General features: G+C 69.5%; 199 protein-coding genes, 2 pseudogenes and 1 riboswitch (2 of these 202 running past the window's edge). Of the genes and pseudogenes, 138 read left to right on the top strand and 63 right to left on the bottom strand.

Annotated features, from left to right (window positions below; all coding sequences use genetic code 11):
- Positions 1-104 carry the 3' end of a GntR family transcriptional regulator gene (locus AC3WXD_RS05870; protein ID WP_492323252.1) on the top strand. The gene continues 826 nt to the left of window position 1, outside the view, so 104 of the gene's 930 nt are visible here — the last part of the coding sequence; its start codon lies beyond the left edge, outside the window; it ends in the stop codon at positions 102-104.
- A 20-nt stretch (positions 105-124) separates the two neighbouring features.
- Here AC3WXD_RS05870 and AC3WXD_RS05865 read toward each other — a convergent pair whose 3' ends face one another.
- The 3 genes from AC3WXD_RS05865 to AC3WXD_RS05855 all read right to left on the bottom strand — a co-directional run bounded on the left by AC3WXD_RS05865 (position 125) and on the right by AC3WXD_RS05855 (position 1130).
- Positions 125-508 carry a type II toxin-antitoxin system PemK/MazF family toxin gene (locus AC3WXD_RS05865; protein ID WP_029043667.1) on the bottom strand — a complete coding sequence of 128 codons (384 nt, stop codon included), beginning with the start codon at positions 506-508 and terminating at the stop codon, positions 125-127.
- A complete protein-coding gene (locus AC3WXD_RS05860) occupies positions 501-755 on the bottom strand; it encodes a hypothetical protein (RefSeq protein WP_052165880.1) in 255 nt (84 codons plus the stop codon). Before AC3WXD_RS05860 ends, AC3WXD_RS05865 begins: the two co-directional genes overlap by 8 nt.
- Positions 756-851: 96 nt before the next feature.
- A complete protein-coding gene (locus AC3WXD_RS05855; RefSeq protein WP_492323251.1) occupies positions 852-1130 on the bottom strand; it encodes a hypothetical protein in 279 nt (92 codons plus the stop codon).
- On the opposite strand from AC3WXD_RS05855, the gene AC3WXD_RS05850 reads away from it, so the two are divergent.
- Positions 1129-1647, top strand: a complete 519-nt coding sequence (locus AC3WXD_RS05850) for a hypothetical protein (RefSeq protein WP_492323250.1) — start codon at positions 1129-1131, stop codon at positions 1645-1647. The genes AC3WXD_RS05855 and AC3WXD_RS05850 overlap by 2 nt on opposite strands.
- A 164-nt stretch (positions 1648-1811) precedes the next feature.
- On the opposite strand, the gene AC3WXD_RS05845 is transcribed toward AC3WXD_RS05850, so the two are convergent.
- The gene (locus tag AC3WXD_RS05845; protein ID WP_492323249.1) at positions 1812-2555 is read right to left on the bottom strand and encodes an SDR family oxidoreductase; all 744 of its coding nucleotides are present in this window, start codon (positions 2553-2555) and stop codon (positions 1812-1814) included.
- A 109-nt stretch (positions 2556-2664) separates the two neighbouring features.
- Between AC3WXD_RS05845 and AC3WXD_RS05840 the strand changes: the two genes are divergently transcribed.
- The gene (locus AC3WXD_RS05840; protein WP_492323248.1) at positions 2665-3588 is read left to right on the top strand and encodes a LysR family transcriptional regulator; all 924 of its coding nucleotides are present in this window, start codon (positions 2665-2667) and stop codon (positions 3586-3588) included.
- Positions 3589-3621: 33 nt separating this feature from the next.
- On the opposite strand, the gene AC3WXD_RS05835 is transcribed toward AC3WXD_RS05840, so the two are convergent.
- The 8 genes from AC3WXD_RS05835 to AC3WXD_RS05800 form a co-directional block, all read right to left on the bottom strand.
- Positions 3622-4914: an NRAMP family divalent metal transporter gene (locus tag AC3WXD_RS05835; RefSeq protein WP_059411838.1), complete on the bottom strand. Its 1293-nt coding sequence runs from the start codon at positions 4912-4914 to the stop codon at positions 3622-3624.
- Between the two features lie 49 nt (positions 4915-4963).
- Entirely contained in the window at positions 4964-5215 is a 252-nt protein-coding gene (locus tag AC3WXD_RS05830; protein ID WP_020203234.1) for a DUF1488 family protein, read from the bottom strand.
- 168 nt (positions 5216-5383) lie between these two features.
- Entirely contained in the window at positions 5384-6112 is a 729-nt protein-coding gene (locus tag AC3WXD_RS05825; RefSeq protein WP_020203235.1) for an amino acid ABC transporter ATP-binding protein, read from the bottom strand.
- The gene (locus AC3WXD_RS05820) at positions 6093-6749 is read right to left on the bottom strand and encodes an amino acid ABC transporter permease (protein ID WP_454733519.1); all 657 of its coding nucleotides are present in this window, start codon (positions 6747-6749) and stop codon (positions 6093-6095) included. Before AC3WXD_RS05820 ends, AC3WXD_RS05825 begins: the two co-directional genes overlap by 20 nt.
- Positions 6746-7411: an amino acid ABC transporter permease gene (locus AC3WXD_RS05815; RefSeq protein WP_020203237.1), complete on the bottom strand. Its 666-nt coding sequence runs from the start codon at positions 7409-7411 to the stop codon at positions 6746-6748. The genes AC3WXD_RS05820 and AC3WXD_RS05815 overlap by 4 nt, the downstream gene beginning before the upstream one ends.
- Positions 7412-7524: 113 nt before the next feature.
- Positions 7525-8307, bottom strand: coding sequence for a transporter substrate-binding domain-containing protein (locus AC3WXD_RS05810; protein WP_020203238.1), 783 nt, complete (start codon positions 8305-8307; stop codon positions 7525-7527).
- A 60-nt stretch (positions 8308-8367) separates the two neighbouring features.
- Positions 8368-9123, bottom strand: coding sequence for a GntR family transcriptional regulator (locus AC3WXD_RS05805; protein WP_020203239.1), 756 nt, complete (start codon positions 9121-9123; stop codon positions 8368-8370).
- A 182-nt stretch (positions 9124-9305) separates the two neighbouring features.
- Positions 9306-10742: an efflux transporter outer membrane subunit gene (locus AC3WXD_RS05800; protein ID WP_492323361.1), complete on the bottom strand. Its 1437-nt coding sequence runs from the start codon at positions 10740-10742 to the stop codon at positions 9306-9308.
- A gap of 207 nt (positions 10743-10949) precedes the next feature.
- Between AC3WXD_RS05800 and AC3WXD_RS05795 the strand changes: the two genes are divergently transcribed.
- The 6 genes from AC3WXD_RS05795 (at position 10950) to AC3WXD_RS05770 (ending at position 16187) form a co-directional block, all read left to right on the top strand.
- Entirely contained in the window at positions 10950-11498 is a 549-nt protein-coding gene (locus AC3WXD_RS05795; RefSeq protein ID WP_029043669.1) for a winged helix-turn-helix transcriptional regulator, read from the top strand.
- A 23-nt stretch (positions 11499-11521) separates the two neighbouring features.
- Complete coding sequence (locus tag AC3WXD_RS05790) at positions 11522-12631, top strand: HlyD family secretion protein (RefSeq protein ID WP_492323247.1); 1110 nt, start codon at positions 11522-11524, stop codon at positions 12629-12631.
- 122 nt (positions 12632-12753) lie between these two features.
- Complete coding sequence (locus tag AC3WXD_RS05785; RefSeq protein WP_155888080.1) at positions 12754-14298, top strand: DHA2 family efflux MFS transporter permease subunit; 1545 nt, start codon at positions 12754-12756, stop codon at positions 14296-14298.
- A gap of 34 nt (positions 14299-14332) precedes the next feature.
- The gene (locus AC3WXD_RS05780) at positions 14333-14512 is read left to right on the top strand and encodes a hypothetical protein (protein ID WP_492323246.1); all 180 of its coding nucleotides are present in this window, start codon (positions 14333-14335) and stop codon (positions 14510-14512) included.
- Between the two features lie 88 nt (positions 14513-14600).
- On the top strand, positions 14601-15134 hold the full coding sequence (locus tag AC3WXD_RS05775; RefSeq protein WP_454733516.1) for a winged helix-turn-helix transcriptional regulator: 534 nt from the start codon (positions 14601-14603) through the stop codon (positions 15132-15134).
- 87 nt (positions 15135-15221) lie between these two features.
- On the top strand, positions 15222-16187 hold the full coding sequence (locus AC3WXD_RS05770; RefSeq protein WP_492323245.1) for a 2-dehydropantoate 2-reductase: 966 nt from the start codon (positions 15222-15224) through the stop codon (positions 16185-16187).
- Positions 16188-16194: 7 nt separating this feature from the next.
- On the opposite strand, the gene AC3WXD_RS05765 is transcribed toward AC3WXD_RS05770, so the two are convergent.
- Entirely contained in the window at positions 16195-17154 is a 960-nt protein-coding gene (locus tag AC3WXD_RS05765) for an AraC family transcriptional regulator (protein WP_492323244.1), read from the bottom strand.
- A gap of 145 nt (positions 17155-17299) precedes the next feature.
- On the opposite strand from AC3WXD_RS05765, the gene AC3WXD_RS05760 reads away from it, so the two are divergent.
- Entirely contained in the window at positions 17300-17839 is a 540-nt protein-coding gene (locus AC3WXD_RS05760; protein WP_454733513.1) for a carboxymuconolactone decarboxylase family protein, read from the top strand.
- Between the two features lie 120 nt (positions 17840-17959).
- Entirely contained in the window at positions 17960-18967 is a 1008-nt protein-coding gene (locus AC3WXD_RS05755) for a sulfate ABC transporter substrate-binding protein (RefSeq protein ID WP_020203250.1), read from the top strand.
- 129 nt (positions 18968-19096) lie between these two features.
- Here the strand turns inward: AC3WXD_RS05755 and AC3WXD_RS05750 are convergent, their stop codons facing one another.
- Together AC3WXD_RS05750 and AC3WXD_RS05745 are read right to left on the bottom strand one after the other, a co-directional pair.
- Positions 19097-20353, bottom strand: a complete 1257-nt coding sequence (locus tag AC3WXD_RS05750) for a cation:proton antiporter (protein WP_020203251.1) — start codon at positions 20351-20353, stop codon at positions 19097-19099.
- Between the two features lie 120 nt (positions 20354-20473).
- Entirely contained in the window at positions 20474-21394 is a 921-nt protein-coding gene (locus tag AC3WXD_RS05745) for a LysR family transcriptional regulator (protein WP_020203252.1), read from the bottom strand.
- A gap of 117 nt (positions 21395-21511) precedes the next feature.
- On the opposite strand from AC3WXD_RS05745, the gene AC3WXD_RS05740 reads away from it, so the two are divergent.
- From AC3WXD_RS05740 to AC3WXD_RS05690, 11 genes are all read left to right on the top strand, one after another.
- Positions 21512-22492 carry a tripartite tricarboxylate transporter substrate binding protein gene (locus AC3WXD_RS05740; protein WP_492323243.1) on the top strand — a complete coding sequence of 327 codons (981 nt, stop codon included), beginning with the start codon at positions 21512-21514 and terminating at the stop codon, positions 22490-22492.
- A gap of 62 nt (positions 22493-22554) precedes the next feature.
- Positions 22555-23304: a PIG-L deacetylase family protein gene (locus tag AC3WXD_RS05735; RefSeq protein WP_020203254.1), complete on the top strand. Its 750-nt coding sequence runs from the start codon at positions 22555-22557 to the stop codon at positions 23302-23304.
- Positions 23301-24014, top strand: a complete 714-nt coding sequence (locus AC3WXD_RS05730; protein ID WP_492323242.1) for a 4-carboxy-4-hydroxy-2-oxoadipate aldolase/oxaloacetate decarboxylase — start codon at positions 23301-23303, stop codon at positions 24012-24014. Before AC3WXD_RS05735 ends, AC3WXD_RS05730 begins: the two co-directional genes overlap by 4 nt.
- A 99-nt stretch (positions 24015-24113) precedes the next feature.
- On the top strand, positions 24114-25064 hold the full coding sequence (locus AC3WXD_RS05725; protein WP_020203256.1) for a LysR family transcriptional regulator: 951 nt from the start codon (positions 24114-24116) through the stop codon (positions 25062-25064).
- 221 nt (positions 25065-25285) lie between these two features.
- A complete protein-coding gene (gene tcuA, locus AC3WXD_RS05720) occupies positions 25286-26707 on the top strand; it encodes an FAD-dependent tricarballylate dehydrogenase TcuA (RefSeq protein ID WP_020203257.1) in 1422 nt (473 codons plus the stop codon).
- Positions 26694-27866, top strand: a complete 1173-nt coding sequence (gene tcuB, locus AC3WXD_RS05715) for a tricarballylate utilization 4Fe-4S protein TcuB (protein WP_020203258.1) — start codon at positions 26694-26696, stop codon at positions 27864-27866. Before tcuA ends, tcuB begins: the two co-directional genes overlap by 14 nt.
- Positions 27867-27919: 53 nt before the next feature.
- Positions 27920-28708 carry a class II aldolase/adducin family protein gene (locus AC3WXD_RS05710; protein WP_020203259.1) on the top strand — a complete coding sequence of 263 codons (789 nt, stop codon included), beginning with the start codon at positions 27920-27922 and terminating at the stop codon, positions 28706-28708.
- A gap of 87 nt (positions 28709-28795) precedes the next feature.
- Positions 28796-29767 carry a tripartite tricarboxylate transporter substrate binding protein gene (locus AC3WXD_RS05705; protein WP_029043673.1) on the top strand — a complete coding sequence of 324 codons (972 nt, stop codon included), beginning with the start codon at positions 28796-28798 and terminating at the stop codon, positions 29765-29767.
- A gap of 56 nt (positions 29768-29823) precedes the next feature.
- Positions 29824-30726 (top strand): amidohydrolase family protein, encoded by a 903-nt coding sequence (locus AC3WXD_RS05700; protein ID WP_029043674.1) that lies wholly within the window; start codon positions 29824-29826, stop codon positions 30724-30726.
- Between the two features lie 120 nt (positions 30727-30846).
- On the top strand, positions 30847-31860 hold the full coding sequence (locus AC3WXD_RS05695) for a Bug family tripartite tricarboxylate transporter substrate binding protein (RefSeq protein ID WP_059411425.1): 1014 nt from the start codon (positions 30847-30849) through the stop codon (positions 31858-31860).
- A 16-nt stretch (positions 31861-31876) separates the two neighbouring features.
- A complete protein-coding gene (locus AC3WXD_RS05690) occupies positions 31877-32899 on the top strand; it encodes a D-2-hydroxyacid dehydrogenase (RefSeq protein ID WP_020203263.1) in 1023 nt (340 codons plus the stop codon).
- Between the two features lie 148 nt (positions 32900-33047).
- On the opposite strand, the gene AC3WXD_RS05685 is transcribed toward AC3WXD_RS05690, so the two are convergent.
- A complete protein-coding gene (locus tag AC3WXD_RS05685; protein ID WP_020203264.1) occupies positions 33048-33956 on the bottom strand; it encodes a DMT family transporter in 909 nt (302 codons plus the stop codon).
- A 347-nt stretch (positions 33957-34303) separates the two neighbouring features.
- On the opposite strand from AC3WXD_RS05685, the gene AC3WXD_RS05680 reads away from it, so the two are divergent.
- From AC3WXD_RS05680 to AC3WXD_RS05670, 3 genes are read left to right on the top strand one after another with little or no spacing between them, the layout of a single operon-like run.
- Positions 34304-34483, top strand: coding sequence for a hypothetical protein (locus AC3WXD_RS05680; protein ID WP_020203265.1), 180 nt, complete (start codon positions 34304-34306; stop codon positions 34481-34483).
- A 60-nt stretch (positions 34484-34543) separates the two neighbouring features.
- Positions 34544-34792: a GlsB/YeaQ/YmgE family stress response membrane protein gene (locus tag AC3WXD_RS05675; RefSeq protein ID WP_059411428.1), complete on the top strand. Its 249-nt coding sequence runs from the start codon at positions 34544-34546 to the stop codon at positions 34790-34792.
- Between the two features lie 60 nt (positions 34793-34852).
- Positions 34853-35350, top strand: coding sequence for a hypothetical protein (locus AC3WXD_RS05670; RefSeq protein WP_020203267.1), 498 nt, complete (start codon positions 34853-34855; stop codon positions 35348-35350).
- Positions 35351-35482: 132 nt separating this feature from the next.
- Here the strand turns inward: AC3WXD_RS05670 and AC3WXD_RS05665 are convergent, their stop codons facing one another.
- The 3 genes from AC3WXD_RS05665 to AC3WXD_RS05655 form a co-directional block, all read right to left on the bottom strand.
- Entirely contained in the window at positions 35483-35872 is a 390-nt protein-coding gene (locus AC3WXD_RS05665; protein WP_059411429.1) for a VOC family protein, read from the bottom strand.
- Between the two features lie 87 nt (positions 35873-35959).
- A complete protein-coding gene (locus AC3WXD_RS05660; protein WP_020203269.1) occupies positions 35960-36640 on the bottom strand; it encodes a GntR family transcriptional regulator in 681 nt (226 codons plus the stop codon).
- 67 nt (positions 36641-36707) lie between these two features.
- The gene (locus AC3WXD_RS05655) at positions 36708-37565 is read right to left on the bottom strand and encodes a shikimate dehydrogenase family protein (RefSeq protein WP_492323241.1); all 858 of its coding nucleotides are present in this window, start codon (positions 37563-37565) and stop codon (positions 36708-36710) included.
- A 215-nt stretch (positions 37566-37780) separates the two neighbouring features.
- On the opposite strand from AC3WXD_RS05655, the gene AC3WXD_RS05650 reads away from it, so the two are divergent.
- The 9 genes from AC3WXD_RS05650 to AC3WXD_RS05610 all read left to right on the top strand — a co-directional run bounded on the left by AC3WXD_RS05650 (position 37781) and on the right by AC3WXD_RS05610 (position 46620).
- Positions 37781-38875, top strand: coding sequence for a glycerol dehydrogenase (locus AC3WXD_RS05650; RefSeq protein WP_492323240.1), 1095 nt, complete (start codon positions 37781-37783; stop codon positions 38873-38875).
- A 186-nt stretch (positions 38876-39061) separates the two neighbouring features.
- A complete protein-coding gene (locus AC3WXD_RS05645) occupies positions 39062-40000 on the top strand; it encodes a transketolase (RefSeq protein WP_492323239.1) in 939 nt (312 codons plus the stop codon).
- Position 40001: 1 nt separating this feature from the next.
- On the top strand, positions 40002-40982 hold the full coding sequence (locus AC3WXD_RS05640) for a transketolase family protein (RefSeq protein ID WP_454733505.1): 981 nt from the start codon (positions 40002-40004) through the stop codon (positions 40980-40982).
- A 124-nt stretch (positions 40983-41106) separates the two neighbouring features.
- Positions 41107-42372, top strand: a complete 1266-nt coding sequence (locus tag AC3WXD_RS05635; RefSeq protein ID WP_492323238.1) for an ABC transporter substrate-binding protein — start codon at positions 41107-41109, stop codon at positions 42370-42372.
- A gap of 93 nt (positions 42373-42465) precedes the next feature.
- Positions 42466-43350: a branched-chain amino acid ABC transporter permease gene (locus tag AC3WXD_RS05630; protein WP_020203493.1), complete on the top strand. Its 885-nt coding sequence runs from the start codon at positions 42466-42468 to the stop codon at positions 43348-43350.
- Positions 43351-43363: 13 nt separating this feature from the next.
- Positions 43364-44386: a branched-chain amino acid ABC transporter permease gene (locus tag AC3WXD_RS05625; protein ID WP_020203492.1), complete on the top strand. Its 1023-nt coding sequence runs from the start codon at positions 43364-43366 to the stop codon at positions 44384-44386.
- Between the two features lie 13 nt (positions 44387-44399).
- Complete coding sequence (locus AC3WXD_RS05620) at positions 44400-45134, top strand: ABC transporter ATP-binding protein (RefSeq protein WP_020203491.1); 735 nt, start codon at positions 44400-44402, stop codon at positions 45132-45134.
- Entirely contained in the window at positions 45115-45831 is a 717-nt protein-coding gene (locus AC3WXD_RS05615) for an ABC transporter ATP-binding protein (protein ID WP_492323237.1), read from the top strand. Before AC3WXD_RS05620 ends, AC3WXD_RS05615 begins: the two co-directional genes overlap by 20 nt.
- Positions 45832-45921: 90 nt before the next feature.
- The gene (locus tag AC3WXD_RS05610; RefSeq protein ID WP_043366818.1) at positions 45922-46620 is read left to right on the top strand and encodes an SDR family NAD(P)-dependent oxidoreductase; all 699 of its coding nucleotides are present in this window, start codon (positions 45922-45924) and stop codon (positions 46618-46620) included.
- Between the two features lie 119 nt (positions 46621-46739).
- Here AC3WXD_RS05610 and AC3WXD_RS05605 read toward each other — a convergent pair whose 3' ends face one another.
- Entirely contained in the window at positions 46740-47699 is a 960-nt protein-coding gene (locus tag AC3WXD_RS05605) for a patatin-like phospholipase family protein (RefSeq protein WP_492323236.1), read from the bottom strand.
- 225 nt (positions 47700-47924) lie between these two features.
- Here AC3WXD_RS05605 and poxR point away from each other — a divergent pair, with 225 nt between their 5' ends.
- The 16 genes from poxR to pip all read left to right on the top strand — a co-directional run bounded on the left by poxR (position 47925) and on the right by pip (position 62552).
- Positions 47925-49631: a phenol degradation transcriptional regulator PoxR gene (gene poxR, locus AC3WXD_RS05600; RefSeq protein ID WP_492323235.1), complete on the top strand. Its 1707-nt coding sequence runs from the start codon at positions 47925-47927 to the stop codon at positions 49629-49631.
- Positions 49632-50046: 415 nt separating this feature from the next.
- Positions 50047-50250: a phenol hydroxylase subunit gene (locus tag AC3WXD_RS05595; protein ID WP_020203486.1), complete on the top strand. Its 204-nt coding sequence runs from the start codon at positions 50047-50049 to the stop codon at positions 50248-50250.
- A gap of 62 nt (positions 50251-50312) precedes the next feature.
- Complete coding sequence (locus tag AC3WXD_RS05590) at positions 50313-51305, top strand: aromatic/alkene monooxygenase hydroxylase subunit beta (RefSeq protein ID WP_492323234.1); 993 nt, start codon at positions 50313-50315, stop codon at positions 51303-51305.
- Between the two features lie 10 nt (positions 51306-51315).
- Entirely contained in the window at positions 51316-51624 is a 309-nt protein-coding gene (locus AC3WXD_RS05585) for an MmoB/DmpM family protein (RefSeq protein WP_020203484.1), read from the top strand.
- A gap of 43 nt (positions 51625-51667) precedes the next feature.
- Positions 51668-53182, top strand: coding sequence for an aromatic/alkene/methane monooxygenase hydroxylase/oxygenase subunit alpha (locus AC3WXD_RS05580; RefSeq protein ID WP_454733502.1), 1515 nt, complete (start codon positions 51668-51670; stop codon positions 53180-53182).
- Between the two features lie 40 nt (positions 53183-53222).
- On the top strand, positions 53223-53582 hold the full coding sequence (locus tag AC3WXD_RS05575; protein WP_492323233.1) for a phenol hydroxylase subunit P4: 360 nt from the start codon (positions 53223-53225) through the stop codon (positions 53580-53582).
- A gap of 27 nt (positions 53583-53609) precedes the next feature.
- On the top strand, positions 53610-54680 hold the full coding sequence (locus AC3WXD_RS05570; protein ID WP_492323232.1) for an NADH:ubiquinone reductase (Na(+)-transporting) subunit F: 1071 nt from the start codon (positions 53610-53612) through the stop codon (positions 54678-54680).
- Between the two features lie 14 nt (positions 54681-54694).
- Positions 54695-55000, top strand: coding sequence for a 2Fe-2S iron-sulfur cluster binding domain-containing protein (locus tag AC3WXD_RS05565; protein WP_020203480.1), 306 nt, complete (start codon positions 54695-54697; stop codon positions 54998-55000).
- Between the two features lie 63 nt (positions 55001-55063).
- On the top strand, positions 55064-55996 hold the full coding sequence (locus tag AC3WXD_RS05560; RefSeq protein WP_492323231.1) for a catechol 2,3-dioxygenase: 933 nt from the start codon (positions 55064-55066) through the stop codon (positions 55994-55996).
- A 51-nt stretch (positions 55997-56047) separates the two neighbouring features.
- Positions 56048-57502 (top strand): 2-hydroxymuconic semialdehyde dehydrogenase, encoded by a 1455-nt coding sequence (locus AC3WXD_RS05555; protein WP_454733500.1) that lies wholly within the window; start codon positions 56048-56050, stop codon positions 57500-57502.
- A gap of 35 nt (positions 57503-57537) precedes the next feature.
- Entirely contained in the window at positions 57538-58332 is a 795-nt protein-coding gene (gene dmpE / locus AC3WXD_RS05550; protein WP_020203477.1) for a 2-oxopent-4-enoate hydratase, read from the top strand.
- A gap of 31 nt (positions 58333-58363) precedes the next feature.
- Positions 58364-59152: a 2-oxo-3-hexenedioate decarboxylase gene (dmpH, locus tag AC3WXD_RS05545; protein ID WP_492323230.1), complete on the top strand. Its 789-nt coding sequence runs from the start codon at positions 58364-58366 to the stop codon at positions 59150-59152.
- Between the two features lie 108 nt (positions 59153-59260).
- Positions 59261-59452 carry a 2-hydroxymuconate tautomerase gene (gene thmT / locus AC3WXD_RS05540; RefSeq protein WP_020203475.1) on the top strand — a complete coding sequence of 64 codons (192 nt, stop codon included), beginning with the start codon at positions 59261-59263 and terminating at the stop codon, positions 59450-59452.
- A 20-nt stretch (positions 59453-59472) separates the two neighbouring features.
- On the top strand, positions 59473-60417 hold the full coding sequence (locus tag AC3WXD_RS05535; RefSeq protein WP_492323229.1) for an acetaldehyde dehydrogenase (acetylating): 945 nt from the start codon (positions 59473-59475) through the stop codon (positions 60415-60417).
- A gap of 23 nt (positions 60418-60440) precedes the next feature.
- Positions 60441-61511, top strand: coding sequence for a 4-hydroxy-2-oxovalerate aldolase (dmpG, locus tag AC3WXD_RS05530; RefSeq protein WP_020203473.1), 1071 nt, complete (start codon positions 60441-60443; stop codon positions 61509-61511).
- An 81-nt stretch (positions 61512-61592) separates the two neighbouring features.
- Complete coding sequence (gene pip / locus AC3WXD_RS05525) at positions 61593-62552, top strand: prolyl aminopeptidase (protein ID WP_454733497.1); 960 nt, start codon at positions 61593-61595, stop codon at positions 62550-62552.
- Between the two features lie 17 nt (positions 62553-62569).
- On the opposite strand, the gene AC3WXD_RS05520 is transcribed toward pip, so the two are convergent.
- Positions 62570-63568, bottom strand: coding sequence for a GlxA family transcriptional regulator (locus AC3WXD_RS05520; RefSeq protein ID WP_020203471.1), 999 nt, complete (start codon positions 63566-63568; stop codon positions 62570-62572).
- Positions 63569-63668: 100 nt separating this feature from the next.
- Between AC3WXD_RS05520 and AC3WXD_RS05515 the strand changes: the two genes are divergently transcribed.
- Complete coding sequence (locus AC3WXD_RS05515; protein ID WP_059411447.1) at positions 63669-64493, top strand: SDR family NAD(P)-dependent oxidoreductase; 825 nt, start codon at positions 63669-63671, stop codon at positions 64491-64493.
- 11 nt (positions 64494-64504) lie between these two features.
- Here AC3WXD_RS05515 and AC3WXD_RS05510 read toward each other — a convergent pair whose 3' ends face one another.
- From AC3WXD_RS05510 to AC3WXD_RS05495, 4 genes are all read right to left on the bottom strand, one after another.
- Positions 64505-65317, bottom strand: a complete 813-nt coding sequence (locus AC3WXD_RS05510) for an amino acid ABC transporter ATP-binding protein (RefSeq protein ID WP_492323228.1) — start codon at positions 65315-65317, stop codon at positions 64505-64507.
- 14 nt (positions 65318-65331) lie between these two features.
- On the bottom strand, positions 65332-65982 hold the full coding sequence (locus tag AC3WXD_RS05505) for an amino acid ABC transporter permease (protein ID WP_492323227.1): 651 nt from the start codon (positions 65980-65982) through the stop codon (positions 65332-65334).
- Between the two features lie 15 nt (positions 65983-65997).
- Positions 65998-66657 (bottom strand): amino acid ABC transporter permease, encoded by a 660-nt coding sequence (locus AC3WXD_RS05500; RefSeq protein WP_029043708.1) that lies wholly within the window; start codon positions 66655-66657, stop codon positions 65998-66000.
- A 76-nt stretch (positions 66658-66733) separates the two neighbouring features.
- Positions 66734-67528, bottom strand: a complete 795-nt coding sequence (locus AC3WXD_RS05495; protein ID WP_020203466.1) for a transporter substrate-binding domain-containing protein — start codon at positions 67526-67528, stop codon at positions 66734-66736.
- A gap of 291 nt (positions 67529-67819) precedes the next feature.
- Here AC3WXD_RS05495 and AC3WXD_RS05490 point away from each other — a divergent pair, with 291 nt between their 5' ends.
- From AC3WXD_RS05490 to AC3WXD_RS05475, 4 genes are all read left to right on the top strand, one after another.
- Positions 67820-68686: a MurR/RpiR family transcriptional regulator gene (locus tag AC3WXD_RS05490; protein WP_454733492.1), complete on the top strand. Its 867-nt coding sequence runs from the start codon at positions 67820-67822 to the stop codon at positions 68684-68686.
- A gap of 121 nt (positions 68687-68807) precedes the next feature.
- Positions 68808-70094 carry a diaminopropionate ammonia-lyase gene (locus AC3WXD_RS05485; RefSeq protein WP_492323226.1) on the top strand — a complete coding sequence of 429 codons (1287 nt, stop codon included), beginning with the start codon at positions 68808-68810 and terminating at the stop codon, positions 70092-70094.
- Positions 70091-71332 carry a Zn-dependent hydrolase gene (locus AC3WXD_RS05480; RefSeq protein WP_020203463.1) on the top strand — a complete coding sequence of 414 codons (1242 nt, stop codon included), beginning with the start codon at positions 70091-70093 and terminating at the stop codon, positions 71330-71332. Before AC3WXD_RS05485 ends, AC3WXD_RS05480 begins: the two co-directional genes overlap by 4 nt.
- A gap of 118 nt (positions 71333-71450) precedes the next feature.
- Positions 71451-72416 (top strand): N-carbamoyl-D-amino-acid hydrolase, encoded by a 966-nt coding sequence (locus AC3WXD_RS05475; RefSeq protein ID WP_492323225.1) that lies wholly within the window; start codon positions 71451-71453, stop codon positions 72414-72416.
- A gap of 63 nt (positions 72417-72479) precedes the next feature.
- Here the strand turns inward: AC3WXD_RS05475 and AC3WXD_RS05470 are convergent, their stop codons facing one another.
- Entirely contained in the window at positions 72480-73460 is a 981-nt protein-coding gene (locus AC3WXD_RS05470; RefSeq protein WP_020203461.1) for an aliphatic sulfonate ABC transporter substrate-binding protein, read from the bottom strand.
- A gap of 388 nt (positions 73461-73848) precedes the next feature.
- Here AC3WXD_RS05470 and AC3WXD_RS05465 point away from each other — a divergent pair, with 388 nt between their 5' ends.
- Genes AC3WXD_RS05465 through AC3WXD_RS05455 form a run of 3 tightly spaced genes read left to right on the top strand, consistent with a single transcriptional unit; the run spans position 73849 to position 79878 of the window.
- Complete coding sequence (locus tag AC3WXD_RS05465) at positions 73849-77079, top strand: efflux RND transporter permease subunit (RefSeq protein WP_020203460.1); 3231 nt, start codon at positions 73849-73851, stop codon at positions 77077-77079.
- 4 nt (positions 77080-77083) lie between these two features.
- Entirely contained in the window at positions 77084-78379 is a 1296-nt protein-coding gene (locus AC3WXD_RS05460; RefSeq protein WP_059411454.1) for an efflux RND transporter periplasmic adaptor subunit, read from the top strand.
- Positions 78376-79878, top strand: coding sequence for an efflux transporter outer membrane subunit (locus AC3WXD_RS05455; RefSeq protein ID WP_492323224.1), 1503 nt, complete (start codon positions 78376-78378; stop codon positions 79876-79878). The genes AC3WXD_RS05460 and AC3WXD_RS05455 overlap by 4 nt, the downstream gene beginning before the upstream one ends.
- 284 nt (positions 79879-80162) lie before the next feature.
- Here AC3WXD_RS05455 and AC3WXD_RS05450 read toward each other — a convergent pair whose 3' ends face one another.
- The 3 genes from AC3WXD_RS05450 to AC3WXD_RS05440 form a co-directional block, all read right to left on the bottom strand.
- Positions 80163-80975 carry a MetQ/NlpA family ABC transporter substrate-binding protein gene (locus tag AC3WXD_RS05450; protein WP_059411456.1) on the bottom strand — a complete coding sequence of 271 codons (813 nt, stop codon included), beginning with the start codon at positions 80973-80975 and terminating at the stop codon, positions 80163-80165.
- Positions 80976-81233: 258 nt separating this feature from the next.
- Positions 81234-82508: an O-acetylhomoserine aminocarboxypropyltransferase/cysteine synthase family protein gene (locus tag AC3WXD_RS05445; RefSeq protein WP_020203456.1), complete on the bottom strand. Its 1275-nt coding sequence runs from the start codon at positions 82506-82508 to the stop codon at positions 81234-81236.
- A gap of 160 nt (positions 82509-82668) precedes the next feature.
- Entirely contained in the window at positions 82669-83637 is a 969-nt protein-coding gene (locus AC3WXD_RS05440) for an aliphatic sulfonate ABC transporter substrate-binding protein (RefSeq protein ID WP_492323223.1), read from the bottom strand.
- Between the two features lie 705 nt (positions 83638-84342).
- Between AC3WXD_RS05440 and cyoA the strand changes: the two genes are divergently transcribed.
- From cyoA to AC3WXD_RS05420, 4 genes are read left to right on the top strand one after another with little or no spacing between them, the layout of a single operon-like run.
- On the top strand, positions 84343-85311 hold the full coding sequence (cyoA, locus tag AC3WXD_RS05435; protein ID WP_020203454.1) for a ubiquinol oxidase subunit II: 969 nt from the start codon (positions 84343-84345) through the stop codon (positions 85309-85311).
- Positions 85312-85319: 8 nt separating this feature from the next.
- Positions 85320-87296 (top strand): cytochrome o ubiquinol oxidase subunit I, encoded by a 1977-nt coding sequence (gene cyoB, locus AC3WXD_RS05430; RefSeq protein ID WP_029043706.1) that lies wholly within the window; start codon positions 85320-85322, stop codon positions 87294-87296.
- Between the two features lie 5 nt (positions 87297-87301).
- Complete coding sequence (gene cyoC / locus AC3WXD_RS05425; RefSeq protein WP_020203452.1) at positions 87302-87940, top strand: cytochrome o ubiquinol oxidase subunit III; 639 nt, start codon at positions 87302-87304, stop codon at positions 87938-87940.
- The gene (locus AC3WXD_RS05420; protein WP_020203451.1) at positions 87940-88308 is read left to right on the top strand and encodes a cytochrome o ubiquinol oxidase subunit IV; all 369 of its coding nucleotides are present in this window, start codon (positions 87940-87942) and stop codon (positions 88306-88308) included. The genes cyoC and AC3WXD_RS05420 overlap by 1 nt, the downstream gene beginning before the upstream one ends.
- A 69-nt stretch (positions 88309-88377) precedes the next feature.
- Here the strand turns inward: AC3WXD_RS05420 and AC3WXD_RS05415 are convergent, their stop codons facing one another.
- The 5 genes from AC3WXD_RS05415 to AC3WXD_RS05395 all read right to left on the bottom strand — a co-directional run bounded on the left by AC3WXD_RS05415 (position 88378) and on the right by AC3WXD_RS05395 (position 93175).
- Entirely contained in the window at positions 88378-89328 is a 951-nt protein-coding gene (locus tag AC3WXD_RS05415; RefSeq protein ID WP_492323222.1) for a TauD/TfdA dioxygenase family protein, read from the bottom strand.
- A 63-nt stretch (positions 89329-89391) separates the two neighbouring features.
- Positions 89392-90231 carry an ABC transporter ATP-binding protein gene (locus AC3WXD_RS05410; RefSeq protein ID WP_492323221.1) on the bottom strand — a complete coding sequence of 280 codons (840 nt, stop codon included), beginning with the start codon at positions 90229-90231 and terminating at the stop codon, positions 89392-89394.
- Between the two features lie 156 nt (positions 90232-90387).
- Entirely contained in the window at positions 90388-91182 is a 795-nt protein-coding gene (locus tag AC3WXD_RS05405; RefSeq protein ID WP_454733485.1) for an ABC transporter permease, read from the bottom strand.
- 45 nt (positions 91183-91227) lie between these two features.
- On the bottom strand, positions 91228-92073 hold the full coding sequence (locus AC3WXD_RS05400) for an ABC transporter permease (RefSeq protein WP_059411462.1): 846 nt from the start codon (positions 92071-92073) through the stop codon (positions 91228-91230).
- 4 nt (positions 92074-92077) lie between these two features.
- Positions 92078-93175: an ABC transporter substrate-binding protein gene (locus AC3WXD_RS05395; RefSeq protein WP_492323220.1), complete on the bottom strand. Its 1098-nt coding sequence runs from the start codon at positions 93173-93175 to the stop codon at positions 92078-92080.
- 549 nt (positions 93176-93724) lie between these two features.
- On the opposite strand from AC3WXD_RS05395, the pseudogene AC3WXD_RS05390 reads away from it, so the two are divergent.
- From AC3WXD_RS05390 to AC3WXD_RS05365, 6 genes and pseudogenes are all read left to right on the top strand, one after another.
- Positions 93725-93835: pseudogene (locus AC3WXD_RS05390) on the top strand (c-type cytochrome); the annotation flags it as partial.
- A gap of 231 nt (positions 93836-94066) precedes the next feature.
- Positions 94067-94981, top strand: coding sequence for a TauD/TfdA dioxygenase family protein (locus AC3WXD_RS05385; RefSeq protein ID WP_454733484.1), 915 nt, complete (start codon positions 94067-94069; stop codon positions 94979-94981).
- A 75-nt stretch (positions 94982-95056) separates the two neighbouring features.
- The gene (locus AC3WXD_RS05380) at positions 95057-96091 is read left to right on the top strand and encodes an ABC transporter substrate-binding protein (protein WP_020203444.1); all 1035 of its coding nucleotides are present in this window, start codon (positions 95057-95059) and stop codon (positions 96089-96091) included.
- 1 nt (position 96092) lies between these two features.
- Positions 96093-96941, top strand: a complete 849-nt coding sequence (locus AC3WXD_RS05375; protein WP_020203443.1) for an ABC transporter ATP-binding protein — start codon at positions 96093-96095, stop codon at positions 96939-96941.
- A gap of 19 nt (positions 96942-96960) precedes the next feature.
- Complete coding sequence (locus tag AC3WXD_RS05370) at positions 96961-97848, top strand: ABC transporter permease (RefSeq protein ID WP_029043704.1); 888 nt, start codon at positions 96961-96963, stop codon at positions 97846-97848.
- A 215-nt stretch (positions 97849-98063) separates the two neighbouring features.
- Positions 98064-98831, top strand: a complete 768-nt coding sequence (locus AC3WXD_RS05365) for a class I SAM-dependent methyltransferase (RefSeq protein ID WP_492323219.1) — start codon at positions 98064-98066, stop codon at positions 98829-98831.
- Positions 98832-98856: 25 nt separating this feature from the next.
- Here AC3WXD_RS05365 and AC3WXD_RS05360 read toward each other — a convergent pair whose 3' ends face one another.
- From AC3WXD_RS05360 to AC3WXD_RS05350, 3 genes are read right to left on the bottom strand one after another with little or no spacing between them, the layout of a single operon-like run.
- Positions 98857-100365 (bottom strand): efflux transporter outer membrane subunit, encoded by a 1509-nt coding sequence (locus AC3WXD_RS05360; RefSeq protein WP_492323218.1) that lies wholly within the window; start codon positions 100363-100365, stop codon positions 98857-98859.
- Position 100366: 1 nt separating this feature from the next.
- Positions 100367-103549 (bottom strand): efflux RND transporter permease subunit, encoded by a 3183-nt coding sequence (locus AC3WXD_RS05355; RefSeq protein WP_454733481.1) that lies wholly within the window; start codon positions 103547-103549, stop codon positions 100367-100369.
- Positions 103550-103564: 15 nt separating this feature from the next.
- Positions 103565-104824 carry an efflux RND transporter periplasmic adaptor subunit gene (locus tag AC3WXD_RS05350; RefSeq protein WP_020202975.1) on the bottom strand — a complete coding sequence of 420 codons (1260 nt, stop codon included), beginning with the start codon at positions 104822-104824 and terminating at the stop codon, positions 103565-103567.
- An 852-nt stretch (positions 104825-105676) separates the two neighbouring features.
- Between AC3WXD_RS05350 and AC3WXD_RS05345 the strand changes: the two genes are divergently transcribed.
- Together AC3WXD_RS05345 and AC3WXD_RS05340 are read left to right on the top strand one after the other, a co-directional pair.
- Entirely contained in the window at positions 105677-106405 is a 729-nt protein-coding gene (locus tag AC3WXD_RS05345; protein ID WP_059411469.1) for an IclR family transcriptional regulator, read from the top strand.
- Positions 106406-106796: 391 nt separating this feature from the next.
- Positions 106797-107993: a GGDEF domain-containing protein gene (locus AC3WXD_RS05340; protein ID WP_492323217.1), complete on the top strand. Its 1197-nt coding sequence runs from the start codon at positions 106797-106799 to the stop codon at positions 107991-107993.
- Positions 107994-108021: 28 nt separating this feature from the next.
- On the opposite strand, the gene AC3WXD_RS05335 is transcribed toward AC3WXD_RS05340, so the two are convergent.
- From AC3WXD_RS05335 to AC3WXD_RS05315, 5 genes are all read right to left on the bottom strand, one after another.
- Positions 108022-108885: a citryl-CoA lyase gene (locus tag AC3WXD_RS05335; RefSeq protein WP_020202972.1), complete on the bottom strand. Its 864-nt coding sequence runs from the start codon at positions 108883-108885 to the stop codon at positions 108022-108024.
- Positions 108882-110081 carry a CaiB/BaiF CoA transferase family protein gene (locus AC3WXD_RS05330; RefSeq protein WP_029043604.1) on the bottom strand — a complete coding sequence of 400 codons (1200 nt, stop codon included), beginning with the start codon at positions 110079-110081 and terminating at the stop codon, positions 108882-108884. The genes AC3WXD_RS05335 and AC3WXD_RS05330 overlap by 4 nt, the downstream gene beginning before the upstream one ends.
- A 157-nt stretch (positions 110082-110238) precedes the next feature.
- On the bottom strand, positions 110239-111225 hold the full coding sequence (locus AC3WXD_RS05325) for a Bug family tripartite tricarboxylate transporter substrate binding protein (RefSeq protein ID WP_020202970.1): 987 nt from the start codon (positions 111223-111225) through the stop codon (positions 110239-110241).
- A 353-nt stretch (positions 111226-111578) separates the two neighbouring features.
- Positions 111579-112595, bottom strand: a complete 1017-nt coding sequence (locus tag AC3WXD_RS05320) for a Bug family tripartite tricarboxylate transporter substrate binding protein (protein WP_492323216.1) — start codon at positions 112593-112595, stop codon at positions 111579-111581.
- Positions 112596-112765: 170 nt separating this feature from the next.
- On the bottom strand, positions 112766-113491 hold the full coding sequence (locus AC3WXD_RS05315) for an MgtC/SapB family protein (RefSeq protein WP_492323215.1): 726 nt from the start codon (positions 113489-113491) through the stop codon (positions 112766-112768).
- 665 nt (positions 113492-114156) lie between these two features.
- On the opposite strand from AC3WXD_RS05315, the gene AC3WXD_RS05310 reads away from it, so the two are divergent.
- The 12 genes from AC3WXD_RS05310 (at position 114157) to AC3WXD_RS05255 (ending at position 129836) form a co-directional block, all read left to right on the top strand.
- Entirely contained in the window at positions 114157-114663 is a 507-nt protein-coding gene (locus AC3WXD_RS05310; protein WP_492323214.1) for a DUF6630 family protein, read from the top strand.
- 273 nt (positions 114664-114936) lie between these two features.
- The gene (locus AC3WXD_RS05305) at positions 114937-115644 is read left to right on the top strand and encodes a response regulator transcription factor (RefSeq protein ID WP_020202966.1); all 708 of its coding nucleotides are present in this window, start codon (positions 114937-114939) and stop codon (positions 115642-115644) included.
- 365 nt (positions 115645-116009) lie between these two features.
- Positions 116010-116897, top strand: coding sequence for a polysaccharide deacetylase family protein (locus AC3WXD_RS05300; protein ID WP_020202965.1), 888 nt, complete (start codon positions 116010-116012; stop codon positions 116895-116897).
- 141 nt (positions 116898-117038) lie between these two features.
- Entirely contained in the window at positions 117039-117683 is a 645-nt protein-coding gene (locus tag AC3WXD_RS05295) for a MotA/TolQ/ExbB proton channel family protein (RefSeq protein ID WP_020202964.1), read from the top strand.
- A complete protein-coding gene (locus AC3WXD_RS05290; protein ID WP_059411472.1) occupies positions 117683-118093 on the top strand; it encodes a DUF2149 domain-containing protein in 411 nt (136 codons plus the stop codon). The genes AC3WXD_RS05295 and AC3WXD_RS05290 overlap by 1 nt, the downstream gene beginning before the upstream one ends.
- Entirely contained in the window at positions 118090-122172 is a 4083-nt protein-coding gene (locus AC3WXD_RS05285) for a cobaltochelatase subunit CobN (RefSeq protein ID WP_492323213.1), read from the top strand. The genes AC3WXD_RS05290 and AC3WXD_RS05285 overlap by 4 nt, the downstream gene beginning before the upstream one ends.
- 151 nt (positions 122173-122323) lie before the next feature.
- Positions 122324-123388 carry a cobalamin biosynthesis protein CobW gene (cobW, locus tag AC3WXD_RS05280; RefSeq protein ID WP_020202961.1) on the top strand — a complete coding sequence of 355 codons (1065 nt, stop codon included), beginning with the start codon at positions 122324-122326 and terminating at the stop codon, positions 123386-123388.
- A 15-nt stretch (positions 123389-123403) separates the two neighbouring features.
- Positions 123404-127204 carry a cobaltochelatase subunit CobN gene (gene cobN / locus AC3WXD_RS05275; protein WP_492323212.1) on the top strand — a complete coding sequence of 1267 codons (3801 nt, stop codon included), beginning with the start codon at positions 123404-123406 and terminating at the stop codon, positions 127202-127204.
- A complete protein-coding gene (locus tag AC3WXD_RS05270; protein WP_492323211.1) occupies positions 127201-128253 on the top strand; it encodes a magnesium chelatase ATPase subunit I in 1053 nt (350 codons plus the stop codon). The genes cobN and AC3WXD_RS05270 overlap by 4 nt, the downstream gene beginning before the upstream one ends.
- Before the next feature lie 209 nt (positions 128254-128462).
- Positions 128463-128924 (top strand): vWA domain-containing protein, encoded by a 462-nt coding sequence (locus AC3WXD_RS05265; protein ID WP_492323210.1) that lies wholly within the window; start codon positions 128463-128465, stop codon positions 128922-128924.
- Between the two features lie 217 nt (positions 128925-129141).
- Entirely contained in the window at positions 129142-129384 is a 243-nt protein-coding gene (locus tag AC3WXD_RS05260) for a type II toxin-antitoxin system Phd/YefM family antitoxin (RefSeq protein ID WP_020202956.1), read from the top strand.
- Positions 129381-129836: a type II toxin-antitoxin system VapC family toxin gene (locus AC3WXD_RS05255; protein WP_020202955.1), complete on the top strand. Its 456-nt coding sequence runs from the start codon at positions 129381-129383 to the stop codon at positions 129834-129836. Before AC3WXD_RS05260 ends, AC3WXD_RS05255 begins: the two co-directional genes overlap by 4 nt.
- A gap of 102 nt (positions 129837-129938) precedes the next feature.
- Here AC3WXD_RS05255 and AC3WXD_RS05250 read toward each other — a convergent pair whose 3' ends face one another.
- The 3 genes from AC3WXD_RS05250 to AC3WXD_RS05240 are packed head-to-tail and all read right to left on the bottom strand — an operon-like array spanning position 129939 to position 134808.
- Positions 129939-130997, bottom strand: coding sequence for a HoxN/HupN/NixA family nickel/cobalt transporter (locus tag AC3WXD_RS05250; RefSeq protein WP_492323209.1), 1059 nt, complete (start codon positions 130995-130997; stop codon positions 129939-129941).
- Between the two features lie 33 nt (positions 130998-131030).
- Positions 131031-132551, bottom strand: coding sequence for a PepSY domain-containing protein (locus tag AC3WXD_RS05245; RefSeq protein ID WP_492323208.1), 1521 nt, complete (start codon positions 132549-132551; stop codon positions 131031-131033).
- A gap of 7 nt (positions 132552-132558) precedes the next feature.
- Complete coding sequence (locus AC3WXD_RS05240) at positions 132559-134808, bottom strand: TonB-dependent receptor (protein ID WP_492323207.1); 2250 nt, start codon at positions 134806-134808, stop codon at positions 132559-132561.
- 122 nt (positions 134809-134930) lie between these two features.
- Positions 134931-135188: riboswitch (cobalamin riboswitch) on the bottom strand.
- A gap of 288 nt (positions 135189-135476) precedes the next feature.
- On the opposite strand from AC3WXD_RS05240, the gene AC3WXD_RS05235 reads away from it, so the two are divergent.
- A complete protein-coding gene (locus AC3WXD_RS05235; RefSeq protein ID WP_020202951.1) occupies positions 135477-137030 on the top strand; it encodes a methyl-accepting chemotaxis protein in 1554 nt (517 codons plus the stop codon).
- 27 nt (positions 137031-137057) lie between these two features.
- Here the strand turns inward: AC3WXD_RS05235 and AC3WXD_RS05230 are convergent, their stop codons facing one another.
- Both AC3WXD_RS05230 and AC3WXD_RS05225 read right to left on the bottom strand, forming a co-directional pair.
- The gene (locus AC3WXD_RS05230) at positions 137058-137534 is read right to left on the bottom strand and encodes a DUF2501 domain-containing protein (RefSeq protein ID WP_454733468.1); all 477 of its coding nucleotides are present in this window, start codon (positions 137532-137534) and stop codon (positions 137058-137060) included.
- 57 nt (positions 137535-137591) lie between these two features.
- Positions 137592-138551, bottom strand: a complete 960-nt coding sequence (locus tag AC3WXD_RS05225) for a GlxA family transcriptional regulator (RefSeq protein ID WP_492323206.1) — start codon at positions 138549-138551, stop codon at positions 137592-137594.
- Positions 138552-138683: 132 nt separating this feature from the next.
- On the opposite strand from AC3WXD_RS05225, the gene AC3WXD_RS05220 reads away from it, so the two are divergent.
- Positions 138684-138992 carry a DUF1272 domain-containing protein gene (locus tag AC3WXD_RS05220; protein ID WP_492323360.1) on the top strand — a complete coding sequence of 103 codons (309 nt, stop codon included), beginning with the start codon at positions 138684-138686 and terminating at the stop codon, positions 138990-138992.
- Positions 138993-139015: 23 nt separating this feature from the next.
- Here the strand turns inward: AC3WXD_RS05220 and AC3WXD_RS05215 are convergent, their stop codons facing one another.
- The 3 genes from AC3WXD_RS05215 to AC3WXD_RS05205 form a co-directional block, all read right to left on the bottom strand.
- Entirely contained in the window at positions 139016-139351 is a 336-nt protein-coding gene (locus tag AC3WXD_RS05215; RefSeq protein WP_454733467.1) for a cupin domain-containing protein, read from the bottom strand.
- Positions 139352-139447: 96 nt separating this feature from the next.
- Positions 139448-140689: a YbfB/YjiJ family MFS transporter gene (locus tag AC3WXD_RS05210; protein ID WP_492323205.1), complete on the bottom strand. Its 1242-nt coding sequence runs from the start codon at positions 140687-140689 to the stop codon at positions 139448-139450.
- Between the two features lie 319 nt (positions 140690-141008).
- Positions 141009-141398, bottom strand: coding sequence for a response regulator (locus AC3WXD_RS05205; protein ID WP_020202944.1), 390 nt, complete (start codon positions 141396-141398; stop codon positions 141009-141011).
- Positions 141399-141532: 134 nt separating this feature from the next.
- Here AC3WXD_RS05205 and AC3WXD_RS05200 point away from each other — a divergent pair, with 134 nt between their 5' ends.
- Positions 141533-143428: a sensor histidine kinase gene (locus AC3WXD_RS05200; RefSeq protein ID WP_492323204.1), complete on the top strand. Its 1896-nt coding sequence runs from the start codon at positions 141533-141535 to the stop codon at positions 143426-143428.
- Positions 143429-143497: 69 nt separating this feature from the next.
- Here the strand turns inward: AC3WXD_RS05200 and AC3WXD_RS05195 are convergent.
- Positions 143498-144448, bottom strand: a pseudogene (locus AC3WXD_RS05195) (NAD(P)-dependent oxidoreductase); the annotation flags it as partial.
- A gap of 51 nt (positions 144449-144499) precedes the next feature.
- Entirely contained in the window at positions 144500-145405 is a 906-nt protein-coding gene (locus AC3WXD_RS05190) for a LysR substrate-binding domain-containing protein (protein ID WP_020202941.1), read from the bottom strand.
- A gap of 283 nt (positions 145406-145688) precedes the next feature.
- Between AC3WXD_RS05190 and AC3WXD_RS05185 the strand changes: the two genes are divergently transcribed.
- From AC3WXD_RS05185 to AC3WXD_RS05160, 6 genes are all read left to right on the top strand, one after another.
- Positions 145689-146678, top strand: a complete 990-nt coding sequence (locus AC3WXD_RS05185) for a Bug family tripartite tricarboxylate transporter substrate binding protein (RefSeq protein ID WP_231401604.1) — start codon at positions 145689-145691, stop codon at positions 146676-146678.
- Between the two features lie 301 nt (positions 146679-146979).
- Positions 146980-148572 carry a gamma-glutamyltransferase family protein gene (locus AC3WXD_RS05180; RefSeq protein ID WP_059411484.1) on the top strand — a complete coding sequence of 531 codons (1593 nt, stop codon included), beginning with the start codon at positions 146980-146982 and terminating at the stop codon, positions 148570-148572.
- A 123-nt stretch (positions 148573-148695) separates the two neighbouring features.
- The gene (locus AC3WXD_RS05175) at positions 148696-148917 is read left to right on the top strand and encodes a hypothetical protein (protein ID WP_492323203.1); all 222 of its coding nucleotides are present in this window, start codon (positions 148696-148698) and stop codon (positions 148915-148917) included.
- A gap of 300 nt (positions 148918-149217) precedes the next feature.
- Complete coding sequence (gene hpnD / locus AC3WXD_RS05170) at positions 149218-150069, top strand: presqualene diphosphate synthase HpnD (protein ID WP_492323202.1); 852 nt, start codon at positions 149218-149220, stop codon at positions 150067-150069.
- Between the two features lie 161 nt (positions 150070-150230).
- Positions 150231-152198 (top strand): squalene--hopene cyclase, encoded by a 1968-nt coding sequence (gene shc / locus AC3WXD_RS05165; protein ID WP_492323359.1) that lies wholly within the window; start codon positions 150231-150233, stop codon positions 152196-152198.
- Complete coding sequence (locus AC3WXD_RS05160; protein WP_492323201.1) at positions 152186-152896, top strand: phosphorylase; 711 nt, start codon at positions 152186-152188, stop codon at positions 152894-152896. The genes shc and AC3WXD_RS05160 overlap by 13 nt, the downstream gene beginning before the upstream one ends.
- Positions 152897-153029: 133 nt before the next feature.
- Here the strand turns inward: AC3WXD_RS05160 and AC3WXD_RS05155 are convergent, their stop codons facing one another.
- Positions 153030-153911, bottom strand: a complete 882-nt coding sequence (locus AC3WXD_RS05155; protein ID WP_492323200.1) for an MlaA family lipoprotein — start codon at positions 153909-153911, stop codon at positions 153030-153032.
- 13 nt (positions 153912-153924) lie between these two features.
- On the bottom strand, positions 153925-156597 hold the full coding sequence (hpnN, locus tag AC3WXD_RS05150) for a hopanoid transporter HpnN (RefSeq protein ID WP_492323199.1): 2673 nt from the start codon (positions 156595-156597) through the stop codon (positions 153925-153927).
- 455 nt (positions 156598-157052) lie between these two features.
- On the opposite strand from hpnN, the gene AC3WXD_RS05145 reads away from it, so the two are divergent.
- On the top strand, positions 157053-157691 hold the full coding sequence (locus tag AC3WXD_RS05145) for an MlaC/ttg2D family ABC transporter substrate-binding protein (protein WP_020202933.1): 639 nt from the start codon (positions 157053-157055) through the stop codon (positions 157689-157691).
- A 76-nt stretch (positions 157692-157767) separates the two neighbouring features.
- On the opposite strand, the gene hpnH is transcribed toward AC3WXD_RS05145, so the two are convergent.
- Together hpnH and ispH are read right to left on the bottom strand one after the other, a co-directional pair.
- Positions 157768-158937, bottom strand: a complete 1170-nt coding sequence (gene hpnH, locus AC3WXD_RS05140) for an adenosyl-hopene transferase HpnH (protein ID WP_059411490.1) — start codon at positions 158935-158937, stop codon at positions 157768-157770.
- Positions 158938-158971: 34 nt separating this feature from the next.
- Complete coding sequence (ispH, locus tag AC3WXD_RS05135; protein WP_029043595.1) at positions 158972-159976, bottom strand: 4-hydroxy-3-methylbut-2-enyl diphosphate reductase; 1005 nt, start codon at positions 159974-159976, stop codon at positions 158972-158974.
- Positions 159977-160133: 157 nt separating this feature from the next.
- On the opposite strand from ispH, the gene hpnA reads away from it, so the two are divergent.
- Complete coding sequence (gene hpnA / locus AC3WXD_RS05130) at positions 160134-161135, top strand: hopanoid-associated sugar epimerase (RefSeq protein WP_454733461.1); 1002 nt, start codon at positions 160134-160136, stop codon at positions 161133-161135.
- A 49-nt stretch (positions 161136-161184) separates the two neighbouring features.
- Here the strand turns inward: hpnA and AC3WXD_RS05125 are convergent, their stop codons facing one another.
- Both AC3WXD_RS05125 and AC3WXD_RS05120 read right to left on the bottom strand, forming a co-directional pair.
- Complete coding sequence (locus AC3WXD_RS05125; protein WP_492323198.1) at positions 161185-162324, bottom strand: glycosyltransferase; 1140 nt, start codon at positions 162322-162324, stop codon at positions 161185-161187.
- A gap of 38 nt (positions 162325-162362) precedes the next feature.
- Positions 162363-163346 carry a ferritin-like domain-containing protein gene (locus AC3WXD_RS05120; protein ID WP_492323197.1) on the bottom strand — a complete coding sequence of 328 codons (984 nt, stop codon included), beginning with the start codon at positions 163344-163346 and terminating at the stop codon, positions 162363-162365.
- Between the two features lie 383 nt (positions 163347-163729).
- On the opposite strand from AC3WXD_RS05120, the gene AC3WXD_RS05115 reads away from it, so the two are divergent.
- A complete protein-coding gene (locus AC3WXD_RS05115) occupies positions 163730-164017 on the top strand; it encodes a hypothetical protein (protein ID WP_020202927.1) in 288 nt (95 codons plus the stop codon).
- 156 nt (positions 164018-164173) lie between these two features.
- Here the strand turns inward: AC3WXD_RS05115 and AC3WXD_RS05110 are convergent, their stop codons facing one another.
- Together AC3WXD_RS05110 and AC3WXD_RS05105 are read right to left on the bottom strand one after the other, a co-directional pair.
- Entirely contained in the window at positions 164174-164965 is a 792-nt protein-coding gene (locus AC3WXD_RS05110; RefSeq protein WP_492323196.1) for a helix-turn-helix transcriptional regulator, read from the bottom strand.
- Positions 164949-165875 carry a DMT family transporter gene (locus AC3WXD_RS05105; protein ID WP_043366559.1) on the bottom strand — a complete coding sequence of 309 codons (927 nt, stop codon included), beginning with the start codon at positions 165873-165875 and terminating at the stop codon, positions 164949-164951. The genes AC3WXD_RS05110 and AC3WXD_RS05105 overlap by 17 nt, the downstream gene beginning before the upstream one ends.
- Before the next feature lie 203 nt (positions 165876-166078).
- Between AC3WXD_RS05105 and surE the strand changes: the two genes are divergently transcribed.
- From surE to AC3WXD_RS04960, 29 genes are all read left to right on the top strand, one after another.
- On the top strand, positions 166079-166849 hold the full coding sequence (gene surE, locus AC3WXD_RS05100) for a 5'/3'-nucleotidase SurE (protein ID WP_020202924.1): 771 nt from the start codon (positions 166079-166081) through the stop codon (positions 166847-166849).
- A 466-nt stretch (positions 166850-167315) separates the two neighbouring features.
- Positions 167316-167582 carry a flagellar biosynthetic protein FliQ gene (locus tag AC3WXD_RS05095; RefSeq protein WP_029043592.1) on the top strand — a complete coding sequence of 89 codons (267 nt, stop codon included), beginning with the start codon at positions 167316-167318 and terminating at the stop codon, positions 167580-167582.
- Between the two features lie 20 nt (positions 167583-167602).
- Positions 167603-168352, top strand: a complete 750-nt coding sequence (locus AC3WXD_RS05090) for a flagellar biosynthetic protein FliR (RefSeq protein ID WP_454733455.1) — start codon at positions 167603-167605, stop codon at positions 168350-168352.
- Complete coding sequence (locus AC3WXD_RS05085; protein ID WP_020202921.1) at positions 168349-169395, top strand: EscU/YscU/HrcU family type III secretion system export apparatus switch protein; 1047 nt, start codon at positions 168349-168351, stop codon at positions 169393-169395. The genes AC3WXD_RS05090 and AC3WXD_RS05085 overlap by 4 nt, the downstream gene beginning before the upstream one ends.
- Positions 169392-171434, top strand: coding sequence for a flagellar biosynthesis protein FlhA (locus AC3WXD_RS05080; protein ID WP_454733453.1), 2043 nt, complete (start codon positions 169392-169394; stop codon positions 171432-171434). Before AC3WXD_RS05085 ends, AC3WXD_RS05080 begins: the two co-directional genes overlap by 4 nt.
- Before the next feature lie 34 nt (positions 171435-171468).
- Positions 171469-172167 carry a flagellar hook-basal body protein gene (locus AC3WXD_RS05075; protein WP_454733452.1) on the top strand — a complete coding sequence of 233 codons (699 nt, stop codon included), beginning with the start codon at positions 171469-171471 and terminating at the stop codon, positions 172165-172167.
- 2 nt (positions 172168-172169) lie between these two features.
- A complete protein-coding gene (locus AC3WXD_RS05070; RefSeq protein ID WP_492323195.1) occupies positions 172170-172943 on the top strand; it encodes a flagellar hook-basal body protein in 774 nt (257 codons plus the stop codon).
- Positions 172943-173695: a hypothetical protein gene (locus AC3WXD_RS05065; protein WP_492323194.1), complete on the top strand. Its 753-nt coding sequence runs from the start codon at positions 172943-172945 to the stop codon at positions 173693-173695. The genes AC3WXD_RS05070 and AC3WXD_RS05065 overlap by 1 nt, the downstream gene beginning before the upstream one ends.
- Positions 173692-174279 (top strand): flagellar basal body L-ring protein FlgH, encoded by a 588-nt coding sequence (locus tag AC3WXD_RS05060; protein ID WP_492323193.1) that lies wholly within the window; start codon positions 173692-173694, stop codon positions 174277-174279. The genes AC3WXD_RS05065 and AC3WXD_RS05060 overlap by 4 nt, the downstream gene beginning before the upstream one ends.
- Before the next feature lie 29 nt (positions 174280-174308).
- Entirely contained in the window at positions 174309-175397 is a 1089-nt protein-coding gene (gene flgI / locus AC3WXD_RS05055) for a flagellar basal body P-ring protein FlgI (RefSeq protein ID WP_454733448.1), read from the top strand.
- A 36-nt stretch (positions 175398-175433) separates the two neighbouring features.
- A complete protein-coding gene (locus AC3WXD_RS05050; RefSeq protein ID WP_492323192.1) occupies positions 175434-175778 on the top strand; it encodes a hypothetical protein in 345 nt (114 codons plus the stop codon).
- On the top strand, positions 175775-176218 hold the full coding sequence (gene flgC, locus AC3WXD_RS05045; protein ID WP_020205415.1) for a flagellar basal body rod protein FlgC: 444 nt from the start codon (positions 175775-175777) through the stop codon (positions 176216-176218). The genes AC3WXD_RS05050 and flgC overlap by 4 nt, the downstream gene beginning before the upstream one ends.
- Entirely contained in the window at positions 176215-176532 is a 318-nt protein-coding gene (gene fliE / locus AC3WXD_RS05040; RefSeq protein ID WP_454733445.1) for a flagellar hook-basal body complex protein FliE, read from the top strand. Before flgC ends, fliE begins: the two co-directional genes overlap by 4 nt.
- A gap of 10 nt (positions 176533-176542) precedes the next feature.
- Positions 176543-177985 (top strand): flagellar basal-body MS-ring/collar protein FliF, encoded by a 1443-nt coding sequence (gene fliF, locus AC3WXD_RS05035; protein ID WP_492323191.1) that lies wholly within the window; start codon positions 176543-176545, stop codon positions 177983-177985.
- On the top strand, positions 177972-178481 hold the full coding sequence (locus AC3WXD_RS05030) for a hypothetical protein (protein WP_492323190.1): 510 nt from the start codon (positions 177972-177974) through the stop codon (positions 178479-178481). Before fliF ends, AC3WXD_RS05030 begins: the two co-directional genes overlap by 14 nt.
- Positions 178478-179185 (top strand): FliH/SctL family protein, encoded by a 708-nt coding sequence (locus AC3WXD_RS05025; protein ID WP_454733442.1) that lies wholly within the window; start codon positions 178478-178480, stop codon positions 179183-179185. Before AC3WXD_RS05030 ends, AC3WXD_RS05025 begins: the two co-directional genes overlap by 4 nt.
- Positions 179178-180497 (top strand): FliI/YscN family ATPase, encoded by a 1320-nt coding sequence (locus AC3WXD_RS05020; protein ID WP_454733441.1) that lies wholly within the window; start codon positions 179178-179180, stop codon positions 180495-180497. Before AC3WXD_RS05025 ends, AC3WXD_RS05020 begins: the two co-directional genes overlap by 8 nt.
- On the top strand, positions 180494-180946 hold the full coding sequence (locus AC3WXD_RS05015; RefSeq protein ID WP_454733440.1) for a hypothetical protein: 453 nt from the start codon (positions 180494-180496) through the stop codon (positions 180944-180946). Before AC3WXD_RS05020 ends, AC3WXD_RS05015 begins: the two co-directional genes overlap by 4 nt.
- Before the next feature lie 210 nt (positions 180947-181156).
- Positions 181157-181666, top strand: coding sequence for a hypothetical protein (locus AC3WXD_RS05010; RefSeq protein WP_492323189.1), 510 nt, complete (start codon positions 181157-181159; stop codon positions 181664-181666).
- On the top strand, positions 181648-182049 hold the full coding sequence (locus tag AC3WXD_RS05005) for a flagellar hook assembly protein FlgD (protein ID WP_492323188.1): 402 nt from the start codon (positions 181648-181650) through the stop codon (positions 182047-182049). The genes AC3WXD_RS05010 and AC3WXD_RS05005 overlap by 19 nt, the downstream gene beginning before the upstream one ends.
- A 38-nt stretch (positions 182050-182087) precedes the next feature.
- Positions 182088-183278, top strand: coding sequence for a flagellar hook-basal body complex protein (locus AC3WXD_RS05000; protein ID WP_492323187.1), 1191 nt, complete (start codon positions 182088-182090; stop codon positions 183276-183278).
- Positions 183275-184090: a FliM/FliN family flagellar motor switch protein gene (locus AC3WXD_RS04995; RefSeq protein WP_492323186.1), complete on the top strand. Its 816-nt coding sequence runs from the start codon at positions 183275-183277 to the stop codon at positions 184088-184090. The genes AC3WXD_RS05000 and AC3WXD_RS04995 overlap by 4 nt, the downstream gene beginning before the upstream one ends.
- A complete protein-coding gene (locus AC3WXD_RS04990) occupies positions 184087-184407 on the top strand; it encodes a FliM/FliN family flagellar motor switch protein (RefSeq protein ID WP_020205406.1) in 321 nt (106 codons plus the stop codon). Before AC3WXD_RS04995 ends, AC3WXD_RS04990 begins: the two co-directional genes overlap by 4 nt.
- Positions 184407-184754 carry a flagellar biosynthetic protein FliO gene (locus AC3WXD_RS04985; protein WP_492323185.1) on the top strand — a complete coding sequence of 116 codons (348 nt, stop codon included), beginning with the start codon at positions 184407-184409 and terminating at the stop codon, positions 184752-184754. The genes AC3WXD_RS04990 and AC3WXD_RS04985 overlap by 1 nt, the downstream gene beginning before the upstream one ends.
- Positions 184751-185515, top strand: a complete 765-nt coding sequence (gene fliP, locus AC3WXD_RS04980) for a flagellar type III secretion system pore protein FliP (protein WP_492323184.1) — start codon at positions 184751-184753, stop codon at positions 185513-185515. Before AC3WXD_RS04985 ends, fliP begins: the two co-directional genes overlap by 4 nt.
- Positions 185512-186309: a sigma-70 family RNA polymerase sigma factor gene (locus tag AC3WXD_RS04975; RefSeq protein ID WP_492323183.1), complete on the top strand. Its 798-nt coding sequence runs from the start codon at positions 185512-185514 to the stop codon at positions 186307-186309. The genes fliP and AC3WXD_RS04975 overlap by 4 nt, the downstream gene beginning before the upstream one ends.
- On the top strand, positions 186306-186905 hold the full coding sequence (locus tag AC3WXD_RS04970; protein WP_492323182.1) for a hypothetical protein: 600 nt from the start codon (positions 186306-186308) through the stop codon (positions 186903-186905). Before AC3WXD_RS04975 ends, AC3WXD_RS04970 begins: the two co-directional genes overlap by 4 nt.
- Before the next feature lie 12 nt (positions 186906-186917).
- Positions 186918-187271: a hypothetical protein gene (locus AC3WXD_RS04965; protein WP_492323181.1), complete on the top strand. Its 354-nt coding sequence runs from the start codon at positions 186918-186920 to the stop codon at positions 187269-187271.
- Positions 187268-187723 (top strand): lytic transglycosylase domain-containing protein, encoded by a 456-nt coding sequence (locus tag AC3WXD_RS04960; RefSeq protein WP_492323180.1) that lies wholly within the window; start codon positions 187268-187270, stop codon positions 187721-187723. The genes AC3WXD_RS04965 and AC3WXD_RS04960 overlap by 4 nt, the downstream gene beginning before the upstream one ends.
- Positions 187724-187959: 236 nt before the next feature.
- On the opposite strand, the gene AC3WXD_RS04955 is transcribed toward AC3WXD_RS04960, so the two are convergent.
- Positions 187960-189141 carry a tetratricopeptide repeat protein gene (locus AC3WXD_RS04955; RefSeq protein ID WP_492323179.1) on the bottom strand — a complete coding sequence of 394 codons (1182 nt, stop codon included), beginning with the start codon at positions 189139-189141 and terminating at the stop codon, positions 187960-187962.
- Positions 189142-189220: 79 nt separating this feature from the next.
- On the opposite strand from AC3WXD_RS04955, the gene AC3WXD_RS04950 reads away from it, so the two are divergent.
- The 9 genes from AC3WXD_RS04950 to AC3WXD_RS04910 all read left to right on the top strand — a co-directional run bounded on the left by AC3WXD_RS04950 (position 189221) and on the right by AC3WXD_RS04910 (position 213971).
- A complete protein-coding gene (locus tag AC3WXD_RS04950; protein ID WP_492323178.1) occupies positions 189221-203800 on the top strand; it encodes a carbohydrate-binding domain-containing protein in 14580 nt (4859 codons plus the stop codon).
- 2 nt (positions 203801-203802) lie between these two features.
- Positions 203803-204255 carry a hypothetical protein gene (locus AC3WXD_RS04945; RefSeq protein WP_492323177.1) on the top strand — a complete coding sequence of 151 codons (453 nt, stop codon included), beginning with the start codon at positions 203803-203805 and terminating at the stop codon, positions 204253-204255.
- Between the two features lie 413 nt (positions 204256-204668).
- Positions 204669-204968: a hypothetical protein gene (locus tag AC3WXD_RS04940; RefSeq protein ID WP_492323176.1), complete on the top strand. Its 300-nt coding sequence runs from the start codon at positions 204669-204671 to the stop codon at positions 204966-204968.
- Between the two features lie 178 nt (positions 204969-205146).
- Positions 205147-205629, top strand: coding sequence for a hypothetical protein (locus AC3WXD_RS04935; RefSeq protein WP_492323175.1), 483 nt, complete (start codon positions 205147-205149; stop codon positions 205627-205629).
- Between the two features lie 177 nt (positions 205630-205806).
- Positions 205807-207303 (top strand): DUF3375 domain-containing protein, encoded by a 1497-nt coding sequence (locus AC3WXD_RS04930; RefSeq protein WP_492323174.1) that lies wholly within the window; start codon positions 205807-205809, stop codon positions 207301-207303.
- A gap of 1 nt (position 207304) precedes the next feature.
- Positions 207305-208060, top strand: coding sequence for a DUF4194 domain-containing protein (locus AC3WXD_RS04925; RefSeq protein ID WP_492323173.1), 756 nt, complete (start codon positions 207305-207307; stop codon positions 208058-208060).
- On the top strand, positions 208057-211380 hold the full coding sequence (locus tag AC3WXD_RS04920) for an ATP-binding protein (protein WP_492323172.1): 3324 nt from the start codon (positions 208057-208059) through the stop codon (positions 211378-211380). The genes AC3WXD_RS04925 and AC3WXD_RS04920 overlap by 4 nt, the downstream gene beginning before the upstream one ends.
- The gene (locus tag AC3WXD_RS04915) at positions 211364-212518 is read left to right on the top strand and encodes a Wadjet anti-phage system protein JetD domain-containing protein (protein ID WP_492323171.1); all 1155 of its coding nucleotides are present in this window, start codon (positions 211364-211366) and stop codon (positions 212516-212518) included. The genes AC3WXD_RS04920 and AC3WXD_RS04915 overlap by 17 nt, the downstream gene beginning before the upstream one ends.
- A gap of 373 nt (positions 212519-212891) precedes the next feature.
- Complete coding sequence (locus AC3WXD_RS04910; RefSeq protein ID WP_454733422.1) at positions 212892-213971, top strand: porin; 1080 nt, start codon at positions 212892-212894, stop codon at positions 213969-213971.
- A gap of 190 nt (positions 213972-214161) precedes the next feature.
- Here the strand turns inward: AC3WXD_RS04910 and AC3WXD_RS04905 are convergent, their stop codons facing one another.
- Entirely contained in the window at positions 214162-214332 is a 171-nt protein-coding gene (locus AC3WXD_RS04905; RefSeq protein ID WP_454733421.1) for a hypothetical protein, read from the bottom strand.
- Between the two features lie 332 nt (positions 214333-214664).
- On the opposite strand from AC3WXD_RS04905, the gene AC3WXD_RS04900 reads away from it, so the two are divergent.
- The 6 genes from AC3WXD_RS04900 to pcaD all read left to right on the top strand — a co-directional run bounded on the left by AC3WXD_RS04900 (position 214665) and on the right by pcaD (position 224463).
- Positions 214665-215699, top strand: coding sequence for a helix-turn-helix domain-containing protein (locus tag AC3WXD_RS04900; RefSeq protein ID WP_492323170.1), 1035 nt, complete (start codon positions 214665-214667; stop codon positions 215697-215699).
- 147 nt (positions 215700-215846) lie between these two features.
- On the top strand, positions 215847-217337 hold the full coding sequence (gene styD, locus AC3WXD_RS04895) for a phenylacetaldehyde dehydrogenase StyD (protein WP_492323169.1): 1491 nt from the start codon (positions 215847-215849) through the stop codon (positions 217335-217337).
- Positions 217338-217525: 188 nt separating this feature from the next.
- Positions 217526-219688 (top strand): PQQ-dependent dehydrogenase, methanol/ethanol family, encoded by a 2163-nt coding sequence (locus AC3WXD_RS04890; RefSeq protein WP_020423654.1) that lies wholly within the window; start codon positions 217526-217528, stop codon positions 219686-219688.
- 89 nt (positions 219689-219777) lie between these two features.
- A complete protein-coding gene (locus tag AC3WXD_RS04885; protein ID WP_492323168.1) occupies positions 219778-221940 on the top strand; it encodes a TonB-dependent receptor family protein in 2163 nt (720 codons plus the stop codon).
- A gap of 243 nt (positions 221941-222183) precedes the next feature.
- Positions 222184-223572: a multidrug transporter subunit MdtD gene (gene mdtD, locus AC3WXD_RS04880; RefSeq protein ID WP_020201048.1), complete on the top strand. Its 1389-nt coding sequence runs from the start codon at positions 222184-222186 to the stop codon at positions 223570-223572.
- 54 nt (positions 223573-223626) lie between these two features.
- A complete protein-coding gene (gene pcaD, locus AC3WXD_RS04875; RefSeq protein WP_492323167.1) occupies positions 223627-224463 on the top strand; it encodes a 3-oxoadipate enol-lactonase in 837 nt (278 codons plus the stop codon).
- Between the two features lie 121 nt (positions 224464-224584).
- Here the strand turns inward: pcaD and AC3WXD_RS04870 are convergent, their stop codons facing one another.
- Positions 224585-227412, bottom strand: the 3' portion of a protein-coding gene (locus AC3WXD_RS04870) for an HD domain-containing phosphohydrolase (protein WP_492323166.1). It continues 127 nt past the right edge of the window; only the last 2828 of its 2955 coding nucleotides appear in the window; its start codon lies beyond the right edge, outside the window; the stop codon is at positions 224585-224587.

Below are 227412 nucleotides of genomic sequence, written 5' to 3'. Positions count from 1 at the left end.
CGGGCCACGGACGGCGCCGGGCCATCTCCGCGGTCATGGCGATCTTCTATGGCCTGCTGATCGTCAACGCCTTGCTGCTGCCGTTCACGCTGGGCTGGAGCTGACCGCCACCGACCAACCGGCGCTAGCGCCCGGTGAGCAGCAGCAGCGCTTCTTCCACGCGCTTGAGGTGCGCCTCGCTGACCCGCCCGATCGGCGCGTTGCCGACGAAGCGGTGGTTCGACACGGCGCGGACCTGATCGACCAGCAGGTCGGTTTCCCGGGGCGGCTCGCCCGGCTTGGCGAACTTGCCCGCGCGCACGCGCAGCGGAAAGCCGTCGCCGCCGGCGTCCTCGTAGATGTCGGTGGTGCCGGGCAGCACGATGGTGGTCGGGTGGCCGGCCTGGTTCAGGATGTCGGTCTGGATGACGAGGGCCGGGCGCCCCGCCTTGCCCGGTTCCTCCTTGTGGGTTTGCGGGGACAGGTCGATCACCCAGACCTCCCCGCGCCGGTGTTGTGGCCTAGGCAAGCCCGTCCTCCAGGCTGTCGTCCATGGATTCGTTTTCCGCCAGCGAGCGGGCCGACAACCGGCGCGACAGGAAGGCCATGCGCTCGGCCATCGCGCGCTCGTTTTTCTCGCGCACGGCCTCGCGGACGTAGTCCGAGCTGGACATGCCGGCGCGGCGGGCAAATTCACGTGTCTGCATGGCGAACTCCTGCGTCGTGCGGAAGGAAAGGGTGGTCTGGGCGGGCTGAGCGGAGGCGGCCAGGGTCATCGCGGTCACTTGGCATGGTTACTCGGATAGACGCCATTGTATTCCTTTTTTACGTGCGATTTTGTATTACCGATGGTATTACAACAGGATGTGTTGTCACTGGGGGACGGGAAGGGCTTCCGGCGAATCCGTCGCGCATTTGTCGCCCATCCGCCGCTCATCCGCCCCGCATCGGCCTCGTATCCGCCCGCCGCCGGAAACCCCGGCGCGATGGCGGTGTGTTCGATTGTGGCTTGCCGCCGGCGCAAGGCAATGCGGCGAATTCTCAAAATTCGGCGCGGCGGCGGCGCCGCGCATGGAATATTCCGCCGGGCTGGCGTGTTTACCGATCAGGCCCGGCGCACGCATCCGTGCCGACACTGGGGGAATGGTCATGGCATATCGCTTACCTGGATGGCTGGGCATGGGCGCGGCGGCCGCCGCGCTGTGCGCCTGCGCATCGCTCGAACCCGCGCAGACCGCGCGGAAGCTGATCGGCAGCCCGGAGAGCACCGTGCGCCAGGCGTTCGGCGCGCCCACGGAAACCTATCGGCTCGACGGCGGCACCAGCCGCTGGATCTACTCGAAGCAGCCGCTCGGGCATGAGGTCTACGCGGCGGATTTCGACGCGGGCGGGAACCTGGCGAGCTTTCGCCAGATGCTGACCGAGAAGGAGATCTACGAAGCCCGGCCCGGCGTCTGGACCAAGCAGGACGTGGCGCAGCGTTTCGGCCTGCCGCGCGAGCCGGTGCAGTATTACCCGCTCATGAAGCGCGAGGCGTGGTCGTACCGGCTCTATGCGAGCGGCTACCAGCCGGCCCACTTCAGCGCCTACTTCGATGACCGCGGCGTGCTCGACCGCACCATGATCATCATCGATGCGCTCGGCGGCGACCGCGGCCGCAGCAAGTGACGCGGGCTGCCGGCCTCGCCCGCGCCCGCGCGCCGGCGCGAGGGGCCGGGGGCGGGCCGCGAAGCGAGGACTTCGGGCGCCCGATCCCTCCCGTTCAAAGGGAGGGCGAGACGACGCACGGCATGAGATGACATGCCGCGCGCGCGGCGTGCGGCCGCGACCGTTCAGGCGTTGAAGCCGCCGTCGATGGTCAGGCTGGCGCCGGTCACGAAGCCGGCTTCGGGGCTGGCCACGTAGGCCACCATGCCGGCGATCTCGTCGGTGCTGGCGTGGCGCTGCAGCGCCATCAGGCCATGCATCAGGTTGGCGAAGTCGCCGGTCTCCGGGTTCATGTCGGTGTTGGTCGGGCCGGGCTGCACGTTGTTGACCGTGATGCCGCGCGGGCCGAGGTCGCGCGCCATGCCCTGCACAAGGCCCTGCAGCGCGGACTTGCTCATGGCGTAGGCGCTGCCGCCGGCGAACGGCATGCGCTCGGCGTTGCAGCTGCCGATGTTGATGATGCGCCCGCCGTTGCCCATGTGCGGCAGCACGGCCTTGGCGGCGACGAACACCGCGCGCACGTTCACGTTGAGCGTCTCGTCGAAGTCTTCCAGCGAGAAGCTGTCCACCGGCCCCATGCGCAGCACGCCGGCGTTGTTGACGAGGATGTCGATCTTGCCCAGGCGGTGCGCCACCGCGTTGATGGCGCCGTCGAGCGAGGCGGGGTCGGCCACGTCGGCCTTGACCGCGATGGCGCTGCCGCCCGCGGCTTCGATGCTGGCGGCCAGCTCGTTGGCGCCGGCCGCGGAGCTGTGATAGGTGAAGGCGACGGTGGCGCCGTCGCGCGCCAGCCGGCGCACGACCGCCGCGCCGATGCCGCGCGCGCCGCCGGTGACGAAGGCGACCTTGCCGGAGAGGGGTGCAGACATGATGAGGTTCCTGGGTGAGTGGAGGTGAGCGAAGTATGGTCACTGGACATCGGCTCCGGTAGACCGTAATCTGGATCATCTGCTTCAACCATTGGTATAAGCTGGCCGCATGGAAGCGCTCAACCTGCTCGAATCCTTCATCCAGAGCGCCGAGACCGGCAGCTTCTCCGCCGCCGCGCGCCGGCTCGGCGTGACGCCCGCCGCGGTCAGCAAGAACGTGGCGCGGCTGGAGGCCAGCCTGGGCCTGCGCCTGTTCCAGCGCAGCACGCGCAGCCTGACCCTGACCGCCGGCGGCGAGCAGTTCCTGCACCGGGTGGGAGACCCCTACGGCGCGCTGCGCGACGCCTTCGCCAGCGTCTCGCAGGACGGCGGCATGCCCGCCGGCGTGCTCAAGGTGAGCGTGGCGGTGGCGTTCGGCACCGAATACCTGGTGCCGCTGCTGGCGGAGTTCCTGGCGCGCTATCCCGCCATCGTGCCGGACTGGCATTTCGACAACCGCCCGGTGGACCTGATCGGCGGCGGCTTCGATGCGGCCATCGGCGGCGGCATCGAACTGACCGAGGGCCTGGTGGCGCGCGAGCTGGCGACCACCTACATGGTGGTGGTGGCGGCGCCCGCCTACATGGCCGGGCGCGGCATGCCGGCGCACCCGGCCGCGCTGGCCGGGCTCGACGCGATCGAGCGCCGCTCCATCGTCACCGGCCGCGTGCGCGCCTGGACGCTGCGCAACCAGGTCGGCGAGGAAGCGCCGGCCGCGGGCCGCACGCGCGTGATCTTCGACGACCCCGAGGCGATGGCCCACGCCGCCATGCTGGGGCTCGGCGTGGCCGTGCTGCCGATGCAGCATGCCGCGCGCTGGCTGGAGAGCGGGGCGCTGGTGCGGCTGCTGCCGGGCTGGTACGCCGAGCACGGGCCGGTGTCGCTGTACTACCCGAACAAGAAGCTGCTGCCGCCGAAGACGCGGGCGTTCGTGGCGTTCGTGGTCGAGGCGTTCCGCAGGAAGCGGCTGGCCGCGCGTTTCGACGGCCGCTGAGGGTTTGCGGTCCAGTCCACCCGCCCGCCAGCGCTACGCGCGCATGGTCACGAACATGGCGCCCACGGCCGCCGCCATCATCAGCGTGGCCAGCCAGCCCAGCACCTTCAGCCGCCGGCTGATGACGAACGGGCCCATGATGTCGGCGCGCGCGGCCATCAGCATCATCAGGGCCATGATGGGCACGGAGACCACGCCGTTGATCACCGCGCTCCAGTAGAGCGCCTTGATCGGGTCGATCTCGGTGAAGCCCAGCCCGATGCCGACCAGGGTGGAGACGGCGATGATGCCGTAGAAGCGCTTGGCCTGCATCGGCGCGCGCTCCAGGCTGTTGCGCCAGCGGAAGGCGCCCGCCGCGGCGTAGGCGGACGAGCCGCCCAGCACCGGAATCGCCAGCAGGCCGGTGCCGATGATGCCGGCGCTGAACAGCACGAAGGCGAAGTCCCCGGCGATCGGGCGCAGCGCCGTGGCGGCCTGCGCCGAGGTCTGGATGTCGGTCACGCCATGCAGGTTGAGCGTGACGGCCGTGGTCAGGATGATGAAGAAGGCCACCAGGTTGGAGAAGCCCATGCCGATGCCGGTGTCGATCTTGATGCGCCGCAGGTTGGCGTCGGCCTGCGCGGGCGCGTGGATCAGCGGCCTGGCGCGCTCGTCGGCCAACTGGTCCTCCACTTCCTGCGAGGCCTGCCAGAAGAACAGGTAGGGGCTGATGGTGGTGCCGAAGACGGCCACCACGGTGGTGACGTACTCGGGCTTCCACGACATGCGCGGCGCCAGCATCTTCGCCAGCACCTGGGACCACGGGATCTGCACCACGAAGGCGGTGGCCACGTATGCCAGCAGCGCGAGCGTGAGCCATTTCAGGATGCGGACGTAGCGCCGGTAGGGAATGAAGACCTGCAGCAGCAGCGAGATCACGCCGAACACCACGGCGTAGAGCTGCGCCGGGCCGCCGGCGATGAGCCGGAGCGCCTCGCCCATCGCCGACACGTCCGCGCCGATGTTGATGGTGTTGGCCACCATCACCAGCCCGACCACGCTGTACAGCAGCCACGCCGGATAGTGCCGCCGGATGTTGGTGGCCAGCCCGTGGCCGCTCACCCGCCCGATGCGCGCGCTGACCACCTGGATGCCGACCATCAGCGGATAGGTGAAGAGCACGGTCCACAGCATGTTGAAGCCGAACTGCGCGCCCGCCTGCGAATAGGTGGCGATGCCGCTCGGGTCGTCGTCGGCGGCGCCCGTGATCAGTCCCGGGCCGAGCTTCCTGAGCCAGTATCCGGCCGTATTGCCGGCGGGTTCCGTCTGCGTGGCGGTGGTTTCCATGTCCGGCACCATCGTCTGCCCTTCGTGGCCTGGCGGCATGGCTGCTGTGTCAGGAAAGCAGGTACATGTTCTGGCGGCTGGCCGCGTAGCGGGTCCTGGCCAGTTCCAGGATCTGCTCGCGGTGCCGGTCGAAGGCGGCCAGCACCTCGGGCTCGGCCGGGCCCATCGCCGGGTCGAGATGGGCGAGCACGGCATCGTTGACGAGGAACGTGACTTCGCGCGCGTTGTCGTAGCCCCAGAACCACACGCAGTGCTTGGCCGCGTCGTAGCTGCGGCTCGGGTTGGGAAAGCTGAGTGCCATGTTGCGCCTCGGTTGGCCGGACACCTGTTCCGGCCGGTGCTTGCCGGCGGCGCGCGGACGTTCCGTGCGGGCCGGTGCGCAAAAGCGGATGATGGGCGTCTCGTCGATCGGTATGGGCCCGGATTGAGCCACGCCCCAATCATACGCTGGCCGGATGCCGATGCCGTGTCAGGCCGCCATCCCCAGGAACTGCTGCAGTTCCGGCGTGGCCGGCTTCGTGAACAGGTCTTCCGGCGCGCCCACTTCATGCACGCGGCCCTGGTGCATGAACACCACGCGGTTGCACACCTCGCGCGCGAAGCGCATCTCGTGCGTGACCATCAGCAGCGTCATGCCTTCGCTGGCCAGCTGGCGCACCACGTTCAAGACCTCCATCACCAGTTCCGGGTCCAGCGCCGAGGTGATCTCGTCGCACAGCAGCGCGCGGGGCTGCATCGCCAGCGCGCGCGCGATGGCCACGCGCTGCTGCTGGCCGCCGGAGAGCTGGTCGGGATAGCTGTCGAATTTCTCCGCCAGCGCCACCTTGGCCAGGCATTCGCGCGCGCGGGTGCGGGCCTCGGCCTCGCTCACGCCGGCGGCCACGGTGGGCGCGAGCATGACGTTGCGCCCGGCGCTCAGGTGCGGGAACAGGTTGAACTGCTGGAAGATCATGCCGACCTTGCGGCGCAGCGCGCGCAGCTCCAGCTCGGTGCTGCCGAGCTTGGCGCCGGCCACCGTGATGTTGCCTTCGTCGATGCTTTCCAGGCCGTTGATGCAGCGTAGCAGCGTGCTCTTGCCCGAGCCGCTCTTGCCGATGATGGCGACCACCTCGCCGGCTTCGATCTTGAGGTCGATGCCCTTGAGCACTTCGTTGGCGCCGAAGCGCTTCTTCACGTTTTCAATGGCGATGAGCGACATTGAGCTTCCTTTCCAGGTGGCGGCTGTAGCGGGACAGGGGCCAGCACAGCGCGAAATAGATCAGCGCGACCAGCGCGTAGACGGTGAAGGGGCTGAAGGTGGCGTTGGTGATCACGGTGCCGGCCTTGGACAGCTCGACGAAGCCGATGATCGACGCCAGCGCGGTGCCCTTGATGATCTGCACGACAAAGCCCACGGTGGGCGCGATGGCGATGCGCAGCGCCTGCGGCAGGATCACGTGGCGCATCTGCTGCACGTGGCCCAGCGACAGGCAGCCCGCGGCTTCCCACTGCCCCTTGGGGATGGCCTCCACGCAGCCGCGCCAGATCTCGGCCAGGTAGGCGCCCGACCACAGCGACAGCGCCAGGCCGGCGGCCAGCCACGCGGGAATCTCCACGCCGAACAGCGCCAGCCCGAAGAAGGCCAGGAACAACTGCATCAGCAGCGGCGTGCCCTGGAAGATTTCGATGAAGGCCCAGGCCGCGCGCCGCGCCGCCGCGCGCCGGCTGATGCGCATGAACAGCACCACGAGGCCGGTGGCGGCGCCGCCGATAAAGGCCACCAGCGACAGCACCACGGTCCAGCGCGCGGCCAGCAGCAGGTTGCGCAGGATGTCCCACGTCGAGAAATCGGTCATCGGGCTCTCCGGAACAGCAGGCCGCCGATGCCGCGCAGCGCCTGGCGCAGGCCGATGGCGAGCAGCAGGTAGATGCCGGTGGTCAGCAGGTAGACCTCGAACGCGCGGAAGTTGCGGCCCTGCACGAAATTGGCGGCGAAGGTCAGGTCTTCGGCGGCGATCTGCGAGCACACCGCCGAGCCCAGCATGACGATCACCACCTGGCTGGACAGCGCCGGCCAGATCTTGCGCAGCGCCGGCAGCAGCACCACGTGGCGGAACACCTGGAACGGCGCCAGCGCCAGGCTGGCGCCCGCTTCGAACTGGCCGCGCGGCACCGCGGCGATGCCGGCGCGCACGATCTCCGCGCTGTAGGCGCCGAGGTTGATGACCATCGCCAGGATGGCGGCGGTCATCTCGCCCAGGTGCACGCCCGCGCTGGGCAGGCCGAAGAAGATGAAGAACAGCTGGATCAGGAACGGCGTATTGCGGATCAGCTCCACGTAGCCGCCGGCGACGGCGGCCAGCCAGGCCGGCCCCTGCGTGCGCGCCCAGGCGCAGGCGATGCCCAGGGCCACCCCGAGCACGCCGCCCACGGCGGTGAGTTCGGCGGTGACGGCGATGCCGTGCGCGAACACGCCGGCATAGTCGAAGGCCGAGAGAAAGTCGAATTGATAGGACATGCGGTGCCGTAGGTGGGCGCCCGGCGAGCGCGGGCGTGACCGGCCGCCCCGGTGCGTCCGGGGCGGCGGGACTTCAGGACTTCAGAGCATCAAGGCATCGAGGCATCGAGGCATCAGAGCGTGGAGGGCAGCGGCATGCCGAGCCACTTCACGGTCAGCGCGTTGAGCTCGCCGTCCTTCTTGACCTCGGCCAGGATGGCGTTGACCTTGGCCTGCAGCTTGGGCTCGCCCTTGTTCAGGCCGATGAAGCACGGCGAGTTCTTGATCAGGAATTTCGGCTCCGGCTTCTTGGGCGGGTTCCTGGCCAGGATGGCCGCGGCCACCACGTTGCCCGTGGCCACCAGCTGCACCTGGCCCGAGAGGAAGGCGCTGATGGTGCCGTTGTTGTCCTCGTAGCGCTTGATGGTGGCGGTGGGCGGGGCGATCTTGCTCAGTTCCAGGTCCTCCACCGCGCCGCGCGTCACGCCCACGGTCTTGCCGGCCAGCTCGGCCGCGCTGGCGACTTTCTGGTCGGCCGGGCCGAACACGCCGTTGTAGAAGGGCGCATAGGCCTCGCTGAAGTCGATGGCCTTCTCGCGCTCGGGGTTCTTGCCCATGCTGGAGATCACCAGGTCCACCTTCTTTGTCTGCAGGTAGGGCACGCGGTTGGTGCTCGTCACGGGCACCAGTTCCAGCTTGACGCCCATCTTTTTGGCGATCAGCGCGGCCACGTCGATGTCCAGGCCTTGCGGCTTCATGTCGGCGCTGACCGAGCCGAACGGCGGGAAGTCCTGCGGCACCGCAACCTTGAGCACGCCGGCCTTGACCACGTCGTCGAGCGCTTCGGCGCTGGCGGCGTGCATGGTGAAGGCGAGCGCGGTGGCGCCGAGGCCGAGGAGGAGTCTGGAGAGCTTCATTGGGGGTCCTTGCTAGCTTGCCGTTTGGGTTGGGGTGAAGGGGAAACGGGTCCGGGGCGCTCAGTTGCCGCGCCCGAGCGGGCGCAATGCCTGGCGCAGCGGGTCGGGGCGGTCGTCGGGCGTGGCCGCGCTCAGGCCGGCTTCGACGTCGCCGAGATGGGCGTCCATCAGCGCGATGGCCTGCTCGGTGTCGCCGCGCGCCAGCGCCGCCACGATCTGCGCATGGTCGGCGCACGAGGCATGGGCCTGGTGGCTGGACTGGTAGCGCATGGCGATCAGCGTGGTGCGCGCGGTCAGGTCGCGCAGCGTGTCGGCCAGCAGCACGTTGCCCGCGCATTCGCCCAGGCACACGTGGAAGTCGCCCAGCAGGTAGCTGCGCAGCGCGGCGTCGTCGGCCGCCAGCGCGCGCTCTTCCTGCGCCACGTGTTCCTGCAGCCGGCCGATGGCCTGGGCGGTGAGCGGCGGCGCGTAGCGCAGCAGCCCGAGTTCGATGGCGCGCCGCGCGGCAAAGGCCTGGCGGGCTTCCTGGCGCGACGGCTCGATCACGAACCAGCCGCGCCGCGACGACACCGTGACGATGCCGCGCGCGGCCAGCCGCGTGAGCGCCTCGCGCACCAGCGTGCGGCTCACGCCGAACAGCCCGGCCAGCGCCTGCTCGCCCAGGCGCGTGCCGGGGGCCAGGCGCTGGGCCAGGATCGATTGCGTGATGCGCTCGGCGATCTCGGCCGAGGACGCGGCGCGGCCGTCGTCAGCGCCGGCTTGGAGTGCCGGCGGCAGGGCGGCGTTGTCGGAAAGGTCGGGCGTGGGCAAAGTCATGCCACGCTGTAACGCAATAGGTATGCCAGCCTGATATACAAGTAGCGCGCACAGGTTTTGTACGCAAAAATGGCATCGGCGTCATGCGGGCGTGCACCAGTTGGGCGCCGGCGGCGCCGCGCGCCGGGCCGCGTGCACGCCGATGGTGCGGGCCGCCAGCTTGGGGTGGCGGCCCGGCGGGCTTACCAGCCGCCTCCCAGCGCCCGGAACGTCGCCACCGCCGCGCGCGCGTTGTCGGCATGCACGCGCGCCTGCTGGTCGCGCGCGGCCAGCAGCTGGCGCTCTTCGTCCAGCACTTCGAACAGGCTCACGGCGCCGCCCTTGTAGGCGTCCTCGGAGGCGCCGCGCGCGCGTTCGTGGGCGTCGATCTCGGTGTTCAGCTCCTTGCCCTGCGCTTCGAGCTCGGTGAGGGTGACGACGGCGTTCTCCACGTCCTCGGTGGCGCGCAGCATGGCCTTGCGGTAGTTGGCCAGCGCCTCGGCATTGGCGCCGCGCGCCTGCGCGACTTCGGCATCGACCCGGCCAAAGTCGAACAGGCGCCAGCGCAGGCCGGCCACGCCGACCGGCTGGAACGAGCCGGCCGAGAACAATTTGCCGGTGCTGAAGCTCTCGAAGCCGAGCAGCGCGGACAGCGACAGCTTGGGGTAGTACTCGGCGGTGGCCGCGCCGATGCGCGCGTTGCTGGCGGCCAGCCGGCGCTCGGCGGCGATCACGTCGGGGCGGCGGCGCAGCAGATCGGCCGGGCCCTGGGCCACGGAGATGGCGGGCACGGCGAGGCTGGGCTTGGCCGCCGGCCGGGCCAGTTCGGCGGCGTAGGTGCCGGGCTGCGCGCCCATCAGCACGTCGAGCCGGTTCAACTGGGTCTGCAGCTCGATGCGCAGCGGCGGGATGGTGACGCGCGCCTGCGCCACCAGCGCCTCGGCCTGCGCGACTTCGCGGCTGGACGACAGGCCGTCGTCGAGGCGCAGCTTCACGAGGTCGAGCAGGCGGGCGTTGGTCTGCACCTGTTCCTGCGCGATGGCGATGCGCTGCTGCGCGCCGCGCACGCGGAAATAGGCGTCGGCGGCTTCGGCCGCCACCGACACGCGCACGCCGAGCTGCTCGGCCTGCGCGGCCTGGGCTTCGGCGTCGGCCGCCTCGGCGCCGCGCCGCAGGCCGCCGAACAGGTCGATCTCCCAGCTCGCGCCGGCGCCCGCGTCATAGAGCGCGGGATTGCGGTTGTAGCCGGGGAACTGGCTGGCGATGCGGCCGATCGGGCTGCCGAGCGACTGGCGCTCCTTGACCGCCTGCGCCGACAGGCTGCCCTGCGGCAGCAGCTGCGCGCCGGCTTCGGCGGCCGCCGCGCGGGCCTGCTGCACGCGCGCCAGCGACGCGGCCAGGTCCAGGTTCTGGTCCAGCGCGCGCTGCACGATGCGGGTCAGCGCGGGATCGTCGAAGCCGGTCCACCAGTTGTCCAGCGGCGGCGCGGGCAGCGTTGCGGCGCGCGCGGCCAGCACCTCGGCATGCGGGTAGGCGGCGGCCGTCTCCAGCGCGGGCTGCCGGTAGTCGGGCCCGACCGCGGCGCAGGCCGCCAGCCCGAGGGCGGCGAGCGCGCCTGCCGCGCGCGCGGCATGGCGCATGGCGCCCATGCGTGCCGGTTTCCGGCCTGGCTTGCGCCCGATGCGGGGCGGGGTCCGATCCATTGTCCATCTCCTTTTGCGGAAGTCCGGGAAGCGGCGCCGTCGCCGCCTCGCGAAAATCGTTCAACAAGTTACTTGCATGATGATATTTACAACTCTATACTAACTTTCATCTTGATAGCAACATGATTTTCGGAGGTAGGGAACATGCGGAAAACGCCGCTCGACACAGCCCCGTGCCCCATCGCCCGCAGCCTGGCGCGGGTGGGAGAGTCGTGGAGCGTCCTGATCCTGCGCGAGGCGTTCTACGGCACGCGCCGCTTCGACGACTTCCAGAAGCAGCTCGGCATCGCGCCCAACATGCTGTCGCGCCGGCTCGAGATGCTGGTCGGCGAAGGGCTGCTGGAGCGCCGCCAGTATTGCGACAAGCCGCCGCGCTCCGAATACCTGCTGACCCCGCGCGGCCGCGATTTCCGGCCCGTGATGCTGGCGCTGCTGGCGTGGGGCAACCGGCACTACGCGCCCGAGGGCGAGCGCGTGGTGCTGGTGGACCGCCATACCGGCGCCACCGTCACGCCGGTGCTGGTCGATGCCGCCACCGGGCGGCCGATCACCGAAGCCGACCATTTCGTCGCGGCCGGGCCGGCCGCCAGCGAGCGCATGCGCGCCCGCCTGGCGAGGTCGGACGGCGCGCGCGCCAACGCCGCCAGCGGCGCCCCCATCCCTGGCGACCCGCTGACCGCGGGCGCCGCCTGAATCCGCATTGAAGAGGAAGCGTCATGACTAGTGAAATCGCCGCCGACCGGGCCGGCTCCGATCCCATCCCCGCGGCGAAACCCCGCGTCAGCCGCAAGCGCCTCGTGCTGGCCGGCGCGCTGGTCGCCGCCGGCGTCGGCCTGGCGCTCTACGGCCAGCACTGGTGGACCCACGGCCGCTTCCAGGAAAGCACGGACGATGCGTATGTCGGCGGCGAGGTCACGGTGGTCGCGCCCAAGGTGGCCGGCTACCTGGCCGAGGTGCTGGTGACGGACAATCAGCAGGTGCGTGCCGGCGACCTGCTGGCCCGCATCGACGACCGCGACTACCGCGCCGCGCTGGCCAAGGCCGAAGGCGCGGTGGCCGCGCAGCAGGCGCTGCTGGTCAACCTGGACGCCACGCGCGCGCTGCAGGACGCCGTGATCGGCCAGGCCCGCGCCGCGGTGACGGCGGTGGATGCCGATACCGTGCGCGCCCGCGACGACCAGGCCCGCTACCAGAGCCTGGCGGCCAAGTCGGCGGTGTCGGTGCAGAGCTCGCAGAAGGCCGATGCCGACTACAAGCAGTCGCTGGCCAACACGCAGCGCGCGCAGGCCAGCCTGCTGGCCGCGCAGCGCCAGATCGACGTGATCGCCACGCAGAAGCTGCAGGCCCAGGCCGCGCTGGCGCAGGCCCTCGCCGAGCGCGACATCGCGCGCCTGAATGTCGGCTACACCGAGCTGCGCGCGCCCATCGACGGCATCGTCGGCAACCGGCGCGCGCGCGTGGGCGCCTACGCCGCCAGCGGCACGCAGTTGCTGTCGCTGGTGCCCACGCACGGGCTGTGGGTCGACGCCAACTTCAAGGAAGGCCAGCTCGCGCGCCTGCGGCCCGGCATGCGCGCCACGGTGGAGGCCGACGTGCTGCCCGGCCAGGTCTTCCGCGGCCGCGTGACCAGCCTGGCGCCGGCCACCGGCGCGCAGTTCAGCGTGCTGCCGCCCGAGAACGCCACCGGCAACTTCACCAAGATCGTGCAGCGCGTGCCGGTGCGCATCATGCTCGACGAGAACGACGCCAGGCTCGCGCAGCTGCGCCCGGGCCTGTCCGTGGTGGCCGAGATCGACGCCCGCGCCGACGCGCAGGTGCGGCAATGAGCGGCGCCGCGCTGGCGGGCGCGCAATCCGGCACGCAATCCGGCGCGCAGTCCGGCACCGCTGCCGGGCAGCCCGCGCCGGTCCGCCCGCCCGCGGGTTTGCCGGACTTCTCGCCGGCGTCGATGACCACCGGCGCCAAGGTGTTCGCCTTCGCCACCATGTGCGTGGGCATGTTCATCGCGCTGCTCGACATCCAGATCGTCTCGGCCTCGCTGCGCGACATCGGCGGCGGGCTCTCGGCCGGCACCGACGAGACCGTGTGGGTGCAGACCAGCTACCTGATCGCGGAGATCATCGTGATCCCGCTGTCGGGCTGGCTCGCGCGCGTGATGTCCACGCGCTGGCTGTTCGCGGCGTCGGCGGCGGGCTTCACGCTGACCAGCCTGCTGTGCGGCATCGCCTGGAACATCCAGAGCATGATCGCCTTCCGCGCCATGCAGGGCTTCCTGGGCGGCTCGATGATCCCGCTGGTGTTCACCACCGCGTTCATGTTCTTCGGCGGCAAGCAGCGCGTGATCGCCGCGGCCACCATCGGCGGGCTGGCCTCGCTGGCGCCCACGCTCGGGCCCACCGTGGGCGGCTGGATCACGGACCACTTCTCGTGGCACTGGCTGTTCTTCATCAACCTGGTGCCGGGCATCTTCGTCATGGTCGCGGTGCCGATGTTCGTGCGCGTGGACCGGCCCAACTGGTCGCTGGTGCGCGGCGCCGACTACCTCGGCATGACGCTGATGGCGCTGTTCCTCGGCTGCCTCGAATACACGCTGGAAGAAGGCCCGCGCTGGGACTGGTTCGGCGACGACACCATCCGCGCCACGGCCTGGATCGCCGCGCTGGCCAGCGTCGGTTTCGTGTGGCGCAGCCTGACCTACGCCAACCCGGTGGTGGACCTGCGCGCGCTCAAGGACCGCAACTTCGCGCTCGGCTGCTTCTTCTCGTTCATCGCCGGCGTGGGCATCTTCGCCACCATCTACCTCACGCCGTTGTTCCTCGGCCACGTGCGCGGCTTCAGCGCATTGCAGATCGGGCTGGCGGTGTTTTCCACCGGCGTTTTCCAGGTCATGTCGATCCCGCTCTATGCGTTTTTCGCCAACCGCGTGGACCTGCGCTGGCTGCTGATGGTCGGGCTGGCCTGCTTCGCGTTCTCGATGTGGCAGTTCGCGCCGATCACCAGCGACTGGGGCGCCGACCAACTGATGCTGCCGCAGGCCTTCCGCGGCATGGCGCAGCAGTTCGCGGTGGCGCCGGTGGTCACGCTGACGCTGGGCGCGCTGCCGCCGGAGCGGCTCAAGCTGGCCTCGGGGCTGTTCAACCTGATGCGCAACCTGGGCGGCGCGATCGGCATCGCGGTGTGCGCCACCATCCTCAACGACCGCACCAACCTGCATTTCCTGCGGCTGGCCGAGCATCTCAACGCCGGCAACGAGGCGATGGCCGCGCTGCTGCAGTCGGCCGGCAGCAGCATGGCCGCCTGGGGCTTCGACCCGGCCGGCGCGCAGTCGGCCGCCGTCAGGCAGCTCTGGACGCTGGCCTACCGCGAGGCGCAGACGCAGAGCTTCGGCGACGTCTTCGTCGCCATCATGGCCTGCTTCGTCATCGCCACCGCGATGGTGCCGCTGATGCGCAAGGTGGCGCCGCCGAAGGCGCCCTCGGCCGATGCGCACTGAACCCGGGCCGGCCTTGCCGCCGTGGAGGACAACCATGCTCGTTCGCCATCTGGCCGCGCTGGCCGGCGTGGCGCTGCTGGCCGCGGGGGCGGCCGGCGCCGCCACCGAGGCGCCGCCCGGCAGCAGCCTGGCCTGCGCCCGCGCCGACAACATGTACTGCCGCGTGCCGCCGCGGCCCGGCGCGCGGCCGGCAGGCGACATGAAGGAGACATGAAAGAGACAGGAAGGCGGCATGGGCGGGCGTGGCCGGCGGTTTGGCTATCATGGTGAAAGTATCGTGATGCCGAACGGAGCCGCCGACCATGCAGAGAAAGACCTTCAGGAACATGCAATGCCCCATCGCCCGCGGGCTGGAACGGGTCGGCGAGTGGTGGAGCATGCTGCTGATGCGCGAGGCGTTCTACGGCACGCGCCGCTTCGACGACTTCCAGAAGAACCTGGACATCGCCCCCAACATGCTCACGCGCCGGCTCACCGCGCTGGTGGAGGAGGGGCTGCTGGCGCGGTGCCAGTACTCGGAGAAGCCGCCGCGCTACGAATACGTGCTGACGCCGGTGGGGCGCGATTTCCTGCCGGTGCTGCTGGCCATGCTGACCTGGGGCAACAAGCATTTCGCGCCGGAAGGGGCGAGCGTGGAAGTGGTCGACAAGGCCACCGGCAGGGTGGCCGAGCCGGTGCTGGTGGATGCCGGCACCGGCGAGCGCCTCGATTTCGCGCGGTACACGCTGGCGCCCGGGCCGGCGGCGGCGGAGGGCACGCGCAGGCGGCTTGCCGCCGCGCAAGGGTTCTTGTCGGGCGCCGGGCCGGCGCCCGACGATGTGGCAGGGCAGGCCTAGCAGGCTCCGCGGCGGACAGGCGCGGCGCCCGCCCGGCCTGCCGTGCATTTTGCTGGTTTCACTTATTTCATCGAGGCGGGAGACGTCATGAAAATTCTGGTCCTGGGCGCGGGCGCGATGGGCGGCTACTACGGCGGCCGGCTGATGCAGGCGGGCGCGGATGTCACATTCCTGGTGCGGCCGCGGCGCGCCGAAATCCTGGCCCGCGACGGCCTCGTGGTGCGCAGCGAGCTGGGCGACATCCGCACCCCGGTGAAGACGGTGCAGGCCGCCGGGGTGCGGCCCGGCTACGACCTCGTGCTGCTGGCCTGCAAGACCTATGACCTCGACAGCGCCATGCAGGCGCTCGATCCGGCGCTGGACGGCGGGGGCGGCGGGGGCGGCAATGGCGGCAAGGCCGCGGCCATCCTGCCGCTGGTCAACGGCCTGCGCGCCTACGAGACGCTGGACGCGCGCTACGGCCGCGCGCGCGTGCTGGGCGGCGTTTCCTACATCGCCACCACGCTGGATGCGTCCGGCACCGTGATCCACCAGGGCCCCGGCGACCGCCTTGTGGTCGGCGCGCGCGCCGAGGCGGCGCAGCCGCTGGCGCGCGCGTTCCACGAACTGGCGGCCGCCACTCCCGGCACGCGCGAGCTGTCGGCGGACGTGGACCAGGCGCTGTGGAACAAGTGGGTGATGATCGCCTCCGGCGCGCTGATGACCTGCCTGATGCGCGGCACCGTGGGCGAGATCGTGCGCACCGACGACGGCCGCGCGCTGATGCGGCAGGCGATGGACGAATGCGCCGCGGTCGCGCGCCTGTCGGGCCACGCGCTGCCCGAGCCGGTGGGCAAGGCGATGCACGAGCGGCTGCTGGACGCCGGCTCGGCCTGGGCCGCCTCGATGATGCGCGACATCGCCCAGGGCGCGCCACGCCTGGAGGCGCGCGACATCGTCGGCGACATGGCCGACCGCGCCGTGCGCCTCGGGCACGCGGTGCCGCTGGTGCGCACCGCCTACGCGCATCTGCAGGTCTACGAGGCCCAGCAGGCCCGCCGCGCCGCCGGCTGAAGGCCGCCTAGCCGGCCGCCGCGGCCTGCGCGGCGGCGGCCGCGCGCCGCTCGCGCGCGGCCAGCCGGAACGCGCCCGGCCCCACGCCGAAATATGCCTTGAACGCGCGCCCGAAGGCCGCCTCCGAGGCATAGCCGCATTGCTCGCCGATGCTGGCCGCCGATTCGCGGTCCAGCGTCAGCAGGCGCGCCGCCATTTCCATGCGCAAGGTGGTGACGAACTGCAGCGGCGTCTCGCCGCTGAGCTGCGCGAAGCGCCGCGCGAAGGTGGCGCGCGACACGTTGCACACCTGCGCCAGCGACGCCACCGACCACGGCTCGGCCGGCGCCGCGAGCACCGCGTCCACGGCGCGCGCCAGGCGCGCGTCCGCCATCAGGGCCAGCAGGCTGTGGCTCGCGCCGCCCTGCGCGATCAGCGCGCGCAGCAGCAAGGTCAGCAGCGCCGTCGACAACTGCCCGATCACCGCCGCCGCGCCCGGCTCGGGCGCCTGCGCCTCGTTGCGCATCATGCCGATCAGGGCCGCCAGCCACGCGCAGTCGGCGCGCTGCGCGGTGGCGATGCGCAGCACCGGCGGCAGGTGGCGCAGCAGCATGGTGCCCGGCAGGCCCAGCACGAAGGTGCCGCACAGCATGTCCAGCCCCGCATCGTCGCCGGGGATCGACAGCTCGGTCAGCAGGCCGTTGAAGCGGGCCTGCGGCGCGGCCGTGGCGGCAGCATCGGCACCGGCACGCAGGCTGCGCAGCGTGTGCGCGTTGCCGTGCGGGAACAGCAGCACGTCGCCGGCATCCAGCTGCAGCGCCTCGCCGCCCACCTGCGCGTGCGCCTGCCCGCCCAGGATGATGTGGTACGGCAGGTGCCCCGGCGGCGCGGCCGCGTTCTCCACGCGCCAGATGCCGGCGAAGTGGCAGTGCAGGTCCACGGTGCCGGCAGGCGCGAGCATGCGGACCAGTTCCGTCAGGCTGTCCATGATCGGGTACGGTTGAGACGATAAGGCAAGATAATGCGACGATTATATGCGGTAAAGGACAGTTTCGGCGCCTAGACTTCGGGTCATGGATGCAGCGCGCACGAACGCCGCGCGGTCCATCAACCAACCCGCAAAGGAGTCCATCATGTCCCGTCTTCACACCATCGCCGCCGCCGAAGCCACCGGCCAGACCGCCGAACTGTTCGCCGCCATCAAGAAGGCCGTCGGCAAGGTTCCCAATGCCTACCTGACCATCGGCAGCAACGCGCCGGCCGTGCTGGCCAACGTGCTGCAGACCGGCGCGCTGCTGCAGAAGAATTCCACGCTGAGCGCGCGCGAAGTGGAGGCCATCAACCTCGCCGTCAGCGAAGCCTCGGCCTGTGACTATTGCGTGGCCGCGCACACCCTGACCGGCAAGATGGCCGGCTACAGCGCCGAGCAGACCCGCGAGCTGCGCGCCGGCGCCTATGCCGAGGACGGCAAGATTGACGCGCTGGTCCGCTTCGCGCTGACCCTGGTCAAGACCAGCGGCACGCTGCCCGCGGGCGCGGTGGACGCCGTGCGCGCCGCCGGCTATACCGACCGCCAGATCGTCGAGAGTATCCAGGCGGTGAGCGCGATCCTGTTCACCAACATGTTCAACCGCGTCAACGACACGGTGGTGGATTTCCCCAAGGTGGCGTGAGCGGGGCGGGGAGGGTCGGCGGCCCTCCCGTCCCGGGCGGCTATCGACATGCGGAATGCTTCGTTTCACCGCGGCCCGCCGCTGTGGAGAATGGTGGATCCTTCCACTCGTCCGCCCGCCATGCCAACGATCCTGCCTCGCCTTCTCGCCGCCAGCCTGCTGGCGGCCGCCGCGCTTTCCCCGCTTGCCGCGCAGGCCGACACGGCCATTCTCAACGCCGGCTACGACGTCACCCGCGAGCTGTACCGCGACATCAACCCCGGCTTCATCGCCAGCTGGAAACAGGCCACCGGCGAGACCGTGGTGGTCAACCAGTCGCACGGCGGCTCGAGCAAGCAGGCGCGCTCGGTGGCGGACGGGCTGGACGCGGACGTGGTGACGATGAACCAGGAGACCGACATTGACATCCTGGTGCAGCGCGGCGTGGTGGCGCCGGACTGGAAGAAGCGGCTGCCCGACAACGCCGCGCCGTACTACTCCACCATCGTGTTCCTGGTGCGCAAGGGCAATCCCAAGCGCATCCTCGACTGGGACGACCTCGGCCGCGCCGGCGTGCAGGTGATCGTGCCCAATCCCAAGACCTCGGGCAACGGCCGCTACACCTACCTCGCGGCGTGGGGCGCGGCGATCCGCAAGGGCGGCGGCGAAGCACAGGCGCGCGAGGCGGTGACGCGGCTGTTCCGCAACGTGCCGGTGCTCGACACCGGCGGGCGCGGCGCCACCACCAGCTTCACGCAGCGCCAGCTCGGCGACGTGCTGGCTACCTTCGAGAGCGAGGTGCACCAGATCCGCAAGGAACTCGGCGACAGCTTCGAGGTGGTCTACCCGAGCCAGTCGATCATCGCCGAGGCGCCGGTGGCGGTGGTCGACAAGGTGGTGGACAAGCGCGGCACGCGCAAGGTGGCCACGGCCTACCTGCAGTACCTGTGGTCCGACGCCGGCCAGGAGGTGATCGCCAGCCAGTTCTACCGGCCGCGCGCGCCGGCGGTGCTCAAGGCGCACGCGGCGCAGTTCCGCCCGATCACGCTGTTTACGGTCAATGACGTGTTCGGCAGCTGGGCGCAGGCGCAAAGCCGGCACTTCGCCGACGGCGGCGAGTTCGACAAGATCTACCAGGGCCGGCAGTAAGCCGCCCGACGCCCCGAATATCAACGGGGTTTTCTCCCCTCTCCCGCTTGCGGGAGACGGGACGGGGGAGAGGGCCGGCGGCGCTAGGAAGCAAAGCCGCCGCGCCCCGCCCGCCCCCGCATTCCCCCGCTACCTCGGCGCATTCAACCCGTTGCGCGCATTCAGGTGCTTGACCAGTTTGCCCAGCGTGGTGGCCTGGATCAGCAGGCTGAACACCACCACCAGGTAGGTCACGCCGATCAGCATCTCGCGCCCGTGGAACTCGGGCAGCGACAGCGCCAGCGCGATCGAGATGCCGCCGCGCAGCCCGCCCCAGGTCATGATGGTGGCCGAGTGCGGGTTGAGCCGGCGGAAGTTCTGCAGCGCCAGCAGCGGAATCGCCACGCTGATGGCGCGCGCGATCAGCACCACGGGAATCGCTGCCAGCCCCAGCCAGACGATATGCAGGTGCAGCGACAGCGCGATGATCTCCAGCCCGATCAGGCCGAACAGCACCAGGTTGAGCAGCTCGTCGAACAGGCCCCAGAAGTTGAACAGGTGCTCGCGCGTCTTCTCCGACATCGAGGTGGCGGCGCCGTGGTTGCCGATCACCAGCCCCATGATGACCACCGCCAGCGGCGCGGACACGTGCACCAGCTCGGCCAGGCTGTAGCCGCCGGTGGCCAGCGCCAGCGTGATGAGAATCTCCACCGGATAGCTCTCGATGCCGCGCAGCAGCAGCGAGGCGCCGTAGCCGAGCGCCGCGCCCAGCACCAGCGCGCCCAGCACTTCGCGCGCCAGCGCCGTGGCCACGTGCGCGGCGGAGAATTCGGTGGCGCCGGTGGCCAGGCCCACCAGCGTGAGGAAGGCCACCACCGCGGTGCCGTCGTTGAACAGCGACTCGCCGGCGATCTTGGTTTCCAGGCTTTCCGGCGCGCCCGCGCTCTTGAGCACGCTCAGCACGGCGATCGGGTCGGTGGGGGAGATCAGGGCGCCGAACACCAGGCACCACAGCAGGCTGATGGGGTGGCCGAGCCACTGCGCCACGTAATAGAAGCCGGCGCCCACGGCGGCGGTGGAGATCACCACGCCCACGGTGGCCAGCAGCAGCACCGCGCGGCGCTGGCGGCGCATGCGCGAGAGGTCGACGTGGAGCGCGCCGGCGAACAGCAGCAGGCTGAGCAGGCCGTGGAAGACCACGTCGGAGAAATCGATCTGGGCCACCAGCTTGCGGGCCTGGGCGACCATTTCGGGATGATTGAAGCCGAGCACGGAGACGCTCAGGCAAGTCACCAGCCCGACGGCGGTGATGCCCAGCGTGTCGGGCAGCTTGATGAAGCGGTAGTTGATGACGCCGAAGATGGCGATGAGGGTGAAAAGGGCGCCGGTCCCTTGGAATACAGTCATGCGAGGGGGTCTCCTGCCTTACAGGCGTTGCGAGATGGATGGGATCGCGCGCGGACGCGCCATGTGTATTCTATGCCACATCGTTGACAGGATCGTGGCAGCGCCCGGCGCGCGCCGGGGTCAGGCGCCCACGTCGAAGAATGCCAGGAACCGGCGCATGATCGGCGACAGCGCGCCCGCGCGGTGTGCCACCAGCACCCGGCTGCCCGCGTCCGGGCCGGCCAGCGCGCGGTACGCCACGCCCGGGATGCCGGTGCGCGCGTAGATCTCCGGCAGCACCGAGACTCCGGCGCCGCTGGCCACCAGGCCGATGATGGTGGTGGCCTCGCGCGCCTCCTGCGCGATGCGCGGCGCGAAGCCGGCGCGGTTGCACAGCGTGGTCACGTGGTCGAACAGCCCGCAGCCCAGCCCGCGCGGAAACAGCAGGAAGGGCTGGGCGGACAGCGTGCCGAGGTCCAGCCCGGCCGCCTCGTCTGCCGCCTCGTCCGCCGCCTGCGGCTGCGCCGCCGCGTGCGCGGCGGGCAGCACGGCGACCAGCCGGTCCGCCAGCACCTCGTGCACGGTGATGCTGGGCGGCGGGTAGAACTGCGGCGACGGACGCAGGAAGCCGATGTCGATCTCGCCCTTCTCCAGCCCCTGCAACTGCTGCCCGGTGGACATGTGTACCAGCTCCAGCGTGGCGCGCGGATGGCCGAGGCGGAAGCGCTGCACCGCGCGCGGGAAGGCGTCCTGCATCGGCACGGAAGCGGTGAAGGCCACGCGGATCTCGCCGGCCTCGCCGGCGGCCACCTGCTTGACCACCTCGCGCGCCTGCTCCAGGTTGCCCAGCGCCGCGCGCGCCTTGTCCAGGAACAGCGTGCCGGCGGGCGTGAGCGCCACGTGGTGGCGCGAGCGGTCGAGCAGGGGGCTGCCCAGCTCGTCCTCCAGCGCCTTGATCTGGGTGCTCAGCGGCGGCTGGCTGATGTGCAGCTTGCGCGCGGCCTCGCTGAAGCTCAGCGCTTCGGCCACGGCGACGAAATAGCGGAGTTGACGGAAGTCCATAGGTGGGTTGGTTATATCGCCCCGGAATAACAAGCGGCTTGAAAACGTATTGGACACTATCACAACGGGTGCCCAGAATGCGTGCAAACGATTTCAACCGACCCACAGGAGACAAGAATGCTGCGTCGATCCTACCTCGCCGGCTTGCTGGCCACCGCGCTGTCGCTGGGCGCCGTCGCCACCAGTGCCGCCGCCGCCGAAACCTATCCCGCCAGGCCCATCCGGCTGGTGGTGCCCTACGCGGCGGGCGGCGCGGTGGACATCGTCGCGCGCTCGGTCGGCCAGAAGATGAGCGTGCTGCTCAAGCAGCCGGTCATCGTCGACAACCGCCCCGGCGCCAGCACCAACATCGGTCTGGACATGGTGGCCAAGGCCCAGCCGGACGGCTACACCATCATGATGGCCTCCAACAGCCTGGCCACCAACGCCGCGCTGTTCGCCAAGCTGCCGTTCGACCCGGCGCGCGACTTCACGCCGGTGGCGCGCATCGGGCAGGCCTCGCTGGTGCTGGTGGTGCCGGCCAAGTCCGGCATCACCTCGCTCAAGGGTCTGGTGGCCCAGGCCAGGTCCCAGCCCGGCAAGCTCAGCTACGCCTCGGCCGGCAACGGCAGCTCCGGCCATCTCGCCGGCGAGCTGTTCAAGGAAGCGGCCCGCATCGACGTGCTGCACGTGCCCTACAAGGGCGGCGCGCCGGCCATCACCGACCTGCTCGGCGAGCGCATCTCCTTCATGCCGATCAACCCGCTCGAAGTCATCACGCATATCCGCGCCGGCACGCTGCGCGCCATCGCGGTGGCGAGCGACCAGCGCACGCCGCTGCTGCCGGACCTGCCGACCTCGCGCGAAGAGGGCCTGCCGGGCTTCACCGCCTCGGTGTGGTGGGGGCTGGTGGCGCCGGCCAGGACGCCGGCGGCCATCGTGCATGAACTCAACGCCGCGGCCAACACCGCGCTGGCCGACGCCGACGTGCGCAAGCAGCTCGCGCAACTGGGCGTGACCATCCTGCCCGGCACGCCCGAAGCCTTCGGCCAGTTCGTGCGCAGCGAGACCACGACCTGGAACGGCGTGATCCGCAAGGCGGGCATCACGGCCGACTGACCACGCCCCGGGCGCGGTCCGCCGCGCCCGGCGCAAGCAACACGATTCAACGGGAAACACCCATGTCCACGCCCCTCTCCGACACCCAAGCCCAGGCCCGCCGCCCCGCCATCCTGGTGGTCAGCGCGCACGCCGCCGACTTCGTCTGGCGCGCCGGCGGCGCCATCGCGCTGTACGCCGAGCGCGGCTACCACGTCAACATCGTCTGCCTGTCCTTCGGCGAGCGCGGCGAATCCGCCAAGATGTGGCGCCAGCCCGGCATGACGCTCGAGCGCGTCAAGGCCGCGCGGCGCGAGGAAGCGCAGCAGGCCGCCGACATCCTCGGCGCCACCCTGACGTGCTTCGACCTCGGCGACTACCCGCTGCGCGTGAGCGACGCAGCGCTGCTGCGCCTGGCGGACATCTACCGCGAGCTGCGCCCCGAGCTGGTCATGAGCCACTCGCGCGAGGACATCTACAACTTCGACCACCCGCTGGCCACCCACGTGGCGCAGGAAGCGCGCGTGATCGCCCAGGCGCACGGCTACAAGCCCGAGGTGCCGGTGATCGGCGCGCCGCCGGTGTTCCTGTTCGAGCCGCACCAGCCCGAGCAATGCAACTGGAAGCCCGACGTGCTGCTCGACATTTCCTCCGTGTGGGAGAAGAAGCAGCGCGCCTTCGCCACGATGGCGGCGCAGGAACACCTGTGGGAGTACTACACCCGCGTGGCGCTGCAGCGCGGCGCGCAGGCCACGCGCAACTCGGACCGCAAGGTCAAATACGGCGAGGGATACGCGCGCGTGTTCCCGCAAGTCTCGGAGACCCTGGCATGAAGACCATCGCCTATCGCCATATCCTGCGCGCCGACGCGGCCGACATCGACGCGCTCGGCAGCGCCGGCGTGGCCACCGCGCACGAGGCGCAGCGCCGCACCGGGCTGATGAAGCCCTATCTGCGGCCGGTCCAGTCCGGCGCGGCGATCGCCGGCAGCGCCGTGACGGTGCTGATGCATCCCGGCGACAACTGGATGATCCACGTTGCGGTGGAGATGGTGCAGCCCGGCGACGTGCTGGTGGTGGCGCTGGTCAGCGACTGCACCGACGGCCTGTTCGGCGACCTGCTGGCCACCTCGCTCAAGGCGCGCGGCGCGCGCGGGCTGGTCATCGACGGCGGCGTGCGCGACGTGGCCACGCTCAACGCCATGAACTTCCCGGTGTGGTCGCGCGCGGTCTCGGCGCAGGGCGCGGTCAAGGAAACGGTGGGCGCGGTCAACGTGCCGGTGGTCTGCGCCGGCGCCCACGTGCGTCCCGGCGATGTGATCGTGGCCGACGACGACGGCGTGGTGGTGGTGCCGCGCCCGCAGGCCGCGGCGACCGCCCGGCTCGCCGCGGCGCGCGAAGCCAGCGAGCTGGCCAAGCGCGCCACGCTGGCCGCCGGCGTGCTGGGCCTGGACATGTACAAGATGCGCGAGGCGCTGGCCGCGAAGGGGCTGGTCTATTCGGACCAGGCGGTGGACTGGTACAGCGGCTTCGACGAAGCCTGAGCCCCGCATGGTCCAGGCGCCGCCCGCCCGCGTGGCGGGCGGCGTCCCCGATTCTGGTATAAGCAACGCAGACGATTTTCCGGGCCTCGGGGGAGCCAGATGGAACTGCGCCAGCTTCAATACTTCGTGCGGGTGGTCGAACTCGGCAGCATGAGCCGCGCCGCGCTCGACCTGGACATGGTGCAGTCGGCCATGAGCCAGCAGATCAGCCGGCTGGAAAGCGAGCTGTCCACCCGCCTGCTGCGCCGGACCACGCGCGGCGTCACGCCGACCGAGGCCGGCCTGGCCTTCTTCCGCGAGGCCCAGCTCGCGCTGCGCCACGCCGAGCAGGCCAAGCGCGCGGCCCATCACGCGCGCCTGTCCGGCACGGTCAGCGTGGGCCTGGCGCCGACCACTGCGTCGATGGTCGGCGTGCCGCTGATGCGCGCCATGCGCGAGCGCTATCCCGACGTGCGCCTGCACATGGTGGAGAGCCTGTCGGGCCACCTCGGCGCCATGCTCAACGCGCGCCAGCTCGACCTTGCCGTGCTGTTCGATACCCACGTGGCGCGCCGCTGGAGCGTGATGCCGCTGCTGGAGGAAACCCTGTTCCTGATCCGCTCGCGCAAGGCCCTGCCGGCCGGCGCCGAGGCCGGCCTGCCCACGCGGCTGCGCATGGCGCAGCTGCAGGACGTGCCACTCATCATGCCGACCGGCCTGCACGGGCTGCGCAGCACGCTGGACGCCGCTTTCGCGCGCGCCAAGATCGTGCCGCAGGTGGTGCAGGAAGTGGATTCGCTGGCCATGCTGATGGACGCGGTGGACCTGGGCTTCGGCGGCACGCTGCAGCCGTGGGCGGCGGTGGGGCGCTATGCCGATGCCACCGAGCGCTTCCACCTGGCCGAGATCGCCGACCCCAAGGTGCGGCGCCAGAACGTGCTGTGCAGCTTGTCCGACGACGAGCTGTCCCCGGCCGCGCTGGCGCTGCGCGTGGTGCTGGCCGACTGCGCGCGCGAACTGGTGCGCTCGGGCGCCTGGCGCGGCGCGCGGCTGCTGGGGCCGGAGGGCTGAGGGCGGGGTTCGGCGCATTTCGGCGGTTCCCGGCAGGGCGGGCAGCCCCCGAGGGGTATCACGAATCGTGATGCCCCCATGCCGCCACCGGCCTTAGCAGGCGGGCGCGCCCCCGGTACAGTGCGGGCTACCCCACGAGAAGACCGCATTGTGTTCCTGATTACACCAACCCGGAAGCCCCTCCCGTCGGCTTCCCGCCGTGCCGCCGGAGGCGCGCGGCCATGATCGACGTCCTGGTCATCGGTGGCGGCAACGCCGCCCTGTGCGCCGCCCTGATGGCGCGCGAAGCCGGCGCCAGCGTGCTGCTGCTCGAAGCGGCGCCGCGCGAGTGGCGCGGCGGCAACTCCCAGCACACCCGCAACCTGCGCTGCATGCACGACGCGCCGCAGGACGTGTTGATCGAGGCCTATCCCGAGGAAGAATACTGGCAGGACCTGCTCAAGGTCACTGGCGGCATCACCAACGAACACCTGGCCCGCCTGACCATCCGCGCGTCCTCCACCTGCCGCGACTGGATGCGCAAGCACGGCGTGCACTTCCAGCCGCCGCTGTCGGGCGCGCTGCACGTGGCGCGCACCAACGCTTTCTTCATGGGCGGCGGCAAGGCCCTGGTCAATGCCTATTTCCGCAGCGCCGAGGCGCTCGGCGTGCAGGTGCGCTACAACGCGCCGGTGGACGCCATCGAGATGGACGGCGACCGCTTCGTGGCCGCGCGCATCGGCAGCGAGCGCATCGAGGCGCGCAGCTGCGTGCTGGCCGCCGGCGGCTTCGAGTCCAACCGCGAATGGCTGCGCGAAGCCTGGGGCCAGAACGCCGACGGCGAATGGCCGGCCGACAATTTCCTGATCCGTGGCACGCGCTTCAACATGGGCGTGCTGCTCAAGCACATGATCGAGTCGGGCGCGGACGCCATCGGCGACCCGTCGCAGTCGCACTGCGTGGCCATCGACGCGCGCGCGCCGCTGTACGACGGCGGCATCTGCACGCGCGTGGACTGCGTCTCGCTGGGCGTCATGCTCAACCGCAACGCCGAGCGCTTCTACGACGAGGGCGAGGACTTCTGGCCCAAGCGCTACGCCATCTGGGGCCGGCTGGTGGCCCAGCAGCCCGGGCAGATCGGCTACTCCATCATCGACGCCAAGGCCGTGGGCCGCTTCATGCCGCCGGTGTTCCCCGGCGTGCGCGCCGACACGCTGCCGGAACTGGCGCGCCTGCTCGGGCTGGACGAAGCCACCTTCGTGCGCACCATCGAGGCGTACAACGCAGCCTGCCGCGTGGGCAAGTTCGACCACACCGTGCTCGACGACTGCCACACCGAGGGCATCTCCCCGGCCAAGACCCACTGGGCGCGCCCGCTCGACACCGCGCCGTTCTACGGCTACGCGCTGCGCCCGGGCATCACCTTCACCTATCTCGGCCTGAAGGTAAACGAGCACGCCGCCGTGCACTTCGGCGGCAAGCCCAGCGACAACCTGTTCGTGGCCGGCGAGATGATGGCCGGCAACGTGCTGGGCAAGGGCTACACGGCGGGCGTGGGCATGGCCATCGGCACCGCCTTCGGCCGCATTGCCGGCACCCGGGCCGCCGCCGCCGCGCGGGGCCTGCGCAACGACATCCAGGAAGACCAGCATGCAACATCTTGAAGCGCTGACGCGCGAAGCGGCGGCGCTGGCCGAGGGCGCGCTGCCGCTCACCGGCGACGAGGCCGAGGTCGGCCGCATCATGCAGATCTGCAACGCCTGCCGCTACTGCGAAGGCTTCTGCGCCGTGTTCCCGGCCATGACGCGCCGGCTCGAGTTCGGCAAGGCCGACATCCACTACCTGGCCAACCTGTGCCACAACTGCGGCGCCTGCTACCACGCCTGCCAGTACGCGCCGCCGCACGAGTTCGGCGTCAACGTGCCGCAGGCGATGGCCAAGGTGCGCGTGCAGACCTACTCGGACTACGCCTGGCCGGCCGCCTTCGGCGGGCTGTACCGCCGCGCCGGGCTGGCCACCGCGCTGGCGCTGGCCGGCGGCCTGGCGCTGTTCCTGGTGATGGTGCTGGCCGCGCGCGGCAGCCTGCTGCACGCGCCGCTGGCCGGCAACTTCTACGCCATCTTCCCGCACAACCTGCTGGCGGCCATGTTCGGGCTGGTGTTCGGCCTCGCCATCGTGGCGCTGGGCGTGGGCGTGACGCGCTTCTGGCGCCGCGTGACGCCGGGCGAGCTGGCCGGCGAGGCGCGCGGTCCGGCCATCGGCGGCGCCGCGCACGACGCGCTGCGGCTGCGCTACCTCGACGGCGGCCACGGCGAGGGCTGCAACAACGCCGACGACGCCTTCACCCTGTGGCGCCGCCGCTTCCACCATTTCACGTTCTACGGCTTCATGCTGTGCTTCGCCGCCACGGCGGTGGCCACGCTCTATCATTACCTGCTGGACCTGCACGCGCCGTATGCGCTGACCAGCCTGCCGGTGCTGCTCGGCACGGCCGGCGGCATCGGCCTGCTGATCGGCACGGCGGGGCTGCTGCGGCTCAATCTGGCGCGCGACCCGAACACCGGCGACGCCGCGCAGAAACCGATGGACCGCGGCTTCATCGCGCTGCTGTTCCTCACCAGCGCCACCGGCCTGGCGCTGCTGGCCTGGCGCGACACCGGCGCGATGGCGCTGCTGCTGGCCCTGCACCTGGGCGTGGTGATGGCGCTGTTCCTGACGCTGCCCTACGGCAAGTTCGCGCACGGCATCTACCGCAGCGCCGCGCTGCTGAAATGGAATATCGAAAAACGCCGGCCGAGCAATCTCGCGCTCGGCTCGGACTGAAGTCGCCCCCGAACCCCGACTGAAACGAATACCGTATCCACAAGGAGATCCCCATGAACAAGCCCGGCGTGCTCACCATTTCGTCGATGCGAGACCAGTGCAGCGAAGCCGAATGGCAGGCGCGCGTAGACCTGGCCGCGTGCTACCGGCTGGTGGAGCTGTACGGCATGGCCGACATGATGGCCAATCACATCTCGGTGCGCGTGCCGGGCGAGGAGGGCGCCTTCCTCATCAACGCCTACGGCATGATGTACGAGGAAATCACGGCCTCCAGCCTGATCAAGGTGGACCATGCCGGCACCATCCTCGCCAAGCCGGACTTCGGCTCGCTCAACTACGGCATCAACAAGGCCGGCTACGTGATCCACAGCGCCGTGCACGAGGCGCGCCCCGAAGTGGCCTGCGTGATCCACACGCATAGCTGGGCCTCGATGGCGGTGTCGTCGCTCGACTGCGGGCTGCTGCCGCTCACGCAGACCGCCATGCGCTTTCTCAAGATCGGCTATCACGAGTACCAGGGCGTGGTGCTGGACACCGCCGAGCAGGCGTCGCTGATCGCCGACCTCGGCACCGGCGAGGCCATGATCCTGCGCAACCACGGCGCGCTGACCGTGGGCAACACCGTGGGCGAGGCCTTCAACTGGATGCACCGGCTGGAGCTGGCCTGCCGCGCGCAGATCGGCGCGATGTCGTGCAACACGCCGCTGCGCGAGGTCGGCGCCGACGTGCTGCAGGAAACCTGGAACAACTACCAGCCCGGCACCCGCCGGCCTTATGGGGTGATGGAGTGGCCGGCGCTGCTGCGCAAGCTCGACCGCCTCGACCCGAGCTTCCGCGACTGAACACGGCCGCCCCCCGGCCGTGACCGCTGTCCCCCCAGCGGCAGCGCGTGAAGACAAGAGCAGAAAACGGAAACGGAGACAGACAAGATGAACAGACGACGCATGCTGGCCCAGGCGCTGGCGCTTGGCGCCGCGCCCTGGATCGCCGCCACCCGCGCGCAGGCGATGCCCAACAAGCCGGTGACGCTGGTGGTGCCGTTCGCCCCCGGCGGCAATCTCGACGTGGTGGCGCGCGCGCTGGCGCCGGCGCTGGAGCAGTCGCTCGGGCGCAACGTCATCGTCGACAACCGGCCCGGCGCCGGCGGCGTGCTGGGCGCGTCCGCGGTGTCGCGCGCGGAGGCCGACGGCAGCACGCTGCTGGTGACCACGCCCAACGCCATCGTGGTGCTGCCGCGCATGACGCGCACCGCGTTCAGCCTGGCCAGCTTCCAGCCGGTCGGGCTGGTCTCCACCACCACGCTGGTGATCGTGGTCAAGGGCGGCGACAAGCGCTTCGCCGACGTGGGCGCGCTGCTGGCCCATGCGCGCGCCAATCCCGGCAAGGTCACCGCCGGCCACGCCGGGCCCGGCACCACCAACCACGTGGCCGCGCTGCAACTGGAGCAGGCCGCCGGCATCAAGCTCAACACCGTGCCCTACAAGGGCTCGGCGCCCGCGCTGATGGACCTGATGGGCGGGCAGATCGACATGGTGGTCGACCAGCTCACCAGCTCCGCGCCCCATATCCAGTCCGGCGCGCTGCGCGTGCTGGCGGTGATGTCGCGCGAGCGCGATGCCACCCTGCCGAAGGTGCCGACCCTGCGCGAATCCGGCCTGCCCGGCTTCGAGGCGACCACCGCCACCGGCCTGCTGGCCCCGGCGGGCACGCCGGCCGCCACCATCGAGACGCTCAACGCGGCGCTGCGCAAGGCGCTGGCCGAGCCGAGCGTCAAGAGCCGCCTGCTGAACGTCGGCAGCGTGGCCCAGAGTTCGTCGCCGCAGGAACTGCTGCAGACGCTGCAGCGCGAGGATGCGCGCGCGCAGCAACTGGCGGCATCCGGCCGGCTCAAGGCGGAATGACGCGCAGCACGCGCCCGCCGCACATCGATCAACACGACAGAGAAGCCGTCCCCGCCATGACCAGACCCTGCCTGCCACCGCTTGCCAACCACGCCGAGCCGGCCTTCCGCGCGCCGCCCGGCGCCTGCGACAGCCATGCCCACGTGTTCGGCCCCTACCAGCGCTTTCCGCTCGCCGCCGAGCGCAGCTACACCCCGGCCGAACATCCCGCCGCCGACTTCATCGCCCATCTCGACCAGCTCGGGCTGACGCGCGGCGTGCTGGTCACGGCCAGCGCCTGCGGCACCGACAACGGCAGCGTGCTGGAGGCCCTGCGGCTCTACCCCGAGCGGCTGCGCGGCATCGCGGTGCCGGCGCCCGACACCAGCGACGCCGAGCTGGACCGCTGGCACGCGGCCGGCATGCGCGGCGTGCGCATCAACCTGTACCAGGTCGACGGCCACGCGGTGTACCGCAACGGCGTGGGGCTGGAGGTGCTCGAAGCGCTCGCGCCGCGGCTGGCCGAGCGCGGCTGGCACGCGCAGATCTGGATCCACGCGCCCGACCTGCCGGCGCTCGCCCCGCGCCTGCGCGCGCTCGGCGTGCCGCTGGTGATCGATCACATGGGCCGCATGTCCACCGCGCGCGGCGTGGGCGATCCCGGCTTCCAGGCGCTGTGCGCGCTGCTGGCCGAAGGCGCGGCATGGACCAAGATCTCCGGCGCCGACCGCCTGAGCGCCGCGGGCGCACCCTATGGCGATGTCGATCCGTTCGCCACCGCGCTGCTCGCCGCCAACCCGGAGCGCGTGGTGTGGGGTTCCGACTGGCCGCACATCAACTACTTCGAAGCCGGGCAGGTGCCAGACGACGGCACGCTGTTCAACCTGCTGGCGCGCTGGCTGCCCGACGCCGCGGCGCGCGAGCGCGTGCTGGTGAGCAACCCGGCGCGGCTCTACGGATTCGACGGCGCGCCCGCCTGACGGCTGCCCGGCGCGTAGCGCTCATCACCCGGCGCCGCCAGCCCAGGCCGGCGCCGGTCACGAACAAGAACATGGCGGACGCGGGCGCGTCCCGGCCCGGCCGCCCATCGGAGACCCGACATGCCTCGTTTCGCCCCCTCGCCCTCGCCCTCGCTGCCGTTGCGCCTCGCGCGCGCATGCGCGCCGCTCGCCGTGCTTGCCTGCGCGCTGGCCGGCGCCGCCCACGCCCAGCCGGCCGGCGCCGACTATCCGACCAAGCCGGTGCGCATGGTGGTGGCGTTCACCGCCGGCGGCACCACCGACATTCTCGCGCGCAGCGTCGCCCAGTCGCTGGCGCAGCGCTTCAAGCAGTCCTTCGTGGTGGACAACCGGCCCGGCGCCGGCGGCAACATCGGCACCGAGGCCGTGGTGCGCTCGCCGGCCGACGGCTACACGCTGCTGGTCGATTCGGTCGGGCCGATCTCCATCAACCAGACGCTCTACAAGAAGCTCAACTACGATCCGCTCACCGACCTCGTGCCGGTGGTGCAGATCGCCGACGTGCCCAACGTGCTGGTGGTGCACCCCTCGCTGCCGGCCAGGAGCTTCGAGGAATTCATCGCCTACGCCAAGGCCAACCCGGGCAAGCTCAACTACAGCTCCACCGGCGTGGGCACCTCGTCGCAGCTCTCCAGCTTCATGCTGACGCAGCGCGTCGGCACCGAAGCCACGCATATCCCCTACAAAGGGGCCGACGCGCTCAACGACCTGCTGTCCGGCAGGGTACAGTTCATGTTTGCCACCATCCCCTCGGTCATTGCCCATATCAAGGCCGGCAAGCTGCGGGCGCTGGCGGTGAGCAGCGCGCACCGTTCGAAGTCGCTGCCCGACGTGCCGACGGTGGCGGAGAAGGGCTTCCCCGGTTTCGAGGCCGGATCGTGGTTCGGCGTGTTCGCGCCCAAGGGCACGCCCAGGGCGGTCATCGACAAGCTGAACCAGGCGGTCAACGAAGCCCTGCCGTCGCTGCAGGCGCAGATGGTGCGCGAAGGGGCGGACCCGGTGGGTGGCTCGCCCGAGCAGTTCGGGCAGTTCACCCGCAAGGAATACACCAAGTGGAAGGTCGTGGTCCATGATTCCGGCGCTTCCATCGACTAACGCTATGTAGGTTGCAATGAACCATCCATCCGGCGGGCAAGGCCCGCGCATCCTGATGTCGGAACAAGCTCTGCGGCAGTACGGCGCGGACATCGGCGCCGCGCTCGGCGGCCACTTCGTGCCGGTGGCGCTGCCGGCCGGCGACGGCCCGCATGGCGGGCCGGACGCCACGCTGGACGCCGACATTGCCTTCGTCTCGCGCGACGTCACCGGGCTGTCCACCAAGCACGAGATCCTGCCCGCCACGCGGCGCTTCTACGACGCCATGCTGGCCAGCCCCTCGCTGCGCTGGACCCACACCCATTCGGCCGGCGCCGACCGCGCCGTGTTCGGCGAGCTGCGCGCGCGCGGCGTGCAGGTGACCACCTCGTCCGGCGCCAATGCCGGCGTGGTGGCGCAGACCGCGCTGGCCGGGCTGCTGGCGCTGGCGCGGCACTTCCCGCAGATGCTGGCGGCGCAGGGCGAGCGCCGCTGGGCGCCGCTGATCGGCTCCGGCCTGCCGCGCGACATCGCCGGGCAGACCGCGACCATCGTCGGCTGGGGCCCGATCGGGCAACTGCTGGGCAAGCTGCTGCACACGCTGGGCATGCACGTGGTGGTGGTGCGGCAGAGCGCCGCCTCCGCCGGGCCGGACTACGAGACGGTCGCATTCGAGGGCGTGCGCGGCGTGCTGCCGCGCACCGACTGGCTGCTGCTGGCCTGCCCGCTCACGCCGCAGACGCAGGGGCTGGTGGACGCCGCCGCGCTGGCCCTGCTGCCGGATGGCGCCCGGCTCGTCAACGTCGCGCGCGGCGAAGTGGTGGACGAAGCTGCGCTGATCGCGGCGCTGCGGTCCGGCCGCCTCGCCGGCGCCTACCTGGACGTGTTCGCGCACGAGCCGCTGCCGGCGGACTCGCCGCTGTGGACCATGCCCAATGTCATCGCCACGCCGCACAGCGCGGGCTTCTCCGACGGCAACGCCGCGCGCGTGGCGGGGATCTTCATGGACAACCTGCGGCGCTGGCAGGCGGGGGAAGCGTTGCGCAACCTCGTCGGCTGACCGGCGGGAAGTGAAAGACAACGGCGCCCGCGAGGGCGCCGTTTTTCTTGTTGCCGGCGCCCGCAACAGCGAAGACCATCACGCCGCGCAGACGCCAGGCACCAACGCGCGGCGAGCATCCCCGCACGCCCGCATCCCCGAGACACAATCACCGCCGGTTGGCCAGCCAGATGCCGCCGACGATGGCCGCCAGTCCCGCCGCGTGGAACCAGCGCGGCCAGTCGCCGAGCAGCGCGCTCGACATCAGCGCGGCGAACACCGGCGTGAGCGTGAAGAAGAACACCGGCAACTGCGCGCCGGCGCGCGCGATGGCGCGGTCCCAGGCGAAGTAGCCGAGCAGCGACGGCACCGTGGCCACGTACAGCAGGATGGCGGCCACCTTGGCGTCCAGGTGCAGCGGCGCGTGCGCCGCCGCCAGTTCCCACGCCGCGAACGGCGCGCTGGCGAGCACGCCGGCCACGATCTGGCCGAACAGCAGCACCGCCAGCGGCAGGTCGGGGCGGCGCTTGCGCAGCAGCCAGGTGTAGGCGCTCCAGGTGACGGTGGCGGCCAGCATGAACAGGTCGCCCGGCACGAAATCGAGCTGCGCGAGCCGCGCGGGGTCGCCGCGCAGCAGCACCACGCCCACGCCGGCCAGGCAGAGCAGGGCGCCCGCCACGTGCCAGCCGCGCACCCGCTCGTGGAAGAACAGCGCGCCGATGATGAGCAGGAAGATCGGCGCCGAGGCCCCGATCAGCGTCACGTTGATCGGCGACGAGGTGGTCAGCGCGAGGTACTGCATCGCGTTGTAGACCGATACCGACAGCATGCCCATCGCGGCGATCACGCCGGCGTGCCGCTTCAGCGCGGCGGCATGCAGCCGCACGTCGCGCCACACGGCCGGGGCCAGCAGCAGGCCGGCCAGCGCCCAGCGCGCGAAGTTCAGCGTGACCGGCGGGATGGCGCCGGCGGCGTAGTGGCCGACGATGGCGTTGCCGGCCCAGCTCAGGGGCGGGAAGGTCAGCAGGCCGAGGGTGGTCCAGTCGAGGCCGGCCTTGCCGGCGGCGGTAGCGCGCATATGAGGGTTGTCGTCCTGTCGGTGTTCTTGTTCTTGTCTTGTTTCTGGCTTATTTTTGTCTTGTTGCCGTGCCGGCGCGGGCCCGGACGCCTGTCCGTCTCCTTGTCTCCTTTTTTCCCCGCGCGCCGGGCATTATGCCGCAGCGCGATTGCAAACGATTGTCAGGGGCATGCCGCGTGCGGCTGCCATGCGCTAGTCTCCATGCGTGCCGCGCGCCGGCGGGCGCGCCCGGGAAAAGTGCCGGATACGAACTGTTACACGGACGCGCCGGCCGGCTGTCAACACCGCAAACCGGCGGGCCGTTTTTACAGGCAACGCGCAAGCCGCGCGCCTACCTGGAGATTGCAATGAAAAAGGTTCTCGCCATCGTGACCCTCGCGCTCTTCGCCGCCGGCGCCTACGCGCAGGCACCCGCCGCCGAGGCGACCAAGGAGCCGGTCAAGGTCGAAAAGAGCGCGCACAAGAGCAAGGCGCACGGCACCAAGCACACCAAGGCCGCCACGCCGGCCAAGCCCGCCGCGCAGTAATGCGGCGTTCCGGAATGCGCCCCGCCGCGGGGCGCATTCTTCATCCAGCCCCCTGACCTCATGCACCTGATCTGGACGATTCTCATCGGCTTCGTGGCCGGCCTCGTGGCGCGCGCCATCACTCCCGGCAGCGGCCCCAGCGGCTTTTTCCTGACCGCCGCGCTCGGCATTGCCGGCGCGCTCGCCGCCACCTTCCTCGGGCAGCTCCTGCACTGGTATCGCCCGGGCCAGTCCGCCGGCTTCATCGGCGCGGTGGTCGGCGCGGTGATCCTGCTGCTCGGCTATCACCTGATCGCGCGCAAGGGCTGAAGCCAGCCCGCGCCGCATTCCTTCCAAGCCATACCGACAACCCAAGAACCGGATCCGATCATGAGCCTGATGGACATCCTGCAGAACGCAGCCGCCGCCCTCGGCGGCAACCCCGAGCAACAGGTGGACCACATCGCCCAGAACGCGCCGCCGGGCGCGCTCGGCGAACTGCTGGCCGGCGCGTTCCGCTCGGACCAGACGCCGGCCTTCGGCAACATGGTGGGCGAGCTGTTCGGCCAGTCGAACGGCGCGCAGCAGGCCGGCATGCTCAACCAGATGCTGGCCCTGCTGGGCCCGGCCGTGCTGTCCGGCGCGGCCGGCGGCGTGCTGGGCAAGGTGATGGCGCCCGGCGCCACGCAGGTCACGCCCGAGCAGGCCAGCCAACTGACGCCGGCGCAGGTGCAGGAGATCGCCGCCCACGCCGAGCAGGCGCATCCGGGCGTGGTCGACCAGATCGCCGGCTTCTACGCCGAGCATCCCACGCTGGTGAAGACCATCGGCAGCGCCGCGCTGGCCATCGCGCTGGCCAAGTTCCGCGAGCACCAGCAGCAGGCCTGAGCTGCGCCGGCTTCGGCCGGTGCCGGCCGGCGCGTGCTGCCCGTCACGCTGCCTTGCTGCCCTCTCCCGTGAAGTGGGAGAGGGCAGCAAACCTTGTCTCGCGGTAAATCGCGTGCCGCGCAAGCCGGGCAACTAAAAGCCGCCCGGCTGCGGCTCCCTCGCATCGAAATCGAGCTCGATCCTGGCGCCGTTGGGATCGTGCAGGAACAACTGCCACAGGCCCGAGCCCGCCTGCCGCCCGAGCGTGAACGGAATGCCGCGGCGGCGCAGGTCGCCCGTGTATTGCTCCAGGCCGGTGGCGGTGAAGGCCATGTGGTCCAGCACGCCGGCCGCGGGCGCCGGCAGCGCGTCGGTGGCGACGAGGTGCACGATGGGCGCGCCACCGGCGTACAGCCACGCGCCCGGGAACGAGAACGGCGGGCGCGGGCCGGTCTCGAAGCCCAGCACCTCGCGATAGAAAGCGACGCTGTCTTCGAGGGCGTCGGTCAGGACGGTGAAGTGGTTCATCCCGGCGATCGGCATGTCTTGCTCCTGATCTCTTGCTCCTGTTCTGCTTCTTGTGCTGGCTGACGCGGCGCGATGCCGCGCCGCATGGCCGGCCCGGCCGCGTCAGACCGATTCTTCTTCCCGCGACGCCATCCAGTCGAGCAGTACCGTCTTGCCCCACTGGATGTCGTCGCCGATCGCCGCCGATACCGTCTTCGGGTCCTTGCGGGCAAGGCCGTCGAGCACGCGGTAGTGCGGGTGCTCTTCCAGGCTTTCGCGGCTGGCCTGCAGCTCCGTGTGGAAGATATGCAGCAGCGGCCCCATGCGCACCCACATGCTTTCCACCACCGCGAACAGGTTGGGCAGGTGGGACGCGGCGAGCAATTCGAAATGGAACTTGCGGTTCAGCCCCGCCGCCTCGCGCGGGCTGGCCGACACCGCCTTGATGAAGGCCTCGTGCGTCCTGCGCAGCCGCGCGATCTCCTGCGGCGTGATGCGCAGCGCGGCGGCCTCGGCGGCGGCGCCTTCGAGCAGCGTGCGCATCAGCTGGATCTCGGAGACCGTGCCGGGGTCGAGTTCGGGCACGGTGATGGAGGTCGCCGCGGTCATTTCCAGCGCCTGCTCGCTCACCAGCCGGAAGATCGCCTCGCGCACGGGGGTGGTGCTGGTCCCCATCGACTGGGCCAGTTCCGCCACGCGCAAGCGCTCGCCCGGCACATACTTGCCGCTCATCAATGCGGAGCGGATCTGGTCGTAGACGCGTGACGACAGATTGCTCTTCTCCACGCGCACGAGTTCTTTCATGACAGCCTGCCTCGGTAAGGAATGTTCAAGGACACATCATATATGATATGCGGCGCTATTTTTCCGCTCAGGCGGGGCTGCCGGCGCCGGCGGGCGGCGTGCCCAGCAGGTAGTCCGCCAGCAGGTCGATCTGCGCCGTCACCATGTGCTCGCCGAGATGGATGCGGCAGCCGCGCGCCCTGGCCGCGAGCAGCAGCGGGGTCTGCGCCGGCTGCATGATGACTTCCGCGACGATGGTTTCGGGCCGCAGCAGGGCGGGGTCGAGCGGCAGCGGGTCGTCGGGCTTGAGGCCGAGCGAGGTGCCGTTGACGATCAGGTCCCAGTCGCCGGCCGGACCCGCGGCGGAGGCCACGGCGGCGCCGGGCCGCTTCGCCTTCAACTGCGCGGCGAGCGCGTCGGCCTTGCCGCGCGAGCGGTTGACGATGGCCAGCTGCGCCACGCCGGCATCGAGCAGCGCCGCCGCCACCGCGGTGGCCGCGCCGCCCGCGCCCAGCAGCAGGGTCCGCTTGCCGGCCGGGTCGATGCCCTGCGCGCGCAGGCCCGCCACGAAACCCACGCCGTCGAACACCCTGCCGACGAAGCGCCCGTCGGGCGTGCGGCGCGCCACGTTGCACACGCCGAGGTCGGCCGCCACGCCTTCGAGTTCGTCGCACAGCCGCGCCACTTCCTGCTTGTGCGGCACGGTGACGATCACGCCGGCGAGGTTCTCCACCGCGCGCAGGCCCGCCAGCGCGCCGGGCAGCTGCGCCGGCGAGACCTGCCACGGCACCAGCACCGCGTTGCGCCCCAGCGCCGCGGCGCGCGCGTTGAAGAAGGCCGGCGTGCGCACGTGATGCGCGGGGTAGGCGAGGATGACGACGACCCGCGTGCGGCCGTCGATGGGGCTGACCGCGGGGCTCGCGGCGGGGGGATTGGTTTCCGGCATCGGGCAGGGCTCCAGGAGGAATCGGAAGAACAAGCGAAGGGTTGCGGGGCGGGCCGCGGCGAAAAAAGCTTCTTGCCAGCCACCGATAATGATGTAGCATATATCCTATATCATGTATTGGGAAGGGCGGCAGGCCACCGGAACGGCGGCCCGCGCCCCGAAACCCGCAGCGGGCCGGCATCCGCCAGGCCGGCGCAATCCAAGGAGGAGACAACGTGCAAGCGGTATTTGGCTCGCCCGGACGCTATGTCCAGGGCGCGGGGGCGCTGGACGCGCTGGGCGGGCATGTGGCCCGGCTCGGCCGCGACGCGGTGCTGGTCGCGGACCGGATGGTGATGGAAATGATCGGTGCGCGCGTCGGGCAGTTGTGCGCGGACGCCGGGGTGGCGCTGCGCCGGCTGAGCTTCGACGAGGGCCTGACGCCGGAGCTGGTGGCGCGCCTCGTCGGCGAGCTGGGCGCCGGCGCGCCGGCGGTGATCGTCGCCGCCGGCGGCGGGCGCAGCATCGACGCCGGCAAGGCGCTGGCGGACCATTACCAGGCGCCGGTCATCACGGTGCCGACGGTGGCCTCCAACGATGCGCCGACCAGCAAGAACTACGTGCTCTACGACGCCCATCACCGGCTGCTCGCGGTCCGGCACCTGCCCTACAGCCCGGCCTGCGTCATCGCCGACACCGCGCTGATCGCGCAGGCGCCCGCGGCCATGCTGCTGGCGGGCATCGGCGACGCCATCTCCAAGTCCTTCGAAGCGGCGCAATGCGCGGCCGCGCCCGACGGCGCCAACATGTTCGGCACCCGGCCGCTGCTGTCGGCGGGGGCGCTGGCGCGCGAGTGCCACCGCGTGCTGATGGCCGATGCGCAGGCCGCGCTGGCGGTGGCCGGCTCGGGCGTGCCGGATGCCGCCTTCGAGCGGGTGGTGGAGGCCACCATCCTGATGTCCGGCCTGGGCTTCGAAAGCGGCGGCCTGTCGATCGCGCACGCGCTCACGCGCGGGCTGTCCGCGCTGCGCCACGCGCAGCGCGCGCCCCACGGCCTGCAGGTGGCATACGGCCTGCTGGTCCAGCTGGAGCTGGAGCGGCGCCAGGACGGCGCGCGCGTCGAGATCGAGGCGCTGTACCGCCGCATCGGCCTGCCGCTGCGGCTGGCGGACCTGGGCCTCACCGATGCCTCGCGCGAGGAACTGGAGGCGGCCGCCACGCTGTCGCTGGCGGCCCCGCACATGAAGAACTTCCCGCGCGCGCTGGACGCCGCCGCGATCGCCGATGCGATGCGGCAGGTGGATGCGCGCGCGGTGCGGGCCCCACATTAAGCAGCCAGGCGGATCACACGTCAGGCCGGCCGGGCGCGATGGCGCCGCCGGCGGCGCAGCAGACTATCCGGAGCCCGGCGCCAGCGTGTCCGGGCGGTAACTGAGAGGAGCGTAAGCAATGCATTTCCCCTGTCCCCTGAAAAAATGCATGATATATCGTGCATCAATCGAAAACGGAGGCGTCCGATGAGCCAAGCCATCGTGTCGGCGCCGCCCGTGGCCGCCGACGGCGCGTTCGCGCCGAGCGCGGAGCAGGTCGCGCGGCTCAAGGAGCGCGCCACCTTCGTGCGCCTGGAGACCATCCGGCTGATCGAGATCGCCAAGACCGGGCACTACACCTCGGTGTTCTCGGCGGCCGAGACCTTCGCCGCGCTGTACTACGACGTGATGAAGCTGCGCCGCGGCGAGCCCGCCTGGCCGCAGCGCGACCGCTTCCTGATGGGCAAGGGCCACGCCGCGGTGGGCCTGTTCCCGATCCTCGCCGATCTCGACTTCTTCCCCAGGTCCTGGCTCGACGACTACACCCGCCTGGGCAGCCCGCTCGGCGACCACCCCGACATGCGCAAGGTGCCGGGCATCGACTTCAGCTCCGGCTCGATCGGGCACGCGCTCTCGGCCGGGCTGGGCATGACGCTGGCCGGCCGGCACGCGGGGCTGGACTTCACCACCTTCGTGATGCTCGGCGACGGCGAGATGCAGGAAGGGCAGGTGTGGGAGGCGGCGATGTCCGCCGCGCACCATCGCGCCAACCGCCTCGTCGCCATCGTCGACCGCAACGGCTTCCAGCTCGACGGCGCGGTGGACGAAGTGATGGGCATCGAGCCGCTCGACGCCAAGTGGCGCGCGTTCGGCTGGGAAGTCCACGTGGTGGACGGCCACGACGTGGCCGCGCTGACCGCCTTGCTGCGCCGGCTGCGCGCCGACGACGCGCGCGCCACGCCGGCCTGCGTGATCGCGAAGACGGTCAAGGGCAAGGGCGTGTCCTACATGGAGACCGAGCCCGGCTGGCACCTGGGCTACCTCGCGCCCGAAGACGCGCGGCGCGCGGCCGAGGAAATCCTCGCCAGGGACGCACGGCAGGGCCAACAGGACCAGCAGGACCAACAGGACAAACGGAACCGATAGCATGAACCAGCCACTTTCCAAGGACTCCTGGCAATACCGGGGCCTGAACGCCATCACGCCGGGCCTGAGCTACCTGTCCAACGGTTTGATCGACCTGGTCGAGGCCGGCGCGCCGGTGCTCGCCGGCTCGGCCGACCTGCAGTACTCCAACGGCCTGGCGCGCTTCGCCCAGCGCTTTCCCGAGCGCTACATCCAGTTCGGCATCTCCGAGCAGAACATGGTGACGGCGGCGGCCGGCATGGCCACCGTGGGCTACACGCCGTTCGTCGCCACCTTCGCCTCGTTCCTGGCGCTGCTGTGCTGCGAGCAGATCCGCATGGACGTGGCCTACTGCGGCCTGCCGGTGCGGCTGGTGGGCCACCACGCGGGCATCTCGCTGGGTTTCTACGGCACCTCGCACCACGCCACCGAGGATCTCGCCATCATGCGCTCGATCGCCGACCTCACCGTGGTGGCGCCGGCCGACGGCCCGCAGCTGCGCGCCGCGGTCAAGGCCTCGGCCGGCCACGCGCAGCCGATCTATTTCCGCATCGGCCGCGGGCGCGAGCCGGACGTCTACGAAGAGGGCGTGCCGTTCGAGTTCGGCAAGGCCATCGAGCACCAGCAGGGCGAGGAGCTGACGCTGATCGCCACCGGCTCGTGCGTGCATCCCGCGCGCGAGGCGGCGAAGCGGCTCGCCGCCGCCGGCCATTCGGTGGGGATGATCGACATGGCCACGGTCAAGCCGCTCGACCGCGACGCCGTGCTGCGCGCCGCGGCGCGCTCGCGCGTGCTGATGACGGTGGAGGAACACAACGTGCTGGGCGGTCTGGGCGGCGCCGTGGCCGAAGTGCTGGCCGACGTCGGCGCGGGGGTGCGGCTGGTGCGCCACGGCATCCTCGACGAGTACAGCCTGATCGCGCCGCCGACGCATCTGTACGCGCACTACAAGCTCGACGCGGACGGCATCGAGCAGCTGGCGCGCGAGGTCATGGCGGCATAGCAGGACACCGGCACGGCGCGGACGGGCATGGTTCCGGCCGCGCCGCGCCGGCGCAGGCAGTGGTGCAGGGAGCTATTTCATAACAAGTCGCAAAGACAAAACGGTTCGACACAGGAGACAGTCAATGTACAACCTCATATCAAGAACCCGGCGGGCGGTCCTGCTCGCCGCCGGCCTCGGCGCCGCATTGGCGTGCGGCGCCGCCGCGGCCCAGGTCAAGGAAATCCCGATCGGCTTCGTGCTGCCCCTGTCCGGGGGCGCCGCCACCATCGGCAACCAGACCAAGCAGGGCGCCGAGATCGCCGCCGAGCAGATCAACCAGGCCGGCGGCATCCGCTCGCTCGGCGGCGCGAAGCTCAAGCTGATCTTCGCCGACAGCCAGTCCAAGCCCGACGTGGGCGTGGCCGAGACCGAGCGCCTGATCCAGCGCGAGAACGTGCCGCTGATCGTGGGCGCCTACAACAGCGCCGTGACCTTCCCGGCCACCGAGGTGGCGGAGCGCTACAAGGTACCCTGGGTCGTGACCGGCGCGGTCAAGGACGAGATCACCGAGCGCGGCTTCAAATACGTGTTCCGCCCCAACAACAAGGCCATCTACGACGCGCGCGAGCAGATCGACGCGCTCGACCTGCTCAAGAAGGAAACCGGCAAGGGGCCGAAGAACATCGGGCTGTTCTACGAGGGCACCGACTGGGGCCGCTCGCACGCGGCCAACATCAAGAAGCTGGTCAAGGAGCGCGGCTACGCGATCTCGCTCGACGAGTCGTATCCGCCCAACCAGACCGATCTCTCGGCGCAGCTGCTGAAGATCCGCAGCGCGAAGCCGGACGCGCTGATCGTGGTGGCCTACACGCCCGACCACATCCTGTTCACGCGCCAGCTCGCGGAGAGCCGCCTCTACATTCCCTACGGCGTGCATTCGGTGGGCGGCGGCTCGGAAGACCCGAACTTCTACAAGGCGGTGTCGCCCAAGGCCGTCGAGTACATGTTCGTGCAGGATGACTTCCAGGTCGACATCATGCGCGCGGCCAAGGACCCGGCCATCGTCGCCGCGGACGCCAAGTTCAAGGCGGCGCTCGGCTACGGCATGAATTCCTACGGCTCGCAGGGCATGTCCAATGTCTACATCGTCAAGGACGCGCTCGAGCGCGCCGCCTCCGCCGACCGCGAGAAGCTGCGCGCCGCGCTGGCCGCCACCGACATCACCAGCGGCCCCGCGCTGGTGACGGGCTACCAGCGCATCAAGTTCGACGACCAGGGTCAGAACACCTACGCCCACGGCGTGATCTCGCAGAACCTCAACGGCGAGCGCCGCACCATCTGGCCGATGGAGAACCGGCTGGCCGGCGTCAAGCCGGTGTGGCCGCTGCCGGCGCCGGCGGCGCGCTGAGGCGGGCACGCAGTCGCACGGTCCGGCGTGGCTGCCGGACCGTCACATCCCGCACGGCGGCCGCGGCCGGCCGTGCCCAATCGAGGTAGGTATATGGACCCAATCATTCTGGCCTACGCCGTGGTCAACGGCGTATTGCTCGGCGGGATCTACGGGGGCATCGCGCTGGGCCTGAGCCTCATCTTCGGCGTGCTGAGGGTGATCAATTTCGCGCATGGCTCCTTCCTGATGCTCGCCATGTATCTCAGTTACCTGATCTGGTCGGTGTTCGGCATCCATCCGTATGCCACGGCGCTGGTGACGGTGCCGGTGCTGTTCCTGCTCGGCTATTTCACCCAGGCCGTGGTCATCGCGCCGCTGTTCCGGCGCGAGACCACGATGGTGGTCGAGCCGCTCGGCGCCTTGCTGCTCACCACCGGCATCTTCCTGGTGATCGACAACGCCATCCTGATGAGCTTCGGCCCCGACGTGCGCACGGTGACCACCGACACCCTGAGCGGCTCGGTCGACATCGGCGGGCTGCCGGTCAACGTGCCGCGCCTGATCGCGTGCGCGGCGGCGGTGGCCGTGTCGGCCGGGCTGGCCTACTGGCTGCGCTGCACCGACACCGGGCGCAAGATCCGCGCCACCGCGCAGAACCGCGAGGCGGCGGCGCTGTCGGGCATCAACGTCGGGCGGGTCTACAACGTGACCTTCGGCATCGGCGCCGGCATCCTCGGGCTGTTCGGCGCGCTGCTGGTGCCGTTCCTGTCGGTGTCGCCGTCCACCGGCCTGGGCTTCGGCATCAAGTCCTTCCTGGTGGTGGTGCTGGGCGGCATCGGCTCGATCCCCGGCTCGCTGCTCGGCGGCCTCGTGCTGGGCATCTTCGAATCGTTCGCTTCGCAGTTCGTGACCGCGACCTCCGCGTCGGTGTTCTCGTTCTGCCTGTTCATCGTCGTCCTGCTGGTCCGGCCCAACGGCCTGCTCGGCCGCAAATGAAGGAGGCCACCGCATGAAGTCGTCAAGGACCAATATCAACCTGGTGCTGGGCATGCCGCTGCTGTGCGCCGCGCTGGTGCTGCCGCTGTTCGTCAAGGACAGCTACGTGCTGCACTCGCTGGTCATGGTGCTGTACTTCGCCTACATGGCGTCGGCGTGGAATTTCGTGTGCGGCTACGTCGGCCAGCTCTCGCTCGGGCATTCGGTGTTCGCCGGCAGCGCGGGCTACGTCACGGTGCTGCTGTTTACCGGGCTGGGCCTGTCGCCGTGGCTCGGCATGTGCGCCGGCGGGCTGGCCGCGGCGCTGCTGGCGGTGTGCATCGGCTACCCCACGTTCAAGCTCAAGGGGCCGTATTTCACGCTGACCACCATCGCCTTCGCCGAGATCGTGCGGATCTGGGTGGAGAACACCGACGAGTTCCTCGGCATCCCGCTCAAGGGCGCGCAGGGGCTGGTGATCCCGCCGTCGGCCGGCGGCTGGGCGGCGTTCCAGTTCGACGGCAAGGTGCCGTACTACTACATCATCCTGGCCATGCTGGTGGCGATGCTGCTGGCCACGCTGGCGCTGGAGCGCTCGCGCCTGGGCTATTACCTCAAGGCCATCCGCGGCGACGAGGCCGCCGCGCAGGCGGTGGGCGTGAGCACCACGCGGTATCCGCTCATCGCGCTGGCGATCAGCGCCTTCATGACCGGCCTGGGCGGCGCCTTCTACGCGCAGTTCTTCCGCTACATCAACCCGGAGCGGAACATGGGCCTGGACCTGTCGATCGACGCCGCCGTGATGGCCATCGTCGGCGGGCAGGGCACCATCATCGGCCCGGTGCTCGGCGCGTTCGTGCTGCATCCGGTCTCGGAGCTCGCGCGGACCTACTTCGCGGGGCGCTTCCTCGGGCTGGACCTGGTGATCTACGGCCTGGTGCTGATCGGCGCGGTGCTGTATTTCCCCAAGGGCATCGTCGGCGCGCTCGAGCGCCTGCTGCGGCCGCGCGCGCGGCGCGCCGCCACGGTGGACGCGCCCGCGGCGCGCAAGGCCTAGGGAGGACCAAGAGATGAGCAACCTGCTGGAAGTGAAATCCATCTCCAAGCGCTTCGGCGGCCTGCAGGCGGTGGACCGCCTGTCGTTCTCCGTGCGCGGCGGCGAGATCCTGGGCCTGCTGGGCCCCAACGGCGCCGGCAAGACCACCGCCTTCAACCTGATCGCCGGCTTCATCAAGGCCGACGAGGGCGAGATCCTGTTCGGCGGCAAGCAGATCCGCGGCTGCGAGCCGTACCAGATCTGCGCCAGCGGCATCGCCCGCACGTTCCAGCTGTCCAAGCCGTTCGGCGGGCTGAGCGCGCTGGAGAACGTCATGGTCGGCGGCTTCGCGCGCGGCGCCCGGCGCGCGCGCGTGCGCGACGAAGCCTATGCCTGCCTGGAGTTCCTCGGCCTGGCCCAGCGCGCCGACACCGACGCCAACGACCTCACCGCGTTCGACAAGCGCAAGCTCGAACTGGGCCGCGCGCTGGCCACCCAGCCGCGCCTGCTGCTGATGGACGAAGTGGTGGCCGGGGCCACGCCGAGCGAGGCGGGCGAGATGGTGGAGCTGGTGCGCAAGGTGCGCGACCGCGGCATCACGGTGCTGATCGTCGAGCACGTGATGAAGGTGATCATGGGTTTGTCGGACCGCGTGATCGTGATGGAGCAGGGCCGGCTGATCGCCGACGGCGTGCCGGCCGAGGTGGTGAAGATGCCCGAGGTGCTCAAGGCTTATTTCGGAGACGGTTATGTCGGCGCCAGTGCTTGAAGTCAGCGATATCTGGTCGGGCTACGGCGAGCAGCAGATCCTGCGCGGCGTGAGCCTGTCGCTCGCGCCGCGCTCGATCACGGCGCTGATCGGCGCCAACGGCGCGGGCAAGACCACCTTCCTGCGCACGGTCTCGGGCCTGCTGCGCCGCAAGCGCGGCACCGTGCGCCTGAATGGCAAGGACCTCGGCGGCCTCGCGCCGCACGAGGTGGTGCTGGAAGGCTTCGTGCAGTCGCCCGAGGGCAAGCAGCTGTTCCTCGGCATGTCGATCCTGGAGAACCTGCTGGTCGGCGCCAGCAACCCGCGCGCGCGCTCGCGCCGCGCGCGGACCCTGCGCGAGGTGTTCGAGCTGTTCCCGATCCTGGAGGAGCGCCAGAAGCTGGCCGCCTCCACGCTGTCGGGCGGGCAGCAGCAGATGCTCGCGGTCGGGCGCGCGCTGATGGCGATGCCGCGCGTGCTGGCGCTCGACGAGCCGTCGCTCGGGCTGGCGCCGATCATGGTCGACCGGCTGTTCGACAGCATCCGCCGCCTCAAGCAGCGCGACCTCGCCATCCTGGTCATCGAGCAGAACGTCAACCAGGTGCTGGACATGGCGGACTACGGCTACGTGATCGAGAGCGGCGCGATCGCGCTGGCGGGCACCGGCAGGGAACTGCTGGCCAATCCGCATCTGCGGGCAACCTATCTCGGCGTCTAGCGCATGGACGGCCGCACCGGGAACCAGCACAAGAACCAGCACAAGAACCAGCACAAAAACCAGCACGAGAACCAAGAGGAGTCAGGAAAGATGGAACAAGCTGTAGCAGTGGTGACGGGCGGCGGCACCGGCATTGGCCGCGCCATCGCCGAGGAACTGCACGCGGCGGGCATGCGCGTGGTCTGCCTCGGCATGGACGCCGACGCGGACCTGCCGCACGGGCTGGCCTTCCGCCAGCTCGACGTGACCTCGGCCGAGGCCGCGCGCGCCGCCACGGCGGACCTGGACGCGGTGGCGGTGCTGGTGAACGCCGCCGGCATCATCCGCCACGAGGGCCGGGAGTTCACGCCCGAGGGCTTCCGCGCGGTGGTCGACGTGAACCTGAACGGCTCGCAGATCCTGACCAGCGTGCTGCAGGAGCGGCTGGTGCGCGCGCGCGGCGCGGTGGTCAACATCGCCTCGATGTGGAGCTACTTCGGCTCGGCCAACAACCCGGCCTATGCCGCCAGCAAGGCCGGCATCCTCGGCCTGACACGCTCCTATGCCGCGGCGCTGGCGCCGCAGGGCGTGCGCGTCAACGCGGTGGCGCCGGGCTGGATCCGCACGCGCCTGTCGGCCGGCGCGCTCGACAACCCCGAGCGCAGCGCCGCCATCATGGCGCGCCTGCCGATGCGCCGCTGGGGCCTGCCGCGCGACGTGGCGCGCGTGGTGCGCTTCCTGTGCTCGGAGGACGCCGGCTACGTGACCGGGGTGATCCTGCCGGTGGACGGGGGCTTCGGCATCGCCTGATGCCGCCCGGCGCCGCGACGGGCCGCGGGATGCCGCTTTCCCGCTGCCCCGCCACGTCAGCCCCGGCCTGAGCGCCGCGCGGCGCGCCGTCCGGGCAGTTCACCGATACCGAAGCCGGATCACGGCGGCGCGGCCGCGTGCGAGTGGGGCGCGTGGCCGGGCGCGGCCTCGTGCACGTGCATGGCCGCCGCCTGCCGGGGATCGAAATCGCAGCTCGGGTTGGCCTCGTCGTGCGAGTGCGGCGTCAGCGCGCCGGGGATGTGGCGGCTGTTGAGGCCGTCCGCGTTGAGCCACGCCCGCGTGGCCGCCGCGGCGCGGTCGATCAGCGTGCCGCACTGGGTGTAGTCGTAGGGCGAGACGTCGAGCGGGCACAGCGGCGGCACCACCGAGATGTGCGCGTGCCCGGCCCAGCGCTCCAGGTCCTGCACCAGCTGGCGCGCCACCAGCAGCGACAGCGCGTTGAAGGCGTGGTCGATGGGGCCGCGCGGCTCGCGCCGGGCCGCGCAGGCGAAGCCGGCCGGCAGCACCACCACGCGCGTGGCGCCCAGCCGGATGGCGGTGGAGACCGGCGTGTTGTTGGCCACGCCGCCGTCGATCAGCGTGCGCCCGCCCAGCCGCACCGGCGGAAACACGCCGGGGATGGCGGCGCTGGCCAGCACCGCCTGCACCAGGCTGCCCGAGGACAGCACCACCTCCGCGCCGTCCTGCATGTCGGTGGCGACCACGTACAGCGGCAGCTCGGCCTGCTCCAGCGGCATGTCGCCGAAATGGCGCGACAGCAGGCGCTGCAGCGCGTGCGACTCCACCAGATGGCCGCGCTGGCCGCGCAGCATGCCGAACAGGCTGCGCCACGACCACGGCATCACCTCCGCGCGGCGCAGGCCGCGCCACAGCGATTCGAGCCTGGTGGTGCCCGCCGCGTGCGGGTTGCAGGCGTAATAGGCGCCGTTGATGGCGCCGGCCGAGGCGCCGATGACCATGTCGGGCTTGATGCCCCAGGCCACCAGCTCGCGCAGCATGCCGGCCTCGATGGCGCCGAGGCTGCCGCCGCCGGCAAAGACGAATGCGGTTTTTTCCATGTCTCGTGGTGCAGAGCAACAACGTCGGGAATCGGGAAGAGGCAACCGGGAATCGGGAATCAGGCCGGGACCGGCCCGGCACGCCTGCAATGGACAGCATAGGCGACATCGGGCCGGCTGGACAGCCGTCGCGCGCGGCGGGCGGCAGCGATGGCACATAATGTGCGTACCGTGCCGGAAAAAGCACGGGCGCGCCTGCTTTTCCGGCCGCCAGGAGAGGAGACGATGAGCAGTTCGACCGACAAATTCTCGGCCACCATGCGCGATGGCCTGGCCAATCTCGCCCGCCGCCTGCGCTTCGCGATGGAGGAGGGCTCCATCTGGCTGGACGAGCAGCGCATGATCCTGCTGCACACCGCGTCGCTGGGCGCGCTGCGCAAGGAGTTGGTGGATACGCTGGGCATGGAGCGCGCGCGCGGCCTGTTCATGCGCATGGGCTTCCATTCCGGCCTGCGCGACGCCGAGCTGGCCAAGAAGCTGCGGCCCAACCAGAGCGACTTCGGGCTGCTGGAGATCGGGCCCTGCCTGCACACCATCGAAGGCGTGGTGCGGGTGACGCCGGTCAAGGTGGACATCGACATCGCCGCCGGCATCTACGACGGCGAGTTCCTGTGGGAAGACTCGTTCGAGGGCGACGTGCACCGGCAGCTGTTCGGCATCGTCGACGCGCCCGCGTGCTGGATGCAGATCGGCTACGCCACCGGCTACACCTCGGCGCTGATGGGCCGCACCATCCTCTACCGCGAGGTGGAGTGCGTGGCCTGCGGCCATGCGCACTGCCGCATCGTCGGCAAGCCGCTGGAAGCGTGGGAGGACGGCGCCGCGGTGCTGGCGCTGTACCAGCCCGACCCGGTGATCGAGACCATCCTGGAGCTGCAGAGCGAGGTCGAGCACCTGCGCGCGCTCCAGCGCGGCGACGGCAAGCCCGCCGACCTGGTGGGCTGCTCGCCCGGGTTCGGCGCCGCCTGGGGCCTGCTGCAGCGCGCCGCGGCCAGCAACGTGACGGTGCTGCTGCTGGGCGAGACCGGGGTCGGCAAGGAGCGCTTCGCGCAGGCGCTGCACAGCGTGAGCGCGCGCGCCGACAAGCCCTTCGTGGCGGTCAACTGCGCGGCGATTCCCGACGAGCTGGTCGAGTCCGAGCTGTTCGGCGTGGACAAGGGCGCCTTCACCGGCGCGCACCAGTCGCGCCCGGGCCGCTTCGAGCGCGCGCACGGCGGCACCTTGTTCCTCGACGAGCTGGGCGAGCTGTCGCTGCCGGCGCAGTCCAAGCTGCTGCGCGTGCTGCAGGAAGGCGAGGTGGAGCGCGTGGGCGGCGCCGCGCCGCGCCGCGTGGACGTGCGGCTGGTGGCCGCCACCAACGTGGACCTGGCCGAGGCGGTCAAGGCCGGCACCTTCCGCAAGGACCTGTACTACCGCCTCAACGTCTATCCCGTCACCATCCCGCCGCTGCGCGAGCGGCTCGACGACATCCGCCTGCTGGCGGAGCGCTTCGTGGCCCGCTGCGGCGCGCGCCACGGCAAGAAGATCGTCGGCATCACCGACCGCGCGCTGGCCGAGCTGCGCCGCCACGACTGGCCCGGCAACGTGCGCGAGCTGGAGAACGTGATCGAGCGCGGCGTGATCCTGGCCGGCAACGGCGGCCTGATCTCCGCCGACCACCTGTTCCTGCCCGCGGGCGCGCAGGCCGGCATGGACACCGCGCCGCGCCTGGGCGCCGGCGGCACGCTGCCGGCCCTGCGCGAAGCGGCGGTGCACGGCCTGCTCGACCACATGGCCGAGCAGCAGCTCGCGCTGGGCGACGTGGAGACCGTGCTGATGGAGGCCGCGATGGCGCGCGCCGACGGCAACCTGAGCCAGGCCGCGCGCCTGCTCGGCATCACCCGGCCGCAACTGGCCTACCGCTGGAAGAACCGCGGCGGCCGCGGCAACTGAGGCGGGCCGGTCCGCATGGCCGGCGCGTGCCTTGCCACGTGCCCGGCCGCGCTTTCACCATTTGATCCATCCCCCGCGGCGCGCCGCGCGGCCGCCCGGCGCGGCTTGCTGCGGCGCATGCCGCGTTCCTCCCTGTTCGCGCCACCGTTCGCGCCGCCCCGCGCGGCGCCGCCTGTTGCGGCGCACAGCCCGCGCGCGCCGCCCGCAAACGCCCGCCCCGCGCGGCTTTTCACCATTTGATCAAGCCCAGCCGCGGGCTTGATCAATTCATCGATGCGCCGCCGCCGCTCCCGTGCGGGTAAACGCGCGGGCAACGCCGCGCTCCGGGCCGCCGGCCCTTGCGCCGCCGTGCTTCGCGCCGGCTGGCACGCTCTTCGCAATGGAGCTGCGTGCCAGCCAACCCGAGGAGCGCGCCATGATCAACCAGTCGGTCCCCCTGTTCGAAGCCGTGCCGCGCTACGTGCGCGTGGACGGCCGCACGCCGGCGGGCTTCGTGCAGTTCGCCTTCTGCGTGGCGGACCCCGAGCTCAACGTCGAGCTGATCATGCCCGAGCCGATGTTCGAGGCGTTCTGCAGCGTCAACCGCGTGCGCTTCCTCCCACCTGAACCGGACGCCTGAGCGCCCGCCCGAAACCGGAACACCAGGAACATCGAGAACAGCAGGACCCAGGAGACCCAGCCATGCAAGTCGACATCAAGACCCGGCAGATCGAGCCGCTGCGCCAGACCTACGGCCACGTGGCGCGCCGCTTCGGCGACAAGCCCGCGTCGCGCTACCAGGAGGCCACCTACGACGTGCAGTCGGAGGTCAACTTCCACTACCGCCCCACCTGGGACCCGGGCCACGCGCTCTACGACAAGAGCCGCACCGCCATCGTCATGGCGGACTGGTACGCGCTCAAGGACCCGCGCCAGTACTACTACGGCGCCTACGTCGGCGCGCGCGGCCGCCAGCAGGACGCCACCGAGAAAAGCTTCGCCTTCGTGGAGAAGCGCGGCCTGCTGCAGGCGCTGCCGGCCGAGTGGCGGGAGCGCCTGGCCGACGGCCTGCTGCCGCTGCGCCACGTGGAGTGGGGCGCCAACATGAACAATTTCTATTGCGCCGACTACGGCTGGGGCACCGCCATCACGCAGGCCTGCACCTATTGCGCGATGGACCGGCTCGGCATCGCGCAGTACCTGTCGCGCATCGGCATGCTGCTCGACGGCAATACCGGCGTGGCGCTGGAGCGCGCCAAGGCGGCCTGGCTGGACAGCCCGGCGTGGCAGCCGCTGCGCCGCATGGTCGAGCACAGCTTCGTGATCGAGGACTGGTTCGAGACCTTCGTCACCCAGAACCTGGTGCTCGACGGCCTGCTCTATCCGCTGGTGTACCAGCACGCCGACGCCGCCATCGCGCGCGCCTGCGGCACCGGGCTGGCGGTGCTGACCGAGTTCATGAACGACTGGCGCGAGGAACACGCGCGCTGGGTCGACGCCGTGGTGCAGACCGCGGCGGCCGAGTCGGAGGCCAACCGCGCGCTGCTGGCGGGCTGGGCGCGCGGCGCGCGCGCGCAGGCCGGCGCCGCGCTGGTGCCGGTGGCGGACACGCTGCTGGGCGCCGGCGGCGAGCAGGCCGTGGCGCTGTGCCTGGAGCAGTTCGACGTGCGCCTGCGCAAGCTCGGCCTGGACTGAGGAGCGCGCCATGACCGCCAACACTGCCGACGTCTCGAACGTCTCGAACGTCTCCAACGTCTACATCGCGCTGCAGAGCAACGACGACACCCGCCCCATCATCGACGCCATCACCGAGGCCAACCCGCACGCCGTGGTGTCGCGCTTTCCCGCGATGGTGAAGATCGACGCGCCGGGGCACCTCACCATCGTGCGCGCGCTGGTCTCGGACAAGCTCGGCCGCGACTGGGACCTGCAGGAGATCCACCTCAACCTGATCTCGCTGTGCGGCAACATCGACGAGGACGACGACGCCTTCACGCTGCGCTGGAACGACTGAATTCACCGCCGCGCCGGCGGCGGGCAAGCATAACGGAGACATCATGGACGCACGCAAGAAACTCAACCTGCGCGAGAAATACGCGACGATGACGCGCGACCTCGGCTGGGAGACCACCTACGAGCCGATGGACAAGGTCTTTCCCTACGACAAGTACGAGGGCATCAAGATCCACGACTGGGACCAGTGGGAAGACCCGTTCCGCATGACGATGGACGCCTACTGGAAATACCAGTCGGAGAAGGAGCGCAAGCTGTACGCGATCATCGACTCCTTCGTGCAGAACAACGGCCACCTCAACGTCTCCGACCCGCGCTACCTGAACGCGCTGCGTCTGTTCCTGACCGGCGTGACGCCGCTGGAGTACGCCGCGCACCGCGGCTACGCCCATCTCGGGCGCCATTTCCGCGGCGCCGGCGCGCGCGTGGCGGCGCAGATGCAGTCCGTCGACGAGCTGCGCCACGCGCAGACGCAACTGCACACGATGTCGGTCTACAACAAGTATTTCCACGGCTTCGGCGAATGGCGCCACATGCACGACCGGGTCTGGTACCTGTCGGTGCCCAAGTCGTATTTCGAGGACGCCATGAGCGCGGGGCCGTTCGAGTTCATCACCGCGATCTCGTTCTCGTTCGAGTACGTGCTGACCAACCTGCTGTTCATGCCCTTCATGTCGGGCGCGGCCTACAACGGCGACATGGCCACGGTGACGTTCGGCTTCTCGGCGCAGTCGGACGAGTCGCGCCACATGACGCTGGGCCTGGAGGTGGTGAAGTTCCTGTGCCAGCAGGACCCCGGCAACATCCCCATCCTGCAGAAGTGGCTGGACAAATGGTTCTGGCGCGGCTTCCGCCTGCTCACGCTGGTCGGCATGATGATGGACTACATGCTGCCGCGCCGCGTGATGTCGTGGGCCGAGGCCTGGGAGATGTACTTCGAGCAGGCCGGCGGCGCGCTGTTCCGCGATCTGGAACGCTACGGCCTGCGCATGCCGAAGCACCACGAGGCCGCCACCCGCACCAAGGACCGCATCACGCACGAAGCGTGGGGCACCTTCTACAACTACGCCGCCGCCGCCGGTTTTCACACCTGGATCCCCAAGCCCGACGAGATGGCGTGGCTGGCGCAGAAATACCCCGACACCTTCGAGCGCTACTACAAGCCGCGCCTGGACCACTGGCACGCGCGCCAGCAGGCCGGCGAGCGCTTCTACAACGGCACGCTGCCGATGCTGTGCCAGACCTGCCAGATCCCGATGGTGTTCTCCGAGCCGGACGACCCCACCCAGACCTGCTACCGCGAGAGCAGCTACCACGGCATGAAGTTCCACTTCTGCTCGGACGGCTGCAAGGACATCTTCGACGGCGAGCCGGAGAAATACGCGCAGGCCTGGCTGCCGGTGCACCAGATCTACCAGGGCAACTGCGGCGGCGCCGCGCTCGAGGACGTGCTCAAGTGGTACCGCCTCGACGCCGGCGCGGACAACCTCGACTTCGAGGGCTCGCAGGACCAGCGGAACTGGAACGCCTGGAAGGGCGTGCCGGGCGCGGCCGCCTGAGCGCGCCGCCGGCAAGAACGAACACAGCGAGGAGACCACCATGCCCGTCGTATCCATCGGCCCCTACGAATTCGAGCCCGCCGACCGCGCCGCCGCCTTCCACGGCAACCGGCTGCTCTATGTCGGCTGGGACCGCCACCTGCTGTTCTGCGCGCCGCACTGCCTGCCGTTCCCGCCCGCCACGCGCCTGCGCGACGTGGTGGAGAACGTGCTGCCGGGCATCTACGGCTACCACCCCGACTTCGCCCGCATCGACTGGCGCCGCGTGGAGTGGCTGCGCGGCAGCGTGCCGTGGGAGCCGGACCTGGACCGCACGCTGGAAGAGAACGGCCTCGGCCACAAGGACGTGATCCGCTTCCGCACGCCGGGGCTGGACGGCATCGGCGGCAGCGGCAGTTGAGCGGCGCGGGCCGCGAGGAGAACCGACATGTATGCACTGACCATCGAGCCGATCGGCCAGACCATCCCCATCGCGCCCGGGCAGACCGTGCTCGACGCCTGCCTGCGCGGCGGCGTGTGGCTGCCGCATGCGTGCTGCCACGGCCTATGCGCCACCTGCAAGGTGCAGGTGGTGGACGGCGAGTTCGAGCACGGCGCGGCCTCTGGCTTCGCGCTGATGGATTTCGAGCGCGACAACGGCCAGTGCCTGGCGTGCTGCGCCACCGCGCAGTCCGACCTGGTGATCGAGGCCGACATCGAGGAAGACGCCGATTCGCTCGGCCTGCCGCTGGCCGACTACCGCGCCGAGGTGGTGGCGACACGCGCGCTCACGCCCACCATCCGCGGCATCTGGCTGCGCGTGAAGGACGGTGGCGCCGCCGCCTTCCAGGCCGGGCAATACCTCAACCTGCACGTGCCCGGCTGCGACCAGCCGCGCGCGTTCTCGCTGGCCAGCCGGCCCGGCGACGAGCTGGTCGAGCTGCACGTGCGGCGCGTGCCGGGCGGGCAGGCCACCGGCTACCTGCACGAGCGGCTGGCGGTGGGCGACGAGCTGCGCTTCTCCGCGCCCTACGGCCGCTTCTTCGTGCGCGGCTCGGCGCGCGCGCCGATGATCTTCCTGGCCGGCGGCTCCGGCCTGTCCAGCCCGCGCGCCATGATCCTCGACCTGCTGGCCGCCGGCGAGACGCTGCCGCTCACGCTGGTGCAGGGCGCGCGCAACCGGGCCGAGCTGTACTACCACGACGAGTTCCACGCACTGGCGCGGGCGCATCCCAACTTCCGCTACGTGCCGGCGCTGTCCGACGAGCCGGCCGGCAGCGGCTGGGGCGGCGCGCGCGGCTACGTGCACGAGGTGCTGCGCGGCCTGTACGCCGGTTCCGCGGAGCACGCCGACTTCCGCGGCCACAAGGCCTACCTGTGCGGCCCGCCGCCGATGATCGAAGCCTGCATCCGCACGCTGATGCAGGGGCGGCTGTTCGAGGCGGACATCCACACCGAGACATTCCTCTCGGCGGGCGACGCGCGGGACAGCGCGCGCAGCCCGCTGTTCAGGATCTAATGAAAGGCGCGGCCATGCACAACGTGGAGATCGCCGGCAGCGGGCAGTGCTACCCGTGCGCGCCGGAACAGAACCTGCTGCGCGCGATGGAGGCGCTGGGCCGGCGCGGCATCCCGTCCGGCTGCCGCGGCGGCGGCTGCGGGGTGTGCAAGGTGCGCATCGAGTCGGGCCGCTACCGCACCGGCAAGATGAGCCGCGCCTGCCTGTCGGAAGCGGAGCAGGGCAGCGGGCTGGTGCTGGCCTGCAAGACCTACCCGGACAGCGACATCCGCCTGCGGCCGGTGGCGCTGCTGGCGCGCTGCCTGGCGCGGCGCGGCTGAAGACGCAGCCGCGGCGGTCAAACGCGGCAGGACGAAGACGGACCCATCATCAAGGAGACAGACATGGCATTGACAGGCGTATTGCGCCCGGGGCACGTGGCATTGCGCGTGCTGGAGCTGGAGCCGGCGCTCAGGCACTACATCGATGTACTCGGGCTGATCGAAACCGCGCGCGACGACCAGGGGCGCGTTTTCCTCAAGGCGTGGGACGAGCACGACCACCACAGCGTGGTGCTGCGCGAGGCCGACAGCCCGGGCATGGACTACATGGGCTTCCGCGTCGACAGCGGCCACTCGCTGGAGCGCCTGGCGCGGGACGTCGAGCGCTCGGGGCTGGCCACCGGCTGCGAGTGGATCGCCGCCGGCGAGCATCCGCGCACCGGCGCGCGCTTTCGCTTCACCATTCCCACCGGCCACGCGATCGAGCTGTTCGCCGACAAGGACAAGCTCGGCTGCCTGACCGGCGACCGCAACCCCGACCCGTGGCCCGACGACCTGCGCGGCATGGCGCCGAGCCGCTTCGACCACTGCCTGCTGTACGGCGACGACCTCGACGGCACCGTGCGCCTGTTCCGCGACGTGCTCGGCTTCGCGCTGGCCGAGGAAGTGGTGGCGGGGCCGGACCGGACCATGATCGGCGCGTTCCTGACCTGCTCCAACAAGGCGCACGACATCGCCTTCATCCGCCACCCGGAGAAGAACAAGTTCCACCACGCGTCGTTTACCCTCGACAACTGGGGCGAGGTGCTCAAGGCCGCCGACATCATCTCCAAGAAAGACGTCTCGCTCGACATCGGCCCCACGCGCCACGGCATCACGCGCGGCGCCACCATCTACTTCTTCGACCCCTCCGGCAACCGCAACGAAGTGTTCTCGGGCGGCTACATCCACTACCCGGACAAGCCCACGATCACCTGGACCGACAACGAGCTCGGGCGCGCGATCTTCTACCACGACCGCAAGCTGAACGATGCGTTCCTGAACGTGCTGACCTGAGCGGAGCGGCTGCCCGCCCACGCATCCGAGGCCACAACCATCGAGACCAACATGAAAGAATTCAAGAACTTCATCAACGGCGAGTGGGTCGGCACCGCGCGCCGGTTCGAGGACCGCAACCCGGTCGACAACAGCCTGATCGGCCACGTGCACGAGGCCGGACAGGCGGAGGTGGATGCCGCCGTGGCGGCGGCGCGGCAGGCGCTGCGCGGGCCTTGGGGCCGCATGGACGCGGCGCGGCGCGTGGCGCTGCTGCACGCCGTGGCCGACGGCATCGAGCGCCGCTTCGACGATTTCCTGCAGGCCGAGATCGCCGACACCGGCAAGCCGCTCGCGCTGGCCAGCCACGTGGACATCCCGCGCGGCGCGGCCAACTTCAAGGTGTTCGCCGACCTCATCCGGAACGTGCCCACGGAGAGCTTCGCCATGTCCACGCCGGACGGCGGCGAGGCCGTCAACTACGCGGTGCGCGCGCCGCGCGGCGTGATCGGCGTGGTGTGCCCGTGGAACCTGCCGCTGCTGCTGATGACGTGGAAGGTCGGCCCGGCGCTGGCCTGCGGCAACACCGTGGTGGTCAAGCCGTCGGAGGAGACGCCCGCCACCGCCACGCTGCTCGGCGAGGTGATGAACGAGGCCGGCGTGCCGCCGGGCGTCTACAACGTGGTGCACGGCTTCGGACCCGATTCGGCGGGCGCCTTCCTGACCGCGCACCCGCACGTCGACGGCATCACCTTCACCGGCGAGACGCGCACCGGCGAGGCCATCATGAAGGCGGCGGCCAGCGGCGTGCGCCCGGTCTCGTTCGAGCTGGGCGGCAAGAACGCCGGCATCGTGTTCGCCGACGCGGACTTCGACAAGGCGGTGGCCGGCATTGCGCGCGCGGCCTTCGAGAACAGCGGCCAGGTCTGCCTGGGCACCGAGCGGGTCTACGTGCAGCGGCCGGTCTTCGCGCGCTTCGTCGGCGCGCTCAAGGCCCGCGCGGAGGCGCTCCGGCTGGGCCGGCCCGCCGACGAGGGCGTGGGCATGGGCCCGCTGGTATCGAAGGAGCACCAGGCCAAGGTGCTGTCGTACTACCGCAAGGCGGCCGAGGCCGGCGCCACCGTGGTGACCGGCGGCGGCGTGCCGCCGATGCCGGGCGCGCTGGCCGAGGGCGCCTGGGTGCAGCCCACCATCTGGACCGGCCTGCCCGAGGACGCCGCCGTGATCCGCGAGGAGATCTTCGGGCCGTGCTGCCATGTCGCGCCGTTCGACACGGAGGAAGAGGTGGTGCGCCTGGCCAACGACACGCCCTACGGGCTGGCCGCCACCGTGTGGACGTCCGACCTCGGCACCGCGCACCGCATGGGCCGCGCGCTCGACGTGGGCATCTGCTGGATCAACGCATGGTTCCTGCGCGACCTGCGCACCGCCTTCGGCGGCGCCAAGCAATCCGGCATCGGCCGCGAGGGCGGGGTGCATTCGCTGGAGTTCTACACCGAACTGCGCAATATCTGCGTGAAGCTGTGAGGCCGGCCATGCGCAACGACAAACCAGACGAGACGATGAAGGACAAGCTCACCGAGGCGCAGATCCGCGAGACCGGCGCCAGCCTGCACCGGGCGCTGCGCGCGCGCGCGCCGCTGGCGCCGCTGACCGAAACCTGGCCGGGCTTGTCCATCGACGACGCCTACCGCATCCAGCTCGCGATGGTGCGGCATCGCATCGACGCCGGCGAGCGCGTGGTGGGCAAGAAGATCGGCGTGACCAGCCGCGTGGTGATGGACATGCTCGACGTGCGCCAGCCGGACTTCGGCCACCTGCTGTCGGGCATGGTCCACGGCGACGGCGCGGCGATCGCCGCCGATACGCTGATCGCGCCCAAGGCCGAGGGCGAGATCGCCTTCGTGCTCAAGGCGGACCTGGAAGGGCCGGGCGTGACCAATGCCGACGTGCTGCGCGCCACCGCCTGCGTGCTGCCGTGCTTCGAGATCGTCGACTCGCGCATCCGCGACTGGAAGATCCGCATCCAGGACACCGTGGCGGACAACGCGTCGTCCGGGGTGTTCGTGCTCGGCGACGCGGCGGTGGACCCGTGCGGGCTGGACCTGGGCACCGTGGGCATGACGCTGGAGAAGAACGGCGAGATCGTCGCCACCGGCGCCGGCGCGGCCGCGCTGGGCCATCCGGCCAACGCGGTGGCGTGGCTGGCCAACACGCTCGGGCGCCTGGGCCTGGGCCTGAAGCAGGGCGAGGTGATCCTGTCCGGCTCGCTGGCCGCGATGGTGCCGGTCAAGGCCGGCGACCAGCTTCGCATCAGCCTGGGCGGCATCGGCTCGGCCGGTGTGCGCTTCGTGTGAACCCCGTTTGCCTGCCGTTCCGGAATCCGCCATGAACCTGACCCAAGACACCATCGCGCAGCTCGCCGGGCTGCTGGAAGACGCCGAGCTCAAGCGCGAGCCGGTACGCAAGATCACCGATGCCCATCCCGGCATGGACTGGGACGACGCCTACGCCATCCAGGACGCGATCCGCGCGCGCAAGGAGGCGCGCGGCACCCGCGTGGCCGGGCTCAAGATGGGCCTGACCTCGTTCGCCAAGATGCGCCAGATGGGCGTGACCGAGCCGGTCTACGGCTTTCTCACCGACTATGGCGCGTGCATGGACGGCGGCGTCATCGATACCGCCGCGCTGATCCACCCCAAGGTGGAGGCGGAGATCGCCTTCGTGCTGCGGCGGCCGCTGCGCGGGCCCGGCTGCCATATCGGCGACGTGCTGGCCGCCACCGACTTCGTGCTGCCGGCGGTGGAGGTGATCGATTCGCGCTACGAGCAGTTCCGCTTCGACCTCAAGAGCGTGATCGCCGACAACACCTCGTCGGCGCGCTTCGTCGCCGGCGGCACGCACCGCCGCGCCGGGGGGCTGGACCTGAAGAACCTCGGCGTGGTGCTGGAGAAGAACGGCGAGGTGGTGGCCACCGCCGCCGGCGCGGCGGTGCTGGGGCATCCGGCCAGCAGCGTGGCGATGCTGGCCAACATGCTGGGCGCGCGCGGGCGCACGCTGCCGGCCGGCACCTTTATCATGACCGGCGGCGTGACCGAGGCCATCGCGGTGGCGCCGGGGGACTGCATCACGGCGCGCTACCAGCATCTGGGCACGGTATCGATGCGCTTCGCCTGAGCACGGCGGGGCGCGCGGCCATGCCCGGCCGCGGGCGGCGCCCGCGTCCCGCACCCGACGTACGACACACGACATTCAATATCCAACATCCAACCGGAGCCAAGCACCATGCCCATCATGCAAGTCTTCCTGATCGAAGGCCGGACCGAAGAACAGAAGGCGCGCCTCATCCGCGCGCTCACCGATGCCGCGGTGGAATCGATCGGCGCGCCCGTCGAAAGCGTGCGCGTGATGATCACCGAGGTGCCGAACACGCAGTTCGGCATCGCCGGCAAGACCGCGAAGGAACTGGGCCGCTGAGGCGGCGAAGGAGAACCGGCATGGACACGAAAGCCAGCGGCAGGCACAAGGTTGCCATCCTCGGCTCGGGCAACATCGGCACCGACCTCATGATCAAGGTGATGCGCCAGGCCAGGCACCTGGAGATGGGCGCGATGGCCGGCATCGACGCGGCCTCGGACGGGCTGGCGCGGGCCGCCCGCCTGGGCGTGCCCACCACCGCCGAGGGCATCGAGGGGCTGGTGGGGATGGCGGGCTTCGGCGACATCCGCATCGTCTTCGACGCCACCTCGGCCGGCGCCCACGCGCGCCACGACGCGGTCCTGCGCGCGCACGGCGTGCAGGTGATCGACCTCACGCCGGCCGCGCTCGGGCCCTACGTGGTGCCGGTGGTCAACCTCGACCAGCAGCTGGGGGCGCGCAACATCAACATGGTGACGTGCGGCGGGCAGGCCACCATCCCGATGGTGGCGGCGGTGTCGCGCGTGGCGCGCGTGCACTACGCGGAGATCGTGGCGTCGATCTCCAGCCGCTCGGCCGGGCCGGGCACGCGCGCCAACATCGACGAGTTCACCGAGACCACCAGCCGGGCGATCTGCTCGGTGGGCGGCGCCGCGCGCGGCAAGGCCATCATCGTGCTGAACCCGGCCGAGCCGCCGCTGATGATGCGCGACACGGTATTCACGCTGTCGGAGGACGGCGACCCGGCGGCGATCGAGGCCAGCATCGAGGCGATGGCCGCCGCCGTGCGGGCCTACGTGCCGGGCTACCGCCTCAAGCAGCGCGTGCAGTTCGAGCGCATCGACCCCGCCGCGCCGCTCAACATCCCGGGCCTGGGCCCGACGAGCGGGCTCAAGACCTCGATCTTCCTCGAGGTGGAGGGCGCCGCGCACTACCTGCCGGCCTATGCCGGCAATCTCGACATCATGACCAGCGCCGCGCTTGCCTGCGCCGAGCGCCTGGCGCAGACGCGGCTGGCGGCATGAGCGCCGCGCCCACGGAGACAGACATGGACCAGCAAGCCACGCCATCCACGCCGGCCGGCGGGAAGAAGCTCTACATCTCGGACGTCACGCTGCGCGACGGCAGCCACGCCATCCGCCACCAGTACGGCCTCGGCGACGTGCGCCGCATCGCCGCCGCGCTGGACGCCGCGCGGGTGGACTCGATCGAGGTCGCGCACGGCGACGGCCTGGCCGGCTCCAGCTTCAACTACGGCTTCGGCGCGCATACCGACCTCGAATGGATCGCCGCGGCGGCCGAGACCGTGCGCCACGCGAAGATCGCCACCCTGCTGCTGCCCGGCGTGGGCACCGTGCACGACCTGCGCGCGGCCTTCGACGCCGGCGCGCGCGTGGTGCGCGTGGCCACCCACTGCACCGAGGCGGATGTCTCGCGCCAGCACATCGAGTACGCGCGCGGGCTCGGCATGGACACCGTGGGCTTCCTGATGATGAGCCACATGACCACGCCCGCCGCGCTGGCGCAGCAGGCCCGGCTGATGGAAAGCTACGGCGCGCAGACCGTGTACGTGGTCGATTCGGGCGGCGCGCTCGGCATGAACGACGTGCGCGAGCGCTTCCGCGCGTTCAAGGACGTGCTCAGGCCCGAGACGCGGACCGGCATGCACGCGCACCACAACCTGGGCCTGGGCGTGGCCAACTCCATCGTCGCGGTGGAGGAGGGCTGCGACCGCGTCGACGCCAGCCTCGCCGGCATGGGCGCCGGCGCCGGCAACGCGCCGCTGGAAGTGTTCATCGCCGCGGCCAGCCGGCTCGGCTGGGACCACGGCTGCGACCTGTACACGCTGATGGATGCCGCCGACGACATCGTGCGGCCGCTGCAGGACCGGCCGGTGCGGGTGGACCGCGAGACGCTGGCGCTGGGCTACGCGGGGGTGTATTCGAGCTTCCTGCGCCACGCCGAGGCCGCCGCCGCGCGCTATGCGCTGAAGACCGTCGACATCCTGGTGGAGCTGGGCCGGCGCCGCATGGTGGGCGGCCAGGAAGACATGATCGTCGACGTGGCGCTGGACCTGGCGGCGCGCCGCGACGGGCGGGGCGCGCGCGCGGCGGCCTGACCCCGGAGGGCCGGAGGGCGGAGGGTGGGGCGGCGGTCTACAATCTCGCGCAGGCAACCTTTGAACCTCGACGGACCCGACATGACCGCACTGCGCACGCTCTACCCGCCGATCGAACCCTACGCGAGCGGCACGCTCGACGTCGGCGACGGCCACGTCATCTACTACGAGCGGGTCGGCACGCCGGGCGGCAAGCCCGCGGTGTTCCTGCACGGCGGGCCCGGCGGCGGCATCTCGGCCGAGCACCGGCGGCTGTTCGACCCCGCGCGCTACGACGTGCTGCTGTTCGACCAGCGCGGCTGCGGCCGCTCCACGCCGCACGCGGGCCTGGAGGCCAACACCACCTGGCACCTGGTCGAGGACATCGAGCGGCTGCGCCGGCTGGCCGGCGCCGAGCGCTGGCTGGTGTTCGGCGGCTCGTGGGGCTCGACGCTGGCGCTGGCCTACGCGCAGCGCCACCCGGAGCGGGTCAGCGAGCTGGTGCTGCGCGGGATCTACACGCTCAGCAAGGCGGAGCTGAACTGGTATTACCAGTTCGGCGTGTCGGAGATGTTCCCGGAGAAGTGGGAGCGCTTCCAGGCGCTGGTGCCGGAGGCCGCGCGCGGCGACATGCTGGGCGCCTACCGCAAGCTGCTGACCGGCAGCGACCGCGACAAGCAGATCGAGGCCGCCAAGGCGTGGAGTCTGTGGGAGGGCGAGACCATCACGCTGCTGCCCGATCCGGCGTTCTCCGCCACGCATGGCGACGGGCATTTCGCGCTGGCCTTCGCCCGCATCGAGACGCACTACTTCGTGCACGGCGGCTGGCTGGAAGAAGGGCAGCTGCTGCGCGACGCGCACCGGCTGGCCGGCATTCCCGGCGTGATCGTGCATGGCCGCTACGACATGCCGTGCCCGGCGCGCCATGCCTACGCGCTGCACCGGGCCTGGCCCGGCGCCGATTTCCATCTGGTCGAAGGCGCCGGCCACGCGTGGTCGGAGCCGGGCATCCTCGACCAGCTGGTGGCGGCCACGGACCGGTTCGCCGCCAGCCGCGGATAGCGCCGGCGGCGAACCGGTCAGGCGGCTTGCGCTTCGGTTTGCGCCTCGGCCTCCGCGCGGTTCATGCGCCGGATCGCCTGCGGCGGCTGGCCGAACGCGCGCAGGAACGCGCGCCGCATGCGCTCGCGGTCGCCGAAGCCGGTGTCGCGCGCCACCACGTCGATCGGGTGGCGCCCGGACTCCATCATCAGCCGCGCGGCCTCCACGCGCAGGTGTTCCACCGCCTTGGCCGGGGTCTGGCCGGTTTCCTCGCGGAAGGCCCGGCTGAACTGGCGCGGGCTGAGATGCGCGGCCTGCGCCAGCTGCTCCACCGACAGTTCCTCGTGCAGGTGCTGGCGCGCGTAGTCCAGCGCGGACTGGATGCGGTCGGACCTGGGCTCCAGCTCGAGCAGCGCGGAGAACTGCGACTGGCCGCCCGCGCGGCGGTGGTAGACCACCAGCTTGCGCGCCACCTGGCGCGCGATCTCGGCGCCCGCGTCCTTTTCCACCAGCGCCAGCGCGAGGTCGATGCAGGCGCTCATGCCGGCCGAGGTCCAGACCGGGCCGTCGATGATGAAGATGCGGTCTTCCTCCATCTTGACGCGGGGGTAGGCGCGGCGGAAGCGCGCGGCGTAGAACCAGTGGGTGGTGGCGCGGCGGCCGTCGAGCAGGCCGGCCTCGGCGAGGTTGAAGGCGCCCGTGCAGGTGGCGCCGATGCGGCGCGCGGCCGGCGCGGCCCGCCGCAGGAACGCGGTCAGCGCTGGCGGCGTGGGCTGGACGTCGTTGTCGCCGACCACCAGCACGGTATCGAACGGCTGGTCGTCGAGCGGCATCGTGGTGACGGAAAAGCCGCCCGAGGTGGGCACCGGGCCGCCGTGCTCGGACAGCAGCACGACCTCGTAGAGCGCGCGGCCGGCGGTGATGTTGGCGAATTCCAGCACCGTGGTGACGGCCAGGTTCATGGCCTGGAAGCCGGGATAGACGACGATGCCGGTGCGCAGCGGGGCGCGGCCGGCCAGCAAGGTGGGTGATGGCATGAAAGGTGGCATCTATGACATTGGCGCCATCGGACTATACGCCTAATCTTGCTTCCGTGATGACCGGCAATCGGGCCGGCAGCGACAACGGAGAGCCCTCATGGCAACCACCCAATCCACCGCAGACCAATCCCACCGGGGCACGGCCCTCATCACCGGCGCCTCTTCCGGCATCGGCGCGATCTACGCGGACCGGCTCGCCCGGCGCGGCTACGACCTGATCCTGGTGGCGCGCAACCGCGAGCGGCTCGACACGCTGGCCGGGCGCCTGACCAGCGAGACCGGCCGCTCGGTCGAAGTGGTCGCGGCGGACCTGGCCCGCGACGCCGACGTGCGCCGGCTGGAAACGCTGCTGCGCGAGGACGCCAGCATCACCCTGCTGGTCAACAACGCCGGCATCGGCGCGGCGGCTCCGCTGCTGCAGTCGGACGTCGACAAGATGGAAGCCATGATCGCGCTCAACGTGACCGCGCTCACGCGCCTGACCTACGCCGTGGCGCCGGCCTTCGTGGCGCGCGGCACCGGCGCCATCATCAACATCGCCTCCATCGTGGCGGTGGCGCCCGAACTGCTCAACGGCGTGTACGGCGGCTCGAAGGCGTTCGTGCTGGCCTTCACGCAGTCGCTCCAGCATGAGCTGGCCGCCAGCGGCGTGCGCGTGCAGGCGGTGCTGCCCGGCGCCACCCGCACCGACTTCTGGGAAGTCGCGGGCCAGTCGGTGGACAACCTGCCGCAAGCGTGGGTGATGAGCGCCGCGGACATGGTCGACGCATCGCTGTCCGGCTTCGACCAGGGCGAAGTGGTCACGATACCGTCGCTGCCGGAGGCGGCCGACTGGCAGGCCTTCGAGGCGGCGCGCGCGGCGCTGGGGCCGAACCTGTCGCGCAGCGAGCCGGCGGCGCGCTTCAAGGCCGCGGCGGCCTGAGGTGGCGCCGTTCAGGCGCCGTGCGACGCCGACAGGAACTGCCTGAGCTCGGGCGTGCGGGGCTCGCCGAAGATCGCCTGCGGCGGGCCCATCTCGTGCACCTTGCCGTCGTGCATGAAGACCACGCGGTCGCTGACCTTGCGCGCGAACTGCATTTCATGCGTGACCATGACCAGGGTCATGCCGTCGGCGGCCAGCGCCTCGACCACGCCGAGCACTTCGCCGACCAGCTCCGGGTCGAGCGCGGAGGTGATTTCGTCGCACAGCAGGACCTCGGGCTCCATCGCCAGCGCGCGCGCGATCGCCACGCGCTGCTGCTGGCCGCCGGAGAGCCGGTCCGGATGGCTGTCGAACTTCTCGCCCAGCCCGACGCGCTCGAGCAGGGCCCGGGCGCGCCGGCGGGCTTCGGTCTTCGGCACATTGGCGACCAGCGTGGGCGCCAGCATCACGTTCTGCCCGGCGCTCAGGTGCGGGAACAGGTTGAAGCCCTGGAAGATCATGCCCACGTTCTGCCGCAGCTCGCGCATGGCCCTGGGGTCGCCCTGGCGCAGCGGCTGGCCGTCCACGCTGACGGTGCCGTCCTGGAAGCTCTCCAGGCCGTTGATGCAGCGTAGCAGCGTGCTCTTGCCCGAGCCGCTGCGGCCGATGATGCAGATCACCTCGCGGCGGCCGATCTGCAGGTCGATGCCCTTGAGGACTTCGTGCTCGCCGAAGCGCTTGCGCAGGCCGCGGATGTCGACCAGGGCGAACGGTGCGGAAGGGACGGAAGGGACGGAAGGGGCGGAAGGGGGCGCGGCGGTGGTGGATTCGTCAGGTGTTGGCATCGTGTGCGCTCGGCTCATGCGTTGGTTTTCAGGCGCTGCTCCAGGTGCCGGCTCCAGGCCGACAGCGGAAAGCACAGCGCGAAGTAGAGCAGCGCCACGCCGCCGTAGGCCACGAACGGCTGGAAGGTGGCGTTGGCGATCATCTGCCCGGCCTTGGTGACTTCGACGAAGCCGATCACCGAGGCCAGCGCGGTGCCTTTCACCACCTGCACCAGCATGCCCACGGTCGGCGCCACGGCGATGCGCGCGGCCTGCGGCAGGATCACGTGGCGCAGCTGCTGCCACGGCGTCATGGCGAGGCTGGCCGAGGCTTCCCATTGCCCGCGCGGGATGGCCTCGACGCAGCCGCGCCAGATCTCGGTCAGGTAGGCGCTGGTGTACAGCGTCAGGCACAGCGCGGCGGCCAGCAGCGCCGAGGTGTCGATGCCCAGCAGCGCGAGCCCGAAGTAGGTCAGGAACAGCTGCATCAGCAGCGGCACGCCCTGGAACACCTGCACGTAGCCGGCGATGCCGGTGGCCGCGCCCGGCAGCCGGGTGAAGCGCGCGACCAGCAACAGCAGCCCGACCACGCCGCCGCCGGCGAACGCGATCAGCGACAGGCCCGCGGTCCAGCGCAGCGCCAGCAGCAGGTTGCGCAGCACGTCCCACAAGGAAAATTCAACCATGCGTGTCTCCGGGGCTCAGCGGCCAAAGATCAGGCGCGCGCCGATGCGGTTGAGCGCCTCGCGCACCAGCACGGCGAGCGCGAAGTAGGCCGCCGCCGCGACGATGTACGCCTCGAAGCTGCGGTAGGTGCGGCTGGCGATCAGGTTGGCGGCGTAGGAGAGCTCCTCGGCGGAGATCTGGCTGCATACCGACGACCCCAGCATGACGATGACCACCTGGCTCACCAGCGCCGGCCACACCCGCGCCAGCGAGGGCGGCAGCACCACGCGCGTGAAGGTCTGCCAGCGGTCCAGCGCGAGGCTCTGCGCCGCCTCGATCTGGCCGCGCGGCGTGGCCTCGAGGCCGGCGCGGATGATCTCGCAGGCGTAGGCGCCGAGGTTGAGCGTCATCGACAGCACGCAGGCCAGCTCGACGGGCAGCCGCACGCCGGCCGCGGGCAGGCCGAAGAAGATGAAGAACAGCTGGACGATGTAAGGCGTGTTGCGCACGGACTCCACGTAGGCGGCCACCAGCAGGCGCGGCGCGCGCGTGCCGTGGATGCGGGTCCACGCGCAGCCGATGCCCAGCACCGTGCCGCAGGCCGCGGAGAAGGCCGTGAGGAGCAGCGTGAGCCAGAGCCCGTGCAGCAGCATCGGCCACTGGGCGAGGACGGTGGCGAAGTCGAGGGAGATCATGCGGTCGGGCGGCAAGGGTTGGCGATGCCCGCGCGGCGGTGGCGGCGCGCGGGCGGGGCGGCGGCTGGCGGAAGGCTTATTCCGGCAGCTCGCCGGTGCCGCGGCCGAGCCAGCGCTGGGCGTAGGCGTTCAGCGTGCCGTCGGTCTTGGCGGCGCTCAGGATCTGGTTGACCTTCTCGCGCAGCGCGGTCTCGCCCTTGCGCACGCCGACGAAGTTCGGCGAGTCCTTGAGCAGCAGCTTGTATTCCGCGTCCGCCTTCGGGTTCTTGGCGATGGCGGCGGCCGCCACGGCCGCGCCGGTGGCCAGCAGCTGGGTCTGCTGCGTCACGAAGGCGGTCACCGTGGCGTTGTCGTCGTCGAAGCGCTGGATCTTCAGCGTCGGCGGCGCGACCTGCTGCAGCACGTCGTCCTGGATGGTGCCGCGCGTGACCGCGATGGTCTTGCCGCCGAGGTCGGCGAAGCTCTTGATGCTCAGCGACTTCGGCCCGAACACGGCCTGGTAGAAGGGCGCGTAGGCGACCGTGAAGTCGATCACCTTGGCGCGCTCGGCGTTCTTGCCGAGCGCCGACACGATCAGGTCGATCTTCCTGGTCTGCAGATAGGGGATGCGGTTGGGCGTGCTCACCGGCACCAGCTCCGCCTTGACGCCGAGCTTGTCGGCGATCAGCTGCGCCACCGCGACGTCGAGGCCCTGCGGCTTGAGATCCGGGCCGACGAAGCCGTAGGGCGCGAAGTCGGTGGGGATGCCGATGGCGATCGACTTCTTGCCGAGCACGGCGTTCAGGGAATCGTCGGCGCGCGCCGGCATGGATGCCACGAGGACCGCGCCTGCGATCAGGCCGGCAACGGCGGTGAACTGTCTGCGTTTCATTACGACACCTTTCATCAGTCGGTGGGAGGGATGGCAGGCTCTGTAGGCAAAGAGCGTGCCACGCGCGCCCGGCGCGGCGGCCGGGACCGCGCGGGCGGCCGCGCGGCCGCGCCGGGCGGCGCTTCCGGGGCATCGGTCCGCGCCCGGCCCGGCCCTGGCATCGCATTTGCTCAAGGCTCTGGCATCGAAGAAACTACGGTTTCATATGCACCACAACATGAAATTCGTGTTTCATAACAGTGCGCTCGCGGCCAGTTTGGTGCGCGGCGCGGCACCAGGCAGCCAACAGACATGAGCGACGCCCTCGAAACCCAGATCCGGCAGTGCTACGGCGACTTGTCCGCCGCCGAGAAGAAACTCGCCGACGTGCTGGTGGCGCGGCGCAAGGACCTGCTGAGCTATTCCGCCACCGAGCTGGCCGAGCTGGCCGGCGTGTCCAAGGCCAGCGCGGCGCGTTTTTTCCGGCGCCTTGGCCATGCGGACTTCAACGCGTTCCGGCGCTCGCTGCGCGAGCAGGTGTCCGAGCAGTCGCCGCTGTTCCTGCTGGAGCACGCCGGGCTGCCGCGCGCGGCGAAGGGCGGCAGCACGGCGCTGGCCGCGCTGCAGGCGCACGTGGCGCTCGACAGCAGCCGGCTCGCGGCGCTGCCGGAACAACTCAGCGCGCGCGCGCTCGAGGTGGCGATGACCGAGCTGGCCGGCGCGCGGCGCGTGTGGGTGGTGGGCTACCGCAACAGCTTCATGCTGGCCTTCTACGCCAACGCGCTGCTCTCGCAGGTGCGCCCCGAGGTCTACCTGCTCAACGAGCAGGCCGGCAAGGATGCCGAACTGATCGCCGAGATCGACGGCAAGGACGTGCTGCTGGCGGTGGATTTCCGCCGGCGCACGCGGCGCCTCAAGGGCGTGGTGACGCTCGCGCGCGAAGCCGGCGCGAAGCTGATCCTGCTCAGCGACGCGCCGGTGTCGGCGCTGGCGCCGGACGCCGACGCGCTGCTGCGCTGCTCGCACCACGGCGGCCAGGTGTTCGATTCCTACGTGGCGGCGGTCAGCCTGGTGAACTACCTGGCCGGCGCGATGGCCGGGCGCGCGCGCAAGTCCTCGCGGGCGCGCATGGCGCGCGTGGAGCGCGCGCACGAGGTGCTGGCCGACCTCGAAGCCTGACGTCGCTCCCTCTTTGCTCCCTTTATTGCTCCTTTTATCGTCTCTTTTCGTCCCTCTTTTCCCCGCGCGACGCGCCGCATCCGTCGGCGCGGACCGCCATCCCGACCGGAACCTCAGACGCATGAACGCACTTCCTTCCCTCTCGCTTGCCCTGCTTCCCAACCCGGCCCTGCGCCGCGACGAGCCCTACGGCGCGCGCCGCGCGGCCATCCTCGGCGCGCCGGCGCTGGCCGACGCGCGCCGCGAGATCGGCGCCTGGGCTGGCTACGCGCCCACGCCGCTGGCGGCGCTGCCGGCGCTGGCGGCCGCGCTGGGCGTGGCCGAGGTGCGCTACAAGGACGAGGGCTCGCGCTTCGGCCTGGGCAGCTTCAAGGCGCTCGGCGGCGCCTACGCGGTGGGCCGGCTGCTGTGCCGCGAGCTGGGCCGGCGCCTGGGGCGCGCGCTGTCCATCGCCGAGCTCGCCGATCCGGCCGTGCGCGGGCTCTGCGCGGAACTGACCGTGACCTGCGCCACCGACGGCAACCACGGGCGCTCGGTGGCGTGGGGCGCGCAATTGTTCGGCTGCCAGTGCGTGATCTATATCCACGCGACCGTCAGCGCGGGCCGCAAGGCCGCCATCGAGGCCTTCGGCGCCGAGGTGGTGCGCACCGGCGGCAACTACGACCAGGCCGTGCAGCAGGCGGACCGCGACGCCCGCGCGCGGGGCTGGCACGTGATTTCCGACACCTCCTACCCCGGCTACATGGACGTGCCGCGCGACGTCATGCAGGGCTACCAGGTGATGGTGGCGGAAGCGGTCGAGGCGCTGCCGCAATGGCCCACGCATGTGTTCATCCAGGCCGGCGTGGGCGGCTTCGCCGCGGCGGTGTGCGCGTATTTCTGGGAGCGCGAGCAGGGCAGCGGGAAGGGCAGCGGCGCGGGTCCGCGGCCGGTGTTCGTGGTGGTGGAGCCGGCCCGCGCCGACTGCCTGATGCGCAGCGCGTGCGCCGGCGCCGTCACCGCGGTGACGGGCGAGCTCGACACGCTGATGGCCGGGCTGGCCTGCGGCGAGGTCTCGCTGCTGGCGTGGGAGATCCTGGCCAATGGCGCCGACGCCTTCTGCACCATCGAGGACGAGGCCGCGGTGGCGGTCATGCGCCTGCTGGCCAGCCCGGCCGGCGGCGATCCGGCCATCGTCGCCGGCGAGTCCGCCGTGGCGGGGCTGGCGGCGGCCATCGCGGCGATGCAGGACCCGGCCGCGCGCGCGGCGCTGGGCCTCGACGCGCGCAGCCGCCTGCTGCTGATCGGCAGCGAGGCGGACACCGATCCCGAGCTGTACGCGCGGCTGGTCGGGCGCAGCGCGGACAGCGTGCGCGCCGGCCGTGCCCAGGGCGCGGATGGCATGGACAACGCGGAGGATGCGGCATGAGCGCGCCCGCCTGTCCCCGCATCGACGGCGAGCGGCTGCTGGCCAGCCTCGATGCGCTCGCCCGGCACGGCGCCATCGACGGCGGCGGCGTGTGCCGGCTGGCCCTGACCGATGCCGACCGGCACGGCCGCGACTGGACCGTGGCCCGCATGCGCGAGCTCGGCATGACCGTCACCATCGACGCGATCGGCAACGGCGTCGCGGTGTATCCGGGCAGCGCCGACCTGCCGCCGGTGATGATCGGCTCGCACATCGACACCGTGCGCACCGGCGGGCGCTATGACGGCAACTACGGCGTGCTGGCCGGGCTGGAGGTCGTGGCGACCCTGCGCGATGCCGGCCTGCGCCCGCGCCGCCCGCTCGCGGTGGCCTTCTTCACCAACGAGGAAGGCGCGCGCTTCCAGCCCGACATGATGGGCTCGCTGGTCTACGTGGGCGGCCTGCCGCTGCCGGAGGCGCTGGCCACGGCCGGCATCGACGGCAGCACGGTGGGCGAGGAGCTGCGCCGCATCGGCTACGCCGGCACCGCGCCGGTCGGGCGGCCCGCCGTCGACAGCTTCGTCGAGCTGCATATCGAGCAGGGGCCGGTGCTGGACCAGCGCGGCGTGCAGATCGGCGTGGTGGAGGGCGTGCAGGGCATCTCGTGGACCGAGTACCGCATCGAGGGCGTGTCCAACCACGCCGGCACCACGCCGATGGAGATGCGGCACGACGCCGGCCACGCCGCGGCGTGCGTCGCCGTGTTCGTGCGCGAGCTGGCGCTGCGCTACGGCGGCCGGCAGATCGGCACGGTGGGCGCGATCCGTTTCGAGCCCAATCTGATCAACGTCATTCCCAACCGCGCGGTGTTCACGGTGGACCTGCGCAACACCGACGAGGCAATGCTCGCGCGCGCGGAAGCCGAGGTGCAGGCCTTTGCCGAGCAGGTATGCGAGGCGCAGGGTTTATCGCTGCTGCATACGCGGCTGGCGCGGTTCGCGCCGGTCGCGTTCGACCCGATGGTGACCGGGCTGGTGCAGCAGGAGGGCGAGGCGCTGGGCCTGTCCATGCTGCGCATGCCCAGCGGCGCCGGCCACGACGCCCAGATGCTGGCGCGGGTGTGCCCGGCCGGCATGATCTTCGTGCCCAGCGTCAAGGGGTTGAGCCACAACGTGCGCGAGTTCACCGAGCCGGCGGACCTGGTCAACGGCGCGCAACTGCTGCTGCAGGTGGTGCTGAAGCTGGCGGACCGGCCGTGACCTGTCCGTGACCTGTCCATGAATCGACCATGAACCGTCCATGAATCGACCGCAAGGCCGCCGCCGCGCGGCCGACCGGTTTCCTTTTTCCGCTGTTCCTTTTTCCCGGAGCCTTTCCTTGTCCAGAATCCTGAATGTGGCCCTCGGCCAGCTTGGGCCGATCGCGCGCGCGGACAGCCGCCAGCGCGTGGTCGGGCGCCTGTGCGAACTGATGCGCGACGCGCATGCCTGCGGCGCGCACCTGATCGTCTACCCGGAACTCGCGCTCACCACGTTTTTCCCGCGCTGGTACATCGAGGACCAGGACGAGATCGACAGCTTCTTCGAGCGCGAGATGCCCAACGCGGCGACGCAGCCGCTGTTCGATCTCGCGCGGGCGCTGGGCGTGGGTTTCTACCTCGGGTACGCGGAGCTGGCGACCGAGGCCGGCAAGCCGGCGCGCTACAACACCTCGATCCTGGTCGACCGCCAGGGCCGCATCGTCGGCAAGTACCGCAAGGTCCACCTGCCGGGGCATCGCGAACACGAGCCGTGGCGCCGCTTCCAGCATCTGGAAAAACGCTATTTCGTGCCGGGCGGCGGGTTCGGCGTGAGCGAGGCGTTCGGCGGCAAGATCGGCATGGCCATCTGCAACGACCGGCGCTGGGCCGAGACCTACCGCGTCATGGGGCTGCAGGGCGCGGAGATGGTGCTGATCGGCTACAACACGCCGGTGCACAACGCGCCCGCGCCCGAGCACGACGACCTGTCGCTGTTCCACAACCAGCTGTCGATGCAGGCCGGGGCCTACCAGAACGGGTCGTGGGTGGTGGGCGTGGCCAAGGCCGGCGTGGAGGAGGGCGTGGACAGCATCGGCGGCAGCTGCGTGATCGCGCCGTCGGGCGAGGTGGTCGGCGCCTGCCTGACCAAGGGCGACGAGGTGGCCATCGCGCGCTGCGACCTGGATTTCTGCGCGGTCTACAAGCGCACCACCTTCAACTTCGACGCGCATCGGCAGCCGCACGCCTACCGCATGCTGGTGGAGCGGCGCGGCGAGACGCTGATGGCCGACGGCAGCCCGGTGGCGGCGGCCGGGTGCGATTGAGGCGTGGTTCCAGGTTTCAGGATGCGGCTGGCGCGGGACTGACGCGCCGCCGCGGCGCGGTGCTCAGGCCCGCTTCCACACCGGGGAGTCCGCCACCACCACCTTCTTCGGCAGGATCTTCTGGCTGGTGAAGGCATCGGCGATGCGCTGCTGCTCTTCCAGCGAGGCCGCGTCCACGGTCTGCACCTGATAGGTGCGGCGGCGGTTGGCCGCCTCCACCGTGGGCGCGTCCAGCCCGATCAGCGGCGCGTGCCACTGCGCGGCGGCGGCGGGGTTCTGCTTGATCCACTCGCCGGCGCGGCGCAGCTCGTCGTAGACCACCGCGAGCACGTCGGCGTGCTTCTGCGCGTAGGGCGTGGCGGCGAGGTAGAAGCGCCGGTAGCTCGACAGGCCCTTGCCGTCGCGCAGGATGCGCGCGTTGGCCTGGCGCTGCACGGCGGCCAGGAACGGGTCCCAGATCACCCAGGCGGCCACGCTGCCGCGCTCGAACGCGGCGCGCGCGTCGGCCGGGTTCAGGTAGGCCGGCTCGATGTCGCGGATGCTCAGGCCCGCGCCGGCGAGCGCCTCGAGCAGCAGGTAGTGCGCGCCGGCGCCCTTGGCGAAGGCCACGCGCTGGCCCTTCAGCTGGGCGATCTCCCGGATCGGCGAGTCCTGGCGCACCACGATGGCCTGCGCCTCGGGCGAGGGCGTCTCGATCGCGTAGTAGGTGAGGTTGGCGCCGGCGGCGAGCGCGAACGGCGGCACCGCGTCGGCCACGTCGGCGCTCAGGTCGAGGTTGCCGATGTTGAGCGACTCCAGCAGCGGCAGGCCGGAGGTGAACTCGTACCACTGGACCGACGCGCCGAGCGGCGCCAGCGCCTTTTCCAGCGTCTCGCGCGACTTCAGCAGGATCATCAGCGTGGACGATTTCTGGTAGCCGATGCGCAGCGTGTGCTTCTGCGCCTGCGCGCGCGCCGGCCCCGCCACGCCGAGCGCGGCGGCGGCGCCCGCCGCCAGCACCGCGTTCACCACCGTGCGCCGCCCCTTGTCGAATGCTTGCGTCATTGCCGTTCCTGCCTTATCCGTGCACAAGCGCAGCAGGGTAGGCGAGCGCGGGCCGGCAGGGAACGAAGAATGCCGCACAAGCTTATGCGTTCGGCCGGCATCCGGCCGCCGCGGCGCGGCAAATGTCCATGCATTCTGGGTGCGGATAAATGTCTGCGTGAATGTATTTGCACCGCGCGCAACACCTTGGCATGCCGCTTGCCGGGGATTGCCGGGGCAGTCCACGCGATACGAAATGGCGTGCTATATTCCTTCACCGTCGACAGTACGGCGCATGTCAGTGCGCGGCAAAAGTCTCGCCGCGGGCATGCCGCCGGCGCGCCTTGGTCAGGTGCCGGGTCGACGTCCTGCAGGAATCCCGCTGTCCTTTCCACAAGAGACCCGCCCCGTGTCCATGGTCCAGCTGGCGCTGCGTCGCCCGTACACTTTTATCGTGATGGCGATGCTGATCGTGCTCGCCACACCCTTCGCGCTGCTGAAGATGCCGACCGACATCTTCCCCGAGATCAACATCCCGGTCATCAGCATCATCTGGAACTACAACGGCCTGTCGCCGCAGGAGATGGGCCAGCGCATCTCGGCGCAGAACGAGCGCAGCCTGACCACCACCGTCTCCGACATCGAGCACATCGAGTCGACGTCGCTCAACGGCGTGGCGATCATCAAGATCTTCTTCCAGCCCACCGCCAACATCCAGACCGCGATCGCGCAGGTGGTGGCGGTGGAGCAGTCGCAGCTGCGCCAGCTGCCGCCCGGCATCACGCCGCCGCTGGTGATCAAGTACTCGGCCTCCAGCATCCCGGTGGTGCAGCTCGGGCTGTCCAGCCCGACGCTGTCCGAGCAGTCGCTGTTCGACGCGGCCGTGAACCTGCTGCGCCCGCAGCTCATCACCATCCCCGGCGTGGCGGTGCCGTTCCCCTACGGCGGCAAGAACCGGCTGGTGTCGGTCGACCTGGACATGCAGGCGCTGCAGGCGCGCGGCCTCGCGCCGGCCGACGTGGTCAACGCCGTCAACCTGCAGAACCTGATCCTGCCGTCGGGCACGGCCAAGCTCGGCGAGACCGAGTTCAACGTCCGGATGAACGGCTCGCCCGACGCGATCGCCGGGCTCAACGACCTGCCGGTGCGCACCATCGGCGGCAACACCACGTACCTGCGCGACGTGGCCTACGTGCGCGACGGCTTCTCGCCGCAGACCAACATCGTGCGCCAGGACGGCCAGCGCGGCGTGCTGCTGTCGCTGCTCAAGAACGGCGCGGCCTCCACGCTCGACATCGTCAGCAACCTGCGCGCGATGCTGCCGCGCGCGCAGCAGATCATGCCGTCCGACGTGAAGATCACGCCGCTGTTCGACCAGTCGGTGTTCGTCAAGGCCGCGGTCAAGGGCGTGGTGTTCGAGGCGCTGATCGCCGCCGGCCTGACCGCCGCGATGGTGCTGCTGTTCCTCGGCAACTGGCGCAGCACGCTGATCATCGGGCTGACCATCCCGCTCTCGATCCTGGCCTCGGTGCTGATGCTGCACGCGCTCGGCGAGACCCTGAACCTGATGACGCTGGGGGGCCTGGCGCTCTCGGTCGGCATCCTGGTGGACCAGGCCATCGTCACCATCGAGAACATCGAGCGGCACATGCACCTGGGCAAGCCGCTGCTGGAGGCGATCGACGCCGGCGCCGGCGAGATCGGCGTGGCCGCGTTCGTCTCCACGCTGTGCATCTGCATCGTGTTCGTGCCGATGTTCTTCCTCGAGGGCGTGGCGCGCTTCCTGTTCGTGCCGCTGGCCGAGGCGGTGGTGTTCGCGATGGTGGCCTCCTACATCCTGTCGCGCACGCTGGTGCCGACGCTGGTGATGCTGCTGATGGGCGGCGCCCACGCGCACGCCGACGGCGGCAAGCCCAGCCTGCTGCAGCGGCTGTACCGCGGCTTCGACCGCCGCTTCGAGCACGTGCGGCGCGTCTACACGCTGGCGCTGTCGGCGCAGCTGGGCAACCGCAAGCGCTTCGCCACGGTGTTCCTCGGCTTCTGCGTGCTGTCGTGCGCGCTGATCCCGTTCCTCGGGCGCGACTTCTTCCCCACCGTGGACGCCGGCCAGATCCGCCTGCACATGCGCACGCCGACCGGCACCCGCATCGAGGAAACCGCGCGCGTGGCCGACCAGGTGGAGGCGGCCATCCGCGAAATGATCCCGCCCGACCAGCTCGAGACCATCCTCGACAACCTGGGCGTGCCCAACAGCGGCATCAACCTCTCCTATAGCAACGCCGGCACCATCGGCACGCTCGACGGCGAGATCCTGATGTCGCTGCGCGAAGGCCACCGGCCCACCGAGGAGTTCATCTCGCGGCTGCGCGCCGAGCTGCCCAAGCGCTTCCCCGGCGTGGAGTTCTTCTTCCAGCCGGCCGACATCGTCACGCAGATCCTGAACTTCGGCCTGCCGGCGGCGATCGACGTGCAGTTCACCGGCAACGACCTGCAGGGCAACGCGCGGCTCGCCGGCGAGCTGGTCAAGCAGATCCGCGAGATCCCCGGTGCGGTCGACGCGCACGTGCACCAGCGCAACGACTATCCCGCCATCAACCTCGACATGGACCGCACGCGGCTGCAGCAGCTCGGGCTGTCGGCGCAGAACGTCGGGCAGAACGTGCTGATCTCGCTGTCGGGCAGCGCGCAGACCGCCCCGGCGTTCTGGCTCAACCCGACCAACGGCATCGTCTACAGCGTGGCGGTGCAGACGCCGCAGTACAAGATCGACTCGCTCGACACGCTGCTCAACCTGCCGGTGGCCGGCGCCGGCAGCGCCGCGAACGCCGCGGCGCCCGCGGCCGGGGCCAGCCCGGGCAGCTCGCAGCTGCTGGGCAACCTGGTGCAGGCCTCGACCGCGCGCCAGCCGGCGGTGGCGTCGCGCTACAACATCCTGCCCGCCATCGACATCTACGTCAGCGTGCAGGGCACCGACCTCGCCAGCGTGGCGGGCAAGGTGCAGAAGCTGGTGGACCAGATGACGGGCAAGCTGCCGCGCGGCTCGCAGCTCGTGGTGCGCGGGCAGGTGCAGACCATGCAGTCGTCGTTCATCGGCCTGGGTGTCGGGCTGGCGATGGCGATCGTGCTGGTGTACCTGCTGGTGGTGGTGAACTTCCAGTCGTGGATCGACGCGGCGGTCATCATCGCCGCGCTGCCCGCGGCGCTGGCCGGCATCGCGTGGATGCTGTTCATCACCGGCACCACCTTGAGCGTGCCGGCGCTGACCGGGGCGATCATGACGATGGGCGTGGCCACCGCCAACAGTATTCTGCTGGTGTCGTTCGCGCGGCAGCGCCTGGAAGAAGGCGTGCCGCCGCTGTCGGCCGCGCTGGAGGCGGGCGCGACCCGCATCCGCCCGGTGCTGATGACCGCGCTGGCCATGATCATCGGCATGATCCCGATGGCGCTGGGCCTGGGCGAAGGCGCCGAGCAGAACGCGCCGCTGGGCCGCGCGGTGATCGGCGGGCTGCTGTTCGCCACCGTGTCGACGCTGTTCTTCGTGCCGGTGGTGTTCGCCGCCGTGCATCGCTGGCTGGCCGGGCGCAAGCCGCACGGCGGCACGGCCCATCCGCCGCTGGCTCCCACACATCAAGAGGGTTGAAGCAATGACCGAACAACGCCATGCAGAGCTGGGTCTGCACCTGGCTGACGACGAGGCCGGCGGGCAGGACCCGCACGAGCAGCTCAAGCGGCGCGAGGTGGCGCGGCGCACGCGCATCGCCGCGCTGGTGGTGCTGGCGCTGCTGGTGGTGGGCGCCGGGCGCACCATGATCAGCCGCTACGCCAACGCCAAGGCGCTCAAGACCGGCACCGAGGAGCGCGCCATGCAGTACGTGCAGACGGCGCTGCCGCAGACCGGCAGCAGCCAGTCGCTGGCGCTGCCGGGCACGCTGCAGGGTTACGTGCAGGCGCCCATCGCCGCGCGCGCCAACGGCTACGTGAAGCGCTGGACCAAGGATATCGGCGCGCGCGTGGAGAAGGGCGAGCTGCTGGCCGAGATCGAGACCCCGGAAATCGACCAGCAGTTGAGCCAGGCCATCGCCGCGCGCGAGCAGGCCGCCTCCAGCCTCGCGCTGGCGCGCAGCACGGTGGAGCGCTGGGAAGGGCTGCGCAAGAAAGACGTGGTGTCGCAGCAGGAACTGGACGAGCGCCGCAGCGCGGTGACGCAGGGCGTGGCCAACGTGGCCGCGGCCGACGCCAACGTGCAGCGCCTGCGCCAGCTCGAAGGCTTCAAGCGCGTGGTGGCGCCGTTCTCCGGCATCATCACGCGCCGCAGCGTCGACGTGGGCGACCTGATCGACGGCAACCGGCAGCTGTTCCTGCTCTCGCAGACCGATCCGCTACGCGTCTACGTCAACGTGCCGCAGAGCTACGCCAACCTCGTCAAGCCCGGCCAGGAAGTGGTGGTGACGCAGGTCGAACTGCGCGGCCAGGCCTTCAAGGGCGAGGTGGCGCGCACCGCCGCCTCGATCGACACCACCACCCGCACCATGCAGGTGGAAGTCAACCTGCCCAACCGCGAAGGCGCGCTGCTGCCCGGCGCCTACGTCACCGTCTCGCTGCCGCTCAAGAACAGCCAGGCGCTGCTGGCGCCGAGCAACGCGCTGCTGTTCCGCGGCGAAGGCACGCGCGTGGCCGTGGTGGACGCGCAGGGCAAGGTGACGCTGCGCCCGGTCAACCTCGGGCGCTACTACGGCACCACGGTGGAAGTGCTGGACGGGCTCGGCCTGCAGGACCGGCTGGTGCTCAACCCCTCCGACTCGATCGCCAACGGCGACCGCGTGGTGCTGGCGCCGGTGGCGCAGAACGGCGCGAAGAACGGCGCGGAGGGTGCCGGGCAGGGCGCAGGACAACAAAGCGCGGGACAAAGCGCCGCGCCGGCGGCGGAGGCCAAGCGATGAGGCTGCGGCGCCCGTCGCCGGTCCTCGCGCCGGCGCTTGCCGCGGCCCTCGCCGCGGCGATCCTGCTCGGCGGCTGCGCGGCCGGCCCCGACTACCGCAAGCCCGATTCCGAGCTGCCCGCGGCATGGAAGATCGAGCCGCCGTGGCGCGAAAGCACGCCCGGCGACAGCGTGGCCAAGGGCACCTGGTGGGAACGCTTCGGCGATGCCCGCCTCGATGCGCTCGAGCAGCAGGCGCTGGCGGCCAACCCCACGCTGGCCGTGGCCAATGCCCGCCTGGCGCAGGCCCGCGCGCAGGCCAACGCGGCCAATGCCGGGCTGTTCCCGCAGATCGGCATCAATGCGCGCGCGCAGCGCGCGGCCATCTCCGCCAACCGCCCGCTGACCAACTATGTGGCGCCGAATTTCGGCACCGTGCAGAACGACCTCACGCCCTCGTTCACGGTGGGCTACGAGCTCGACCTGGCCGGCCGCGTGCGGCGCACCATCGAAAGCGCCGAGGCCTCGGCGCAGCAGTCGCAGGCCGATTTCGAGAACGTGCGGCTGCTGCTGACCACCGACCTCGCCGCCAACTACTACAACCTGCGCGCGCTCGACATCGAGATCGATGTGCTGCAGCGCTCCATCGCGCTGCAGCGCCGCGCGCTCGATCTGGTCAGTGCGCGCCACGACCTCGGCGCCGCGTCCGGGCTGGATCTGGCGCAGCAGCAGGCGCTGCTCGACGCGACGCTCACCCAGGTGGACGTGCTGGCCAAGCAGCGCAGCCAGTTCGAGCACGCCATCGCCACGCTCACCGGCACCGCCGCGCCGCTGTTCGCGCTGGCGCCCGAGGTGGCGGAGCTGGTGCCGCCCGCGGTGCCGCTCGGCGTGCCGTCCGACGTGCTGGAGCGCCGGCCCGACGTGGCCTCGGCCGAACGCGCGATGGCCGCGGCCAACGCGCAGATCGGCGTGGCCAAGTCCGCGTTCTATCCGAGCGTGATACTCGGCTCGGCGATCGGCGGCGAGAGCGGCGCGTTCGGCTCGCTGTTCAACCTGCCCAGCCTGGTGTGGTCGGTCGGCGCCACGGCGGCGGTGACGCTGTTCGACGGCGGCAAGCTGCGCGCCAACCTGTCGTTCGCGCAGGCCGGTTACGACGGCACCGTGGCCAACTACCGCCGCGTGGTGCTGACCGCGATGCAGGAAGTGGAAGACGGCATCACCGGCCTGTCCGCGCTGTCGCGCGCCAACGACCAGCAGCGGCGCGCCGTGGGCAGCGCGCGCCAGGTGCTCGACATGGCCACCGCGCGCTACGAAGGCGGCGCCACCGGCTACCTCGACGTGATCACGGCCCAGCAGGGCCTGCTCGGCGCCGAGCGCACGGCGGCGCAACTGCGCGGCCAGCAGATGCTGACCGCGGTGTTCCTGGTCAAGGCGCTGGGCGGCGACTGGGGCGGCGCCTCGACGCTGGCCGATGGCGGGGCGAAGGCGATGAAGGGGATGAAGCAGGTGGCGGCGAAGTAGCGGATGGGTCCGGCGGCGTGGCTGGCCATGCCGAAGGTTTGCACGCAAGCAGATTGCTCGCGTCATCAGCCCTGGCGCGAACCTCGACATACCGCTGGTTCGCTCCCCTCTCCCGCGTGCGGGAGCGGGAGAACACCTTGCCTGGGCTAGCTCTGGCGGCTTGGGCGTATCTGGCGGCTTCGGTCATTGCCCTGGCACGTTGCCCCGGAAAAAAAAGCGCCCGGACCAAGCCGGGCGCTTTTTACTTCCAAGGCCCCGAAGGGCCGCGCTGCTTTAGCGCTGCTTCAGCGCTGGTACGCCGGCGGCAGGAAGCCCGCGAAGCGCTGCTGCGTGGTCGCCTTGAATTCCGGCGACTGGTAGGCGTCGCGGATGTCCTTGACGAACGGCTTGCCGAGGTCGGCGGTGCGCACGGCCACCAGGTTCATGTAGTAGTCGGGAATCTTCTCCAGCGACAGCGCCTCGGTCAGCTTCAGGCCGGAGGACAGCGCGAAGTTGCCGTTGACGAAGGCGTAGTCCACGTCGTCGAGTGAGCGCGGCAGCTGCGCGGCTTCGAGCTGGATCAGCTTGAGCTTGTTCGGGTTGGTCTCGATGTCGCGCTCGCTGGCGCGGATCGTGTCGGTGCCGGGCTTGAGCGTGACCCAGCCGATCTGCTGCAGGATCGCGATGGCGCGCGCCAGGTTGGACGGATCGTTGGGCAGCGAGACGGTGGCGCCCGGCTTCACTTCGGCCAGGGTCTTGTGCTTGTGGCTGTAGATGCCGATCGGCGCGGTCGGCACCTGCAGCACCTCGGACAGTTGCAGCTTGCGGTCGCCGGCGAACTTCTTCAGGTAGGCCACGTGCTGGAAGGCGTTGGCGTCGATGGCGCCATCGGCCAGCGCCAGGTTGGGCTGCACGTAGTCGCTGAATTCGACGATGGTGACCTTGTAGCCCTTCTTCTCCAGCAGCGGCTTGATGCCGTAGCGGATCTGGTCGGAGTACGGGCCGGCGGTGGCGCCGAAGCGGATTTCCTTCTTGTCCGGATCGGCCGCGCCGGCCGTCTGGATCACGCCGAGGGCAAGCACCGCGGCAATCAGTCGAATCCCGAAACCCATTTTCATCAAAGCTCCCCGTGTCGTTGGTGTGTATACCGTGCCCGCGCGCGCTTTCAGCGGCGGGCGAGGGAGCCATTGTAGGGGGCTACCTATGCGCAAGGAACGAGTAAATATGCATGGGCATATAACTCGGGCGAATAAGGCGGATGGGTCTGGCGGGGTGGTGTGCGATGCGCCTGCCCTTTCCCCCGGTGCCTCTCCCGCGGGCGGGAGAGGGGAGAAAACCGGCGGGAAACGACAGGCACGGCGGGCAGCGCGCCGGCTTCAGGCCGCCGCCAGCGCCCGGTCGAGGTCTTCGAGCAGGTCGTCGATATGCTCGATGCCGATCGACAGGCGCACCATGTCCTCGCTCACGCCGGCGGCCTTCAGTTCGGCGGCGTCGAGCTGGCGGTGGGTGGTGGAGGCCGGGTGCGTGGCCAGCGACTTGGCGTCGCCGATGTTGACCAGGCGCGTGAACAGCTGCAGCGCGTCGAGGAAGCGCGCGCCGGCCTCGCGGCCGCCGCTCTTGAGGCCGAACGACAGGATGCCGGGGCCGCGGCCGCCGAGGTAGCGCTGCACCAGCGCGTGGTCCGGGTGCTCGGGCAGGCCGGCGAAGTTGACCCACTCGACCTTGGGGCTGGCCTTGAGGTGGCGCGCCACGGCCAGCGCGTTCTCGGTGATGCGGTCCAGGCGCAGGGCCAGGGTCTCGATGCCTTGCAGGATCAGGAAGGCGTTGAACGGCGACAGCGCCGCGCCGGTATTGCGCAGCGGCACCACGCGCGCGCGGCCGATGTAGGCGGCCGGGCCCAGCGCTTCGGTGTAGACCACGCCGTGGTAGGACACGTCGGGTTCGTTCAGGCGCCTGAAGCGGGCCTTGTGCTCGGCCCACGGGAACTTGCCGCTGTCGACGATGGCGCCGCCCACGCTGTTGCCGTGGCCGCCCAGGTACTTGGTCAGCGAGTGCACCACGATGTCCGCGCCGTGCTCGAACGGCCGGCACAGGTAGGGCGAGGGCACGGTGTTGTCGACGATCAGCGGGATGCCGTGGCTGTGCGCGACCTTGGCGATGGCGGCGATGTCGACGATGTTGCCGAGCGGGTTGCCGACCGACTCGACGAAGATGGCCTTGGTACGCTCGTCGATCAGGTCGCCGAAGGCGGCCGGGTTGCGGCCGTCGGCGAAGCGCGTCTCGATGCCGGACAGCGGCAGCGTGTGCGCGAACAGGTTGTAGGTGCCGCCGTAGAGCTGGCTGGCCGAGACGATGTTGTCGCCGGCCTCGGCGATGGTCTGGATCGCGTAGGTGATGGCCGCCATGCCGGACGCCAGCGCCAGCGCGCCCACGCCGCCCTCGAGCGCGGCCAGGCGCTGCTCGAGCACGTCGTTGGTCGGGTTCATGATGCGGCTGTAGATATTGCCGGGCACCTTGAGGTCGAACAGGTCGGCGCCGTGCTGCGCGTTGTCGAAGGCGTAGGCCACGGTCTGGTAGATCGGCACCGCCACCGCGCGGGTGGTGGGATCGGGGGAGTAGCCGCCGTGGACTGCAATCGTCTCGAGTTTCATGTTGTGGTTGCTGGATCTATGGTGATGGGAAGCCTGCTGGGAGCGGGCATGGTAGCAGCGCGGGCCGGCGCCCGCCAAGGCGGTGGCCGGTGATCGCACCGGGCCGCGCGCGGCCCGTGCCGGCGCTGCCCGGCGATGTCCGTCGACGCCCGCCGCCCGGTCACTGGCTGGCGAGCGGGAAACTGGCCTGCCAGACGTTGTCCTTGACCTGGATCGGGGCCGGGATCAGCTTCTGCTGGTAAAACAGGTCGGCCACCTGCTGCTGGGCGGCCACCACGTCCGGCGTGACCGGGGTGGCGCCGTAGGGCACGCGCCGGAGCCAGGCTTCCACCACCTGCACTTCGAGGCCGACCGCGGGCGCGAGCAGGGCGGCGGTCTCGCCGGGGTTCTTCACCACCCACAGGCCGCTGGCGCGCAGTTGCTCGAGGATGGCGTTGACCGCCTGCGGGTGCGCCTTGACGAAGGCGCCGGCGGCTTCGTAGAAGTTGAACGGCGAGGGCACGTTTTCGTAGTCGGCGATGGTGCGCACCTTGAGGGCCTTCTGCGCCAGCGCGTAGTAGGGGTCCCACACCACCCAGGCGTCCACGTTGCCGCTCTCGAAGGCGGCGCGGGCGTCGGCCGGCGGCAGGTAGATCGGCTGGATGTCCTGCAGGCTCAGGCCGTTCTTCTTGAGCAGCTGCACCAGCAGGTAGTTGGAGCTGGAGCCCTTTTGCAGCGCGACGCGCCTGCCCTTGAGGTCGGCCACCGCGCGCACCGGGGACTTGTCGAGCACGAACAGGGCCTCGTTGGTCTTGCCACCGGGCTCGGCGCCGACGTAGACGAAGCTGGCGCGCGCGGCCTGGGCGAACACGGCCGGCGGCGCGCCGGTGTAGCCGAAGTCGATGCTGCCGGCGTTGAGCGCCTCCAGCAGCTGCGGGCCGGCCGGGAATTCCTTCCACTCGACCTTGAAGCCCAGCGGCGCGAGCTTCTTCTCGAGCGAGCCCTGGGCCTTGAGCACGGCGAGCAGGCCGGCCTTCTGGTAGCCCACGCGCACGGCCTGGTCGGCGGCGGCGGCGCTGGCGGACCAGGCCAGCACGGCGAAGGACAGGGCAAGGCCGAGGCGGCGGGGCCAGTTGCGCAACAGGGTCATGCGATTTCTCCGGAAGGGTGGCGGGGATCGGGAAGATCCGGCTGGGCCCTATGGTTGCGAAATCGCGGTGGCAGGGGAAGGAAGCTTATTGCATTTGGATAGAACCGGGCGGGCCGCCCGAGGTCAGACCGGAGGCCGCCGGCGCGGCGCGCAGGCGATGCGCGGACGGCGGAAGACCGCCGCGCGGGCCGCGCCCGCGCGTTGCAATTTGTGCAACTGCTTTCAAGGGTGCGCACCCTGCGACACCTTGCCGCAGTCAGGATGTTTCTGAACAAGCGCACCGTTCACCGCACGATCGCGCGAGATGTCGTATTGTCCTGTTTGGCGGACAGTGTGTTCCTGTTCCAGGGTTTACCCTCGTTGTTGCGATGCGGTAGATTCGCGCCACGATGTCTGACGGCCCCCGATTCTCATCAATAAACCACGTTTGCCGCACCGGCAGGCGTGTCGAGCATCGTCACCGCAACATCCTCCTGTGTGGACCACCGCAGTCCCGCAACGCTCTGTCCAGCAAGGACCGGGCCATCCTGCCCAACCCGTCCCACAAGGACCAGGCCAGTCCGCCGCTGATTGGCGCTTCTCCGGGCCGGCAGGCCGCCTGAACCGAGTTTCCCCCAAGCCTTAAGTCGTCTGCCTCTTGCTTGCGCATCGGGCGGCAAAACCACGCCGCGCCGTCGTTCCGTGGCTTACTCAACCAGTCGTGACATGAAGATACCCGAACTTCCGCGTTGGACGCGGTTCCTGCCCGGTGGCGCCCTGCTGCTGCTGGCCGGCTGCAACATGACCGTGCTAGATCCGAAGGGCCAGATCGGCGCCGACGAAAAGAACATCATCCTGATCGCGACCTGGCTGATGCTGCTGGTGGTGGTGCCGGTGATCATCCTGGTGTTCACCTTTGCCTGGAAGTACCGCGCAAGCAACAAGAACGCCCGCTACGAGCCGGACTGGTCGCACTCGACCGGGATCGAGGTGGTGGTGTGGCTGATCCCGTGCCTGATCATCCTGGTGCTGGGCATCATCACCTGGAAGTCCTCGCACGACCTGGACCCGTACAAGCCCATCGAGTCGGACGTCAAGCCGATCACGATCGAGGCCGTGGCGCTGAACTGGAAGTGGCTGTTCATCTATCCCGAACTGCACATCGCCACCGTCAACGAGATCGCGTTCCCGGTCAACACGCCGGTGAACTTCAAGATCACGTCCGATTCGATCATGAACTCCTTCTTCATCCCGCAGCTGGGCAGCCAGATCTACGCGATGGCGGGGATGGAGACCAAGCTGCACCTGATCGCCAACGAAGCCGGCAGCTATGACGGCATGTCCGCGAACTACAGCGGCGGCGGCTTCTCGGGCATGAAGTTCAAGGCCAAGGCCGTGTCGAACTTCGACTTCGAACAGTGGGTCAAGCAGGTCCGCGCCTCGTCGCGCGAGCTGAACCTGGCCGACTACGAACAACTGGCCAAGCCCAGCGAGAAGGAACCCGTGACGCTGTTCGCCAAGGTCGATCCGCAGCTGTACCACGGCATCCTGCACAAGTACATGGACGGCGCCGGCGGCGCGATCGCCGGCAACGGCACCTCGTTCGGTCCTGTCTGCACCTCGCGCAACACCCTCGGCGAGAGCCAGGTGTCCCTGGCCGCGCCCGCTAAGTCGGCGCCGGGCTCGAATTCCTAGGAGTAATGATGTTTGGCAAATTGAGTTTGGATGCCATCCCGTTCCACGAGCCCATCGTCATGGGCACGTTGTCGGTGGTGGCCCTGGGCGCGCTGGCGGTGTTCGCGCTGATCACCTACACCCGCAAGTGGGGCTGGCTGTGGAATGAGTGGTTCACCTCGGTCGACCACAAGAAGATCGGCATCATGTATTCGGCCGTGGCGATGGTCATGCTGCTGCGCGGCTTCGCCGACGCGATCATGATGCGCACGCAGCTGGCGCTGTCCACCAACGGCTCGCCGGGCATCCTGCCGCCCGAGCACTACGACCAGATCTTCACCGCCCACGGCGTGATCATGATCTTCTTCGTGGCGATGCCGCTGATGACGGGCCTGATGAACCTGGTCGTGCCGCTGCAGATCGGCGCGCGCGACGTGGCCTTCCCGTTCCTCAACACGCTGAGCTTCTGGCTGTTCGTGGCCGGCGCGATGCTGGTCAACGTCTCGCTGGGCGTCGGCGAGTTCGCGCGCACCGGCTGGCTGGCCTACCCGCCGCTGTCGGGCCTGCAGTTCAGCCCCGGCGTGGGCGTGGACTACTACCTGTGGAGCCTGCAGATCTCCGGCCTGGGCACCTTGCTCACCGGCGTGAACTTCCTGGTCACCATCCTCAAGATGCGCGCCCCGGGCATGACCCTGATGCGCATGCCGGTGTTTACCTGGACCGCGCTGTGCACCAACGTGCTGATCATCGCCTCGTTCCCGGTGCTGACGGTCTCGCTGGCGCTGCTGGGCCTGGACCGCTACTTCGACATGCACTTCTTCACGAACGAAATGGGCGGCAACGCCATGATGTACGTGAACCTGATCTGGATCTGGGGCCACCCCGAGGTGTACATCCTGGTGCTGCCGGCATTCGGCATCTTCTCCGAAGTCATCTCGACCTTCTCGGGCAAGAAGCTGTTCGGCTACAAGGGCATGGTCTACGCGACCTGCGCCATCATGGTGCTGTCGTTCCTGGTCTGGCTGCACCACTTCTTCACGATGGGCTCCGGCGCCAGCGTGAACGCGTTCTTTGGCATCACCACCATGATCATCTCCATCCCGACCGGGGTGAAGATCTTCAACTGGCTGTTCACCATGTACCGCGGCCGCGTGCGCATGACCACGCCGGTGATGTGGACGCTGGGCTTCATGGTCACGTTCGTGATCGGCGGCATGACCGGCGTGCTGATGGCCGTGCCCGCCGCTGACTTCGTGCTGCACAACAGCCTGTTCCTGATCGCCCACTTCCACAACGTGATCATCGGCGGCGTGCTGTTCGGCTACCTGGCCGGCATCACCTACTGGTTCCCGAAGGCGTTCGGCTTCAAGCTCGACGAGCGCCTGGGCAAGTGCGCCTTCTGGTGCTGGCTGGTCGGCTTCTACCTGGCCTTCATGCCGCTGTACGTGCTCGGCTTCATGGGCATGACCCGCCGCCTGAACCACACCGACAACCCGGCCTGGAACCCGTTCCTGTACGTGGCCGTGTGCGGCGCCGCGCTGATCGGCCTGGGCGTGGTGTTCCAGGTGCTGCAGATCGTAGTGAGCGTGCGCAACCGCAAGGCGCTGGCCGACGTCACGGGCGATCCGTGGAACGGCCGCACGCTGGAGTGGTCCACCTCGTCGCCGCCGCCGTTCTACAACTTCGCGCACACCCCGGTGGTGCGTGACCTGGACGCCTTCGCCGACATGAAGGCCCGCGGCGAAGCGCCCAAGCAGGAAGCGCACTACGAGCAGATCCACATGCCGAAGAACACCGGCGCCGGCTTCTACATGGGCGCGTTCAGCTTCGTGCTGGGCTTCGCCGCGACCTGGCACATCTGGTGGCTGGCGATCGTGGGCCTGGTGGGCATGATCGTGTCCTTCATCTTCCGCAGCAACGACGACCACATCGACTACTACGTGCCCGCACGCGAAGTCGAGGCAGTCGAAAAGACCCACTTCCAGCGCGTCGCGTCGCAGGCCTGAAACCTATGTCCACACAAGTCCTAGACCGTCATTCCGCGCATGCCGCAGGGCATGCCCATGACCATTCGCACGACCACGCCCATCACGACACCAGCGCCAACACCGTGTTCGGCTTCTGGGTCTACCTGATGAGCGACTGCATCATCTTCGCCGGTCTGTTCGCCGCTTTCGCGGTGCTGCGCGGCGAAGTGGCGGGCGGCCCCTCGGGCAAGGAACTGTTCGAACTGAACTACGTCCTGGTCGAGACCTTCCTGCTGCTGTTCTCGAGCCTGACCTCGGGCATGGCGATGGTGGCCCTGCACAACGGCCAGAAGTCCCGCCTGCAGTTCTGGCTGGCCATCACCTTCCTGTTCGGCGTGGCCTTCATCGGCATGGAAATCAACGAGTTCCATCACATGATCGCCGAAGGCGCGGGCCCGAACCGCAGCGCCTTCCTGTCGTCGTTCTTCACGCTGGTCGGCACCCACGGCCTGCACGTGGCCAGCGGCCTGCTGTGGATGGCCGTGCTGATCTGGCAGATCGCCCGCAAGGGCCTGACGCCGACGGTGGGCAAGCGCCTGGCGTGCTTCGCGCTGTTCTGGCACTTTCTGGACATCGTCTGGATCGGCGTGTTCACCGTGGTCTACCTGATGGGAGCGATGTAATGGAACACAGCAACGTCTCGACCGCCGGCCACGGCGCGCACGGCACCAGCGCCGGCGGCGCCAGCCACAGCAGCGTCAAGAACTACGTGATCGGCTTCGTGCTGGCGGTCATCCTGACCGTCATCCCGTTCCGCCTGGTGATGGGCGGCGGCGGCACGGTCGCCGCCGGCACCACGCTGGCCGTCATCCTCGGCCTGGCCGTGGTGCAGATCGTGGTGCACCTGGTGTACTTCCTGCACATGGACCGTTCCTCGGAGCAGCGCTGGAACGTGATGGCGCTGGCCTTCACCGCGCTGATCCTGCTGATCGTGATCGCAGGTTCGCTGTGGATCATGCACAACATGAACCAGAACATGATGGTGCACTGAGGATCTTCCTCCGGCGTAACGACAAAGGCGGCCCGCGGGCCGCCTTTGTCGTTTCCGGAGTCCGGCTGCCTATGCCGCCGCGCGCGCGTGCGCCGCGTGGTTGGCCGGCTCGCCCGCCTTGGGCGCGCCGGACTTGACCGCGACGCTGCGCCGGCCGTCCACGCCGACCGGCACGTCGCCGGCGATGGTCACGCGCCGCACCACGCGCTTGGCGTCGCCGTAGTCGTTGATGGCGTAGTGCTGGGTGGCGCGGTTGTCCCAGATCGCCACGTCGCCGGCGCGCCAGCGCCAGCGCACGGTGTTCTCCAGGCGGTGCACGTGGTCCTGCAGCACGGCCACGAGGTGCTGCGAGTCCGAGCCCGAATAGCCGAGCAGCTTCTTGACGAAATGCCCGAGCACCAGCGTGCGCTCGCCGGTTTCCGGGTGCACGCGCACCACCGGGTGCTCGGTCTCGTAGATGGCCGAGGTGAAGACCTCGCGGTAGCGCTTGATGGCATCGGTGCTGACCGTGGCGCGCGTGGCGGCGTAGTCGTAGTCGTTGGTGTGCAGCGCCCACAGGCGGTCGGCCAGCTCGCGCAGGCCCTCGGGCAGGTCCTGGTAGGCGGTGGCGGTGTTGGCCCACACGGTGTCGCCGCCGGCGGCCGGGATGATCACGCCGCGCAGCACCGAGACCTGCGGGTAGGCCAGGTCGAAGGTGACGTCGGTATGCCAGGAGTTGGCGCGCCCGCCGTGCTCGGAGTCGAGCTCCAGCAGGAAGCGCGTGCCGTCGCGCGAGGGCACGGTGGGGTGGGGCACCGGCGTGCCGAACAGGCTGGCGAAGCCTTCCTGCGCGGCGTCGTCGAGATGGTCCTGGCCGCGGAAGAACAGCACCTTGTGGCGCAGCAGCGCCGCGCGCACGGCGGCAAAGGTGGCGGCGTCGAGCTGCGGCGAGAGCCGCACGCCGCGGATCTCCGCGCCGATGCGCCCGGCTACCGGGTGGATGTCGAGTTCGACTTGCGATGCGGCGTGCTGCTGGGTCATGGCGTTCTCCCGTGGGTCTATGTCCTGCGTTGGTGTCCGGCGCCTGCCGGCGCGCTTCAGATTTCAGATGGCGAAGCGGATATTGGGCGGCAGCCGCGTGGCGTCCGCGTCCGGCTCGCGCTTGACCGGCGCCTCGGCCAGCTCGGCCAGGCGCCCGGTGAATTCCCGCAGCACGTCGTCCTTGACGCGCGCGAAGGCGGCCGAGGCGCGCTCGCGCGGGTGCGGCAGCGGCACCGGCAGGATGCGGCGGATGCGGCCCGGGCGCGGCTCCATCACCACCACGCGGTCGCCCAGGTAGACGGCTTCCTCCACGTCGTGCGTGACCAGGATCATGGTGATGCCTTCGGCCTGCCAGATGCGGTGCAGCTCCTGCTGCAGGTAGGCACGCGTGAGCGCGTCGAGCGCGCCGAACGGCTCGTCGAGCAGCAGGATTTCCGGGCGCGTGACCAGCGCGCGCGCGATCGCCACGCGCTGCGACATGCCGCCGGACAACTGGTGCGGAAACGCGGTCTCGAAGCCGGCCAGCCCGACCAGCTCGATGTGCTCGCGCACCGTGCGGCGCTTGTCGGTCTCGGTGATGTTGGCGTTGAGCAGCGCCATGCGGATGTTCTGCTCCACCGTCAGCCACGGGAACAGCCGGTGCTCCTGGAACACGATGCCGCGGTCCAGGCTGGTGCCCGCCACGCGCTTGCCGTCGAGCAGGATCTCGCCCTTGTAGTCTTCTTCCAGCCCGACCACCAGCCGCAGCAGGGTGGACTTGCCGCAGCCGCTGGCGCCGACGATGCTGACGAACTCGCCCGGGGCGATCGACAGCGTGATGTCCTCCAGCACAGGCAGGGCCGCGCCCTTGACCTGGTATTGCTTGCGCAGGTGCTCGATGCTGAGCGTGCCGGCGTGCGCCATGTGGTTCTCCGGAAAAGATGAGGCAGTGCGAAGAAAAGGGAAAGGGAGGTGCGGTCAAAGAGAAGCGAAGCGGTCCTGGCCAGGCGCGCGGCGCAGACAGTACAAGCGGTACGGCAGGGCCGCGCGACGACGCCAGGATCTCTTTGATCGTGCCTCCTAGAAGGCGGCGACCGAGCGGCCGCGCCAGGCCAGCAGGCGGCCTTCGATGCGGCTGGCGATCCAGTTCAGCGTGAAGCCGACCAGCCCGACCACGATCACGCCGAAGATCACCAGGTCCATCCAGAAATTCTCGCGGCCGTCGATCATGGTGTTGCCGATGCCCTTGCCGGCCACCAGCAGGTATTCGGCGCCGAGCGTGGCCAGCCACGCATAGATCAGCGCCAGGTGGATGCCGGCGAAGATCGACGGCGAGGCCGCCGGCAGTACCACGCGCAGCAGCACCTGCCAGCGCGAATACTTCAGCACGCGCGCGACCTCCAGCAGGTCGGCCGGCACGCCGCGGATGCCCTCGAAGGTGTTGAGCACCACCGGGAAGAACGCCGCCAGCGAGAGGAACACCACCTTGGCGGTGTCGCCGAGGCCGAACCACACCGAGATCAGCGGGATCCACGCGAACAGCGAGATCTGCTTGATGGTGTGGAAAGTGGGCCCGGCCAGCTGCTCGAACAGGCGCGACAGCCCCAGCGCCGCGCCGAACGCCAGCCCCACGCTGGCGCCCAGCGCGAAGCCGGCCAGGTCGCGCCACAGGCTGGCGCGCAGCGCCTCGAACAGGGCGCCGCTGCGCACCTGCTGCACCGCCGTGTCCCACACCTTGGAGACCGGCACCAGCAGCGGCGAGGTGCTCCAGCCGAAGCGCACCGCGGCCCACCACAGCACCACCAGGGCGATCGGCAGGACCCAGCCGCGCAGCGGCCGGGGAATGCGCAGGGCGCGTTTGGATGATTCCGCCATCTTGGTTCCTTCGCTATCGGTTCGTCGTGCGGCCAGGAAGGGCGATCACAGGCCGGGCTTGCGCCAGCGCAGCACCGCCGCCTCGGCCAGCGCCAGCGCCTTGTCCAGCGCGAAGCCGACCGCGCCGACCACGATCACCGCGGCGATCACCATGTCGAGCTGGAACAGCTGGCGGCCGTACACGATCATGTAGCCCAGCCCCTCCGACGAGGCCAGCAGCTCCACCACCACCAGCGCCAGCCACGCATGCGTGAGGCCGTAGCGGATGCCGTTCCAGATCGGGGCGGCGGCGGCCGGGAACACCACGCGCGACAGCATCTGCCAGCGCGTGAAGCGCAGCACGCGCGCCACCTCGATGTAGCGCGTGGGCACGTTCTGGATGCCCTTGTAGGTGTTGAGCGCGATCGGCACCAGCGAGGCCTTGGCGATCAGGATGATCTTGAGCGCCTCGTCGATGCCCACCAGCAGCATCAGCAGCGGCAGCCAGCCCAGCACCGGCACCTGGCTGAAGGCCTTGAAGGTGGGGTAGACGTAGTCGCGGAAATTCGGCGACAGGCCCATGCCCACGCCGAGCGCGAGGCCGCCGGCCAGGCCCACGGCAAAACCGCCGGCCACGCGCATCGCGCTGACGGCGAGGTTGGCCTGCAGTTCGCCGCTCTGGTAGAGGTCGGAGAGCGTGTGCCACACCGCGTCGGGCGCGGGCAGCACCTGCGGCGGGATCCACTCGAAGCGCGCCGCCACGTACCAGCCCAGCAGCAGCGCCAGCGGCACCGGCCACGCCAGCAGCCACGCCAGGTGCTGGCGGCCGGGGCGCCAGCGGCGCGGGGGCGCGGCGCTTTCCGTGGCGGCGGGTCCCGCCGGCGGCAGCGCCAGGGTTTCGTTGGCCGCCATCGCGTCAGGCTCCGAGGATCTTGCCGTTGGCCTGGTAGACCGGCCAGTAGCTCTGCAGGCTCAGGTCGTCCAGCGCCGCCTTGAGGAAGCGCGTGTCGATCCACTGGTCCACGTCGAAGCGCGCGCGCGACAGGCGCAGGCGGTAGGCCTGCTCGGTGGCGTCCTTGTAGCGCGCCACCAGGAACGGGTCGAAGTTCGGGTTCACGCGCACGCGCAGCGGCTCGCCTTCGTAGTCTTCCTTCCAGTGCTCGTAGGGCGTGCCGGCGCGCGCCCAGGTGTGCAGCACGTCGTCGCGGTTCTTTTCGTCCGAGGCCCAGCGCGCGGCCTGCACCGAGGTCTTGACGAACTGCTGGGTGGCTTCGGGGTACTTGCTGGCGAACTCGTCGGTCACCAGCACGTGGCTCTGGCGCGTGTAGATCGGCGACTGGTTCTTGCTCGAATAGAGGATGCGCACCGCGCCCTTGTCGCGCAGGCGCAGGATGTCCATCGCGCCGATGGCGGCGTCGAGGTCGCGCGTGGTGAGCGCGGCCAGGTAGCTCGCGGTGTCGAGGTTGAGCAGGCGCAGGTCCTTCTCGGCGAGGCCGTTGGCTTCGAGCAGGCGCAGCGCCGGCAGATGCATGTTGGTGCCCTTGAACAGCGACACACGCTTGCCGCGCAGGTCCGCCACGGTCTTGAGCGGCGAATCGGGCGGCACGCCGATATAGATATTGGTGCGCACGCTGGTGGCCAGCACCAGCCGCGTCTTCAGGCCGGCGGCGCGCGCCACGATGGCGGGCAGGTCGCCCTGCAGCGCGAAATCCAGTTGCTTCGTGCTGAGCGCTTCGTTGACGGCCGGGCCCGCGCCCTTGAAGAAGTACCACTCGACGCGCGTGCCGGCCGGCTTGAAGGCTTCCTCCAGCCAGCCGCGCGCGTGGGCGATCGACAGCGAGCTGCCGCCGAAGCTGGGCGGCGTGCCGGTGGCCGGCTGCGCCACGCCGATGCGGATGACGTCCGGGCGCGCCGCGCCGGTGGCGCTGAACACGCTCAGCGGGGTGGACGCGGCGGCGACGCCAAGGCCGGACCAGGCAAGGTGTTTGAGCAGGCTGCGGCGCGTGAGGGGCATTGTGTTCTTGTTCCTGTGCGGGGCGGTGGTCGGGGAATCGACGGCTCCCAAGATACGCGGCGCCCGCGGCGCGGCAGAAGGAATGTTTTTGGCTTTGGTTATCGGCTACGCGCATATGCGGCGGCGCATATGGGCATGCGTTTTCCTTCCTTCCGCGAGGCCGCGCGCAGGCATAGAGTGCGCGGTTTCCGGCGGTCGTTTCTTACGTGCCGCACGGACGGGCGCGCGCCCCCGCGCGCAAGAGCAAGAACAATGACCGACGATAACGACAAGACAGCGCGCACGCCCGCGCGGCCTGCCCGGCGCCGCTTCCTGCGCCACGGCGCGGGCCTTGGCGCGGCCGGCGCGCTGGGTGCCGGCGCGCTTGCCGCCGCGCCGGCGGCGGGCGCGGAGACGCTGGCGGTGCCGCCGTGGACGCGCGCGCCCGGCGAGCCGGTGCTGTGGCGCGCCTGCGGCCAGCCCGCCGAATTCGAGAAGAACGTGATCCGCCGCAACCGCGGCGCGGCGCCGATGCCCGGTGCCAACTCGTCGATGACGCCGCTGCAGGACCTGCACGGCATCGTGCCGGACGACGCGGTGCTCGACGCGCGCACGCTGCCGCGCGTGCGCATGCCGAACCGCGGCGGCTTCGTGGTGGACGGCAGGATTGGCGGCTCCTGAGCGCGCCGGAACGCGGGATGCCGGGGATGAGGCGGTGGACAAGCGCCATGCGGACACCATATGCGATAAACGAATAAGACTCACCGTTAACCTTCGTTGACCGCACTAGCTCGTGGTCACTACAGTGCAAGGCTTGAAACCAAGCAGTGCGGGGCCCTCCTTTGCCGGAGCGCGGCGCCGCGCCGGCCGGTCCACATAGATCAGTCCGCACTTTCGTTCCCCGAGCCCGTCATGACGATTGGTACCCAAACGGCAGCCGCAGCGCCTGCCCGCGCACCGCATTCCGGCCAGGCCGGCACTTTCGAGATCCACCCGCTGGACGCCCCGCTGGGCGCCGAGATCGTCGGCCTGGACCTGTCCGAGCCGCTGTCCGCCGAGGACTTCGCCCGCATCCACCGCGCGCATCTCGACTATCACGTGGTGGTGTTCCGCGACCAGCGCATCACGCCCGCGCAGCAGATCGCGTTCAGCCGCCGCTTCGGGCCGCTGCAGATCCACGTGCTCAACCAGTTCCAGCTGGCCGGGCACCCGGAAATCCTGATCGTCTCCAACGTGCTCAAGGACGGCAAGCCGATCGGCCTGGGCGACGCCGGCCATTTCTGGCACTCCGACCTGTCGTACAAGGAAAAGCCCAGCCTCGGCTCGCTGCTGCACGCGCAGGAACTGCCGGCCGAAGGCGGCGACACCCTGTTCGCCAACATGCACACGGCGTGGGACACGCTGCCCGCGCACCTCAAGGCCGCGGTGGAAGGGCGCAAGGCCGAGCACACCTACCTGGCCAAGTACGCCGAGCTGCAGCAGCGCAGCCCGTGGCGTCCGAACCTGACGCCCGAGCAGATCGCGCAGGTGGCGCCGGTGCTGCAGCCGGTGGTGCGCACGCATCCGGAAACGGGCCGCCGCGCGCTGTTCGTCAGCGAGCATTTCACCACGCGCATCGCCGGCCTGCCCGAGGACGAGAGCCGCGACCTGCTGGCGCAGCTGTTCGCCCACAGCGTCAGGCCCGAGCACGTGTACCGCCACCAGTGGCAGCCGCACGACCTGGTGTTCTGGGACAACCGCTCGCTGCTGCACCTGGCCGCCGGCACGCCGGACCACCTGCGCCGCGTGATGTACCGCACCACCATCGAGGGCGACCTGCCCCTCTGAGCCTTCCCGGATGGCGGCGCCGGCCGGCGCCGCCGCCTCCCGTCTTCCTGTCTCGCATCCAACGGAGTGTTCCGCATGTCCCTGTTTCGTTCCCGCCTCTTCTCCGCCCGCTGGCAGCGCGGCGCCGTCGCGCTGACGCTGGCCGCCGGCATGGCGGTCACGGGCGCGGCCCATGCCGAAGGCAAGATCCGCGTCGCCGAGCAGTTCGGCGTGGTCTACCTGCTGCTCAACGTGGCGCGCGACCAGCAACTGATCGAGAAGCACGGCAAGCAGCAGGGCCTGGACATCAAGGTGGAGTGGACCCAGCTTTCGGGCGGCGCGGCCATCAACGACGCGCTGCTGTCGGGCGCCATCGACATCGCCGGCGCCGGCGTGGGCCCGCTGCTGACGGTGTGGGACCGCACGCACGGCAAGCAGAACGTCAAGGGCGTGGCGTCGCTGGGCAACTTCCCGTACTACCTGGTCAGCAACAATCCCAAGGTCAAGACCATCGCGGACTTCACCGACAAGGACCGCATCGCGCTGCCGGCGGTGTCGGTCTCGGTGCAGTCGCGCGTGCTGCAGCTGGCCGCGGCCAAGCAGTGGGGCGACAAGGAATACAACCGCCTGGACAAATGGACGGTGGCAGTGCCGCATCCCGACGCGGCGGCGGCCATCATTTCCGGCGGCACCGAGATCAGCGGCCACTTCGGCAACCCGCCGTTCCAGGAGCAGGAGCTGGCCGGCAACCCCAATGCGCGCATCGTGCTGAATTCGTATGACGTGCTGGGCGGGCCGAGCTCGGCCACGGTGCTGTACGCCACCGAGAAATTCCGCAACGACAACCCCAAGACCTACCGCGCCTTCGTCGACGCGCTGGCCGAGGCGGCCAAGTTCGCCAGCAGCAACCCGGAAGCGGCAGCCGACCTGTACATCCGCGTCAACAAGGCCAAGATCGACCGCGCGCTGCTGGTCAAGATCCTGAAGAACCCGCAGGTGCAGTTCAAGGTCACGCCGCAGAACACCTTCACGCTGGCCGAGTTCATGTACCGTGTGGGCGCCATCCGCAACCAGCCGAAGTCCTGGCAGGATTATTTCTTCCAGGACCCGGCCACCGCACAAGGTAGCTGACATGTCCGTGCAGCCTCTGCGCGTGGTTTCCGCGCGTCCCGCCACCCCTGCCGCGCCGCTGCTGCAGGTGGATGGCGTGTCGCTGGAATACCGCACCCCCGAACGCGTGGTGCGCGCCACCCACCAGGTCAGCTTCGACGTGCACGCGGCTGACCGCTTCGTGCTGCTGGGCCCGTCGGGCTGCGGCAAGTCCACCCTGCTCAAGGCGGTGGCCGGCTTCGTGCCGCCGTGCGAGGGCGAGATCCGGCTCGACGGCGTGCCGGTGCGCGCGCCGGGCCCGGACCGCATCGTGGTGTTCCAGGAGTTCGACCAGTTGCCGCCGTGGAAGACCGTGCGGCAGAACGTGATGTTTCCGCTGGTGCATTCGCGCGGCATGTCGCGCGGCGAGGCCGGCGAATGCGCGCTGCACTTCCTCGACAAGGTGGGGCTGGCGCAGTTCGCCGACGCCTATCCGCATACCTTGTCCGGCGGCATGAAGCAGCGCGTGGCGATCGCGCGCGCGCTGGCCATGCGGCCCAAGGTGCTGCTGATGGACGAGCCGTTCGCCGCGCTCGACGCGCTCACGCGCCGGCGCATGCAGGAGGAATTGCTGGCGCTGTGGCAGGACGCGGCCTTCACGCTGCTGTTCGTGACCCACTCGATCGAGGAAGCGCTGGTGGTGGGCAGCCGCATCCTGCTGCTGTCGCCGCATCCGGGCCGGGTGCGCGCCGAGCTCAACAGCCACCAGTACGACCTCGCCAGCCAGGGTGGCGCCGAGTTCCAGGCCACCGCCCAGCGCATCCATCACCTGCTGTTCGACGAGGCGCCGCACACGGCCGCCGCGCCGGCCCGCGCCGCGCAGGCGCGCTGAGCGCCCGCCAGGACCGACCATGAGCCAAGCCCCCTCATCCCTCGCCGCCACCCCGGCGGTGCGCCCCGAATACGAGCTGCCGCTGGAGCCGTTTACCGCGTTGCCCGTGACGCGCGCCCTGCCGTGGCCGCAGCGCCTGTGGCAGCAGGGCTGGCTGCGCAAGACGCTGATCCTGGTGGTGCTGGCCTGCCTGTGGGAAGTCATTGCCCGCGTGCAGGACAACGACCTGCTGCTGCCGACCTTCCTCGCCACCGCGCGCGCGTTCGCCGAAGGCATCGCCAGCGGCGAGCTGCTGGACAAGGCCGGCGTGTCGCTGTCGGTGCTGCTGCAAGGTTACGTGGGCGGCATCGTGCTGGCCTTCGTGCTGACCACGCTGGCGGTGTCCACCGAGATCGGGCGCGACGTGCTCGATACCCTCACGTCGATGTTCAACCCGCTGCCGGCCATCGCGCTGCTGCCGCTGGCGCTGCTGTGGTTCGGCCTGGGCAGCAAGAGCCTGGTGTTTGTGCTGATCCACTCGGTGCTGTGGCCGCTCGCGCTCAACACCTACGCGGGTTTCCGCGGCGTGCCGGCCACGCTGCGCATGGCCGGGCGCAACTACGGCCTGCGCGGGCTGCGCTACGTGCTGCTGATCCTGGTGCCAGCCGCGCTGCCGGCCATCCTGTCCGGCCTGAAGATCGGCTGGGCCTTCGCGTGGCGCACGCTGATCGCGGCCGAGCTGGTGTTCGGCGCGTCGTCGGGCAAGGGCGGGCTGGGCTGGTACATCTTCCAGAACCGCAACGAGCTGTACACCGACCGCGTGTTCGCCGGCCTGGCGATGGTGATCCTGATCGGCCTGCTGGTCGAGAACCTCGTGTTCCGCACGCTCGAACGCGTGACCGTGCGCCGCTGGGGCATGCAGCACTGACCGCGCGTGGCAGCCGGCGCATGACAGTTTGAAGGCACGGCGGCGGCGGGCCTTGCGCGCGCCGCGCCGAAGGCGTACCGTTGCGGCTTGCCGCCGCCGCGACGGCAAGACTCCCCGGGTTTTGACCGCGCGCCGCCCGGCGCTGCCGCTTCCCGGGCCGCGCGGCATCCCGCGCGCCCTGGAGCGATCCTTCCCGCATCCAGAGACCGCGCCTCATGACCGACATCCACCACGCCGCCGCCCAGGGTTTTTCCACCCAGGCCGACACCTATGCCCGCGGCCGTCCCGACTATCCGCCCGCGCTGGCGCAATGGCTGCAGGACACGCTCGGCCTGCGCGCCGGCAAGACCGTGCTGGACCTCGGCGCCGGCACTGGCAAGTTCAGCAAGCTGCTGCAGGCCACCGGCGCCACCGTGATCGCGGTCGAGCCGGTCGCCGCCATGCGCGCGCAACTCAGCGCCGCGCTGCCCGCCGTGCAGGCGCTCGAAGGCACCGCCGAAGCGATTCCGCTGCCCGACGCCGGCGTCGACGCCGTGGTCTGCGCGCAGGCCTTCCACTGGTTTGCCAACCACGCCGCCATGACCGAGATCGCGCGCGTGCTGCGCCCGGGCGGCAGGCTCGGGCTGGTGTGGAACGTGCGCGACGAATCGGTGGACTGGGTCGCGCAGCTGACCGCCATCATGACGCCCTACGAGGGCGACGCGCCGCGCTTCTACAAGGGCGACTGGAAGGCGGTGTTCCCGGCCGACGGCTTCGGTTCGCTCGAACTGGCCAGCCTGCCCTACGAGCACGTGGGGCCGGCGCAGCAGGTCATCGTCGACCGCGTGATGTCGGTCAGCTTCATCGCCTCGCTGCCGGCGGCCGAGCAGGACAAGGTGCGGGCGCAGTTGCAGGCCGTGATCGACGGCAGCCCGGCGCTTGCCGGGAGGGCCGCGCTGGCGTTTCCGTACCGCACGGAAGCCTACAGCTGCCGGCGCCTCTGACGTTTCCGGCGTTCCCGGCGTTCCTTCAAGGCGATCCCGCCGGCGAATCCGCCCGCGCCTGCGCCCCATAATCCGCCGGCGCATCGGCCGGCCGCGGCGTGTCGCCGGCGCGCTCGATCCAGCCGCCGCCGAGGAACTGGTACAGGTCGACGAGGTTGGTCAGCCGCTGCAGCCGCGCGGTGATCAGCAACTGCTGCGCGTTGTAGAGATCGGTCTGCGCGGTCAGCACGCTCAGGTAGCTGTCCACGCCGTTGCGGTAGCGCAGGTCGGACAGCGTCAGGCGGCGTTCCTGCGAGCCGGTGAAGCGCTCCAGCGACTGGATCTGCTTGTCGTAGGTGCCGCGCGCGGCCAGGCCGTCGGAGACTTCGCGGAAGGCGGTCTGGATGGCCTTTTCGTAGTTGGCGATCTCGATGCGCTTCTGCACGTGCGCGAGGTCGAGGTTGGCGACGTTGGCGCCGCCTTCGAAGATCGGCAGCGTGATCTGTGGGCTGAACGACCACGCGCCGGAGCCGGGCTTGAACAGCCCGCCGAGCGTGGGCGAGAGCGTGCCGGCGCTGCCGGTCAGTACCACGCGCGGGAAGAAGGCCGCGCGCGCCGCGCCGATGTTGGCGTTGGCGGCCAGCAGCGACTGCTCGGCCGCGGCGATGTCCGGGCGGCGCGCGAGCAGGTCCGACGGCAGCCCCGCCGGGATGTCCGTCAGCAGCGCCTGGCCGTTGAGCGGCAGCCCGCCGGGCAGGTCCTCGGGCAGCGGCTCGCCCACCAGCAGCACCAGCGCGTTTTCCGCCTGCGCGCGCAGGCGGCTTTGCGATTCGAGGTTGGCGTTGGCCTGCTCGACCACGCCTTCGGCCTGGCGCAGGTCGAGTTCGGAGCCGGTGCCGGTCTCGAACTGCAGCTTGGTGATGCGGAACGATTCCTGCGCGGTCACGAGCGTGTTGCGCGTCACGGCGAGCGCGTCGTCGTAGGCCAGCATGGTGAGGTACTGGTCGGCCACCGACGACACCAGCGCGATCTCCGCGGCCTTGCGGGTCTGCGCCAGCGCGAGGTATTGCGCCAGCGCCTGGTCCTTGAGGCTGCGGATGCGGCCGAAGAAGTCGATCTCCCAGGACGCGCTCGCGCCGACCGAGTATTCGCTGGCGATGGGCCGGCCGGTGGAGGACAGGTTCAGCGGCGTGCGCGTGCGGCTGCCGGAGGCCACCGCGTCGAGCGTCGGGAACAGGCCGGCGCGCGTGATCTGGTACTGGGCGCGCGCGGCTTCCATGTTGAGCACCGAGACGCGCAGGTCGCGGTTGTTCCTGAGCGCGATCTCGATGATGCGCTGCAGGCGCGCGTCGGCGAAGAAATCGCGCCAGCCGATGTCGGTGGCCGCCGCGCCGCCGGCGCTGGCGGCGCCCGGCGCGGCGCCGGGCTGCTGGTCGTAGACGCCGCCGGCGGGGAAGGCCGGCGCCACCGGCGCCGCCGGGCGTTCGTAGTTCGGCGCGAGCGTGCAGCCGGCGGCCAGGATCGCGGCGGCGGTCATCAGGGCATGTCTGCGCATGTCAGTGTCCCTCCCTGAGCGTGCCGTCGCCGCCGGCGGGGTCGTCCGGCGGCGGGGCCGCGGGATGCGGGTCGTGGTGGGGCTTGGCCTTGCTGAACTTGCCGATCACCACGAAGAACATCGGGATCATGAAGATGGCCAGGAAGGTGGCGGTCAGCATGCCGCCGATCACGCCGGTGCCGATGGCGTGCTGGCTGCCGGAGCCGGCGCCGTTGCTCAGCGCGAGCGGCATCACGCCGAGGATGAAGGCCAGCGAGGTCATCAGGATCGGGCGCAGCCGCAGGCGCGCGGCTTCCACCGCGGCGTCCAGCGTGCTCATGCCCTGGTCGCGCAGCTCGCGCGCGAATTCCACGATCAGGATGGCGTTCTTGGCCGACAGGCCCACCGTGGTCAGCAGCCCGACCTGGAAGAACACGTCGTTCTCCAGCCCGCGCAGGGTGGTGGCCAGCAGCGCGCCGAGCACGCCCAGCGGCACCACCATGATGACCGAGAACGGGATCGACCAGCTCTCGTACAGCGCGGCCAGGCACAGGAACACGAACAGGATCGAGATGCCGTACAGGATCGGCGCCTGCGAGCCGGACTGGATTTCCTGGTACGACAGGCCGGTCCATTCGTAGCCGATGCCGGCCGGCAGCTTGGCGGCGATGGCTTCGATGGCCTGCATGGCTTGCCCGGTCGACTTGCCGTGCGCGGCCGCGCCCTGGATCTCGACCGCCGAGATGCCGTTGTAGCGCTCCAGCTTGGGCGAGCCGTAGATCCACTTGCCGGTGGCGAAGGCGCTGAACGGGACCATCGTGCCGGCGGCATTGCGCACGTACCACGCGTTGAGGTCCTCGGGGTTCATGCGAAAGCGCGCCTCGCCCTGCACGTAGACCTTCTTGATGCGGTTGTCGATGTCGAGGAAGTTGTTGATGTACTGCGAGGCCCACGCCGTGGAGAAGGTCTGGTCGATGCTGGTCGCGGTCACGCCGAGCGCGTTGGCCTTCTCGCGGTCGATGCTGACCTTGAACTGCGGCGTGTCGTTCAGGCCGTTGGGCCGCACCTGCGACAGCGTCGGGTCCTTGGCGGCCATGCCCAGCAGCATGTTGCGCGCCTCCATCAGCTTCTCGTGGCCGAGGCCGGCGCGGTCCTGCAGCTCGAAGTCGAAGCCGGCGGCGGTGCCGAGTTCCGGGATCGAGGGCGGGTTGAGCGGGAAGATCTGCGCGTCCTTGTACGAGGCGAAATGCCCGAAGATGCGGCCCACCAGCGCCGGCGCCTTCAGGTTGTCGGTCTCGCGCAGCTTGAAGTCCTTCATGCGCACGAACACCAGGCCGGAGTTCTGGCCGCGCCCGGCGAAGCTGAAGCCGTTGACGGTCAGCACCGCCTCGACCACGTCCTTCTCCTGGTTGAGCAGGTAGTCCTGCACGTCGGCCAGCACCTTGGCGGTGCGCTCCTGCGTGGAGCCCACCGGCGCCTGCACCAGCACGAACATGGTGCCCTGGTCTTCCTCGGGCAGGAAGGACTTGGGCAGCCGCAGGAACAGGAAGCCCACCGCCACGATCACCATCAGGTAGATGATCAGCCAGCGCCCCGAGCGGCGGATCACGTGCAGCACGCCGCCGTGGTACTTCTGCTGGCTCTTGGCGAAGTTGCGGTTGAACCAGCCGAAGAAGCCGGTCTTCTCGTCGTGGTGCCCCTGAGGAATGGGCTTGAGCATGGTGGCGCACAGCGCCGGCGTCAGGATCAGCGCCACCATCACCGACAGCAGCATGGCCGCCACGATGGTCAGCGAGAACTGCCGGTAGATGGCGCCCACCGAGCCGCCCGAGAACGCCACCGGCACGAACACCGCCGACAGCACCAGCGCCACGCCCACCAGCGCGCCGGTGATCTGCTCCATCGCCTTGCGGGTGGCGTCGCGCGGCGACAAGCCCTCCTCGGCCATGACCCGCTCGACGTTCTCCACCACCACGATGGCATCGTCCACCAGCAGGCCGATGGCGAGCACCAGCCCGAACATGGACAGCGTGTTGATCGAGAAGCCCACCACCGCCATTACCGCGAACGTGCCCAGCAGCACCACCGGCACGGCGATGGTCGGGATCAGCGTGGCGCGCAGGTTCTGCAGGAACAGGTACATCACCAGGAACACCAGCACGATGCCCTCGATCAGCGTCTTGACCACTTCCTCGATGGACAGCGTGACGAACGGCGTGGTGTCGTAGGGATATTCCACCACCAGGCCCTGCGGCGAGTAGCGCTGCAGGTCGGCGATCTTGGCGCGCACCGCCTTGGCGGTGTTCAGCGCGTTGGCGCCGGTGGCGAGCTGGATGCCGAAGGCCGCGGTCGGCTGGCCGTTGTACTTGGTGTCGTAGTTGTAGGTCTCGCCGCCGAGCTCGATGCGGGCCACGTCCTTGAGGCGCACCTGCGAGCCGTCGGTGTTCACCTTGAGCAGGATGTTGCCGAACTGCTCCGGCGTCTGCAGCAGCGTGGCCTCGGTGATGGTGGCCTGCAGCATCTGGCCGGGCACCGACGGCGTGCCGCCCAGGCTGCCGCCGGCGACCTGCACGTTCTGCGCGAGCACCGCGTTGTTGACGTCGATCGGCGTCAGGTTGTAGTTGTTGAGCTTGGTGGCGTCGAGCCAGATCCGCATGGCGAACTGCGAGCCGAACAGCGTCACCGTGCCCACGCCGTCGATGCGGCTGATCGGGTCGAGGATCTTGGAGGCGACGTAGTTGGTCAGGTCGTAGCGGTTCATGCTGCCGTCGCGCGAGACGAAGGCCAGGATCAGCAGGAAGCTGCTGCTGGACTTGGTCACCTTGGCGCCGAGCTGCTGCACCACCTGCGGCAGCAGCGGCGTGGCGAGCTGCAGCTTGTTCTGGACCTGCACCTGGGCGATGTCGGGGTTGGTGCCGGCGGCGAAGGTCAGCGTGATGGTGGCGGTGCCGGAGTCGTCGCTGGTCGACGACAGGTAGAGCAGGTGGTCGAGGCCGCTCATCTGCTGCTCGATCACCTGGGTGACGGTGTCTTCCACCGTCTTGGCCGAAGCGCCCGGGTAGGTGGCGCTGATCTGGATGGCCGGCGGGGCGATCGTCGGGTACTGCGCGATCGGCAGCGTCACCGTCGCCGCCACGCCCGCCAGCATCAGGATGATGGCGATGACCCAGGCGAAGATCGGCCGGTCGATGAAGAACTTTGCCATGAGGCAGGCTCCCTGTTATTGCGCGGCGGACGCGGGCGCCGCAGCGGGCGCCGGAGCGGAGGCGGGGGCGGACGGAGCCGGGGACGGGGCCGGCGGCGCGGAGGCCGGCTGCGCCTGCGCGCCCGAGGCGGGCTGCGCCGGCACCTGGGTCTCGACCGGCTTGACGGTCATGCCGGGCTTGGCCTTCTCCACGCCGTTGACGATCACGCGCTCGCCGGGCTGCAGCCCGCTTTCCACCACCCAGCCGTTGCCGTAGGTGGCGCTGGTGACGAGCTGGCGCTGCGACACCTTGTTGTCGGGGCCGACCACCAGCGCCACCGGCTGGCCTTTCTGGTCGTGCGTGATGCCGATCTGCGGCACCACCATCGCCTTGTCGTTGACGCCTTCGTCGATGCGCGCGCGCACGAACATGCCGGGCAGCAGCACGCGGTCCTTGTTGGGGAAGATCGCGCGCACCGTGACCGAGCCCGTGGTCTGGTCCACGCTCACGTCGGAGAACTGCAGCCGGCCCTGCTCGGCGTAGGTGCGGCCGTCCTCGAGCAGCAGCGTGACCTTGGCGGCGTGGATGCCGCTGGTCTGCAGCTTGCCTTCCTGGACCTGGCGGCGCAGCCGCAGGCCTTCCACGCTCGATTGCGTCAGGTTGACGTAGACCGGGTCGAGCTGCTGCACGGTGGTCAGCAGCGTGGCCTGGCTGGCCTGCACGTAGGCGCCCGGCGTGACCTGCGACAGGCCGCTGCGCCCGGTGATGGGCGAGATCACGTCGGTATAGCCGAGGTTGATCTGCGCGGTCTCCACGCTGGCCTTGCCGGCGGCCACGTCGGCCTGGGCCTGGCCCAGCGCGGCCACGGCGTTGTCGTAGTCCTGCTTGCTGACGGCGTTGGCGGCCACCAGCACCTTGTAGCGGCTGACCAGCGCGTTCTGCGTGGTGACGTTGGCCTGGGCCTTGGCCAGCGCGGCGCGGGCGTTGTTCAGCGCGGCGATGTAGGGCGCCGGGTCGATCTTGTAGAGCCGCTCGCCGGCCTTGACGTCATCGCCCTCGGTGAACTCGCGGCGCAGCACGATGCCGTCCACCCGCGCGCGCACCTGCGCCACCAGGAAGGCGCTGGTGCGCCCGGGCAGCTCCACCGTCACCGGCACGGTGCTGGTCCTGACCGTGACCACGCCCACTTCGAGCGGGGGCGGCGGCGGCGCGGCCGGCTTCTCTCCGCATGCGGCAAGGAGGGCGGCGATCGCCGCGGCGCCGAGATGGCGAAGTGGAATCCGCTCGATGCGCATGGAAGAACCTCGGAGTCGATAGGGGTGGCTGGGGCCGGCGGGCAACACAGGAACGCGCGTGCGCTGGAGTCTGGGCATGGACAGGCTTGGGGCCGCGGGGCGGCAGGAAGGTTGAAGCAGCGTGGCCGCGCCCGGCAGGCACACGGACAGGAGAGCGGGCGGGCAGGCATGAGGCCGGCATGGCCTGGCACTGGCTGCAAGGCGATGGTCGGATGGCGTCGTCGGAAATGGGCGCTGGGCTATCGGTCCTGGTCCAGTGCCGGGCGCGGCGCGCGGCGCGCGCCGTCGGGAAAGGGGTGTCGGCTGCCGCCGCTGGCCCTGGCAGGGCAGGCGCGACCGGCAAGGCGGAAGGGGTGGAGGAACGTGTTTTGCGCAAGCTGAAGGCGGGCCCGGGTCAGTGCGTTCAATCCAACCATTGCTGGATTACTCCATCGTGACGTGAAGCGTGACGAAAGTCGTGACATGCGCGCGGCGTGAGTCGTGCCGCGCGTCGTGCCGTGCGTCGTGACATGAAGCGCGCCACGTCGCGGTGCCCTGCCGGGCATGGCCGCAGCCGGGCGAAATGGTGCATCACATCACTCTAGATCACTTCCGGGACAATTCAAGGACAGCCCGGCCGGCGGGCGGCGCGGGACGGCTTCCGGCGCGGGCGCGGCAAAGGCCGGCGCGGCGGTGCGGCATGGCCGGCCGGGCCGCGTTGACAATGCCGGTGGCGTTCTGTACCGTGGAACCGCCATGCCAAGAAATGCCTGAAACTGCCGCATGCCGGCTTACCGGTCCGTTGATCCATTGGTCCGGCCTCCACGGCGTTTCCCCGCTTCCTTCCATTCCTTCCATTGAGCAAGCCGATCGATGCCCCGTAAAGCCGCGCAACTTTCCGAAGCCGACAAGCACGTCGCCGAGGGCGGCGCCATCGCCGTGGACCGCGCCCTGTTCGTGCTCTCCACCTTCCGGCAGGGCGACACCACGCTGGGGCTGGTCGAGCTGGCGCAGCGCTCGGGGCTGTACAAGAGCACGCTGCTGCGGCTGCTGGCCTCGCTCGAGCATGCCCGCCTGGTCCTGCGCCAGCCCGACGGCCGCTACGGGCTGGGCCCCGAGGTGGCGCGCCTGCACGCGGTGTACGCCGCTTCGTTCTCGCTGGAGCTGGTGGTGATGCCGGTGCTGCGCCAGCTGGTGCAGGCCACGCGCGAGAGCGCCGCGTTCCACATCGACCAGGGCGAGCACCGCCTGTGCCTGTACCGCGTCGATTCGCCGCAGCCGGTGCGCGACCACGCCAAGGCCGGCGACCTGCTGCCGCGCAACCGCGGCGCCGGCGGCCGCGTGCTGCGCGCGTTCAGCGGCGCGCGCGGCGAGATTTACCAGAAGATCCGCGACGAAGGCGTGGCCGAGATGGTCGGCGACCGCGTGCCGGACATCGCGGGCGTGTCGTCGCCGGTGTTCGGGCCGGACGGCGAGCTCAAGGGCGCGCTGACGCTGACCTGCCCGACGCCGCGGTTCGACCCGGCGTTTCGCCATGATGTGGTGAATGCGGCACGCGAACTGACGGTGGCGCTGGGCGGCCGCTTTCCCTATCCGGCCTGAATTACCGCCCGAATTGCCACCTGACGCGCCACCCGACGCGCCACCCGGACCACCGCCAGCCTCGCCGCCGGCGCCGCGCCGCGCCAGGCCCGCAAGCGCCGGTTCCTGCCTCCCGCCCGCTGCCGCCGGGGCCCGGTAGCGGGGCGCCGGGCTTGCGGCCGGTCAATGTTCCTGCCGAAAGTGGTCTCCGCCCGGCTTGTCGGGGGTGTCAGGCGCAGGCCGGGGACGTTATCATTCGCGTTTGCGAAAATTCTGTCCGCGCGGCGGCAACTACACCATCGCGCCGGCATCGCCGCCGACCTTCCTTCTTTCCCTCTCCTCAACGCCAACAGCAACGCGGCATCTTCAAAGGACTCCCGTGCAGTTAGACCAGCAAGCGGTAGTTGTCGTCATGTTGGTGGTGTATGCCAGCACGCTGGCCATCTCGCTGGGGCTGCTGGCCGCGCTGCGGCTCAGCCCGGCCGGGCGGCTGTGGGCGGTGGGGCACCTGCTGCTGTCGGCGGCCGGGCTGGCGCTGGCCTTCAATGTCTCGTCCCGGCACGTATACGTGAGCGCCGTGGCGGCCGCGGTCTATATCGGCGGGCGCCTGCTGGTCTATCGCGGCGTGCGGGTCTATTACGGGCTGGCGCCCTGGGACCGCTCGCTGGCGCTGGGCGTGTCGCTGGCCGGGCTGGCGCTGCTCGGCGCCGCCGGCATGGCCGACAGCTACGCGCGCCTGCACGTGGTCGGCTACGGTTGCCTGGTGATGGTGGCGTCGCTGACGCTGCTCACCTTGCTCCACGCGCACGGCGCGCGGCGCAGCATCGGCGCGCCGCTGGTGGTGCTGGCCACGCTGGTGCATCTGGCGAACCAGCTCGCCGGCGTGGCCGCCGGCCTGGCGGGAACGGTGTTCTCGGGCCCGTTCTACGCCAGCAACGCCAGCGCCGTGCTGACGCTGGCGCCGCTGGCGGCGACCCTGCTGGGTTTGTTCGGCTTCACGCTGATGGCCACCGAGCAGGTCATCGCCGCCAACGAAAGCGGCGCCCGCTTCGACGCGCTGACGCGCCTGCTCAACCGCGGCGCGCTCGACAAGGCCGCCACCAGCCTGGTCGCGGCCTGGGAGCGGCACGGCCAGCCCTTGTCCTGCCTGGTGATCGACGTGGACCACTTCAAGCAGGTCAACGACCGCAACGGCCACCATGCCGGCGACACCGTGCTCAAGCTGATCGCCGAGGCCATCGACAACTCGCGGCGCGCCTCCGACGTGGCCGGCCGCTATGGCGGCGAGGAATTCTGCATTCTCTGCCCGCATACCGACGAAGGCCAGGCCACCGCGCTGGCCAACCGCATCCTCAAGAAAGTCCGCGCGATCCCGCTGCCCGGCGCGCCGGCCGCGTTCGCCAGCGTCAGCATCGGCGTGGCGGAACTGCGCGGCGGCGTGGCCGGCCCGGAGGGGCTGTGGCGCTCGCTGTTCGCGGCGGCCGACCGCGCGCTTTACGCGGCCAAGGAGTTCGGCCGCGACCGCTACGCGCTGGCGTCGTGGATGGCGCCGGCCACGCGGCCGGTGCCGGGCGACGTGGGCGATTCCGCCCACGTGCCGAGCCGCTAGCTTTACGCCAGCGCCGCGCCGGTGCCGGTCAGTCCCGCGCCGGCGGCACGTCGCGCTGCGGCGGGCCGTCGTAGGTCCAGATGTACTGGCGCGGGATCGGCCCCTTGTTGCGGCCGCCCTGCTGCGTCTGCTCCCACGCATGCGCGAGGATGCCGACCGAGCGCGACAGGCAGAACAGCCCGCGCGCCAGCGGCGCCGGAAAGCCCAGCTCGGCGTAGATCACCGCGGTGGCGCCGTCGATGTTCATCGGGATGGGCTTGCTGCGGCCCGCGCCCAGCTCCGCCTCCACCGCGCGCGCGATGGCCGCGAAGCGCCCGGAGACCACGCCGTCCCGCGCCGCCTGCTCCACCAGCGCCAGCAGGCGCGGCGCGCGCGGGTCGAGCGGGTGGAAGCGGTGGCCGAAGCCCGAGACGAACTTGCCGTGCGCGTCGCGGTAGTCCGCCAGCGCGGCCCTGACCGCGTCGGCCTGCGCCAGGCCGCCGTCGATGCGGCGCGCCACGTCCTGGTACAGCTCCACCGCCTGCTCGCCGGCGCCGCCGTGCACGTCGCCGAGCACGTTCACGGCCGACGCCATCGCGTTGTTCAGGCCCACGCCGCAGGTCGCGGCCATGCGCGCGATGGCGATGCTGGGCGCCTGCGGGCCGTGGTCCACCGCCGACATCAGCGCGGCGTCGAGCAGCTCGCCCTGCTTGCGGCCCGGCAATTCGCCGCGCAGCATCAGCCAGATCATCTGCGCGAACGAGACCTGCCCGATCAGCTGCTCGATCGGATAGCCGCGGTAGCGGATCTCGCCGGGCTGCATGTCGATGATCCCGGTGCGCCACCAGTCCTGGGACAGGCGCTGGCCCGCGTCGATGCCGGGTTGGTTGCCGGCCTGGGTGGATTCGCTCATACGGCGTGCTCCTGTTGCAAGGTTTCGATGTCGGCCTCGCCATAACCGAGCTGGGCGAGGATGTCGCGGGTGTGCTGGCCGAGTTCGGGCGGCGGCGTATCCACCGAGGGCGCCTCGCCGTTGAGCTTGAAGCCGGTGCGCACCAGGCGGATGTCGCGGCCCACGCCGGGCACGTCGGCGAAGTCGCCGATCATGCCGCGCCCGCTGATCTGCGGGTGGTCCAGCGTCTGCGGCACGCTGTAGACCGGGCCGGCGGGCACGCCCGCCTCGTTGAGCAGCGCCCACCACTGGTCGGCGGATTTCTTCGCCAGCTCGGCTTCGAGCGCGCGCGTGAGTTCGGCGCGGTTGGCCAGGCGCGCCTGGCGCTCGGCGAAGCGTGCGTCGGCGGCCAGTTCCGGGCGGCCCACCACGCGGCACACCGCCTCGAACTGTTCCTGCTTGTTGGCGGCGATGTTGAGCAGGCCGTCGCCGGTGTGGAAGGTGCCGGACGGGCTGGCCGTCATGTTCTCGTTGCCCATCGGCGCCGGGGTCTTGCCGGCGATCAGGTAGTTGGAGACCACCCAGCCCATCGTGGCGAGCGTGGCTTCGAGCATGGATACGTCGATGAAATAGCCGTCGGTGCGCTGGTGGTCCGCCAGCGCGGCGGCCACCGCGAACGCCGCGGTGATGCCGCCGATGGTGTCGGAGACGGGATAGCCCACGCGGTAGGGCGCGGTCTGCGCGTCGCCGGTGATGCTCATCACGCCGGACATGCCCTGGATGATCTGGTCGTAGGCCGGCAGGTCGGACAGCGGGCCGTCCTGGCCGAAGCCGGAGATGCCGCAGTAGATCAGCTTCGGGTTGACCTGCTTGAGCGCCTCGAAACCCAGGCCCAGGCGCGCCATCACGCCGGGACGGAAGTTCTCGACCAGCACGTCGGCGCTGGCCACCAGCTTGCGGAACACTTCCTTGCCGCGCGCATGCTTGAGGTTGACGGTGATGGAGCGCTTGCCCGGGTTCTGCGCCAGGAAGGACACGCCCATCAGGCGGCGGTTGAGTTCGGCGTCGGCGCCGAGCTGGCGCGCCAGGTCGCCGGTGCCCGGCGTTTCCACCTTGATGACCTCGGCGCCCATGTGGGCGAGCTGGTGGCAGCAGAACGGCCCGGCCAGCACATTGGTGAGGTCGAGCACGCGGATATGGCGTAGCGGTTTTTGCATGTTGCTTGATTCGTCGGGGGCGGGCCGCGCGGCGGCGGCGGCTTGGAAGTTGTTGCAAGATGAAGCGAAGCGGTCCTGGCCAGGCGCGCGGACGCGGACAGTACCAGCGTACTTGCCGTGCCGCGCAACCACGCCAGGATCTTCTTGAAACGGCTTCTTACTCGACCTTGGCGCCGGACTGGCGCACGATGGTGCCCCAGCGGGCGTTCTCGGCCTTGATGAAGGCGCCCAGCTCGGCCGGCGTGCCGCCGCGCGGCTCGCTGCCTTCCTCGCGCATCCTGGTGATGGTCTCGGGCTCGGCGATGGCCTTGTTGACGGCTTCGTTGACGCGCCTGACCACTTCGGCCGGGGTGCCGGCCGGCGCCACCAGCGCCTTCCAGTCCTCGGCCTGGAAGCCGGCGTAGCCGCCTTCGATCACGGTCGGCACGTCGGCCAGCAGCGGCAGGCGCCTGGCGGAAGTCACCGCCAGCGCGCGCAGCTTGCCGCCCTTGAGCATCGGCAGCGCGATCGGCGGCGTGGCGAAGTAGAAATCGGTCTGGCCGCCGAGCAGGTCGGTCAGCGCGGGCGAGGCGCCCTTGTACGGCACGTGCAGCATCTTGATGCCGGTGCGGCGCGCGAACAGCTCGCCGGTCAGGTGGCCCACGGTGCCGGTGCCGGCCGAGGCCATCGACAGTTGCCTGGCCTTGCCGGCGGCAACGAGGTCGGCCAGGTTCTTGTACGGCGCGTCGCCGCGCACGATCAGCACCAGCGGCTGCGCCGACACCAGCGCCACCGGGGTGAAATCCTTGACCGCGTCATACGGCATCTTCGGGTAGAGCGTGGGATTGATCGCGAGGTTGGCGGTCTGGCCCATGCCCAGCGTGTAGCCGTCCGGGCGCGCCTTGGCCACCGCGTCCATGCCGATGTTGCCGCCCGCGCCCGCGCGGTTCTCCACCACCACGTTCCAGTGCGTGCTCGCGCCCACCTTGTTGAAGACCAGGCGCGCCATCACGTCGGTGCCGCCGGCCGGCGGGAACGGCACCACCAGCCGCACCGGCTGGCTGGGATAGCTGTCGGCGGCGGCGGGCAGGGCGGCCGTGGCCAGCAGCGCGGCGGGCATGGCGAGCATCAGCGCGGCGCGGATGCGGGAGGTGAAGCGCTTCATTGGGTCTCCGTCTGTGGAATGGTCGAGCCGGTGCCGCGGCGCCGCCGCCGGGGGCGGAGGCGTCCTGCGATGCCGGCGAATGCGGTTGGAAAGGTGTCTCGACTGGCCTGTGGGCGCGGCGCGCGGCAGCGGCGCGGGGCCGTCGCCCAAGTCTTGTCTCCGATTCTTGTGTTCTGTAGAACAGAACAATGATCTTACTTAAGGAATTTAAGCGAGAGAATAGGAGGGCCGGCCAGGGTTGTCAAGGCACCGCGCGACGCGGTACGCGGGAGCGCTCGCGGAGGAAACGGAAGGGGAAATGAAAAACGGCCTGCGCGAGCAGGCCGTTGAAGGAAAGGGCCGTGAGGGCCGGATCAGTCGAGCGAGATCTTCGCCGCCTTGATGATTTCGGCGTAGCGCGCCGAGTCGCGCTCGATCAGCTTGCGGAACGCATCCGGCGTGCTGCCCACGCCGATGAAGCCGAGGTTCTCCAGCTTCTTCTGCACCTCCGCCGAGCGCACCGCCTCGGCGATCTCCTTCGACATGCGGTCGATGACCGGCTGCGGCGTGCCGGCCGGCGCCACCAGCCCGGCCCACGAGCTCATCACGAAGCCGGGAAAGCCGGCCTCTTCCATCGTCGGGATATTCGGCTCGCCCGGCCAGCGCTTGGCCGAGGCCACCGCCAGCACGTTGATCTTGCCGGCCTTGGCCTGCGGCATCGGCACCAGCAGCGGGTCGAACACCATCGACACGTTGCCCGACATCAGGTCCGTCAGGATCGGCGCGCTGCCGTTGTAGGGGATGTGGGTCATCTCGATCTTGCTGACCATGCCGAAGCGCGTGCCCACCAGATGCGCGCTGGAGCCCGTGCCGCTGGAGCCGAAGTTCAGCTTGCCCGGGTTCTTGCGGCCGTAGTCCACCAGCTGCGCCACCGTGGTGGCGGGCACGGACTTGCTGGTGAACAGGAACAGCGGCAGGTCCGCCATCAGCGAGACGGGCGTCAGGTCGCCCGGCTTGTACTGCAGGTGCGAGTACAGGCTGGGGTTGGCCGAGTACGCTGCCAGCACCGACAGGAAGGTGTAGCCGTCGGGCTTGGCGCGCGCCGCGATCGAGGTGCCCAGCGTGGAATTGCCGCCGGGCTTGTTCTCGATCACGACGGGCTGGCCGAGCCGCTCGGCGACCTTTTCGAAGACGATGCGCGAGACGGTGTCGGTGGACCCGCCCGGCGTGTAGGGCACGATCACCTTGATCGGTTTGGACGGCCATGCCTCGGTGGCGGTGGCGGCGGTGGCGGGAATGGCCGCGGCGGCGGCCTGGCATGCGATGGCGGCGGCCAGGATGCGGCGCGCAAGGCGCGGCGCCCGGGCGGCGGACGGCTTCGATACTTTCATTGGCTCCTCGTCTTGTCTGTCATGGACCGCGCCGGGATCTCCGTCCACGGTCGCCGGCAAGGATGCCATGCCATGCGCGCATTGCAACCGGACCCGCTCCGATTGTGTGCGTTGATCGCCTGCCCCTCCGCCTGCCCCTCCGCCCGCCCGAGCGCCGCCGGGCCGCGGCTTCAGTCCGTCGTGCTGGGGCTCCAGAAGGCCTGGTGGATATGCTCGGATTCGGCCAGCTGCGCCATCAGGCGGTCCAGCACGTCGCCGTCGACCGAGGTGGACGTCAGCACCGCCTCGATCTCCACGTCGGCATCGCCGAAGGCGTGCACCTCCAGGTCGCGCGTGGGGTAGTTGCCGGTCTCCAGCGTGCGCTCCAGCAACTGCAGCGCCTGCTTCTGCGAGGCGCGCGGCGCGATCACGTAGACGGTGTTGGTGACTTCCACCGCGGTGGTGTCCATCGGCTGCTGGTTGATGCGGTCCACCACGGGCCGCAGCAGCGTGTTGGCGGCCAGCACGAACAGGCAGCCGAGCGTGGCCTCGAGGATCAGGTCCGCGCCCGCGCTCGCGCCGATGGCCGCCGAGCCCCACAGCGTGGCGGCGGTATTGAGCCCGCGCACATTGCCTTCCTCGCGCATGATCACGCCCGCGCCGAGGAAGCCGATGCCGGACACCACGTAGGCCACCACGCGCACCGCGCCCTCGTGCCCGGCCATGCGGTTGGCCATGTCGACGAAGATGGCCGCGCCCACCGCCACCAGCACGTTGGTGCGCAGCCCGGCGGTGCGCTGCCGGATCTGCCGCTCGTAGCCGATCATCGCGCCCAGCACGAAGGCGGTGGTGAGGCTGACGAGGGTATCCATCAGCGAAGTGAGGTTGATATTCTGGAACGCTTGGAGGGATTGCATGGCAGGTGTTCCCCGGCTGTGAGCCAAGAGTGCGTTTTCGTCATTGTTTCCCAGGTCCCGGCCCTGGCGCTACCGCCTTTGTATGGCGCGCAGGTGTCAGGCCCGTGTCGCCGGCGTGGCGCTGCGTGCCGCGCGCCGACACTGTACTGCGGCAACGGCCCGCGCGGGCGAACGCTTTCGCGCGGCGCGGTGGCCGCGGGTCTCGCAAGGAACGGGAAGGAGGGGCAACGCGCGGAGAATCCGCTCGATGCACTGCGCTCGCTGCATTGCCGCCGGTCGCCGCCTGCCGGCCAGGGCAGCGGCGAGTGGCAGCACGCAGGTGCCTGCATGGGCCTGCATGCGCCTGGACTTGCCCGGCCGTTCAGGATGCGGCCGCGGGGGCTGCGGGCCAGTCGGAACGGCTGCTCATGGAGATGGCCGCGCAGCGACGACGGGGCGAGCGTATCAAAGCCACCACGCGCTTGGCAACCGCTTTTTGGGGGGGTGTTTGCGCCATGCAGGAAAGCCGCGCGGGCGCAGTGGCGCCACCTTACAAGCTTTGTCAGAATAGCGGGTCTCGATCGCCGCCGGCGTCCGGGCATCGCCGGCTGCGCAGCGGCAAACCGTGTGCGGGACCGTTCCCGCGACCACTGCGCAGTTTCCCCGTTCCGACCCGCCAGAGGCCTATGACGATTGAGCTCCCGAGTGAAACGCAGGACGCCATGCGCGAGTTGATCCTGCTGGTGTGCCTGCATGACCGCGACGCGGCGCAGCATTGCTGGACCGCGTTCCGGCAAGCGCTGGCGCAGGCCGGGCCGGGATGCGAAGGCCATCAGTTGCTGTGGCCGCTGAGCGAAGCCGCCGGCACCGCCGGCGCCGGCTTCTACGTCGAGTGGAACGATGCCGCGGCGCTGGTGCGCAGCGTGCAGGAACTGGCCGCGCGGGCCGGCGTGCGCGTGGACTGGGGCGTGGCCGACCCCCATGCGCCGGCCTTTCTCGCGGCCCACGGCGTGCCCGCGCTGATGACGATCGCGCAGGCCTCCCTGCGCGCGGCCGGCCATGTCCTGTGGTGCTGGGACACGCAGGCCGACGCCTTCGCCGGCTGGCTGGTGCGCAGCGGCGACGAGGCGCGGCTGGCCGGCGTGGCCGCCCGCCTGCAACTGATGATCGATCCCGCCGACGAAACCTGCTGACAGGCGCTGACGGGCGCTTGCAGGACGCCGCCCTATCGTCGACTTGCCGTTGACTTGCTGCCATCTCGCCGCCGCCCGCCCGGCATGTTCCCCTTGGCGTTCACATTTAGTGACAATTGCCGCGCATGGCTGCGCTAGGCTAGCGGGGTCTGATGCTGGCCCGGCAGCATGCCTGTGAGCGTTTTCGCATTGCAGTCGCCTTTCTCTTTCGCCGAATCCTTTGGCGCTATGGCTGGACACGGTAACGATACCGGGGATGGTCAAGAGAGAGCCATGAGAATTGCTTCGGTAGAAGACGACGACAGCCAGGCCGGACTCATCCGGCAGATCGTGGAAGACGCGGGCTATGCGTGCGCCACCTATGGCAGCGGCAGCGCCTTCGTGCGCGCGCTGCGCGAAGACACCTTCGACCTCGTGATTCTCGACTGGCAGCTGCCCGACATCAGCGGGCTCGACCTGGTGCCGTGGATACGCCAGCGCGTGGGCCGCGTCCTGCCGATCCTGTTCCTCACCAGCCGCCCGCTCGAAGAAAGCGTGGTGGCCGCGCTGGGCGCCGGCGCCGACGACTACATGACCAAGCCGATCCGCCGCGCCGAACTGGTGGCGCGCATGCGCGCGCTGCTGCGCCGCGCCTATCCGCAGGCGATGGTGCAGAGCGAGATGATCGAGGTCGGCGGCTACGCGCTGGACCCCGTGGGGCGCACCATCTCGCTGAACGGCACGCGGCTGGACGTCTCGCCGCGCGAGTTCGACGTGGCGCTGTTCCTGTTCCGCAACGTGGGCCGGCTGCTGCCGCGCGAGATGATGGAGAAGGCGGTGTGGGGCCGCGTGATCGGCCCCGATTCGCGCACGCTCGACACCCACGTGTCGCGCCTGCGGATCAAGCTCGCGCTGCGTCCGCAGAACGGCGTGCGCCTGACCTCGGTGTACTCGCACGGCTATCGCTTCGACGCGGTGTCCGAGCCCGGCCGGCTCGAATGAGCCGCGGCGCCCGCGCGCGGGGCCGCCGACACAGTTGTTCACCTTGGCCGTCCGGCCAGCCGCTAACCTGAATGAAGGGAAGCCTTCGCCAGCTTCCCGAACCCGCAGGCAGCGCCCGCATCGCTGCCGCTTTATCACCAGGCCACCCGCATGTGGCCTGGTTTTTTTTGCCGGCGGTGCCGCCGCCGGACGCTATGGCACAATGCCGCGTCGTGTCCGGGCGAGGCCCGGCCGCCGCTGCGGCGCCTCGCGCACCCGCGCAGGGCGTGCCCGGCCGGACACCTGATCCTTGCCTGAAATTTCATGACGGCTGGCCGGCACAGCGCACGCAGTGGCGCGCCGCGCACAGCCGCGTCCCCCAACGCATGCGTTTTTTCCGTTCCTGTTTCCTGGCCGCCGCGATGCTGGCCGGCGGCTTGTGCGCCGCGGCACCCGGCACCGCCGATCCGCCGCCGGCCGCGCCGTCGATCCGGCTGGCGACGCTGCGCGCCGCGCGGCCGCTGCCGCCGATCCGCTTCCTGCTCACCTTCGACGACGGCCCCGACGCCGGCGAGGACGGCAGCACGCCGCTGATCCTGCGCCAGCTTGCCGACAATCCCGTCACGCCCGGCATCAAGGCGCTGTTCTTCGTGCAGACCGCCCATCCGCGCCGCGGCGGCGGCGAGGCGGGCAAGGAGCAGATGCACGCCACCTGCAAGGCCGGCCACCGCCTCGCGGTGCACAGCGGCCTGCCGGACGGGCACGTATCGCACACGCGCCTGGCGCCCGAGGAGCTGGAAGCATCGCTGCTGTCCGGCGAGGCCGACATCATCGAGCAGTGCCGCGGCGCGGCGCAACTGGTGCGCCCGCCCAACTGGGCCTACGACGACGCGGTCCAGGCGGTCTACCGCAAGCTCGGCCTCGCCATGCTGATGTCGGATGTCAACGCGCGCGACGGCAAGATCTACGGCTGGCACATCAGCCTGCGCCGCCGCTCGCACATCAACAGCGAGCTGGCGCAGGTCAAGGTGGCGCTGTCCGAGCAGCGGCTGGCGCCGGCCGGCGGCGTGGTGCCCGTGGTGGTGAGCTTCCACGACACCAACGACTACACCGCCTCGCACATGACGGAGTACCTGCAGATCCTGGTCGAGGAAGCCCGCGACAACGGCCTGGCGCTGGCCGACCCGCCGTTCTACACCGACGGCCGGCAGGCCGAGCGCGCCGCGCGGGTGCGGGCGCTGTCGGGCGTCTACGCGCGCGAAAGCTGGCCCTGAGGCCGGGCGGCGGCGCCCGCGCGCGCCGCGTACAATGCTGCGCTTGCGGCCCGCGCGCGACCCTGCGCGCGGCCTGCCGGCACCCGCGCGCGGCTGCCGCGGGCCTTGCCGCCTCATCTCATTTCCCCGCTGACAATCACGATGGAAAGCGCCGTCACCGAGATCTTCTATCGCCTTTCCGCGGCGTTCTTCTGGCCCGTCGCGCTGGCCCTGCTGGTGCTGTTCGTGCTGTCGCTGGCGGACCTCGGCAGCCTGCTGGTGCAGTCGCGCCGGCGCGCCGCCGCGCCGCGCACCGACCTGCCGGCGCTGGCCAACGCGCTCGCCGCCGGCCTGCGCCACGGCGCGCAGGCGCAATGGCGCGCGCTGCCGATGTCGCCCGCGCTGGCGCGCTTCTGGGGTTTGCTCGAAGGCCGCCTGGCGCGCCTCGATTCGCACGAGCACCTCGACCTGTGGCTCGACGAGACGCTGCAGCGCGAGGAAATGCGCGTGGCCAACCGCCTCGACCTGACCCGCACGCTGGTGCGCATCGCGCCCATGCTGGGGCTGGCCGGCACCATCATCCCGCTCGGGCCGGCGCTGCAGGCGCTGCTGGCCGGCGACATGGCCGGCATGGTCAATCACCTCGTGATCGGCTTCGGCGCGGTGGTGTGCGGGCTGGTGCTGGGCGGCATCGCCTACGTGCTCACGCTCACGCGCGAGCGCTGGGCGCGCGCCGACCTCAAGGAGATGGAGAACCTGTGCGAGCTGGTGCTGCGCGCGCTGCCGGCGGCGGGGGCGCGAGCCTGATGGAGGCCGGCCACGGACACCGTTTCCGGCGCCGCCGCTTCGTGCGCCGCCGCCATGCGCAGGGCGAGCTGGCCTCGGTGCACCGCGAAGACCCGCTGGCCGGCGTGGCCAACCTGTTCGATGCCTCGATCGTCTTCGCCGTGGGCCTGATGGTGGCGCTCACGCAGGCCTTCGGCCTGACCCAGCTGCTCGATCCCGATGCGCGCTTCACGCTGGTCCAGCGCGACCCGCGCACGGGCGAGCTGCAACTGATCGAGAAGAACCGCAAGGAAGTGAAGGTCAGCAAGCTGTCCGCGCAGCAGAAGGCGGGCGAGGGCACGCGCCTCGGCGTGGCCTACCGGCTGCCGGACGGCAGCGTGGTCTACGTGCCCGAAGGCGCGCAGCCGGCCCCGGCGGGCGCGGGCAAATGAGGCTGGCGCGGCAACGCTGGCTGCCGGCCGCGTTTGTCCTGCTCGGCTGGCTGCTGCTGGCCTGCGCGCAGGCGCGGGCCGCGGCGCCGGTGCGCGTGCTGGTGGTCACCACCAACACCCATCTGCTGCCCGCCGCCGAAGCGCGCCTGCGCGAACTGGCCGGCCCGGGCCGCGTCGAGCTGCGGGCGGTCACCGCCGCGCCCGACGCGGCGCAGATCGCCGCCGCCGATGCCATCTACGCCTACTTCGCGCCCACTGCCGTATTGAAGCAGATGGCCCCGGCCGTGCGCCAGGCCAGGCAGCGCGGCGCGCTGGTGCTGGCCGCGCCGGCCGCCGCCGCCGAAGCCGCCTGGGGCATCGGCCTCGACGCCGCGCGCGGCCCGGCGGCCGAGGCCTACTGGAGCGCCGGCGGCGCCGACAACCTGGCCGGCTGGCTGGCGTGGACCGTGGCGCAGTTGCGCGGCACGGACGCCATCGCCGTGCCGGCGCCGCGCCCGCTGCCGGCGGCCGGCATCTACCACCCGCGCGCCGCGCAGGTGTTCGCCACGCTGCCGGCATACCTGGACTGGTATCGCGCCAACGGCGGCCTGCCCGCAGGCGCGCCGCTGGCCGGCATCGCCTTCTACGCCAGCAACTACCGCCAGCAGGACCTGGCCCACATCGACGCGCTGGTGGCCGCGCTCGAACGGCAGGGCATCGGCGCCGTGCCCGTGTTCGGCTGGCCGCTGTCCAGCCTGGACGCCGCGCTGACCATCGATGGCCGCAGCCCGCTGCGCGCGCTGTTCACGCTCAACCTCACCATCAGCCGCGCCGAGGACAAGGCCTGGCTGGAGCGCCACGGCGTGCACGCCATCAACCTGATCGCCACGCGCGACAGTCAGGCCGCGTGGCGCGCCGATGCGCGCGGCATCGCCGGCGAGCGCCTGCCGCTGCTGCTCAACACGCCCGAGCGCGCCGGCGCCAGCGAGCCGATCCTGTTCGCCACGCTGGAGGACGAAAACGGCGCCAAGGCCAGCCGCGCGGTGCCCGAGCGCGCCGACGCCGCGGTGGCGCGCGCGCGGCGCTGGATCGCGCTGCAGGACAAGCCGGCGGCGGACAAGCGCGTCGCCATCCTCTACTACAACAACCCGCCCGGCAGCGGCAACATCGGCGCCAGCTACCTGGCCACGCTGCCGTCGCTGGCGCGGATCATGGCGCGCCTGCGCGCGGCCGGCTACCAGACCGGTCAGGCCGGCACCGCCTTGCCGGACGAGGCCGGGCTGACCGCGCTGCTGGAGCGCAACGGCCGCAACATGGAGGCATGGTCGCCGGGCGAGCTGCGCGAGATGGTCGCGCGCGGGCGCGTCACGCTGCTGCCGATGGCGCAGTACAAGCGCTGGTTCGACGCGCTGCCCGCGGCCTTCCGCCAGTCCGTGCTGGCCGCGTGGGGCCCGCCCGAGCGCAATCCGCTGATGCTGGTGGACGACGGCCGCGGCGGGCAGGATTTCGTGATCCCGGGCCTGCGCTTCGGCAACCTGTTCGTCGGGCCGCAGCCGTTGCGCTCCACCTTCGCGCGCGCGCTGGACACGTCGCACGACACCGTCACGCCGCCGCCGCATTCGTATATCGCCGCCTACCTGTGGTACCGCCATGCGTTCGGCGCCGACGCGGTGGTCCACGTGGGCCGCCACGGCACGCTCGAATGGCTGCCCGGCAAGCAGGCCGGGCAGGCCGGCGACGACAGCGCGGAAGTGCTGCTGGGCGACCTGCCCAACGCCTACTACTACATTCAGGACGGCGGCGGCGAGGCAATCCAGGCCAAGCGCCGCAGCGCCGCCGTGCTGGTCAGCCACCTGACCCCGCTGCTGACCCGCGCCGGCATGCCGGCCGCGCTGGCGAAGCTCGACGAGGTGATCGAGCAGCAGGAAGCCACCGCCGACGGCGCGCCCGCGCTGGCCGAACAATACCGCCTGCAGGCGCAGGCGCAGATCCGCGCGCTGGGCCTGGACCGCCAGCTCGGCGTGGACCTTGCCGCGCCGTGGGAGCAGGTCGGGCCGGTGGTCCACCGCTTCCTGCACAAGGTGGAAGCCGAGCCGATACCGCAGGGCATCCATGTGCTGGGCGAACTGCCGCCGCCGGATTTCCAGCGGCAGGCGCTGGCCACCGTGCTGGACAGCGCGTTCGGCGCCGACGAGCGCAAACGCCTGGGCCATGACACGCTGGCCGGCTGGGCCGGCGCGCTGCTCGACGGGCGCGAGCCGGATCCGGCGGACCTGCCGCCGCCGCTGGCGGACAAGGCCGGGGCCGCGCTGGCCGCCGCGCGCGAATGGCTGGCCGGGCTGCGCGCCTCGCCGCGGAGCGAGCTCGACGGACTGGTCACGGTGCTCGCGGGCCGCTACCTGCCGACCGCGCCGCTCGGCGATCCGGTGCGCACGCCGCAGGGCCTGCCGACCGGGCGCAACCTGCATGCCTTCGACGGCGCGTTCATCCCCACGCCGGCCGCGTGGGAAGTCGGCAAGGCGCTGGCGCGGCAGACGCTGGCGCGCTACCGCGCCGAGACCGGCGCCGTGCCCGAACAGGTCTCGATGGTGCTGTTCTACGGCGAGACCGAGCGCCACCAGGGCGCGATGGAAAGCGAGGCGCTTTACCTGATGGGCGTGGAGCCGGTCTGGAATGCGCGCGGCGTGGTCGAGGACGTGCGGCTGATTCCCGAGGCGCAACTGGGGCGCCCGCGCGTCAACGTGCTGTTCACCATCTCCGGCATCTACCGCGACGGCTTCGGCGACAAGGTGGCGCTGCTGGACAAGGCCGCGCGCCTGGCCGCCGCGGCCGGCGACAACGCCGTCAGCCGCCACGACCGGGAAGCGGAGGCCGCGCTGCTGGCCGCCGGCGTGGCGCCGCCGCTGGCCGGGCGCCTGGCGCGCGCGCGCGTGTTCGCCGCCAGGCCCGGCAACTACGGCATCGGCGTGCAGCAGATGGTGGAGCAGAGCCTCGATGTGGCCCGACCCGTGGCCCGGCCCGGCGAGCCGGCCGGGCAGGCGCTAGCGCAGCAATACCTGCGCTACATGAACTTCGCGTTCTCCGCCGAAGGCTGGGGCGAGACCGCGCCGCAGGCGCTCGCCAGCCATCTCAAGTCGAACCAGGCCGTGCTGTTCTCGCGCGCCAGCACGCTCTACGGCGCGCTCGACAACGACGATACCTACCAGTACGCCGGCGGCCTCAACCTCGCCACGCGCGCGGTCAGCGGGCAGGCGCCGCGCTTCTGGCTGCACAACCTGCGCCGCCCGGCCGAGGCCGAGACCGTGGACGCGCGCACGTGGCTGGCCACCGAGCTCAACGCGCGCAACTGGAACCCGCGCTGGATCGCTGGCATGCAGCGCTCCGGCTACGCCGGCGCGCGCGAGATGGCCCGCGAGATCGAGCATCTCTACGGCTTCCAGGCCACCAGCCCGGAGCAGATGAGCGGCGACTTCTGGCAGCAGACCTACGACGTCTACGTGGCCGACAAGCTCGGCATGGACATGGACCGCTTCTTCGCGCGCAGCAATCCGCATGCGCGGCAAGGCATCCTGGCGCGCCTGCTGGAAGTGGACCGGCAGGGCAGCTACCGCTTCACGGCGGCCGAGCGCGCGGACATGGCGCGGCGCTACGTGGCCTCGGTCAACCGCGACGGGTTGTCGTGCACGGCCAATAGCTGCGGCAATCCGGCGCTGATGCAGTACATCGCCGGGCTGGGCCAGCAGGCGCGCGTGCCGGTGGACGCGCTGCGCGCGTTCGGCGAGCGGCTGGCGCGGGCCATGCCGGGGCGCGAGCCGTCGGCGGGACCGGGCGCCGCGCCCGCGCGGCACGGCGTGGCGAAGGCCCCGGCCGTGCCGGCGGCGAAGCCGGCGCAGGCACCATCCGCGCCGCCGGCACCCGCCACCGAACACGTGGCCGGTCGGGTGCTCGAGTCGCGCGTCATCCAGCTCGCGCCTTCGGCACCACTTTCCGGCGTGCGGGCGCGCGAAGCGTGGGAGGTGGCCGCGCTGATGGCGCTGCTGGTCGCCGCCGGGGCCGGCGCGGAATGGCGCCGCGGCCGGCGCCCGCGGCGATCGCGCTGATTTCGCATTAATGCCGCGCTGATGCCGCATTGATGCCGCGGCGGTGGACAGCCCCGCGCGATGTCTTTATGCTGTCCGCCTCGCTTCCGCCGCGCGCCGCAGCCCGGCCGCGGCCTCTCCAGACGCCCGATTTCCCGAGCCCGCCACCATCATGCAGACCAGCAAGATCCCCGCCACCATCGTCACCGGCTTCCTCGGCAGCGGCAAGACCACGCTGCTGCGCCACATCCTCGAGAACGCCGGCGGGCGCCGCATCGCGGTGATCGTCAACGAGTTCGGCGAGCTCGGCATCGACGGCGAGATTCTCAAGGGCTGCGGCATCGGCTGCGACGAGACGGGCGAGAGCAACGGCCAGCTCTATGAGCTGGCCAACGGCTGCCTGTGCTGCACCGTGCAGGAAGAGTTCTTCCCGGTGATGGAGCAACTGCTGGAGCGCCGCGCCGACATCGACCACGTGCTGATCGAGACCTCCGGCCTCGCGCTGCCCAGGCCGCTGGTGCAGGCCTTCAACTGGCCCAGCATCAAGAACGCGTTCACCGTGGACGCGGTGGTCACGGTGGTCGACGGCGCCGCCGCGGCGGCCGGCCAGTTCGCCGCCGACCCCGACGCGGTGGACGCGCAGCGCAAGGCCGATCCCAACCTCGACCACGAATCGCCGCTGCACGAACTGTTCGAGGACCAGCTCGGCTCGGCCGATCTCGTGATCCTCAACAAGACCGACCTGATCGACGCCGCGCAGCGCGCCGAGGTGGAAGCGCTGATCCGCCCCGAGATTCCCGCCGAGGTCAAGATCGTCGGCGCGCAGGGCGGCAAGCTCGACGTGGCGCTGCTGCTCGGGCTGAACCGCGCCTCCGAGGACACCATCCACCTGCGCCCGGACCACCACGGCTCGGCGGACGACCCGGACCATCACCACGACGAATTCGATTCGGTGGTGGTGGAGCTCGGCGAGGTGGAGCGCGAGCATCTGGTCGGCGCCCTGCAGCAACTGGTGGAGCAGCACACCATCTACCGCGTCAAGGGCTTTGCCCGGCTGCCCGGCAAGCCCATGCGCCTCGTGCTGCATGGCGTGGGCCGCCGCTTCGACGGCTACTTCGACCGCCGCTGGCAGCCGGGCGAGGCGCAGGCCACGCGCATCGTGCTGATCGGCCAGGACCTCGAGCGGGCCACGCTGCAGGCGGCCCTCGAAGCCGCGCTCGCCACGGCGCAGGGCTGACGCGCCGCCACGCGCATGCACCTGCTTTCCACCCGCCCGGGCGGCTTCGTCGATGACAATGCCGGCGTGGTGCGCATCGCGCAGAGCCCGGCGCGCATCGTGGTGCTGAGCGCGGCGGACACCACGCTGTCGCTGCTGGCCGGCGTGTTCCCGCGCCTGGGCGAAGACTTCCCCACGGTGCGGCTGGCCAACCAGATGTACCTGCGCCAGCCGGCCTCGCTCGACCTGTACGTGGACGACGTGTTGCAGCATGCCAGCGTGGTGGTGGTGGATCACCTCGGTGGCGACAGCGACTGGGCCTACGGCCTGGAGCGGCTGACCGAGCTCGCCCGCGCGCGCGGCCAGTTGCTGGTGATGTTCTCGGGCGACCTCGCCGAGGACGCCAACCTGCTCGCGCGCGGCAACGCGCCGGCGGCGCTGGCCAATACGCTGTGGCGTTACCTGCGCGAAGGTGGCGCCGACAACGCCGAGCAGTTCTTCCGCTGCCTCGCGCACCATGCGTTCGGCTGGGGCGAGCCGGCCTTGCAGCCGCGCGTGCTGCCGCAGGCCGCGCTCTACCATCCGGCGCACGGCGTCGCCACGATGGCGGACTGGCAGCGCGACTGGCGCGCCGGCGCGCCGGTGGCGGCGCTGGTGTTCTACCGCGCGCACCTGCAGGCCGGCAACACCGCGGTGTTCGACGCGCTGATCGCCGCGCTGCGCGCCGAGGGCCTCAACCCGCTGCCGCTGGCGGTGAACTCGCTCAAGGACACGCTGTGCCGCGAGGTCCTGCAGCAGCTTTGCGCCGAGCATGGCGCGGCGCTGGTGCTCAACACCACGGCCTTCGCCGTGTCCTCGCTCGACGCGCCCGGGACGATGGCGCTGGCCGGCGACGCGCCGGTGCTGCAGGTGGTGCTCAGCGGCGGCAACCGCGAGGACTGGCTGCGCGACAACCAGGGCCTGGGCGCGCGCGACGTGGCCATGCACATCGCCATGCCCGAGGTGGACGGCCGCATCATCACGCGCGCGGTCAGCTTCAAGGGCCTGGCCTATCGCTGCCCGCACACCGAGGTGGACGTGGTGCGCTACCAGCCCGACGCCGGGCGCATCGCCTTCGTGGCCGAGCTGGCGCGGCGCTGGTGCCGCCTGCGCGAGCTGCCCGACGCGGACAAGCGCGTGGCGCTGGTGCTGGCCAACTATCCGTCCAGCGAAGGGCGCATCGGCAATGGCGTGGGCCTCGACACGCCGGCCTCGGTGGTCGGCATCCTCGCCATGCTGCGCGAGCAGGGCTATCACTGCGAAGGCCTGCCCGCCGACGGCGACGCGCTGATGCGCGGGCTCACGCAGGGCATCACCAACGACCTCGCCCAGCACGGCTGGCGCGCGGCCTTCCAGAGCCTGGCGATGGCGGACTACCTGCGCCACCTGCGCGGCCTGCCCGAAGAGAACCAGCGCGCCATCGCCGCGCAATGGGGCAGTCCGGAGCAGGACCCGATGGTGCGGCAGGGCCGCTTCATGATCGCCGGCGTGCGCAGCGGCCACCTGTTCGTCGGCCTGCAGCCGGCGCGCGCCCACGCGCTGCCCGGCGAGGCCGGCGAGGCCGGCACGCGCGGCTACGCCAGCTACCACGACGCGGAACTGGTGCCGCCGCACGGCTACCTGGCTTTCTATTTCTGGCTGCGCCATGCGTTCGGCGCCGATGCCATCGTCCACGTCGGCAAGCACGGCAACCTGGAATGGCTGCCCGGCAAGAGCGTGGCGCTGGCCGACACCTGCTGGCCCGACGCCATCCTCGGCCCGCTGCCGCATCTCTACCCGTTCATCGTCAACGATCCCGGCGAGGGCGCGCAGGCCAAACGGCGCGCGCAGGCGGTCATCATCGACCACCTGATGCCGCCGCTCACGCGCGCCGAGAACTACGGCCCGCTGCAGGACCTGGAGCGCCAGGTCGACGAATACTACGAGGCACTGGCGGTGGACCCGCGCCGCGCGCGGCTGCTGCGCAAGTCCATCCTCAAGCTGATCGTCGACCAGCAGCTGCACCGCGAGCTGGGACTCGACGCGCCGGCCGACAGCGACGGCGAGGACGCGCTGCTCAACCGCACCGACGCCTACCTGTGCGAGCTCAAGGAATCGCAGATCCGCGACGGCCTGCACGTGTTCGGCGTGTCGCCGCAAGGGCGCCAGCGGCGCGACACGCTGCTCGCGCTGGGCCGCTTCCCGAGCGGCGACGGCCGCGGCGCGCAAGCGGGCCTGCTGACGGCGCTGGCCGCCGACCTCGGCCTGGGCGAGGGCTTCGATCCGCTCGACGCGGACTGGGGCGCGCCGTGGCAGGGCCCGCGCCCGGCGCCGCTGGCGGCCGTCGACGCCGGCGCGTGGCGCCACCACGGCGACACGCGCGAGCGGCTCGAATTGCTGGCGACGCGCCTGCTCGACGAGGACGCCGCGCCCGCCGGCCTGCCGCGCGCCGCCGCCGTGCTGGCGCGCCTGCGCGCCGAGGTAGCGCCCAGGCTGGACGCCTGCGGCGAGCAGGAAATGCGGCAGCTCGCGCGCGGGCTGGCGGGGCGCTTCGTGCCGCCCGGCCCGAGCGGCGCACCGTCGCGCGGCCGGCCCGACGTGCTGCCCACGGGCCGCAATTTCTATTCGGTCGACACGCGCGCGGTGCCCACGCGCACGGCGTGGACGCTCGGCCTCAAGTCCGCCAACCAGTTGATCGAGCGCCATCTTCAGGAGCACGGCGACTACCCGCGCGCGGTGGGCCTGTCGGTGTGGGGCACCGCCACCATGCGCAGCGGCGGCGACGACATCGCGCAGGCCTTCGCGCTGATGGGCGTGCGGCCCAGGTGGGCCGCGGGCAGCTTCCGCGTGACGGATTTCGAGATCCTGCCGATGGCCATCTTCGACCGCCCGCGCGTGGACGTGACGCTGCGTGTGTCGGGCTTCTTCCGCGATGCCTTCGCCAACGTCATGCGGCTGTTCGACGCCGCCGTGCAGGCCGTGGCCGAGCTGGACGAGCCGCCCGAGCTCAACCCGCTGCGCGCGCGCGTGCTGGCCGAGCGCGCCCGCCTCGAAGCACAGGGCCTGCCCGCGGCCGAGGCGCGCCGCCGCGCCGGCTGGCGCGTGTTCGGCGCGCGCCCGGGCGGCTACGGCACGGGTTTGCAGGACCTGATCGACAGCCGCGCCTGGCAGGACGACAACGACCTCGCCCAGGCCTACCTGCACGCCGGCGGTCATGCCTACGGGCAGGGCACCGACGGCGTGGAGGCGCGCGCCAGCTTTGCCGCGCGGCTGTCCGGCCTGGACGCCGTGGTGCAGAACCAGGACAACCGCGAGCACGACCTGCTCGACGCCAACGACTATTACCAGTTCCAGGGCGGCATGGCCGCCGCCGCGCGCACCTTCGGCGGCGCGCAGCCGGCCATCTACCACGGCGACCACAGCAACCCGGCCGCGCCGCGCATCCGCACCTTGCAGGAAGAAATCAGCCGCGTGATCCGCGCGCGCGTGGTCAATCCCAAGTGGATCGACGGCGTCAAGCGCCACGGCTACAAGGGCGCCTTCGAGATGGCCGCCACCGTGGACTACCTGTTCGGCTTCGATGCCACCACGCGCGTGGTGTCCGACCATCAATACGCGCTGGTGGCCGATGCCTACGTCAACGACACCGACACGCGCGCGTTCCTGTGCCGCCACAACCCGCGCGCGCTGCACGCCATCTGCGAGCGCCTGCTCGAAGCCGCGCAGCGCGGCCTGTGGCAGGCCCCCGGCGAGCGCCGCGCCCAACTCGAACGACACCTGCTCGACAGCGAGCAGGCGCTGGAAGGAGCTTCCCGATGACTGCCGCCGCACAGCGCCCGCGCTTGCCGTTTCCGTTCAGCGCGCTGGTGGGCCAGCCGCGCCTGCAGCAGGCGCTGCTGCTGGCCGCGGTCGACCCCGGCATCGGCGGCGTGCTGGTGAGCGGGCCGCGCGGCACCGCCAAGTCCACCGCCGCGCGCGCGCTGGCCGAGCTGCTGCCCGAAGGGCAGTTCGTCACGCTGCCGCTGGGCGCCAGCGAGGAACAGCTCATCGGCACGCTGGACCTCGGCCACGTGCTGCGCCAGAGCGAGGTGCGTTTCGCGCCGGGGCTGCTGGCGCGCGCGCACCAGGGCGTGCTCTACGTGGACGAGGTCAACCTGCTGCCCGACCACCTCGTCGACCAGTTGCTCGACGTGGCCGCCAGCGGCGTCAACGTGGTGGAGCGCGACGGCGTCTCGCACCAGCACGAGGCGCGCTTCGTGCTGGTCGGCACCATGAACCCCGAGGAAGGCGAGCTGCGCCCGCAACTGCTGGACCGCTTCGGCCTCGCGCTGACGCTGGAGAACTGCACCGACGCGGCGCAGCGCCAGGCCATCGTGCGCACCCGGCTGGCCTTCGACACCGATCCCGAGGCGCTGCGCGCGCGCCACGCCGGCGCGCAGGAAGCGTTGACGCGGCAGGTGCGAGTCGCGCGGGCCGCGCTGGCGGCGCTGCCGCTCGGCGATGCCGTGCACGAGCGCGTCAGCCGCCTGTGCCTCGATGCCGCCGTGGACGGCGTGCGCGCCGACCTCGTGATGCTGCGCGCGGCGCGCGCGCTGGCCGCGCTGCAAGGCGACGCCGCCATCGCGCCGGCGCATGTGGATGCCGTGGCGGAACTGGTGCTGCATCATCGCCGGCAGGCGCCGCCCGATGCCGGCCGCGCGCCGGACGGCGCGGAGGCTGACGCGTCGGCTGACGCGCAAGCGGGCGAGCGCGGCGACGCCGGCAGCGCGGCCAATCCCTGGGGCGCATTGCCGCCGCCCGCGGACAGCCGCGCGGCCGGCATCGCTCCGGTCAAATCCGTGAGGCCGCTGCCCGCAAAAAAAGCCTGAGCCACCGGCAGGCCGCCGCCGATTCCGGGCAGGGCGGCAACCGGTGGCAAGCCCCTCGTTTCGCCGCGCCACGGCCGCAGCAAGGCCGTCTTGCCGGCACCCGCATCCACTGGCCGCGCACGCTCGCGGCCAAGGGCGCCGCGCCGCTCGCGCCCGCGCATCTGCGCCGGCGCGCGCAGCACGCCCACGCCGGCGTGCTGCATTGCTTCGTGCTGGACTGCTCCGCCTCCATGCTGCACGGCCGCCAGCTCGCGCTGGCCAAGGGCGTGCTGCTGCGCCTGCTCCAGCGCGCCTACCAGGCCCGCGCCGAGGTCGCGCTGGTGTGCTTTGCCGGCAGCCACGCCGAAGTCCGCCTCCAGCCGGCCCGCGCGCGGCCGTGGAGCGAAGCCTGGGTACGCCCGATCGCCGGCGGCGGCGGCACGCCGCTCGCGCTCGGCATGCAGCGCGCGGGCGAGGTGCTGGCCAGCGTCGCCCGCCGCCGCCCGGCGCAGCAGCGCTGGCTGTGGCTGCTCAGCGACGGCCGCAGCGCGGAGCAGCCCGCGCGGCCGCGCGGGGCGGATGCCGTGATGGTGGTGGATTTCGAACAGCAGGCGGTGGCGCTGGGGCGCTGCCGCGAACTGGCGGCGGCGTGGGACGGGGAGTGGGTGGCGGTGGAAGCACTCCTAAAATGAGAATCCGGGACTTCCTGGCGATGGTCGCGGGTGCCCAGAATCGGATGGCGGCTGAAAATACCCCGCATCCTGCATGCATCCGAAGCCATTTGTGCCATCCGACGTCATCGTGAAAGGAGCTCATGTGACCGCACAACAACGCAACGCAAGCGTTGCCCGTACCACCTCCATCAAATTTGCTAGACTAGACCAGTTCATAGACCAGATGGAGACTAGCATGTTCGTCGAGGTGGGTTCCTACGATGCCAAGACCAGGCTGCCCGAATTGCTGCGCAAGGTGGAGCAGGGCGAGCGTTTCACCATCACCCAGCGTGGCCGTCCCATTGCGGACCTCGTGCCGAGCGCGGACAACAGCCGGCTCGGCGCGGAAGCCGCGGTCGCGGCGATGCGCGCCACTACCCGGGTGCAGGGTGTGGCGGCCGACGAACTCGGCCGCTGGATCGCGGAGGGGCGCCGGTGACGTCGGCGGTGCCGGTGGTGTCCGCGGTGCCGGCGACGCTGGTGCTGGATGCCTCCGTGGCGCTGGCCTGGCTGTTCGAGCGGACGGAGCCGGCGCAGGCCGATTGCGCTGGGCGGGTGCTCGCGGCGCTGCCGTCATGCCGCGTGCTGGTGCCGCCGCTGTGGCACGTGGAGACCGCCAACGCGCTGCTGGTGGCCGAGCGCAGGCAGGTCGTGAGCGAGGCCCAGGTGGCGGATTTCGTCGCCAAGCTCGGCCGCCTGCCGATCGAGACCGACGTGGCGGCGCCCGCGGAGCGCAGCGAGGTCGTCATGGGGCTGGCCCGCGAGCACGCGCTGACCGCCTATGACGCCAGTTACCTGGATCTCGCGCTGCGCAGCGGCGCGGCGCTGGCGACCTTCGACGTGGCGCTGGCGGATGCGATGCGGCGGGCCGGCGGCATCGTGTTCGCCTGAGTCCGCCGCCGCGCGGGCCGTTCCGCGCGCATGCGCAGGCGGCTTCGTGCCGTTTTCATCGCTGCTGCACCGCGTTCACATCGCATTTGCAGCGGCGCGCCGTCACCCCATCCGCACCTCGATCTCGTCGTACCGCCGCACGCGGTACACCACCATCGACACCAGCCAGCTCAGCACGAACACGCCGATGATGACGTAGCCGAGCATGCCGAAGTGCGCGTTGAGCTCGCCGACCACGTCCCACAGGCCGCCCGCCAGGCCGAGCTTGTCGGCGATCAGGCCGAGCGCCTCGATGCCGCCGATCACCACCGCCACCACCACCGAGACCAGCGTGATGGTCATGTTGTAGTAGAGCTTGCGGATCGGCTTGGTGAAGGCCCAGCCGTAGGCGCCCAGCATCAGGATGCCGTCGGTGGTGTCCACCAGCGACATGCCCGCGGTGAACAGCGCCGGGAACACCATGATGGTCCAGAACGGCACGCCCTTGGCGGCCTCGGCCGCGGACAGGCCGAACAGCGCCACCTCGGTGGCGGTGTCGAAGCCCAGGCCGAACAGCAGGCCCATCGGGAACAGGTGCCAGCTGCGGCTGGCGAGGCGGAACAGCGGGCGGAAGAGGCGCGCGAGGAAGCCACGGTTGTTGAGCAGCAGGTCCAGGTCCTGCTCCCTGAGCGGCTCGCCGCGCCTAACCGCGCGGAACGCGCGCCACACCGAGATCAGGATCAGCAGGTTGAAGAAGGCCAGCAGGAACAGGAACAGCGCCGAGACGCTGGTGCCGATCATGCCGCCCACGGCCTTCATGTCGGCGAAGCGCGTCTGCAGCGCCGCCGCGGCGATGGCGATGCCGACCGACATCAGCGTGACCACGGTGGAGTGCCCGAGCGAGAAGAAGAAGCCGACCGTGACCGGGCGCTTGCCTTCCTGCATCAGCTTGCGCGTGACGTTGTCGATGGCGGCGATGTGGTCGGCGTCCACCGCGTGGCGCAGGCCGAGCGTGTAGGCCAGCACGGCCGAGGCCAGCAGCATGGGATGGTCGCGGAACGCGGCCAGCGCCCAGATCCAGGCGCCCACGTTGGCGGCGATCAGCAAGGCGTACAAGGCGATGGTCTTGCGGCGCACGTTGTCGTGCTGGTCGTTGAAGATGCTGGCGAGGAAGCGGAGCATGGGGCGGTGGACGTATCGGGTGGACGGCGGTTTTCAGGAGCGGCGCGGGCGCAGGCGCGGGCGGAACAGGCGCCGCCAGCCTATCACCACGCCGCTGACGGAGATGACGAGCCCGGCGATGGACAGTGCCCACATGGCAATGTCCCACGCCGGGCGGTGTTGCAGCAGCCAGCCGAGGTCCCAGCTATGCGCGGCGTTGAACAGCCAGCGGTAGGCGCGCCGGCTGCGGTCGCTGCGGCCGAGCAGGCTGCCGCTGGCCGGGTCGAGGTAGGCCCAGGTGGCGGCGGCATCGTCGAAGCGCACGCGCAGCACCGGCAGCCGGCGCGGCTGGTGATGGCCATACCAGTAGGCATCGGGCTGCGTGAGCCGTTCGCTGCCGGCGACGCGGGCACCGGGCACGAGGCTGGTCGCGGCGGCGGTCAGCGCCGCGTCGTCCGGCGCGGGCGTATGGCCGCCGTCGGCGCGCACGGCGCGGCTGTCTCCGCTCGCGCCCGCCGCCAGCAGCAGCGGCAGTCCCGCCTGCCAGACCATGCGGATCTCGCGCGGCGCGGCCATGCCGTCCAGCCGCGCCGCCAGCGCATCGCCGTCGAGCTCGGGGAAGCGCGGCAGCGTCTGTCCCGCGTAGCGCTCCAGCGCGGCCTGGTCGAAGTTGCGCGCGGGGAACCACTGGTTGGGATTGACCGAGAGCCAGCCGCTCGCCAGCCACGCCAGCAGGAACAGCGCGCCGCCGAGCCCGGCGACGTGGTGCCAGGCCATCCAGCCGTGGTAGGGCGAGGTGCCGCCCGCGCTGCCGTGCGCGAAGCGGCGGCGCACGCGCAGCCGCAGCCAGCCGATCCAGATGCCGCTCGCCGCCACGGCGACGCACACGCCGGAGGTCCACAGCACCACCTGGCGCCACAGCGGCGGGTCGGCGCGCACCGGTGTGAAATACAGCCAGTGCGGCACGGCGCCCAGCCAGTTCCAGAAACGCTCGGCGCGGTTCGTGTCGCGCATGACTTCGCCGGTGCGCGCGGACACGTACAGCTCGGTGCCGGCGGCGTCGCCGAGCGCGATGCGGTGCAGCGGGCGCCAGGCGTTCAGGCCGTTGGGCACGGTCCACTGGTCGCGCGCGGCGGTCTCGGCCCAGCGCGCGCCGGGCGCGCCGGCGAAGCGCGCGGCGATGTCGCGCGCGGCGGCGGCGTCCACCTGTTCGATGCGCGTGCCGTCGCGCGCCGAGACCGTATGCGGCTGGCCGCGCCAGTCGACCATGCGGTAGACCGGCAGCGCGCCCATCATCTCCAGGCGCAGGCTGCGCGGGAAGCGGTCCAGCCCCGCGCCGGCCAGGGCCGCGGCGGGCGTGACGCGCACCGCCGGCAGGTCCAGCGGCGGCAGGCCGGCGTGGCGCTCGCTGTCGGTCAGCGCGGGGAACGCCACATACATCATGACCAGCCCGGACAGGAACCACATGGCGATCAGCAGGCAGCCGGCGATCCCGGCCCAGCGGTGCACCAGGTAGAGCCAGCGGCGCGCGCAGCGCCAGCAGCGTTCCGGCCAGGACAGGGAAGGGCGCGCCACGGCCGGGCTAGAAATAGAAGTTGGCCGACAGCTCGGCCGCGCGCGGGCGGCCCAGCAGCCACTGTCCGCCGCTGTTGCCGGAGGTCTCGGCGTAGTCGCGGTTGAACAGGTTGTAGACGCGCAGCGCCAGCGCGGTCTGGCGCGACACACGCCACTGCAGCGCGGCATCCACCACCGTGTACGAAGGCATGGCCGCGGTGTTGGCGTTGTCGGTATAGCGCCGGCCCACGTAGCGCAGGCCGCCGCCCGCCTGCCACTGCGGCGCGAAGGCCCAGGTCAGCCACAGGTTGGCGGCCTGCTGCGGCACGCCGGTCGGCACGTTGCCGTTGCGCGAGACCAGCGCGCCGTTGACGCTTTCGGCGAAGTCGTCGTAGCGGGCGCGCAGCACGGTGCCGTTGGCATCCACGCGCAGGCCGCGCGTCAGCTCGATGCTGAGCGACGCTTCCAGCCCGCGCGAGGACTGCTCGCCCACCTGCACCGACAGCGCCGGGTTGCTGGCGTCGCGCGTGAGCAGGTTCTTCTTGACGATCTGGTAGGCGGCGAAGGTCCATTCGCCGCGCCTGTTCCAGAACGCCTGCTTGACGCCGGCCTCGATCTGCCGGCCGGTGGCGAGCCGGAAGTCCTTCTGCGCGTCCGAGGTGGTGATCAGCGCGCCGAGCGGATCGGTGGCGGTGGCGTACTGCGCGTAGACCGACAGCGATGGCGTGAACTCGTAGACCGTGCCCGCGCGCCAGGTGGCGTTGTTGAAGGTGCGGGTCCAGTCGTCGCCGGTCAGCAGGTTGCCGCGCTCGAGCTGGGCATGGTCGAAGCGCACGCCGCCGATCACCGACCATTGCCGCGTGAGCTTGAGGCGGTCCTCGCCGAACAGGGCGGCCTGGGTGGTGTGGGTGCGGTAGCGCGGCGAAGTGACCACGCCCGGCGGGCTGAAGAACTGGCCCGGGTCGAACTGGTACGCGCCGACGGTGGAGGCGCCGCCATAGGGCGAGTTGTTGCTGTGGGTGAAGTTGATGCGGTTGACGTCGAAGCCCGCCGTGACCGTGTTGGCCAGGCCGAACAGCTGGCCGTCGACCTTCAGGTCGGCGCGGTCGCCGATCTGCTCCTGGTCGTGCAGGATCTCCAGGTAGTCGGTGCGGCGCACCTGCCCGGTGGCGGGCAGGTAGGTGTAGGACTCCGAGTCGCGCCAGTGGCGCTGGCTGGTGAGGTAATAGAACTGGTTGCGCACGGCCACGCGCTCGTTGGGCTGCCATTCGGCGGCCAGCCGGGTCCAGCGGTCGCGGTAGGTGATGGTGCTGTCGCCCACGTTGTAGTTCTTCGTGCGCAGCGCGGTATCCAGGCTGCCGTTGACCAGCGGCGTGCCCAGGTAGCGCATCGGGTGCTGGTCGCCGTCGTCGTAGGACAGCGTGAGGTTGAATGCCGGCGAGACGTCGAGCCGCACCGCGGCGGACACGTCCACGTCGCGCGATTCGCCGCGGTCCACCCAGCCGGCGGAGCGGCCGTAGTTGACGTTGAAGCGGTAGGACAGGTTCTCGTTGACCGCGCCGCCGCTGTCGAAGGCCGCGCGCGCGGTGCGCTGCGTGCCGCCGGTGAGCTGCAGCTCGTTGGTGATGGGGCCGCGCAGCGGCTTTTTCGGGATCACGTTGACCACGCCGCCGATGGCGCCCTCGCCGTACATCACGGAGGCCGCGCCGCGCAGCACCTCGATGCGGTCCACCGACCACGTATCAAACGGGAAGGTGACGGTGCCGGCCGCCACGTACAGGCGCGTGCCGTCGTACAGCTGCATGACCGAGCCCTGGCCCGAGAAGCCGCGCGCGGCAAGCGCCGTGCCGCCGTTGCCGGGCGCGCCGGCGGCGGTGATGCCGGTGGCGCGCGACACCGCGTCGCTCACGCGCTGGTCGCCGCGCTCGCGGATGGTCTCGCCGGACAGCACCTCGATGCTGGCCGGGGTCTCGAGCGGCGTCAGCCCCAGGCGGCTGCCGGTGCTGGCGGGTTCCGACAGCGACAGGCCCGGCGGCAGCGCGGCGCCGCTGACCACCACCGGCGGCAGCGCCGCGGCCTCTTTCTGCGCCGGGCGCGCCGGCGGGCGGCCGGCCTCGGTGTCGTCGGCGGCGCGTGCGGCGTCCGCGCCGGCACCGGCAAAGGCGCCCAGCGACAGGGCCAGCGCGCACTGGCGCGCCAGCGTGCGGCGGATGGGGATGAAGCGGAGCCGGCCGGAGGCGGGCAGCAGGCGGCGGGCAAGGCGGTGGCGCGCGGACATGGACTTTCCATCGTTGGCCGCGGGCGACCCCGCCCGCGGCAATGAACGAACCAGCCACGGACGCGCGCGCGCCGGCGCCGGGCGCATGCCCGGCGGCCTCACGCGCGGTGCCCGTCCGCAGCCGCTGTGATGGGTCGCAAGGCCGGTATCCGGGCTCGCAGGGGGATGCGCTGCCGGGTGGGCGCGTCCGGGGTGCCGCCTTCCCGCGCGTGGTTGCGCGCAGTGGCTGCCGCTGCTTGTGGGGCGCGGCGTGGCACCTTTCTACCTGCTGACCGTTGCGGGGGCAGCACAGGACTTGCCGCGGCGGGGCGGCGCACCTGTTTCCCGTTTAACCCCTGACCGCGCAACGCGGGCGGGGCACCTTCGATCCTTTTGCAACCCGGTTGCAAAAGCAGCGCGGGTGCGAGGCGGATTGTAACGGGATTTAAGTGATCCGGGGCGGTAGTTTTTACCCGGCGTGGCTGCGCCGCGAAGCCGGCGCATTGCGCCGACATGATGAATCGTGTCGTCATCGCGAGGCATCGTCCGGCATCTTTTTGGTGTTTCCGGCACCGCGCGCGGGAATACCGCATGCGGCGCTAAAGAAGGCAGGGCGTGCTCCGATATCCGGGGGAACACCGCCTGCCTTTTGCATGGCCGGTGCCCGTCCCGATAACGCGAACCTCGTCATGAACCACCTGACCCTGCGAAAAAAGCTGTGGATTCCCCTTGTGCTGGCCTGGCTCGGCCTGCTGCTGCTGACCGTGATGCACGCCTTCCAGACCCGGCAGCTGCAGATGGCCGACCGCCGCGGCGAGCTGGCCAACGTGGTCGACATGTCGCTCTCGCTGGTGCGCGACTACGCGGAGCTGGCGCGCCAGGGCAAGATGAGCGAAGCCGAGGCCAAGGCCCAGGCCACCGCCCGCATCGCCGCGCAGCGCTACGGCAAGGATGGCTACATCACCATCGTGGGCGCCGATTCGGTGCTGGTGATGCACCCGATCAACGCCAAGCTCAACGGCAAGAACATGATCGATTTCAAGGACGCGAAGGGCAAGGCGCTCTACGTCGAGATCGCCGCGCGCGGCGCCTCGCCCGAGGGCGCCGGGCACCTGGACTACTGGTGGCCCAAGCCGGGCAGCGACCAGCCCAGCCCCAAGATCGGCTACGTGGCGCGCTACAAGCCGTGGAACTGGGATCTGGTGGCGGGCACCTACATGGATGACGTGGAGGCCCAGTTCCGCTCGTCGCTGTATCAGTCGGTCGGCCTGCTGGTGCTGCTCGGCATCGTGATCTCCGGCGTGGCCACGCTGGTGATCCGCAGCATCCAGAAATCGGTGGGCGGCGAGCCCGCCGACGCGGCCGCGCTGGCCCTGCGCATGGCCTCCGGCGACCTGACCGTGCGCGCCGGCACCGCGCCGGACGACCGCGCCAGCCTGATGTACGCGATCGGCCATATGCGCGACCAGCTCGCCGGCACCGTGGGGGGCATCCAGCAGGCGGCCGATTCCATCAGCGCCGCGGCGCAGCAGATCGCCGCCGGCAACTCCGACCTGTCGGGCCGCACCGAGCAGCAGGCCGCCTCGCTGCAACAGACCGCCGCCAGCATGGAGCAGCTCACCGCCACCGTGCGCCAGAACGCCGACAACGCCGCCGAGGCCAGCCAGTACGTGGCCGACGCCGCGCAGATCGCGCAGCAGGGCGGCAGCGTGGTGAGCGAGGTGGTGGACAAGATGCGCGGCATCACCGCCAGCTCGCGCAAGATCAACGACATCATCGGCGTGATCGACGGCATCGCCTTCCAGACCAATATCCTGGCGCTCAACGCCGCGGTGGAAGCCGCGCGCGCCGGCGAGCAGGGCCGCGGCTTCGCCGTGGTGGCCGGCGAGGTGCGCAACCTCGCGCAGCGCAGCGCGAGCGCGGCCAAGGAGATCAAGACCCTGATCGTGGAATCGACGGGGCAGGTCGACAGCGGCTCGGCGCTGGTCGAGCAGGCCGGCCAGACGATGGCCGAGATCGTCAGCGCGGTGGGCCGCGTGACCGCCATCATGGACGGCATCGCCTCGGCCACGGCCGAGCAGCGCACCGGCATCGAGGAGGTCAACCGCGCGGTCTCGCAGATGGACCAGATGACGCAGCAGAACGCGGCGCTGGTGGAGCAGGCCAGCGCGGCCGCGGCCTCGCTGGAAGACCAGGCCGGCGCGCTGCACCAGGCGGTGTCCGCCTTCCGCCTGGCGGCCTGAAGCGCGCCGCGATGGCGGCGGCGGTGGCTAGAGCAGCGACTTGCCCTGTGCCAGGATCTTGTCGCAGACCTGCCTGGTGATCTGCTCCTTGAGGCCGCCGCCGCTGAGGTCGAGCTTGCCGCCCTCGGCGCTGCTGAGGATGCCCTTGGCGCCTTCGCTGTAGCCGGGGTCGGACGCCGGCGCGCCGCCGAGCTTGCCCAGCAGCTTGTCCTTGACCGAGGCGGCGCCGCTGCCGCCGCCCAGGTAGTTGTTCTTGACGCAGAACTCCAGCACGCCGGCCACGTTGCCGGTGCTGCCCGAGCTCAGCGATTGCAGCGAGGGCATGCCGCCGCCCCCGCCGCCCAGGCTGCCGGCCAGCCCTCCCAGGCCGCCGCTGCCGCCGCCCGAGCCGTTGCCTTGCGTGGCGCCCTTGAGCAGGTCGCCGAGTTGCGCGTGGGCCGCCGCCGGCAACAGGGCGGCGGTCAGGATCGATACGGCGGCGAGGCGGCTAAAGCTGGCTTTCATGCGATGCTCCTTTCTGGTGGATCAAAAGCGAGCTTCCAATATAGCGCCTCGCCGGGTTCAGGGTGTGACGCGCCACGCGGAAGGCGTCATCGGCTCTTCGAGCCGCCACGCCGCGCGGAATGCGTGCGGGCTGGCGAAGCCGCACCGCGCGGCCACCTGTTCCACCGGCCAGTCGCTTTCCCTGAGCAGCCGCCGCGCCAGCGCGATGCGCAACTGCTGCTGGTACTGCTTGAGCGTCACGCCGCATTGCTGCCGGAACAGCCGCGCGAGTTGACGGTAGCTCAGCGCGAAGCGGGCGGCCAGCGCCTCGTAGGGCAGCGCGTAGTCCGGCCGGGCCGTGAGGAAATCCTGCACCGCGTGGATCACCGCGTGGTCGTGGCCGCGGTAGCGCAACTGCGCGTCGAGCGCCGGGTCCTGGCTCAGGCGCCGGAACGGCACCACGTTGTCGCGCGCCACGCGGATCGCCGCGGGCGCGCCGAAGTCCCGCGCGATCAGGTGCAGCGCGAGATCGATGCCGGCGGTGACGCCGGCCGATGTGACCAGCCCGCCGTCGTCGACCAGCAGGCGGTTGGCCAGCACGCGCGCGGCGGGGTAGCGCTGCTGCAGCCGCTCCAGGTAGTCGTGGTGCGTGGTGCAGTGGCGCCCGTCGAGCAGCCCGGCGGCGGCCAGCAGCCACGCGCCGGTGCAGACGCTGGCCAGCGTGATGTCGCCCAGGCGCGGGCGCGCCACCTCTTGCAGCCAGCGCACGAGCACGCGGTTGCCGGGCGCGAGCGGGGCGTCGGGCGCGAGCTTGCAGCCGGCCACGATCACGGTGTCGCCGCGCGCCAGCTTCGCCGGCAGGGGCCGCAGCGCGTTCAGCGCCAGCCCCTGGAAGCTGCGCAGCTCGCGCTCCGGCCCCGCGCAGATGCACTCGACCGTGCCCAGTCCCAGTTCGCCGAGCGCGCCGAACAGTTGCAGCGGCCCGGCCAGGTCCAGCACGTGCACGCTGGGCGGCACCACGAAGTAGATCCGTTTCATCGGGTTTCGGAGGAAGGTCGCCTGGCATGGCAGGTTTTTTACGCAGCGTGGCAGATTGCCGGCTTTCCGGCGGGCAGCCTTGTTCCTACCATGTCATGTAAATTACCTGGCCACGTCGATACGGGAGACATGATGCTACAACTGCGACCCACTTGCGAACATTGCGACAAGGCGCTGCCGCCGTCGGCGACGGACGCGCGCATCTGCAGCTACGAATGCACGTTCTGCGCCGCGTGCGTGGACGGCCTCCTGCGGAACGTATGCCCCAACTGCGGCGGCGGCTTCACGGCGCGGCCGGTGCGGCCGGCGCGCAACTGGCGCAACAACAACTGCCTGGACAACGACCCGGCCAGCACGCAGAAGAGGCACAAGCCGGTCGACCCGCAGGCGCACGCGCGCTTCGCGGCGGCCATCGCGGGCATCGCGCCGGAGCGGCGCTGAAAAGCGGTTAGCGCGGGGCGCGCCTATGCGTCGCGGTGATGCAGCAGCGTCACCAGCAGCGACGCATCCTCGATGCCGCGCAGCGCGTGCGGCGCGCCCGCCGCCACGAACATCAGGTCGCCGGCCTCCATGCGCTGGGTGCTGCCGTGCGCTTCCATCTCGATCGCGCCTTCGAGGCAGTGCACGGTCAGCGCGCCGGGCACGCTGTGTGCCGGCAGCGACTTGCCGGCCAGCAGCACCAGCCGCATGACCTGCAGGTCCGGCGCGCGGACCAGGGTCAGGTTCTGGGTTTGCCGCAGCGCCGCGCCCTGCGGGCGGAGCTTGACGATTTCACCGGGTGCCGCGTGATGTTGTGCCATGACCGTTCTCCAGGCGGGCCGGATGCGCCGCGCATGCTAACGGAATAGCGCAAGGCCGGCCCGGCCGCAAGGCGTGCTTGCCCGGGCCGGCGGCATTCAGCGCGCGCCGCCCGCCTGCCGGCGGCGCAGCGCGAAGTCGGCCAGCAGCGCCAGCGCGAGCGCCACGCCGCCGCAGGCGAAGATGAGCGCGTAGTTGTTGTGGGTGGCGCCGAACAGGTAGGAGTAGCCGTAGCCGCCGAGCGCCTGGAACAGCGCGAACGCGGTGGTCGCGCGGCTCCACGCCGCGCGCTGTTTCGCGTGGTCGTGCGGCACCATCTCGTGGATGCGGCCGAGCACCAGCGGCACGATGCCCGGCGTGAAGACGCCGAGGATGACCGTGGCCACGCCGATCAGCACGCCGTTGCCGGACAGCGCCAGCAGGCCCGCGGCCAGCGCCTGCAGCGCCAGCGCGATGCGGTAGGCCGCGCGGAAGCCGATGCGGTCCGCCACGTTGCCGCACAGCACCGGGCCGGCGATGGCCGCGACGCCGTACAGCACCCAGTAGCCGGAGCCGGCCGCCGCGCCGCGGCCCAGCCCGCGCGCCACGTAGTCGACCAGCAGCACCATCGCCGGCACCAGCCCCAGCGCGTTGGCGGCATATTGGGCGTACAGCACCCGCATGGCCGGGCCTTCGCGGCGGGCCGGCGGCGCGGCGGGCTGCCCCGGCGCGGCGGCCGGGGTTGCCGGCTGCGGCGCGTTGCCGGCGGGCCAGCCGAACCAGCTCACCGCGGTCAGCACCAGCGCGACCGTGCCGAGCCCGATCCAGGTGTCCCGCAGGCCAAAGCGCAGCAACTGCGGAATCAGGGTGCCCGAGGCCGCGATGCCCAGCCCGAGCCCGAGGAAGATCATGCCGCCGGCAAAACCGCGGCGCGCCGGCGGGATGTGCGGCAGGATGGTCGTCGCCACCAGCACCATGATGGCGCCGCCCGACAGGCCCGAGGCAAAGCGCCACACGAAGAACCAGCCCACCGACAGCGGGAACGCGCAGGCGAAGAACGCCAGCGCGGCGACCAGCATCAGCAGGCGCAGCGCGGTGCGGTTGGACAGCGCGGCCGCGATGGGGCGGCCCAGCAGGGCGCCGGCGAGGTAGCCGGCGAAATTGGCCGCGCCGAGCGTGACCGCCTGCGACGACGTGAACCAGTGCGCCTGGATCAGCGGCGGGATCAGCGGCGTATAGGCGAAGCGCGCCAGGCCGATGGCGACCAGACTGGCGCAAAGGCCGGCCAGCATGGCGAACATGGCCTCGATGTCCAGCGGGGGCGCGCCGCGCACCGGGGTGGCGATGGTGTCTTGTGACATGAACTTCTCCGGCGACGGGCCTGGCCGCGCGGCGGCGGCGGTTCCCGAGGTGCGTCTTGTTATGTATCAAGTGATATAGAACGAAATACTATATCAATCGATATAGAACGCAAGAGAATTCTTTGTGGCGAATGAGGTATTTGGCATGCCTCGATTCCCGCGCCCGCCCGCTGCCGTCGCGCGGGCGGACGCCGGCGTGGCGCCAGCCCGGCGCAAGGGTGGCGGGGCGAAGCCCGCGAAGGGATTCCGGCGGAACGAGGGCGGGACCGCCTTGGCGTTGCCCTGAACGCCGCCCTCAATGTCGTCTCTGATGCCGCCCTTATCGCCGCCCCGCGCGCAGGGCCTCGATGGCCGGCAGCAGCGCGCCGATATTGCCGTCCTTGAACAGGAAGCCGTCGGCCCCGGCCGCCAGCGCGGCGTCGGCGGTGCCGGGCGCGGTATTGCCGGTCAGCACGAGGATGCGCAGCGCCGCATGGCGCCCGCGCAGCTCGCGCAGCGCGCGGAAGGCGTCGGGGCCGAGCAGGCCGAGGTCCACCACCAGCAGGTCGGCCGCCGCGCGCGCGAGCAGCGCCGTGAGTTCGCCGGCATGGGTGGCTTCTCCGACCACCGTGATGCCGTCCACGGTCGAGAACAGCATCTGCAGGCCGGCGAGGACCAGGGGGTGGTCGTCGGCCAGCACGGCGCGCAGCGGGGCGGGGAGGGCGTGCATCGTGGCGGTGGGCAGGGCCGGCGGCGAGGAAGTGTTGTTTGTCGGGCGCGGACGCGCGCGGACGAACGCGATATTATCAGGCTCCGGTTTCTGCAGAACCGGCCAGCCCGCGCCCACCCATCACCGGATCGCCAATGCCCGCCCCAGCATCTTCCCCAGACCCGACGGCACGGACCGGCGGCCCCGCCGCCGCGCCGCGGCCCTGCGCGGAGGGACAGGTCGAGGCGGCGATGGTGGGGCTGCTCTACCGGCAGTCCAACGCGGTGATGTTCGCCAACTTCATCATTCCGCTGCCGGCGCTCTACGTGCTGCAGCGGGGCGCCCCGCTGACGCTGCTGCTGGGCTGGCTGGCCGTGGTCTACCTGCTCACCGCGGTGCGCATCTTCAACTCGGTGCAGTACTTCCGCCATGCGCGGGCCGAGGGCACGGCGCCGCTCACGCCGGCCTCGCTGGCCGCGCCGCGCAGCCTGTCGCCGCGCGCGTGGGCGCAGCGCTTCACGGTCATGTCGTGGCTGTCCGGGCTGTTGTGGGGATGGCTCGGGTCGGCCGTCTTCCTGCCACCCGACCCGACCCTGGTGGCGTTCTGCATCATCATCATCGCCGGCATGACGTGCGGCGCGATTCCCTCGCTGTCGGCGCGCCCGCTGACCTACGTCGGGACCATGACGGCGATGGTGCTGCCGTTCATGCTCAACTGCCTGTGGCAGGGCGGCCCGCTCTACAACGTGTTCTTCGCCTTCGCGCTGTGCCTGGCCTGCGTCAACCTCTACTACTGCCGCGTGACCTACCGCAGCGTGCTCGAGGGCGTGCGCCTGCGCTTCGAGAACGTGGCGCTGATCGGCCAGCTCGAGCGCGAGCGCGACCGGGCCACCGCCGCGGACAACGCCAAGACCCGTTTCCTGGCCGCCGCCAGCCACGACCTGCGCCAGCCGGTGCACGCGCTGGGCCTGTTCACCGCCACGCTGTCCAGCGTGGCGCGGCGCGGCGACGTGCCCGCGGCCCAGGCCATCCAGGTGGCGGCGCGCATCGACGGCACGCTGGCCCACATGGGCGACCTGCTCGACGGCCTGCTCAACGTGTCGCGGCTGGACGCCGGACTGATGCCGGTGGCGCGGCGCCCGGTGGCGCTGGGCGCGTTGCTGCGCGAGCTGGGCGGCGAGTATGCCGGGCAGGCGCGCCAGCGCGGCGGCGAGCTGCGCGTGGTGGCCACCGAGGCATGGATCGACACCGACCCGGCGCTGCTGCGGCGCATTCTCGACAACCTGCTGTCCAACGCGCTGCGCTACGCGCCCGGCGGCAAGATCCTGCTCGGCGCGCGGCGCCGGCCGCACGGCATGGAGATCCAGGTGGTCGACCAGGGGCCCGGCATCGCCTGCGCGCAGCAGGCCAGGGTGTTCGAGGAATTCGCGCAACTGCCCGAGACCCAGCGCCATCCCGAGGAAGGGCTGGGCCTGGGCCTGGCCATCGTGCGGCGGCTGGCCGCCCTGCTCGGCCACGAGATCGGGCTGCGCTCGGTGCCGGGGCGCGGCGCCCGCTTCTCGGTGCTGGTGGCGTATGCGGCCGCGCCGGCGGCGTCCGCTCCCGTGCCCGCGCCCGCCGGCGAGGACGGCGCGCCGGCCGCGCAGCACCGCCTCGGCATCATGCTGGTGGACGACGACGCGCGCGTGCTGGCGGCGCTGAGCGAGCTGCTGGCGCTATGGGGCCACGCCGTTTATGCCGGCGCCACCGCGCCGCAGGCGTGCGCGGCCCATGCCGCCGCCGCGGCGCAGGGGCCGGCGCCGGTGGATCTGCTGATCGTGGACTACCGCCTGGCGGGCGGCGTCACCGGCTTTGCCGCGATTGCCGCGCTGCGCGGCTGCCTGGGCGCCGAGGTGCCGGCGCTGGTGGTCACGGGCGACACCGCGCCCGACCGCCTGCGCGAACTGGACGCCAGCGGTTTCCGCATTCTGCACAAGCCGCTCGCCGCGCACGCGCTGCGCGAGGCGATCCACGCGGCGGTGCTGCCCGAGCGCGGCCGGCAGGCGGCCTGAGGCGCCGGCGCGCCGCGCTGCCGCGTCGGTGACGGCGATGGCGGCGATGGCGACGGCAGGCGTGGCGCTTCAGCGCCCGGCGCGGCGCGCCGCCACCTGGCCCAGCACGGCCAGGTCCATGCCGCCTTCGTCGTGGGCCACGGCGTCGAGCAGGCTGTCGCGCACCGCGCTGCCCACCGGCAGCGGCACCGCGACCGCGTCGGCCGCGGCCAGCGCCAGGCGCAGGTCCTTGAGGCCCAGCGCCGCCTTGAAGCCGGCCGGCGCGTAGCGCTGCTGCGCGATTAGCGTGCCGTAGCCCTGGTACACCGGGCCCGGGAAGATGCTGCCGGTGAGCAGGTCCAGCAACTGCTGCGGCGCGATGCCGTGGGCGCCGGCCAGCACCGTGGCCTCGCCCAGCGTCTCCACCGCGGCGGCCAGCATGAAGTTCACCGTCAGCTTCACCGCGTTGGCCTGCTGCGCCTGCGCGCCGAAGCGCCAGGTCTTCTGGCCGATCAGCGCGAACAGCGGCTGCACGGCGTCGATGGCGGCGTCCGGGCCGGCGGCCAGGATATTGAGCTTGGCCGCCGCCGCCGCGTCCGGGCGGCCCAGCACGGGCGCGGCCACGTAGGCGATGCCGCGTGCCTGCGCGCGCTGCGCCAGCTCCGCGGCGAACGCCACCGAGATGGTGGCCATGTTGACCAGGATCACCGTCGGCGGCAGGCGCGCGAGCAGGCCGCTGTCGAGCAGCACCTCGCGCAGCGCCTGGTCGTCGGCCAGCATGGCGAACACCACGTCCGCCTCGCAGGCCTCGGCCGGCGTGGCCGCTGCCTGCGCGCCCGCGCCGGCCAGCGCGGCGGCCGGGCCAGGCGAGCGGTTCCAGACCCGCAGCGGGTGGCCGCCCTTGAGCAGGTTGGCGGCGATGGCGCTGCCCATGTTGCCGAGGCCGAGAAAACCGATATGCATTTGCCGACTCCTGAAATGGCGCCGGATCGCCCGCTGGCGGGGTTCGCGCCAGGCTCCGCGCGGCGCGCGGCGGCTTCCGGTGCGCGCATTATGCGTCCGCCGGCGCCGCGGCGCAGCGCGGCGCCATCGCTACGGCACCTGCCGCTCCAGCACGTCCCACAGTTCCAGCAGCGTGGGATTGCCGGCGTGCGCCGCGCGATAGGCGCAGATGTCCAGCGCCGACTGCCAGGTAGCGTCGCCGGCCGGCACCAGCGTGCCGGCGGCCAGCGCGTCGGCCGCGGTGGTGCGCGGCAGCCAGGCCACGCCGTGCCCCTCGATGGCCATCTTCATCAGCAGGATCGCCATGTCGGCCTCGTAGCAGCGCTCCAGCGGGCGGCGCGGCGGCGCGGTTTCCAGGATCACGTCGACCACGCGGCCGAGCGTGGTGCCGGCGGTGTAGGCCAGGTAGGGGATCGGCTTGCTGCTGGCGCCGCCCAGCGAGAACAGCGGCCCGCCGCGCACGTTGGGCGCGCTCAGCGGCATCAGCAGGTCGTGGCCCACGGTCAGGCTGCGGAACTTGTCCGCGTCGAGCGAGACCGGCACGCGCGCATGGTTGTAGCCGAGCATCAGGTCGCAGTTGCCTTCCGACAGCGCCACCACGGCTTCGAGCACGTTGGCCGCCACCACGCGCGCGTTGAACTGGCCGTAGCGCGCCTGGCAGGCCTTGAGCCAGGCCGGCAGGAAGGTCAGCGACAAGGTATGCCCGGCGGCGATCTGGATGGCCTTGCCCGGCATGCGGCTTTCCTGGCGCAGGGTGGCGCGCGCGTCCATCAGCAGCGTCAGCGCCTCGCGGCCGCTGGCGCAGAAGGTCTTGCCGGCGGGGGTGAGGTCGAGCGGGAAGGTGTTGCGGTCGACCAGCACCGCGCCGGCCCAGTCCTCCAGCGAGCGGATGCGCCGCGAGAGGGCCGACTGGGTGATGTGCCGCAGCTCGGCGGCACGCGAGAAACTGCGGGTCTTTTCCAGCACCAGCAGGTCATCGATCCATTTCAGTTGCATGGCTTGGCGCCTTGGCGGCGGGGCAGGGAAGCGGGACGGCGGGCTGCCGCGGGTATTCCATTTTCGCATAAGCCTATGGGCGATCCGCATCCCGGTGCCGGCGGGACCGGCCTAGAATCGTTGCTTCCCATCAGCCGACATATCGCCGCAGGCGAAGCAGATCCAGCATGACAGGGGCGCGCAGACAAGCCGGCTGGCAAAGCGGCCGCGCGCCGGAACGTTCCGACCCCAACTCGGCCGTCAATGTGTTTCGACGCTTTCGGGAGTTACCCTGATCATGTTCATGCAGTCGCTTTTCCGTCACCGCGCGCAGCAGGGCGCCCTGCTGCTGGCGCTGGCCCTTGGCGCGGCCGCCGCGCCGGCCGCCGCCGCGGACTATCCGGACCGCCCGGTGCAACTGGTGCTGTCCTTCCCGCCTTCGGGCGCCACCGACGTGCTGGCGCGCGCGGTGGGGCAACGCCTGTCCACCGTGCTCAAGCAGCCGGTGGTGGTGGACAACCGGCCCGGCGCGGGCGGTGCCATCGGCATGAGCTATGCCGCCAAGGCCACGCCGGACGGCTACACGCTGTACCTGGCCGCCGTGAGCAACGCCGCCATCGCCGCGGCCACCTACAACAGCCAGCCGGCCAGCCTGAGCCGTGATTTCGTGCCGATCGCGGGCATCGGCACCGTGCCGCACATCCTGGTGGTGCCGGCCTCGCTGCCGGTGCACTCGGTGCCGGAGCTGGTGAGCTACCTCAAGGCGGCGCCCGGCAAGTACAACTTCGCCTCGCAGGGCGCCGGCACGCTGTCGCACCTGGAGTCGGAACTGTTCAAGCTGCGCACCGGCGTGGACGTGGTGCACGTGCCGTACAAGGGCAGCTCGTTCGCGCTGCCGGACCTGATGGCCGGGCGCTCGAGCATGATGTTCGACAGCATCCCGGCGGCGCTGCCGCACGTGAAGTCGGGCAAGCTGCGGCTGCTGGCGGTGGCTTCCGAGCGCCGCGTGAGCTCGCTGCCGGACGCGCCCACCGTGGCCGAGTCGGGCATCCCCGATTTCCGCGCCGACAACCTGTTCGGCCTGGTGGCGCCCAAGGGCACGCCGCCGCAGGTGGTCAAGCAGCTCGCCGCCGCGATGAAGGACGTGCTGGCCTCGCCCGAGCTGGGCGCGGCGATGGAAGCGCAGGGCGTGCAGATCAAGTACACCCCGCCCGAGCAGTTCGGCCGCATGATCGGCGACGAGATGCGCGCCTGGGAGAAGGTGGCGCGCGCCGCCAACGTGCGGATAGACTAGCGCGGCCATGCAGTGACGGGCTGGCGGGCTTGCCCGCGGGCCCGGGTTTGCCGGCAAGGCAGCTTGCCGCAGGTTGTTTCCCTCTGCCGCGCGCGGAAGAGGGGCAGGGGGAGCGGGCCGGCGCCGCCACGCAGCGGACGCCTTCGGCGTTCGCCGGCGCGGCGCCCGCTCCCGACCCTTCTCCCGCCGCATCGGGGAAGGGCGCAGGTCGCGGGCGGCGCGGGCCTTGCCGGTATGGGCCTGCCCGCCCGATTTTCTCAATTCCCACGCGCCGCCCAGCGGACGCGAAGCATTCCTCGCCATGAACAATTTCTGGAATTTCCCCTATCCCTCGCAGCGCGTGCCGGTCCTGGCCGACAACGTGGTGGCCACCTCGCAGCCGCTGGCGGCCGCGGCCGGCTTGCGCATGCTGGCGCGCGGCGGCAACGCCGTGGACGCGGCGCTGGCCACGGCCATCGCGCTGACCGTGGTCGAGCCGTGCATGAACGGGATCGGCGGCGATGCCTTCGCGCTGATCTGGGACGGCAAGGAACTGCACGGCCTGAACGCCAGCGGCCGCGCGCCCGCGGCGTGGACGCCGGAATATTTCTCGCGCTACGACAGCATGCCGCCCAACGGCTGGGACGCCGTGACCGTGCCGGGTGCCGTCTCGGGCTGGCGCGCCACCTGGGAAAAGTTCGGCAGCCTGCCGTTCGCCGACCTGTTCGAGCCGGCGCTGGAATACGCGCGCAACGGCTTCCTGGTGTCGCACACGGTGCACCGCCAGTGGCAGGCGCAGGTGCCGGTGCTGATCGACAAGCCGGGCTTCGCCGAGGCCTTCGCCCCCAACGGCCGCGCGCCGCTGCCGGGCGAGCGCTTCATCTGCGAGGGCCAGGCGCGCACGCTGGCGCGCATTGCCGAGAGCAAGGGCGACGACTTCTATCACGGCGAGCTCGCGGCCAGCATCGCCGCGCACGCGCGCGCCACCGGCGGGCTGATCACCGAGGCCGACCTGGCCGCGCACCGCGCCGACTGGGTGCAGCCGATCAGCACGGCCTACCGCGACCTGGAGCTGTTCGAGATCGGCCCGAACGGGCAGGGCATCGGCGCGCTGATGGCGCTGGGCATGCTGGAGCAGTTCGACGTGGCCGGCGCGGGCGTGGACTCGGCCGAGGCCATCCACCTGCAGGTCGAGGCCATGAAGCTGGCCTTCGCCGACCTGCACGCCTACGTGGGCGATCCCGCGGCGATGCACGAGGTGCAGGCCGCGCACCTGCTGGACCGCGGCTACCTGGCCAGCCGCGCCAAAGCCATCGACCCGGAGCGCGCCGGCAACCCCGGCCCGGGCAAGCCGCACAGCGGCGGCACGGTCTACCTGACCGTGGCGGACCGCAACGGCATGATGGTTTCGTACATCCAGTCCAACTTCAAGGGCTTCGGCTCCGGCGTGGTGGTGCCCGGCACCGGCATCGCCCTGCACAACCGCGGCTGGGGCTTCAACCTCAAGCCGGGCCACCCCAACCAGGTCAGCCCGGGCAAGCGGCCGTTCCACACCATCATCCCCGGCTTCCTGATGCGCCAGGGCAAGCCGCTGGCCGGCTTCGGCGTGATGGGCGGCTCCATGCAGGCCCAGGGCCACGTGCAGATGACCAGCCGGCTGGCCGACTTCGGCCAGAACCCGCAGGCCGCGTGCGACGGCCCGCGCTGGCGCGTGCTGGACGACAACAGCACCGTCGCGGTGGAATGGAACTGCCCGGAAGCCACCGTGGCCGGGCTGCGCGCGCGCGGCCACAAGGTGGAGGTGGCCCCGCGCGGCAACCTGGAGTTCGGCGGCGCGCAGATCGCCATGCGGCTCGACAGCGGCTACGCGGCCGCGTCGGATCACCGCAAGGACGGCTACCCGGTCGGTTTCTGATACCGGCCTGCCGTTTGCGCGGTGGCGGAAAAATAGCCGGGTGTGTGGGTTGGGACACATCAAACAGCCGGAACCGGGGCATAGACTGAAGGCGTCCTTTTTGCCAGCCAAGGAGAGGTCGCCATGGAAACGCTCCGGTCCCGCCGCCTGCTCGATCGTGTTTCGCCGGCCGTGCTGGCCGACCTGCGCCGGATGCAGGCGGCCACCGAATGGGCCCGGGCGCTGGCTGCCGCCGGCCGCGCGCCGGTGGACGCGGCAGGCGAGGGCTTCGAGTTCGCCCGCTACGATCCGGGATTGCGCGGCTTCGTGCTGCTCAGGCTGCGCGGCGGGGTGCGCGGCGCCTGACACGGACAGGCATGGCGTCCCGCCCGCCGGCACGGCGGCGGGCGTCCCCGGAGTCTCTCCATTCCTGTGCCTTCCCGGCCGCATTTCCGGCTCCGCCACGGCGGGCCGGCCTTCAGGCGCCAGGCGCCCGCGCCACCTCGGGTTCACCCGGCTGCGCCTCGCCCGGCCCTGTGCGGCGCGCCTTGCTATAATCCCGAATTACCCAAAAAATCATGCCGCCCCGGCTGCGCGCATGCCTTTGCCCGCGCTTTGCCGGCAACGGCGGCGGCGAGGGTGGTTCAATGCGTGACGGGGAGTTACGTGGCCGGAACCGATATCGCAGTGCAAGACGTCCCACCCAGCGCGGGCAATCCCGTTTCGACCGGCAGCTCGTTCCATGCCGCCATGAAGATCCTGCCTGCCGCGCAGCGGGAGGCGATGTTCGAGATCTACGCCTTCTGCCGGCAGGTGGACGATATTGCCGACGGCGACGGCCCGCGCCCGCAGCGCCTGGCCGGGCTGGACGCCTGGCGCGCCGACCTGGCCGCCTGCTATGCGGGCACGCCGCCGCCGGCGCTGCGCCGGCTGCACGCGCAGATCGTGCGCTACGGCCTGCTGCAGGAGGATTTCCTGGCGGTGGTCGACGGCATGGCGATGGACGTGCTGGCCGACATCTGCGCGCCGGACGCGGCCACGCTGGACCTGTACTGCGACCGCGTGGCGAGCGCCGTGGGGCGGCTTGCCGTGCGCGTGTTCGGCATGGAGCGCGAGGCCGGCGTGGCGCTGGCGCATCACCTGGGCCGCGCGCTGCAGCTGACCAATATCCTGCGCGACATCGACGAGGATGCCGGGCTGGGCCGCGTCTACCTGCCGACCGAGGCGCTGGCCGGGGCCGGCGTGCCGCCGGGCGCGCCCGAGGCCATCGTCGGCCATCCCGCGGTGGGCCGTGCCTGCCTGGAAGTGGCGGGGCAGGCCCAGGCGCACTATGACAAGGCGTTTGCCATCATGGCGGACGCCCCGCGCCGCGTGGTGCGCTCGCCGCGCATCATGGGCGAGGTCTACCACGTGGTGCTGCAGCGCCTGCTGGCGCGCGGCTGGGCCAACCCGCGCGAGCGGGTGCGGGTGCCGCGCGCGCGGGCGCTCTGGATCCTGTTGCGGCACGGCTTCGTCTGAAGCCATTTCGCTGATTTGCCGCTGCGCGCCGTCGCCACCCCGCGGGCCTGGCGAGCGCGCAGCATTGCTGTAATCGCGTTGTTGAAGAGAGGACATCGAGACCGATGAGCCAAGTAGCAATATCTCCCGATCCGGCCGCTGCCGCGGCATCCGTGCAAGGCATGGCGGAGACGGGCGCGCTGGAAGGCGCGATCGGCCGCGCGCAGGACGCGCTGCTGGCGGCCCAGCGGCCGGACGGCCACTGGGTGTTCGAGCTGGAAGCCGACGCCACCATCCCGGCCGAGTACGTCCTGCTGGTGCACTACCTCGGCGAGAGCGCCGACACCGTGCTGGAAGCCCGCATCGCGCGCTACCTGCGCCGCATCCAGAATGCCGACGGCGGCTGGCCGCTGTTCCACCAGGGCGCCTCGGACATCAGCGCGAGCGTGAAGGCGTATTTCGCGCTGAAGATGATCGGCGACGATCCCGAGTCCGAGCACATGCGGCGCGCGCGCGCGTCCATCCACGCGCAGGGCGGCGCCGAGGGCAGCAACGTCTTCACCCGCACGCTGCTGGCGCTGTACGGCGTGATGCCGTGGCAGGCGGTGCCGATGATGCCGGTGGAGATCATGCTGCTGCCGCTGTGGTTCCCGTTCCACCTGTCCAAGGTGGCGTACTGGGCGCGCACGGTGGTGGTGCCGCTGCTGGTGCTCAACAGCCTGCGCCCGCAGGCGCGCAACCTGCGCGGCGTGGGCATCGACGAGCTGTTCGCGCGCCCGTGCCAGGCCGCGCGCCTGCCGCCCAAGGCGCCGCACCAGAGCCGCGCCTGGTTCAGCTTCTTCCGCGTGGTCGATGCCGGCCTGCGCGTGGCCGAGCCGCTGTTCCCGCGCGGCCTGCGCAAGCGCGCGATCGCCCGCGCCGAGCGCTTCGTGCGCGAGCGCCTGAACGGCGAGGACGGCCTGGGCGCCATCTTCCCGGCGATGGCCAATGCCGTGATGATGTTCGACGTGCTCGGCGTGCCGAAGACCGACCCGGACGTGGCGGTGGCGCGCGCCTCGGTCGAGAAGCTGCTGGTGGTGCATGGCGACGAAGCCTATTGCCAGCCATGCCTGTCGCCAGTGTGGGACACCTCGCTGGCCAGCCACGCGCTGCTCGAGGCCGGCGGCGCGCGCGCCGAGGCGGCCGCCGAGCGCGGCCTGCAATGGCTGCTGCCGCTGCAGGTGCTGGACGTGCGCGGCGACTGGATCGTGCGGCGCCCGCAGGTGCGTCCCGGCGGCTGGGCCTTCCAGTACGCCAACCCGCATTACCCGGACGTGGACGACACCGCCGTGGTGGCGATGGCGATGGACCGCGCCGCGCGCGTGGGCGCCGGCGCGCCGGCCGTGACCGCGGCCAGCCATCGCGAGCGCTATGGCCAGGCCGTGGCGCGCGCGCGCGAGTGGGTCGAGGGCATGCAGAGCAGCAACGGCGGCTGGGGCGCCTTCGAGCCCGAGAACACGCACGAGTACCTCAACAACATCCCGTTCGCCGACCACGGCGCGCTGCTCGACCCGCCCACCGCCGACGTCTCGGCGCGCTGCCTGTCGATGCTGGCGCAGCTCGGCGAGTCCGCCTCCAGCAGCGACGCCTTCCGGCGCGCGCTGCGCTACCTGCTCGACGAGCAGATGCCGGACGGCAGCTGGTACGGCCGCTGGGGCATGAACTACATCTACGGCACGTGGAGCGCGCTGTGCGCGCTGAACGCCGCCGGCATGGGCCCGGAAGCGCCGGAAATGCGCCGCGCCGCCGAATGGCTGGTCTCGATCCAGAACGCCGACGGCGGCTGGGGCGAGGACGGCAGCAGCTATCGCCTCGACTACCAGGGCTACGAGCCCGCGCCGAGCGTGGCCTCGCAGACCGCGTGGGCGGTGCTGGCGCTGATGGCGGCCGGCGCGGTCGAGCATCCGGCGGTGGCGCGCGGCATCGACTACCTGGTGGGCACGCAGCAGGCCGACGGCCTGTGGCATGAAGCGCGTTTCACCGCGGTGGGCTTCCCGCGCGTGTTCTACCTGCGCTACCACGGCTACGCGCGCTTCTTCCCGCTGTGGGCGCTGGCGCGTTTCCGCAATCTGCGCCGCGCCGGCACGCAGGCGGTGGCGTGGGGGATGTAGGCAGGGCAGCGGGCGCGGCCGCGCCGGCGCCGCGCCGCGCCGGCCCCACGCTGGTGGTGGCCGGCATGCGCTTCGAGGCCCGCATCGCCGCGGGCCCCGGCATCGAGACCCTCTACGGCCTGCGCGCCGAAGCGCTCGCGCAGGCCCTGCGCGAGCGCCTGGCGCGGCCCTGCGCCGGCGTCATCAGCTTCGGCGTGGCGGGCGGGCTGGCGCCCGCGCTGCTGCCCGGCAAGGTGATCGTCGCCACCGGCATCCACGATGGCGCCAGCTTTTGGCCGGCCGATGCCGGCTGGCTGCGCGCGCTCTCCCGCGCGCTTCCCGACGCGGCCACCGGCACGCTGGCCGGCGGCGACGACCCCGTCACCGCCGTGGCCGCCAAGGCCGCGCTGCACGCCGCCACCGGCGCGCTGGCGGCCGACATGGAATCCCATATCGCGGCACGCATCGCGCACGCGCATGGCGTGCCTTTCGCCGCCTGCCGCGTGGTGGTGGACCCGGCCGCGCGCGAAGTCCCGCCCGCCGCCGTCGCCGGCATGGGCGCGGACGGCGGCACCGACATCGTTGCCGTGCTGAAGTCGCTGCTGGCCGCGCCCGGCCAGTTGCCGGACCTGCTCAGGCTGGCGCGCGACGCGAAACTGGCCCGGCTCGGGCTGGAGGCCGCGCGCCGCCGGGCGGGCGCGGGATTCGGGCTGATCTGATTCGGGGCTGGCCTGGGCCTGCCTGGCGTTTCGCCGGGCCGCGCCCGGCGCCTGATCCGGACCCGAACGGGTGCCGGCACGCGCATGCCGCCTGCGGGGCGCTCGCGGCGCCCCGCCGGCGTCCTTCCTATTCCTATTCCTTCTTGCTGTCCCCTTCGGGGGCTTTCTCCGCGCCGCCGGCCGGCGGCGGCACCGGCTCGGCCGTGGCGTCGGCAGGCGCGGCGGATGCGGCGGGCGCGGTAGCCGGCGTGCCGGGCGCGGCCGGAGCGGCGTCCGCCGGCGCCTCGTCGTCGTCATACTGCGGCAGCTTGCCGCCACCGCCGTCGATCAGGTACTGGCGCCGCTGCAGGTAGGCATCGCGCACGAAGCTGTAGCGGTCCAGCGCCGCCAGCGCCAGCAGGTCGGTCGCGCCCAGCGCGTTGGTGCGGGCATCGAGGAAGCCCAGGAAATACATGCCGTAGCGATAGTCCTGGTCGATCCAGGTGGTCGGCGAGATCTGGAGATTCACGTACAGGCCGACGCCGTCGCGGATCGAGCTCGGGCCGAACAGCGGCAGCACCAGGTAGGGGCCCGACGGGATGCCCCACACGCCCAGGGTCAGGCCGAAATCCTGCGAATGCTTGCCCAGGCCGGCCGGCGTGGCGATGTCGATCAGGCCGCCGATGCCCAGCGTCGAATTGATGGCGATGCGCATGAAGCTCTCGGCCGCGTCCACGCCCTTGCCCTGCAGCAGGTTGTTGACGAAATTGCCGACGTCGCCGATGTTCGAGTAGAAATTGGTCACCGCCGTGCGCACCGGCTGTGGCGTGACGGCGCGGTAGCCCTTGGCCAGCGGCGTCGCCACGTATTCGTCGAGCTTGTCGTTGACCGTGAACACGGCGCGGTTGAACGGCTCGATGGGGTCGGCCGGGCTGGCCTGCGGGCCGCTGGCGCAGGCCGTGGCCAGCAGCGCGAGGGACAGCGCGGACAGGAGCCGCGCCAGGCGGCTGGATCGGGAATCGGGGCGGTGGGTCATGGTTGGCGGAGGTTCATTGGGCCAGTTTCTTGGCTGACTTGGCGCGTTCGCGCGGCTTGCCCATCAGGATCGGCTGGAAGAAGACGGCGCCGGCCAGCGTGCACACCAGCGCCAGCGCCAGCAGCTTGCCCATGCTGGCGGTGCCGGGATGCTGGGACAGCCACAGGCTGCCGAAGGCGGTGGCGGTGGTGGCCGCGCTGAACAGCACGGCGTGGGTCAGCGGCGACTGCAGCAGGTGCGTCTTGCCCTGGCGCCACGCCAGCACGTAGTAGATCTTGAACGCCACGCCGATGCCGAACAGCAGCGGCAGGGCGATCACGTTGGCGAAATTGAGCGGGATGCCGAACACCGCGCACAGCTCCAGCGTCAGCAGCGCGGACACCAGTAGCGGCACCAGCGTGCGCAGCACGTCGCCCACGCGGCGCAGCGTGATCCACAGCAGCAGCGTGATCGACAGCACGGCCCACACGCCGGCGTGGGCGAAGGCGGTCATGATGGTGTCGGCCGAGCCGCGGATCGAGATCGGGCCGCCCACGGCGCCCGGCGCGACGCGCTGCACGGCGTCGATGAAGCGCTTGAGCGCGGCGTCGCGCAGTTCGCTGTCGCGGCTGGAGGCGTCGGCGTCGCCGGGCTTGGCCGCGGCGGGCAGCCTGGGGCTGACGCTGATCAGCGCCTGGCCGTCCGGGGCCACCCAGTCGCGCACCAGTGCCGGCGGCAGCGCGGCCTGCGTGATCGGCTGCGGCGACAGCATGCGCTGCAGGCGCGCCAGCGCCAGGCGCAGCGGCAGCGCGATGGCCTGCTCGGCGCGGTCGCGCGTGGCGGCATCGGCGGCGGCGAGCTTGCGCAGCGAGGCGGCCAGGTGCGCCGCTTCCGCCGCGCCCGGGCCGGGATGGTCCTCGGCGGCCAGCGCGAGCTGGCGCGCGGCGTTCTTGAGCGAGTTGACGCGGCGCTCGTCGTTGGCCGGCGTGGCCACGGCCTGCGTCAGCACCGGCAGCAGGCTGGTGGCGGCGTCGGCGATCAGTTCGAGCCTGGCCGGCTGGTCGTCGGGGATGAAGGTCTGCAGCGTGACCACGCGCGCCACTTCCGGCAGCGCGGCGAGGCGGTCGGCGGTGGCCCGCGCGGCGTCCAGCGACGGCGCCAGCACGTTGACGTTGTCGGTGCCGGCCTGGGGCGCGTCCTTGAGCGAGAGCAGCGTGGCCATCGATTCGGAATGCGGGTCCTTCAGGTGCAGCGGATCGAAGTCGAAGCGCAGGTGCAGCAGCAGCGGCAGGCCGGCGAGGATCACGCCGAGCGTGGCGATCAGCACCTGGGTGCGGTAGCGCTCGAAGAAGGCATCGGCCGGCGCCAGCCACTTGAAGCCCGGCACGTCGACGCGGCCGGTCTCGTCCTTCGGGCGCATCACGGTGATCAGCGCCGGCAGCAGCGTGATGGTGGTGCTGAATGCCACCAGCATGCCCACGCCGGCGATCTTGCCCAGCTCCGCCACGCCGCGGTAGTCGGTCGGCAGGAAGCAGAAGAAGGCGGCCGCGGTGGCCGTGGAGGCCAGCGCGAGCGGCACGCCGACCGCCTTGGCGGTGCTGGCGAGCGCGTCGGGAATGTGCGGGTACGTGTGGCGCTCGGCACGGTAGCGCACGCCGAACTGGATGCCGAAGTCCACCCCCAGGCCGACGAACAGCACGGCGAAGGCGACCGAGATCATGTTGAGCGCGCCCACCATCGCCAGGCCCAGCGCGGCGGTGATGGCCAGGCCCACCAGCAGGCTGGCCAGCACGGCCAGGATCAGCCGCTTGGAGCGCAGCGCCAGCCACAGGATCAGGATCACGACCACCAGCGTGAGCATGCCGTTTACCGCCGCGCCCTGCTTGACCGAGGCGAACTCGTCGTCGGCCAGGGCCTGCGAGCCGGTCAGATGCACGCTGGCGCCGTAGCGCTCGTCGAGGCCGAGCTTGAGCGCGGCGGTGCGGATGGCCTCGGCGGCACCGGCGCCGGCCTGGAGGTCGGCGTAGTCCAGCACCGGGCTGAGGGCGACGAAGGACATCGCCTCCGCGCCGGGCGCCGGCTGCTGGCTGGCGTCCACCAGCCCGGTCCAGGACAGCGCGCCCGGCTTGCCGGCCAGCACCTGGTCGACGGCGGCCGCGCTGCTGCCGAGCAGCCTGGTCATGTCGGCGAGCTTGACCTGGCCCAGTTGCAGCGGCAGCGACAGCGTGGTGGTGAGGGTGTCGGACAGGCCGCGCAGGGTCGGGTCGTGCGCCAGCGCGTTGAGCAGCGGGCGCGCCTGCTTGAGCTGCGAGGTCACGTCGCGCAGCTTGGCGGTGTCGACGAAGAGCAGGCCGTTGCGTTCGAAGAAATCGCCGCCGCCGGGCTGGCTGACGGCGCGAAAGCGCGCGGTGTCCTGCGCCAGCGCGCCGGCCAGCTCGTCGGCGGCGGCATCGGCCAGCTCGGGCGCCGGCGCGCGCACCACCGCCAGGATCATCTGGTCGCGCTGCGGGAAGGCGGCGCTGACCGCGGCATCGCGCTTGGCCCACGGCTGGTCCGACTCCAGCAGGCGGCTGATGTCGGTGTTGATGGCGAAATGCAGGGCGACATAGATGCCGCTGGCGATGGTCAGCAACAGCGCAAGCGCGATCACGGGCCACGCGCGGCGGGTGGAGAACTTGACGATGCGAATGACCGACGACGTCATCATGGGCGTTTTGGGGGCCTGTGTGGGGGCCTGAGTGATGCGCCGGGGAGGGCGCGGTAAAAAAAGGTGCGGCCGCTGGCATGACCGCGGCCGCGGCCGGCGCGGCTCGCGCTGCGGCGCGCGGCGCCGGGCAGCGCGCAAGGTAGCGCGCAAAGCAGCGCCGCGGCACAAAGCGGCAGCCGCGAGTATAACGGGCCGGCGCGGCAAGGCGCTCCGGCGGCGGGCCGCGCGGCGACACGATGGCGGCCGCGGCGGGGCGCGGCACGCCTGCGCATGGGTACGCTATACTGCCCCGTCACGCGCGCGCCGGCGGGGGGCGGCCTGTTTCCGGCCGCCGCCGGGTGCGCCGCGGCGCGCTTTTCATCCTGCTTTCCATCCGGCTTTCCCGGCGGCTCCGCCGGCGAGTGCCGGCAGCGGCCCGGCAGCGGCCCGGCTGGCTTTTTCAGGTCTAAATTCGCATGAAGACACACGGTATTGCTTTCCAGGTCCTGGTCCCGCTCGCGGCGGTGGCGATGGTGTCCGCCGCGCAGGCGCAGTCGGTGGACCGGTCCTCGCCGGACCGCCTGGTGCGCGCGGCGGTCGAGGGCGTGATCGGCACGATCCAGTCCACCCCCGACACGCGCAACGGCGACCTGGCCAAGATCACGGCCGTGGTCGAGCGCCAGTTCCTGCCCTATGCCGATTTCGAGCGCACCACCCGGCTGGCGGTGGGCAGCGCCTGGCGCAATGCCTCGCCCGAGCAGCAGAAGCAGCTCTACGAACAGTTCCAGACCCTGCTGGTGCGCAGCTACGCGGTGTCGCTGTCGCAATTGCGCGAGCAGAAGGTGAAGTTCACCTACAAGCCGGTTCTCGCGGCGGCCGGGGCCAACGACGTGGTGGTGGAGACGCGCGTGCTGAACAACGGCGACGAGATGCAGATCGACTACCGCCTGCAGCGCAGCGGCAATGGCTGGAAGATCTATGACATCAACATGATGGGGGCGTGGCTGATCGAGGTGTACCGCCGCCAGTTCGCCGACATCGTCGCGCGCAACGGCATCGACGGCCTGCTCAAGTACCTGGCCAGCCACAACGCGCGCCAGACCGCGGACGCCTGAGCGCCGCGCGGCAGGCGCACGGAGGTACGCAAGGTACCTCCGGCATGGCGCCCCCATCGGCAGGGGCGCCCGTCGCTCAGTGTCCCGCCGCCGCGGCCTTGCGGGCGGCAGCGTCGTTGGCGGCCTTGGCCTTGGAACGGCCGATTTCCTCGAGCTTGATCTCGACGTGCTTCGAGAACACGTAGTCGGCCGGGCGCTGCTTGTCCAGCGGGATGTCCGGCGCCATCGGGCCCGAGGTGCGCACGCCGCGCAGGGACACGCCCAGCGCCTTGAGCGGATGGGCGATGGTATCGGCCACGGCGGTGGCTTCGAAGCCGCTGTGCACCATGCAGTCGGCGCACTTTTCGTAGTTGCCGGTGCCGTAGGCGTCCCAGTCGGTGGTGTCCATCAGTTCCTTGAAGGTCTTCACGTAGCCTTCGCCGACCAGGTAGCACGGGCGCTGCCAGCCGAACACCGTGCGCGCCGGGTTGCCCCACGGCGTGCAGTGGTAGGTCTGGTTGCCGGCCAGGAAGTCCAGGAACAGCGTGGACTGGCTGAAGGCCCAGTTCTTGCCGTTGCGACCGCGCTGCAGGATGTCGCGGAACAGTTGCTTGGTCTTGTTGCGGTTCAGGAAGTGCTGCTGATCCGGCGCGCGCTCGTAGGCATAGCCCGGCGACACGGTGATGCCGTCCACGCCGATGTCCTTGACCGAGTCGAAGAACTTCGCGACCTTTTCCGGCTCGGCGTTGTTGAACAGCGTGCAGTTGATGTTGACGCGGAAGCCGCGCGCCTTGGCCGCGCGGATGGCCGCCACGGCGCGGTCGTAGACGCCTTCCTGGCTGACCGCGTGGTCGTGCATCTCCTGATCGCCGTCGAGGTGGACCGACCACACGAAGTACGGGTTGGGCTCGTACTGGTCCAGCTTCTTTTCCATCAGCAGCGCGTTGGTGCACAGGTAGACGAAGCGCTTGCGGGCGATGATGCCCTTGACGATCTCCGGCATGTCCCTGTGCAGCAGCGGCTCGCCACCGGCGATGGACACCACCGGCGCGCCGCATTCGTCGACGGCGCCCAGGCATTCCGCCACGGACAGGCGCTGGTTCAGGATCTCGTCCGGATAGTCGATCTTGCCGCAGCCGTTGCAGGCCAGGTTGCAGCGGAACAGCGGTTCGAGCATCAGCGCCAGGGGATAGCGCTTGTTGCCGGAGAGATGTTGCTTGACGACGTAGGCGCCCACGCGGGCGACCTGCAGAAAGGGAATAGCCATTGACTTCCTTCTTGTATTGGGGGCGGCCGGATGATTATCCGGCGGCGGTTTGCGGGTCCGGCTGCGGCACGGCCTCGGGGGTGGCCTTGCCGGCGGCGGTGCGCGGGCGCGCGGGCGGGTCGGCCAGCTCGGCCGGCAGCCGGAATTCGGCGTGCTCCTCGCGGCCGTCCATGGTGGAGACTTCCACCGGACCCAGGCGGCGCAGCGTGGCGATCACGTCCATGACCATCTCCTCGGGAGCGGAGGCGCCGGCGGTGATGCCGACCACTTCGACGCCGCGCACCCACTCCGGGTCCAGCTCGCTGCCGTCGGCGATCAGGTAGCTGGGCACGCCGCTCTCGGTGCCGATCTCGCGCAGCCGGTTGGAGTTGGAGCTGTTGGTGGCGCCGATCACGAGGATCAGCTCCACCTGTTTCGAAAGCTCGCGCACCGCGCTCTGGCGGTTTTGCGTGGCATAGCAGATGTCGCGCGTGTCCGGTCCCACCAGGTTGGGGAAGCGGCGGGTCAGCGCGGCAATGATGTTGCGCGTGTCGTCCACGCTCAGCGTGGTCTGCGTCACGTAGGCGACCGGGGTGTCGTCCGGCAGGTCCAGCTTGGCCACCTCGGCCTCGCTCTGCACCAGGATCACCTTGCCGGGGATCTGGCCCATCGTGCCTTCGACTTCCGGATGGCCGGCATGGCCGATCAGGATCACGGTGCGGCCGCTGGCCGCGTACTGGCGGCCCTGGGTATGGACCTTGATGACCAGCGGGCAGGTGGCATCGATCGAGTGCAGCTCGCGTGCGCGGGCATCGGCCTCGACGTCCTTGGACACGCCGTGCGCGCTGAAAATGGTGACGGCGCCGCTCGGCACTTCGTCCAGTTCTTCGACGAAGCGCGCGCCCTTGCGCCTCAGTCCTTCCACGACGTGCTTGTTGTGCACGATCTCATGTCGCACGAACACCGGGGCTCCGTGCTTGAGCAGGGCGCGGTCTACAATCTCGATCGCGCGCACTACGCCGGCACAGAAGCCACGGGGTTGAGCAAGAATCACCTGCATAAAAATAGGCCCCCCGACCCAGTCAACGGGTTCAGCATTGGTTGATATTCCGGAATCACTTTCCCGTCATACGGTGGTTACTATATACCCGTGCCGCAACCTTTGCCTGGCACCTGGCATTAGCCAGTAACAATTTGAGGTTTTTTCCGTGAGTAATATGACGTCAGGAGACTATGTCCTGGTAACCGGCGCCTCCGGCTTTCTCGGCTCGGCCGTGGCACGGCAGGCCCTGGCACGGGGTTTCCGGGTGCGCGCGATGGTACGCGCCCAAAGCCCGCGACGCAACCTGGACGGGTTGCCCGTGGAGATCGTGGAAGGCGACATGCGCGACGCGCGCGCGATGGAAGCGGCGCTGCAAGGCGTGCGCTACCTGTTCCACGTGGCGGCCGACTACCGCCTGTGGGCGCCCGATCCCGAGGAAATCGTGCGTACCAACGTGGCCGGCACCGAGGCCGTGATGGGCGCCGCGCAGGCCTGTCGCGTGGAGCGCATCGTCTACACCAGCAGCGTGGCGACCCTGCGTGTCGCCGGCGCAACGGCGCCGGTCAACGAAGACGCGCCGATGAGCGGCCACGAGGCGATCGGCGCCTACAAGCGCAGCAAGGTGCTGGCCGAGCGCGTGGTGGAGGGCATGGTGGCGCGCGACGGGCTGCCGGCGGTGATCGTCAACCCCTCCACGCCGATCGGCCCGCGCGACGTGCGCCCCACGCCGACCGGCCGCATCATCGTCGAGGCGGCCAGCGGCAAGATCCCCGCCTTCGTCGATACCGGCCTCAACCTGGTGCACGTGGACGACGTGGCCGAGGGCCACATGCTGGCGCTCGAGCGCGGCGCGACCGGCGAGCGCTACATCCTGGGCGGCCAGGACGTCACGCTGCAGCAGATGCTGGCCGATCTGGCCGCCATGACCGGGCGCCGCCCGCCCACCATCAAGCTGCCGCGCTGGCCGCTCTATCCGCTGGCCTACGCGGCCGAGGCGGTGGCCCGCGTGACCGGCAAGGAGCCGTTCCTGACCGCCGACGGCCTGTCCATGTCGAAATACCAGATGTTCTTCAGCTCGGACAAGGCGCGGCGCGTGCTCGGCTACCAGGCGCGGCCCTACCAGGAGGCGCTGCGCGAGGCGCTGGAGTGGTTCCGCGCCGCGGGCTACCTGCGTTGAGCCGCGCCGGGGCACGGCCCGGCGCTCGCTCAACCGTGCTTGGCTGCCCTCAGCCGCGCTGGGGCGCCTGCGAGCGGCCCTTCCACTGGCCGCCCTTGCGCAGCCAGTAGCGGCGCGCCGAATCGACCGTGGCGCCCAGGTAGAACAGCGCCGTCAGCGGCAGCAGCGGCGCCAGCCACAGCGGCTGGCGGTACTCGCGCAGCATCGGCGCGTAGGCCACCGACATGGCCGCCCACGCCGCCCAGGCCGGCCACAGGCGCAGCCCGCCGGCCAGCGCCAGCAGCGGCGGCGCGAGGTAGGTCAGCACCATGCCGGCCACCGCGCCGGCCAGCAGCAGCGGCGAATAGTGCAGTTGCGTGTAGGCGCTGCGCGCGATCATGTCCCACAGGCTGCGCCAGTCGTCGTAGGGGCGCACCGAGATGCTGTCGTCGGCCAGGTCCAGGCGGATCGAGCCGCCTTGCTTGATGCACGCGGCCAGGCTGCAGTCGTCGATCAGCTCGCCGCGGATCGCGTGGAAGCCGCCGATGCGCGCCAGCGCCGTGCGCCGCGCCAGCATGCAGCCGCCGGCCGCGGCCGCCACCCGGCTGCGCGGGTCGTTGACGCGCGAGAAGGGATACAGCTTGGCGAAATAGAACACGAAGGCCGGGACGATCATGCGCTCCCACCACGAGGCGCAGCGCAGCCGCACCATCAGCGAGACCAGGTCGCGCTGCTCGTGCTCGGCGCGCGCCACCAGTTGCTTCAGCACGCCGGCGCCGTGATGGATGTCGGCATCGGTCAGCCACACCCAGGCCGCGCCGGGCACCTGCGCGTTGGCCGCTTCCAGGCCCTGCGACTGCGCCCAGACCTTGCCGCTCCAGCCCGCCGGCAGCTCGCGCGCGGTGATGACGGTCAGCGCGTCCGCCTTGCCCAGCGCGGCGGCCGCGGCGCGCGCGTGCTCGGCGGTGCCGTCGGTGCTGTGGTCGTCCACCACCACCAGGTGCAGCCGCGCGGGGTAATTCTGGCCCAGCGCGCTGGCCACGGCGCCGCCGATCACCGCCGCCTCGTTGCGGGCGGGAATGATGGCGACGACTTCCGGCCAGCGCGCCGGCGCGGGCGACGGCGCGGGCTTGCGCACGCGCCAGAAGCCGCCGCGCGCAGCCAGCAGGACACACCAGATGGCGAGCGGGATCAGGGACAGCAGGAACATCTCAGGAGACTCCGGGGGACAGACAAGGTTGGGTGCGCTCAGCGCAACAGGTGCCGGGCGAGCCGGGCCAGCCTGGGCACGGTCTCGGGGCGCGCGAGGCGGGGATCATATCCCGCCATGCGCCTTTCGTTCTCGCTCAGGCACAGGTCGATCATCTCGCGCGCGGTCAGGGTGGTGCCCAGGCCGGCCGAGTTGTTCATGTTCATCGGGAAATTGGCGTCCTTGGCCGAGCCGTCCGCCTCGATGCCGCGCGCGATGCCGATGCGCTCCCGGATCAGGAACAGCCACACGCGCGCCACCTTGAGCAGGTACAGCGGGCGCCGCCACCACGGCAGGCTGCGGCGGTACCAGGCGGCCCAGTTGACGAAGAACAGGATATGCCGGCCTTCCTCCTGGATGACCGGCTCGAAGGTTTCCACCAGTTCGGCGGGGAAATAACCCGACTTCCTGGCCGCGGCGAACAGGCCGAAGGCGAAGAAGCTGTCGATGCACTCGCTGTAGCCGGTGGCCAGCCAGCCCCATTCCGGGTCGGCCGGCGGCAGGTACTCGGGCTCGGGCGCCAGCGCGATGCCGTAGGCCTCCACCAGCTTCGAGAGCACCACCTTGTGGCGCGCTTCCTCGGCACCGTCCATCTCCAGCGCGCTGCGCAGCAGCGGGTCGGCCACGGTATCGGCGAACGCCTGCACGCGCACCGACGCGCGGCCTTCGGTCTGCACGGCGATGTCCCAGATCGGCAGCGAGGTCACGCGGCGCAGGGCGTCCGGGTCGAGCCGGGGCCAGTCGATCACGGCGGGTTTGTAGGGGTTGTGCGTCTGCAGCAGCATGTCGCAGAACAGGCGCAGGTGCCGGGCCGAGCCCAGGCGGACCGGCCCGGGCTCGGGGTCGGTCCAGTTGCGCATGGCGTAGTCCGCCTGCTCCACGGCGGTCTTCGCCATGATGGCCGCGGCGGCGGTTGCCCGGGCCTCGGCGCCGGATTCTTCGGTTTTCTCGGTTCTGCTGGGTGCGGCAAGCGCGTCTGACATCCCGGCTCCCCCTGGCAATTGACGATCCGGAGCCATTCTAGCGTGGCCCGGCGGGCTGCGTGTGCGCGGCAGGTATCAGAAGCCCCGGCGCGCCAGCGCCCGCGCGGGCTGCCGGCGCGCCGGACCGGGCCGCGCGTCATCCCGTTTCATCCCGCGCGATGCGGGCGAGGCGCCGCCGCGCGGTAATCGCGGTAATCGCGCGGCGGCAATTACGGTAATCGAAACCGGTGTTTGGGATATTTCTCAAGCTGTTTTGCGAAATGGCCTAGTAACCAGCCGCCGCGACTGGTCTCAAATCGCCTTGGGTTTTAGCGGCGCCTTGAACAAAAGCCCAGTTGCGGCGTCGATTTTGATAATCGAAGGACAACGAGGTTGGAGGCAATATGAATCGACTGGACACGGAGGAAACGGGCCGGATCACCATCACGGACCTTGGCCGGCTCACCCAGGTGCTCAAATGCGAGTACGACGCGGTCGTCACCAGCCAGGGCGACGGCTTCTGGCGCGTGCAGTTCCTGCTAGCGGGACACACCTACATGCTCGGGACCGTGCGCGGCAGCATCCGGCGCTGGCGCCAGCTCGACGCCGTGATCGCCTTCCTGCAATCCAACTGCCCCGACAGCAGCCAGGTCCGCCTGCAGATCGGGCCGTGGATGTTCTGCCGGAACTAGCCCGCCGGACGTACCCGGCGGCGGGCGCGTTCCGGTCCGCGCGCGCCCGCCGCCGACAAGAAACACCCCTGCGATTTCTCCGCGGGGCGCGGCCGGATGCCTATGCGAATCTCCCCCACAGCGATCAAGCAGCACTTGTTGCGTGCGAACGGCGCGCTATGCGCGTGCGCCGGCATTGCGCCACGCGCCCGGCGGCATGCCGAAACGCTGCGCGAAGCGGCGCGTGAAGGTGGTCTGGTCGGGAAAGCCGAGCATCAGCGAGATGTCCGCCAGCGCGTGGCCGTGGTCGGCCAGCAGGCGCGTGGCCTGGTCCAGGCGCAGGCGCGTCTGGTAGCGGTGCGGGGTGTCGCCGAACGCTTCCTGGAACAAGGTGTGGAAGCGCCGCACGCTCCAGCCGAAGCGGCCGGCCAGGTCACCGGCGCGCAGCGGCGCGTCCAGGTGCTGGCGCAGGTAGGCGTCGATCTGCGCCACGGGGAACGGCGCGAGCCGGTCGCGCTCCGGCACGTCCAGGCCCAGCGCGAGGTCGCCCGCCAGCGCCGCGGCCAGCCGCCAGTGGTGCTGGCGCGAGCCGCCGCGCCCCGGCTCCGGCGGCATCGCCGCGATGCGGCGCACGCGCTCCGCCCAGCCCGCGGTGACGGCGAAGGCGCGGGGGCGCCCGGTCAGCGCCGCCGGCACGGCGAGCGAGCCGGGCGGCACGTCCAGCACCAGTTGCCGGTTGTCCGCGAGGCCGAGAAAGTCATGGCGCTCGCCGGCGGGCACGATCAGCCCGCTGCCGGGATCGAGCCGGTGCAGGTGGCCGCCGATCTCCAGCTCGCTGGCGCCGTCCAGGCCGAACAGGACCTGGGTGTAGCCGTGCCGGTGCCAGTCCGGCTCCGGCCGGTAGACGCGGGTCTCCACCAGCGGCGCCGGCGGGCCCGCGCGCGCGGCGGGATCATCGCGCGGCGGCATGGCCGGTACGTTGCGGCGGCCGGGCGGGCTGCCCGGTCTGGCAAAGCCACACGCCAAGCCCAGCCACGGCCAGGCCGAGCAGTTGCAGCAGCCCCAGCTTGTCGCCGAACAGCAGCCACGCCTGCAGCGCGGCCAGCGGCGGCGCCAGGAACATCAGCGAGGCGGCGGTGGCGGCCTGCCCGCGCCGGACGATGCGCAGCAGCAGGTAGGTGCCCGCGCCCGACAGCACCAGCGCCGCCCACGCCAGCGCCGACCACAAGGCCAGCCCCGGCTGCCAGTGCGTCTCGCCCAGCAGCCACGCCAGCGTGCCGGCCACCAGCGCGCCGCCGGTGTTCTGCCAGGCGGAACTGGCGCGCAGGTCGGCGGCGGCGATCGAGGTTTTCTGCAGGATGGTGCCCACGGTGATGGAAAGGATGGAAAGCAGGGCCACCAGCAGCACCCACGGCGAAACCGGGTGGGATACGCTGGCCAGCATGGCTGGAGCCACCACCAATATTACGCCCAGCGAGCCCAGCGCGAGGCCGCCCCAGCCCCGCCGCGACGGGAATTCGCCCAGCAGCGGGATGGCCAGCAGCGCCGTCAGCACGGGCTGCAGCGCGCCCAGCAAGGCCATCGCCGCGGGCGGCAGCCCGTGCGCCACGGCCCAGTAGCCGCCGCACAGGTAGCTGCCGTGCAGCAGCGCGCCCGCCAGCAGGTGCTTCGGCACCTCGCGCAGCGCCGGCCAGCGCGCGCCGCCGGCCACCGCCACCAGCGCGAACAGCAGCGCCGCCAGCGCGAAGCGGGCGAGCAGGAACAGGCTCGGCTGCGCCACCGGCACGATGGCGCGGCCGACGATGAAGCCGGTCGACCAGATCAGCACGAAGGCCAGGCTGGGCAGCCCGGCGCGCAGGGAAAGGCGGGAAGAAGACATGGCATCGGCGCGGCGGGGCGCGGCAAGGACGACGATGCGCGGCAGCATAGTGCGGCGCCGGCCGGCCGTCTTGGCAAATCCGGCAATGCCCGCCGGCTGCGCCGCCGCCGCGCGCGGTTTATAGTTGCCGCTGGATTCCCGCCGGCCATCCGCCTTGCCGTCCTTTTTCGTCCTTTCCCGTCCTCTCCTACCTTTTCCCGCCCATGTCCCATCCCCTGCTGGAACGCGTTCTCCTGACCAATGACGACGGCATCGACGCCCCCGGGCTGGCCGTGCTCGAAGCCGTGGCCGCCACGCTGGCGCGCGAAGTCTGGGTCGTCGCGCCCGAGCACGACCAGAGCGGCACCTCCCACTCGATCAGCCTGCACGCGCCGCTGCGCTTCAGCCGGCAGGGCGAGCGCCGCTTCGGCGTCGCCGGCACGCCGGGCGACTGCGTCGTCATGGCCGCCCGCCACCTGATGGCCGACGCGCCGCCCACGCTGGTCCTCTCGGGCATCAACCGCGGCGGCAACCTCGGCCTCGAAACCGTGTTCTCCGGCACCGTGGGCGCGGCCATGACCGGCATGCTGCTGGGCATCCCCTCCATCGCGCTGAGCCAGGCCTTCTCCGACCGCGACAACGTGCGCTGGGAAACCGCGCGCGCGCTGGCTCCAGACGTCATCCTCCGCCTGCTCGCCGCCGGCTGGAGCGAACAGGCCTGCCTCAACGTCAACTTCCCCGACGTCGCGCCCGCGGCCGCCGGCCCGCTCACCGTCACGCGCCAGGGCGCCGGCCTCGTCAAGGACATCGCCGTGCGCGCCCACGTCGACCCGCGCGGCATTCCCTACCACTGGCTGCAGTTCTCGCGCGGCCCGCGGCCCGACGCGCCGGACAGCGAGGCGATGGTGATCGGCCGGGGCGGGGTCTCGGTCACGCCGCTGCGCTTCGAGAGAACGAACGAGGAAGCGGCGCTGGGGCTGGCGGAGCGGTTGTAACAAAGCCCTGGCGGCGCACTCCGGATGATCCGGAAGGTTGCTTGGAGTAGCCGTCCGGATACTCGCCACTTCCGTGTCTCCATCACGCCGACACAGAAGTGGAAAAGCGATAAATGCGCCACTTCTGGCAATTGATGGGCGGGTGTTATGCGTGTCCTGCGTGGTGGCAATGCCCACGACGGGAGACACGGTATTGAGCCCAAGGAGCCGGGAGCCGCAAGCGGCTTTTGTCTTCTGTGGTGATTCCGCAAGGCCCTCCACGGCATATGCGCTCAATCGAGCGTGGCCTCGTGCAGATAATGCTGCATGCCATTCCTCTTTTTTCTGCTTCGATACCGGGATATGTCCTGGGATTGCTGCGGAGAATTCGGAATAACGTACTAGTCCTGATATTTGGGAGTTGGCTGATAGGCAGCGAAATTGCCGCCTGCTCTAATGCGTGCCTGACAAGTACGAGGGGGCGGCATTGACAGCAGATCAAGCTCAGCAGCTACTGGCGCAATTGCTCATGCAATGCGCGATCATCTGCGCGCCGCTTTTGTCCGCCACCCTGTTTGTGGGCCTTCTGGTGAGCTTGTTCCAGGTCATCACGCAGTTGCAGGAGATGAGCCTCAGCTACATACCGAAGCTTGTCGTGACGGTGGCGGTACTGGGCCTGCTTGGTCCTTGGATGATGGGGCGCGTGACGCGCTTCGCCAGCGGCCTTTTTCAACTGATTCCAGCGTTGGGCTGATGGCTGCCGCAGCCTCCCTCATGCCTGCACCCGCGATAGAGAGCCTTCTGGTTTCATTGCGGCTGGGGCCGATGTTCCTGTTTGCTCCCCCGTTTTCCTTGATGCGTATTCCGGCGCGCGTGCGCGTGGTCTGCGTGCTCGGGTGCGCCACCGCGCTGGCGGCGCTGGCCAGGCCCGTGGGTGCCCTATCCTCGGGGCAGTTGCTGTCGGCGATGGCGGGAGAGTTGCTACTCGGCGCAGTGATTGCGTTCTCATGGCAGGCGGCGTTTGCCGGGCTGCTGTTTGCGGGCCGGGTGCTGGATCTGCAGGCCGGATTCGGCATGGCATTGATCATCGATCCCGCTACCCGCGCGCAGACACCGCTGTTCGGCACGCTTCTGGCACTGGGTGGCGGCGTGGTATTTTTTGCCGGCAATGTTCACCACGAGGTCTTGCGGCTGCTGGCAGCACTCAATGAATGGCTGCCGCCCGGCAGCATGACATTGGCGCTGGATTCCTCGGTACTGGCCTCTTATCTGGGCAAGGTCATGTCAGTCGGGCTGGTCACGACGGCTGTCGCAATCGTGGTCCTGTTCCTGATCGACCTTGCGCTCGCCTTCCTTTCCCGCGTGTTGCCGCAGATGAACGTGCTCATGCTCGGTTTGCAGGTCAAGAGCATTGTCTCGGTGCTGGTGCTGGGTCTCAGCCTTGCTTTGCTTGGGCCGGTGATGGTACGGCTGTCGGCGCTGGCGGCATCGTTTGTTCCGCATTTGCTCGGAGCCTCGCGATGAGCGATGCGGAACAGAATCGCAGCGAACAGGCCACGCCGTACAAGCTGGAGCGCGCGCGCCAGAAGGGCACCGTTTCCCGCAGTGCCGAATGGAGCATGGTCACGGCATTCGCCGCAGTGGCAATGGCGTGCTATTGGCGTGGCGATGCCTGGGCACGGCAGTTTTCCCGGGAGGTCGCGCGGGCGTTGCTGGCGGCGGGTCAGGATGCCTGGCTTGCCAGTTCGATGCATTTGCTGGCTACCACGGCCTTCCTGATGGTGCCAGTGATCTCGGTCGCGATCCTGGGTGCGGCAGTGCCGGCGTTGCTGCAGACGCGCTTTCTGTTTGCTCCGCAAGCGCTGCGCGTCGACTGGACACGGGTGAACCCGGTCAAGGGATTCAGGCGCATTTTCTCGAAAGAAACCCTGGTGCAGGGCCTGAAGGGTATTGTCAAACTGCTGGTCTACGCGGCGATCACCGGCTGGGTTGCCCGCACCGCAATGCAGGGTGCGCTACAGGTGCCGGCAACCGCGGCGGATCTGTCTCGCCTGCTGGCGGGAGCGGCGACTCGGCTGGTGATGCTGCTGTTGTCGGCGGCACTGGTATTCGCCGTCGCTGACAGGCTCTGGGTCCGGCATAGCTTCATGCAATCGATGCGGATGAGCCGCCGAGAGCAACGCGAGGAAATGCGGCAGCGCGAAGGGGATCCCCGCATCCGGGCGCGCCGTCGCCAAGTGCAGCGAGAGTTGGTCAAGCATGCGCAGAGCTTGCGCAACGTGCGTGACGCTGATTTTCTCGTGACGAATCCAACGCATTTCGCAGTGGGCTTGCGCTATCGGCCGGAGCAGATGTCCGCGCCCAGGGTGGTGGCCAAAGGCGGAGGGGAGTTGGCTCGCCGGCTGCGGCGCCTGGCTTTCATCTACGGAGTGCCGGTCGTCGAATCTCGCGCTCTGGCGCGCACGTTGTTCTACCGGACGCCGCTGGATGGCGAGGTGCCGTCCGCACTGTATGCGGACACGGCAAATGTCTATCTGCAATCGCGGCGGATGAGGGGCGGGCGATGAACGCGCTGCGGATGACTTTAGGCAAGCAGGCAGATCTCGCGCTGGTCGCCTGTGTCGTGGCGATTCTGCTGCTGCTCTTCACTCCCATTCCCGCGGCGCTGCTCGATCTGCTGATCATCGTCAATCTCGCGTTCGCCCTGGCCATCCTGTTGCTGACGTTCTATGTGGCACAGCCGGTGGACTTCTCGACCTTTCCGTCACTGCTGCTGCTGGCCACTCTGTTCCGACTCTCCCTAAGCATTGCGGCGACGCGGCTGATTCTCTCGAAGGCACAGGCAGGACATGTGATTGCCGCCATCGGGAAATTCGTGGTGCAAGGTAATTTCGTCATCGGCTTCATCGTTTTCCTGATTCTGGTCGTCGTTCAATACATCGTGGTCACAGGCGGTGCGCAACGTGTATCGGAGGTGGCGGCCCGTTTCGCGCTCGATGGCATGCCCGGCCAGCAGATGAGTATCGATGCCGACCTGAACATGGGCCTGATTGACCAGGCAGAGGCACAGAGGCGACGCAAGTCGCTTGAAAAGGAGGCGGGCTTCTACGGCGCGATGGATGGAGCGAGCAAGTTCGTCAAGGGCGACGCGATCGCCGGGATACTGATCCTGCTGATCAATGTCCTGGCGGGCTGGATCGTCGGCATCGCGCAGATGGGGATGGGCTGGCAGCAGGCTCTGCAGACCTTCACCCTGCTCACCATCGGCGACGGCATCGTGACGCAGGTGCCGGCCCTGATCATCTCCGTGGCGACTGGCCTGATTGTCACGCGTTCATCGTCGGACCAGCAACTCGGCATCGTGGTCGGGCAGCAGTTGTTCCGGTTCCCCAAGGTCCAATGGCTGGTTTCGATCGCCATGCTGGCCTTGCTGCTGTTGCCAGGCATGCCGGGATGGCTGGCGCTGGTCATCGGGCCCGTCATGATCCTAGGCTGGCTGCTGAGGCGAACCAGCGCCGGCGCGCGGGAGGAAGCCGGGGGCGAAGGGGCAGCACAGGCCGCGCCGGAAACCGCCACGTTCTCGGCCCAGCCCGCGCCGATCGAGATCGGTTTCGGGAGCGTCCTGGGCGCGGCGCTGGCGTCGCAACGTCCCGCGCTTGCCGGGCGTGCGCTCGCATTGCGGCAGGACATCCAGCAAGAGCTGGGAGTGATGCTGCCCGAGATCGCATTCAAGGAGCAACTGACGCTGCCGCCCGATGACTATCGTATTTCGCTGTTTGGCAGTCGCTACGGACAAGCGGCGCTCTATCCGGAGCGGATGATGGCCATCCACGCTTCCGACAATGGCGAGTCGCTTCCGGGCGTGCGCACGCGGGATCCTGCGTTCGGCTTGCCCGCAGTCTGGATGGATGCCGAGGAGACAGCATCGGCCAAGCGAAAGGGATACACGATCGTCGATCCGGTCACGGTGTTGATGACCCATCTCACGGAGGTCATCAAGCTCAATCTCGTTCAGCTGGTTTCGCGGGCAGCCGTGGTGAATTTGCTGGATGAGGTTCGTGCCAGGCAGCCCGGCCTGGTCGAGGAAATGGTGCCGGCGTTGCTGAGCGTGACCGATATCCAGCAGGTGCTCTGCAATCTGCTGGCCGAACACGTCTCGATACGGAATATGGATCGCATCGCCGAGGTCCTGGTGGATACGGGGCGGCACGAGAAAGATACGGCGCGACTGGGCGAAGCGGTGCGGCAGCGCCTGGGCCACCAGATCTGCCAGGCCCTGCGCGGGGAAAACGACGCATTGTCCGTCCTGACACTGGACCCGGCGCTGGAGAGCCGGGTGCTGGACAACCTGCGGTCGGCCGAAGACGGCGCAGCAGGGCCGGTGCTGGAGCCGGCCCTGGCGGAGCAACTGCTGTCCCGCCTGCTGGCGCAGACCGAGGCAATGATGCGGCAGAGCCAGTCGCCGGTGTTGTTGTGCCGGCCGGAGATTCGCCGCGCTATCAAGCTGTTCACGCAGCGCGTGGTGCCCCGGCTTGCGGTGGTGGGAGTCAACGAGATCCCGCCCTCGATGAATCTCAGGGCGTTCGGTGTCGTCAACATCAACTAGTGTGGCCACAAGGCAAACAGGACGAGTGAATCCAATGACTGAATTGATGCGCATCTCGACTCAGCTATTGTCGATTGCTTCGCAGCGGCTCGAAAGCGCCGCCAGGAACATCGCCAATGCAACCACCGCAGGGTATAAGCGCGAGGTGTCCTTTGCCGAGCAACTCGGTATGGCCGGACGTGGCATGCCTGCGCTGCGCGTGGCAAGCGATTTCCTCCAGGGCAAATTGGTAAACAGCGGCAATCCACTTGACCTCGCGTTGGCCAGTTCCGGCTTTTTCGTACTTCGCAATGAATCAGGCGGGGCGGGCGTCGAGTATGCACGCGCGGGGCGCTTCGTCCTCGATGCGTCCGGTCGCGTGACCAGTGCGCAAGGCCAGGCGCTGCAGGGAACGGGAGGCGATATCGTGGTGCGTGGCGCCCAATGGCGCGTCACTCACGACGGTACCGTGCTGGACAACGGCATGCCGGTGGATCGTTTGCTCATCGTGGATTTCGCCGAACCCGCGAGGCTTGTGCGAAGCCATGCTGGCTTTACCGCCGGCGCGGACCCGCGGGAGGTCGAGCGGCCAACGGTCGTGCAGGGTAGCTATGAGGCATCCAATGTCTCCAGCGCGGACGACATGCTGCGCCTGATGGCAGCGCTGCGCGAAGCCGAAGGCGGCCAGAGAGTGGTGAGGGCATACGACGAGATGCTCGGCACCGTATTGCAGCGCATTGGGGAGATTTCCTGACCATGAACGGCGCGTTCTATATCGGTGCGACGGGGCTGCTCGCACAGCAGGGTGCGGTCGATATCGTCGGCCACAATATCGCCAATGTGAATACGGTGGCATTCAAGCGTGGCATTGCGGACTTCGTCACGCTGGTAGCCTCGGCGCCGTCTGCGGTGCGTGCCACTTCGTCTGCGCCGTCCGGCGACCCGGTGGACCAGGGCGTGATGCTTGTCTCCGGACTTCGGACATTTTCTCAAGGCGAGCTGCGGGAGACCGGCAATGCCATGGACCTGGCTATCCGCGGCGAGGGTTTTGTCGAGTTGCAGTCCGCAGGCGGGGAGCCGCTGCTGTGGCGCGGCGGTACCTTGCATGTTGACGACGACGGTCATCTGGCCGTCGCCTCCGGCGAGACCTTGAAGGCGACCATTGCAGTGCCCTCCGATGCGAGCGGAATCACGATCGACGCGGAAGGCCGGATTCGCGCCACGGTACCGGATCGGGCTGAGTCTGTGGAACTCGGTCAACTGGAACTCGTGCTTGCCGCCGATGTGCGCGCGCTGCGCCCACGTGGCGAAGGTATCTTCGAGGCCGACGAGAACGCCGCATTGACGCGGCTCAAACCTGGCGAGGAACGTGCGGGGGCGATGGTGCAGGGTTTTCTCGAACGCTCGAATGTTCAGTTGTCCGACGAGATGGTCAACCTGTTGATTTTTCAGCGTGCCTATGCCGCCAATGCCCGTGTCGTGCAGGCGGGCGACGAGTTGATGGGTATCGTCAACGGATTGCGTCGCTGATGGAGACACTGGCCCGCCGTGTGCCGCTGGTCCTTCTGGGCCTTCTTAGCCTGTTGTCGACCGGCTCCGAAGGCGCCGATGCCGCAGGCTTGGTGCATTTTCGCGATACGGCGGTGGTGTCGTCCTGCGATATCCGCTTCTCCGAGGTGGCCGATTTGTCGGCGTTACCGCCCGTCCTGCGTGAACCCGCCGAACGTTTGAGCCTGGGCACGCTGGCCGGCGCCGGCATGCGGTTGCCGGCGGATCGCCTTGCCACGCGTGCGCGGCGGCAGATTCCGGCGCTGGCGCCGTGGCTGAGCGCAGATGACGACAGCGAGGTGACGGTGCGATTTCCGCCTGGCGGTTGCACTGCAAGGCCCGATGCGACCGGCCCGCGTCGGCGTGCCGCGCCAACGGGGCTGATGCTCTCCCAGGCGGTGCCGCCGGGATTGGCACTGCGCACGGGCGATGTGCATACCGCCAATTGCCGTCCGGAGCGCGAGGCGGGTCGTTCGGTCAGATTTTCCGCCGGTCGCGGCATCGTGATCGCACGTGAAACACTGGCGGCTGGCAGTTGCCTGCCATCGTATCTGCATGGCTTCCTTGCCACGATACGCAAGGGCGATCCGGTCGAGATCGTGGCGCGTCAGGGGGCCGTGACCATCTCGCGTCGGGCGCTCTCGTTGCAGAGCGGCCGTAGTGGCCAGGTCACGGCATATGGCTTGGCAGATGGCAGGGTTATGCAACTGGCGGCAACGGAGGAAGGCAGATGATGTGCGCCATGGCTCGTCGCATAAGCGCATTCGGATTGGCCGCATTGACGCTCGGCCCGGCCGTGGCAGCCGATCTGTTTTCGGCGACGGAGCATCGCGCACTGGTGGGGGATCGGCGCGCAGCACGGCAGGGAGACATAGTCACGATCCTGGCCTACGAGAACTCCAGCGCATCCAATACCGCCGACACCTCCACCAGCACCAGTTTCAGCGTTCAGGCCAATGTGTCCGTGCTCGATGCGCGCCGCAATGGCGCTGCACTGGGTGCATCGGACAGTTATGGCGGCCGTGGCCGTATCCAGCGCACCGGGAGGCTACTGGCGCAACTGAGTGCAGCGGTGGTCGAGGTCATGCCCAACGGCGACCTGCGCGTAGCAGGCGAGCAGCGCATCGATGTCAATGGCGAGAAGACGGGAATTCGCCTGGATGGCCGAGTCCGCGCCACGGACATCGGACCCAACAACACGGTGATATCGAGCCGGCTTGCCGATGCGCATATCGATTACACCGGCGACGGCTTCATTACCGATCGAGCCAAGCCGGGCTTGATTCCACGCATTCTGGCATGGTTGGGACTATGGTGAGGCATCTTCGTCTCTGGTTCGCACTGATCATGGCGATCGGGTTGCCGCCATCCGCCTGGTGTGCCGATGCGGAAGTCCGCCTCAAGGATCTCGGCCGCTTTCTGGGCTGGCGCGACAATATGCTGGTTGGCTACGGCATCGTCACCGGCCTCGCCGGCTCAGGTGACAGCAGTCGTCATCAGGCGACCCGGCAGGCACTCGCGAATGTGCTGTCGAATTTCGATGCGGCGGTCGGTCCCGAGCAACTGCAGAGCCGCAACGTGGCGGCGGTGATGGTGTCGGGTACGCTGCCGCCATCGGCACACGTTGGCGACAAGCTGGACATCAATGTCACTTCCATCGGCGATGCCAGGAGCCTGAGCGGAGGCACGTTGATCATGACGCCGCTTCGCGGACCGGACCGGGAAGTCTACGCGCTGGCACAGGGGCCGGTATCGGTCGGTGGATTCCGTTATGACGCCAACGGCAACCTGCAGCAGAAGAATCATCCCACGGTCGGGCTGGTACCGGCGGGCGCTACCGTGGAACGTCAGGTCGTTTCGCCACTGACGCTGCAGGATGGGCAGATCGTCTTCTTGCTCAAGGATGCCGATGCGTCTACCGCCGATCGCGTCGCAGCGCGCATCAACGAAACGTTCGGCACAGGTATTGCCAGCCTGCGCGACGCGCAGTCGGTGGCGATTCGCGCGCAAGGCGGCGCCGCGGGTCTTGCCGCTTTCGTGGCCCGCGTGGAGCGGCTCATGGTCATGCCGGACTGGGCGGCAAGGGTGGTGATCAGCGAACGTACCGGCACGGTAGTGGCAGGCGGTAACGTTCGCATTGGCGCCATTGCCATTTCGCACGGTGACTTGCGCATTTCGGTGACTACCGAGTACAGCGCTTCCCAGCCTGGTCTGATCACCGTGGCGGGACCGCAGGTGCGCAGCCTGGTGATAGGCAACAGTGAACTGAAGGTCGCCGAATCGCCGAAAACGGTCGCAGCGACGTTTCCCAATACCACTGTCGGCGATCTCGTGCAGTCACTGGCCAGGCTTCAGGTCAGCACGCGCGACATCATTTCCATCCTGCAGGCGATCAAGGCTGCCGGCGCCTTGTATGCCGACATCATCGTGCAATAGCCGGCGCGACAGACCAAGAGCAGACCATCCAACATCATGCCAGATATCACTATCGCCACTGTCGCGCGCGCACTCGATGGGCTCGACGCGCGCGCATTCGCCACTGCCCACAACATTGCCAATCTTGGCAGTCCTGGTTTCTTGCCGGTGCGCGTGTCATTTGAGCGCTCTCTGCAGCAGGCCCTGATGATGGCCGAACCATCGAAGGTGCGCGCGGCCCCGATCGATGCCACGAGGGAACTCCCGGCAACCGTGGGAGGATTGCGCCCCGATCTCGAACTGAGCCTGGCCAGTGACACCGCGAGCCGTTTTGCCGTGCTGACGGCATTGGCGGACCGGCAGTTCCAATTGCACTCGCTGGCACTCAAGGGGGTGCTGTGACTGCGGCCGGCACGATTGCCGCCATCGCGCGCTCGGGCATGGAGGTCGAATGGCAGCGCATCGAAGTCATTGCGCGCAATCTCGCCAACGCCGGGACCACCCGCATGGCCAGCGGAGAGGCGTATGTGCCGCAGCGCCTGATTTCCGGTCCGGCGTTCATGACGCAGGCCGGCGTCGCGCCGTGGCCTGCCGACGCCAGGCCGGCGGGTGGTGTCCGGATCTATGGAATCGAAGCCATGGACACGCAGCCCCGGCTGATGCATGAGCCTGCCCATCCCCATGCAGATGCGAACGGCAATGTCGCCTATCCGGGAATCGACCATGCCGCGGAGATGACTTTGCTGATCCAGTCACAACGCATTTACGAAGCCAATGTCGCCGTATACAACCTCGCGCGCACCATGTATGCGCGTGCGCTCGAAATAGGGAGCCGCTCTTGAGTACCGCTGCGTTGGACTCCATTGGCTTGGCCGCGCACGCCACCGCCGCCAGTCTTCCCGGCGAGTTGGCCAACCAGCCTCTGTCATTGGTGTCTGGCGGGTTCGCCGGGCAGTTGCTGGATGGCGCCATGCGTGCCGATGCCGCCATGCTGACGGCACAAGACATGACCCGGCACTTTGCCGCTGGCGAAAACCTGCCGCCACACCAGGTCATGCTGGCGCTCGAGGAGGCCCGCCAGTCTTTTCAACTGGTGCTTCAGGTCCGAACGCGACTGGTCGAGGGGTACCAGGAATTGATGCGCATGCAACTTTAAGGAAATCCCCATGCCTGGAATATTCTCGCTGGTGACTTCGCTGTCGCCGTCACGACGGCTCGCTTTGGGGGCAGGCGCCGCGGCGATCCTGGCGGGCGCGGTCCTGGCGCTCGTGTGGGCTGTCCAGCCGCGCTACGAGGTACTGTTCCGCGACCTGAACCATCAGGACGCCGGCGCCGTCGTCGCGGAACTGGAAAAGTCCGGGGTGCCGTACCGCGTGTCGGACGACGGCACTTCCGTGCTGGTGCCGGAAGGGGAACAGCGTGCCATGCGCCTGAAGGTGATGAGTGGCAGCATTCATCTCCAGGGCGTAGCCGGGCTGGAGTTGTTCGAGCATGCTGATCTGGGCTTGACCGAATTCGCGCAGAAGGTCAATTTCCAGCGTGCCCTGCAGGGGGAACTGGCGCGCACCATCATGAGCCTTGACGAGGTCCGTCTGGCGCGCGTTCACCTGTCCTTGCCGGAGGCGACGCTGTATCGCCGCGATGACATCCGTCCGCGCGCGTCAGTGGCGATCTTCCTGAACGAAGGCGAGGTGCTTGCCGAGGCCACAGTCAACGGCATTCGCCGGCTGGTGGCCGCGGCGGTGCCGCAGCTCGATCTTGCCGATGTCGCCATCCTCGACCAGCACGGTACGCCGGCGGTGTCGGCAGAGCCAGAGGTGCGCAATCCGGTGCTGGCGCAGAAGCTGGCGTTGGAACAGTACTATGCGCGCAAGATCCGGGCGCAGATCGAGCCACTGGCTCGTCCTGCGCCGTTCGTAGTCGCCGTCAACGCGGAACTGGACCCAGACAGTCGTCGCCTGAGCCGCGACGAGCAGGTGAGGGTCCCGCAGGGCCGCTGGAGGGATGGCGAGGCGGACCGGCGCGAGCCGCTGCCTTTGCCAGCCGGCGTCGGCGAAGCTGCTGGCAGCGATATTGGGGGGGTACGGCGCGCACCTCTGCCGGTATTCCAATCCTCGCAGGAAGAGAAGACGGCACGCCGGTTGGAGGAAACGGTCAGCGCACCGGGAACGCTGCGGCGCTTGTCTGTCGGGATACTGGTGGAACGCGCGCTGGAGCCCGCGGAGCAGGAGCGCGTTCGCAACCTGGTGACAGTCGCTGCGGGGCTGGATTCACGGCGCGGCGATGTGGTTACTGTCGACGCGCATGAGCGACTGTCTGGCGAGCATGCGAGCGCATCGGATGACATCGCCGATATGCGGTATGGCGGCGCCGCACCGCGAACGCCTCCCCAAAAGGAGACGACGGACAGGAATATCGAAAACCTGATGGTCCATGCCTCCGGCTTGGCGGCGCTGGCTGTCCTGATCTGCGCAGGGCTCTATGCCGGCCTGCGGCATTTTCTCAGGCGCGCTCCGCGCCAGCCGCGGCTGACCATGCAGCAACGCGAGGAGCACGTGCGGCGTCTGCGTGAATTGCTTGCCAGCGGGAGCGACGATGCTGCCGCATGAAAAGGCGCGCTCCCTGCGCCGTGCGGTGGCCAGGCTCGCCGAACTGTCGGCCGAGGACAGCGAGGCCGTCTTGGGGGCGTTGACGGCAGAGGAACGCCACATCCTTGCACCGCTGCTGGTCAAGGTGCATGGCGACGACGCCGCGGAGACGGCAAGGAGGCGCGAGCCGGACGCCGCTGCCGCGCAAGACGCCATCGATCCGCGTGTGGCGGATCTGTCGCAGGTGCGTGCATTGGTGCAAGGCTTGCCGCCCTGGCTGCAGTCATGCGCCGCCATGGCGCTGTCGCATCCGGCAGAAGGCGATGGGGTCTGCCAGCATGCACCGTCTTCGGAGGTGGCGATGACGCGCGCCACACGTGCTGCATTGGCGCAACAACTGCGGGGTCTCGCGTTGCGTGAGCTTGTAGCGGAGCCAGCACGGTCGGATGGAACCGGCCGACCGCAAGATGGAACCTGGTGGCGCCGCCTTTTCCGCCGTCGCATGGGGCCATCGTGACACGCCTGCATAAAGCAATCGATGTGGCCATCGCGGAAGACCGCAAGCGCGTGACGCCGTCCGCGACGGAAAACTTACCGACGGGCGTAGCGCATGCCGGGGCGGTTGGCGGAGCCTTGGCGCGGCCCCGGGCCGGGCCGGATCCACGGCAAATCGAGTTGGCCACGCTGGCGGATGAACTGACGGCCTGCCGGGAAGAGGTTGCCGCTCGCGAAAAAGCGGCTTATGACGAGGGGTCGAAGGCGGGGCTTGCGGCGGGCATGCGCATTGGCCGGGAGCAGGCTGATCAGGATGAGGCCGTGCGCATCGCCTTGATTGGCAAAGGCGTAGCCGCGGCCCGCGAAACACTGGCGGCGAAATTGACCAGTCTGGATGCAATGGCGGTAGCCGTGGCGGTAGCGGCGCTCGAGCGCATGCTTGGATCGTCCGCCGAGCGTGCCTCGCTGGTGGCCGAGATTGTGCGGCACCGCCTGGCGTTGCTGGGACGCAAGGCGGTGCTGGAGGTCGACATTTCCGCAGCGGATTTCCACGACGAAGCATTGTTGCGCGCGAGTCTTCCCGACGGCCAGTACGTGACGCTGCGGATCGATCCCGATCTGCCCTCTGGCGCCTGTCTGCTGCACACGGAGTTCGAGCACATGGATGCCGGTATCGATTCGCAACTGGCCGCGTTGCGCAAGTGCATCGAGGTGTCGAATGACTGACTCGGTGCATCCCGTGCTGCGCGCGCTGAGGGACTTCGATCCCGTGCCGCGCTTCGGCCTGGTTACTCGCCTGCGTGCCACCGCGATCGAGGCGGATGGCCCGCCGTCGGCGTTGGGCGCGGTATGCGAGATTGGGGCCAAGGATGGCTGCATCCGTGCCGAGGTTATCGGCGTCGAGCGAGGGCGCATTGTGCTGGCACCCTATGGATCGGCTGCCGCAGTGCGTCTTGGCGACCGGGTGCACAAGAGCCTTGGCGGCCATGGCGTGCGCGTTGGCGAGGGTTTTCTGGGGCGTGTTCTCGATCCCTTCGGCGTGCCGATCGATGGTGCTGGTCCGGTGGGCGGCGCCACGCGGCTACAGCCCTTGGCGGGTTATCCACCTGGCCCTCTCGACCGTTTGCCGCCGAGCGCTCGGCTTGACACCGGCATTCGCGCGCTGGATACGCTGCTGCCGCTTGCCAAGGGGCAGCGGGTTGGGCTTTTCGCTGGTAGCGGGGTGGGAAAGACCTCGCTTCTGGGTGGGCTGGCGCGTCATGTCGAGGCCGATCATTGCGTGCTGTGCTTGATCGGAGAGCGTGGCCGGGAGGCCGAGGAACTGTGGCGCGAGGCATTGCCGGAAGCCACGCGGCGGCGCTCGGTAATGGTGCTGGCCACCTCCGATCTTTCCGCCGCGCTGCGTGCGCGAGCCATGTGGACGGCATTGGCTCACGCCGAAGCGCTGTCGCAGCAAGGTGCCCATGTGCTGTTCCTGGTGGACTCGATCACGCGCTTCGCCATGGCGCTGCGGGAGATCGGTTTGTCGGCTGGCGAGCCGCCTACGGTACGGGCTTACCCACCGAGTGTGTTCGGCTTGCTGCCCAAGGTGGTGGAGCGTTGCGGGGTGTTCCGTGCACGCGGCGCCATCACGGCGATCATGACGATCCTTGCGGAATCCGACGAGATCGACGACCCGATGGCGGAGACGATGCGCTCGCTGCTCGACGGCCATATCGTGTTGTCACGCGATCTGGCCGAGCGAGGCCACTATCCCGCCATCGAGATCACGCGCAGCGTCAGCCGGGCGGCACAGCGAGTGGAGACGCCGCAGGACACCGCTTTGCGGCTGGAAGCTGTCTCGTTGCTGGCGTGCTACGAGGGTGCGAAGCTGCTGGTCGAATCCGGTGCTTATGCGGCAGGCAGCGATTCCCTGACCGACCGTGCAATCGAGCTGTACCCGGCTTTGCTCGAGTTCCTGCGCCAGGATCTGGGTGAGGCGGTCCCGGCCAGCACCGCGAGCGCGACGTTGATGCGCGTGCTGAAGGGGGCGCGGTGAAGGCATGGAAGGCTTTGCCGGTACTCGCCGCCATCATGCGGCTGCGCGAACAGGAACGCGAGCGTGCCCAGGCTGTGGTACGAGGAGCGCGGTCGAATCTGGCGGGTGCCACGGTACGGAGGCTCGCATGCAGCGGCGAGCTGGCACGCCAGGGCACGGCCTGGCATGCAGGGGTGTTGCCGGGCGCAGAACTCGATCCGCTGGCGCTGGGCAACTGGAATGCTGTTCTGGACTGCTCACGCAGCCGTGAAGCCAGCGCGATCGCCGACGAGGCCGAGGCGCGCCGCTGTCTGCAGGTTGCGCTGACGGGACTGGCTGCCGCCCAGGCGCGGCTGCAGGCGGTTAGCGCGATGCAGAAGAAAGGCCGCAGGATATTGCGGCATCAGAACGACATGGCGCTTCAGCGGCGGCTTGAAGATCGATGGGCGTCACGGCAGGAGGAGGAATGAAAATCGCGTCGACGATGCAGGTGATACCCCTGGAAAGGCGCGTGGGGGATACATCCGCACATGGAAACTTCCAGCAATTGCTGCATAGCATGGAGCAGCGCATGTGGGATGCGCAGCGGGGAGCGAGACAACCCGGCAGTGGGGGGGGGAACCTTGCCGTTCCCACATGCTGTTGGTATTGCGCGGTTGCAGCGAGGCAGCCCGCCGCGCGTGCCTGACCAGCAGCAGGACATCCCGTTGCTCATGCCCGGGATACGCGTGTCCGCGCGCGACGCCGGGAAAGCGATGCCGTCCACGTCGGGCGGCACCATGCGCGCGGCGCGGGGCGATGCACTGAACGGCGTGTCCGGAGGTCTGCCTCTCGCGCTGCCATGTGCACTCCCGATCTTGCGTCGCGAGCCGGGCGGCGTCGGCTCCGATACTCAAGCCCGGCCCAGGGCATGCGGCGCGGCCTTGTCTATGTCGGCAGCGGAGCATCGAGCGCGAAGGCTTTTCGCGGCGCACGGCACTGCCGAGGCACAAGTCACCGTTGCTCGGCAGGGCGATTCCGTGCGGCTGCTGGTGCGGGTACCGCCACTGGCGCCGGCTGATGCGACGCGCTTGCGGGATCGTGTCCGCGCCGAGTGTGGGCGATATGGCGTGCACCTCGACGAAGCCTGCATCAATGGCAGCTTCATCGATTTTTCTTCAGGAGAATTTCCATGGCGATTGGCGCGATAAACAGCGGCATCGATACTCGCATCGATTCGCTTGGGCTGGATATGCAGTCGCTGCTCAGGATCATCCTGACGCAGTTGACGTATCAGGATCCGCTCAAGCCAGTCGACAATTTCGAGTTCATCTCGCAACTGGCTCAATTCACCAGCCTCGAGCAATCCCGTCAACTTAGCGAAAAGGTGGACAGCCTCCTGTCTCTGCAATCGGCCACCCAGACCATCGGACTGCTCGGCAAGGAAGTCGGTTTCCAGTCCGAGAGTGGCCTGATCGATGGGAAAGTCACCGCGGTCAGCTTTGCCGGCAACCAGCCCGCGCTTACCGTGCAGACGGCCGACGGCGCTTACTTGACCGACATCGGCTTGTCCCAGATCTCCCAGGTTCGCTAGATCCGGATCGGAAGACGGTCAATCATCAGGAGTACATCATGCTGGATGCGGTACAAATCGGACTGTCGGGCTTGCAGACGTACTCGCGTGGCTTGCAGACCATCAGCAACAACGTTGCCAATATGAATACGCCGGGTTTCAAGGGCGCGATTCCACGTTTTAGCGATCTCTATTACGGCACGCCATCGGATGCGACCGGCCGGTTCAGGGACGCGCAACCTCGCTTCGGCTCCGGGGTGAGCTATCTGCAGAGCTATCTGAATTTTGCCGCCGGCGATCTGCGCGACAGTGACAGTCCCCTGGATCTGGGCGTTTCCGGCGCCGGTTTTCTGACCATGCTGGGGGGCGAAGGTCCCCGCTATGCGCGGACCGGACAATTCCGTGTGGCTGACGATGGCCGTATCGTGGACAGCAATACCGGCATGCAATTGGGGATCCTGGCAGCGGACGGCACGGTGCAGGGCGCATCGGTGGCAGGCCGGCAGTGGAGCCCGCCGCGAACGACAACCACGTTGAAATTCACTGACAACTTGTCGAGTGGATCGGAAGATCACGTGCTGCAGAGCATCAGCGTGTTCGATGCCAACGGGAACGCTCGCGCCCTGACGATACGATTCACCCATGATGATGAAGCGGCGACGCAGTGGAAGGTCGCGGTGGAATCCGCGGAGGGAGGCAATCTCTATACCGGCATGCTGCCATTCGTCGGCGGCATGCCACAGCCGGGCCAGGAAAAGTTGCAGGCGATACTCGCTTTTGACGATGGCACGCGGATGCCGCTGGAACTCGATTTTTCCAGTGGCGTGACAGGATTTTCGGCAGGTACGGCGTCGACGCTGCGGGTGGCCGGCAATGACGGATACGCCGCCGGAACGATCTCTGCCTTCTCGGTGGATGATGCTGGCCAATTGACGCTGCAATATTCCAACGGCCAGGAAAGCAAGCTCGGCCTGGTGGCGCTGGCGCAGTTTTCGGATCGTCAGCGTTTGATCCAGCACGACAAAGGCCTGTTCGAGGCACCCTCGGGAATGCAGGCACGCTTTTCGTCGGGTGCTTCCAATGCCGCGGGCCACGTGAAGTCCGGTGTCATCGAGGCATCCAATGTGGATCTGTCCGCCGAGTTCGGACAATTGATCCTGGTGCAAAGAGGTTTCCAGGCATCGTCACAAGTCATCAGTACTGCCAACGAAATGCTGCTCCAGTTGTTCCAGCTCAGGGGCCAGACATGACCGCCGCGGCAAGACCGTGGAGATGGCTGGGCAGCCGCGAACTGGCAGCGGTCCATGCATGTGCCGAGACCGTCGTTCATGCTTGGGGAGAAAACTGGTTCGGCCTGCCGGCGACGCTCGGGGAAATAGCCAGGATGGATCCCACGGCCACACTCGGCGTCGAACTGGATGAATATTCGGCGCGCTGCGATGCCGCCATGCGGATCTGCGCCACGGCGGGACATGCCGTGGCGCGGCGGGCATTGCAGATGCCTGTGCCAGGCGAGCCAGCCGAAACGACTGGCGTGCGGCTGCTGGCTGGTCTGCAGTCCGTCGTCATGGATGACCTGGCCATGCGCCTTGCCGATGCTTTTTCTTTCGAGTCCAGAGGCATGGCGTCCGCAAGCGCGCTCACGGACTTGCCGCGGCGCGTGCCGGAGGGCGGGGTGAGGATGACCGTCGAGGTGGGCGAGATGCGTCTGCTCCGTGCGCAACTTGGTTTGACCATGTTTCCTGCCGCTCCGGAGGTGCCGTCGAAGCGTTCGGGAAGGACTGCGCTTGCCACGCCGGTGGAAGCGCTGGGGCGGACCACCGTCGCGCTCGATGCCGTGCTTGCTTGCGTCCGTCTGCCGCTGGCGCAGATCGCGGATATGGAGCCTGGCGATGTGATCGAGCTCGATTGCCTGCTCGATGCGCCGGCGGCGCTGCGCGTCGCGGGCACAAGTGAGTGCATTGCCCGCGGTCATCTTCGGCGCAACGCGAGGCACCTGGCGCTACAACTCGACGCAGCGGGCGGGAGTGCTGCCGACTTACTTCAGCAGGCCACATCATGAGCATTCAGAAAGCCACTATCACACCGCTGGAATTCGACGAGACGGCGGCTATCGCTCAGGCGCCGGAAGGGCGGGGCATGATCGATCTTCGACTTGTAAAGGATGTCGTCGTCGATCTCGAGGTCTACCTGGGCAGCGCTACGTTGACGGTGGAGGCGCTGCTTGCGCTGGAAAAGGGTATCGCACTCACATTGGACGCGGCGCTCGACGAGCCGGTAGCACTGCGCCTGAACGGTAAGACGGTTGCCCGCGGCCAATTGGTGGCAATCGGCGACCATTTCGGTATTCAGTTGACGGAACTTGTGGAGAAGCGCTGATGCCCGCCGCATCGACCCCGGCATCGGCTCGCGGCTGGCCTGATCTGGCGCCGCCTCCGCCCGTGCTTCCCGATCTGTCGCTGGTGGGCATTTCCCTCTTGCTCTGCCTGGCGCTTGCCGTGGCCGTTATTCTGTGGCTCCATCGGCGCAAGCAGGCGGGCTCGGCAGGTGCGCGCCTGCCTGCTCAATTGCAGTCGCTGGCGTCGTTGCCGCTGGGCAGGCACGGGACGCTCTACCTGGTTCGTTGCCAGGCGCACACATTGCTGATCGCGGCGGACGCAAGGGGGATCGTATCGGTCAGCACGTTGGCGCCGACCGACGTCGCCGCGGCGGAGCCGTTGGCATGAGGCGCACAGTTTGGCCTGCCTTCGGCGTGGTGTTGGTGCTGGCGCTGTTCGCCGGCTTGGCGCATGCCGGGACCGGCGCTTTGCTGCCCGCGCTCGGGAGCCGGACGGCTCAGATGTCGCAAAACGCCGGTGAGGCTGTGTCGGGGCCGATGCGCACGGCGATCCTGCTCACCTTCCTTAGCCTGGGACCGGCGGTCGTGGTGTCGATGACGGCCTTTACCCGCATTGTCATCGTCCTGTCGATGATTCGCCATGCCTTTGGCATGCCAGAGACACCCCCTACCGCGGTGCTGATCAGCCTGGGACTGTTCCTGACGCTCTTCACCATGATGCCTACGGTGGCCGCGGTGAATCAGGATGCGCTGCAGCCATTCCTCCAGGGTCAGATGGAAATGCCGGTCGCGCTCGAGCGTGCCGCCGCCCCGATGCGGGACTTCATGCTGCGCCAAGTGAGGCAGGAGGACCTTCGTCTGATGTACGAATTGTCGCATCAGCCGCCGCCGCCGTCGCCCGATGCCGTCAGCCTGGTGCAACTGACGCCGGCGTTCATCCTGAACGAATTGCGCGTGGCATTTCAGATCGGTTTCGTGGTGCTGTTGCCGTTCCTGCTGATCGACCTGGTGGTCTCGAGCATTCTGCTCGCGCTGGGTATGTTGATGGTTCCTCCGTCGACCATCGCTTTGCCGCTGAAGGTCCTGATGTTTGTGCTGATCGACGGCTGGGCCCTCGTATTGCGCGGTGTACTGGGTAGCTTCAAATGACTGAAGGGTATGAGTCGGCCGGCGCGGCAGACTCCGCCGCCATGCCCGCGGTTGATGCCGAAGAGGGAGTGCTCTGGCAGACGCTCCGCCAGGTGCCGGATGGCGCTCCTGGCAGGGCCGCGGCCCGCGAGGCGCTGCTGCAGCACTATCTTCCCTATGCCCGGGCGCTGAGCATGCAGCTCTACCGCAATCGATTCGGCAATGATGCGGAGTTCCGCGATTACTGCCAGTTTGCCATTGTTGGCCTGCTCGAATCGATCGACCGTTTCGATCCAGCGCGGGGAGCCTCGTTCAAGACGTTCAGCACGCCACGGATCCGGGGCGCCATGTTGAATGGCATCGAGACCGTCAGCGACAGGCACGAGCAGGCGATGCTAGGCGCACGGCTGCGAAGCGAGCGGCTGGCGTCGTTGACGGACGGGAGAGCCGTGCGCAGCAGGCTTCCGCAGGCGTTCGCCACCATTTGCGAGGTGGCGGTGGCGGCTGCGATTGGCTTCATGCTGGAAGATACGGGAATGTACGATGCGCAGGATGTCGCGCAGGACACTTCCTGTTACGGCTACCGCAAGGTGGCATGGCGGCAGGCTCGCGCCTCGATGCAGGCCGCGGTACGCAGTCTGGGCGAACGGGAACGCAAGGTGATTACCTATCACTACTTTCATGGCCTGGTTTTTGATCAGATCGCCGATATCATGGGCGTGACGAAAGGCCGGATCTCGCAACTGCATCGAAGTGCTCTGCTGTCGTTGCGCAAGCGGCTACACGGTGAAACGGACAAGGAGTGGCAAGAATGACGAACGACTCGGAAAATGCATGCTGCGATGACGCCGATCTGGATATCCTGGTGAATGCCCTGCGCACGGGGCAGGCTGACGACCTGACGCGCCTCGATGAGGCGTTGGCCGTGTGGCCCGGCGATCATCGCCTGTGGGTTCTCAAAGGAGCGGTGCTTGCCGCCGGGCGGTTGCACGACGGTGCGCGGCAGTCGTTCCGCACGGCGCTGGAGAGGGCCCCTGGCTTTGCGCCTGCTGCCTTCTTCCTTGGCTTGCTCGAAATGTTCGACTCGCAACCGGAAGCGGCTGCGGTGGCGTGGCGTGCGCTGGATCCGCTCCCAGCGGATAGCAGCATGCGGATCTTCCGCGATGGCATGCTGGCTCTTGCCGAGAATCGTTTCGACCAGGCTGCAGCGATGATCGAGCGTGGCCTGCGTGGCAATCGCGAGTTGCCGGAACTGAACGACTATTTTCGCGCGGTACTTGCTTCGCTGTCTTCGGATGCGGAGCGCGCCGGGCGGTCGGCGGAGGCCAAGGTGCCGGAGCCCGACCAGGATCAGGACGTACTTCGCCGTCTTATGCTGGCCCGCTATTCTGCGGATTCCACCCGCCACTAGCGACTGCCCCTCATGCAACCTGTTTCCATTCTGGACCAAGTGGTCATCCAGCTCCGCCGCCAACTGGAGGCGCGCGATCGAAGGCCCGCCGGCGCAGGCCCTGTGGCGTCTGCCTCTCCATCCAGCGCGGCTTCTTTGCCAGGTGCTGTCGGAGCGGCATCCGCCGCAGTGCATGAGGCTGGCGGAGATGCCTATGGAATCGGGCGCATTGCCGTGGAGCAGATGCTCGGCGCGGAGTTTGGGCCAGAAGTCGTCAACGATGCCGAATTCCAGCAGGTGGTCGATCAGGTGACTGGCATGCTGCGTACCGATTCCGCTCTCTGGGACGAATTCATGGCGGTGCTGGACACCCTCGCCAGGCGATGATGATCACCCTTGCGAATCCTGTGTGGCGAGGCGCTTGCGTGCTGCTTGTTTTTCTTGCTTGCGGTTGCGGCAGGGCCTTGGCGGAGGACGACTGTCTCGGCGAGGCGGCGCGCTACCACAAGGTCAATGACGTGGTGTTGCGAGCGATTGCCATGCAGGAGAGCGGCATGCGTCCGCGCACTCAGAGCAGAAACACCAATGGCACGGACGATATCGGCATGATGGGTATCAATTCGGTCCATCTCCCGATGCTGGCGCGCCATGGCATTTCGCGCGGCGCACTGCTCGATGCCTGCATCAATGCCTATGTGGCCGCCTGGTATCTGCGCGGCAAGATCCTCAAGCACGGCAACAGTTGGCAGGCCGTGGGCGCGTACCATTCGGAAACCCCGGCGTTGCGCGATGCCTATGCGCAACGCATCCGCAGCCGCATTGCCGGGACTCGGCCCTAAAAGTCATTTCAAGAAGATCCTGGCGTCGTTGCGGGGCACGGCAAGTACCTTTGTACAGTCTGCGGCCCCGCCCTTGCAGGGCGCATGCGCGCTGGCGGACGCGCATCGCTGCGCAGGCGGATCACTGCATGATCCTTCCTTGCATGCAACAACCTCGACGCTGCGGGAGGGCACGCAGATCACCGAAGCGGTTCGGCGTCCGCGGCGCTTCCGGCGACGACGGCCTGCATCCAGTATCAGTGCTTGTCGGCGCGCGCGGAGTACCGGGCCACTGCCTGCAGCACAGTGGGACCACCAGGCGCTGTGCGCTGGTCGAGCGCCTGGGCGATGATCTCTTCCGCCCGCGCGCGGTCGCCATCGGCCTGGAGCAGGAGGCTCTCGGCCAGCAGGACCGACAGGCTCGTCGGTCCCAGCCGCTTGCCGGCGCGCGTGTGGTGTTCGGCCCGTTCGCGCTGGCCGTCTTGCAACAGGCACACTGCCATGCTGCCGTGCGCCTCGGGGAAATTCCGATCGATGTCCAGTGCCTGCCCGAGGCGGTTCAGTGCGGTGGGGAGATTGCCGCCCAGCAAATGGGCCCATCCCGCCGCTACCCATGACCCGGCATGTCCGGGCAGCAGGTCCGCGGCGCGATCGAGCTGCTGTGCTGCCTCGGCATATCGCTTGCTGGCGAGCGAGACCAGTCCGGCGCCCAGCCAGGCGCGCCCATGGCGCGGTGTCATGTGTCTTGCCGCCTCGAATGCGGGCGTGGCCTGCTCGAGTTCACCTTGCTCGAGATTCAGCCAACCGCGCGCCACCATCGCATCATCGTTGTTTCCGGCAAGCGTGGCGAAACGGGCGGCATCGTTGCTGCGGTCCATGTCGAGACAAAGCAGGGCCAGTGCGCCAGCGCCCTCGACCGTCAGCGTCTGCTCGGCCAGCCATTGCTCCCCTTCCGCCAGAGCTGTCTCCAATTGGCCGGTGCGATGCAGGAGTCTGAGCCGCAATTGCTGGGCGTTGGGGGAATTGCCCACTAGATCAGCGGGCAAGGCTGCTAGCGCATCCTGATATTGCCGCTGACAGGCCAGGGCATAGGCAAGGTCATGGCGGACGGCGACGTCAGCCTGCCCGCCGGCAAGCAGGATGTGAAACAGCGCTGTGGCTTGTTGCAGTTCGCCAATTGCGAGCAGCGTTTGACCGAGCAGATGCGTCATGGCAGGTGCGGGTGGCCGTGGCGCGTCCTCGGCGACAAGCAGGGCGCGGCATAGTGAGTAGTCCTGTTCTGAAAATGCCATCTGTGCGGTGTCGAAGCGCAGATTGGGATTTGTTGGATCTTTCTCGAGAAAACCCAGAAGCCGCTGCAGACGTTGAGAGTGTTGCATGGTGTCCAGACGGTGAATAGGCAGGCAGTCAGCGTACCCAAGAACGGTGCCGGCGTCCACGGTTCCATATCCATCTTTAGCGCGAGAACGGCGTGGATGGGCGGGTCACTAAACAAGATCATCGAAGACTGGATAAGTAATGAAGAAGCGTGAGGCAAATTGCCCCGCGCTGCTTTCACGACCGAGCCGGTCGGCACGCTTACAGGATGCCGAGATGGTTGCGATTGTCACGGGAAACGGATTGGGAATTCGGACAGGGTCGAGTTTCGTGCTGGGGGGCCGCGGCCAGCTCGGCGAAGCCGCCCTTGGGCGCGGCGGCGACAAGATTTACGTCAATGCGAAGACCGGCAATCTGCACATCAAGCATCTCGATGCGACGTTGATGGGTGTCGGCTCAGGCGTGGAGCTGACGCGGGCGTACAACAGCCTGGGGCTGATGAATGACGACAACGGCGACAACTGGCAACCCGGCCAGTTCCGTGTGGCGGGACTGGTGTCCGGCGCGGTCGGCACGGCGGGCAGCGTTGCGCGCCGCGTCGATTGGGATGGCTCCGAGGTCCTGTATGGCTGGGATGCGGGCAAAGGCTGCTACGTGGCCAGCGAAATGGCGGGGGCGAGGGATACGCTGACGTTCGATGCCAGCACCAGGCAGTGGCGCTGGAAGGGCGGTGCCGATGGCGTGACGGAAGTCTACGACGGCGGCAATGGCGGCCGCGTGTTGTCGCGGGCCGACCTCAGCGGCAACACCGTGAGCTATGCCTATAACGCGGCTGGCTATCTTGGCAGCGTGCGTACCGCCAACGGCGAGAGCATCTACCTGGACTACACGGGCAAGCTGTTGACCCGCTTGCGCAGTGAGGCGAAGAGTTCCGACGGTGCGCAGGCCGTGCGCACCATCGTGCGCTATCAATACGATGCCAGCGGCCGGCTGAGCCGGGTTGGGGTGGACGTGAGCCCGGACGACGACAGCGTGGCGGATGGCAAGGAATACTGGACGACCTATGCCTATGACGGGGCCAGCAGCAGAGTCAACCGGACCGAGCAGTCCGACGGTACCCGGCTCGAAATCTCCTATGTCGAGATGGGTGGCATCTATCGGGTGGGATCGATCCGCGAAACCGTGGACGGCACGGCGCGTAGCACTACCTTTGCCTACGGAGCGGATGGCAAGGCCACCGAGGTCGTCGACAATCTGGGTCAGAAGACCACGCTGGCATATGATGCCCAGGGTCGCCTGACCCAGGTCCGGACAACTGGCGCCGGCGGTGTCCCGGATACCGTCAGCTACGCCTACGATGCGCGCGGCAACGTGACATCCGCTACCGATGCACTGGGCCGGACGGTCAGTTACCTGTATGGCAACAACGGCAATCTCGCCGTGCAGCGCGACCAAGCCGGCAATACGATTCGTCGTAGCTATGGCGAGGCAAACCTGCTGATGTCGGAGACCACGTACCTGGTGCCGGACCCGGATGGGGCGGGCGCGGGTCAACCCGGCAAGCCGCTGACGGTGCGCTACGTCTACGACAAGCAGTCGCGCCTGCGCTTTGCGCTGAGCGCGGAGGGGCGCGTCAGCGAATACCGGTACGACGGTTTCGGGCAGCGTGTCACCGCCATCCAGTATCAGGCACGCTGCTATGACGTCTCCACGCTGCCGGTCGATGCCGTTCTGAGCGAGAGCCAGTTGCAGGCATGGGCGCTCGCACAGCCGGGCAACCAGACTCGCCGCACCGATACGGCCTACGATTTTCGCGGCAACGTGGCGCGCGTCACTGAGTACGGCGCTGTCCGGCCGGACGGCGTGGGCATCGCGAGCGCGGGCAGCGCAACAGTGACCACGCTGTATGTCTATGACCCGGCGGGGCGCTTGCTTGAACGCCGTTCGCTCTCGTCGGCATCGGGACAATCCGAGCGCTTCGTCTACGATGGCCTGGGGAGGCTGCAGAATGTCACCAGCGCCACCGGCGCGTTGACGCTGTACCAGTATGACGACGCCGGCCGCAAGACCACGGTGACGCTGGCCAATGGGCTGGCCAGGACCTCGCTGTTCAACCAGGCGGGCGAACTCGTGTCGCTGACGGAATCCGGTGCAGGCGTCCAGACATCGGTCAGCAGGCGGTTCTACGATGGCCTGGGGCGACTTCGCATCGTGCTCGACGAACGCAAGGCTCGTTCCCAGGTACTGTATGACGAGGCGGGTCGCAAGGCGGCAGAGATCAATTCGGAGGGCGCGTTCACCGAGTATGTCTACGATCGCAGTGGCAATCTCGCCAGGACGATCCACTACGCTACGCGGCTGACAACTGCCCAGCGCGCGGTGCTGTTCGACGCCACCAGCGGGAAACCCATCGAGCGCAAGGACGGTGCGCTGCTGACGATCGAAAACGCCAGCATCAGGCCGGCGGCGTCGGCGCAGGACCGCGTGGACTATCGATTCTATGATGCTGCCGGCCGCCTGTACAGGACGGTCGACGGCGCCGGATCGGTGGTGGAATACCGCTACGACGGTGCTTCGCGTCTCGTGGCGACGCTTGCCTATGCGCGGCAAATCGATATGGCGGCATTTGCCGCGGATCCGGTTGTCACCCGGGCGACCCCCGTTGCGGATGCCGCTGACAGGCTTACCAGGCAGTTCTATGACGGCGACGGCAAGCTCACCGGCCAGCTCGATGCCGAAGGCTACCTCACCGAGTATCGCTACGATGCTGCGGGCAACAGGACACACAGCATAGCCTACGCAACGGCCATCGGCGGCGCCCAGCGCGCGGCGGAGACCCTGGCGGGACTGAAAGCCACGGCGAGCGCGATGGATATCCGGCAGTTCTTCTTCTACGATGCGCGAGGCAATCTCACGTCGGCCGTGGACGGCGAAGGCTATCTCACCAGTTATCGCTATGACGAGACTGGCAGGCTGGCGGGGAAGGTGGAAGGCGGCCGCGTCGATCCGGCCCAGTTCACCGCGCCGCAAACGGTACCGCTGACCTTTCAGGCGCGCGGCTCGGTTGCCAATGGCGAGTGGCCGACACTTGAGGTATGGGTGGACGGCAAGAAAATCACCACGCTCACCATTGATGTCATCGAGTCCGCGAACTACACGGTAAACGTGCCGGATGTCGTGCCGTTCGCCACGCACGAGATTGCGCTGGTGTTCGCCAACGACCTGTTGACTGCCACCGAGGATCGCAATGTCTGGGTGCGCAACGTCAAATTCGGCGCGCGTTCTCTGGAGGCCGGGGTCGATACCTCGGTTTTCGACCAGGGTGTGGGCGCTGCCGCATTCGATGGGCTGGCCGTCTCAGTCACCGCGGTTGGCGGGGCCAAGACGATAAGCCGTGGCGGCGCGGTGCGCTGGGCCGTGGATCCCGCCGCCACGCTGGCCGCCTTTGCGAAGATGCCAGCGAATCCGCGCCGGACAGCGTATAGCTACGACGCGGATGGTCGCTTGCTGACCACTACCCGCTATCTTGCCGGTGGGGCGACGGAGTCCGACACGGTGGCATACGATGCGGTCGGAAACAAGCTCGCGGAGACGGTCGCCGGGCAGACCGTGCGCTGGCGTCGCGACGCCCAGGGCCGCGTGGTCCAGGAACTCTTCGGCGAGGGTAGCGCGGCACTGGCCGCGCTTGGGAATGGCGCCACACAAGCAGAGCAGGATGCCATATGGTCCGCTTGGGCAACTTCCTATGCCTACGATATCGCGGGGCGCCGCATCTCGGCGACGAATGCCAACGGTATCCGTACCCTGTACTACTACAACAACATCGGACAATTGGCCTATACGGTCAACGGCGCGGGAGAACACGTCGGATATCTGTACGATGGCTTGTCTCGCTTGATCGAGACCCGTATCTATATCAACCGATTGGACGCCGCCGGACTGGCGGCTTTGACCGGTGGCGCGATAACCACCGGCTTTACCGATCTGATTCAGGCTGCCGGCGGAAAGTACACCAACAACAAGATCACCTACGGCAAGCAAGGTGCCGTCGAGCAGACCACCGATGCGCTTGCAAAGGCGACCAGATTCAGCTACAACGCCTTCGGCGAACTGGCCGGCACGATCTCGCCGGCAGTTGGAGGCCAATCCCGCCAGGCCACGCGCGCGTATGACCGGCGCGGCCTGCTGCTCGTCAGTACCGCGGACGCGGCGGAGGGTGGCCTGAAGCTCTCCACCCGGACCGTCTATGACGCCTTCGGCCGGGCCACCCAGATCACCTTGCCCAACGGCGCGGTGCGCAAGCAGGCCTACGATCGGAACGGCAGGGTGATTGCCGTCACCGATGCGCTCGGCCAGCAGACGGGCATGAGTTATGACGCATTCGGCAATGTGCTGACGCAGACCGACCGGCTCGGCAACATTACCCGCTACGCCTATTCGGCCTTCGAGCGCGAGCTGAAGATGACCACGCCGGAAGGGCTGGTCACCACTACCACGCGCAACGCGCGCGGGCAGACCATCGCGGTGCAGGACCCATTGGGCAACCGGACAGAGTATGGCTATGACGCCGACGGTCGGCTGCTGACCACCGGACAGGCCGCCGGCGCGCTCGATCTGGTCAGTAGCCAACGCTACGACCGGGCGGGCCAGTTGATCGAGAGCATCGATCCGAATGGCAACAAAGTGGCGCTTGCCTACGATGCGGCCAGCCGGCTGCTGACGCGCACTGTCGATCCTGGCGGCCTGGCGCTGGTTACGACCTACGCCTACGACAGCAGCGGCCGCGTGGTGAGGGCGACCGATCCGGGCGGCATGGTGACGGAAACCACCTACGACGCCAATGGCCGTTCGGTCAAGGTCGTGGTGGACCAGGGTACCGGCACGCTCGCCCTCACCACGGCGATGAGCTATGACGACGCCGGCAATGTGGTCAGGATCGTCGAGGGAAGCGGCAGCCCGGCGGCGCGCACGACGGTCCATGTCTACGATGGCGTGGGGCGGCGCATCGAGTCCGCGGTGGATCCGACCGGACTGAACCTGGTGACGCGATATGCCTACGATGCCGCGGGCAATGTGACCGCGCGCACCGATGCGGCCGGGAACGTGACCCGCTACGTTCATGACGGCGAAGGCCGCGTGATCTATGTGGTTGACGCCACCGGCGGCGTGTTACGGCAGGAATACGATGCCGAGGGTCGCCTCGCGACCCGCAGCGCTTATGCCAGGCGCATTTCGCTATCCGGATTCGGCTTGACGTTGAGTTCGACAGAAGTGGCGGGCCGCGTCGCGCCAGACACGAGTGCCGACCGCGTGGAGCGCTGGGTGTACGACAAGGATGGCCGGCTGCGCTACAGCATCGACGGCCGCGGCTACGTCGAACAGCGGATCTATGACAAGGGGGGCAACGTTGTCTGGCATGCGCGCTATGGCAGCGAACTCGTTTCCCCCGAGGTGTTGACGCCGGCAACCGTGGCGGCGGCAGTCACGGCGCAGGGGCTCTCCGCCCTGCTCACCAATAGAGTCACGCGCTATGTGTTCGATGCAGCGGGCCGGCAGACCTTCAAGATCACCGGCGGGCAGGTTACCGAATACCGCTATGACAAGGCGGGCAGTTTGCTCGCCACGGTGGCCTATGCGACTCGCTACGCCACTTCAGACAATCCGAGCGATGCCGCCATGCGTGCGTGGCTGGCAACCGGCAGCAATAGCGCCGATGCACGGGTCAGCCAGAGCCGTTACGATGCCGCCAACCGGCTGAAGTATGAGGTGGACGCTGCCGGATACGTCACGCAGTACGATCGCGACGAGGCTGGCCGGACGGTCCGTACAGTCTGCTACGCCAGCGCCGTCAAGGTGTCGGACGGCACGACCTCCGCTTCGTTGGCGGCGGCGCTGGCGTCGCAGCCACCGGCATCCGCCGCGGTAACCGAATCGCGCTACGATCGTGCCGGCAGGCTGTTCGAATCGGTCGATGCAGGCGGGGTGGTCACGCGCTTCGAACGGGATGCACTGGGGCAAGCGACAAAAACGTTCGAGGCCTTTGGCACGGTGGACGAGTCAGTGACGTTGCGGCGCTACGATCGCGCGGGCCGGCTCTACAATGAAACGCTCGGCTATGGCAGGCCGGAAGCCTCTTCGACCTTGTATGAGTATGACGCCTTGGGACGTCTGACCCGGCGCATCGATCCGCTCGGCCATGAGCTTAGCGAATCCAACAGCAACTGGGCGCTCGGCGAACGCAAGGCGATGGGCATGGTCGGTGCCGATGGCAATGTGCTCGTTGCCACCGCATTGAGCGCCCAACAGAAGGAACTGCTGCGTTCCCGTCATGCCAGCAGCTTCCAGTACGATGCGCTGGGCCATGTCGTGATGGAAACGGATGCGCTCGGCGGCACGCGCAGGACCGAATACAACGCCTTCGGCAACGCCGTCAAGGTGGTGGACCCATTGGGCAACGCCGGATATTTCTACTACGACCGGCAAGGCAATAATGTCCTCCAGGTGGATCCGGAGGGTTTTGTCACGGCCACCGCCTACACGGTATTCGGAGAGGTCGGCACAGTCACGCGCCATGTCAATCGTGTCGTGGGCAGCGTGAGCGCCGCTGTACCGCCAGAGATGCGCACCGCGCCGGCCGAGACGGCGACGACTCCCTATTTGCTTGTTGCCAGCGAGCAGGACGCTACCACCAGTTTCGTTCGAGACCAGTTCGGGCGGCTGACCCGGAGTACCGACGCGCTCGGGAAATACGAGAGCTTCGGCTATGACGGCTTCGGCAACCGCGTCAGCTATCGCAACAAGCTCGGTTGCGCCACCAGCTATCAATATGATGCGCGCGGGTTGTTGATCCGGGAAACCTTGCCCATTACCTCGCGCAACGCGGCCGGCGTCGCGGTTGCCGTTGTCAATAGCTACGGTTATGACGCGCGTGGTAATCGCACGCTTGTCGTTGAAGCCGATGGGCTGCCGGAGCAGCGCAAGACGACATATCAGTTCGACGCCATGAACCGCGAGATCAAGCGAACGTTCGGCGCGGTGCCGCTTTATTCGTTGAGTACACATGCGGAGACACCTGCCACGCCGTCGGAATCGCGTGCCTATGACGCGCGCGGCAACCTGATCCGGGTCACTGCCAAGGACGGCGGAGTCACCACCTCGTACTATGACGCGATCGGCAGAAAGAGCGCAGAGATCTCGGCATTGGGACAACTGACGCAGTGGAGCTACAACCGCAGCGGCGATGTGACCGTCGTGCGGACCTATGGCGACCCGGTGGCAGTGCCCGCGGATCGTGCCTTGCCGCAGCCCGTCAATACTGCGAACGCCAGGGCGACTCTCTATAGCTATGATGCCAACCACCGGCAGATCGAGACGCGTGTCAAAGGCATTACCTTCGGCAGGCGCGATCCCGCCAGTGGAAATTATCAGAAAGGCGTGACCGACGTCGTTACCCGCACGCAATACGATGCCAACGGCAACGCGGTGTTGGTCACAGACGCCAACGGCGGCGAGACTTACTCCTTCTACAACAGATCGGGTGAACTGATTCTCACGGTGGACCCGGAGCGCTATGGTGTGGCCTATGTGCGGGACGCGAACGGCAACGCCTTGCGGGAGACCCGCTTTGCCACGCAATTTGGCAATCCCGTCACTACCCAGAGCGATGGCGCGGCGCTCATTCAGCAGTGGACTGTCGCCGGGGCGGACCGTATCACGTTGTATACCTACGACAAGAATGGCCGCGTTCTCAGCGAAGGCCGCCAGAACGTGGAGTACTGGACGGTCGGCTCCAACGGCGCGCTCAGCGGTACCAACAAGGGAGCGGCAATCATCTGGTACAGCTATGACGGCCTCGGCAACGTCACCGGTCGGACCGATGGCAATGCCAGCCGCAGCAACTGGGCCTACGATGCGATTGGCCGTCGCGTGAAGGAAACGTTGCCGCTGTTCGACACCGAAGCGGCAGCCGGCGTGCGGATGGTCACCGACTATGAGTACGATGGCCTTGGCAACGTGGTGCGTGAGATTCGCCGGGGCGCGGACAACAGCTCGGAGGCCGACGACCAGATCACCCTGTATGCCTATGGCTCCCTGGGCCGCCTAGCCCGGCGTGTCGATCCTCAGGGCAACGTAGTGCGCTATGGCTACGATCGCGCGGGCAACGTCAATGCTGTCATCACCGAACGGCTGGACGCCGACGGCACCAAATGGCTCGAAGAAACCGGCATTGCCTACGATCTTGCCGGCCGCGAGACCAGCCGCCGTATGGCCGTGCTCAATGCCTCGGCCAACACATGGAGCACCAAGCTCGTCACGGAGACGCGCTACAACCTCTATGGCGAGATGACCGGCCAGCGCGTGGGCGGCGGCAACGCGGCCGGCGCGTGGCAGAAGGTCAGCGAATACGACCAGATGGGGCGCGTGTGGCGGACCAACGCCGGCGCGGGCGTGACCAAGGTCTATCTTTACGATGCCATGGGCAACGCCACGGCGGAGTTCGAGTCGCAGACCCTGGATCTGAACTCGCTGTCGCTGGACCAGATTCTGGCCAGTCCGCAAGTGATGCGTACCGTCGTGGTCTATGACAAGCGCAATCAGATACTGGAGCGGATCACGCCACAGATGAATGTGTCGGGAACCGGTGCCACGCTGCAGGCGCGCAACGTGAACATGGTCACCGGGAGTTTCGACAATATCACGGCGAAGATCGGGGCCTCGCAGGCAGGTTCGACCGGCAGCCTGCGGGAACTGAATAATCTCTCCGATATTGCGGCCAGCAGCAAGCCGCGTGTGACGACGTCGTTTGACGTTGGCTACACCATGTCGGAAAACAATGTCGTACAACGCGCTTGGGTAAATTCCATGCGCGTGACGGTTCCCGATCGGATCAAGGAGTTTCTTGGGGCGGACAAGCTGACGGTCAGGGTGAGTTATCGCTTCATGGGGAGCGGCTGGCGTTCCAATCCGATTTTTTCGGATACTCCCTTTTCCGATAGCCAGAACAAGCCGGAGTCGACTGTAAGTCAGATATACACCGGGGGATCGGCGATTAACATCCCGTTGAACTGGAGCAGCAATGGCGGAGGGACGACGCTGCTTTACGAGAAACTTTCACTTCAGTACACCATTTATTTCGATGTCGAGTCCAATGGAGTCTCGGATCCGGGCGTGATGAGCTTCCGCTCGGATAACATCAAATTCATCGAGACGGCGAACGGCCCCAACAATTCCCGTAGCACGACGTATTACCCCACTGACACGCCGGCGGTGACAGGTGACCGCGTGTCCAATCTGCTCCAGCTTCACACCAGCGACAATGCCCAGGCCACCGATGTCTACTATCGGCAAAAGGGCGCCACGGGTTCCTTCGCCAAGCTGTCCAAGGTATCTGTCAATGGCCACAGCTACGCCCAGCTGAACGGCCTGGCGACCGGCAACTACGAGATCCTCCTGGTCTCCACCAAGCCGGGCGGCGGCTTCGAGCGCTTTACACGCTATGACCTTTCGCGTGACGCAGGCAGCCAGACCAATACCTTGAGGAAAGTCAGTCATGGCAACAACGTGCGCGGTACTGGTTATCAGCTCACCGCGACCGGAGGCTTCGTATTCAATGCGGGGGTTCTGACATGCTATGACTTGCGCACGGCAGGTGGCGTCAAGCCGGCGAAGGTTGCCATCCGCTATCGGCCGCTCGGGTCGTCCGGCGCGTACAGCGCCACGACACTGGCAGTCCCGGACATCAATAGTGGATACAGCTGGAATGTATCGGGACTGGCGAGCGGTGACTACGAGGTGATCTTCGACCTCAAGAATGCCGACAACGCACTGCTCGACACCATGCGAGGCACGCTTACCGTTGGCGGCTCGCCGAACCTGGTGCTGAACTACGTCAAGAGCCTGCCCAGCAGCGTCGTCTTCAGCAACCTGAGTACGCAGACGAAGAGTCTCGAGATTCTCTATCGCCGCTCCGGATCGACTGGCGCGTTTTCACGGCAGACCCTCGCATCGTCCGGCAGTTCGTCGCTGGCTTGGGACGCGAGCGCTCTGGTGCCGGACAACTCGCTGCTGTACGACTACGAGATCGAATACGTGGCTCGAGACCAGGATGGCTTTGTCGTCAATCGCGGTGTGGGGCGCATGACGCTGGGTGCCACGGGGCAGGCCAACAGCATCACGATAGCGGGGAGCACGCGGCCGCCGGTGCTGGCCTTCACGCCACCCGCCGGCAGCACCCGGCTGGAACTCTATTATCGGGTCGCCGCCCCGGATGGCAAGCGCGACTTCACGAAGGTGCTCCTGAATGCGCTGCCATCGGGCGCATTCAAATGGGATGCCAGCCTGCTCGATCCCGCCCGGACCTATGAATACTATTACGACGCATTTTCCGGCGCCAGCAATCTCGGCCGCAGTACCGGCACGTTCAAGCCGGATGTCAGGGATGCCTCCAACGGAAAGAACCAATCGGTGCAATATGTCCTGGAGGGCTTGTACGAGAAGGGGGTGACGATCCATCGAAAGCAGACGCGGAATGCATATGGCGAAGTCATCAGTGAAGTCGATGGGCGCGGAAATACAACGCAGTTTGTCTACAACACGCAGGGCGCGCTGATCCGCAAGGTCGACGCCCGGACCTCGATCACCAACGAAGCCGGAGTCAAGCAGACCGTGGCACCCACCACGTACTACTACGTGGATCGCGCCGCGCAGACGGTGGGTACGCGCGATGCGAACGGGTATGTGAATACGCGGCGGCTCAGTTACGGCATGCCTGAACCGGTTGTGATCCAGCAATGGAACGCGGGTAGCCTCAACGAGAGCGCGCCCGGCGGTGGCACGCGGCTGATGCGTTACGACATCTTCGGCAATCGTGTCGCGGAGATCGATGAACTGGGTCGTCGCACAGACTATCGTTACGACAGCAATAATCGGCTGATTCGCGTCGAACGTCCAGCGCAGGCCGACGGCAGCCGCCTCGTCGATCAGTATCAGTACGATTCTCTCGGCAATCGCATTGTCACGACGGATGCTTCGGGCGGCCGCACGCGTACCTACTATGACGAAATCGGCCGTGTGATCAAGCAGGTCAGCGCGGCCGGGCGGGCTACGCAATATAGCTATGCCTACGACAAGACCGTTCTCGGCGCCGGCGGGGCGCAGGTTGGCGGTTGGAAGATCACCACGACCCAGGCGGACGGCAGGACGCTGGTGGATCAGCAGGACATCGACGGCCGCACAAGCTGGCACAGCGACCTCGGCGGCCGCAAGTTCGTCTACAACTACAACTGGGCGGGTCTGGTGTCAGGGCAGACATCCAGCAATGGGCAGAACATCGCCTTCGAATACTACGCCAACGGCCTGACGAAGACGGTCCGGGATCTCGCCATCAAGACTGTCTCCAGCTATGAGTATGACGAAGACGGCAACCGCACCTTCGAGGGTTACTACGACGCCGGCAGAAACCGGGTGTTCCAGCATGCCTACATCGAGTACGACGCGCTGAATCGCATCAAGCGGATCAAGGACAGTGGCCAGTCTGGCGACGCGCCCGAGAAGAGCCGCTACACGGTGGATTACGAGTATGACGCGGTAGGCAACCGCCGGCGCATGGTGGCAACGTACCGTGACACGGTGGCGGGCAAAGCCTCGGTGCAGAACTACTGGTATCGCTACGATGCGCAGAACCGCTTCGTAGTGACCATGGGCAAGCTGGAAGGCGGCAAGATCGTCGGCGGGGCAAGTGGTGACGGCGTGGAGCTCGGTTACAACGCGGCCGGGGAGCGCAAGTCGGCGTTCTACGCGAGCGACCAGCGCACAGAACGCTACGAGTACGACAGCAATGGCCGGCTGACGCAGGTGATGCTCAACGGAAAGCTGGTGAGCGAGCGCACGCTGGACGCGCTGGGCCGCGTGCGGGTGTATCAGACATGGAACACGGCCGGTGCGTGGACTTCGACGACCACGCGCGCGTGGGATGCGGACGGCGCGCAGACGAGCGAGGCGGTGCGGCACCTGAATGACAAGAGCCAGGAAGTCCGCAGCGATGCCACATACGTCAACAACGCCGATGGGAGCGTACAGTCGATTACCACCAGCACGACAGTGGCGGGCGGCAGCGCCAGCACGCAGACGCTGAACTACACCTACGAGCAATGGGACAGCGCAAAGCAGAAGACGATCAAGCTGGGTACCGGTTGGGCCGATAGCAGTTCGCTGTTCGAATACGACGTCAACGGTCACCTGAGGAGTGCGGTGGACGTCAACGGCGGACGCAAGTTCGACTACGACACGGACAGCGACGGGCGGGTGCTGAACCGGCAGGAATACCTTGGCGTCACGGTGAAGGATGGCAAGGTGGCCAGCGCGACGTCGAATCGCTACCGGCAGTATTACTACGCAAACGGCCACCGCGTCGGCAATGCGGGCACGGACGAATCGGAGCGTGCGGACTACGTGCAGGAACTGGCACGGATAACGGTGGCGCCGGAATCCAAGCTGGAGTCGTACAAGCGGTTCAAGCCGGTGATGTCGGCGGATTTTGATGAGAACTATCAGCCGATCACGGGCAATTACCCGGCGGTGACGCCGGGCAGCTACACGGTGCGCGGCGGGGACACGCTGCGCTCAGTGGCACAGGCGGTGTGGGGCGACGCGGCGCTGTGGTATGTGCTGGCGGATGCCAACGGACTGTCGGCGGATGAAGCGCTGAAGCCGAACACGACGCTGGTGATTCCGAACAAGGTCACCAACATCCACAACACGGCGCAGACCTTCAAGCCGTACCAGGCGGGTCAGGGCGTGGGGGACGCCTCGCCGACGATGCTGGATCCGCCGCCGCCGCCGCAACCGAAGGGAGGAGGCGGGTGTGGTGGCATAGCGAGTGTGATAGCGGTAGTCATCGCGGTCGTGGTGGTCGCGGTGGTGACGGTATACACGAGCGGCACGGGGACGGCGCCGACGATGCAAGCGCTGGGCGGGGCGGGCGCGGGCGTGACGGGAAGTGGGGCTGCGGCCGGCGGTGCAGTTGCTGGCGCGGCGGCGAGTGCTCCATTGTCGCTGGGTGCCTCGATCGGCTACGGAGCAGCAGCGGGAGCCGCGGCGTCGGCGCTGAGCCAGGGGGTGATGATCCTGGCGGGCGAGCAGCATGGATTCAACTGGAAGGGTGTGGCGCTGGGGGCGGTGGGAGGCGCGATCTCGGGCGGCTTGGCAGGTGCGGGCGTAGGTTCGTCGCTCAACCCGATTGGCGCCGGCATGGTACGCGGGGCGATCGGCTCAGCAGCGACGCAGGGCGTGGCGCTGGCGAGCGGGATGCAGCAGCGCTTTGACTGGCGTGGCGTGGCGGCATCGGCGATCGCCGGCGGGATAGGCGCAGGGATCGGCGAGGCGGCAGGCGCGGCGAAGTGGAGCCCGCTGGCGCGGCAGGTGAGCAGCGGGTTGGGAGCTGGGTTGGCGAGCGCGGGAGTGCGGGGGGATTTGTCGGCGCGGAGTCTGGGGTATATCGCGGCGGACTTGGTGGGGAATACGATCGGGAACCAGGTGGCGGAGCGGTTGGTGGAGGGGGTGGGGCGGGAGGGTGGGGTTGGCAATGCGCTGGGCAGCAGCCTCGCGGGAGGCAATTCCAGCGGTGGCAGCAGGACCAGCCAGGAGCAGGCGCTCGCGCAGGCACGGGGCAACGTGATGAGCTTCGGCAGCGTCTATGGCAATGCCGATGGTCCGAGTTACCTGAGCAATACGCCCACGACTGGCATGTTCGACGCACTGGCCGTTGCACATAACACGCCAGTGCCGGTTCTGTTGGCCAGCAACGGCGGCATTGTGAGCGATGTGATGCTGAGCCCAGAGGCGGAGGTTTTGCGGCGGGCGACGAATGGATTCGACCCCGCGTTCCCGCATGTCGGGCCGCGGGAGGAGAACGGGCAGATGCCGCAAATCACCGTGGGCGCTAAGGCGCTTCCGGTGAATGGAGGCTTTGGGCAAAGCGTGACCTATGACCAGTTTGGGCAGCCGCTGAATGGGCCGTCGAACTACGATGCTGGAACGCAGCTCGGAAAGATTTGGGGCTCAAACGACTCGCTGGGCACCAAGCTGGGCCAGACTTGGGATTGGGCGAACTACACGGTGCCCGACGCGAGACAGCGCGCCTCCCAACTGCAACCGCAATTGAGCACGGGTGCTGCCACGCTGAACAACATGCTGGGCAGCCCGATGGCAGCAATCGGGGCTGGTATTGCTTATGCGGTGGGTGCGTCGCCAGAGCGAGTCTACGCAGCCGCGCAGACCGGCTCCGTCCTTGAGGGGCTGGCGACGGGGCGGGCGGGCTTTCAGATGCCGCGTGCGCCGCAGCCTGGGCAGTTGGCTTCCGTCGGTAGGCCAAGGGCCCAGAATCCGAACGACTCCCTGGGCGAAGCGGCACAAGCTGCAGCAGCAAGCAGGCCAGTAAATGCGACCAGGCTGGGGGTGACAAGAACCAATACTGCGGATTGGCGCGCATTGCGGGACCATTGGGATGGCTTAGGCTACGGCGAAATCCTTAGTCCCGCCAACCGTGCTGCTATTAGCCGGGGCAGGACTCCCATGGTCGATGAGAGTTGGGTTAAGATTTTCCCTGAGGACGCTGGACTGGCCGGTGAGCGTATTACTATGCACCACATTCAAGGGTTGCCTGTGACAGTACCACTCCCTGCCACGCGCCATATGGATGCGCACATGCCAGGCGGATTCCGATACAACGCAGGCGGTCCGGGCTCGGCGCTGCCCTTCTATCCTGCCAAGCCGGATAACTGAAAATGAACAACGCTATTGCACCAGACCACCCTCGATTGAGCTTCTTGTTCTATCTGGCGGAAGATGCGACGCCCTTGGCCAGGGAGCAAGTGGCCACATTAGTGAGAAAACTTGCCGTTGCCCGGCCGTGGGTGCTTGGCCCACCGGCTCTAGTTGACCGCGTGGACGAAGCTTCTGGCTCGGATCCTGCCGTTGAAACTGTAGGAGGGGCACTTGAAATCTACTCAGCATTGCCGCCAGATGGATTGCCTGAGGACATAGATCGGAAGCATTTGGAAGAGGTCGAAACTATCATCTCTGCGGTTAGAGAACTGTCTCAGCGCGCAGGTCTTGCCTTCGAATTCGAGCTAGGAGGCACCTTTGTCGGTGCAATCGAGGATGGAGTCATCGACCGGACGCTGCAGCGCGGCTTGCTTGATGAGTGGCGAACGCAGCTAAGAGCCGCAGGATCCTAACTTCTTCCCCTTCGTTCAACGCCCGCTCTGCGGGCGTTGTTGCATTTGGCAATGCGTTGGGCAGCAGCCTCGCGGGAGGCAATTCCAGCGGTAGCAGCAGGACCAGCCAGGAGCCAGGCGCTCGCGCAGGCACGGGGCAACGTGATGAGTTTCGGCAGGCGTAGGTCAACCTGTCCAACTCAATCGCTGGCTGCGTGACCCCGCCGGCAGCGGGTCATACCGGATACCCGACGTTCGGATACCTGAAGCCAATCTGATTATGGACGGTACTATTGGACATAAGTGGGGAAGCACCCCGCAAGTGGCGGTCTTCTATCGCTACTCCAATGGGAACCGGGTGACTATTGTTCGGCCTGCGGAGCTTGGAGGCTCATATAGTCTTCTGCCTCAATGGTGAAAGGAGATAATATGGTTTGGGTGCGCAACTTCGGGGCTACGTCGACTTCATCTCATACGTTCTGATGAGTGCCCCCGATGACTTCCCCGAAGAAGACTATCTGCAGCAAGACGAGCAGATGAACCTTGAAAAAGCCTTCGACGAGTTGCGAAGTGGGATGCCCTTCGTTGAAGAGAGCGTGACGGATAGCGCCACGCTGACTCAGTTGCGCGCTTTGCTCGATGCATCGTTGTCTGCCTATCGACTCGGCAAGAGCGTGGAGGGGGCTCGTCTGTTGCAGGACTTTGAGAAATTGCTCCTGGCGAAGAATCCCTAACGTGGTTCGCCATCACAGTCAACAATGCCTGCCTTGTGCAGGCGTTGTCGTTTCTGGCCCTTCCTCAGCCTCCTGGCTGGCGGTATCTAAAACTCCCCGCCAAGCGTTGCCGGGACCTGCGCTGCTGCTGGGCAGCGAGGGCAGGGCGCTGAACCCGGTGTGGCTGCCCTCGAGGGTGGTGGCGCAGTACGTGGGGGTGATGATCCTGGCGGGCGAGCAGCATGGATTCAACTGGAAGGGTGTGGCGCTGGGGGCGGTGGGAGGCGCGATCTCGGGCGGCTTGGCAGGTGCGGGCATAGGTTCGTCGCTCAACCCGATTGGCGCAGGCATGGTACGCGGGGCGATCGGCTCAGCGGCGACGCAGGGTGTGGCGCTGGCGAGCGGGATGCAGCAGCGCTTTGACTGGCGTGGCGTGGGGGCATCGGCGATCGCCGGCGGGATAGGCGCAGGGATCGACAAGACGGCCGGCGCGGCGAAGTGGAGCCCGCTGGCGCGGCAGGTGAGCAGCGGGTTGGGAGCTGGGTTGGCGAGCGTGGGAGTGCGGGGGGATTTGTCGGCGCAGAGTCTGGAGTATGCCGCGGCGGATTCGGGGGAATACGAATGGGGAATCGGGGGGCACGGCGAACCCCGCCGCATTCTCATTCCCATTGCGCCATACTAAGGAAGAATGCCGGTGAATCAGCGATATAATCCAAATCCCGCTCCGATATCCCTAGTTTGCACAGTGAGCCGCTAGCAGCGACAGATGGGCGCGGCTCCGGCAGGGACTGATGCCACAGGGCGCTACTCGCGTTCCAGCCAAAGTATTCCTACCCGGGCTTCGCATCCAGACAACCAGATGGAACTCGATCCGAAACAGCGCACCCAGCAGTACGTCCAGTCCCGCCGCGAGCATCCGGCCTGGCAATTGCTGGCGGCGCGTAGCGCGCCGCTCGTTCTGAGTTGTCTTCAGGCGTTATTCGAAAAGAGCCACGACGGCATCGCGTTCGAGGAAGCCCAGCAAGCCTTGGCGGCAATTCTGGAGCAGCATGCGAACAGTGATGAGTTTGGCATCGATACGGACGATTTCGCGGCGGCCGCGCGCAAGGAACTGCGCTCGTGGATCCGGCGCACATTGGTGATCGAGCGGGAGGGGCGTCTCTATGCGACCGACGCGCTGGAAGAGGCGCTCAGGTTCGTGGCCGGCCTGGAAGGCCGGCTGATGACCTCCACCGCTTCGCGCTTGTCCATCGTCCAGCGCGAGATCGAGAATCTGGAGTCGAATCTGAATCCCGATCCGCGCAGCCGGGCCCGTTATCTGCAGCGGAAGATCGCGGATCTCGAAGCCGAGCTGGCGGCGGTCAACGCGGGCGAGGTGCGTGTGCTGAGCGATGCCGAGGCAGTCGAGGGCATTCGCGAGATATTCAATCTCGCCACCAGCCTGAGGGCGGATTTCCGGCGCGTGGAGGATTCATATCGCGAGGCGGACCGTCTGCTGCGGCAATCCATCGTCAGTGAGCGCAATCATCGTGGCGAGGTCGTGGACAAACTGCTTAACAGTCATGACGGCCTCTTGGAGACGCCGGAAGGGCAGGTGTTCCACGGCTTCCAGCAGCAATTGGTGCGCACGGCCGAGCTGGATGCGACGAAGCATCGCCTGCGCTCGATCATCCGGCATCCTGCCACCCGCTCCGCGCTTAGTTCCCTGCAGCAGAACGAGCTGCGCTGGCTGATCATCCGGCTGGTGGACGAGTCGGCGGCGGTGATCCGCGCACGTGCCCGCAGCGAGCGCGACGTCAAGGGTTTCCTCAAGACGGGGCTGGCCGCCGAACACCACCGGGTCGGAGAGCTGATCAACGACATCCTGCAGCAGGCGCTGTCGGTGGATTGGGGACGCGCGGCGGTACGCCGCGAGGGAGGCCCCCTGCCTCCGGTGGCGATCGCGGTATCGGGGCTACCGCTGGTGGAGCGGTTGCGTTTCAAGTCCAACGAGGACGACGAGCAGCAAGGGCTCGAGTTGGGCGCGCGCGCGATGGACCCTGCGCAGATCGAGCAGGATTTCTGGGATGCCTTCGATAGCCTGGACCGGCCCGCGCTGATCGACGAAACCATTGCCTTGCTCGAACAGAGCGGGCAGGCCATGGGTATCGCGGAGCTTGCCCGGCATCTGCCGCCCACGCATGACCTGGAGTCGATCGCCTTGTGGTTGAGCCTGGCGAGGCAGGCCGAGGCGCCCATCCATGCGGAGCGCGAGACGGTCGATGTGCAGGCACGCGACGGCGCCGCGCTGCGGTTTTCCGTGCCGCGGGTGGAACTGGATGCTGTCGTGCTCCGCGGCGTGGACAAGGAGATATGAGATGGCAAGCATTTTCGATGCGCTGACCGCTACCGACGCGTCTGGCGCAGTCGATGCGTCCGACGCGGACGATGAGGCAGCACCGGCGCTCGGGCAGGCCGGAAGCGGGCATCATCCCGGCCACGAGTTCGCTGTCACGGAGCGCCAGGTGAAGGATGCCTGCCAGGAACTGCTCAAGCTGGGTTTGCTGGAGGCGGCGCGCAAGCCCAACCTGTATCGGACCGCGCTGGCCCACGCGGCGCAGATCGATCGCATTCTCGAACCACTGGATCTTGCGTTGAAGATCGATGATGTGCGCGGCCTGGCCTTTCTGGTGGTGGCACAGTCCTTGTTTGCGCAAGACGAGGACGAGTGGTCGCACCCGCTGGTGCGCCGCCAGCGGCTGACGCTGGAACAATCGCTGCTGGTCGCGTTGCTGCGCCAGCACTATGTGGTCCACGAGCAGGAAGGCGGAGTCGGCGCCGGCGACGCCCCGGTGGCATTGGAGGACCTGCTGCCGCCGCTGCAGTTGTATCTGGGCAGCCTGGGCAGCGATGCCCGCGAGCAGCAGCGTTTGCGGGCGCTGCTGGAAAAACTCAAGCCGCATGGCATCGTGTCGGAGGTCGACCCGCATGACCAGGTCCTGGTCCGCCCGATCATTGTGCATCTGGCCAATCCGGAGAACCTGCAGGGCCTGCTGCAGGCCTTCCGGCAAGCAGCCCAGCATGCGGCCGCGGGCGGCGCCGAGCCGGCCGGCGACGAGGAGGAGGCGCCATGACGCAGTTGCGCGCCGATCATTCCTCTACCGAGCAATTGTTGCCCTCGGCAGCCTATGTGCTCACCCATCTCGATCTCTACAACTGGGGGCCGTTCAGCGGACGGCACCATGCGGAAATCGATATCGACGGCACGGCCATTATCGGGCAGACCGGCAGCGGCAAGACCACGTTGGTCGATGCCTTGATGACGCTGATTGCTGCCCAGCCGCGCTACAACCTGGCCTCCACGGGCGGGCACGAGAGCGATCGCGATCTGGTGTCCTACGTGCGAGGCGTTTCCGGAGCGGGGCGCGGCACCGATACCGACCACATTGCACGGCCGGGCAAGACCGTGTCCGCCATTGCCGCGAGCTTCGGCAACGGCAGCGCCTGCCTGACCATGGCGGGCATCTTCACTCTGGAGGGCAGCAGCTCGGCGGCTTCCGATCTCGATCGGATCTGGCTGATTTCGCGCGACGAGCCGCAAGGGCTGGACGATTGGCTCGAGATGCATCATGCGGGCGGCAAGCGGGCGCTCAAGCAATTCGGGCGCGAACTGGCTGGCTTGCAGGTATTCGACAACAAGAAGGCCTACGTTGCGCAACTGCGCCGCATTTTCGAGGTAGGCGAAAACGCCTTCACGCTGCTGAACCGGGCCGCCGGCCTCAAGCAGCTCAACAGCATCGATGAACTGTTTCGCGAGCTGGTGCTGGACGACCGTTCCGCTTTCCAGAGGGCGGGGGAGGTCGCGTCGGAGTTCGACGACCTGACGGCGATCCGCGAGGAGCTCGAGATCGCGCGCCGGCAGTGCGATTCGCTGCTGCCGGTCGAGAAGGGCTGGAAGCTGCGTGGCGAGCTGAAGCAGCAGCAAGACGTCCAGCTTGAGCTGCTGGCGGTGCTGCCGGTCGCTTATGCGCTGCGGGCGCATGAGTTGTGGCAGGACACCTTGAATGACGTCGAGCGCAAGCTCGTGCTGTGCAGCCAGCGTATCGACGCGCTGGACCTGGAGGCCAAGCGGCAAGAGGCGAGCGAGCAATCGCTGCGCGACCGCTACCTGCAGGGTGGCGGCCACACCATCGACCTGCTGGAGGCGCAGATCGAGACGCAGCGCGACCTGTGCGCAAGCAGGAAGCACCATGCGCAGGAGTATGCGCGCCTGACCAGAGTGCTGAAGCTGGATGGAACCCTGACGTCCGATGGCTTCCAGGCGAGCCGCGCGCACGCCGGGCAGCAGCGGGAGCGCCTGGACGCGGACCTGGTGGCGCGGGAGACGGAAGCGTTTTCGCTGGGGGCGAGCCTCTCCGGCAGCGAGAAGGACGTCAAAGAGCTTGACGAGGCCCTCGCGCAGGCCAGGGCGAGGCCGCATTCCAATATTCCGGGGCAGTACCAGCAATTCAGGAGCGACCTGGCGGCACACCTTGCGTTGACCGACGACGCCTTGCCGTTTGTCGCGGAATTGATGGAGGTGCAGGCAGAGCAAGCCCAGTGGCGCGGCGCCATCGAACGTGCTGTTGGCGGGCACCGCCTGCGGCTGATGGTGCCTCCTGACGAAATGGAGGCGGCATTGTCCTGGGTGAACGGACGCGACAACCGCTTGCATGTCCGTTTGCTGGAAGTGAGAGTGGCCACGCAGGCTGTTGATGGCTTCAACGATGGTTTCATGCGCAAGCTACGGTTCAAGGACCATGCATACCAGGATGCGCTCAGGCACTTCCTGGCCGACATCGACCGGCATTGCGTCGCCTCGCCCCAAGCGCTCAAGGGCACGCCGCACGGCATGACGGCCCAGGGCCTGATGTCGGGCAAAAGCGGGTTTTTCGAGAAACAGGACAAGACACCGCTGAATCAGGGCTGGCTGACCGGATTCGACAACAAGGACCGCCTGGCGGCGCTGCAGCAGCAATTGGCAGAGGCCAGGGCCGGGCTGGCGGCGCAGCAGAGGCAGTTCGAGGGGGCCAAGGCGGAAGTCAGCGCGCTGCGCATGCTCCAGGGGGCGTTTACGCGGTTGCTGGAGCTGCGGTTCGAAGACATCGACCTGCCGGCGGCCGAGACAAAGCTGGCAGACCTGCAGAGGCAAGTGTCCATGCTTGCCGATCCTGGCACGGACACCGCCAAGGCCAAGCGTGAGTGGGAAGCGGCGAAGCTCGCTCTGTCCGAGACCAAGACGGCGTATAGCAAGAGTCTCGCACTGGATGCCGTGCTGCGCCGGGAGAGGGAGGCGGCACGGACGGGGCAGGAGCGTGCCTATCGCCGCTGCGGCAGCGGTTTGACCGCACCGCAGCAAGCGCTGGCGCGGCAGCACTTCGATCTCGCGGCGATATCGGGGACAGATGCGCTGGAAGACCACGAGACCGCGGCGGAACAGGCATTGCGAGAACGGCTCAAGGTGCTCGAGCGCGATATCGGCCATTGCGAGAAGGATCTCGTGCGCAACATGGGCATTGCCAAGGGCAAGGATACCGGCAGTCTCGCCGATGCCGGCACCGATCTCGAAGACGTGCCGCAATACCTGGAACGCCTGAAGATCCTCACCGAGGAAGCGCTGCCCGAGAAGCAGCAGCGTTTCCTCGACTATCTGAACCATTCCTCGGACCAGGGCGTGACGCAGTTGCTGGGCAGCATCGAGAACGAGGTGGCGATCATCGAGGAGCGCATCGAGGATCTCAACAACACCATGCGCCGGGTCGATTTCCACCCTGGCTGCTACTTGCAGCTGGAGCCGCGTCAGGTCGTGCACGAGAGCCTGCGCACGCTGCAGCAGGCGCAGCGCGTCTTGCGTTCGGCGACGCTGCTGGACGACCAGGGCGAAGGCCAGTTTCGGGCGCTGGCGCACGTCGTGGCCTTGCTGCGCGAAGCCAGCGAGCGGCGTACCACTGTCGCCGCGCGTGCATTGCTGGATCCGCGTTATCGCCTGCAGTTCGCCGTCTCCGTGATCGAGCGCGGCACCGCGCGCGTGGTGGAAACGCGCACGGGTTCGCAGGGCGGCAGCGGCGGCGAGAAGGAAATCATCGCCAGCTACATCCTGACCGCTTCGCTGAGCTACGCCTTGTGCCCCGATGGCAGCAGCAGGCCGCTGTTCGGCACCATCGTCCTGGACGAAGCCTTTTCCAAGAGCTCGCAAGCGGTGGCGGGCCGCATCATTTCCGCGTTGCGGGAATTCGGCCTGCATCCGCTGTTCGTCACGCCCAACAAGGAAATGCGCCTGCTGCGCGCGCATACCCGTTCCGCGATCCTGATCCATCGCCGGGGACAGCAGGCCACCATGACTTCGCTGAGCTGGGAAGAACTGGACGAAGTGGCCCGCGTGCGGCAAGGAAGGCGCGATGAAGTCACCGGCTGAGCTGGCCGCGAAGCTGGGCCGGCAATGGCAGTCGGCTTCGTTGCGGACCTCACGCCTGCTCCAGCGGGGCCATTGGCCGCTGCGGCTGATGATCGGGCGGCCCACGGCGGGCATCTTCGCCCGCGAGACCGAGGCGGTCCGGCGTCATGCCCAGTCCTGGCGGCAGGTGCGGGTCGGCAAGGTGGCCTGGGAAAGCACGGTCTACCGTGCCGGCGAAGCGCCGGTCGAGCTGCCTGTGGCATGGGAGATCGGCACGCCATCGGAGTGGATCGAGGCTACCGGCGACGCCGCGATCCAGGCCGAATACCGGGCGCTGGGGCAGTTGGTGGAAGGCGTGGATCCGCTGTTCCACTCGTTGATCCTGCGTCATCGCAGCCTCGCGCTGGATCGTCCCGCCGGGGAGGTTTTCAAGGCGAGCGAGGTCGCGCTTGCCCTGTCGCCTGGCTGCGCCGGCGGGCGCCCGTTGCGGGCCGTGACGGTCTGCAACATCGACAGCAAGTTCCTGGAGCGTAATCGTGCACTGCTGACGCAGATGCTGGATGCCCGCTTCGGCGGGCTGGCGGGTGGCGCCGGGCTGGAGGCCTTCCTGGGCGCGGCGGAGGACAGCGATCACTGGCTGCTGGTGGCGCCGCTGGTGCCAGGGCTGCTGCCGTTCGCGCAGCAGCGCGTGCCGGTCGGAGAGCTGACTGGCATGCCGGGAGAAGCCAGCCGCATCCTGATCGTGGAGAACGAGCGTTGCCTGCACCAGTTGCCGGCGCTGGCCGGCACAGTGGCCATTCTGGGCGCGGGATTGCACCTCGGCTGGATGCGTCAGGAATGGCTGATCGGAAGGCACGTTGCGTACTGGGGCGATCTCGATACCTGGGGCCTGGCGATGCTGGCCGGAGCCCGGCGGGCATTGCCCGGTGTCAGGCCCGTGCTCATGGATCGCGCGTGCTTCGATCGCTACGCCCCGGCGCTCGCGGTCAATGAACCCGTGCGGGCGGGTGCCGAGCCGCCGGAAGGCCTGGACGCGGCGGAGGCGGCCTTCTACCAGTATCTGTGCGGACTGGAACGTGGCCGGCTCGAGCAGGAGTTTCTGCCGGCGGACACGGTCGCTGCCGCGCTTGGCGCATGGCATGGGCAAACGCAGCAATAGGGTGCCGATGCGTTTCTCGCTCGCTGCGGCTGCCTCCATTGCTCCTGCAAAGCCGCTTTCCGTCCTACCGGCAGCGCCGCCTGATCGAGTTCCTGCAGGCGCGCTTCGCCGCCTTCGACGCGGAATATCCGTTTCCCGGCTAGTGGATCCGTCGCCCGACCCGTCTCGCCGCGCGCGGGGCGTGGCTGTGTTGTCGGGGGCACATTACGCCCTGCGCACGGGGATGGGCGGTCACGCGGGGCCGCAATATGACCGAATTATTGCGTTGTGCGGACATAAAGCTTTCACGAAAGGTGGAGAGAATGCGTCAGCCGCAACAGCTTCAGGCTCGTGGCAGATCGCCTCATCCATCCATAAGACTGAGAACAACCCAGTGAAGAAAGCTCTCCTCGTAATGACCGCCGCGGCCGCAGCCGCAGCGTCGGGCGCCACGTTCGCCCAGACCACTTCGGGCGTGACGCTCTACGGCATCGTCGACGCCGGCGTCGAAGTCATCAACCACACGCCGGCCACCGGCTCGGCCGGCGGCACCGTGACCCGCCTGAATTCCGGCAACCTGTCCGGCTCGCGCTGGGGCGTGCGCGGCGTCGAAGACCTCGGCGGCGGCCTGAAGGGCATCTTCGTGCTGGAAAGCGGCTTCGACATCGACACCGGTCTGTCCGGCCAGGGCAACCGCCTGTTCGGCCGCCAGTCGTATGTCGGCCTGCAGGGCGACTTTGGCGCCGTGACCTTCGGCCGCCAGCAGAACGCGCTGTACGACCTGTTCGGCGCCTATGACCCGATGGGCGTGGGCCCGCGCTACTCGCTCAACAACGTCGACGCGCAGTTCAACGGCCGCGCCGACAACGCCATCAAGTACACCGGCAAGTTCGGCGGCCTGACCGCCACCGGCTTCTACAGCTTCGGCCGCGACGCCACCGTGTCCAACGGCAGCGAAGTGCCGGGCGCGAACAAGGTCGGCCGCAACTATGGCGCGGGCCTGTCGTATGCCGTGGGCGGCCTGTCGATCGGCGGCGCCTACGACCAGTACCAGGGCGCATCGGTCGCGCTGCAGGACCGCAGCGCCAAGCGCGCGGCCCTCGGCGCCGCGTTCGCCTTCGGCGACGCCAAGGTGTTCGCCGGCTACCGCTGGCTGCGCGACGACGGCACCGCCAGCACCACCGCCGCGGTTCAGCGCAGCAACGTGTACTGGACCGGCGCGAGCTACAAGTTCACGCCTGCCTTCCAGCTGACCGGCGCGGCCTACTACACCGACACCAAGAACAGCGGCGGGGATCCGTGGATGTTCGTGCTGTCGGGCGACTACTCGCTGTCCAAGCGCACCGATGCCTACCTGAACATCGGCTACGTGAAGAACAAGGACGGCTCGTCGCTGGGCCTGAACGGCGCGGGCACGGCCCTGGTGGGCGCGAACCAGACCGGCGCCACCATCGGCGTGCGCCACCGCTTCTGACCTGATGCCTGACACCTGACGCGGGGCGGATTCGTCCGCGCCGCGCAGTGACAGCGGGCGTGCCGGGGACGACCCGGCACGCCAAGTCTCATATCGACCTTGCCTGGCGCAGGGATCGTTGGGCCGGTCGGACGACCGGCCTTTTTTCCGTCCGTCATTCCCGTTCCTGCCTGCCTCGTGCCTGCCGCGGTCATTGCTGCCGCGCGGCATCCATCGGCTCGTCCACGAGGCAGTGGGCGAGGGCCGTGCCGCTGCCGTATTCGGTGTCGTGCAGCGTGAGCGCCCCGGACAGGCAGATGAACACGGTCATGCCGGCCAGGGCGGCGAGCAGGCAGAGCGTGAGAAGCGGCAGTCTTCGCATGGCCAATCCTCCGGACGGTTGCGGCATCGGCGCCGGCGTTTCCCGGATGCATCGCATTTCCCGTGCCGGCCGCGCGCGGGGCACAAAGCCGCCTTTGCCGTGCCTCAGGGAGCGCCTGGCGCGGCCGCGCTGTTGGGCAGCGCCAGACAGCCGCGTGCGCCATGTGCGCGCGCCGCAGACAGGGGCGTGCCGGCCGGCGCGGCTGGCCTCGACGCACGCGGCGGCGCCGGCCGGGTAGTTGCGCCGATTGTCCGAGCCGCGGCTTTCCATTAGGCTGGCCCACTGCTTTCCGATCCCGCCGGCGCCGCAGCGCCGGTCACTGGAGATGCCCGATGCCCGCCGTGCCAAGCCCGCCGCAGACCGCGTCCCGCCGCAATGGCCTGACCTTCGAGCAATGGCGCGAGGCGATCGACACCAGCTTCCTGCCGCTCGCGTATTCGCGCCAGGCCAGCGGCCGCTTTCATTGCAGCTTCAGCTATGCGCGCTTCGGCGCGTGCGCGGTGGCGGACCTGGAGGTCGACGCGCACCGCGTGGCGCGCGAGCCGCGCCACGCGGCGGCGTCGGACGCGGGCTTCTTCAAGATCTTCTGGCAACTGAGCGGGCACAGCCGCGTGGCGCAGCGCAACAACGCGGCCGAGCTGGCCGCGGGCATGTGGTCCATCTACGATACCGCGCAGCCCTACAGCATCGACATGGGCGAGCGCAGCCGCGTGCTGGTGCTGCTGGTGCTGCTGGTGCCGCAGGCGCACGCGTTCGGCTGGCGCCAGGCGGCGGCGAACCTGGGCGGGCAGGCGCTGCCGGGCGAGGGCGCGGCGCGCATCGCGGTGTCGGCGCTGGGCGCGCTGCTGCACGACACCTGCGCGGGCCACCTGCTGGACCATCACGGGCAGGCCGTGCTGCAGGACTCGGTGGTGTCGCTGATGGAGACCGCGCTGCAGGGCGCGCGCGCGGCGCAGCCGGCGGCCGGCGACATGGACGGCGTGGCCGGCGTGGCGGGCGCCGCGGTGGCGCGCCGCCTGGGCGAGGCGCGCATGCGCCGGCTGGCCGAGTTCGTCGATGCCCAGCTGCATGATCCCGAGCTGTGCGCGCAGCGGCTGGCCACCGTGCTCAACGTGTCCCGCCGCACGCTGTACAACCTGTTCCGCGAGGCCGGCCTCACGCCCCACGCCTACATCCTGTCGCGGCGGCTGCGGCAGGCCGCGCGGCGTCTGTCGGGCGAGCCCGGGCGCACCATCACCGAGATCGCCTTCGCGCTCGGCTTTGCCGATGCCGCGCATTTCAGCCGCGTGTTCCACGAGCGTTTCGGCATGAGCCCGTCGCAATGGCGGCAGCGGCATGCGGGCGCGCATATTGCGCTGCCGCACTGATCCGTCTCTCCGGCCGCGGTCCGCTTTCGCCGCGCTTGCACGCATCGGCAAGCTTTGTGCACGGCCAGACAAGCCATGCGCGCGGGGCCGATGCTAACTTCGTTCTCCATGACAAGGGGCGCAAGCCGACAATGACCGGAGACGAAGATGAATGCACCCAAGGAAGCCCGCGGCGGCCTGGACCAGGCCATCCGCAATGCCATGCTGGTCGACGGCGAGTGGCGCCAGGCCGCGTCCGGCGAGACCTTCGCCGTGTTCGATCCGGCCACCGGCGAGGCCATCGCGCGCGTGCCCTCGGGCGGCGCGGCCGACGTCGATGCGGCCGTGGCCGCCGCCGGGCGCGCGTTTGCCGGCGGCGCCTGGCCCGCCATGACGCCGGCCCAGCGCGAGCGTTTGCTGCTCAGGCTGGCCGACCTCGTGGAGCAGCACGCCGACGAGCTGGCCCGGCTGGAGACGCTCAACAACGGCAAGCTGCTGGCCTTCGCGCAGGGGCTGGAGGTGGCCGGCAGCGTGCAGTGGCTGCGCTACATGGCCGGCTGGGCCACCAAGATCGAAGGCAGCACGTTCGACATCTCGGTGCCGTTTCCGCCGGGCACACGCTACCGCGCGTCCACGCGGCGCACGCCGGTGGGCGTGGTGGGCGCCATCGTGCCGTGGAATTTCCCGCTGCTGATGGCGGTGTGGAAGATCGCGCCGGCGCTGGCCTGCGGCTGCACGGTGGTGCTCAAGCCGGCCGAGGAAACGCCGCTGACCGCGCTGCGGCTGGCCGAGCTGGCGCTGGAGGCCGGCTTTCCGGCGGGCGTGTTCAACGTGGTGACGGGCGACGGCACGACCGGCGCGGCGCTGGTGGCGCACCCCGGCGTGAACAAGATCACCTTCACCGGCTCCACCGAAGTGGGCCGGCTGATCGGCGCGCGCTGCGGGCAGGACATCCGCCGCGTGTCGCTGGAGCTGGGCGGCAAGAGCCCGGTCATCGTGCTGGAGGACTGCGACCCGGCGCGCGCCATCGAGGGCGCGGCCGGCGCCATCTTCCTCAACCAGGGTCAGGTGTGCACGGCCGGTTCGCGCCTGTACGTGGCGCGCCGCCACTACGAGCAGGTGGTCGAGGGGCTGGGCAAGGTGGCCGACGCCACGGTGCTCGGCGCCGGGCTCGACCCGGCCAGCCAGATGGGGCCGCTGGTGTCGGCGCGCCAGCGCGACAAGGTGATGGGCCTGATCGGCACCGGCCGCAACGAGGGCGCGCAGATCGTCGCGGGCGGCACCGCGCCGGAGCGTCCCGGTTATTTCGTGCGGCCCACGGTGGTGGCCAACGCGGCGTGCAAGGACCTCACGCTGGTGCGCGAGGAAGTGTTCGGGCCGGTGGTGGTGGCCATGCCGTTCGACGACCCGCAGGCCGTGCTGGCCGAAGCCAACCGCTCGGAATACGGCCTCGGCGCCAGCATCTGGAGCAACGACCTGCGCGCGGTGCAGCGGCTGGTGGACGGGCTCGACGCCGGCACGGTCTGGGTCAACACGCACAACATCGTCGACCCCAACATGCCGTTCGGCGGCTACAAGGCGTCCGGCGTGGGGCGCGAGCACGGCTATTCGGCCATCGAGTCGTACACCGAGATCAAGTCGGTCTGCATGGCCTACTGAGCGGCGCCGGACCCCCTCGGGGTAATTCCGGGTATTTAAAAGGTCCGCGTTGCACACATGCTTGGGCTTGCCGCATGCGCCGGCGTGGTGGAGGAGGTCCGCCACGCCGGCCCCGCAGGCGCGGCACCCTCTTGCAGCCCCCCGCAGCCCCGCAGAAGAAGCAAAAAACAAAAGAGAGAGGAGACACGATGCGCCACGAATCCACGCGGGTTCCGTTCCGTGCTTTGCCGCGCCGGTTGTGCGCCGCCGCCGCGCTGCTGGCAGCCGCGGCCATGACGGCATCCCTGCCGGCCGCCGCGCAGGGCCGGCCCGCCCCGCGCGCGGCCACGCCCGACCACATCCGCGCCGTCACGCGCAGCGTCGACGGCGCCTTCATCGAGGCCAACGCGGCCAGGACGCCGGACTGGCCCAGCTACGGGCTGGATTATGCCGAGACCCGCTTCAGCCGGCTCGCGCAGATCAACGCCGACAACGTCAAGGACCTCGGGCTGGTCTGGTCCTACAACCTCGAGTCCACGCGCGGGGTCGAGTCCACGCCGCTGGTGGTGGACGGCATCATGTACGTCACCGCCTCGTGGAGCGTGGTGCATGCGGTGGACACGCGCACCGGCAAGCGCCTGTGGACCTTCGACCCCAAGGTCGACCGCGCGCTCGGCTACCGCGGCTGCTGCGACGTGGTCAACCGCGGCGTGGCGCTGTACCAGGGCAAGGTGTTCGTGGCCGCCTACGACGGCCGGCTGATCGCGCTGGACGCCGCCAGCGGCCGCAAGCTGTGGGAGAAGGACACCATCATCGACCGCAAGCATTCGTACACCATCACCGGCGCGCCGCGCGTGTTCAAGGGCAAGGTCATCATCGGCAACGGCGGCGCGGAGTTCGGCGTGCGCGGCTACATCACCGCCTACGACGCCGGCACCGGCGAGCAGAAATGGCGCTGGTTCACCGTGCCCGGCGACCCCGCCAAGCCGTTCGAGGACGAGTCGATGGCCGCGGCGGCCAGGACCTGGGACCCGGCCGGCAAGTGGTGGGAGGCGGGCGGCGGCGGCACCGCGTGGGACACGCTGGCGTTCGACCCCGAGCTCAACCTCATGTACGTGGGCACCGGCAACGGCTCGCCGTGGGCGCGCAGCAAGCGCAGCCCGGCCGGCGGCGACAATCTCTACCTGGCCTCCATCGTCGCGCTCGATCCCGACACCGGCAGATACGTCTGGCACTACCAGGAAACGCCGGGCGACAACTGGGACTACACCTCCACCCAGCAGATGATCCTGGCCGACCTGAACATCGGCGGACAGGCGCGCAAGGTCATCCTGCACGCGCCCAAGAACGGCTTCTTCTTCGTGATCGACCGCACCAACGGCAAGTTCATCTCGGCGCAGAACTTCGTCGACGTGAACTGGGCCAGCGGCTACGACCAGAACGGCAGGCCGGTGGAGATCCCGGCGGCGCGCGAGGGCGACAAGCCCTATGACGCCATCCCCGGCCCCTACGGCGCGCACAACTGGCACCCGATGTCGTTCAACCCGCAGACCGGCCTGGTCTACCTGCCGGCCCAGCACGTGCCGCTGAACCTGATGGACGACAAGAACTGGACCTTCAACGGCGGCCAGCCGGGCCAGCCGCACGGCAACGTGGGCTGGAACACCGCCAAGTTCCTCAACGCCGAGCCGCCCGCGAGCAAGCCCTTCGGCCGCCTGATCGCGTGGGACCCGGTGCAGCAGAAGGCGGTGTGGACCCAGGAACAGGTTTCGCCGTGGAACGGCGGCACGCTGACCACGGCCGGCAACCTGGTGTTCCAGGGCACCGCGGACGGGCGCTTCATCGCCTACCACGCGGCCAGCGGCGCCAAGCTGTGGGAGTCGCCCACCGGCACCGGCGTGATCGCCGCGCCGGTCAGCTACATGGTGGACGGCAGGCAGTACGTGTCCGTCGCGGTGGGCTGGGGCGGCGTGTACGGCCAGGCCCAGCGCGCCACCGACCGGCAGGGGCCGGGCACGGTCTACACCTTCGCGGTGGGCGGCAAGGCGCCGCTGCCGGCGTTCGCGCAGTACCGCGCCGGCCGGCTGCTGTCGGGCGTGAAGTACGACCCGGCCAACGTCGCCGCCGGCACCGCGCTCTATGTCAGCAACTGCGTGCTGTGCCACGGCGTGCCGGGCGTGGACCGCGGCGGCAACATTCCCAACCTGGGCTACCTGGACACCACCTACATCGAGCATCTCGACAAGATCGTCTTCAAGGGGCCCGCGATGGCGCGCGGCATGCCGGACTTCACCGGCAAGCTGAGCAGGGAGGACGTGGAGAAGATCAAGGCGTTCATCCAGGGCACCGCCGACGCGATCCGGCCCAAGTGAGCGCCGGGCGGCCCTGGCAAACCGCGCGTGATCGGGCACAATCGGGCGGCGGTGGCGCAGGATCCGATCAACGAACCCGGGACAGGCACATGGCGGGCAACAGGGCGCGCGCGCGGGGTGGCAGGCCGGCTGGCGCGCAGGCCGGCGGACCGGCCGGCGGACCGGCTGGCCGGCATGCGCCGCCGCGTCCCGCGCGGCGCCTGTGCTGCCTGGCCGCCGCCTTGCTCGCGGCGGGCGCCGGCGGCGCCTTTGCCGACGACACGCTGCCCGACGTGGTGGTCGGCGCCAGCCGCGCCGAACAGAAGCGCTTCGATGCGCCCGCCGCCATCGACAGCGTGCCGGTCGACCCGATGGCCGCGCCCAGCGCGCTGGTCAACCTTTCCGAACTGCTGGCCGGCGTGCCGGGCGTGACCGCGCGCGAGCGCCAGAACTATTCGCAGGACCTGCAGCTGGCCGTGCGCGGCTTCGGCAGCCGCTCCACCTTCGGCGTGCGCGGCGTGCGGCTGTTCGTCGACGGCATTCCCGCCACCATGCCGGACGGCCAGGGCCAGGCCTCGACCTTCGACCTCAACAACGCCAGCCGCATCGAGGTGCTGCGCGGCCCCTTCGCGCAGATGTACGGCAATGCGTCGGGCGGCGTGGTGCAGGTTTTCACGCCGGACCCGCCCAGGGCGCCGATGGCGCGCGCGTCCACCGGCTTCGGCTCGGACGGGCAGCGGACCGCCGGCGTCACGCTGGGCGGCGGCAACGACAAGATCGGCGCCACGCTCGACGCCTGGTCCTTCGAGACCGACGGCTACCGCGACCACGGCGCGGCGCGGCGGCGCCAGCTCAACGCCAAGGTGGTGGCCGAGCCGGCGGCGGGCACCCGCCTCACCGCGCTGCTCAACATCGTCGACCAGCCGCTGGCGCAGGACCCGCTCGGTCTCACGCGCGTGCAGGCCGAGGCCCGCCCGCGCCAGTCGGTGCCGCTGTCGGCGCAGTTCGACACCGGCAAGACCGTCAGGCAGACCCAGGGCGGGCTGGCGTGGGAGCAGCGCCTGGGCGAGCGCGACCGCATCGAGGCCCGCGCCTACGGCGGCACGCGCGCATTGACCCAGTACCTGGGCTTCAGCGGCGCCGCGCCGAATTCCGCCGGCGGCATCGTCGACATCGACCGCAGCTATGGCGGCGCGGCGCTGTCGTGGCACCACGACACGCGCTTCGCCGGCCTGCCGCTGCTGTGGAGCGCTGGCATCGAGGCCGACGGCATGCGCGACGCGCGCACCGGCTACGTCAACCAGAACGGCACGCAGGGCGCGCCGCGCCGCGACGAGACCGACACCGCCGGCAGCTACGGCGCCTACGCCCAGTTCGACTGGACCTGGCACCCGGCGTGGCGGCTGGTGGGCGGCGTGCGCGCGAGCCGGGTCCGGCTCGGCATCGCCGACCATTTCGTCACCGCGGCCAGTCCCGACGACAGCGGCAACAACACCTTCGGCAACGTCAGCCCGGTGCTCGGCGTGGTGTGGCAGGCGTTCGAGTCCGTCAACGTCTACGCCAACCTCGGGCGCGGCTTCGAGACCCCGACGCTGACCGAGGTGGCCTACGGCCCTGCCGGCACCGGCACCAACCTCGGGCTGAGTCCGTCCACCAGCCGCCAGGGCGAACTGGGCGTCAAGTGGCAGGGCGCCAGCCAGCGCGTCGAGGCGGCCCTGTTCGACGCCGACAGCCGCAACGAGATCGTGCCGCTGTCCAACGACAACGGCCGCAGCGTCTACCAGAACGTCGACGGCGTGCGCCGGCGCGGCTTCGAGCTGGCCTGGCATGGCGCGTTCGGCGCGGGGCAGCGCTACGGCGCCGGGCTGGCCTACACCTGGCTGGACGCCCATTTCGGCGAAGCCTTCGTCAACGCCCAGGGCCAGACCGTGGCCGCCGGCGCCCGCGTGCCCGGCACCGCGCGCCACAGCCTGAACTTCGAGGCGACCTGCCGCCCGTTGGCCGGCCTCGTGCTGGGCGCGGAAATGCGCGTGGAAGGGCGCGTCTTCGCCGACGACCTCAACACCCAGGCCGCGCCCGGCTACGCCAGCTTCAACCTGCGCGCCGGCTACGCCTTCCGCGTGGGGCGCACGCGCTGGTATGCGTTCGGGCGCATCGACAACCTCGCCGACCGGCGCTACATCGGCTCGGTGATCGTCAACGAAAGCAACGGCCGCTACTTCGAGCCGGCGCCCGGGCGGCGCTTTTTCCTGGGGCTGCGCGCGCAGATCTGACGGCGCCGGGCGGCCTGCGCGGCGCAATGCCGCCGCAATGCCGCCGGCCTGCACTAAACTGTCGCATGGCCACGGCCGCGTGGCGCCGCTCCGCACGTCCACATGCAAGACCACATGCAAGACGATACCCAGCCCTCGACATCCGCCACGCCCCCGGCCCCGGCCCCGGTCGCGTCTTCCGCACCTTCCGCGCCTTCCGGTCCTTCCGCGCCTTCCGCCGTCGACGACCACACCCGCAGGATCATGCTGTGGGTCGTGGCCGTCGGCTTCTTCATGCAGACGCTGGACTCCACCATCGTCAACACCGCCTTGCCCTCGATGGCCAGGAGCCTTGGCGAAAGCCCGCTGCGCATGCAGTCGGTGATCATCGCCTATTCGCTGACAATGGCGGTCATCATCCCGGCCTCGGGCTGGCTGGCCGACCGCTTCGGCACCCGCACCATCTTCCAGACCGCCATCGGCCTGTTCGTGGCCGGCTCGCTGGCGTGCGCGTACTCCAACACGCTGACCATGCTGGTGGTCTCGCGCGTGCTGCAGGGCGTGGGCGGCGCGATGCTGCTGCCGGTGGGGCGGCTGGCCGTGCTGCGCACCTTCCCGCGCGACCAGTACCTGCAGGCGCTGAGCTTCGTCGCCATCCCGGGCATGGTCGGGCCGCTGATCGGGCCGACGCTGGGCGGCTGGCTCACCGAGGCGTTCTCCTGGCACTGGATCTTCCTCATCAACGTGCCGGTGGGCCTGCTGGGCGGGCTGGCCACGCTGCGCTACATGCCCAACAGCCGCCTGCACGGCGTGGCGCGCTTCGACACCAGCGGCTACGTGCTGCTGGCCATCGCCATGCTGACGCTGTCGTTCTCGCTCGACGGCCTGGCCGAGCTCGGCTTCGAGCACGCCGTGGTGCTGATGCTGCTGATCGCCAGCATGGCCTCGCTCACCGCCTACGTGCTGCACGCCACGCGGCACCGCCGCCCGCTGTTCGCGCTGCGGCTGTTCCGCATCCACACCTTCAGCGTCGGGCTGCTGGGCAACCTGTTCGCGCGCATCGGCAACGGCGCCATGCCGTTCCTGGTGCCGCTGACCCTGCAGATCAGCCTCGGCTACTCGCCGCTGCAGGCCGGCATGATGATCCTGCCCGTCACCGCCGCGGGCATGGCCTCCAAGCGCCTGGCCACGAAGCTGATCGAACGCTACGGCTACCGCAGGGTGCTCGTCACCAACACCTTCGTGGTGGGGCTGACGATGGCGTCGTTCGCGGTGATCTCGCCGCGCGAGCCGTTCGCGCTGATCCTGCTGCAACTGGCGGTGTTCGGCGCGGTCAACTCGATCCAGTTCACCGCCATGAACACCGTCACGCTCAAGGACCTCGGCACCGCCGGGGCCAGCGGCGGCAACAGCCTGCTGTCGATGGTGCAGATGCTGTCGATGAGCCTGGCGGTGACGTCGGCCGGCGCCTTGCTGGCGACGTTCCAGGGCGTCTTCGCCCGCCACGGCACGACCTCGGCGCTGCCGGCGTTCCATGCCACCTTCATCTGCGTGGGGCTGATCACCTCGGCCTCGGCGTGGATCTTCCTGCAGTTGTCGCCGGACGTGGCGCGGCCGGCGGGCAAGAAGATGGCGGACGCGGGCGAGATGTGAGGGGGCGCGCCACCCAGCCCCAAGCCGAGACCGATTCCCGCCCCCGGAGACCCGATGCCCCATCTCGACCACGCCGGCGCTTCGCTGTTCTACACCCTGGACGGCCCCGATTCCGCGCCGGTCCTGATCTTCTCCAACGCGCTCGGCACCGACCACACCATGTGGGCGCCGCAGGCCGAAGCGCTGCGCGGGCAGTTCCGCATCCTGCGCTACGACACGCGCGGCCACGGCCGCTCGACCCTGCCGCCGGGGCCGTTCACGGTGGCCGGGCTGGGCGGCGACGTGCTGGCGCTGATGGACGCGCTCGGCATCCGCGAGGCCGCGTTCTGCGGCCTGTCGATGGGCGGGCTGACCGGCATGTGGCTCGGCGTCAATGCGCCGCGGCGCTTCACCCGCCTGGTGCTGGCCAACACCGCGGCCAGGATCAGCACGGCCGCGTCCTGGAACACCCGCATCGACGGCGCGCTGCGCGGCGGCATGGCGCCGCTGGTGGCGGCCTCGGTGCAGCGCTGGTTCACGCCGGCGTTCGCGTCGGCGGCGGGCGCTGGGCTCGACGGCCTGCGCGCCGTGCTGGCGGGGCTCGATGCGCGCGGTTATGCCGCGAACTGCGCCGCCCTGCGCGATGCCGACCTGCGCGAGGCGGTCGGGGTCATTCCCGTTCCCGTGCTGGTGATCGCGGGCAGCGCCGACCTGTCGACCCCGCCCGCGGCGGGCCGCGCGCTGGCGGACGCCATTGCCGGCGCGCGATACGTGGAGCTGGAAGCCGCGCACCTGTCCAGCTTCGAGCAGCCCGCGCGCTTCACCGATGCGCTGCGCGATTTTCTCGGCGCTGAGGCGAGGCCGCGCGGCGACGCCGGGCGCCACCAGGAAGCTGTCTCGGTTTCAGGATGAAGCGCGGCGGTCCTGGCCCGGGCGGAGCAGGGCATTCGGATCGCGCGGCGGCCCGCCTGCGCAACGACGCCGGGATCTTCCCGAAACCCCTTCCGGGCCAACCTCGCCGCCGCGCGCGCGTTCAGGCCAGGCAGGCTTCCAGGTCGAATTCGTCGATCTGCTCCGGCCGCATGTAGCGCCGGGCGTAGGCGAGATAGACGCCGGAGCGCAGGAACAGGTCGAACAGGTCCGGGTCGATATGGTGGTTGTTCTTCATGGCCACCATGATCTCCATCGCCTCGGAGAGCATCTTGCCTTTCTTGTAGGGCCGGTCGTCGGCGGTCAGCGCCTCGAACACGTCGGCGATGGCCATCATGCGCGCGGCCGGGCTCATCTGCTCGCGCGTCAGTCCCTTCGGGTAGCCGGTGCCGTCCATCTTCTCGTGATGGCCGCCGGCGATCTCCGGCACGTTGCGCAGGTGGCGCGGGAAGGGCAGCGCGCTGAGCATCTTGATGGTCTGCACGATGTGCTCGTTGATCTTGTAGCGCTCTTCCTCGGTCAGCGTGCCGCGGCCGATCGACAGGTTGTGGAGCTCGCCGCGGTCGTACAGGTGCTCGGGCGGCTTGACCGTGAACCCCCACGGATTGCCGGCTGGCAGGCGCTCGCGCTCGGGGCGCGCGAACAGGTGCTCGGGCTTGTCGGCCAGCAGCGGCTCCGCCGCCGGCAGCGGCGGGGCGGGCTGCGCCTCCTTGCGCCTGCGCTCGTCGCGGGAGATGCCGAGCCGGTCGTCCAGCGTGCGCAGCCACGTGCGCGAGCCGATCGCGCGCAGCCGCTCGATCTTCTCCTGCGCCATGAATTCGCCGCCGTGGTTGCAGGCCGCCACGAAGGCGAACTCCTCGTCCAGCACCGCCTGCGCCGGCGCCGCCGCCGTGCGCACGGCGGCGAGATCGGCGCCGCCTGCGCGCAGCGCCTGCTCGCATCGTTCGACGTAGGCGTCGCGCTTGAGCAGCTCGAAGCGCATGCGGATCTCGTGGATGCGGTCGTAGAGCGTCTCCAGCTTGGTCGCCTTGTCGACCACGAACTCCGGCGTCGTCACCTTGCCGCAGTCGTGCAGCCACGCGGCGATATGCAGTTCCTCCCACTGCGCCTCGCTGAGCTGGTAGCTGGCGTAGGGGCCGCGGTCGGCGTCGCAGGCGGCGCGCGCCAGCATCTTGGTCAGTTCCGGCACGCGCTGGCAGTGGCCGCCGGTGTAGGCGCTCTTGGCGTCGATGGCGCCCGCCAGCATCTGGATGAAGCTCTCCATCAGCTCCTTGCGCCCGCGCGACAGCAGTTGGTTGTCGATGGCCACCGCCGCCGTGCCCGACAGCGCCTCGACGAAGGCCGCGCGCGACGACGGCAGATTGTCTTCCATGCCGGTCTCCGGCAGGAACACCAGCGACAGCGTGCCCACCACTTCGTCCTGCCGGTTCTTCAGGGGCAGCGCGAGCACGCGGAAGTGCGGCGACCGCAGGCGCGCGAACAGGTGGCCGTAGGTGGTGGCCAGGGCCGGATCGTCCTGGCTGGCTTCGATGCTGACGGTGCGGCCGTCGCGCGCCGCCTGCATGGCGGCCGAGGGATTGGTGGGGTCGTTCAGCGACCACCCCTTCACGCCGGAGAGGTCGCCGCGCGCGCCGCCCACGCGGATGGCCGCCGGCTCGAGCGTCTGGCCGTCGGTGGCCAGCAGGTGGATGGCGCCCTCGCTGGCGCCGCTGACGGAGATCGTCTCGGTCAGGATGCGGTCCAGCAGCGTCTCGAAATGATGCTCGCTGGACAAGGCGTCGGAGATTTCCAGGAAGCGCCGCAGCGTCTCCTTCATGCCGAGCATCGCGGTGGCGAGGCGGTCGATCTCGCGGATGTGGCTGCGCGGCTGTCCGGTGAAGCTGAAGTCGAAGCGCCGGATCGCGGCCGCCTGCCGTCCCAGTTCCTCCAGCGGCCGGGCGATCAGGCTGGCCGCCCAGTGCAGCAGCGGCAGCATCAGCAGCACGATGCCGCCGGTGATCAGCAGCGACAGCCTGCGGCTGCGGATCGCGTTGGCCTGGAGTTCGTCGCGCGGCGCGGCGATGGCCAGCATCAGCGGCGCGCCGGCGGGATTGGGCAGCGGCTCCAGGCGCGTCACCCACTCGCGCTCGTCCACCGACAGCATGGCGACGCCGGGCTGCGGGCCGCGCCCATGCTGCTGCCACAGCGCGCTCAGGACCGGCACGCCGAGCGCCGCCACGCCGGGCGCCTGCCCGGACGCGCCGCCCGGCTGCCCGGCGCGCGAGTAGGCCAGCACCGTGCCCTGCGCATTCACGATCATTAACTCCGCCGACGGCGTGATGTGCTGCCGCGCCAGCATTTCCGACAGGTCCCGCAGGCTGACGTCGACGCCCGCCACCGCGCGCTCCTGCGCGCTGGCCAGCGTGAGGCCCAGCTCCTGCGTGGTGGCGAAGCGGTAGGGGCCGGTCTGCACCACGGCGCCGGCGGCGGCCGTGGCGGCGGTGAACCAGGGCCGCGCGCGCGGATCGTAGCGGTAGTCCGGCTCGTCGCGCTCGGCCAGCAGCCGCAGCCCGGCGTCGTAGAAGGCGAAGCGGCCGCGCGTCGCGCCGCCGGAGCGGTCCACCGACTGCAGCAGGAAGGCGGCGCCGGCCGGCGTGTCGGGCACGGCCTGCGGACCGGCCGCGCGCAGGTTGCGCAGCAGCACGAAAGACCCGTCGCCGGTGCCGCCGTAGACCGCCGACAGCGACGGGTTGTGCCGCAGCGCGGTCGCCAGCACCGGCAGTTGCGCCAGCCGCGTGGCCTGGTCCGGCGCGCTTAGCAGCGGCGTCTGCGCCAGCAGCACGGCGGTCAGCCGCGCGGGCCGCAGCTCGGCCTCGGCCGAGGCGACCGCCTCCCGGCCGACCCGCTCGAAGGTGGTTCGCGCCTGCACCAGCATGAGCTGCCTGCTCGCAT

This window comes from Cupriavidus sp. FW216-B1 (assembly GCF_058789195.1).
The sequence above is the reverse complement of the archived record's forward strand: the minus strand, read 5'-3'. Positions and strand labels throughout refer to the sequence as shown.

Bases quoted from the DNA above. Each gene is read 5' to 3' on its own strand.
- AC3WXD_RS05660 (WP_020203269.1), bottom strand. From the start codon at position 36,640: ATGAAAGAACTCGTGCGCGTGGAGAAGAGCAATCTGTCGTCACGCGTC.
- AC3WXD_RS05610 (WP_043366818.1), top strand. From the start codon at position 45,922: ATGGAACAAGCTGTAGCAGTGGTGACGGGCGGCGGCACCGGCATTGGC.
- AC3WXD_RS05585 (WP_020203484.1), top strand. From the start codon at position 51,316: ATGACCGCCAACACTGCCGACGTCTCGAACGTCTCGAACGTCTCCAAC.
- AC3WXD_RS05835 (WP_059411838.1), bottom strand. From the start codon at position 4,914: ATGGAAACCACCGCCACGCAGACGGAACCCGCCGGCAATACGGCCGGA.
- AC3WXD_RS05565 (WP_020203480.1), top strand. From the start codon at position 54,695: ATGCACAACGTGGAGATCGCCGGCAGCGGGCAGTGCTACCCGTGCGCG.
- AC3WXD_RS05205 (WP_020202944.1), bottom strand. From the start codon at position 141,398: ATGCACGCCCTCCCCGCCCCGCTGCGCGCCGTGCTGGCCGACGACCAC.
- AC3WXD_RS05285 (WP_492323213.1), top strand. From the start codon at position 118,090: ATGAGGCTGGCGCGGCAACGCTGGCTGCCGGCCGCGTTTGTCCTGCTC.
- AC3WXD_RS05445 (WP_020203456.1), bottom strand. From the start codon at position 82,508: ATGAAACTCGAGACGATTGCAGTCCACGGCGGCTACTCCCCCGATCCC.
- AC3WXD_RS05440 (WP_492323223.1), bottom strand. From the start codon at position 83,637: ATGACCCTGTTGCGCAACTGGCCCCGCCGCCTCGGCCTTGCCCTGTCC.
- dmpH (WP_492323230.1), top strand. From the start codon at position 58,364: ATGAACCTGACCCAAGACACCATCGCGCAGCTCGCCGGGCTGCTGGAA.
- AC3WXD_RS04920 (WP_492323172.1), top strand. From the start codon at position 208,057: ATGACGCAGTTGCGCGCCGATCATTCCTCTACCGAGCAATTGTTGCCC.
- AC3WXD_RS05400 (WP_059411462.1), bottom strand. From the start codon at position 92,073: ATGGCGGCCAACGAAACCCTGGCGCTGCCGCCGGCGGGACCCGCCGCC.
- AC3WXD_RS05725 (WP_020203256.1), top strand. From the start codon at position 24,114: ATGGAACTGCGCCAGCTTCAATACTTCGTGCGGGTGGTCGAACTCGGC.
- AC3WXD_RS05730 (WP_492323242.1), top strand. From the start codon at position 23,301: ATGAAGACCATCGCCTATCGCCATATCCTGCGCGCCGACGCGGCCGAC.
- AC3WXD_RS05765 (WP_492323244.1), bottom strand. From the start codon at position 17,154: ATGGACAGCCTGACGGAACTGGTCCGCATGCTCGCGCCTGCCGGCACC.
- AC3WXD_RS05250 (WP_492323209.1), bottom strand. From the start codon at position 130,997: ATGCTCCGCTTCCTCGCCAGCATCTTCAACGACCAGCACGACAACGTG.
- AC3WXD_RS05405 (WP_454733485.1), bottom strand. From the start codon at position 91,182: ATGGCGGAATCATCCAAACGCGCCCTGCGCATTCCCCGGCCGCTGCGC.
- AC3WXD_RS05235 (WP_020202951.1), top strand. From the start codon at position 135,477: ATGAACCACCTGACCCTGCGAAAAAAGCTGTGGATTCCCCTTGTGCTG.
- AC3WXD_RS05505 (WP_492323227.1), bottom strand. From the start codon at position 65,982: ATGGTTGAATTTTCCTTGTGGGACGTGCTGCGCAACCTGCTGCTGGCG.
- AC3WXD_RS05500 (WP_029043708.1), bottom strand. From the start codon at position 66,657: ATGATCTCCCTCGACTTCGCCACCGTCCTCGCCCAGTGGCCGATGCTG.
- AC3WXD_RS05795 (WP_029043669.1), top strand. From the start codon at position 10,950: ATGCGGAAAACGCCGCTCGACACAGCCCCGTGCCCCATCGCCCGCAGC.
- AC3WXD_RS05485 (WP_492323226.1), top strand. From the start codon at position 68,808: ATGAACGCACTTCCTTCCCTCTCGCTTGCCCTGCTTCCCAACCCGGCC.
- AC3WXD_RS05300 (WP_020202965.1), top strand. From the start codon at position 116,010: ATGCGTTTTTTCCGTTCCTGTTTCCTGGCCGCCGCGATGCTGGCCGGC.
- tcuA (WP_020203257.1), top strand. From the start codon at position 25,286: ATGATCGACGTCCTGGTCATCGGTGGCGGCAACGCCGCCCTGTGCGCC.
- AC3WXD_RS04915 (WP_492323171.1), top strand. From the start codon at position 211,364: ATGAAGTCACCGGCTGAGCTGGCCGCGAAGCTGGGCCGGCAATGGCAG.
- AC3WXD_RS04970 (WP_492323182.1), top strand. From the start codon at position 186,306: ATGACGAACGACTCGGAAAATGCATGCTGCGATGACGCCGATCTGGAT.
- AC3WXD_RS05105 (WP_043366559.1), bottom strand. From the start codon at position 165,875: ATGTCTTCTTCCCGCCTTTCCCTGCGCGCCGGGCTGCCCAGCCTGGCC.
- AC3WXD_RS05315 (WP_492323215.1), bottom strand. From the start codon at position 113,491: ATGCAATCCCTCCAAGCGTTCCAGAATATCAACCTCACTTCGCTGATG.
- fliF (WP_492323191.1), top strand. From the start codon at position 176,543: ATGCCTGGAATATTCTCGCTGGTGACTTCGCTGTCGCCGTCACGACGG.
- mdtD (WP_020201048.1), top strand. From the start codon at position 222,184: ATGCTGTGGGTCGTGGCCGTCGGCTTCTTCATGCAGACGCTGGACTCC.
- AC3WXD_RS05120 (WP_492323197.1), bottom strand. From the start codon at position 163,346: ATGTCAGACGCGCTTGCCGCACCCAGCAGAACCGAGAAAACCGAAGAA.
- flgI (WP_454733448.1), top strand. From the start codon at position 174,309: ATGGCGATCGGGTTGCCGCCATCCGCCTGGTGTGCCGATGCGGAAGTC.
- thmT (WP_020203475.1), top strand. From the start codon at position 59,261: ATGCCCATCATGCAAGTCTTCCTGATCGAAGGCCGGACCGAAGAACAG.
- AC3WXD_RS05335 (WP_020202972.1), bottom strand. From the start codon at position 108,885: ATGAGCGAATCCACCCAGGCCGGCAACCAACCCGGCATCGACGCGGGC.
- AC3WXD_RS05455 (WP_492323224.1), top strand. From the start codon at position 78,376: ATGAGGCTGCGGCGCCCGTCGCCGGTCCTCGCGCCGGCGCTTGCCGCG.
- AC3WXD_RS05735 (WP_020203254.1), top strand. From the start codon at position 22,555: ATGTCCACGCCCCTCTCCGACACCCAAGCCCAGGCCCGCCGCCCCGCC.
- AC3WXD_RS05145 (WP_020202933.1), top strand. From the start codon at position 157,053: ATGAAGACACACGGTATTGCTTTCCAGGTCCTGGTCCCGCTCGCGGCG.
- AC3WXD_RS05030 (WP_492323190.1), top strand. From the start codon at position 177,972: ATGCTGCCGCATGAAAAGGCGCGCTCCCTGCGCCGTGCGGTGGCCAGG.
- AC3WXD_RS05710 (WP_020203259.1), top strand. From the start codon at position 27,920: ATGAACAAGCCCGGCGTGCTCACCATTTCGTCGATGCGAGACCAGTGC.
- AC3WXD_RS05635 (WP_492323238.1), top strand. From the start codon at position 41,107: ATGTACAACCTCATATCAAGAACCCGGCGGGCGGTCCTGCTCGCCGCC.
- AC3WXD_RS05220 (WP_492323360.1), top strand. From the start codon at position 138,684: ATGCTACAACTGCGACCCACTTGCGAACATTGCGACAAGGCGCTGCCG.
- tcuB (WP_020203258.1), top strand. From the start codon at position 26,694: ATGCAACATCTTGAAGCGCTGACGCGCGAAGCGGCGGCGCTGGCCGAG.
- AC3WXD_RS05020 (WP_454733441.1), top strand. From the start codon at position 179,178: ATGACTGACTCGGTGCATCCCGTGCTGCGCGCGCTGAGGGACTTCGAT.
- styD (WP_492323169.1), top strand. From the start codon at position 215,847: ATGAATGCACCCAAGGAAGCCCGCGGCGGCCTGGACCAGGCCATCCGC.
- AC3WXD_RS05365 (WP_492323219.1), top strand. From the start codon at position 98,064: ATGACCGACATCCACCACGCCGCCGCCCAGGGTTTTTCCACCCAGGCC.
- AC3WXD_RS05595 (WP_020203486.1), top strand. From the start codon at position 50,047: ATGATCAACCAGTCGGTCCCCCTGTTCGAAGCCGTGCCGCGCTACGTG.
- AC3WXD_RS05260 (WP_020202956.1), top strand. From the start codon at position 129,142: ATGTTCGTCGAGGTGGGTTCCTACGATGCCAAGACCAGGCTGCCCGAA.
- AC3WXD_RS05185 (WP_231401604.1), top strand. From the start codon at position 145,689: ATGCAGTCGCTTTTCCGTCACCGCGCGCAGCAGGGCGCCCTGCTGCTG.
- AC3WXD_RS05060 (WP_492323193.1), top strand. From the start codon at position 173,692: ATGATGTGCGCCATGGCTCGTCGCATAAGCGCATTCGGATTGGCCGCA.
- AC3WXD_RS05305 (WP_020202966.1), top strand. From the start codon at position 114,937: ATGAGAATTGCTTCGGTAGAAGACGACGACAGCCAGGCCGGACTCATC.
- AC3WXD_RS05310 (WP_492323214.1), top strand. From the start codon at position 114,157: ATGACGATTGAGCTCCCGAGTGAAACGCAGGACGCCATGCGCGAGTTG.
- AC3WXD_RS05290 (WP_059411472.1), top strand. From the start codon at position 117,683: ATGGAGGCCGGCCACGGACACCGTTTCCGGCGCCGCCGCTTCGTGCGC.
- fliP (WP_492323184.1), top strand. From the start codon at position 184,751: ATGAGGCGCACAGTTTGGCCTGCCTTCGGCGTGGTGTTGGTGCTGGCG.
- AC3WXD_RS05065 (WP_492323194.1), top strand. From the start codon at position 172,943: ATGGAGACACTGGCCCGCCGTGTGCCGCTGGTCCTTCTGGGCCTTCTT.
- AC3WXD_RS05665 (WP_059411429.1), bottom strand. From the start codon at position 35,872: ATGCCGATCGCCGGGATGAACCACTTCACCGTCCTGACCGACGCCCTC.
- AC3WXD_RS05560 (WP_492323231.1), top strand. From the start codon at position 55,064: ATGGCATTGACAGGCGTATTGCGCCCGGGGCACGTGGCATTGCGCGTG.
- AC3WXD_RS05775 (WP_454733516.1), top strand. From the start codon at position 14,601: ATGCAGAGAAAGACCTTCAGGAACATGCAATGCCCCATCGCCCGCGGG.
- AC3WXD_RS05590 (WP_492323234.1), top strand. From the start codon at position 50,313: ATGCAAGTCGACATCAAGACCCGGCAGATCGAGCCGCTGCGCCAGACC.
- AC3WXD_RS05820 (WP_454733519.1), bottom strand. From the start codon at position 6,749: ATGACCGATTTCTCGACGTGGGACATCCTGCGCAACCTGCTGCTGGCC.
- AC3WXD_RS05190 (WP_020202941.1), bottom strand. From the start codon at position 145,405: ATGCAACTGAAATGGATCGATGACCTGCTGGTGCTGGAAAAGACCCGC.
- AC3WXD_RS05490 (WP_454733492.1), top strand. From the start codon at position 67,820: ATGAGCGACGCCCTCGAAACCCAGATCCGGCAGTGCTACGGCGACTTG.
- poxR (WP_492323235.1), top strand. From the start codon at position 47,925: ATGAGCAGTTCGACCGACAAATTCTCGGCCACCATGCGCGATGGCCTG.
- AC3WXD_RS04905 (WP_454733421.1), bottom strand. From the start codon at position 214,332: ATGCGAAGACTGCCGCTTCTCACGCTCTGCCTGCTCGCCGCCCTGGCC.
- AC3WXD_RS05085 (WP_020202921.1), top strand. From the start codon at position 168,349: ATGAGCGATGCGGAACAGAATCGCAGCGAACAGGCCACGCCGTACAAG.
- AC3WXD_RS05070 (WP_492323195.1), top strand. From the start codon at position 172,170: ATGAACGGCGCGTTCTATATCGGTGCGACGGGGCTGCTCGCACAGCAG.
- AC3WXD_RS05640 (WP_454733505.1), top strand. From the start codon at position 40,002: ATGAACCAGCCACTTTCCAAGGACTCCTGGCAATACCGGGGCCTGAAC.
- shc (WP_492323359.1), top strand. From the start codon at position 150,231: ATGGCGGAGACGGGCGCGCTGGAAGGCGCGATCGGCCGCGCGCAGGAC.
- AC3WXD_RS04995 (WP_492323186.1), top strand. From the start codon at position 183,275: ATGACCGCCGCGGCAAGACCGTGGAGATGGCTGGGCAGCCGCGAACTG.
- AC3WXD_RS05620 (WP_020203491.1), top strand. From the start codon at position 44,400: ATGAGCAACCTGCTGGAAGTGAAATCCATCTCCAAGCGCTTCGGCGGC.
- AC3WXD_RS05680 (WP_020203265.1), top strand. From the start codon at position 34,304: ATGAAAAAGGTTCTCGCCATCGTGACCCTCGCGCTCTTCGCCGCCGGC.
- AC3WXD_RS05790 (WP_492323247.1), top strand. From the start codon at position 11,522: ATGACTAGTGAAATCGCCGCCGACCGGGCCGGCTCCGATCCCATCCCC.
- AC3WXD_RS04985 (WP_492323185.1), top strand. From the start codon at position 184,407: ATGCCCGCCGCATCGACCCCGGCATCGGCTCGCGGCTGGCCTGATCTG.
- AC3WXD_RS05860 (WP_052165880.1), bottom strand. From the start codon at position 755: ATGACCCTGGCCGCCTCCGCTCAGCCCGCCCAGACCACCCTTTCCTTC.
- AC3WXD_RS05780 (WP_492323246.1), top strand. From the start codon at position 14,333: ATGCTCGTTCGCCATCTGGCCGCGCTGGCCGGCGTGGCGCTGCTGGCC.
- AC3WXD_RS05705 (WP_029043673.1), top strand. From the start codon at position 28,796: ATGAACAGACGACGCATGCTGGCCCAGGCGCTGGCGCTTGGCGCCGCG.
- AC3WXD_RS05645 (WP_492323239.1), top strand. From the start codon at position 39,062: ATGAGCCAAGCCATCGTGTCGGCGCCGCCCGTGGCCGCCGACGGCGCG.
- AC3WXD_RS05410 (WP_492323221.1), bottom strand. From the start codon at position 90,231: ATGGCGCACGCCGGCACGCTCAGCATCGAGCACCTGCGCAAGCAATAC.
- hpnN (WP_492323199.1), bottom strand. From the start codon at position 156,597: ATGATGACGTCGTCGGTCATTCGCATCGTCAAGTTCTCCACCCGCCGC.
- AC3WXD_RS05005 (WP_492323188.1), top strand. From the start codon at position 181,648: ATGGCGATTGGCGCGATAAACAGCGGCATCGATACTCGCATCGATTCG.
- AC3WXD_RS05325 (WP_020202970.1), bottom strand. From the start codon at position 111,225: ATGAAGCGCTTCACCTCCCGCATCCGCGCCGCGCTGATGCTCGCCATG.
- AC3WXD_RS05750 (WP_020203251.1), bottom strand. From the start codon at position 20,353: ATGACTGTATTCCAAGGGACCGGCGCCCTTTTCACCCTCATCGCCATC.
- AC3WXD_RS05355 (WP_454733481.1), bottom strand. From the start codon at position 103,549: ATGGCAAAGTTCTTCATCGACCGGCCGATCTTCGCCTGGGTCATCGCC.
- ispH (WP_029043595.1), bottom strand. From the start codon at position 159,976: ATGCAGGTGATTCTTGCTCAACCCCGTGGCTTCTGTGCCGGCGTAGTG.
- AC3WXD_RS05675 (WP_059411428.1), top strand. From the start codon at position 34,544: ATGCACCTGATCTGGACGATTCTCATCGGCTTCGTGGCCGGCCTCGTG.
- AC3WXD_RS05850 (WP_492323250.1), top strand. From the start codon at position 1,129: ATGGCATATCGCTTACCTGGATGGCTGGGCATGGGCGCGGCGGCCGCC.
- AC3WXD_RS05805 (WP_020203239.1), bottom strand. From the start codon at position 9,123: ATGACTTTGCCCACGCCCGACCTTTCCGACAACGCCGCCCTGCCGCCG.
- AC3WXD_RS05420 (WP_020203451.1), top strand. From the start codon at position 87,940: ATGGAACACAGCAACGTCTCGACCGCCGGCCACGGCGCGCACGGCACC.
- AC3WXD_RS05855 (WP_492323251.1), bottom strand. From the start codon at position 1,130: ATGACCATTCCCCCAGTGTCGGCACGGATGCGTGCGCCGGGCCTGATC.
- AC3WXD_RS05200 (WP_492323204.1), top strand. From the start codon at position 141,533: ATGCCCGCCCCAGCATCTTCCCCAGACCCGACGGCACGGACCGGCGGC.
- AC3WXD_RS05050 (WP_492323192.1), top strand. From the start codon at position 175,434: ATGCCAGATATCACTATCGCCACTGTCGCGCGCGCACTCGATGGGCTC.
- AC3WXD_RS05495 (WP_020203466.1), bottom strand. From the start codon at position 67,528: ATGAAACGCAGACAGTTCACCGCCGTTGCCGGCCTGATCGCAGGCGCG.
- AC3WXD_RS05655 (WP_492323241.1), bottom strand. From the start codon at position 37,565: ATGCCGGAAACCAATCCCCCCGCCGCGAGCCCCGCGGTCAGCCCCATC.
- AC3WXD_RS05630 (WP_020203493.1), top strand. From the start codon at position 42,466: ATGGACCCAATCATTCTGGCCTACGCCGTGGTCAACGGCGTATTGCTC.
- surE (WP_020202924.1), top strand. From the start codon at position 166,079: ATGTCCCATCCCCTGCTGGAACGCGTTCTCCTGACCAATGACGACGGC.
- AC3WXD_RS05770 (WP_492323245.1), top strand. From the start codon at position 15,222: ATGAAAATTCTGGTCCTGGGCGCGGGCGCGATGGGCGGCTACTACGGC.
- AC3WXD_RS05110 (WP_492323196.1), bottom strand. From the start codon at position 164,965: ATGCCGCCGCGCGATGATCCCGCCGCGCGCGCGGGCCCGCCGGCGCCG.
- AC3WXD_RS05345 (WP_059411469.1), top strand. From the start codon at position 105,677: ATGCCCCGTAAAGCCGCGCAACTTTCCGAAGCCGACAAGCACGTCGCC.
- AC3WXD_RS05570 (WP_492323232.1), top strand. From the start codon at position 53,610: ATGTATGCACTGACCATCGAGCCGATCGGCCAGACCATCCCCATCGCG.
- AC3WXD_RS05210 (WP_492323205.1), bottom strand. From the start codon at position 140,689: ATGTCACAAGACACCATCGCCACCCCGGTGCGCGGCGCGCCCCCGCTG.
- AC3WXD_RS05825 (WP_020203235.1), bottom strand. From the start codon at position 6,112: ATGTCGCTCATCGCCATTGAAAACGTGAAGAAGCGCTTCGGCGCCAAC.
- AC3WXD_RS05685 (WP_020203264.1), bottom strand. From the start codon at position 33,956: ATGCGCGCTACCGCCGCCGGCAAGGCCGGCCTCGACTGGACCACCCTC.
- AC3WXD_RS05520 (WP_020203471.1), bottom strand. From the start codon at position 63,568: ATGCCATCACCCACCTTGCTGGCCGGCCGCGCCCCGCTGCGCACCGGC.
- AC3WXD_RS05385 (WP_454733484.1), top strand. From the start codon at position 94,067: ATGACGATTGGTACCCAAACGGCAGCCGCAGCGCCTGCCCGCGCACCG.
- AC3WXD_RS04965 (WP_492323181.1), top strand. From the start codon at position 186,918: ATGCAACCTGTTTCCATTCTGGACCAAGTGGTCATCCAGCTCCGCCGC.
- AC3WXD_RS04990 (WP_020205406.1), top strand. From the start codon at position 184,087: ATGAGCATTCAGAAAGCCACTATCACACCGCTGGAATTCGACGAGACG.
- AC3WXD_RS05090 (WP_454733455.1), top strand. From the start codon at position 167,603: ATGCCTGCACCCGCGATAGAGAGCCTTCTGGTTTCATTGCGGCTGGGG.
- AC3WXD_RS04930 (WP_492323174.1), top strand. From the start codon at position 205,807: ATGGAACTCGATCCGAAACAGCGCACCCAGCAGTACGTCCAGTCCCGC.
- AC3WXD_RS05810 (WP_020203238.1), bottom strand. From the start codon at position 8,307: ATGAAGCTCTCCAGACTCCTCCTCGGCCTCGGCGCCACCGCGCTCGCC.
- cobN (WP_492323212.1), top strand. From the start codon at position 123,404: ATGCACCTGCTTTCCACCCGCCCGGGCGGCTTCGTCGATGACAATGCC.
- AC3WXD_RS05115 (WP_020202927.1), top strand. From the start codon at position 163,730: ATGAATCGACTGGACACGGAGGAAACGGGCCGGATCACCATCACGGAC.
- AC3WXD_RS05800 (WP_492323361.1), bottom strand. From the start codon at position 10,742: ATGCGCCATGCCGCGCGCGCGGCAGGCGCGCTCGCCGCCCTCGGGCTG.
- AC3WXD_RS05670 (WP_020203267.1), top strand. From the start codon at position 34,853: ATGAGCCTGATGGACATCCTGCAGAACGCAGCCGCCGCCCTCGGCGGC.
- AC3WXD_RS05450 (WP_059411456.1), bottom strand. From the start codon at position 80,975: ATGAAAATGGGTTTCGGGATTCGACTGATTGCCGCGGTGCTTGCCCTC.
- dmpG (WP_020203473.1), top strand. From the start codon at position 60,441: ATGGACCAGCAAGCCACGCCATCCACGCCGGCCGGCGGGAAGAAGCTC.
- AC3WXD_RS05370 (WP_029043704.1), top strand. From the start codon at position 96,961: ATGAGCCAAGCCCCCTCATCCCTCGCCGCCACCCCGGCGGTGCGCCCC.
- AC3WXD_RS05760 (WP_454733513.1), top strand. From the start codon at position 17,300: ATGTCCCGTCTTCACACCATCGCCGCCGCCGAAGCCACCGGCCAGACC.
- AC3WXD_RS05225 (WP_492323206.1), bottom strand. From the start codon at position 138,551: ATGAAACGGATCTACTTCGTGGTGCCGCCCAGCGTGCACGTGCTGGAC.
- AC3WXD_RS04945 (WP_492323177.1), top strand. From the start codon at position 203,803: ATGAACAACGCTATTGCACCAGACCACCCTCGATTGAGCTTCTTGTTC.
- AC3WXD_RS04900 (WP_492323170.1), top strand. From the start codon at position 214,665: ATGCCCGCCGTGCCAAGCCCGCCGCAGACCGCGTCCCGCCGCAATGGC.
- AC3WXD_RS05605 (WP_492323236.1), bottom strand. From the start codon at position 47,699: ATGGAAAAAACCGCATTCGTCTTTGCCGGCGGCGGCAGCCTCGGCGCC.
- AC3WXD_RS05695 (WP_059411425.1), top strand. From the start codon at position 30,847: ATGCCTCGTTTCGCCCCCTCGCCCTCGCCCTCGCTGCCGTTGCGCCTC.
- AC3WXD_RS05510 (WP_492323228.1), bottom strand. From the start codon at position 65,317: ATGCCAACACCTGACGAATCCACCACCGCCGCGCCCCCTTCCGCCCCT.
- AC3WXD_RS05470 (WP_020203461.1), bottom strand. From the start codon at position 73,460: ATGACGCAAGCATTCGACAAGGGGCGGCGCACGGTGGTGAACGCGGTG.
- AC3WXD_RS05000 (WP_492323187.1), top strand. From the start codon at position 182,088: ATGCTGGATGCGGTACAAATCGGACTGTCGGGCTTGCAGACGTACTCG.
- AC3WXD_RS05575 (WP_492323233.1), top strand. From the start codon at position 53,223: ATGCCCGTCGTATCCATCGGCCCCTACGAATTCGAGCCCGCCGACCGC.
- cobW (WP_020202961.1), top strand. From the start codon at position 122,324: ATGCAGACCAGCAAGATCCCCGCCACCATCGTCACCGGCTTCCTCGGC.
- AC3WXD_RS04890 (WP_020423654.1), top strand. From the start codon at position 217,526: ATGCGCCACGAATCCACGCGGGTTCCGTTCCGTGCTTTGCCGCGCCGG.
- AC3WXD_RS05155 (WP_492323200.1), bottom strand. From the start codon at position 153,911: ATGACCCACCGCCCCGATTCCCGATCCAGCCGCCTGGCGCGGCTCCTG.
- AC3WXD_RS05270 (WP_492323211.1), top strand. From the start codon at position 127,201: ATGACTGCCGCCGCACAGCGCCCGCGCTTGCCGTTTCCGTTCAGCGCG.
- AC3WXD_RS05350 (WP_020202975.1), bottom strand. From the start codon at position 104,824: ATGCGCATCGAGCGGATTCCACTTCGCCATCTCGGCGCCGCGGCGATC.
- pip (WP_454733497.1), top strand. From the start codon at position 61,593: ATGACCGCACTGCGCACGCTCTACCCGCCGATCGAACCCTACGCGAGC.
- hpnH (WP_059411490.1), bottom strand. From the start codon at position 158,937: ATGGCTATTCCCTTTCTGCAGGTCGCCCGCGTGGGCGCCTACGTCGTC.
- AC3WXD_RS05295 (WP_020202964.1), top strand. From the start codon at position 117,039: ATGGAAAGCGCCGTCACCGAGATCTTCTATCGCCTTTCCGCGGCGTTC.
- AC3WXD_RS05785 (WP_155888080.1), top strand. From the start codon at position 12,754: ATGACCACCGGCGCCAAGGTGTTCGCCTTCGCCACCATGTGCGTGGGC.
- AC3WXD_RS05395 (WP_492323220.1), bottom strand. From the start codon at position 93,175: ATGCCCCTCACGCGCCGCAGCCTGCTCAAACACCTTGCCTGGTCCGGC.
- AC3WXD_RS05745 (WP_020203252.1), bottom strand. From the start codon at position 21,394: ATGGACTTCCGTCAACTCCGCTATTTCGTCGCCGTGGCCGAAGCGCTG.
- AC3WXD_RS05555 (WP_454733500.1), top strand. From the start codon at position 56,048: ATGAAAGAATTCAAGAACTTCATCAACGGCGAGTGGGTCGGCACCGCG.
- AC3WXD_RS05535 (WP_492323229.1), top strand. From the start codon at position 59,473: ATGGACACGAAAGCCAGCGGCAGGCACAAGGTTGCCATCCTCGGCTCG.
- AC3WXD_RS04925 (WP_492323173.1), top strand. From the start codon at position 207,305: ATGGCAAGCATTTTCGATGCGCTGACCGCTACCGACGCGTCTGGCGCA.
- cyoC (WP_020203452.1), top strand. From the start codon at position 87,302: ATGTCCACACAAGTCCTAGACCGTCATTCCGCGCATGCCGCAGGGCAT.
- AC3WXD_RS05755 (WP_020203250.1), top strand. From the start codon at position 17,960: ATGCCAACGATCCTGCCTCGCCTTCTCGCCGCCAGCCTGCTGGCGGCC.
- AC3WXD_RS05840 (WP_492323248.1), top strand. From the start codon at position 2,665: ATGGAAGCGCTCAACCTGCTCGAATCCTTCATCCAGAGCGCCGAGACC.
- AC3WXD_RS05230 (WP_454733468.1), bottom strand. From the start codon at position 137,534: ATGAAAGCCAGCTTTAGCCGCCTCGCCGCCGTATCGATCCTGACCGCC.
- AC3WXD_RS05380 (WP_020203444.1), top strand. From the start codon at position 95,057: ATGTCCCTGTTTCGTTCCCGCCTCTTCTCCGCCCGCTGGCAGCGCGGC.
- AC3WXD_RS04950 (WP_492323178.1), top strand. From the start codon at position 189,221: ATGAAGAAGCGTGAGGCAAATTGCCCCGCGCTGCTTTCACGACCGAGC.
- AC3WXD_RS05480 (WP_020203463.1), top strand. From the start codon at position 70,091: ATGAGCGCGCCCGCCTGTCCCCGCATCGACGGCGAGCGGCTGCTGGCC.
- AC3WXD_RS05075 (WP_454733452.1), top strand. From the start codon at position 171,469: ATGACTGAATTGATGCGCATCTCGACTCAGCTATTGTCGATTGCTTCG.
- pcaD (WP_492323167.1), top strand. From the start codon at position 223,627: ATGCCCCATCTCGACCACGCCGGCGCTTCGCTGTTCTACACCCTGGAC.
- AC3WXD_RS04975 (WP_492323183.1), top strand. From the start codon at position 185,512: ATGACTGAAGGGTATGAGTCGGCCGGCGCGGCAGACTCCGCCGCCATG.
- AC3WXD_RS05460 (WP_059411454.1), top strand. From the start codon at position 77,084: ATGACCGAACAACGCCATGCAGAGCTGGGTCTGCACCTGGCTGACGAC.
- cyoA (WP_020203454.1), top strand. From the start codon at position 84,343: ATGAAGATACCCGAACTTCCGCGTTGGACGCGGTTCCTGCCCGGTGGC.
- AC3WXD_RS05625 (WP_020203492.1), top strand. From the start codon at position 43,364: ATGAAGTCGTCAAGGACCAATATCAACCTGGTGCTGGGCATGCCGCTG.
- AC3WXD_RS05240 (WP_492323207.1), bottom strand. From the start codon at position 134,808: ATGTCCGCGCGCCACCGCCTTGCCCGCCGCCTGCTGCCCGCCTCCGGC.
- AC3WXD_RS05175 (WP_492323203.1), top strand. From the start codon at position 148,696: ATGGAAACGCTCCGGTCCCGCCGCCTGCTCGATCGTGTTTCGCCGGCC.
- AC3WXD_RS05815 (WP_020203237.1), bottom strand. From the start codon at position 7,411: ATGTCCTATCAATTCGACTTTCTCTCGGCCTTCGACTATGCCGGCGTG.
- AC3WXD_RS05830 (WP_020203234.1), bottom strand. From the start codon at position 5,215: ATGGCACTCAGCTTTCCCAACCCGAGCCGCAGCTACGACGCGGCCAAG.
- AC3WXD_RS05580 (WP_454733502.1), top strand. From the start codon at position 51,668: ATGGACGCACGCAAGAAACTCAACCTGCGCGAGAAATACGCGACGATG.
- AC3WXD_RS05080 (WP_454733453.1), top strand. From the start codon at position 169,392: ATGAACGCGCTGCGGATGACTTTAGGCAAGCAGGCAGATCTCGCGCTG.
- AC3WXD_RS05690 (WP_020203263.1), top strand. From the start codon at position 31,877: ATGAACCATCCATCCGGCGGGCAAGGCCCGCGCATCCTGATGTCGGAA.
- hpnA (WP_454733461.1), top strand. From the start codon at position 160,134: ATGACGTCAGGAGACTATGTCCTGGTAACCGGCGCCTCCGGCTTTCTC.
- dmpE (WP_020203477.1), top strand. From the start codon at position 57,538: ATGAAGGACAAGCTCACCGAGGCGCAGATCCGCGAGACCGGCGCCAGC.
- cyoB (WP_029043706.1), top strand. From the start codon at position 85,320: ATGTTTGGCAAATTGAGTTTGGATGCCATCCCGTTCCACGAGCCCATC.
- AC3WXD_RS04960 (WP_492323180.1), top strand. From the start codon at position 187,268: ATGATGATCACCCTTGCGAATCCTGTGTGGCGAGGCGCTTGCGTGCTG.
- AC3WXD_RS05415 (WP_492323222.1), bottom strand. From the start codon at position 89,328: ATGACCCAGCAGCACGCCGCATCGCAAGTCGAACTCGACATCCACCCG.
- AC3WXD_RS05125 (WP_492323198.1), bottom strand. From the start codon at position 162,324: ATGTTCCTGCTGTCCCTGATCCCGCTCGCCATCTGGTGTGTCCTGCTG.
- AC3WXD_RS05180 (WP_059411484.1), top strand. From the start codon at position 146,980: ATGAACAATTTCTGGAATTTCCCCTATCCCTCGCAGCGCGTGCCGGTC.
- AC3WXD_RS04885 (WP_492323168.1), top strand. From the start codon at position 219,778: ATGGCGGGCAACAGGGCGCGCGCGCGGGGTGGCAGGCCGGCTGGCGCG.
- AC3WXD_RS05215 (WP_454733467.1), bottom strand. From the start codon at position 139,351: ATGGCACAACATCACGCGGCACCCGGTGAAATCGTCAAGCTCCGCCCG.
- AC3WXD_RS05360 (WP_492323218.1), bottom strand. From the start codon at position 100,365: ATGCGCAGACATGCCCTGATGACCGCCGCCGCGATCCTGGCCGCCGGC.
- AC3WXD_RS05700 (WP_029043674.1), top strand. From the start codon at position 29,824: ATGACCAGACCCTGCCTGCCACCGCTTGCCAACCACGCCGAGCCGGCC.
- AC3WXD_RS05375 (WP_020203443.1), top strand. From the start codon at position 96,093: ATGTCCGTGCAGCCTCTGCGCGTGGTTTCCGCGCGTCCCGCCACCCCT.
- AC3WXD_RS05340 (WP_492323217.1), top strand. From the start codon at position 106,797: ATGTTGGTGGTGTATGCCAGCACGCTGGCCATCTCGCTGGGGCTGCTG.
- AC3WXD_RS05515 (WP_059411447.1), top strand. From the start codon at position 63,669: ATGGCAACCACCCAATCCACCGCAGACCAATCCCACCGGGGCACGGCC.
- AC3WXD_RS05330 (WP_029043604.1), bottom strand. From the start codon at position 110,081: ATGCAAAAACCGCTACGCCATATCCGCGTGCTCGACCTCACCAATGTG.
- AC3WXD_RS05845 (WP_492323249.1), bottom strand. From the start codon at position 2,555: ATGTCTGCACCCCTCTCCGGCAAGGTCGCCTTCGTCACCGGCGGCGCG.
- AC3WXD_RS05320 (WP_492323216.1), bottom strand. From the start codon at position 112,595: ATGAAAGTATCGAAGCCGTCCGCCGCCCGGGCGCCGCGCCTTGCGCGC.
- AC3WXD_RS05615 (WP_492323237.1), top strand. From the start codon at position 45,115: ATGTCGGCGCCAGTGCTTGAAGTCAGCGATATCTGGTCGGGCTACGGC.
- AC3WXD_RS05740 (WP_492323243.1), top strand. From the start codon at position 21,512: ATGCTGCGTCGATCCTACCTCGCCGGCTTGCTGGCCACCGCGCTGTCG.